The following is a 223055-nucleotide window of genomic DNA, read 5'->3' as shown; positions in this document are numbered from 1 at the left end:
CCGGTTATCCCACATGGCCTGATGATTATAGATCTCCAGCATGCCGGTATTGTTGAGCTCTTTCATCTTGTGCTCACGGCGCTGCGGCGCATACCAGGTGGAAGGATCGTTCGGGTCCTTCTCGTCAAAACGCCAGAGCACCTCCGCAAGCCGCTCGACATTGGCTGCAGGAACGGCCTGACGAACGATGACATAGCCCTTCGTTGTCCAGTGCTTCCAGTCCGCTTCCGAGAGCACGCGCAGCGGCAGTCTCTTCTGGATGTCCTTGAGCTGGGTGGTGACCGACGAGGCCGTCGGATGAGCGTCGCGTTTCACTGCCAGTTCCATGAGATCCTCCCATCATGTGTTCCATCCCTGTGGTTTCAGGCGATGATGAGAGTGTAGCTGCGTTGGGCGCACTATGTTGTGCGGCTTTGGCAAACTATGATACTATTCTGGCGTCAATAATCCGAAAGGCGCCTGATGAGGCCTTATCTCGAAATTCTGCCGCGACATGCCGATGCTTCCTGGAGCATGCTGAACCGGCGGCTGGATGACGCGATCCCCTTCCAGTGGCACCACCATCCCGAATTCGAGCTGACCCTGACGCTGAATTCCATCGGCCAGCGCTTCATCGGCGACCACACGGGAGAGTATGCGGACGGCGACCTGGTGCTCGTCGGCCCGAACCTGCCGCACACCTGGGTATCCCGCGCCAAATATGACGAGGCGAACCCGCATATCGCCCTCGTGCTCTGGTTCCATCCGGACTGGATCCGACAGGTGACGGCAGGTGCAGTCGAGCTGCGCCCGATCGAGGCAATGCTGTCTCGCGCCGATCGGGGGCTGCAATTTTCGAGAGAAACGGCCGATGTCATACGCGGCGAGATCGAGGCAATCTTTTCAAAGTCTCCCGCCGAGCGGCTTCTTTCGCTCCTTAACATCCTCGGCCGGATTGCCGGCGACCGCCAGGCATCTGTGCTGGCGAGCACGCCCGGCCAGGGCCGTGGATTACAGGAAAGCCGCGAGCGCATCGACCGGGTGCTGACCCATCTGCATGTGAACTACGCCCGTACGATCGCCCTGGAAGAACTCGCCGATATTGCGGCACTGAGCGTCTCCGGCCTGCACCGACTCTTTCGCCGCCACACCGGCACGACTGTCTCCGACTATCTGATCCGCATGCGCATCGGCGATGCCTGCGCCCGCCTTTCGGCCACTGGCCAACCCGTCGGCCATATCGCCGATGCCGTCGGCTATAGTTCGTTTGCCAATTTCAACAGGCAGTTCAGAGCGCAGACCGGCATGACGCCACGCCAATACCGCAACGTCTTTCGCCGCGCTTAAGCTTTGGCGGTTCGCCGCAGGCTGGCAAGGCCAAGGCCGATGACGGCTGCAAGCACGCAAGCGATACCGAAAATCTGGTTGAGACCGATCGCTTCGCCCAGCACGAGGAAGGCGAAGATGACAGCCGAGACCGGCGCCACGGCAGTGAAAAGAGACGCCTCCGCACCGCTGACACGCTCCGCCCCCGCATACCAGAGCACGAAGCCGCCGACCGTCGGGACCAGCGCGTAATAGAGGACGGCAAGCAAAGCGGATTGTGAGCCGACGCCGATATCATGATGCTCGAACAAGGCAGGCACGGCCGCGACCACGAAGCCGATCGCGGTCATCAGCCCCGACTGCGTCAACGGCGGAATGGCCGTAGCAAGCCTCTTGTTCAAGAGAATGAACAACCCCTCGCAGATGACGGCGCCGAAAATCAACGCATCGCCCACAAGAGACCCCTGCCCGGCTGCCGGCGAAAAGACGATGGAAAAGACACCTGCCGCCGCAAGCCCGATCGCCAGCAGCAGGAAACGATGTGGCCTCTCACCGAGCACGAGGATGGAGATTGCCGCAGAGACGACCGGCAGCGTGCCGATGATGACGCCTGCATTGGCTGCAGACGTCAGCGATAGTCCTGAGATCAACAAGGTCGTATAGCCGACGCTTCCCGCCCCGGCCTGCGTCACGAGGATCAGCCAGTCCCGCCCGGAAAGCCGCGGCAGCCGCGATCCCGTCCAGCGCGCCAGGAAAAGGAAAAAAGGAAGAGCCACGGCAAAACGCAGCGCCGTCGCCGTAAACGGTGGCAGCCCCGAGGCAATGACCTTGCTGGCGATAACCGTGCTGCCGACCGTCACCATGGCCAGCGTGAGATAGATATAACCCCGAAATTCCCTGATCATCTGCTGCTCCCTCGAAACGGCGGAAGAAAACAGCACGAGAGACTTGGGGTCTTGAACGAAATTGCAGGGCGTCAGGAATGGCCGCGCGCATAGGCGCCGGGTGTCAGGCCATAGCGGGAAACGAAGGCACGCGTCATATGGCTCTGGTCGGCAAAGCCGCTTTCGAAAGCCACTTCCGCCAGTGGCGCACCGCTGGCGATCAGCCGCCGGGCCAGATGTATGCGGGCCTGAACGAGATAGGCGTGCGGCGTAAAACCTGTTATCCGCGCAAAGGCGCGCAGCACCTGAAACCGGCTGAGGCCACTTTCCCGCGCCAGATCAGCGAGCGAAATCTCGGCCGCCGGATCGTCGTCGATCATGCCGCGGGCATGGACAATGGAGCGCGGCGTGGGTGCTGGCGCCTCCTGTATTGCCGTTTCGCGCATCGCATCGGCAATGACCGAGAGCAGTAGCTCCTCGCAGCGCATCCGTTCCTCGTCGCCGGTCACGGCAGAAAACAGTGTGCGAAACCGTTCCGCGAGTAGGCTGTCTTGAATGACAGGGCGCGGAATTTCCGACCTGCTCGTCCCGCCTTGCGAAACTTCACGCGCAAGGCCATCCATCACGGCGGGATCAAAATAGAGAATGCTCCAGGAACGCGCCTCGCCGATCGGCACACCGTCATGCACCTCATTCGGATTGACGGTGATGAGATCACCGGCCTCCGCCTCGACCATGCCGCGCCCGCTCAGAGATTTCTGCGCGCCGGAAAAGATCAGGCCGATGCCAAACTGTTCATGCGTGTGGCGCCCAAAACGATGACCTGATGTTGCCACCACGGCCTCGACGCCCGGCACGGACGAGCGCAGCATCCTGAATTGACTGGCTGCCATCGCAATCTCCCTCGCGGCCGACTGTGCCAGCCGGCGACGAACCGGGCAAGAGATCAGAAAAATTCGTCGAGAAGCTGATAATACTCGACCCTCTCGGGATCGATGATGGAGAGCCCGTAGGCGTTGAGAAACAGCCGCACGAATTCCTCACCGAAATTATGGGCAACGCTGCGGCAGGCGAGCGCGATATCCTGATAGCGGTCGGCAACGCCAAGGCGGCAGCAGTCGATATAACCGGAAAACCGCCCATCCGCCGTCATGAAGTTCGGCAGGCAGGCATCGCCATGCGCGACGACGAGGTTTTCGGCTTCCGGCCGCAGTCGCTGCAATTCGTCGAAGAGGAAGAAGGCGCTTTTACCGAGCCGCGCCTCGTCGAAATCCGTCTCATCGACGAGACCTGCCCGCAGGCGCGCTTCGGCGGTTGCAAGGCGGTTGTCGAGACGATGATCGAAAGGGCAACTGCCGATATCGAGGCTGTGAAGGGTGCTCAGGGCGGAAGCGAGGATTTCGACACGCTCTTCCGGCAGCAGCATTGCGGCGGTCACGAGATCGTCTCCCGGCAACGCCGTCATCAGCAGGAAGCTGCGCTCGCCGTCGCTCTCATGGGCGACGACTTTGGGGCATCGCAGACCGCGGCCCGCAAGCCATGCGAGCCTCGCGGCCTCGTCGAACAATTCGGAAAAAGGCCCTGTCTCTTCGACCTTCAGGTAAAGCCCTGGACGCCCCTCGCCTTCAAGGCGGAAAACGCTGGCCGAGGAACGGCCAAGAGCGTCACGACGCCATTCATAACCGCCAAGATGGCTCCGGAGAGAGGCCGGAAGTCTGCCATCGTCCTGAAGCGGAACAACCATGATGACCCCTAGGGGAAGAAGCTCCATCAGGAGCTTCGGGATGGCAGGCTCAGTGGACGGTTCCGGCGGGCGCGCTTTCCAGGAGAATTTCGAGAGCTTCTTCCAGAGCAGCCACCAGAATATCGGTCAGCTCGTCTGCCTTGTTTTCGAGAAACATCAGGCTGACGGCTTCGTCCTGGCGTTCGAAGAAGTGCTCGATCTCGTTCGACATATCATTTGTCCCTTCTCTACCGTACCATAACGGCCATGGGAAAACGATAGAGGTGGTTCCTTGCGTGTGGCTTGTTCCAGGATGGGATTAACACCGCTGCTTTCTCAATCCCCGAGCCCGCGGCTTTTCCATTGGCTCCGAGGTATGGCATCCCCGACATCAAGGGCAAAGGAAACAACCTTTGTGGCATTCTCATCCACCGCGCAGCGGAAACGAACGTTGTACCACCCTTTGATCGTACGAAAGGCCCCAGCCCTGACATCGAGAACTGTCCCATTTGATAGGTCATAGGTCGGGACCAGCATAGGCCGAACACTGGGCGATGCATGGATCAGCTGTTGCTGGAGTTCGCTCGCGCAGAGCTTTCCGGCGCGCATGCCGCGTGGTACTCCCTCCATTGCTGTTCTTGCAACGGGATCGTCATCATCGTTCTGCGAAAACAAGGTCTTGGCTTCTGTTAGCTCATCCTTCACCGGCTCCGCCTTCGCTATTTCAGACAGCTTTGGTTCAGCCGGTTTCGTCTGCTCGATGCTCGTCTTGGCTTCTCCAGACAGTTCCGCAAGTGGTGCATTGCGCTCGTGAGACACATCAGCCGCCGCAGTCTCGGGCAACTTCACATCTTCAGGAACTGGCTTTGCGGGAGGCGTCTCCGTCTGTGGTTTTTCCGCTGCCGCCTCTGCTGGCGGCTGATTTGCCTGAGCATCATGGGGCGGCGCAGTCTCGGCAGGTTTCACTTCGCCCTGAGAAGAATTCCCGGTCATCGACTTTTGCGGACCAGTATCCTTGTCGCCATATTCGGCTATCGTCTGCAAAGCCGGCATAGGCATAGGCTTTGCCTGCTCCGGAGCCTTCTCAGCCGTCGGGGGTGGGGGTGGGGGTGGTGGCGGAGGAGGTGGCGGCTCGGCCTTTGCATGCTCCTGCGGCTTCTCTTCCTCTTTCGGTTTTTCCTCCGCCTTCTTTTCCTCGGGCTTTTTTTCCTCCGGTGGCGGGACGAGCTCGACCTTCACGCTTTCGTCTTCAGCAGGTTTCGGCTGGATCTTCGGGAGGCCGAAAATGAGGAGTGCGACCAGGGGAACATGTACGAGCACCGACGCGATGACACCCCAGCGGGCCCGAGGCTCCTGGTGCTCCTTTTCGTGATCGGTATCTGCCGGCTCGACTTCTTCTTCTATCACAGCAGCGATGTGGCCTTTAAAACCGGCAGCATCAAGCCACAAATCAAAAAAACCTTGTGATCGCCAGGCCCAAAGCTCACTGGTCGGCTTCGCCGTCGTCTGCCACCAGATTGTGCTCTTGCCACTCGTCTTTCGGAATGGCATCGCCGATGGCAAAGGCGAAGGCCACCACCGCCTGGCCGGTGGGATCGACTTCGCAGTTGAACCTGATGTTGAACCAGTTGCGCTTGCTTCGGAAAGCGCCACCGTCGACTTCGACGCTGTTGCCCCTCACCTTCTCCGCCTTCATGGCGTAGGGCGCGACGAGATCGGGTGCCGAGCCCGGACGCAGACGGTTGATCTGCTCCAGTGCTTCGAGATTGCAGAGCTGTAGATTGCGCTCCCCGCCCGACAATGAACCGAGCATCTCTCGCGCTTTCCTGCTACGCGGGCTGGCAAGCGTCCTTTTCGAAAATAGTTCCTTCGCCTGCACAAGCTGCGGCGGGCCTGATGTCAGCGGCGGGTCTGATGTCACCGGCCCCGGCAAAGCCGGCGGTGAAGGAGGCGCCTCTCTCGCAGCCGTTTCGGGCGCCGCTGACGCGGCTTCCTGCGCAGCAGCGCCAGCCTTCACTTCGTGATCATCCCGCGGTGCCTGGACGGCAGGCAGTGGAGATGGAGCGGCCATTGCAGGCACTGATACGACCTGGACGTCGATACTGTCTTCCGGCGGCGGCCTGACCGGCTCCACCTTCGGCAAAAAAGCAAGCAAGAACACGCCGACGACCAGATGGAATACGAGCGATGCCGGCCACGCCGGATCGAACTTTCCTCTTTGCAACAGGCCGGCATGTTCCATCGGCAGGGTAAATCCATGCTCTGGGTTCAAGGCGCAGCGACATTGCCAGCGCCGCAGAGCAACCGCAACGCCGCATCTGGCTCATCACCAGCTATCGGCCATCCTGACCTATGAGAGCGACGCGATGATGTCGCGATAATTCACTTCCGAAAATGCCTTTAGGGTTTTCGTACGCACATTGCCGCCCGTGGCCAGAGAAAGCGTGAAGCGTGCCATCACGCGATCATCAGGCGCCTCGCAGGTCGCCACCATGTCGTACTCGCCCATGGTGAGATAAAACTTGTCGAAGGAACCGCCCATGCTGCCGAGCATGTTCCTTGCCGCATCCAGTCGCTTGGCAGAGTCTTTCACGTTCCGGATGCCCTGATCGGTCCAGTTTATCAGCAGAATGTAGGTGGTCATGCTGCACCTCCCGGCGGAGGCTACGGTCACGCGGCGCATGATACCGCTCGCACGCCGCGACCGCTCCCTTCCCCCGCGACCGAAATTATAAGCCTGTCACCAATGAGGGACAAGCAATGCGCAGCCATCAATCCGGCTTAGTAAAATAGCTGCGGATTAATCCGCGGCTTCCGTTCAAAGAAAACCCGGCCAACAGGGCTGGCCGGGTTCTGATTTCGATTGTTGTCGGAGCTTGAAACTAGCTGTCGAGGAATGAACGCAGCTTGCGCGATCTTAGCTGTCCAGGAAGCTTCTGAGCTTCCTGGAGCGGCTCGGATGCTTGAGCTTGCGCAGCGCCTTCGCTTCGATCTGACGGATACGTTCGCGGGTAACCGAGAACTGCTGGCCGACTTCTTCGAGCGTGTGGTCCGTGTTCATGCCGATACCGAAGCGCATGCGCAGAACGCGCTCTTCGCGCGGCGTCAGCGATGCCAGAACACGTGTCGTCGTCTCGCGCAGGTTCGCCTGGATGGCGGCGTCGATCGGCAGCAGCGCATTCTTGTCTTCGATGAAATCGCCGAGATGCGAATCTTCTTCGTCACCCACGGGGGTTTCGAGCGAGATCGGCTCCTTCGCGATCTTCAGGACCTTGCGGACCTTTTCGAGCGGCATGGCGAGCTTTTCGGCCAGTTCTTCCGGCGTCGGCTCGCGGCCGATTTCATGCAGCATCTGGCGCGAGGTACGAACGATCTTGTTGATCGTTTCGATCATGTGCACCGGAATACGGATCGTGCGGGCCTGGTCGGCGATCGAACGGGTGATCGCCTGACGGATCCACCACGTCGCATAGGTCGAGAACTTGTAACCACGGCGGTATTCGAACTTGTCGACCGCTTTCATCAGGCCGATATTGCCTTCCTGAATGAGGTCGAGGAACTGCAGACCGCGGTTCGTGTACTTCTTGGCGATGGAGATGACGAGACGAAGGTTCGCTTCGACCATTTCCTTCTTGGCGATGCGCGCTTCACGCTCGCCCTTCTGCACCATGTGCACGATGCGGCGGAATTCCGAGATCGAAATGCCGGTTTCCGTCGCGAGATTCTGGATCTCCTGGCGGATGTCGCGGATCGTCGTGTTTTCGCTCTTGGCGAATTCCTTCCAGCCGCGGGCGGCCAGATTGCCGATCGACTTCATCCAGTTCGGGTCGAGCTCGGCGCCCTGGTACTGTTCCAGGAACGAGTCACGCTTGACGCCGTAGGATTCAGCCAGACGCAGCAGGCGGCCTTCATTGGAAACGAGACGCTTGTTGATGTCATAGAGCTGTTCGACCAGCGCATCGATGCGGTTCTGGTTAAGCGACAGCGACTTGACGGCCTTGATCAGTTCGTCCTTGAGCTCCTTGTAGCGGCGCTCCTGGGCGGAAGACAGCGTGCCGGTGGCGGCAAGGCGCTGTTCGACCTGCTGGTCCTGCAGCTTGCGCAGCTTCTTGTAGGTCTCGGCAATGATGTCGAGCGTTTCCATGACCTGCGGGCGAAGCTCGGCTTCCATCGCGGCGAGAGAGAGGTTGGATTCGTCCTCGTCCTCTTCCTCCTCTTCCGGAGGCATGCCTTCGCCGCCGACATCGGTAATGTCGTCGTCACCGGAACGCGCACGCCGCGTCTTTTCCTTTTCCTCGGCAGCCTTGCGGTCGGCCTCGATCTTCTCGGGGCTCTGGAACTGCGGGGCGGCCTTGGCTTCCGGACCGGAATAGGTGGTTTCGAGATCGATGATCTCGCGCAGCAGCGTCGTGCCTTCGTTCAGTTCGTCGCGCCAGATGATGAGTGCCTGGAAGGTCAGCGGGCTCTCACAGAGGCCTGCGATCATCGTTTCGCGGCCGGCCTCGATGCGCTTTGCGATGGCGATTTCGCCTTCGCGAGACAGAAGCTCGACTGAACCCATTTCGCGCAGATACATGCGCACCGGGTCGTCGGTACGGTCGGTCGGCTCCTTCTTCTTGGCGGTCGCAAGCGCGGTGCCGCTGGAAGGCGCAAGCTCCCCGCCCTCGCTCTCGTCATTGTCGGAGCTGTCGTCATCGTCGCTGCTCGAAGCGCCGGCTTCCTCAGCCTCTTCATCCTCGATGACATTGATGCCCATATCGGACAGCATCGACATCGTGTCTTCGATCTGTTCGGACGTCACTTCTTCGGAAGGCAGGACGGCGTTGAGCTCGTCCATCGTCACATAGCCGCGCTTCTTGGCGGCCTTGATCATCTTCTTGACCGCGTCATCGGAAAGATCGAGAAGAGGGCCGTCGCTTGCGCCGTCGCGTTCGACTTCCGCTTCTTCGTTCTCTTTGACTTTCGTTGCCATTTATATCGTCGCCTTCCTGACGCTATTCATACTCGCTGCGGTGAATGACCCTGTCGTGGCCTGGCACGTGCGCGCCGGCCTCGAATCACCTATACCCACCTAACGGGATGACATTTAAAGCCTGATTAACCACGATTGCCGGCATCGGACAGCAAATCTTCATTGCTATTGGATTTCCGGCCATGGTTGTGCGATCCGCCTTGACCCAGTTCACCGCTCAAGTCGAATGGTGATTCCCACAAAATTTGTTCTCGTCAAGCTTTTCCAGAAAAAAAGCCACCGAAAACCCGGAAAAAGCCTTATCCACAGGCTTTGAACCGCGCCAGCGATTGCTTCGCTTATTTAGTATGTCACCGGGGAAAGACAAGGGCTTTCGGATAAACACCGAAATAGCCGCGGATCATTCCAACCTCACGCCACAGATTCTTCGCAAATCGCCAACATGAGTTGCAAAAGCAAATCGCGCACGATTATGGCGAATCTTCAAAAGCCGTGATCCGGAGTGGGGCGAGGATCGCGTTGAAAAATAAGCTGATCATTCTAGCAGCCGTCCTAGCAGTCGTCGCCATCAACGTTCTCGGCTATACGAAGGTAATGGCGAGGATCGGCTCAGGCTCGCCGCCTCCGGACGCGCCGCTGGCGCAACAGGCTGACCTCATTCGTGTCTATAAATCCGAACGCCGCATGGTCCTTTTCAAAGGCGACACTCCCCTCTCGACGTATCGGATTTCTCTCGGCAGCGCTGCCGATGAGGGGCCGAAGCAACGGGAGGGCGATGAAAAAACTCCCGAAGGACGCTACGAAATCGACTGGCGAAATCCCAGGTCCATGGCGCATCTCAGTCTGCACATCTCCTATCCAAATCCGGCCGATCGGCAGAATGCCGAAGCGAAAGGCTTTGCTCCCGGCGGCGATATCATGATCCACGGGCTTCCTAACGGTTGGGGCTTTCTCCAGAACATGCACCGGCTGTGGGACTGGACGGATGGGTGTATTGCCGTGACCGACCAGGAGATGCGCGATATCTGGGCGCGTGTCCCCGATAATACGCCCATTGACATTGCGCCCTAAACTATCGCCCTAGCGCGACAGCCCGTCGAACGCATTCACCGTCAGGACAGACAGATCGAGCGCCGGAATGCAGCGCAGATTGACGGAAGCCATCTCGACGCCATTGGGCGCCGTCGCTTCCCCGAAGGGCGCTATGCCGCACTTGGCGCAGAAATGATGCTTGATGGCATGGGTGTTGAACGTATAGGTCGACAGGTTTTCTTCCGGCACCGTCAGATGTAGCTGCTCGCGCGGTACGAAGCCGAGCAGGCCGCCACGCCGGCGGCAGAGCGAGCAGTTGCAATCGACTGCTTCCGTAAACGCGCCTTCGACCGTAAAGGCGATATTGCCGCAGTGGCAGCTTCCCTCGTATTTCATGCCCGCCTCCTCACATCCAGTCCATCACGACCTTGCCGGAATTGCCCGAGCGCATCGCCTCGAAACCGTCGCGGAATTCGTCGATCTTGATGCGATGGGTGATGACAGGCGACAGGTCCAGGCCGCCCTGCACGAAAGCGATCATCTTGTACCAGGTCTCGAACATCTCGCGGCCATAGATGCCCTTGAGGTTCAGCATCTTGAAGATGACCTTGTTCCAGTCGATCTCGAAACCGGCAGGCGCAATGCCGAGGATGGCGATCTTGCCGCCATTGTTCATCTTGTCGATCATGTCGCGGAAGGCCGGTGCCGCACCGGACATTTCGAGCCCCACATCGAAGCCTTCGGTCATGCCGATCGCCTTCATCACATCGGCAAGGTTTTCCTTTGAGGCGTCCACCACGTAGTCGATGCCGAGCTTGCGGGCGAGATCGAGCCGGTTCGGGTTGATGTCGGTTATGACGACCTTGCGCGCGCCCGAGCGTTTGGCGACGAGAGCGCCCATAATGCCGATCGGTCCGGCACCGGTGACCAACACGTCTTCGCCGACGAGATCGAAGGAAAGAGCCGTGTGGACGGCATTGCCGAAGGGATCGAAGATCGCTGCAATCTCATCCGGAATATCATCCGGGATCGGCACGACATTGGCTTCCGGGATACAGACGAACTCACCGAACGAGCCCGGCCGGTTGACCCCGACGCCGAGCGTGTTGCGGCAAAGATGGCCCCTGCCCGCACGGCAGTTGCGGCACTTGCCGCAGACGATATGCCCCTCGCCGGAGACACGCTCGCCGACATGGTACTTGGTGACGGACGAGCCGATTTCGGCAATCTCGCCGCAGAATTCATGGCCGACGACCATCGGCACCGGAATGGTCTTCTGCGCCCACTGGTCCCAGTTCCAGATATGCACGTCCGTGCCGCAGATCGCCGATTTCTTCACTCGGATCAGCACGTCGTTCGGGCCGACTTCCGGCACCGGCACATTTTCCATCCAGAGGCCGACTTCGGGCTTCGCCTTGACCAGTGCCTTCATCATGTTGGACATGATCTTTTCTCCTCAAGGCCCTTAGATAACGCCGAGTTCACGGCCTGCTTCGGCAAAGACGGCAATTGCCCGCTCCACATCCGCCTTCGAATGCGCAGCCGACATCTGCGTGCGGATGCGCGCCTGACCCTTCGGCACGACGGGGAAGGAGAAGCCGACTACGTAGACGCCCTTTTTCAGCATCAGTGCCGCCATATCCTGCGCGAGCTTCGCGTCTCCCAGCATGACCGGGATGATCGCATGCCCCTCGCCTGCCAGCGTGAAGCCGAGCTTGGTCATCTCCGAGCGGAAGAGCGTCGCATTCGCCGTCAGCCGCTCGCGCAGCGCATCGCCGTTTTCGATGAGGTCGAAGACCTTCAGCGAGGCAGCGGCAATAACCGGCGCCAGCGTGTTGGAGAAGAGATAGGGGCGCGAACGCTGCCGCAGCCATTCCACGATCTCGGCCTTGGCCGAGGTATAGCCGCCGGACGCACCACCGAGCGCCTTGCCGAGCGTGCCGGTGATGATATCGATCCGGCCTTCGACGCCGCAATATTCCGGCGAGCCGCGGCCATGTTTACCAACGAAGCCGACGGCGTGGCTGTCATCCACCATGACCATCGCGCCGTATTTCTCGGCGAGATCGCACACACCCTGCAGATTGGCGATGATGCCGTCCATGGAGAAGACGCCGTCGGTTGCGATCAGCTTGAAGCGGCTGCCTTCGGCCTTCTTCAGCTCTTCCTCAAGGGCCGCCATGTCATTGTTGGCGTAGCGGAAACGCTTGGCCTTGGAGAGGCGCACGCCGTCGATGATCGAGGCATGGTTCAGCGCGTCGGAAATGATCGCATCCTCTTCGGAGAGCAGCGTCTCGAACAGGCCGCCATTGGCATCGAAGCAGGAGGAATAGAGGATCGTGTCTTCCATGCCGAGGAAGGAGGAGATCCGCGCTTCGAGCTGCTTGTGTTCTTCCTGCGTGCCGCAGATGAAGCGCACCGAGGCCATCCCGTAGCCGTACCGGTCGAGCGCCTTCTTGCCGGCATCCGCCAGCTCTTCGTTATCGGCCAGACCCAGATAGTTGTTGGCGCAGAAATTCAGTACCCGCTCACCGGAGGCAACAGCGATTTCGCCAGCCTGCTTGGAGGTGATGATGCGCTCGGATTTGTAGAGACCGGCATCCTTGAGAGCGGCGAGTTCGCTGCGCAGATGCGAGAGGAAATTCGAGGTCATTATAGGCCCTTCTCTTGATGTTTCCCGTTGAGCGTCGGTTAGCACATCGCCATCGGCTTGTCTTGCTCAACGCTCAGCTGTGACAAGCAGAAAGGTAGGCCGGTCGAGCTCCTCGGCCCACTCAGGATGTTCGGCGAGATCCGGCTCGCTCGGCGCCCATTCCTCGACATGGCGGATGGTAAAGCCGGCAGCGATCAACGTGTTGATTGTCGTGCCGAGGCGGCGATGCTGTTTGACGACACCTTTGGCCAGCCAGTCCGTCGTCCGGCTTCCCTCGACCGCATAGCTGTCGAGCGGCCATATGCGCCGTCCCTCACTATCGGTGCTCCAGCCGGCATTGCGCGGTGCCATGAAAATCGGATGCTCGATCGTAAAGACGAAATGCGAGCCGGGAACGAGCGCCCGGTGAACCATCGCAACGAGCCGCACGAAGTTGCTGACATAGTGAAATGCAAGCGAACTATGCGCAAAATCGAACGAGGCTGCCGGCAGTTGCAGCTCTTCGAGATCGGCAATCCCATAGGTGATCGCCTCATCCCGCGTATCCGCCTTCGCCCGGGCAATCATTTTCTGCGAGATATCGAGACCGAGCACGCTTGCGGCACCGGCTGAACGGGCATACCGCGCAAACCAACCGAAACCACAGCCGAGATCGACAACGCGCTTGCCCGTGAGATCCGGCAATTGCGCCTGAACCGCCGGCCATTCGGCAGCGCCATCAAGCCCCTCGATCGAGCGGCGCATGACGCTGTATCCGGCGAAGAATTCCGCCGTATCATAGATATTCTGGCTCATGACGATCCTCCCGAGAGCAACTGTAAGACACCCGTCATCCTCTCAAGAATAAGGCATCCTGGGGTCGCAAGGCTAAAGCCTACATAGCCGCGCTATTCATCGTGAGACAGGATGATATCGAGGAAGGCGTCGCCGTAGCGCTCGAGCTTCGACTGGCCGACGCCGGAAATGCCAAGCAGTTCCTTACGGCTGCGCGGCCGTTCGGTGGCAAAGGCAATCAGCGTCGTATCGGGGAAGACGACATAGGGCGGCACGCCGAGCGATTTGGCGATCGACATGCGCTCGGCCCTGAGCGCCTCGAAGAGCGTGCCATCTGCACCCGAAAGCCCGGTCCTGCGCTCCGCACGCTCGGTCTTTTTCGCCCGGCGCTCGGAAGGCGCGCGATCCTTACGGAAGAAGACTTCCCGCTCACGCTTGAAGACGGAACGCGCCTCCGGCTCCAGCTTCAAGGCGCCGAAAGCTTCGTGATCGGTACGCACCAGCCCCATCGCCAGAAGCTGGCGGTAGACGGATTGCCAGGTGCGCGCCGGAATATCCTTGCCGACGCCGAAGACCGGCATACCGACATGTCCGAAGCGCTCGGTCTTCTCATTGATGTTGCCTATGAGCACATCGATCACGTGGCCTGCCCCGAAACGCTCGCCGGTGCGGTAGATAGCGGCCAGCGCCTTGATCGCAGCTTCCGTCCCGTCCCAGGTTTCGACCGGCTTCACGCAGGTATCGCAATTGCCGCATTTGCCGCCATGCGCCTCGCCGAAATGCGCCAGGATCGCCTGTCGCCGACAGGACGCCGTCTCGCAGATCGCCAACAGCGCATTCAGCTTGCCGCGCTCTATGCGTTTGATCTCGTCTGCCGCATTGCCCTCATCGATCATCCGCCGGCGCTGGATCACATCAGCCATGCCATAGGCCATCCAGACTTCGGAGGGCAGGCCGTCGCGGCCCGCACGGCCCGTCTCCTGATAATAGGCCTCGACAGAGCCCGGCAGATCGAGATGGGCGACGTAACGCACGTTAGGCTTGTCGATGCCCATGCCGAAGGCAACGGTGGCGACAAGGCAGAGTTCTTCTTCCTTCAGGAAAGCATCCTGGTTGGCGTCGCGCAGCGCCCGGTCCATGCCGGCATGATAGGCAAGTGCCCGGATACCCTGTGTGTTCAGCCAATCCGCCGTATCCTCGACTTTGGCGCGCGACAGACAATAGACGATACCGCTATTGCCTTTGTGGCCGGCGAGAAAACGTAAGAGCTGCTGGCGCGGCTGATCCCGCTCGACGATCTCATAGGCAATGTTCGGCCGGTCGAAGCTCGTCGTGAAGACCTCGGCATTGTCGAGCATCAGCCGCTCGATAATGTCCTCCCGCGTATGCGGATCGGCGGTCGCCGTCAGTGCAATGCGCGGCACGCCGGGATAATGCTCCGCAAGCCTGCCGAGTTCGCGGTATTCCGGCCGGAAATCATGGCCCCATTGGGAGACACAATGCGCCTCGTCGATGGCGAAAAGCGCGATCTTCGCATTGCTGATAATTTCGCGAAAACCATCCGTGAGGATGCGTTCCGGTGTGACATAGAGCAGGTCGAGATTATCAGAGGAAATAGCACGGCGGATCGCGACATATTCCTCGCGAGAAATGGAGGAATTGAGTGCGGCGGCGCGAATGCCGAGCTGCTTCATCGCTTCCACCTGATCACGCATCAGCGCAATCAGCGGCGAGACGACAATGCCGAGGCCTTGGCGACAAAGCGCAGGGATCTGGAAGCAGAGCGATTTGCCAGCGCCGGTCGGGAAGAGCACGACTGCATCGCCACCGGCAACGACATGCTCCACCACTTCCTGCTGACGCCCGCGAAAGGCGGGGTAGCCATAAATGCGCTTCAATACGTCAAGCGGCTGGGCCGGGCCCGCAAACAGGGCGTCCGATGCGGAGAGCGGCGGTTCGTTGCGTTCGGTCTGCTGCATCAGTGGCTCGCAGCGCCCTTGACGCGGCCGGAAAGCACACCGAAGCCATCGATGATGGCTTCCTGGTTCTCAAGCCGCAACGCCTCGAAATGGACTTCCTGTGAAGCGCGCATCAGCCGATCGATCTCGGCATCGTCGCCCGCCTCCGTCGCTTGCGCGATATCACGCTCCAGTTCGATCTTCTGCCAGCGCAGATCCTTGGCACGCTTGTGGAAGGCAAGCGCCTGGCGATAACCCTCGCGGGCATCTTCCATCGCTGCCTGCTCGGTGGCCGTCCAGAGCCGGGCATTACGCACCTGCTGATCAAGGTTCTTCAGGAGCGAACCGAAGCCCGCGACATCGAGGCACTCCAACAGGTAATCACGTGTCAGATGCGGCCCCGCGACAATGGCAGCCGCTCCCAGCATCGCCGACCAGAGCTTCTGCAGATCGCGATTGTCATAATCGATGGCAGCGATCTCGTCATAGTCGTCAAGCATCAGCGCGGGATGGTTGACGACAGTCAGCGCCAGCACACACTCACGGAGCGCCGCATTTTCCTGATGGCCACGCACGAGGCCCGAACGGGTCAGGCGATCCGATGCGAACGCCTGCGTTCGAGGTCCTCCGGCCTTCCCGCCCTGCTCCTTCTGCCCACGGAAATTGCCGCCCCTACCAAAATTGCTGCCACCACCGAAATTGCCGCCGCCACCGAAGTTGCGACGATCGCCGCCGCGATTCTGGAACTGCGGTTGGAAGAAGCTGTTCAGCCGGTCGCGCATATCCTGCTGGTAATGGCGGCGCACATTCTCGTCACCAATGACGGCAACGAGCTGTTTCAACCGCGCTTCCAGCTCGGCGCGCGCTTCCGGCGTATCGAAAGTGCCGTTTCTCGCCTCGCGATCCCAGAGCATCTCCGAAAGCGGTTTTGCCTGCGCCATGACCTTGTCGAAAGGTGCCCTGCCGTCCTGACGCACGAGATCATCGGGATCCTTGCCATCAGGCAGCAGAGCGAAACGCACGCTGCGTCCCGGCTTCAGATGCGGCAGTGCCAGATCGGCGGCGCGGTTGGCGGCACGAATACCGGCGCCGTCGCCATCGAAGCAGAGCACCGGCTGCGACGTCATCTTCCAGAGCAGGTCGAGCTGGTTTTCCGTCAGCGCGGTACCGAGCGGTGCCACGGCATTCTCGATGCCCGCCTGATGCAGCGCGATCACATCCATGTAGCCTTCGACGGCGATGATCGTGCCTTCGCCATTAGCCCCCTGCATCGAGCGCCGCGCACGGGCGAAATTGTAAAGCACATTGCCCTTGTGGAAGAGCTCGGTCTCATTCGAATTGAGGTACTTCGCAGGCGCATCCGGCGACATGGCGCGGCCGCCGAAGGCAATGACCTTCTCGCGGGAGGACAGGATCGGGAACATGATGCGGTCGCGGAACCGGTCGTAGGAAACAGGCACATTCTCGTGCACGACAAGCCCGCAGGCCTCGATCTGCTCCTTGGGCACGCCCTTGCCCGCCAGAAATTCTTTCAGCGCATTGCGGCTGTCAGGCGCAAAACCCAGCCGGAAGGTCTCGATGGTACGGCCCGTCAGCCCGCGTTCGCGCAGATAGGCGCGTGCTCGCGCGCCATTCGCCGTCTGCAACTGGCCCTGAAAGAACTGCGTCGCCATTTCCATGACGTCGAGAAGCGACGTGCGCTCCTTCTCGCGTTTTTCCATCTGCGGATCGGCAACCGGCATCGGCACGCCGGCCATGTCGGCAATCGTCTGCACGGCTTCTGGGAAACTCTGGCCTTCGAGTTCGGTCAGGAAGCGGAAATGGTCACCGGTCACGCCGCAGCCGAAACAATGGTAGCGCCCCTTGCGGTCTTCGCAGTGGAAGCTCGGCGACTTCTCGCCATGGAAGGGGCAGCAGGCCCAATAGTCGCCGCGCGAAACGTTGGTCTTGCGCTTGTCCCAGCTCACGCGCCGCGCAATCACGTTCGAAATGGGAACGCGATCGCGGATATCGTCCAGGAAGGTGGGGGAAAAGCGCATCTCTACCTCTTGCAGAACCTCCATATAAGCAGCTTTGCCGCGCCGCGCCACGAAACTTCTGCCGTAAGTCCCGCTTTTCACAGGGCGGGAGACACTGTCACAAACGCTTGCCGGCGCCATTCAACAACGCGTTATCGGCATCGCGCAGGGGGTGCGACATTTTTGACATCTCTCAATTTTCGAGGCACCGGTTTCATCCACGCCGCGAGAGCCCGTCGCTTCGAAAGACAAAGTGAAAACAATAATTTAAAAAAGAAATGGCCAGTTTTGATTACCCTCCCGGAAGAGCGCCACACGCGTCCGTATACACAATCCGGAAGGTCGGATTCGGGATTATTATATTTTTGTAATTTGAATAAGCCGGGGCGTCGCAATAAGTTCGGTCTCAACAAAGCGATCCCCGAGCGAGGCACCATCCCTACCCCCGGCGCCGCCTCGCAAGGGTGCCTTTGCAAATACCCGCCGGCTTGGGTTTCGACCCTGCGTCGCCGACGGAAGCAAAGAGCAAGAAGGCAGGAGCGCCCCCAGCTCCTGCCTTCTTATTTTTGGGAGCAATTTCAGCAAAAGTGCGCTGCGGTTTTGCGTCCGGAATTGCGTAAAAGCAAAGCGACGGAGTATTTCCGTCTTTCGGAGAAAACCGGAAATGCTCAGGGCTCTTCGCCGTGGCTTTTATTGAGCTTTACCTTACTGATTAACCCCTAAAATACAAAAGCATTGACACTTCCAATAGGCGTGGCAAATGAATGCGCAAAACTCCTGGACAGCGCTATGGCCTACACCGCAGAAAAACTTGCAGCCGATGATAATTTTCTTGCTGCAATTCTTCATTGTGCCAATCAAATGCTCGCGATCTATCGCGAGAGCCCGCGTATTGCATCGATATTCGCAGCACAACAGCGCTGGTTGATGGCGCATGCGGGCTTTGCTCTTTATTATGGCTATCCCGGTGATGAGAAGCGCGGCCTTTACTCCGGCCGCTTCATCGATTTCGTCATCCAGAACAAGATCGCCAGCCGCAACACCGCAGCCGCCTTCGTGCAGGAAATGCTGGCCTATCGCTTCCTGCGCCCCGTTCCGGGCGACGACAAACGCACCCGCTTTCTCGAACCGACGGAAACGGCCGAACACCATTTCACCAAATGGCTGACCGCCCACCTGATGATTCTCGATAGCCTCGATGGCGGTAGCCGCGCGGAAAATCTGACGACCGATCCCAAATTGATCGCGCGCCTGCAGCCGGTCATTGCCAGAAAGATCATCGAGACTGAAGCTGTCCGTGACCCTGGCGCCACCTTCAACCTCTTCAACTGGGCCAATTCCGGCGGCCTCGTCATGGACTATCTGATTTCGCGCCTGCCGGACTTTCCCCGTTCCGCCGACCGCGTCGCCGTCGGTCCACTGTCGCTGCGCGAGATACGCGATCAGTTCATGATTTCCAATACGCACCTAAAGCGCCTGCTCACGCAGGCGGCGGATATGGGAAGCGTGGGCTGGACCGAGCCGCCGAGAAAGGGCGATTTCTGGCTCTCCCGCGGCTTCGTGCTCGAATATTGGAATTATCAGGCGGCGAAATTCGCCATTATCGACGCTGGCGCCGAAACGGTGCTTGGGCCTGCGGTCGAAGAACAACCGCAGGCAAGACGTCTTATTTCAGCAGCTCTTTGACGGTGCCGGAGGCCTTGGCAAAGTCCATCTGGCCGGCGTAGCGCTCTTTCAGGGCAGCCATTATCTTGCCCATGTCCTTCGGGCCTTCGGCGCCGACATCCTTGATGATGGCAGCAATATTTGCGCGCACCTCGTCGTCGGAAAGCTGCTTGGGCATGAAGTCCTGGATAAAGGTGATTTCGGCACGCTCCTTGGCTGCAAGCTCGGGACGAGCGTTCTCTTCGTAGATCTTTGCCGACTCGTCGCGCTGTTTCACCATCTTGGCGAGGATCTGCAGCACTTCGTCGTCACCAGCCTCTTCCTTGCCGACGCCGCGATTGGCGATGTCGCGATCCTTGATCGCCGCCTGGATGAGGCGGATGGTGCCAAGACGCTCCGTCTGCTTCGCCTTCATGGCCTCTTTGAGCTGGGTGCTGAGTTGATCGCGCAGCATGTCGTTACTCCTTCTGGAGCATCGCACCGAAAAGTGCGAAGCGGTTTTCGGGTGGTCCGATGCTTGAACAAAAACCTGGAGCGACGAATCCGTCTCTTGGACCGCCGCTTTAGAATGGCGCTTCATAAACCAGGCTGATGCGTGGGATCAAATAAATTGCGAGAATCCCGGCAATATCAGCAGGAAAAGTGCAGCAATCTGCGGTACAAAGATTGACCTAGGCAAAGAGCGTGGCTATCTACCGCCACCTGCACCAAAATTCGTGATCAGGCGTCAAACGCGGCCAAAGCCGCGCGCCTGCACCTGCGAGATCAAATGGCCGGCCAGCGTTACCGAACGCAAGAGCCCGCCGGAAACGGGATGAAGATGACCGCGACAGCACCCTGGACAACCGAAAAGCCGACCGCCCTGCTCGTTCTCGCCGACGGCACCGTCATCGAAGGCAAGGGCATCGGCGCCACCGGCAAGGTCCAGGCCGAGGCGGTCTTCAATACCGCGCTGACCGGTTACGAGGAAATCCTGACCGACCCCTCCTATCTCGGCCAGATCGTTACCTTCACCTTCCCCCATGTCGGCAATATCGGCACCAACGAAGAAGACATCGAAGACCTGACGCCGGCTGCCCGCCACGGCGCAGTCGGGGTGATCTTCAAGGCCGATATCACCGAACCCTCGAACTATCGTGCCGCAAAGCACCTCGACGCCTGGCTTAAGGCCCGCGGCATCGTCGGCCTCTGCGGCATCGACACGCGCGCGCTGACCGCCTGGATTCGCGAAAACGGCTCTCCGAACGCCGTTATCGCCCATGACCCCACAGGCAACTTCGATGTGGACGCGTTGAAGGCAGAAGCCAAGGCCTGGAGCGGCCTCGAAGGCCTCGACCTTGCCAAGATCGCGTCGTCCGGGCAGTCCTCGCAATGGTCGCAGACCCCCTGGATCTGGAACGAAGGTTACGGCGAACTCGCCGCCGCTGACAGCAAGTATCATGTCGTCTGCCTGGATTACGGCGTGAAGCGCAATATCCTGCGCCTCTTCGCCGGTCTCGACTGCAAGGTCACGGTCATGCCGGCAACGGCGAGTGCACAGGATGTGCTCGCCCTTCAGCCGGATGGGATCTTCCTGTCGAATGGCCCGGGCGACCCAGCCGCCACTGGCGAATATGCCGTGCCAGTCATCAAGGAACTGATCAGCACCGATATCCCGGTCTTCGGCATCTGCCTCGGCCACCAGATGCTGGGCCTGGCACTCGGCGCCAGGACCGAGAAGATGCACCAGGGCCATCACGGCGCAAACCATCCCGTCAAGGACCACACGACCGGCAAGGTCGAGATCGTCTCCATGAACCACGGCTTCGCGGTCGATACGAAGTCGTTGCCCGAAGGTGTTGAGGAGACTCACGTTTCGCTGTTCGACGGTACGAATTGCGGCCTGCGCGTTCTCGGCAAGTCGGTCTTCTCCGTCCAGCATCATCCGGAAGCCTCCCCCGGTCCGCAGGACAGCCACTACCTCTTCCGCCGCTTCGTCAACATGGTGCGCGAGAAGAAGGGCGAACCGGCACTCGCCGAACGCTGATATCAGTTCAAGGCCCATTCAAGCGGGCCTTTTTCTTTGTCCGCATATTGACCTCAACATAACTTGAGGAATTACAGAAGTGCCTGCAACACATCAGATGCAGGAGAAACTGGATGAGCGGAGCTTTCTACAGAATAGACAAATTCGTCGTGCCGGCTGCGGCGCGCGAGGAATTTCTCGTCAAAGTGATGATGACCCATAAGGTGCTGGAAGCCCAGGAAGGCTTCGTCAATCATGCGGTGCTGGAACAGGTTGCCGGCCCCGGCGAATTCAATTTTGTAACAGTTGCCGAGTGGGAAAGCGCCGATGTTGTCGAGCGTGTGCGGGCAGTTGTCGCCGCAGCCCACAAGGCGGCCAATTTCGACCCGCAGGAAATGTTTGCGCGCCTTGGCATTCGCGCCGATCTCGCCAGCTACAAGCCAGTGGCTGCCTGACAAAAAAACGGCCGGCCTACGCGCCGGCCGCGACCCCTTCCCGGCGAACGAGGATATAGAAGCGCGCGCAGAGCATGGCGGCAGCGGCCGCAAGCCCGACGAGGAAGCCGTACCAGATGCCGAGCCCGCCGAAACCGAACGGAAAGGCAAAGGCCCATGCGAGGAAGAAACCGATCGGCCAATAGGCGATCAGCGCCATGATCATCGGCACGCGCGCATCCTTCAGTCCGCGCAACAAGCCGCTGGCGATTGCCTGCAGGCCGTCGACGAACTGGAAGAGGCCGGCAATGATGATCAGCGGACCGGCATAGGCCAGCACCTGAGGCGCCTCCGGCAGGCTGACATCGAGGAACAGGCGCGCGAGAACCTGCGGTATGGTCGCGAAGATGATGCTGCCGATGATCGCGGCAACACTGGCGATGATCAGCACGGTGATCGCAGCCCGCACCAGACCGGCGTGATCGCCCTGCCCGTGCGCAACGCCGACGCGGACGGTTGCCGCCTGGCCAAGACCGAGCGGGATCATGAAGGCCATCGAAGCCCACTGCAGGGCAATGCCGTGGGCTGCAAGTTCGATCGTGCCGATATGGCCCATCAGCAGCGAGGCGGCGGTGAACAGGCTGACTTCGGCCAGGATGGTGATGCTGATCGGCAAGCCCAAGCGGATGACCTCGAAGAAGGCATGCCAGTCCGGCTTCCAGAAACGCACGAAGATCTCGTAGCGCCGCGTCTCCTCCCTGCTCTGCACGTAGGACAGAATGAACAGGAAACCGGCCGCCTGCACCGCAACAGATACGATGGCAGCACCTTCAAGGCCCATGACCGGCAGGCCGAAATGACCGAGCACCAGGATGTAAGCGCCGATCGCATTCAGCACCAGCATGGCGATGGTGACCTGGAGAATGACGCCGGCCTTGCCGATGGCGCTGACGAGTGCGCGCATCACATTGTAGAGCAGGCCCGGCAGCACGCCGAACTGACCGATGACGATATAGCCATGGGCGAGCTTCGCGACCTCCGGCTTCTGACCGAAGTACTGCAAGATCGCCTCGGAATTGAAGAAGGCCGGCTGCATCAGCAGCCAGTAGCAGATGACCACCCAGATACCCATGCGCAGCGACCGGCGCACCGTCACCACGTCGCCGCGGCCATAGGCCTGCGCCACCATCGGAATGACGGCAATCGCAAAACCCGAACCGAAGATCAGGATCGTGAACAGGAACTGCGCCGAAAGCACCATGGCAGCCAAATGCTCGGCTCCGAGCTGGCCGACGATCATAACGTCGGTCATGCCGATGCCGAACTGCGCCAGTTGGGCACCGATCAACGGCACGCCGAGCATCAGCGTGGCGCGGAAATGCGCAGACCAGCGGTTGTCGGTGGCAGGCGCGGCGGCGCGCACCTCGATCGGCGTGTCCATGACACTCTTCCTGTAATTGAATCTGTTTGGGCCATATTACGGCAAATATCCTGTCGCCTTAGAGCAAAATAGCGCAAAGAACCACCCTGAAACGGGCAGATGCTGAAAAATTCATCATGGCTTCACTGATTTTGATAGATCACTCGGCGGCGTTGAAAGCGCCTGCCGGCGTCTTCGCCGTCGTCACCCGCATCAGGAATACAACTGCCGCGAAAAGAATGAAAAACGCTGCCAAGAGAAAGGGCGCACCGGCGAAGATGACCGGCGCGTCCGGCTTGGTGAAATAGCCGAACATCTGCGTGAAGATCAGCGGGCCGATAATCGTCGTGATGCTGCTGATGCTGGTGAGCGCGCCCTGCAGCTCGCCCTGTGCCGAAGGCGGCACCTTGCCGGCCGCAATGCTGCGAAGCGGCGGATCCGCGACATTCTCCATGACCGTCAATACGATCACGGCATAGACGACCCAGCCCTCCCAGGCGAAGGCATAGCCTGTGAGAGCGGTCATCGAGAAACACAGGCCAAGCAGCGCCGTCTTCCATTCACCGAGAACAGGGACGACACGCGGAAGAACGAGTCCCATGACGAGAGCTGCGCCGATCCCGTAGATGCCGAGGGACAGGCCGATCTGCCCTTCACTCCAGCCGTAACGGAAAGTCGAGACGAAGGACCAGACCGAGGGATAGACGGCATGGGCGAGGAAAAACAGGAACATGACGAGGCAAACCCAGCCGATGCCGGGATAGTGCCGCATCTGCCGCAAAGCGCCGAGCGGGTTTGCTCGCTTCCATTCGAAGGTGCGGCGGTTCTTCGCTTCCAGCGTCTCCGGCAGCAGGAAACAGGCGGCGACAAAATTGATGAAGGAAAGCGCGGCCGCACCGAAGAACGGCACGCGCGGCCCGAACTCGCCTAGGAAGCCGCCGATAACGGGGCCGACCGTGAAACCGACACCGAAGGCGATGCCGATCAGGCCGAAATTCTTGGCGCGGTTCTCCTCATTGCTGATGTCGGCGATATAGGCCGAGCAGGTGGCGAAACTGCCGCCGCTGATGCCCGCGAGCACCCTGCCGACGAAGAGCATCCAGTAGCTGGTGGCAATGGCGCAGATGAAATTATCGAACGCGAAGGTCAGCACGGAGAGCAGCAGGATCGGGCGGCGCCCGAAACGGTCGCTCAAGTTTCCGAGCAGCGGCGCAAACAGGAACTGCATCAGCGAATAGATCAGCATCAGCCAGCCGCCGTCGACGGCCGCATCGCTGACCGTGCCACCCGTCAACTCCTCCAGAAAAACGGGCAGCACCGGCATGATGATGGCAATGCCGATAATATCCAGAAAGAGAATGATGAAGACCAGGAAAAGGCCGCGGCGAACGAATTTCGGATCAAGCATGAGACATCTCTACAGCCGGTATTTTCTGAAAAGACGATCTCGTCGCCGAGTATATGACATAGCCGATTGAAATAGCCGAAACAATACGTGAACATTTCAATGTTTTGATGGCGGGGCCGCCAAAACAGATGGTTCAGACACTTTTCCGTTGCTCCATCCGCACAAAATCCACAAAAGCCCGCAGCGGCGCGGGCATCTGATGGCGGCTCGGATAATAGAGGGAGGGGCCGGAAAATTCGCTACCCCATTCGCTTAAAATGGGCATCAGCCGGCCATCCGCTATGCCGGGCGTCAGCAGCTCTTCGAACGTGTGGATGATGCCAAGCCCGGCAAGCGCCGCTTCAATTTCCATCTCCGCCGCATTGGCGATGATCGGACCGGACGGAGTGATGACCAGCGTCTCATCGCCGCGTTCGAACTCCCATGCAAGAGAGGCGCCGCTCAGGAAGCGATGGCGGATACAGCTATGCTCCAGCAGATCCCGCGGGTGCTGCGGTACGCCTCGCCTCTCGAGATAGGCAGGAGAGGCAGCCGTCACATAGCGCTGCCTGCGTGGGCCGATTGGCACGGCAATCATGTCGCGTTCCAGCCTCTCATCATAACGAACACCGGCATCGAAACCGGCGGCCAGCACATCGATGAAATTATCGTCGGCTATGATCTCCAGCGTGATCTGCGGGTAGAGCGCGAGGAACCGTGCGGCGAGTCCGGCCATGAAAAGCTTCACGACTATGCTTGGCACATTGAGCCGCAGAGTGCCCGCCGGTTTATCGCGGAAACTGTCGAGCTGACCAAGCGCGGCAGCGACTTCCGAAAGCGCCGGGGACAGCCGTTCGAGCAACCGCTCTCCGGCTGCCGTCGGTGTCACGGAACGCGTCGTGCGGTTGAGAAGCCGCACGCCGAGCCGTTCTTCCAGCCGCCGCAGAGAATCGCTTAAGGAGGACGCGGAAACGCCGCGCTTACGGGCCGCAGACCGAAAACTGCGCTCCCTTGCAATTGCAGCAAAGGCATCCAGATCACTGAGGGGAAGATCGTCCATTGTGCATTGACCCGTACGGCCTGTTCGAAACTATCCGGATTATCGCACAGAGTTAACAGCGGTAAAACCGCATCCGAAGACGCCATCGGGGCGCTGAAGGAGAAGAAGATGCAGACCTATCGTTTGGGAAAGACCGGCCCGGAAGTTTCGGTCATCGGCCTCGGCTGCATGGGCATGTCGGGCATGTACGGTCCGTCCGATCGCGCTGAAAGCATTGCAACCATTCATGCCGCGCTGGATGTCGGCGTCAACCTGCTCGATACCGGCGATTTCTATGGCATGGGCCACAATGAAATGCTGATCGGCGAAGCGCTGAAAGGCCGCAAGCGCGAGGACGTCGTCATCAGCGTCAAGTTCGGCGCGCTGCGCGATCCCTCGAATGGCTGGAACGGTTACGACGCCCGCCCGATCGCGGTGAAGAACTTCCTCGCTTATACGCTGCAGCGACTCGGTGTCGATTACATCGATATCTACCGTCCCGCCCGCCTCGATCCGAACGTTCCGATCGAGGAAACGGTCGGCGCCATCGCCGATCTCATCAAGGCGGGTTATGTCCGCCAAGTCGGGCTTTCCGAAGTCGGCGCCGATGCGATCCGCCGGGCCGCCACCGTGGCACCCATCGCCGACCTGCAGATCGAATATTCGCTGATTTCCCGCGGCATCGAGGATGAAATCCTGCCGGCGACCCGCGAACTCGGTATTTCCATCACCGCCTATGGCGTGCTGTCGCGCGGCCTCATCAGCGGCCACTGGCAGAAGGGCCAGCACGGACAAGGCGATTTCCGCGCCGTCAGCCCCCGCTTTCAAGAAGGCAATATCGATGAGAACCTCGCTCTGGTGGAAGAACTCAGGAAGATCGCCATCCTCAAGGGCGCCTCGGTCGCCCAGGTCGCAATCGCCTGGGTGGCGGCACAGGGCAAGGATATCGTGCCGGTGGTCGGCGCCCGCCGCCGCGACCGCCTGACGGAAGCGCTCGGCTCCCGCGCGGTCGAACTGACCGACGACGACCTCTCCGCCATCGAACGCGCCGTGCCGAAAGGTGCCGCCAAGGGCGCCCGCTATCCGGAAGCCCAGCTCAAGCACATGGACAGCGAAAAGTAAGCTGCCCCGACGTCCCGGCACCCTGCCCTTGAGGCTGGGTGCCGGCTCTCGAACTCAGATCGGGTTGGAGAATGTATCGCAGGCCGCAAGCTGTCCGCTGTCGAAACCGCGCTTGAACCAGCGCGCGCGCTGGGCCGACGTGCCGTGGTTGAAACTCTCAGGCACGACATAGCCCTGCGAGCGCTTCTGCAGCGTATCGTCGCCGATCTGCTGGGCGGCATTCAGCGCTTCCTCCAGATCGCCGGCGTCGAGAATACCCTTCTGCTGCGTATATTTGCCCCAGATACCGGCAAAGCAATCCGCCTGCAGTTCGACACGAACCGACATCTTGTTGGCGTCGGCCTCGCTCATGCTCTGGCGCGCCTGATTGAACTTCGGCAGGATGCCGAGCAGGTTCTGCACATGGTGGCCAACCTCATGGGCGACCACATAGGCTTCGGCGAAATCGCCGGATGCGCCGAACTGGTCGGAAAGCTGTTGGAAGAAGGCCGTGTCGAGATAAACCTTGTGATCACCGGGGCAATAGAAGGGACCAGTCGCAGCCGAGGCGAAACCGCAGGCTGATTGCGTCTGGCCGGAGAAGAGCACGAGGCGCGGTTCTTCGTAATCCTTGCCCTGGGACTGGAAGATGCCATGCCAGGTATCTTCGGTCTCGGCAAGAACCGTGCGCACAAAGGCCGTCATCTCGTCATTTGCGGGCGCCTGTGAGGAAGATTCGCTCTGCGAATAGCCGGAATCGCCCATTGAGCCACCACCGCCATCCATCACCTGCATGAGATCGATGCCCATCGCCTTGAAGATCAGGTAGATGACGACGAGGAAAATGATCATGCCGATGCTGAGCCCGCCACCGCGACGGCCGACACCGCCGCCCGATGGAAAACTGAAGCCGCCACCGCGGCCGAAGGGATTGCGTCCCGTACCACCGGAGGGATCGCCACGGCGATCCTCGATATTGTCGGACTGACGCCGGCCTTTCCATTCCATCTTCGATCTCCCCGGCGATGCGCGCCATGCATGCTCTCAGGAGTAAGTTATATATCCGGTGCGAGGACGAATTCCAGCCGCTTCCTCACGCCGCCCGGCTGCGGCGCGCACGAAAGCGGATAGCGCCAAAAATCGCAGCGACGACCAGCCCGAACACCGCTGCGGCCAGCCAGCTGTTGCCGGAGAAGGCGACCGCATTCATCAACCGGCCCGGCAGCAGCGTGGCAAGGCCCGCAACGACGATGCCGCCGAAATACATGCCCGATACGATCCGGCGATGCGTGTGGATATCGTGCCGCCGCGCGGCAAGGATCGCCCGCCAGCTTCCGGCCCCGCCGACGCTTCGGCTGAAGAAATGCCGGCAACTGCTTGACGCGACTCCAGCTTTCCCGCTTCCTGATGGTGAGGAGATCTGCAGGAGGATGTCGATGAAAGCTGTGCGCCTGGAAGCGACCGGAAAACTGTATATGCGCGAGGTCGAAAAGCCCGTTCCCGGACCGGGCGACCTGCTGGTGCGCATCGAAGCTTGCGGCATCTGCGGCACCGACCGGCATCTTTTCCTCGGCGAATTCCCCTCCCATCCACCGGTAACCCTCGGCCATGAATTCGCCGGCATCATCGAAGCGGTCGGACCCGAGGTCACCAGCTTCCGTTCCGGCATGCGCGTGACCGGCGATCCCAATATCGCCTGCGGCCGTTGCGAGGAGTGCCACAATGGCCGCGTCAATCTCTGCCGGAACCTGCAGGCGATCGGCATCCACCGCGACGGCGGTTTCGCTGAATACGTCTGCATGCCGCAAAGCCAGGCATTCGCGCTGCCGCTCGAACTCGATCCGCTGCACGGCGCCTTTTGCGAGCCTCTCGCCTGCTGCCTGCACGCCGTAGATCTCGCCAATATCAGGACCGGCGCTTCCGTCATCGTGCTCGGCGGCGGCGTGATCGGCCTGCTCACCGTCCAGCTTGCCCGGCTTGCCGGTGCGACGCGCATTCTTCTCGTCACCCGTAATGCGGACAAACGCGCGCTCGCTGAAAAACTTGGTGCCACCGCGACCGTCGACCCGTCGCAGGCGGATACCATCAGCGGCATTACCGGCGACGGCGGATTGCTTCCTGGCGGAGCCGACGTCGTCTTCGAATGCGCCGGCGTGCCGGAAACAATGATACAGGCACCACGGCTCGCAAGACGCGGCGGCACTGCCGTCATCCTTGGCGTCATGCCGCAAGGTGCAAAGATAGAGATCGAACCCTTCGACCTCTTGTTCCGCGAGGTAAACCTCGTCAGCTCTTTCCTCAACCCCTTCACGCACCAGCGCGCTGCCGATCTCATCGCGACGGGTGCGATCAAGGTTGAGCCATTGATTTCGCGCCGGATCACGCTCGAACAGACGCCCAATGCGATCGCCAATCCGGCCCCCGGCGGCGAGATTCGCACGTTGGCGATACCTGCCGGGCAATAGGCCCCCAAAAGCGATCCGGGATTCCTGTCGATTCCGTGATTTATGGGGTTCCGTTTGCAAAAACATTTGCCTATAAGCCGCTTCTAGCCTGAAAAGACCCTCAATGCGCGACCCGACCCGGTGCCCTCCCACCCTGGCCGGCTTTTTGCGCAGCTAGAAATGGATATCGCCCATGCCGAAGCGCCAAGACATCAAATCGATCCTCATCATCGGCGCGGGACCGATCGTCATCGGCCAGGCTTGCGAATTCGACTATTCCGGCACCCAGGCCTGCAAGGCGCTGAAAGAGGAAGGCTACCGCGTCATCCTCGTCAACTCCAACCCGGCAACGATCATGACCGATCCCGGCCTCGCCGACGCTACTTACGTCGAGCCGATCACGCCTGAGGTCGTCGCCAAGATCATCGCCAAGGAACGCCCCGACGCGCTGCTGCCTACCATGGGCGGCCAGACCGCACTGAATACCGCTCTTTCGCTGAAGCGCATGGGCGTGCTCGACCGCTATAATGTCGAGATGATCGGCGCAAAGCCTGCCGCGATCGACAAGGCCGAAGACCGCGCCCTCTTCCGCGAGGCGATGGCCAAGATCGGCCTCGAAACGCCGCAATCGATGCTGGCCAACGCCACCGACATCAAGGATGCCGACCGCAAGACGCATGAGGCCGAACGCACCAAGTTGCGCGAGGGTTTCTCGGGTCCGGAACTCGACAAGGCGCTCGACGAACTCGAAAACCAGTGGAACCTCGGAGAGACCGACCGCAAGCAGCGCTATATCAGTCATGCCATGGCAATCGCCGCGCAGGCGATCGACGTCGTCGGCCTGCCGGCCATCATCCGCCCCTCCTTCACCATGGGCGGCACCGGCGGCGGCATTGCCTACAACCGCTCGGAATTCTTCGAAATCGTCGGCGGCGGCCTCGATGCCTCGCCGACCACGGAAGTGCTGATCGAGGAATCGGTGCTCGGCTGGAAGGAATATGAGATGGAGGTCGTCCGCGACAAGGCGGACAACTGCATCATCATCTGCTCGATCGAGAATATCGATCCGATGGGCGTCCATACCGGCGACTCGATCACCGTCGCCCCGGCGCTGACGCTGACGGACAAGGAATACCAGATGATGCGCAACGCCTCGATCGCGGTTCTGCGCGAGATCGGCGTTGAGACCGGCGGCTCGAACGTGCAGTTCGCCGTCAATCCCAAGGACGGCCGCCTCGTCGTCATCGAAATGAACCCGCGCGTATCGCGCTCCTCCGCCTTGGCATCGAAGGCCACCGGCTTTCCGATCGCCAAGGTCGCGGCCAAGCTCGCCGTCGGCTACACGCTGGACGAACTCGACAACGACATCACCGGCGGCGCTACCCCCGCCTCCTTCGAACCGTCGATCGACTATGTTGTCACCAAGATCCCGCGCTTCGCCTTCGAGAAATTCCCCGGCGCCTCGCCTGTCCTGACGACGGCGATGAAGTCGGTCGGCGAAGTGATGGCTATCGGACGCACCTTTGCCGAATCCCTCCAGAAAGCGTTGCGTGGCCTCGAAACCGGCCTTACCGGCCTCGACGAAATCGAAATCCCCGGCGTCGAAGAAGGCGAATCCAGCCAGAACGCCATCCGCGCCGCAATCGGCACGCCGACGCCCGACCGCCTGCGCATGGTCGCCCAGGCACTACGCCAGGGCATGAGCATCGAAGAAGTACACGAAGGCTGCAAGATCGACCCGTGGTTTCTCGCCCAACTGAAGAACATCGTCGACATGGAGGCCCGCATTCGCGAGCACGGCCTGCCCGGTGATGCCGAAAACCTGCGCATGCTGAAGGCGATGGGCTTTTCCGACGCGCGTCTGGCGACGCTTGCCAACAAGCGTCCGAAGGAAGTGGCCGAAGTTCGCAACGCGCTGAACGTTCGCCCGGTCTTCAAGCGCATCGATACCTGCGCTGCCGAATTCGCCTCGCCGACCGCCTACATGTATTCGACCTACGAGACGCCCTTCGTCGGCATTGCCCGCTCCGAAGCCCAGGTCTCAGACCGGAAAAAGGTCGTCATCCTCGGCGGGGGCCCAAACCGTATCGGCCAGGGCATCGAATTCGACTATTGCTGCTGCCATGCCGCCTTCGCGCTGAAGGATGCCGGTTATGAAGCGATCATGATCAACTGCAATCCGGAAACGGTTTCGACCGACTACGACACATCGGACCGCCTCTACTTCGAGCCACTGACGGCCGAAGACGTGATCGAGATCCTCCGCGCCGAACAGGAAAGCGGCGAAGTCGTCGGCGTTATCGTCCAGTTCGGCGGCCAGACGCCGCTGAAGCTCGCCGAAGCGCTCGAAAAGAACGGCATCCCGATCCTTGGCACCGCGCCCGACATGATCGACCTCGCCGAAGATCGCGACCGCTTCCAGAAGTTGCTGATGAAGCTCGACCTCAATCAGCCCAACAACGGCATCGCCTATTCCGTCGAGCAGGCCCGCCTCGTCGCAAGCGAAATCGGCTTCCCGCTGGTCGTGCGCCCCTCCTACGTTCTCGGCGGCCGCGCCATGCAGATTCTGCATGCGGAAAGCCAGCTGCAGAGCTACCTACTCGACACCGTGCCGGAACTCGTGCCCGAGGATATCAAGCAGCGCTACCCGAACGACAAGACCGGCCAGATCAACACCCTGCTTGGCAAGAACCCGCTGCTCTTCGACAGCTACCTCAGCAACGCTATCGAAGTCGATGTCGATTGCCTCTCCGACGGCACCGACGTCTACATCGCCGGCATCATGGAACATATCGAGGAAGCCGGCATCCATTCGGGCGACAGCGCCTGTTCGCTGCCACCCCGCACGCTTTCGAACGAGATGCTCGACGAGCTGGAACGTCAGGCCAAGGCCATGGCCAAGGCGCTCAATGTCGGCGGCCTGATGAACGTGCAGTTCGCCATCAAGGACGGCACGGTCTACGTGCTCGAAGTCAACCCGCGCGCCTCGCGCACCGTGCCTTTCGTCGCCAAGACCATCGGCGCGCCGATCGCAAAGATCGCCGCCCGCGTCATGGCCGGCGAGAAGCTCGATGCGACCTTCGCGGCCTATGGCGAAAAGCCAGATCCGCGCGCGCTCAAGCACATCGCCGTCAAGGAAGCCGTTTTCCCCTTCGCCCGTTTCCCTGGTGTCGATACGCTGCTTGGCCCGGAAATGCGCTCGACCGGCGAAGTCATCGGTCTCGACACCGATTTCGCGCTGGCCTTCGCCAAGTCGCAGCTCGGCGCCGGCGTCGAACTGCCGCGTGAAGGCACGGTCTTCGTGTCCGTACGGGATGCCGACAAGACCCGCGTTCTGCCGGCGATCCGCATCCTCGTCGAACAGGGCTTCAAGGTGCTGGCGACCGGCGGCACTGCCCGCTTCCTCGGCGAGAACGGCATCGAGGCGACCAAGATCAACAAGGTTCTCGAGGGACGTCCGCATATCGAGGACGCCATCCGCAACCGCCAGGTCCAGCTGGTCATCAACACGACCGACGGCAACAAGGCGATCTCGGACTCCAAGTCGCTGCGCCGCGCCACGCTGATGCAGAAGGTGCCCTATTACACCACGATGGCCGGCGCCGAAGCTGCCGCTCAGGCGATCAAGGCGCTCAAGGCCGGCAACCTCGAAGTCCGCCCGCTGCAGAGCTACTTCTGATCCGCAAGGAGGCATTGCCTCCTCGTCCGGAACATACCCCGAGTTTGCTGCTCTTGGATCGGGAGCAGCATATCCTCGTCCTCTTCAAAAACACTGGAACGCAGTGAATCACTTTCTGCACTCAGGCCGCCAAATGCCTGATCAGATTCATGTCCTGCCGGAAGCGGGCAAGCTCCTGCACCTTCCTCTCCTCGTCGGGAATCCGCAGCAGATAGGAGGGATGCACGGTGACGAAGAGCGATCGCCCCTCCTCCATCGCAATCGGGCGCCCGCGGACATCCCCCAGCTTCTGCTTCTCACCGGTCAGGGAAAACAGCGCCGTCGCGCCCATCGCCACGATCAGTTTTGGCTTCACCAGATCGAGTTCCAGCTTCAGCCACCAGCGGCAATGCTGCACTTCGCCCATATTGGGCTTCTGGTGGATACGCCGCTTGCCGCGCGGCTCGTATTTGAAATGCTTCACGGCATTGGTGACATAGAGCCTCGACCGGTCGATGCCGGCATCAGTGATCGCCTCGTCGAAAATCTTTCCGGCCGGACCGACGAAGGGTCGGCCTGCAAGATCCTCCTGGTCGCCCGGCTGCTCGCCGACGAACATGATCTCCGCATCGGCAGGACCCTCACCGAAGACGGTCTGCGTCGCCTTCGCATGCAGCGGGCATCGACTGCAGACGGCTGCCTCCTCGCGCAATGCCTCCAGCGTCCCGACTGGCGCCATTTGTGGCACCGGCATCCGGGACGCCGCTTCCTGAATACGGTTATGATAGGGAAGCGGCATGGTCGCTTCACGCTCGGCCATGGCGAGGACTTTTGCTTCCGCCTCGGCGATCAGGCCCGGAATGAGATCGGCTTCCGGAAGGTTCTTCCAGTATTTCTTCGGCATCTCGGCCTGCATGGCCTTAACCTTCAGCCGAGCCGGATTGAAGATGCTGGCGTAATAGGTGCGCCAGAGATCGTCGGTCGCATCGCTGATATCGGGCTTTTGGCAGGGCGTATTGCTTGTTGTCAGCCGCTCGCCATCCCAGGCAGCCGATCCTTTCGGCGTGACGATCAACCAGTCCATGTCGGTGAAACGGCGCTGGAAGAAAGGCGCCTTGCGTGCCACGATGTAATGATCCGGCTCAAACCAGGCGATGAATTTCCGCCGCCTGCCGTCTGATGTCGCAACCTCCTTGAAGCGGACGAAGGCGGTCATCTTGTGGGCGTCGCGATGCACGCTCTTCTGCATCAGCCGGGCGCGAGACACATCTTCATCCGAGGCCAGATCGAGCAGATGCCGGTTCTCCTGCAAGCGCCATAGCAGGTTGTAGAGCAATGAAAAACGCTTGCGATCACTATGGCAGATCACCGCTTCGGCCAGTGCCATAAAGGCAGGCGGGACAGTCATCGGCTTGCCGTTGCTGGGTGGATCGGGCGGCAGGGCATCATGCTGGAAGGCAAAGCCCGTCTCACTGCTTTTCTCCTGCCAGTCGATCTCCTCTGGCGGAATTCCGGCCGCCGCAAAAGCACGGGCAGCCCTGCGCCACTCCTCGAAATCGCCCCTGCCCTCCAGCACGACCCGGCGCATCAAAGCAACGACAATTGTTCGGGTTGCGGTTCGAACATGGCTCGCAAGTCCGGCCGATCGACCAGCCGGTGCGGCGTCCAGCCCTCGGCTGTGATGAAGGCCTGCACCTTGCGGATCGACACGCCGAGCCGCGACAAATCCTCGAGCCGCAGACGACGTTGCCGCCGTTCGCTTAGGATCGCCTTCACTGTCTTGGTGCCTAGCCCCGGCACCCGCAGCAGCTTTTCGCGATCGGCGCGATTGACGTCGACGGGGAAATCGCCGCGATGGCCGAGCGCCCAGGCAAGCTTGGGATCGAGATTGAGATCCAGCATACCGCCGCCCTGCGTCGAGGTGATCTCGTCGATGCCAAATCCGTAAAACCGATAGAGCCAATCGGCCTGATACAGCCGATGCTCGCGCATCAGCGGCGGCTTGATGAGCGGCAGGTTCTTCGAACTGTCGGGGATCGGGCTGAAGGCGGAATAATAGACGCGCTTGAGCCCGTAGCTGCTGTAGAGTTGACCGCTGGTAGAGAGGATCGTCGCATCATTGGCGCCATCGGCCCCGACGATCATCTGCGTGCTCTGGCCGGCCGGCACGAACCGTTTGCGCCTCTTCGTCTGCAGCGTCGGCTCGCCCGCCGCTTCGATCTTCAGCCGAAGATCGCCCATCGAGCGGCGGATGCTGGCGGGCTTTTTCTCCGGCGCAAACCGGCTGATGCCGCTATCGGTCGGCAGCTCGATGTTGAGCGACAGGCGATCCGCATAGAGGCCCGCCTCCTCGATCAGGTGCGCTGAGGCATCGGGAATGGATTTCAGATGGATGTAGCCGCGGAAATTATGGGAGACCCGCAATTCCCGCACGATGCGCACCATTTCCTCCATCGTATGATCGGAGGAACGGATGATGCCGGAAGAGAGGAACAGCCCTTCGATGTAGTTGCGCCGGTAGAATTCCAGCGTCAGCCAGACGACCTCCTCCGGTGTGAAGCGGGCACGCTCGACATTGCTGGACGATCGATTGATGCAATAGGCGCAGTCATAGATACAGAAATTGGTGAGCAGGATTTTCAAGAGCGAAATGCATCGTCCATCCGGCGCATAGGCATGACAAATTCCCGCACCTTCAGTCGAGCCCAATCCGCCTGATGCCGTCGAATCGCGTTTGACCGTGCCGCTTGAGGCGCAGGAAGCGTCATATTTGGCGGCATCGGAAAGGATCGCCAATCGTTCTTTAAGCGACTTCTTCATAAGGATGTTCACTAAATGTTCACGATGGCAAAATCAAGACGGAGAAGCAGGTCAGTACCCAACTTCCTTTCAAAAGCAGGTACTTCTGGGTGAGGTCGAAACCTTCGATACGAATTTTATGGAAATTGCGCGTGCCGATCTGCTATAACCGACGAACCAAGATTGTAGCACGGTTCCGAAGTTCTCTTCGGGACCTGTTTTCTTTTGTGTCTGCGAGAACTGTGGACGCAGGGAGAGAAGGACGAAAAAATGGTTGATAAGGTACCGATGACACAGGGTGGTTTCGTCAAGTTGCAGGAAGAACTGCGCTGGCGTCAGCAGGAGGAGCGCCCGCGAATCATCGAGGCAATTGCGGAAGCGCGCGCCCATGGCGACCTTTCGGAAAATGCCGAGTACCATGCCGCCAAGGAAGCGCAGAGCCACAATGAAGGCCGCGTCGCCGAGCTCGAAGACCTGACGGCGCGCGCCGAAATCATCGACCTCTCCAAGATGTCGGGTGACAAGATCAAGTTCGGCGCCAAGGTGAAGCTCGTCGACGAGGACACCGAAGAGGAAAAGACCTATCAGATCGTCGGCGATCAGGAAGCCGACGTGAAGCAGGGCCGTATCTCCATCTCCTCCCCGATCGCTCGCGCGCTGATCGGCAAGGAAGTCGGCGACTCCATCGAAGTCAACGCCCCTGGTGGTTCGAAGGCCTACGAAATCCTTTCCGTTTCCTGGGGCTGATCGCCCGCGCCTTTCTCCGCGAGAGCAGCCAGTGCCGGATATCAGTGACGTCGAGATCATCGCGCCCAACCTGAAACGCCGGCTCTCCGGCGTTACGTCCACGATTGTTCAGTTGATCCCCTGCCAGATCCGGCTGGGGATCAGGATCGCAGCCCTCGGCCCCGGTCTTCCGCCACAGCTTCCGCGCCTGAAATGGCCGCAGCTATCAGGCCTCTGGCGTGCGCCCGCCGGGCGCCGCCATCGCGTCTGGCATGCGCGCCGCAACAATGAAATGGCGGCGGGTATCCTGATGCGGCAGGTATTGCGCATGCCGCTGAAGCTCGTCTTCACCTCAGCCGCCCAGCGCCGCCACACGTCCTATACCCGCTGGCTTATCCGCCAGATGGATGCGGTCATCGCCACCAGCAGCCGTTCCGGCTCCTTCCTCAAGGTGCCGCACACAGTCATCCAGCACGGCGTCGATCTCGAACTTTTCCATCCGCCCGAGGGGGCTGACGACACGATAGCCGCAACCGGCCTGCCCGGCCGTTACCTCGTCGGCTGCTTCGGCCGCGTGCGCCATCAGAAGGGCACGGACCTTTTCGTCCAGGCGATGATCGCGCTCTTGCCGCAGCATCCGGACTGGACAGCCGTCATTTCCGGCCGCGTCACGTCGGAACATACGGCATTCGCCGACAAACTGAAGGCAGACATTGCTGCAGCCGGTCTTACCGACCGCATCGTCTTCCTCGGCGAAGTGCCTGATATCAAGGTCTGGTATCGCCGCCTGACGCTCTATGTCGCCCCCTCCCGCAACGAAGGCTTCGGCCTGACGCCGCTGGAGGCCATGGCTTCGAAAACAGCAGTTGTGGCCTCTGACGCCGGCGCTTATGCCGAAATGATCGCGTCCGGCGAGAACGGCATCATCGTACCATCAGGCGATGGCGACGCCCTGACGACAGCGATCGCCACCTATCTTGCCGATCCCACCCTCGCCGCTGCACAGGGTGAGACAGCCCTGCGGCACGTGCAGGAAAATTTCGCGCTGGAAAAGGAAGCGACGGCGATCAACCGGATTTACCAGCAGCTTCTCGACGCGTAAGCCGTTCGTGAGTGACAACAGACATATCAGGCAGGCAGGGACACGGTGATATCGACCGCAAACAATAACGAAACCCTGGTCAACGTGCTCTGCATGAAGTGGGGAACGCTCTACGGCGCCGAATACGTCAACAATCTCTATCGCGGCGTCAAACGGCACCTGAAGCGTCCGCATCGTTACGTCTGCTTCACCGACAATGCGGCAGGCCTCGACGCGGGTATCGAAACCTTCCCCCTGCCGGAGCTTGGTCTGCCCGCGGGCGCCAAGGATCGCCGCTGGCAGAAGCTTGCGCTCTTCCGCCGCGAGCTTGCCGATCTCAGGGGCATCGCCCTCTTCCTCGATCTGGACCTCGTCATCGTCGACGATCTGGAGCCGCTTTTCCAGCATCCCGGCAAATTCTTCATCATCCGCGACGACGATCTTTTCCGGCCAAAGCCACTGCGCAAACTCAAACCCACCCGCGACAAATTCCTGGCCTCAGTCGGCAACAGCTCGGTCTTCCGCTACGAGATCGGCGCCCACGCCTATATTCTCGACACCTACGTCGCCGATCCGGTGGCGGCCATGTCGAACTACGAGATTTCCCAGCAGTTCCAGAGCGCACAGCTCGCAGCGCATGGACATCTGCAATACTGGCCGCGCGAATGGTGCGTGAGCTTCAAGAACGCCTGCGTACCGCACAATATCCAGAGCTTCTGGCGCGATCCTGAGCTGCCGCCGGGCGCAAAGATCGTCGTCTTCGCCGGCAATCCGAAAATGAGCGAGGCCTTTGAGGGCGGCGGACAGAAATGGTATCGCCGCATCGGCAATACAGAGTGGCTGAGCGAGGCCTGGCGCGGGTCGAGCGTGCCGATTTAAGTCGGCATGCTCTCGTTATTCTCTGATGCGCATTCCCGACGGAAAACCGCTTCACACTTTTCCTGGAAATGCTTTTAAAGTTCTACCAGCCCGAGCTTCTTCACCTGTCGGATCGTCAGCATGGTGCGAACGGTATCGACATGCTCGTTGGCCGTCAGTACCTCGATAACGAAATCCTGGAAACGGGTGAGGTTTTGGGCCACGCAATGCAGCAGGAAATCGCTGTCGCCGGAAACCATCCACGCCTGGCGCACCAGCGACCACTCGGCGGTGGCAGCGGCAAAGGCCTTTAGATTGGCTTCGGACTGATGCTTGAGGCCGACCATGCAGAAGGCGACGAGATCGAGCCCGAGCTTCGGGCTGTTCAGCATCGCGTGGTATCCTTCGATGACACCAGCCTCTTCGAGCTTGCGCACCCGGCGCAGGCAGGGCGGCGCTGAAATTCCCACCCGGTCGGCAAGCTCAACGTTGGTCATGCGGCCATCTGACTGCAGTTCCCGCAAAATCTTTATGTCGATGACGTCAAGTTCAGCGCGAACCACGCTTAGGCCTTTCTTTAATTCCCCGCGCGCAGCTTCTATATAAAGCCACGGAATACGCAAGAAAGTTTCAGTCGGATGACGGAATCTTGCACATCGCCTGTATTTGCCTTGTTGGTAATGCAAGGCTGCCCTTGAATAAAAGCATTGGTCGTTCATAAATGGCGATGGGATCGCGAAACGGCCTTATTCGCCTCTTAGCCGCCGCATCCTGCCAGTCGAAAGGAAATTCCATGTCTGCCCGCCATACCAAGGTGCTCATCATCGGCTCCGGACCTGCCGGTTATACGGCAGCGGTCTATGCCGCGCGCGCCATGCTGAAACCGGTTTTGATCGCCGGTCTCGAACAGGGTGGCCAGCTCATGATCACCACCGACGTCGAAAACTATCCGGGCTTTGCCGACCCCATACAGGGTCCCTGGCTGATGGATCAGATGCTGCAGCAGGCCCAGCATGTCGGCGCCGAAATCGTCAACGACCTCGTGACCGAAGTCGATCTCAACCAGCGCCCCTTCGTTGCCCGCACCGATAGCGGCCAGGTCTGGACCGCCGATACGCTTGTTATCGCGACAGGCGCCAAGGCCAAGTGGCTCGGTATCGAAAGCGAGCAGCATTTCCAGGGTTTTGGCGTTTCTGCCTGCGCCACCTGCGATGGCTTCTTCTATCGCAACAAGGATGTGATCGTGGTCGGCGGCGGCAACAGCGCCGTCGAGGAAGCGCTCTATCTCTCCAACATCGCGAAGTCGGTCACCGTCGTGCATCGCCGCGACGGCTTCCGCGCGGAAAAGATCCTGCAGGAACGACTTTTCTCCAAGGAGAACGTCAAGATTCTCTGGAATACCGAGGTCGCCGAGATCACGGGCACGCCGGCAAAGCCCCCCATGCCGCCGTCCGTTTCCGGTGCTCGCCTGCGCGATACGCGCACCGGTGTCGTCACCGATGTCGTCATTGACGGCGTCTTCGTGGCGATCGGTCACGCGCCGGCAACCGAACTTTTCAAGGGCAAACTGAAGCTGAAGGACAATGGCTATCTCTGGACCGCACCGGACTCGACTGCGACCAGCCTGGAGGGTGTCTATGCCGCAGGCGACGTGACGGACGATACATTCCGCCAGGCGATCACCGCCGCAGGCTTGGGATGCATGGCCGCCCTCGAGGCAGAACGTTATCTGACGGGCCATATGCCCGTTGCCGTAGCAGCGGAGTAATAGTGGCATGAGGGGTGGGGGAATGCCATTGGACTGGGACAAGCTGCGTATTTTTCACGCAGCTGCCGAAGCCGGATCGTTTACGCATGCGGCCGACAAGCTTCATCTGTCCCAGTCAGCGATCAGCCGTCAGGTCAGCGCGCTCGAGCAGGATGTGGGTACCAAGCTCTTCCACCGCCATGCGCGCGGCCTGATCCTCACCGAACAGGGCGAGTTGCTTTACCGCACCGCCCATGACGTGCTGCTGAAGCTCGAAACCGTGAAGATGCAGTTGACCGAGACGACGGAAACGCCGTCCGGCAAGCTGCGCGTCACCACCACGGTCGGTCTCGGCCAGGGCTGGCTGACCGACAAGATCCAGGAATTCCTGCAGCTCTATCCTGACGTTCAGATCCAGCTCATCCTCGACAACGAGGAAGTGGATGTGAACATGCGTCATGCCGATTGCGCCATCCGCCTTCGCCAGCCGCAGCAGTCCGATCTCATCCAGCGCAAGCTCTTCACCGTGCATATGCACGTCTATGCGGCCCCCTCCTACATCAATCGCCACGGCGAGCCGCAGACGATTGAGGATCTGGACAACCACCGCATCATCACCTTCGGCGAACCGGCGCCGAATTACCTGCTCGACGTCAACTGGCTGGAAATCGCCGGCCGCTCGTCGGACAACAAGCGCATTCCGCACCTGCAGATCAACAGCCAGACCTCCATCAAGCGCGCCTGCCTGCTTGGCATCGGCATTGCCTGCCTGCCGGATTATATTGTCGGCCGAGACCCGGGTCTGATCCAGCTGGCGATCAATGCCGACGTTCCCTCCTTCGATACCTATTTCTGCTATCCGGACGAGATCAAGAACGCCGCCAAGCTGAAGGCTTTCCGCGATTTCATCGTCAGCAAGGCCCGCAACTGGAACTTCTGATTTCCACTTTTACGGAATGAATTTCAAATCATGCAGCCCACGCATGACTGACATGCACAAAAAAGGGTTGCCGTTTGCTCATTAAAGCACCATATCGCTTATAGCTGATGCACACGGTGGCTTTTCCTCCCAGTTCCACCGCATTAGCTGTTCCCCTCTGGAGGTTTTTGACCTTCACACTTATAAGGGCCCTGGTTTTCCGGTGGCCCTCTTTTTTTGCCTGAATTTTACCTTTTGCCTCAATTTTTGTCGGCAGATACCGCAATGCGGAAAAATTTGTGCAGTGCATAGCTGGCATGCACAAAAAACTATTGAAAGCTGCACAAGGAAGCACCATATCGCACATAGCTGATGCATTTGGTGGTTTCTCTCCCAGTGCCACCGCGTTGGCTGTTCCCCTCTGGAGGTTTTTGACCTTCACACTTAAAAGGGCCCTGGTTTTTCCGGTGGCCCTCTTTTTTTGCCCGTTTTTTTAGCAGCCTGAGAAAAACTCCAGCTCACGCCTCCGTGATTTGCATATCGAAAATCGTCGATCCATATATCGAGAAAATCCGATTTATACTTCGATGAACGACGATGGACAAAGACGAGATTCTCAAGGCGCTGGCCAACCCTGCCCGGATGGACATCCTCAACTGGCTCAAGAACCCGGAAGAGCACTTTCCGACGCAGGAACACCCGTTTGAAATGGGCGTCTGCGCCAGCCAGTTCGAACGCTGCGGCCTTTCCCAGTCCACGGTGTCTGCGCACCTGGGCACCCTTCACCGCGCCGGCCTCGTCACCAGCAAGCGCGTCGGCCAATGGATCTTCTACAAGCGCAATGAAGAAACGATCGCGACCTTCCTCCAGCAGCTAACGCAGGATCTGTAATCATGCCCCTTGCCCTGCTCGTTCTTGCCTTGAGCTCTTTTGCGATAGGCACCACCGAATTTGTCATCATGGGCCTTCTGCCGGAAGTCGCAGCCGACCTCTCTGTCACGATCCCTGAGGCCGGCTGGCTGGTGACGGGTTATGCGCTGGCCGTCGCACTCGGCGCGCCCATCATGGCAGTCTCGACCGCCAAGCTGAAGCGTCGCTCGGCCCTTATCATGCTGATGGCCTTCTTCATCGCCGGCAACCTGCTCTGCGCCATTGCCCCTAACTACTGGGTGCTGATGATCGCTCGCATCGTTACCGCCCTTTGCCACGGCGCCTTCTTCGGCATTGGTTCGATCGTGGCGGCCAATCTCGTCAGCGAAGACCGTAAGGCCCGCGCCGTGGCCTTGATGTTTACCGGCCTGACGCTGGCAAATGTGCTGGGCGTCCCGCTCGGCACCGCGATCGGTCAGGCCTATGGTTGGCGCTCCACCTTCTGGGTGGTCACTGTCATAGGCATCGTCACCATCGCCGGCCTGATCGCAATCCTGCCAAAAGACAAAAAGGAAGAGCAGAGCAGCATCCTGCGAGAGATCGCCGCACTGCGGAATGGCCGCCTCTGGATGGCGCTGTCGGTCACCGTCTTCTTCTCGGCGTCGATGTTCACGCTGTTCACCTATATCGCCCCGCTGCTACGTGACGTCACCGGCGTCTCGCCTGAAGGTGTCACCTGGACACTGTTCCTGATCGGCCTTGGTCTGACGGTCGGCAATCTTATCGGTGGCAAGCTGGCGGACTGGCGTCTTGGCGCCACCCTCGCCGGCGTCTTTGCCGCTATCGCCCTCACCTCCGCAGTCTTCTTCTATACGAGCCGCTTCTTTATCCCGGCGGAAATCACCCTCTTCTTGTGGGCAGCGGCAAGCTTTGCAGCCGTGCCCGCCCTGCAGGTCGGCGTGGTGGGTTTCGGCAAGGATGCGCCCAATCTCGTCTCGACCATCAATATCGGCGCCTTCAACACTGGCAATGCTCTTGGCGCCTGGGTCGGCGGCATGGTCATCGATGCCGGCCTCGATCTCACCCGCGTTCCCCTCGCCGCATCCGCCATGGCCCTCATCGGCCTTACCGCCACTGTTCTCACCTATCTCTCCGGCCGGGCGCAGACTGCCCCCGCTGCCGCCGAGTAATCCCCCCAAGAAGAAAGGACCTTTCATGGCCAAGCTTTTCCAGCCGACGCAGATCGGCGATATTGCCCTCAAGAACCATATCGTCATGGCGCCGCTCACCCGTAACCGCTCGCCGGGCGCAATCCCGAATGACGTGAACGTCGAATATTATAGCCAGCGCGCCACTGCTGGCCTGATCATCACCGAGGCGACCGCCATCACGCATCAGGGCCAGGGTTATGCCGATGTTCCCGGCCTCTACAGCAAGGAAGCACTCGACGGCTGGAAGCGCGTGACGGATGCAGTCCATGCCGAAGGCGGCAAGATCGTCGTGCAGATGTGGCACGTCGGCCGTATTTCCCACACCACGCTGCAGCCTGATAACGGCAAGCCGGTCTCCTCGACGAACCGTGTCGCCAAGGCGAAGACCTATCTCGTCAACGCTGATGGCACCGGCGCCTTCGCCGATACTTCCGAGCCCCGCGCGCTCGAGGCCTCTGAAATCCCCGGCATCATCGAGGATTATCGCAAGGCGGCCCGTGCTGCGATCGATGCTGGCTTTGATGGTGTCGAGATCCACGGTGCCAACGGCTACCTGCTCGATCAGTTCATGCGCGACGGCGTCAACGACCGCACCGACGAATATGGCGGCTCGATCGAAAACCGCACCCGCTTCACCTTCCAGGTCGTCGAGGCAGTAACCAGGGAAATCGGCGCCCGCCGCACCGCAATCCGCATTTCGCCGGTCACGCCCTCGGGCGAATCCTATGATTCCAACCCGCAGGCGCTCTTCACCCATGTTATCGAAGGCCTCGCCAAGTACGACCTAGCCTATATCCATGTCGTGGAAGGCCAGACCGGAGGCGAGCGCGATTATCGCCAGGGCGACAACCCGTCCTTCGACTACAAGGCGCTGCGCGCTGCCTATGAAAAGGCCGGCGGCAAAGCTGCCTGGATGGTCAACAACGGCTATGTCAGGGACATGGCGATCGAAACCGTCGAAACCGGCAAGGCCGATCTCGTCGCCTTCGGGAAGCCCTTCATCTCCAATCCTGACCTCGTCGAGCGTCTGGAAAAGAACCTGCCGCTCAACACGCCGGATCAGTCCACTTTCTACGGTGGCGGCGCCAAGGGCTATATTGACTATCCGCTGCTCGAAAAGGTCGCCTGATCTTTCACGAAACGAAATCCCGCCATCCGGCGGGATTTCCATTTCTGCGAGTCACCGCTAGCATGCGGCTCATGTTCTCGCCCTATCTCGAACGCTGGTCGCTGACAACAGACGGCGAACCCATCATCACCCATTCAAGCCGCCTCCTGCCGGTCATCTGGCGGGACAATAGAGCCATGCTGAAAGTCGCAACTCACAGCAGCGAGCGCGAAGGCGCATTGCTGATGCAGTGGTGGAACGGCGATGGCGCGGCTCACGTCTATGCCCAGGAGGATGACGCGGTGCTGCTGGAACGCGCTGCGGATAAACGCTCACTGCTGCAGATGGCAATGAACGGCGAGGATGACGAGGCAAGCCGCATCATGGTCCGCACAGCGGCAAAGCTGCATACGCCGCGCCCGACACCCCTTCACGACTCCACGCCGTTAAAGCGCTGGTTCCGCGATCTGGAGCCAGCTGCACTCACCCACAGCGGCACCTTTGCCGAGTGCTGGAAGATCGCAAGCGCCCTGCTGGCCGATCCACAGCAGCTCAGCATTCTTCACGGCGACATCCACCACCGCAACATCCTCGACTTCGGCGAACGGGGCTGGCTGGCGATCGATCCCAAGCGTCTTTATGGCGAACGTGGCTACGACTTTGCCAATATCTTTGCCAACGAAGACCTGCCGACCACAACGGATCCTGCCCGTCTGAGGCGTCAGCTTCCGATCGTCTCCGAGGGGGCCGATATCGAGCCATCAAGGCTGCTCAAGTGGATCGTCGCCTATTCCGGCCTTTCCTCCGCCTGGTTCCTCGAAGATGATGACCACGTCTCGGCGGAAAAGCCTCTGACGGTCGCCCGCATCGCGCTTGCCGAACTCGCTTAACTTGCCTTCTCGCCATGGGAGAGAAGCGCCGCCGTCGTCGTTGAACGTGCCTCCGGCAGGGATCCCTGTGCGATAAGCGTGGCCTGAACGGCCTCGTCGATAGGAGTGTGCGGCTCGGTTCCGAGTTCGGTGACCAGCTTGTCGTTTCTCATGCGCAGCGATACTTTCCAGAGATAACGCATCTCCTTCAATTCATGCATGACAGTCATGAAGGGAGCAAGCAGCGGCACGATGAACCACGGAAAACGGCTGACCCTCGCCTTGCCGCCGGCAACGCGCCTGACCGCCTCCGCCATTTGCCGGCCATCACCATCCCAGAAGCCGTTCATGTGATAGCAGGCGAAAGCCGGCAGGCGCTCGGCCCGCTCGACGAGCTGCACCATCGTCTCGGCGACGTCGGGCAGATAGGCCCATTGGTGCCCGATGCCGGGCATTGCCGGATTTTTGATGATACCAACAGGCTTGCCCGGCGTGGCGAAAGCGGCGGAGAACCAGCTGTTGCCCGTGGCGCCGGGTCCGAAGAAATCCCCTGCCCGCACGACGATGACACCGATGCCGGTTTCAGAAGCTGCCTTCAATCGCTTCTCCATCTCGACACGGATCTTGCCCTTCTTCGTCACCGGATGCTGCGGGCTGTCCTCGGTCACGACGCCGAAGGCGTCCGGCCCGAAATTATAGACCGTGCCCGGCAGCACGATGCGGGCGCCGACGGCGCGGGCCGCGGCAATCGTATTGTCCAGCATCGGCAGAACCAGCTTCTCCCAGTCGCGATAGCCTGGCGGATTGACGGCATGGACGATCAGGCTTGCGCCCTCCGCGGCCTTGCGCACATCGGCCGCGTTCATCGCGTCGCCCTGCACCCACTCGAAACCCTGCTCACTCCCCTTCGCAGCGTTTCGGTTGAGCGCCCTCACCTTCCAGCCGCGCGCCTGCAGCTTGCGGGCGACGGCGCCGCCTATGCCGCCGGTAGCGCCGAGAACAAGCGCCAGCTTCCTGTCCTGATATTCGCTGCTCATGATCATCTCCTTGTTCGATGAGACGACTATGCGTCCATGAGCAGATAAACAAAATTGACGAAATAAGTTGCATAGCTATACATAATTATATGGACACCGAACCAAGCTGGGATTTCTACCGCTCCTTTCTCACCGTACTCCGCCACGGATCGCTTTCGGCTGCGGCTCGCGAGCTCGGTCTGACGCAGCCGACGATCGGTCGCCATATTGATGCTCTGGAAGAAGCGGTCGGCGCCGAGCTTTTCATCCGCTCGTCAAACGGCCTGCTGCCGACCGACGTGGCGCTCGATCTGCAACCCTATGCGGAAACACTGGCGACAACAGCCGCTGCACTTCTGCGCACGGCATCCAGCCGGCGCGACACGGTGGAAGGCACCGTGCGCATCAGCGCCAGCGAGGTGATGGGCATCGAAGTGCTGCCGCCGATCATCGCCGATCTGCAGGAAGCATATCCCGGATTGCAGGTGGAGCTGTCGGCCTCCGATACGCTGGAAGACCTCATGAATCGCGAAGCGGACATTGCCGTGCGCATGGCCGAGCCACAGCAGGATGCGCTGCTGGTGCGCCGCATCGGCGATATCCCGCTCGGCTTTCACGCGCATCGCCGTTATCTGGAGCGCCACGGCACGCCTCAGACCATGTCCGAGCTCGCCGGCCATCGCCTCATCGGCTTCGACCGGCAGACGGCCTATATCCGCATGATGCGCAAACTCTACCCGCTGGCGGATGAACTCACCTATGCCTTCCGCACCAGCAACCATCTCGCGCATCTGGCCGCCATCCGCGCCGGTATAGGCATTGGTATCTGCCAGACGGGACTTGTCCGTCCGAACCCCGATCTCGTCCACATTCTGGCTGAAGAATTCGAAATCCCGCTCGGCACATGGGTCGCGATGCACGAGAGCCTCAAGACCGCTCCCCGCTGCCGCGTCACCTTCGACGCGCTGGTGAAGGGGCTGCTGAACTATATCAGGTCATGCACGGAAGCGCGCGTCTGACAACACATCCGATGAGGCCGCAAGGCCGACGACACTATCAGGGCTCGGGCGAAACCTCGGGGGGGTGGCTCTTCGAAACCCCGTCCACGACCTCTGTTTCCGGACGATCACCGCCTTCGGCATATTCCTCATGCCACTTGCCTTGGGCGTCCTGCCAGCTGATCTCGGCGGAATCGCCGCCGACCTGCTGCTCGGCCGCGACGATACGGGCAGCCTCCAGCGCTTCGGCATGGGACGGAAATGCTTCGGAATAGACGTCTCCGAGCTTGTAGGCCCAGCCGCCGTCATGCGGCACGACTTCGTAGACCACCTTGACCATGCATGTCTCTCCTCTTCTTCTTGCGCATCCGTCCGCTTCCGGATCGGCTCCGGTTCCAGCGCGGGTCGCTTGAGAAGATTTCGAGGACGCCGCGATCTGTTTGCCGGCTGCCGTATGACAGGCAGTATTCCATTAAACGCTGAAGACTGCAAATTTCATCGACCACGGGTGTGCTTGCGAAGAAAATACATCGGCCTAGCTTTCGCAGAAGAATCAAAATCGGCACTGGTGGCGGAAATGGCATTGCACCTTAAAGAAGAAAAATTTCTGATCGTGGCCGCAGTCGTCGCGGTTATCGCCTACCTGCTGGAACATGCGCTGATGGAGGGCGGCAGGGGGATCGCTCTTGCTGCGGCGGTGGCGCTGATTGCGACCATCGTTCTCGCCTCCATGCGCGTCGCCCACCATGCCGAGCTCTTGGCCGTCAAGGTTGGCGATCCCTATGGTACGATGATCCTGACACTCTCGGCCGTCGCCGTTGAGGTGATCATCCTCGCCATCATGATGAACAGCGAGGATAGCTCGCCGACCCTGGTGCGTGACACGATCTATTCGGCGCTCATGCTCGATATCAACGGCATTCTTGGCCTTGCCGCTCTGCTCGGTGGCCTTAAGCATGGCGAGCAGCCCTATAACGACAACTCGGGCAAGACCTATGGCGTGATGATCCTGACGGCCATGGGCATCTCGATGATCGTTCCGGAATTCGTGCCTCATGACAAATGGCACTATTATTCCGGCTTCACCATCATAGCGATGATCGCCCTCTATGGCCTGTTCCTCCGTATGCAGGTCGGTCAGCACAGTTACTTCTTCTCCTACAGCTATCCGCGCTCGGAACGGCAAAAGGAACATCCCGACGAACACCATCAAGAAGGTTCGGTCGCGACCTCGATCACGATCATTCTCATCGGCGTCGTCATCATCGGCACGCTTGCCGAATTCATGTCGGGCTTCATGACCGAGGGCCTGCGGGACACCGGCGCACCGATCGCTGTGACCGCCATTGTCGTTGCGGCAATCTCTGCCGCACCGGAAATCCTGACAGCGCTGCGGGCAGCACTCCGCAACCGCATGCAGGCGACCGTGAACATCGCCATGGGCGCTTCGCTGTCGACCGTCATTCTCACCGTACCTGTCATGGAAGCGATCGCGCTCTATACCGGCCAGCCCTTCGTCATGGCCATGTCGCCGGTGCAGACCGTGATGGTGGCGATTACTCTGATTGCCGCCGCCATCAACCTCAACGACGGCGAGACGAATGCCATCGAAGGCATGACCCATTTCATCCTCTTCGCCACCTTCATCATGCTGACGGCGATCGGACTTTGAATCTGAAATCAGCGACTTAACGCGACAAGCGGATTCATTTTCGCAGCGCGTTAAACCAGAAGGTCAGGCAAACAAAAAGCCCACCATCTCCGGCGGGCTTTTTCAATGAGACTGGCAGTCGCCGATTACTTGCAGGCGCCGCAGAAGCGCTGGATGCGGCGGCACGCTTCTTCCAGAAGGTCTTCCGAGGTCGCGTAGGAGATGCGGAAGTTCGGGCCGAGGCCGAAGGCCGAGCCGTGAACGACGGCGACGCCTTCCGATTCCAGCAACTCCGTGACGAAGTCCTCGTCGGTCTCGATCACCTTGCCGGACGGAGCCGTCTTGCCGATCAGACCCTTGCACGACGGATAGACGTAGAAGGCGCCTTCCGGAACCGGGCAGGAAATGCCCTTGGCCTGGTTTAGCATGGAAACGACCAGATCACGGCGGCCTTCGAAGATCTTCTTGTTTGCAGGGATAAAGTCCTGAGGACCGTTGAGCGCTTCGACGGCTGCCCACTGGGCGATCGAGGTCGTGCCCGAGGTCTGCTGCCCCTGGATCATGTCCATCGCCTTGATGAGCTGGATAGGGCCGGCCGCATAGCCGATGCGCCAGCCGGTCATCGCATAGGCCTTGGAGACACCGTTCATCGTCAGCGTGCGGTCATAGAGCGACGGCTCGACTTCGACCGGCGTGGCGAACTTGAAGTCGCCATAGGTCAGGTGCTCGTACATGTCGTCGGTCAGCACCCAGACATGCGGATGCTTGACGAGCACGTCCGTCAGTGCCTTCAGCTCGTCATGCGTATAGGCAGCGCCCGACGGGTTCGACGGCGAGTTGAACATGAACCACTTGGTCTTCGGCGTGATCGCCTTTTCGAGATCGGCAGCCTGGAGCTTGAAGTTGTTCTCCTGCGTCGTCGCGACGAAAACCGGCGTGCCGCCGCAAAGGGCAACGATCTCGGGATAGGAAACCCAATAGGGTGTCGGGATGACCACTTCGTCGCCGGCATTCAGCGTCGCCATGAAGGCGTTGAAGAGAATGTGCTTGCCGCCGGTGCCGACGATCGTCTGCTCCCAGCTATAGTCGAGATTGTTCTCGCGCTTGAACTTGGCGGCAATCGCCTTGCGCAGTTCCGGGATACCCGAGATCGGCGTGTACTTGGTTTCGCCGCGGCGGATCGCGTCGATCGCTGCTTCCTTGATATTATCGGGCGTATCGAAATCCGGCTCGCCGGCGCCAAGCCCGATCACGTCACGTCCTTTTGCTTTCAGCTCGCGCGCTTTCTGGGCGACGGCGATGGTGGCTGAAGGCTTCACGCGGGAAAGGGCATCGGCAAGGAAGGCCATGATATCGGTCCTACAAGGTTGAAACGGGCAGAAGGCCGGGACCGGAGTTCTGCGCTAAGCTCTATGTCCAATGTATGACATCATTTCAAGCGCAAAGGCGTGATGGGGACAATGATTCTTATTGATCAATTGCCTCAGCTGCACCCTGAAATCTGAACCGGCCTTCGCCGACCGTATGCGGTCGGCTCGCTCAGCGTCTGAAGAACTTGAATCAGTTTCTGAAGCCGGCTCTGTTTTATTCCTTAAAATCAAGGTTATCGCCCGTTTACCATTTGCCACGATTAAGCCGCAACAAATGCTGCGGCATGCCGCAATTCGGTCGTGAGAGCGCCGAGATCAAACCGGTATTCTACCACCATCCGACATTGGTCATTGAGGGTATGCCATGTTTCTGGAAGACGAGCGCGCTGCGGGACGCCTGCGCGCAAGCCGGGTTTCCCTGTCGCTGATGGTGGCAGTCATTACTTTCGCATGCTGCGTCGTTGCGACGTTCGGCCTTTTTTCAGTCGCCGAAGCAGCACCGCCCATGGCCTCCAGCGCCCTTCAGCCAAGCCATGCCGACCAGACGATCACCCAGGGCCTGACTGTACTTTTTGCCGCTTTCGTCGCCGCGAACGGTTTTGCCATCTGGCTGCGGCGCATCAAGGGTCTCGTTGTTTCCGGAGGCAAGCGCGATGCCCGGTAAATCGCGGCGGACAAGCTGGAACGATGATGAAGACGTGTTCGAGCCGCTGCCGACCTACATGGAGCTTGCCATGGCTGCCGCGGTGGCCCACGAAACGCCGACAGCACCGCAGAGACCCCGCCTCCCCGGACTTTCGATCATCGAGAAACTGGTCGCCGTCGGCATCGTGTGCCTTGCCTTCTACGGCATGGCGCTGATCGGCTGCGGGCTTTTCCTGAAGGCTGAAGCGAAGCGCACCGGCTTCGTCACACAAAGGATGATGAGTGCGGAGCTGCAATATGCTGACTTCGATACCCGCTTCCCTCCCCGTGTGACCAACTGACCTCCTCTCATTCAACCCGAGAACACAAAACCGTTATGGGCTCCCCAATACGGTTGAAGCGTCCCATGCCCCGCGCCACCTTCTCATGGAATTGACGACGGGGATTATGATGGACGCCATTTCGACATTCCGTTTTGCCGCGCTGCTCGCCACCTTTGCAGGTCCCGCCCTTGCCCAGAGCGGGGATATCGTAAAGACGCAGGAAGTCTCGGTTCGTGTCGAGAAGCTCGCCGAGGGACTGGAACACCCCTGGGCAGTCGAGGTCCTGCCTGACGGCAGCTATATTGTCACGGAGCGACCGGGACGGCTGCGCATTATCCGCGACGGCAAGATCTCCGACCCGGTCAGCGGCGTGCCCCAGGTCAGCGCCCGCGGTCAGGGTGGTCTCATGGATGTCGCGCTTGCCCCGGATTTCGCCACCAGCCGCAGACTCTATCTGACCGCAGCAACCACCAGCAACAGAGGTTCCGGTACGGAAGTGTTCAGCGCCACGCTGTCATCAGACGAAAAAAGCCTGGAGAACGTCACGCCCATCTTCACCATGCGGCGCTTTACCCGCGGCAACATCCAGTACGGCTCGCGCATCGCGATCGCCGGCGATGGCTCGCTGTTCATCAGCATCGGCGATCGCGGCAACCGCGACCGTTCGCAGGACTGGAAGGATGACGCCGGCTCCATCGTCCGCCTCAATGCCGATGGCAGCATACCCGCCGACAATCCCTTCAAGGACGGCCGCAAGGCCCTGCCGGAAATCTGGTCCAAAGGCCACCGCAACCCGCAGGGTATCACTTTCGACAGCGCCGACGGCAAGCTCTACACGGTCGAGCATGGCGCGCGCGGCGGCGACGAAATCAACAATCCCGAGCCCGGCAAGAATTACGGCTGGCCGATCATCACCTACGGCCGCGACTATTCCGGCGCCAAGATCGGCGAAGGAACCGCCAAGCGGGGACTTGAACAGCCCCTCCACTACTGGGATCCGTCGATCGCTCCGGGCGCTCTCGCCATCTATCGCGGCAAGATGTTTCCGGAATGGAACGGCAACTTCATCGTCGCCGCCCTGAAGTTCCAGTTGCTGTCGCGCATGCAGCGGGATGCGAGCGGCGCCTTCACCGCCGAGGAGCGCATGTTCGAAGGCGATTATGGCCGAATCCGCGATGTCATCGTCGCCCCCGATGGGGCACTCCTGATGGTGACCGACGAGGATGACGGCGAGTTGCTCCGGGTTTCTCGCGCCGATAACCGGGCCGGCTAAAGCGGGCCTCGCAATTCCCTGCGGATCATGAATTTCAACCCCGACCATGTCTCGTCGATGGCGCAGACCTTGACGTCGACAAGTCCGGTCGGCAGCAGGATTTCGCGTAGCGCATCCTCAGTGATGCTGGTCGGCACATCAGAACTCTTCTTCGGCCAGGAGATCCAGATCATGCCGTCAGGCCTGACCACGCAAAACAGCGCCGCCGCCAACTCTTCCAATACCGGGCGTTGCGTTTCGAAGACATGGATGTAATCGAATTGTCGTTGAGCAACTGCCGGCAAGGCGCGATCGACCGAAGCAAAACCGTCGAACCCGCCGATCTCAATTAGCCTCCCGGGAACATTGATCAGAAGGGCCGTCTGTCCCGGCTTCAGCCCCAGTTTCTTCGAGAGCGGCGTGCCGGAATATCCTGCCGTCATTTCGCGACCTCGGGCGATGCGACCGCTTGTTCCAGCATAACAGCAGCAATCCCAATTCCACTCATTCGCATCCCCCGAACCATAAGGACGAGCCTCATCCTTGCCGAAAAGAAATGCAACTGCTAACCGCTGAACAAAACTCCGAGACGCTTCCCCAACATCGAGAGTGGAAATGACGCGTATTCAGGCGAACCTCCTTCTGTTGCTTGCAGCCGCCATCTGGGGCGGAGGCTTCGTCGCCCAGTCGACGGCAATGAAGGCGATCGGCCCGTTCTGGTTCATCGGCCTGCGTTTCGCCATCGCTGCACTCGCCACCCTGCCTTTCACGCTCATCGAAGCCCGCAAGGCAAAGGATGCAACCAGCCGCAGACACCTCGGTCTCTATCTGATGATCGGCCTGGCGCTCTTCGGCGGCGCGTCGACACAGCAGATAGGCCTGCAGACCACGACCGTCACCAATTCCAGCTTCATCACCGGTCTTTATGTGATCTTCGTGCCGCTGATTGCCGTCTTCTTCCTGCGCCGCTCGCCGCACTGGATCATCTGGCCGGGCGCCATCATGGCGGTCAGCGGCATCTACATGCTGTCGGGCGGCAAGCTCTCGTCCCTGACCACAGGCGACTTGCTGACGGTCGTCTGCGCTGTCTTCTGGTCGATACAGATCACGCTTGCCGGAACGACGGTTGGCGAAACCGGCCGGCCGCTCGCCCTGTCCAGCGCCCAGTTTGCGGTTACGGCAGTCTGCGCGCTCGTCATCGCCGCCATTTCCGAACCAGTCAGCCTGGCCGATATTCGCGCGGCTGCACCGGAAATCCTCTATGTCGGCATCTTCTCTTCGGGTGTCGCCTTCGTGCTGCAAGTCGTCGCCCAGCGCTACACCACGCCGTCACAGGCAGCGATCTTCCTCTCCGCCGAGGCGCTGTTCGGCGCCACGCTCGCCGCACTGCTTTTGGGTGAGAGCATGCCGCCGCTCGGCTATGTCGGTTGCGCGCTGATGTTTATCGCTATGCTTGTAGTCGAACTTGTGCCTGAAATGACCCGCCGCCGCTCGCAACAGGCCTGAACACGCGTCCATTTGTGGGGCGTTAGAGCCATCTAGAATTTTTTTTAAGCAATCGATAAGACGCGCTATCGTTGCATTTTTGGTAAAATCTGCCCGGAACTTATATTGCAGACGATACAAAACGTTAATCATTTGCTCTTAACGGAGGATTTTTTGCGCTTTCGCGAAAACAGGCCAAATCTGCGGGTGTGTTCTTAGGAACACGTTAAAAAACTTTTGCTTGCCAAAAAAACCTAAACGCAGCAATCTTCGCGCGTTCGGGCATTTTGCGAGCATGGGAAGTCCTTAAGAATTTGCGAGCCGGAAACGCTGATATTCCGGTCAGCCAGTTCCAAGAAAGCAGGCGCTAAGTCCTGTCTGGAGCCGGCGGAGGTAGAGGGGACCTTTTTCTCACATTTCAAGATTGCCTGCCAGCGCCTTCGCGAGAAGGCAATAGCGTAATGCTGCCCGTGTGGATGGCGGGTGGAGACAAAAGGACCTGAGGCATGGCCGAGACTGGCACTGTAAAATTCTTCAATACCGACAAGGGCTTCGGCTTCATCAAGCCGGACAAGGGTGGCGCCGATATCTTCGTTCACATTTCTGCCGTTCAGGCTTCCGGCCTGGCCGGTCTGACGGAAAATCAGAAAGTAAGCTTCGACACGGAGCCAGATCGCCGCGGCAAAGGCCCGAAAGCTGTCAATCTTCAGATTTCAGGCTGATATCCTCGCCTAGGCGTGGAATTCGAGTTGAAGCCCGGCAGCGATGCCGGGTTTTGTCGTTCAGCCTTCATTCAGCATGACGCCGCTAGCTTCAGAACCATTGAGAAGGGACCGCTTCTTGGTTCCAGATACCGGGATTTTACGCCATGAACAGGCTTGCAAAGACCATTCTTCTGGCGGCAACCGCCGCTGCCCTGACCCTCTCGGCCATCGGCGAAGCGTCCGCACGTGACCGCTACTGGCGTCATGGCCACGACAACGGCAACGATGCACTGGTTGGTGGCGCTGTCGGCCTTGCCACCGGCCTGATCGTCGGCTCTGCCATAGCCAATGCCAATAACGGTCCTGTTTATGAAGAGCGCCGCTACATCGACCCGCCAGTCTATGAGCCGGAATATGCTCCGCCGCCGGTTTACCGCGCGCCGCGTCCGGTATACTCCGAGCCCGTTTATTCCGAGCCGGTCTATGGCCGTCCGGTGTACGGCCGCCCGGTCAGTGCAATGGAGCCCTGGAGCCCGCAATGGCAGCGTTATTGCTCCTACCGTTACCGCAGCTTCGATCCGCGGACCGGCACCTATCTCGGCAATGACGGCCGCGACCACTTCTGCGTCGCAAGCTGATAGGCTGACACCATTCTGATGAGAAGCGCCGCCGCCGAGCGGCGCTTTTCATTTGTCCACACCTCAGCCGGCCTTCTTCTCCCAAGGCATGGGCTCTGCCCCTCCCTGCTCGAAATCGGTCGACTGGGTGAGAACACGCCAGGCGCGATCGGCTTCCATGCGCGCGGCATCCGCCTTTTCCACCGCCGCAGCCGCATCGCTGCCAAGCAGCAACCGAAGCGGCGGCGCATCGAGCGAAGCAATGTGCAGCACCACGGCGGCCGCCCTGGCCGGGTCGCCGGGTTGACGGCCGTTATAGTTGCGCTGGTAATCTGCCATGGCTCCAACCGTGTCGGCATATTCCGGGCGGCCTTGATAGATCGCCGTCGACGAGCCGGCGAAATCCGTGCGGAAGCCGCCAGGTTCGATCACTGTGACCTTGATGCCGAGTGGCCCGACCTCCTTGGAGAGCACTTCGGAAAAGCCCTCGACGCCCCATTTCGCCGCCGCATAAGGCGCGCGGCCCACGGGTCCGATCCTGCCGCCGACGGAAGAGAACTGGATGATATGCCCTGCCCCCTGCGCGCGCATGACCGGGATAGCCGCCTTGGTCATAATGATCGTGCCGAAGAGATTGGTCTCTATCTGTGCCCGAAAATCCGCAAGGCTCGTGTCCTCGATCGGCGCGACATTGCCGTAACCGGCATTGTTGACCAGAACGTCGAGCCGGCCGAATGTTTCGACCGCGGTCTTCACCGCCGCTTCTGCAGCAACCTCATCCGTCACATCAAGGGGCAGCGCGAGAACGCTTGAGCCATACGCTTCGACGAGATCGGCAAGCTGGCCGGGATCGCGCGCCGTCGCAACCAGCTTGTCACCGGCCTCAAGCACGGCATTGGCCAGCGCTCGCCCGAGGCCGCGCGAGCTTCCTGTAATCAACCAAACCTTCGACATGGAAACCTCCTTTTCGGTTCTCGCTTCATTTAGGAGCTATTGTTTCTTTTGGAAAGAAGGTACCTTATCGATCTATACGCACCTGAAAGTAACTTAGATGAAAGACGATATCTTCGACTTTTGCCGTAACATGAGCGACGAGCAGGATGCACGGGCGCGGCAGATGCTGGAGCGCGCCGCAGCCAAGTGGCCGCTGCGCGTCCTGCACGTGCTTTCGGAAGCCGATGGCCCCCTGCGGTTTTCAAGAGTGCTGGAGCGGGTGGAGGACATCAGCCAGAAGGTGCTGACGCAGACGTTGCGCACGCTCGAAAGCGACGGCCTCGTCATCCGCACGCTCTATCCGCAGGTACCCCCGCGCGTCGAATACGAGCTGACCCCGCTTGGCCGCGAATTGCTGACGCAGGTCGTCTCGCTTTGGCGCTGGATCGTCGTCCACCTGAATGAGTTCGACCCCGTCAAACCGGTGGCCGAACGCTAGGGTTTTGTTTTACGCAAGTCCGGACGCAAAACCGCTGCACACTTTTGCTGGAATTGCTTCAGGCAGGAATACGCACCGTCGCTCTGAGGCCGCCGAGCGGGCTGTCGCCAAGCGTGATGTTACCGCCGTGGCTGCGGGCGATGTCTCTGACGATGGCAAGCCCCAGGCCGGTGCCCGAGGCATCGAGATTGCGTGCGCTGTCCAGCCGGAAGAACGGCTTGAACACATCCTCCCGGTACTTCTCGGGAATGCCTGGACCATTGTCGTCGAAGATGATGGTCAGCCATTTCGCACCATGCTTGGCTTCGATGTTGAGCGCATCCGCATAGCGCCTTGCATTCGAGGCGAGATTGGTCACAAGCCGCAGGAAGGCATTGGGGCGCACCGAGATATGGTCCTCGCCATCGATGGAATAGGTCAGGGTCTTGCCGTGCAGCTCAAAATCGATCTCGAGCTTCTCGAAGATCTCGCTCAGCTTCAGCTCGCCGACATCCTCCTCCACCTCGCCTTTGGCAAAGGCCATATAGGCCTCCAGCATGGTCTGCATGTCGTTGACGTCTTCGTTGAGCCCGGCAAGATCAGGGTTGTCCCCGGCGAGCGCCAGTTGCAGCTTGAAGCGCGTCAGGATGGTTCTGAGGTCGTGGCTGACGCCTGAGAGCATCGCCGTGCGCTGCTCCATCTGCCGCTCGATACGCTCACGCATGAGAATGAAAGCAAGGCCGGCCCGGCGAATTTCGTCGGCGCCGCGCGGATAGAAACTGTCGGCCTTCTGTCCCTTGCCGAAGTTTTCCGCCGCCCTGGCCAGATTGAGGATCGGCCGGATCTGGCCGCGCAGGAAAAGGATCGAGATGGCGATCAGTACCAGTGAGGCACCGACCATCCAGAGAATGAAAATATGCGTGTTCGATGCATAGGCCTGGCTGCGTTTGGTGATCACACGCAGGATGCGGTTATCGAGCTTGATCCGGATCTCGATGAGGTTGGAGTTGCCGACCGTATCGATCCAGAACGGCCGGCGGATTTCTTCGGTAATCTCATCACTGAGGATGCCGTCGAGGATCGAAAAGAACGGCTTGATGCGCGGCGGCGGCAGATCTCCATCCGGCTCGACCGAAATCTGCAGGTTGAGCTGGTCGCGGGCAATGCGGACTACGTCGCTATAATCCGTATCCTGCGGATAGGTGTTGATGATCTCGATGATGGCGGCGATATCGCGGGTCACGGCGAGCGACAGCCGTTCCGTCACCATTTGCCAATGACGCTCCATGAAGACTGCGGCAACGACCGACTGCAGAAGCACCATAGGAATGATGATGATAAGCAGCGAACGCGTATAGAGCCCTGTCGGCAATCGCCGCCGCAGCCAGCGGATGAACCAGCGCCAGCCGGGCGCAGGAGAGCGGTCTTCCCGCCGCAAGCTGTCGAATGTCACCATTTGCGCCGGTCCCGAACCTGTCGTTTCAGTCGATGCTCAGCCTGTATCCGATACCGCGCACCGTCTGCAGCCAGACGGGATTGGCAGGATCATCCTCGATCTTGCGGCGAAGACGGTTGATCTGCACGTCAATGGTACGTTCCCCGACTTCCGCATCGTCTCCGATCAGTTCGTGCCGCGGGATCGTGTCACCTGCCCGTCGGGCGAAAAGTAGCATGATCTCCTGCTCGCGATCCGTCAGGCGGATCACTTCCGCCGCTTTCTTCAGCTCCCTGCGCGTCAGCGAGAAAGTATAGGGGCCGAACATGATCTGCTCGATCTTCAGCGTATCACCGCCGACGTTGCGTCGCAGGATGTTGTTGACACGCAGGACGAGTTCACGCGGATCGAAAGGCTTGGAGAGATAGTCGTCGGCGCCGGCTTCAAGGCCAGCGATGCGGTTGTCGGATTCGGCAAGCGCCGTCAGCATGATGATCGGCACATTCTTCACAGCCCTGAGCCCGCGCGTTACATCGATGCCGGATTCGCCCGGCATCATCACATCCATGATGATGAGGTCGAAATCGAGACCCGCAAGCTTGCGCTGTGCCTCCGCCCCGTCAGACGCAATAGTCACCCGAAAACCGTTTTCCGTCAGGTAGCGGTTCAGCAACGCGCGGATACGGGTATCGTCGTCGACGACGAGAAGATGCGCCGCGTCATCGGAAATGCCTGTCTTCACCGCCATTTAATCCGCCTTCTGTCTGTCTCGCATGCCTCTGAGGAATGCCTTTACGCCCTCTCGCGCCTCCGGGGTAGCTCCCTCGAATGCCCGTTCAATACGGCGTGATTGCGGCTCGGCGAGCGCCAGCGCCAGCTCCCTGCCAGATTTGGTGGGGTAGAGCTTGCGCTGACGGCGATCCTCCGGGCCGGCCACCTGCCGAATATAGCCTGAATCGATCAGTTGTTTCAGCACCCTTGCAAGGCTCTGTTTGGTGATCTTCAGCGTATCGAGCAGATCCGCGACGGTCATTCCCGGATTGCGGTTGACGAAGTGCACGACGCGATGATGCGCCCGCCCGAAGCCGCTTGTTTCGAGAATGGCATCGGGATCGGATACGAAATCGCGATAGGCGAAGAAGAAGAGCTCGATGATTTCGAAATCGATGATCCCGATATCTTCCATCGGCGTGGCCAGCGGCTCAGGTTTGCCTGCTTTCGAGCTGGTCTGTCGTGGCACTCGGCATTTCCTCTCTCTGTGCGCGATATCAGCGAAACTTTCGCAAATATGTCAACTTTATTGACGCAAATTTGCGTCGCCGGCAGCGTCCGCAAACCTTGCGGGAGCCCCGCCCGGACCGTTCTTTCCCTGGAAACTAAAGCCCGCCCGGCAAATCTCCAACGCAACACACAATTTCCCCTTGCGTCAGTGGATAAAACGTAATGGGGACAACAATCAACAGGCATGGCGCAAACGCACCGGAGGAGGCAGGGTCTTCCAGCTTACCAAGTATAATCAGCGCCTGCACAAGGCGACCGAGGTCCTCGGCTTCAAGGTGCCCTGCTCCGTCGAGGGATGCGGCGGCGATCGAACTTCTAAAGCGCCAAGGCTTATCGGAAGCCTACGTGTAGCCGATCGCATGGCGCGGCAGCGAAATGATGAATGTGTCCGCCAGGGCGAATCGCATCAACGTGGTGATCGCCGTCTGGCAGTGGGGCAGCTGCTTCAATCCGGCTGAAAAGCTGAAGAACATCCGTTCGACATCGCGGAATATCTCCGCCCCAATCCGAAGACGGCGCCGTGAGCCTCCGAGGCAGCGGTCTTTTGATCTGCACCACTTCCAAGCTGCTGCGGAAGCCAAGGGCCATGCCGATACGATGATGCTCGACTATCGCGGTCAGATAGCCGAGGCGAGCGGCGCCCGCATCTTCCTCGTCGAGCACAGCATCATTCACACGCCGATTCCGGATTGCTTCCTGAACGGCATCACCCGCCAGACGCCGTGGTATCGAAACCGTCGAACTGGCAATCCTCCCGGAAGAGCTGAGCAGCTTCTCGGAATGCTTCCCGACCCGCTCGGCCGCGGAAATCCCGTGTCCGAGATCGGCTCCCATCGCTTCACGCCCTCGACGATATCAGAGAGGCAGACTGTCCAGCATCCGCCGCGTCCGAACCTTCAGCGTGCCTTGGCCATGACCAGCCCGGCGAGCGTCGAAAGGATGCCGCCGCCGATCAGCCCGCCGATACCATCTGCGATCAGACCGGTCATTGCCGCTTCGCCGCCGAGCATGCTGAGCAGCATGCCGCCACCGATACCGCCGATAGCGCCTGCGACCGTGCGGGCAACGACGTTGATCGCCTGCTGCTTGAGCGCAGCGCTTGCGACGTTGCCGCCGACAGCACCCGCAACCAATTGTGTGATGAGCGGAAGTAGTGCTTCCATCATTCCCTCCTATGGCGATCTCCCCGATCGCCGACTCATGCCATCGCCTGATGGCATGTTAGAATATTATCATATTTCAGAGGAGAAGTAGAGGAATATAGCAACTCATGCGAGAGGAAGCCGGCTCGCACGGATGGGCCTGCCCCGACACGCCCGGGGCTTTATCTCCAATATCACCGCCCGCAGCACTAGCGAATGACGCCGAGTGGAAGCGGCCCGAAGGCCGCCTTCCTCAATGGCTTATTGATAGACGTAGACTATGCGGCGCGTACCCGGATCGACCAGGACCGGCCGGTCGTTGATACGGACATAGCGATACTGATAGTCCGGGATCGTCTGGAACGTCACGTCGCCGGGTACTTCGGCGCCAACGACCACGTCGCCACCAAGCTGTACCGCCTGCCCTGGCGTCGTGTCGATATAGGTGCGGACTTCGTCCGGCGGTGTGATCGCATCAACCGAGCCGACCGGACCAATCAGCTCATCGCCGGGCGCCGGCGTCGGCTCACCCGGCACCACGCTTGCCGTGGTCTCATAGGTCACCACAGGTACGCCAAGATCGGTGCGATGTTGTTCGACGACGACGGGCGAACCGCCCTGATCGACCTGCAGGTATTCGGCATAGACCCAGCCTCGCACGCCGCCAACATCGACCCGGCACCAGCGGCTGCCTTCGATGCATCCGTCAAGCACTGCAGTCGAGCCACGCGCAGCAACGCCGACAGAGGGATATTGCGGTCCGGGACCGGAGCGAATGTTCAGGTCGTTGATGGACGTCGCCACCATTTCCGCCTGGGCAAAGCCGGCACTCGCAGCCAGAATGGCGCCCGCCAGCAGAATGTTTCTCTTCAAGGTCATCGTAAGTCTCCTTGTTGCAATGGGCTGACAACGCACGGTTTTCGTCGTTGTTCCGCCGCGCACGGCGTGGCTGAGGAGCGGCACAAGGGAGAGGCCAGCAAGCGACTGAAACAACAACGAAAATACACAGCATGGCGATGGCCCGCCCATTTCCGGAAGTCGATAAATTCCTGTTGCAGTCTGTCTTTTCCGCGTGAGCCGGCCAAAAATTCCGGCTGCCTTCGAGTGTATTTGCGCCTATAGAGACAGGTATTGAAAGACGCGAAGTGAGGCATTCATGGGCATGCTCCAGGCCGGCATCATTCCGGTGACACCCTTCCAGCAGAACTGCACCATTCTCTTCGACCCCGACACGAAGGAAGGCGTGGTCGTCGATCCCGGCGGCGACGTGTCGGTCATTGCGGGCGTGATCGAAGAGCATGGCCTCAAAATCAAGGAAATCTGGCTGACGCATGGCCATCTCGATCATGCCGGCGGCGCCAGGGAGCTGAAGGAAAAGCTCGGCGTCGATATCGTCGGCCCGCATGAGGACGACCTGCCGCTCCTGCAACGCATCGAGACCCAGGCTGAGAAGTATGGGATACAGGGCCTGCAGAACGTCACGCCTGACCGCTGGCTCAAGGACGGCGACAAGATCTCCTTCGGCTCCCACGAGTTCGAGGTCTATCACACACCCGGCCATGCGCCGGGCCACGTCATCTATTTCAACCGCGCCCAGAACTTCGCCCATCTCGGTGACGTGCTCTTCAACGGCTCGATCGGCCGAACCGATCTGCCGGGCGGCAATCATCGCCAGCTTCTCGATTCCATCAGAGACAAGGTACTGCCGCTCGGCGACGAAGTCGGCTTCATTTGCGGCCACGGCCCCGGCAGCCGCATCGGCGACGAACGGCGGAGCAATCCGTTCCTGCGGGAGATCTGAGCATGAAACATATGACCTGGCTGAACGCGCCGCCCTTCTTCGAGGAACGCGACGGCGCCCTTCACGTCCGCTCCGGCGAGAAGGCCGATTTCTGGCAGGGCACCTACTACGGCTTCCACCACGACGATGGCCACTTCCTGCACGAAAGCCGAAAGGGCGACTTCACCGCCGAAGTCACCTTCTCCGGCAGTTATGAGGCGCTCTACGATCAGGCCGGACTGATGATCCGCGCCGATGAGAAGCACTGGGTGAAATGCGGCATCGAATATACCGATGGGGCCAGGCATTTCAGCGTCGTGGTCACCAATGGCAATTCCGACTGGTCGGCCTTCCGCATCGGCCATGACTTTGATGCCATCTCGGTCCGCGCCACCCGCAATGGCGATGCCCTGTTCATCCAGTACAGCACGGATACGATGGACGAATGGCGCATGGCTCGCCTCGCCTGGTTCGATCCGGCTTTCGAAGAGGTGCTGGTCGGCCCCGTCTTCTGTTCGCCGCAACGCGCCGGCTTCGAGGCCGTCTTTACTGATTTCACATTGAGCGATCCGCTCTCGCGCGACATTCACTGAAGCCCATCCCTGGGCATCTGTCTGCGATCGGCAACCTTAGCGGCCTACATCAGCCTCTGGCCGTTTGGCACCGGCCGCTCGACCGCGGCAAGCACGATATCGCCCGCCTCATCGGCAAAACCGAGCGTCAGCACTTCCGAGCGGAACGGCCCGATCTGGCGCGGCGGAAAGTTGACGACTGCGAGCACCTGTCGCCCGACAAGCCGCTCCGGCGAATAGTGCACCGTGATCTGCGCCGAGGATTTCTTGACGCCTATCTCGGAGCCGAAATCGATCAGAAGCTTGATCGCCGGCTTTCTGGCTTCCGGAAAGGGATTTGCTTCGATGATCGTGCCGACACGGATATCCACACGCTCGAAATCGGCAAAAGTGATCTCTTCAGCCATAACAGTCTTTCTCAGCCGGCGAGCTCTTCGGCGCGCTTGCGGGCAGCCGCGAGCGCCTTGTCGAACAGCGGCTGCATGGCGTCTTCGGCCATCAGCACGGAAAGGGCAGCCGCGGTCGTACCACCAGGAGAAGTCACATTCTGGCGCAGGCGCGCAGCGTCGTCGGGGGACTGGTGCAGCAGCTCACCAGCCCCCGCGACAGTTTCCCGCGCAAGACGCATGGCAAGGTCCGCCTGCAGGCCAAGTTTACGACCTGCTTCTGCCATACACTCGACGAGATAAAACACATAGGCCGGTCCGCTGCCTGAGAGCGCCGTCACCGAATCGATATCGGATTCGGTAGGCACCCATTCGACAGGACCGGACACACCAAGAAGAGCGTTGACGCCATCACGCTGTTCGGTACTGACGCGCTCATTGGCGAAAGCACCGGTCACACCGCGCCCGATCATGGCAGGCGTGTTCGGCATGGCGCGCACCATGGCAGCCTCTCCGAGATGCTTTTCGAGGAAGGCAAGCGTCTTGCCTGCAGCGACCGAAACCACCACCGTCTGCGGCCCCACCAAGCTTTTCACCGCCGGAAGCACCGCCTCCATCACCTGCGGCTTCACGGCAAGGAACAGTACCCCGGCCTCGAGACCGGCAGGAGCGGTGGTGACATGGGAGGCCCCCGCATCGGCAATAGTGGAAAGCATCGCCGGCGACGGGCCGGGATCGACCACGACCACGGCAGAGCCCGGAACTCCGCTCTTCAGCCAGCCGGAGAGCATGGCTCCGCCCATATTGCCGGCTCCGATGAGAACCACCGGATTTGCCGCGGAAAAGGTGGTCACAGGCATGTTATGCCTCGCCGACGGTTTCAAAGAGGACCACTTCCATCGCCTTGTTGGCTTCCATACCGGACCATACGACGAACTGGAAGGCCTGATAATAGGCTTCGCAGGTATCGAGCGCGCTGGAAAGCAGCACCTCGACCTGACGGTTGGTGGGCTCAGCACCGCCGGCAAGCAGCAGCGACTGGCGGAAGATGACGACATCTTCCTGTCGCCACAGGTCGAAGTGACCCATCAGCACCTGGCCGTTGATCGCCGAGAGCAGCTTCACCACCTCGTTGACCCTGATTTCGGGAACCTTGATGTCGAAGGCGCAGCCGAGATGCAGCGCTTCGAATTCCTCCATCCATGAGAAGGAGACGTGATAGTCGGTCCAGCGCCCCTCGACCGTCATCGCGATCTCGTCTTCGCCGGAGCGCTCGAAGGCCCAGTCATTGTTTGAAGCCACGTACTCGATCATGTCGACCGGGTTCGACTGGCGTTCGACTTCCAATTCCATAAGGCTCATGCAGCACCTTCTTGACCGGAATGAATGCGGCCTAACTTCGTGAACGAACACAAAACAAGACACACGCAATACCGGAAACCATCACTTGGGATGATCGCTGAACCGCTGCCAGACTAACGCACTGAACCTGCCTGGAGCTTACCAATTCGCTTCGAATCATCATGTAAAATCAGTCTATAATGCCCCTCACGGCCTGCCAGCCCCCTTCATGGAAATTTGGCCGGACCTGCTGTGGAAAGCACTTATGGAATCAGATTCAGCGGGGGAGGTAAAAGACTCTGCCCATTGGCTTTTTTGGCAGTTTCCACAGGTGAAAAATCACACCCGATTTTTTTCTCCAGGATGCGGCATGTTACATATGAGCCACGCCGCACCTTATACAGCATCTTCTTTAAGCTGATATCACTTGCCCTTTGCGGCAAGCTTGGCTTCGAGCGCGGCAACGCGAGCGGCGAGCGCCTCGTTTTCGTCACGGGCCTTGATGGCCATTTCGCGCACGGCTTCGAACTCTTCGCGCTTGACGACGTCCATGCTGTTCAGCCAGCGCTCGGCATGAGCGTTGAAGGCGGTCTCGACCTCCTTGCGCACGCCCTGCGCAGCACCCGCGGCATCGGTCATCAGCTTGGCGAATTCATCCATGATGCGGTTCGTTCCGGTCGTCATGGCGTATTTCTCCCTTCGCACGACGTGAATATCAGGCCTTGCGGCCACTGAAATTGAGGTAGGGCTTCGCCGTTAAGGATGCAAGCGCTTTGCACGGGATAAGCCCTTGCGCACGGGGCCGTGACGAACAATGCACTTGACCGCCAAAGATCGCGGCGCCATGTTCCGCGCATCTCAACGGGTGGGAAAACCTTGCCGATAGCTGCTGATCTTCTTGCTATAATGCCTTTCCCGAATATCGACCCGATCGCTTTTTCGATCGGCCCGCTGGCGATTCATTGGTATGGCCTGGCCTATGTCGCCGGCATCCTGCTCGGCTGGGCCTATGCCCGCCGCATTGCTGCAAACGATGCACTCTGGCCGAACAATACCTCGCCCATATCAAGGACGCAGCTCGACGACTTCATCGTCTGGGCAGCCCTCGGCATCGTTCTCGGCGGCCGCATCGGCTACATCCTCTTCTACGATCTCGGCGCCATTATCGAAAACCCGATCCGCGCCGTGCAGATCTGGAATGGCGGCATGTCCTTCCATGGCGGCCTGGCCGGCACGACGATCGCCATGATCCTCTTTGCGCATCGCAACCGCGTCCCGATCTGGAACCTCTTCGATATCGTCGCGACGGTCGTGCCCTGCGGCCTGTTCTTCGGCCGTATCGCCAACTTCATCAACGGCGAGCTCTGGGGCCGGCTGACGGATGTGCCCTGGGCAGTCGTCTTCCCGACTGGAGGCCCCTTCGCCCGCCATCCGAGCCAGCTCTATGAAGCCGGCCTCGAAGGCATCGTCCTGCTGCTCGTCCTTGCCGCCCTCGTGTACGGCGCCAAGGCGCTGAAGAGCCCGGGCCTCATCACCGGCGTCTTCGTCTGCGGTTACGCGCTGTCGCGCATCTTCGTGGAATTCTTCCGCGAGCCGGATGCGCAGCTTGGCTACCTGCTCGGTACCCGCTGGTTGACGATGGGCATGGTTCTGTCCTTCCCCATGATCCTGCTCGGCCTTTGGGCGATCTTCCGCGCCCGCCGTCAGGCTGCTGCCCTGCAGCACTGAAGCCACCGGGACGACCGCTATGACCACCGCATTAAGCGAAAAGATCAAGACGATCATCCAGGCAAACGGGCCGATCAGCGTCACCGACTATTTCTCGCTGTGCCTTGCCGATCCCGAACACGGCTATTACCGCACCCGCGAGCCCTTCGGCCGTTCAGGCGATTTCGTCACTGCACCCGAGGTCAGCCAGCTCTTCGGCGAAATGATCGGCGTCTTCGTCGTCCATGCCTGGCAGCGGCACGGAACGCCTGCCGGCGTTCGCCTCGTCGAGATCGGCCCCGGCCGCGGCACGATGATGGCCGACATGCTGCGCGTGATTTCGCGCATCGCCCCGCCGCTCTTCGACAACATGACGATCCATCTCGTCGAGACCAGCGAACGCCTTCGTGATGTCCAGAGCCAGACGCTCGAAGCCTGTGAAGGCAAGATCAGCTGGCATGCCGGCTTCGACGAAGTGCCATCGGGCTTCACTCTGATCGTTGCCAACGAACTCTTCGACGCGATCCCGATCCGCCAGTTCGTGCGCACGCAGACCGGTTTTCGCGAACGCATGGTGGGCCTCGATGCAGATGCGGAACTGACCTTTGCGGCGGGTGTCGCTGGCATCGATCCGGCACTGCTGCCGGAGCCTACGCAGAACGTGCCTGTTGGCACGTTGTTCGAGATCTCGCCTGCGCGTCAGGCAGTCATGAGTGCCATCTGCGAGAGGTTGCGGGCCTTCGGCGGTACGGCGCTCGCAATCGACTACGGACACCTCGTCACCGGTTTTGGCGACACGCTGCAGGCTGTGCGCATGCACGAGTTCGATCCGCCGCTTGCCCATCCAGGCGAAGCGGACCTGACGAGCCATGTCGATTTCCAGCAGCTTGCGGAAACGGCAGCGGCTGACGGCGTCCACATCAATGGCGCGTTGCATCAGGGTGACTTCCTGACCGGTCTCGGCATTCTGGAGCGTGCCGCAGCCCTTGGCCGCGACAGGGAGCCGCACACGCAGCAGATCATCCAGAGCGCCGTCGATCGGCTCGCCGGTGCAGGCGAAGGCCGGATGGGCGAACTCTTCAAGGTGCTCGCCGTCTCCTATCCGGCGATCGACCTGATGCCGTTCCGTCCGGTGGATTGACAGATAGCCTTACGCTCGCCAACATCTGCCGCAAAATGACAACGCTTCGCCGGACGAGATCCGGCCAGGATGACGTCGATCCCTCTCCAAAAAAACCGGAATATCAGATGACAGACGCGGCCTCTCCCGCACCGATCGAAAGCGCGCTGCTGAACGACGCGGCCGGCGGCGCTATCGACCACGGCTATTTCACCCGCGCCGGTGGCGTTTCGCAAGGCATCTATCGCGGCCTGAATGTCGGCCTCGGCTCGCATGACGAGCGCGAAAACGTGCAGGAAAATCGCAGGCGCGTCGCCGCCTGGTTCGATCTGCCGCTTGAGCGGCTGGCGACCGTCCATCAAGTCCACTCCCCTGATGTCGTCACCGTCGGGCTTGATTATGATGGCGCGCGGCCGCCGGCGGACGCGATGGTCACCGCAACGCCGGGCATCGTACTCGGCGTTCTCGCCGCCGATTGCGGACCGATCCTCTTCGCCGACCCGGAAAACCGCGTGATCGGTGCGGCCCATGCCGGCTGGAAGGGTGCGCTGACCGGCGTGCTTGAAAACACCATCGATGCCATGGAAGCCCTTGGTGCTGACAGGGGCAATATCGTCGCCTGCCTCGGCCCCTCCATCAGCCAGGCAAGTTATGAAGTCGGCCCGGAATTCGTCGAGCGCTTCCTCGCCTACGATCCGGCCTACGAACGCTATTTCATCCCCTCCCCGACATCGGGGCACGCCATGTTCGATCTGCCGGGACTGACTGTCGAACGGCTTAAAAAAGCAGGCGTGCGCGCTGAAAGTCTCGGCCTTTGCACCTATCCGGACAGCGAGCGCTTTTTTTCCTACCGCCGGACCACACATAAAAAGGAGCCGGATTACGGCCGCCAGATTTCGGCGATCAGCATCAGGGAGATGTAAGCAGCATGGCACTTCATTTCGAACGGGCAGAATTCGCAAGCCGGCTTGCCCGCCTTACCGACAAGATGAAGGAAGAGAAGCTCGACGCCCTGCTGCTTTTTGCGCAGGAAAGCATGTACTGGCTGACCGGCTACGACACCTTCGGCTACTGCTTCTTCCAGACGCTCGTGGTCAAGGCTGACGGCACCATGGCGCTCCTCACCCGCTCAGCCGATCTGCGTCAGGCCCGGCACACCTCCGTTATCGAGGACATCCACGTCTGGGTTGACCGCGTCAACGCCGACCCGACGATGGATCTGAAGAACCTGCTCGTCGAAATGGATCTGCTCGGTGCCCGCATCGGCATCGAATACGACACGCATGGCATGACCGGCCGTGTCGCCCGGATGCTCGATGCGCAACTGACGACCTTCGGCCAGATCAGCGATGCCTCCTACCTCGTCAGCCGCCTGCGCCTCATCAAGAGCCCGACCGAGGTCGCCTATGTCGAGCATGCCGCCGCGCTGGCAGACGACGCGCTTGATGCCGCCGTCCGAATAGCGAAACCGGGTGCCGATGAATCCGATATTCTCGCGGCCATGCAGGGTGCCATCTTCTCCGGCGGCGGCGACTACCCGGCCAACGAGTTCATCATCGGCTCCGGTGCTGATGCCCTGCTCTGCCGCTACAAGGCCGGCCGTCGCAAGCTCGACGCCAATGATCAGCTCACCCTCGAATGGGCCGGTGCTTACGCACACTATCATGCCGCCATGATGCGCACGATCGTGATCGGCGAGCCGACGCACCGCCACCGCGAGCTCTACAATGCCTGCCTCGAAACCATCCAGGCGATCGAGACCGTGCTGAGGCCCGGCCATAGTTTCGGCGACGTCTTCGATATGCATGCCAGGATCATGGACGAGCGCGGCCTTGCCCGCCATCGCCTGAATGCTTGCGGCTATTCGCTCGGGGCGCGTTTCTCGCCGTCCTGGATGGAGCACCAGATGTTCCATGCCGGCAACCCGCAGCCGATAGAACCGAACATGTCGCTCTTCGTGCATATGATCATTGCCGATTCCGATACCGGAACCGCCATGACGCTCGGCCAGACCTATCTCACGACAGGTGAAGCACCGCGAGCGCTCTCACGACATCAGCTGGATTTCATCGGTCTCTAAGTCTCTGCAATCACCGGCAAGAATCCAGAATTGACAGACAGGTCCCCCTACCCGCATAAATTCGCACGGGGCTGATGCGAATGTGGGAAGGACGAACCGAGGGATGACGCGAGTTGCGACTGCGCCCACGCTCCTGATCTGTCTTGCCTTGCTTTCTGCTTGCAACACGACCGATGCATTGACGCTGACGCCGCCGATGGAAATCGGCGACTCCTCGATGGGTCAGCGCTCATCCACACCGGTGACGCAGAGCGAAGCCGAGCGCATGGCAGGAGCATCACAACGGACCTTCCCGGCGACACCTCGTCAAAACGGCTATACGCCCGCCTACAGCCAGCAGACCTACCCGACCCAGCCGAACTATCCGGCACAGGCCTACCGTCCCGGCAATGGCGCTCCGCCGACGACGATGCAGGCCCAGGCCGATGCGCTTTCCCGCAACGGCTCCTCGCCGGGCGCGTCCGGACCGATCGAGGGCCAGTCACTCGCACCGCCCTCCTCCGCCGCTGAGCCACCGGCGCCGCAGCAGCCGACGCAGACAGCAGCGCTTGATCCCACGGTTTCCTCATCGACCTCGATACGCGGCAATACCGTGCGTTTCCTGCCGATCATCGGCGCGCCAGTACAGGCGGTCACCCCGCTGTCCCGTCAACTGGGCGCGGAGGCCCGCGCGCACGGACTTGCCATCAAGAGCTCCAACGACACCAGCAGCGACTATATTCTGAAGGGTTACCTCTCCGCTTTCAGTGACGAGGGCAAGGTCACCGTGGTCTATGTCTGGGACGTGCTTGACAATGCCGGCGCCCGCCTGCACCGCATTCAGGGACAGGAAAGCGTGCCGACGGCGGCGACCGATCCCTGGGCCGGCGTACCCGCCTCCGTGATGCAGCAGATTGCCTCAAAGACGATCACCGAGTTCACATCCTGGCGACAAAGCCAGGGCGGTTAGTCACAAGCTTTTTATAAATATAAACGTATGTGACGCCTTAGCCCTTGCATTCACCGGGAAGCTGGCTAAAAAGCGCGGCTATCAGCGCATAACAGGCGGACCAAGATGAAGGTTTTCGCAGGCAATTCGAACCGGCAACTCGCCGAAGCGATCTGCAACTATCTCAATGTTCCCTTAGGGAAAGCCAGCGTCCGAAGGTTTGCCGATCAGGAAATCTTCGTGGAAATCCAGGAAAACGTGCGCGGTGAGGACGTTTTCCTCGTGCAGCCGACCGCCTTTCCCGCCAATGACCACCTGATGGAATTGCTGATCATGATCGACGCTATGCGTCGTTCGTCAGCCCGCCGCATTACTGCCGTGCTTCCCTATTTCGGTTATGCCCGCCAGGACCGCCGTGCCTCCGGTCGCACGCCGATCTCTGCCAAGCTGGTTGCAAACCTCATTACCGAAGCCGGCGCCGACCGCGTCATGACGCTCGATCTCCATGCCGGGCAGATCCAGGGCTTCTTCGATATTCCGACCGACAACCTCTTTGCCCTGCCCGTGCTGACGCGCGACATCAAGAGCCATTATGACCTCAGCAACGTCATGGTCGTCTCGCCTGACGTCGGAGGCGTGGTGCGTGCCCGCGCGCTCGCCAAACGGCTGGACTGTCTTCTGGCCATCGTCGACAAGCGTCGCGATCGGCCGGGTGAATCCGAAGTCATGAACATCATTGGCGACATTACCGGCAAGGACTGCCTGCTGATCGACGACATCGTCGATTCCGGGGGCACGCTCTGCAATGCGGCCGACGCGATGCTTGCCAAGGGCGCCTCCAGCGTCACCGCCTATATCACCCATGGCGTCCTCTCCGGCGGCGCGGTTACCCGCGTCACCTCCTCGAAGCTGCGCGAGCTTGTGATCACGGATTCGATCCAGCCGACGACGGCCGTCCTCTCGGCCCACAACATCCGCGTCGTGACAACAGCGCCGCTGATCGGCGAAGCCATCAGCCGCACGGCCCAGGAAGAGTCCGTCTCCAGCCTCTTCGACTAAAAGAGCCGGCATTCGACCGGCTCTTTCGATTTAGAACTGAAAAGGACGGCGCGGAAATCGTCGGCATCTTTCTGCCGCATCTCCATCCCTTGGGCCGCACTGATTGCGGAGAGCAATAAAAAGCTCGTTACCGCAACAATTTTTAGACGCATCTGCGAAATATCCCCATCCGCTGAAGTTGCGCGCATGGCGGAACATGACGCTCGATGTCAAGCACGCGGCATCGATAAAAGCTCTTGAAAAACAAACCCTAATAGAGCCGTCTGGCGGGAAGAAAAAAGCCGGCACGAGGCCGGCTTCCTTTATCTTTGATCGCCACTGAGAAAACTCAAGGCTGCTTCGGAGGCGCCGGGTCCTGCCCTTGATCTGGTTCCTGACCCTGATCCGGTTCCTGCTCCTGGTCTGGCTCCAGCCCCTGATCTTGATCCTGATCCGGCTCCTCGGCATCCGGTCCCTTGATCTGCTGGCCGTTGATCGCAACGGAGCCGTCGCCGGCGACGCTGATATCCCAGCGCGAGCGGCCATCCGGATCGGTCTTGGCGAAACCTTTGGCCATCATCATGCCGAAGGAGACCTGCTGGAGGTTGGGGTCGCTCTTGGCAAGCTCCTGGATGGCGGCGATCGACTTGTCGAGATCCCGCGCCAGGACCGAGGCCTGGACCGAATAGTCCTTCTGCGTATCGACACGGCCCTGCAGCTTGCCGGTGACGTCGATATCGTAGACGTCGGAGACCGCAGTAAACTTCGGCAGATCCACCACGACGACACCATCATGGAAAAGCTTCTCGGCTGCCTGCCTGCCGCTTTCCTCCGAATTGCCACTGGTCGAGAAATCGATCTTCATGAACTCGTCGCTGAAAGCGGCGAAATCCATGTCTGGAACGGCGATCTGCATATCGAGGCTCTTCGGCAGGAAGCCATGGTAGGCCGCCGGCACCACAGCGCTATCGAGCGTCACGTCCTGGGCATTCACGCCGAAGGCAAACCGGACAGCGTCGCTCGGCCCGTCGATGGAGAAATTGTAGCCGAATGCCTTGGCGCCACCGTTTCCAGCAACCGTGGCCACCGCCAGATTGTTCACCGTAATCGTTTCGTCGACGGAGGAGAACAGTGGGAAGGAAGCCTTGAGGACCGACTTCAGCTTCTCGCCGTCTTCCTTGCTCAGTTCCTTCTCATCCACATGATCCAGGATGAAGAAGACAATATCGCGGATTTCCTTCGCCGGCAGGCTCGCCACGTTGGCGTTGAAGTCGATCGAATCCGCCTTGATGTTGACCGGCGGCATCTGCGGGCTGGTGACCGTCTCAGACAGCGCGGACAGCGAACCATTCGCCTTGAAATCGAGGCGACCGTTGCCGCTGGCGCTATCGGTCGAATCGAGCCGGTAGTCCATGCCGGCGAAGCTCGCATCGACCTGGTCGGTATCGGACTTCGAGGTGAGCCTGATGTTGCTGGCTTTGAAATCGCCGGAACGCAGATAGGCAATCGCCGGATCGAAGACGCCGTTATAGACCATCGAGGCGATGGAATAGGTGAAATCCGTGGCCTTGTCGTCCGGCCCCTTTAAGTTGCCGGAGATGTTGAAGCTGTTGGTACCTTCGAGGTTCCAGAATCCGTTGTCGAGCGGCGTGGCAAAAACCGACCAGGGCGTCAGTCCGTTCACGACAACCTTGGCCGGGTCCACTTTCGAAAGCAGTTTGGCGAGGTCATAAATGACCTCATAGCGGTTGCCCGCCGGGTTGACGGTTACAAAACCGCTCTTTGCAAAATCGTCAGGCAATATTCTCGTCAGGCTGTCACGAAGCTTGTTCGCTCCATCCTGATTGATCTCGGCACCATGCGCTGCCCCGAACAGCGATAGGGCAACTAGGCTCGTTGTCGTGACAAGTTTCAGACGCATCCGCACTCTCCTCAGCCGCTTTGAACGCGGCCATAGGAAGATCGGATATCTTCCGGTGTCAACCCGCCACGTTTGGACAAATGTTATTTTGCGATCACGGCTGAGGGAATAAACTACCCTGCCGGATATTGCCTCACCCGCGCGCTCTCGATCCTGATCTCGCTCGGCGTCAGGCTGCAGTATTGAGCGTAACCGATTGTTGTTCCATTCGCGCAGGACGACCGAAATAGTAGCCCTGGGCCTCGTCGCAGCCTTCGGAAGTCAACAGTTCGAGCTGGCTCAGGGTTTCGACGCCCTCGGCAAGCACGGGGATCGACAGGCCGCGTCCCAGCGCCAGAATGGACCGAATGACCGCTTTTGCCTCATGACTGGTCTCGACTTCATTCATGAAGCTTCGGTCCAGCTTGATCTTGTCGAAGGGGAACGAGCGAAGGGTCTCGAGCGATGAATAGCCTGTTCCAAAATCGTCGATAGCGATCGCAACGCCCTGCTGCTTCAGCGCCCGCATCGCAACCAGCGCCTTGGCCTTGTCGACGATGATCGATGACTCGGTTATTTCAAGCTCTAGCCGCGATGCTGGCAGGCCGGTTTCCTGGAGGACGGAACGGACCAGCTCGGCGATGTTTGCATGGGCGATCTGGATGGGCGAAATATTGACGGCGATCTTGATGTCGTCCTTCCAGCTGACCGCTTCCCTGCATGCCTCGCGAAGTACCCATTCTCCGATGGGCACGATCGCACCGCATTCCTCGGCTATCGGAATGAAATCGACGGGCGGGATATTTCCGCGTTCAGGATGGTTCCATCTGAGCAGCACTTCGTAGCCGGTCGTCTTGCCGGTCGCCACCGACTTCTGAACCTGATAGTGAAGATACATCTGGTCGCGCTCGATCGCGACCCAAAGGTCGCGAGCCAGCTTTCTCCTTTCCCGCGACGCTTCATCCATGGACTCTTCATAGAAGCAGACGTTGCGCCCGACCTCGTGTTTTGCGCGATACATGGCCAAATCCGCATTTGCGAGAAGCGTTTCGGCCTTTTCGCCAGCCTCGGGGTAAAGTGCGACACCCACGCTCGCGCCGGGGACGATCTGATGCCCCTCGAAATCCATCTTCTCCATGAGTGTGGCTTCCAGCCTCGCAACGAAGTCGTCAAGCTCGGCCCTGTCGCTGAAGCGCTTCACCGCCGCGAACTCATCGCCCCCAAGCCGGGCAACGAGTTCCTCGTCACGCAGGATGCCGTTCAACCGTACGGCCAATGTGCTCAACACGAAATCGCCCGCGACATGGCCCATCTGGTCATTGATTTCTTTGAATTTATCCAGATCGATACCGATGACCGCGACCTTGCTTGACAGTCGTTTGGCAATCGCCAGCTGATGCGAGAGATAGTCATTGAAGGTCGGACGGTTCGGCAGACCAGTCAAAGCATCGTGCTTGGCCATGAACGCGATTTTCTCTTCGCGCGCCAGCCGTTCGGTGATGTCTTCGAATGTCGTGACCCAGCCACCATCCGCCAGAACATTGAACGTCGCAAGAATTGACCGACCGCTCGTCGTCTGATGCACCAGGGTCTTCTGGCCGGAGCGCATGGTCGCCATATGCCTGCGATAGTGATCGATCGCCCGTGAATTTGCGGCATCGCCATCACCGAAGACGATCTGATAGCCGTTGCGAACGATCTCGGAATAGGCAAGGCCTGGGCGAATGAAGTCCTGCGGGAACCCGAAGAGCTGACTGTATCGGGCGTTTGCGAGGATAAGCCGCTCATTGCCGTCAAACATGGAGATGCCCTGGCTCATGTTCTCCAGAGCGAGGTCGAGGTTCCTCGATACTTCCTTGATGCGATCCCCGTCGATCTTTGCCTGTGTGATGTCGCGGGTAATCTTCGCGTATCCGATGAGATGGTGGCCATCGTCATACACGGGTTGGATAACCACATGCGCCCAAAAAGAGGAGCCGTCCTTGCGAAAACGCAGCCCTTCGGCCTCAAACCTGCCGTCGGCGAGAGCGGATTCGAGAGCTCGCTGCGGAAGGCCCTTCTGCTGATCCTCGGCAGAGTAAAACCGTGTGAAATTCTGGCCGACGATTTCCGCGGCGCTATAGCCCTTCGCGCGTTCGGCTCCCGCATTCCAGTTCGTCACGATACCTGAGGGATCGAGCATATAGATTGCGTAATCCGTCACGCCCTGCAAAAGCAGCTCAAACTTGGTTTCGCTCGCATTCGCCTGCTTGGCCGCCTGGAACGCGATGATCGATGCCGAAATGCCCGATGCGAGCATCGAGATCGACACGACGAGAATGGTCACGAGAAGGAATGGCTTCGAAAGCGCCTGAGGCTCGATCGCGTTCGCGCCCCCTTCGATAAACGACAACGCGCCCATTGCGGTGAAATGCATCAGCACGATGCCGAGCGACAATGCAGACGCCGCAGTAAGAATGCGCCAGTTCGAACCTTTCCAGTTCTTTGTGAGCGTGAATCCCCAGGTCGCCATGGCAACCGATATGATCAGGGCAGCGATAACGAGATGCTTATCCCAGACGACGGTGCCCGGAACCTGCAGACCGGCCATGCCGACGAAATGCATCGCTGCAACGCCGACACCGAAAACCAGGCCTGCGGCAATGTTGGCTTGAGAACCCGCAAGTGACACGGCGGCAAGGCCGGCCACAAAGGTAGACGCAAAAGCCGCACCAAGCGAAATAAGTGTCAGGTCGCGATCGTAGCCGACGACGATGCCCGGATCATAGGCGAGCATCGCGACGAAATGCGTCGACCAGATGCCGAAGCCGCCTGCCGCCCCCGCAACGGAAAGCCATATCCAGCGCGGCGCGCCTTTTGACCTGCCCGCACTTCTCAGGAACAGGATCGTTCCGAGATTGGACACAAGGCATAGGACGGCAGCTACCAGAACCAGCGTAAAGTCATGTTGGTATGTCAGGCAGGATACGATCGCAAACATGAGAAAACCCATTCTTTTCAAGACTGACATCGGTCTTGCCGCGTTAAAGAAGGGATAATCCGGCGCCTTTCCAGGTAAAGTGGAACCTTCTGTTCGACTTTGTGATTAACGCCCAAACAACGAAGGCTTATCAGCGGTTTTTGGAACTACTTGCAAAATACCAAGGATTGTATTCCGCGATCTTTCGGGTGTATTACCAATGAGGCGCGATCAGCGGATACGGCCAAAGGCATCGGTCCTCTCGACAGGGCCTGTCACCGCTTGCGTTTGCATGACACTTATATTATAGGCCACGCGTCCGCGTAGACACCCTTGGAGGCAACGCGGATGAGGTTGGGCTTGCCCGCCTCTGGTCCGATGGCACAAGGCTTCAAGCCCGCCGCGGGCTCTCCAAATAACCTCGAAAGGACTAGCCATGAGCCACGAAACTTACGAGCTCAAGGCCGAGGCGCGCGAACGGGTTGGTAAGGGGTCCGCCCGTGAACTCCGCCGCAACGGCTTTATTCCCGCTGTCATCTATGGTGACAAGCAGGCCCCAGTTTCTATCGCTATCAACACCAATGAGGTGACGAAGCGCATTCATGCCGGTGGTTTCATGACCACCGTTGCGACCATCGACGTCGACGGCAAGAAGTACAAGGTTCTGCCGAAGGACTACCAGCTCGATCCGGTCCGCGACTTCACGATGCACGTCGATTTCCTGCGCGTATCTGGCAACACCCAGGTTACCGTTGAAATCCCGGTTCACTTCGTCAACGAAGAAAAGTCCCCGGGCCTCAAGGTCGGCGGCGTTCTGAACATCGTTCGTCACGAAGTCGAAGTTCACTGCCCGGCTGACGCGATCCCGGAATTCTTCACGGTCGACCTTTCCGGTCACAAGATCGGCGATAGCATTCATATTTCGGAAGTCACCCTGCCGAAGGGTGTAACGCCGGTCATCACCGATCGCGACTTCACCATCGCGACGATCATTGCTCCGGCTGGCGGCATCGACGAAGCTGCTGGCGAAGGCGAAGCAGAAGCCTGATCGCTTCTACCAATTTGTAAAGCATAAGGCCCGTTTTCCGTGAGGAAGGCGGGCTTTTTCATTGCCGAAAAAGGCCCATTTCAGCAACATTTAACACATTCATGGAAGCATGCTCCGGCCGGTTGCGAAGTCCCGCCCTGCTGCGCGACCGCAGAATATTTTGACCCCGTGGAGCAAACGGAACCATGAATAATTCCGTTGAGAACAGATTTTTTACGATTGTTTGCGGCGCGCTGCTTGTTTTTGTAGCTCCCCTCTTTGTTCTTTTTCTTTTCCTTTCCTCTGAGCGCGCCGACAAGGAAATACGCGACCATATCTCCGTTCTTCTTGTGGCCAACGCTCAGGCGCTCGCCAAGCCGCTTTGGGATCTCGATGCCGATAGCGTGACCCAGATCAGCGCGACGGTCGTTTCGCAGGGCGCCATCGTCAAGGTGGAAGTCCGCGACCAGTCCGGCGAGCTCGATGTGAGCCAGTCGACCATTCCGAGATCCTTCGATGGCAAGCTGGTTCAGGTTTCCCGAGCCATCATCTACAACACCGTCGATGGGCCGAAGAACCTCGGCAGCATTTCCGTCTTCTATCCGGCACTCGGCCTGTTCTCCGGCCTGAAGCAGGAGGAAGTCGTCTTCATCTCGATCTTCATTTTCGCGGTGCTGGCCGTTTTCGCGACCGCTCTCATCGGCAACCGCATCTTCGTCATTCAGCCTCTGATGCGCCTGACGGCCGCCATCGAGGCGACACGTCAGCTCGGCTCCCGCCACCATGTCGATTGGCAATCGAACGACGAGATGGGTCGGCTCGCCCAGAGCTTCAACGAAATGCAGACGAAGCTCGAAAACGAGGAAACCGAGCTGAAACTCGCGCATCGCCGCACCACCGACATCTACAACCTGACGCCCGCCATGCTCTTCTCCCTCGACGAGGAAGACCGCATCACCGCCGTCAGCGACTACTGGCTGTTTGCGACCGGCTACCATCGCGCCGCGCTCATCGGCCGGAATTTCTGCGATCTCGTTACCCCCTTCACCCGCGACAAGTTCATCAAGCGCAAGAGCCAGCGTGAAAACGGCACCGGCGACGTCACCGTCAAGTTCGTCTGCATGGACGGCCGCATCATGGACGTCCTCATCATGGAATCGGCGCTCACGACCCAGGGACAGGAAGGTCAGTCGCTCTCCGTCATGACCGACGTGACGGAACTCAAGGCCTCCGAAGACCGCAACCATCGCCAGGCGATATCAGACCATCTGACCGGTCTCTTGAACCGCCAGGGCTTCGAAGCCGTGCTCGACAGCAAGATTGCTGCCGCCGATGCCGCCGATCAGGAACTCGCCTGCCTCTTCGTCGACCTCGACCGTTTCAAGTGGATCAACGACAATATGGGCCATGCTGCCGGTGATGCTGCCCTGATCGAGCTCGTGGAGCGGCTGAAGACCCTGCTTGCCCCCTCCGATGAAGCGGCCCGTCTCGGCGGCGATGAATTCGCGATCCTGCTGCCGGCCAAGAATGCCGAAAAGCGCGCCCGCGCCATGTGCGACCAGATCGCTTCGATCTTCGAGACGCCGTTCGGCCCGGATATGCATCTGAGCGCCTCTGTCGGCATCGCTATCTATCCTCACCACGCCGCGACCGCTGCCGAACTGCTGCAGAAGTCCGACATGGCCATGTACGCCAAGAAGCGTGACGGCAAGAATGGCGCGCAGATCTTCGATAGCGGCATGCTCGATCACGCCCGCCGCCGCGCCGAGATCGAAGCCCATATCGAAGCCGGCCTCGCCGACGACTGGTTCGAGGCCTATCTCCAGCCGATCGTCAACCTGAACGGCCGCGGCATCGCCGGCTTCGAAGCGCTGATGCGCCTCAACCACCCCCAGAAGGGTCTCATGCCGCCGGCCGAGATCATCAGCGTGGCCGAAGAAACCGCCAAGATCGTCCGCGTCGGCAATGTCATCATGGAAAAGGCGATCGCCAATCTGGCGAAGATCTCCCGCCTGCCCGGCATGCAGGACACCTATCTCGCGATCAATTTCTCACCGCTGCAGTTCGAGCCGGCGCTCGCTGCCCGCCTTGCCGCTATCCTCGGCCGCCATGGCATCCTGCCGGATCGTATCGTCGTCGAAATCACTGAAGCCGTACTGATGCACGACAACCCGCAGATCCGCATGATCGTGACGGAACTTCGCCGTTTCGGCTGCCGCATTGCTCTTGACGATTTCGGTACCGGCTACTCGTCGCTGAGCTATCTCAACCGCTTCCCGGTCGACATTATCAAGATCGACCAGTCCTTCACCCGCGCCATCAATGATGCAGACGACGACGTGCGCCAGAAGAGCCGCATGCTGATCGAAGGCATCACCACGCTGTCTCACAAGATGAATTGTACCGTCATCGCCGAAGGCATCGAGACGGAGGAGGAATGCGGCACACTGCATCAAATGGGCCTCGACTATGGTCAGGGCTATCTGTTCCACCGTCCGCAAAACGCTGCAAAGCTGATCGAGGAATTGAGCATCTCGCTGCCGAACGTGGCGCGTGCTTCATGAACTGACGAGATATGGGAGGTATACGATGAAAAAGCTGCTGCTTCTTGCACTTCTTACCCTACCCTGCTTTGCCACGTCTGCTTCAGCCCAGGCGGTAGCCTTCGTGACCGAGGAATACGCCCCCTTCAACTACCGCGACGGAAAGGTCATCAAGGGTGCGACCGTCGACCAGGTCGAGAAAGTCATGGCCGATATTGGCATCGATTATACGATCGAGGTAATGCCCTGGGCTCGTGCTTTCAGCCTCGCCCGCGCAACGCCGATGACCTGCGTATTCGCGACCGCCCATAACGCCGCGCGTAACGGTCTGTTCAAATGGGTCGAGCCACTTCTCATCGACCGTAACATCCTGATCACCCGCCAGGGATCGGGCGTTTCGGCAGCCAATCTTGAAGACGCCAAGAAATACGTGATCGGCACGCAGCGCGACGATTACACGGAAGTGACGCTGAAGGAGAAGGGCTTCACCAAGCTCGATGTCGCCAGCGATTTCAACGCGACGCTGCGCAAGCTGCTCGGCGGCCGCATCGACATGATGCCGATCTCCGAACTCTATTTCGACAAGCTGAAGGCCGACCAGCCGTTGGAAATGGTAACGGTGCTCTCCTCCCAGCCGATGGGTATCGCCTGCGAGAAGAACTTCCCGGACGATCTTCTGGGCCACATGCAGGCCGCGCTGGACAAGCTGATTGCCAGCGGCGAACAGAAGCAGATTTTCCTCAAATATGGCCTGCATCTGCTGAACTGATGGGCGCACCGTCGTTCACGCCCGCCTTTGCCACTTGACTTTAACGCCGTTTCGCGGTGGTGAACGGCAACAGCTCTTGCAAGGAAAACGGCCATGCTGATCATCGCGGGTCTCGGCAATCCCGGCGCGAAATATGCCGGCAACCGGCACAATATCGGCTTCATGGCAGTGGATGCCATCTACCGCCGCCACGACTTTTCGCCTTGGTCGAAGAAGTTCAAGGCCGAGATATCAGAAGGCGAGCTTGGCGGCGAGAAGGTGCTGCTGATCAAGCCACAGACCTTCATGAACCTGTCGGGCGAAGCGGTCGGCGAAGCCATGCGCTTCTACAAGCTGCAGCCGTCCGATCTCGTGGCGATCTATGACGAGCTCGATCTCCCGGCCGGCAAGGCGCGGCTGAAGACCGGCGGCGGCCATGGCGGCCACAATGGCATCAAATCGCTCGACGCCCATTGCGGTAAGGAATACCGCCGCCTGCGCCTCGGAATCGGCCATCCCGGCGTCAAGGAACTGGTGCATAACCATGTGCTCGGCGATTTCGCCAAGGTCGACAGTGACTGGCTGGAGCTGCTTCTCGACACGCTCGCCGACAATGCCGAAATGCTGGTCCGCAAAGAGGATTCCCAGCTGATGAACAAGATCGCGCTGGCGCTCGGTGGCAAGGAGGAAGAAGAAAAACCGAAACCGGAGAAGAAGCCGGCGGGGAAATCTCATATCCATCAGGCCCGCAATCAGAGCCAGCAGAAGCTTCCGACAACCGGCCCCATGGCCGAAATGCTGAAGAAGATGTTCGGCAATAAGGGCGACTGAACGCCATGGCGGACGGGGATTTAAGCATCCGACCTGCGGTTGTCCGCGATCTGCAGAACCTGATCACCCTTTACCAACACCTCAGCCCGACCGATCCGGTCCTCGCGCCTGATGTGGCAATCGAACGTTTCTCCGCCATTCTGGCGCAGCCCGGCATGACGATCTTCATCGGCGTTGCCGGCGAGATTGCTGCTGCGACCGTAACGCTGATCATCGTGCCCAACCTGACGCGCAATGGCGCCTCTTACGCGCTGATCGAAAACGTCGTCACCCACGCCGACCACCGCAGGCAAGGTTATGCCGGCAAAGTCATCCAGCATGCGATTGCGGAAGCTTGGAAAGCCGGCTGTTACAAGATCATGCTGCTGACCGGATCGAGAAATCCGGCAACACTGCGTTTCTATGAAAATTGCGGCTTCGTGCAGGACAAGACCGGCTATCAGATCCGCCGGGCGTCTTGAGACGCGCACGTCCTGTTCCTCGGGCCCTATTCCTCAGGTTCCGTGGTGAACATCAGCGGAAAGTCCATCTCCTTGGCAAGGTCGATGGCCTCCTTGGCCTTGGTCTCCGCTATGTCCTTGGTGCAGACCACGACCACGCACGAGCCGAGCTTGTGCGCCGTCATCATCACGCGGTAGCCGGTGTCCTCGCTCATGCGGAAGACGGCCTTCAGCACCATGATGACGAATTCGCGCGGCGTGTAATCGTCATTGACGAGGATGACCTTGTAAAGCTTCGGCTTGTCCAGCTTGAGCTTCGTTCTGGTCTTGGGTTTTAAGGCAATGTCGTTGTCAACCATCGGAAATCCGCCCGTTGATGACATGGGAAGGGGTTTCGATCTAACTAAACCTTTTAGATTGCAGAATTTCGACACTTGGTGCCGGGGGGATCCCACTATCATAAGAATAAGGCTGCTACGCCCTGTCGGCAAGGGAGCAGCGAGAAAAGCTCTCTAAGACTTGACCGCTCCCCTCCTTTATCCCATAGCCACGACCAAGGACTTCCAGAGAACAGCAGGTTTCAGCCATGGGCTTCAAATGCGGTATCGTCGGCCTGCCGAATGTCGGCAAATCGACCCTCTTCAATGCACTCACCAAGACGGCGGCCGCGCAGGCGGCGAACTATCCCTTCTGCACGATCGAACCGAATACCGGCGAAGTGGCTGTTCCCGATGAACGCATGCAGAAGCTTGCCAACATCGCGAAGTCCAAGGAAATCATCCCGACCCGCATCAACTTCGTCGATATTGCCGGCCTCGTGCGCGGTGCCTCGAAAGGTGAAGGTCTCGGCAACCAGTTCCTCGCCAATATTCGCGAAGTCGATGCCATCGTGCATGTGTTGCGATGCTTCGAAGACGGCGACATCACACACGTGGAAGGCCGCATCGACCCGGTTGCCGATGCTGATACGATCGAGACCGAACTGATGCTCGCCGACCTCGACAGCCTCGAGCGCCGCACCGAGCAGACGCGAAAGCGCGCCACCAGCAAAGACAAGGATTCCATGGCAATGCTGCCGATCATGGAGGCCTCGCTGGCGCTGCTGCAGGACGGCAAGCCGGTCCGTACGCTACTTTCGAAGCTCGATGCCGAAGAGATCAACATCCTGAAGGGCCTCAACCTTCTGACATCGCACCCGGTTCTCTATGTCTGCAACGTCGCCGAAGGCGATGCCGCGACCGGAAACAAATATACCGAGGCCGTCGCTGCGATGGCGAAGGCTCAGGGTGCCGAAACCGTCACCATTTCGGCTGCGATAGAATCCGAGGTCGCCCAGCTTCCGGATGAAGAGGCCAAGGAATTCCTCTCGGCACTCGGTCTCGACGAAGCAGGCCTCGATCGCCTGATCCGTGCCGGCTACAAGCTGCTACACCTGATCACCTATTTCACGGTCGGACCGAAGGAAACGCGCGCCTGGACGATCGAGCGCGGCACCAAGGCGCCGCAGGCCGCCGGCGTGATCCACTCGGATTTCGAACGCGGCTTCATCCGCGCCAATACCATCGCCTACGACGACTATATCCAGTTCGGCGGCGAAGTCGGCGCCAAGGAAGCTGGCAAGGCACGCGACGAAGGCAAGGAATATGTCGTCCAGGACGGCGACGTCATCCACTTCCGCTTCAACACGTGATTGACCAAAACATGTCGCGCAAAACTGTGGAGCGGTTTTGCGATAACGACATGCGGAAAACCAAGGCCTGAAGCGTGGGAAACGGATCTGAAAGATCGCGACACGCTTTTAGCTGCCGCTCAGCCGGGCGGCAGCCTTTCCACGACGCCTGAGGGCAAGGCGCGCAGCACGATGCGCCGAAGCGGCATCCAGCCCGTACCGATGACGAGCACGATCACGCCGACGATAACAAGCGTTCCGAAGATGTAGGTATCGACGGTCGCACTCCCCTGCCGGAATATCCCATAGATCGCCAGTCCCAGCGTCAGCAGGCCGGACGTCACGAAAGCGCGCCGGTCGATGATGAGACCGACCAGCATCAGCAGCGCGACGATTACGACGACGACAGGCGTCTTGAAGGAATTGGCGTCCATGATATCCAGCCAGCCGCCGTCGAGCGAGAGCAATATCCGTATGCTGTAAAGCAGGGCGGGTGCGGCGACGAGATGAAGCCAGAAGGCGACATCCGATCGCGTCGTCCGGCGGAACCTGTCGCTGAGGTCGAAGCCGAGTGCGGCGACGAACAGGCCGACGGCGCAGGCAAACAGGATGATCGAGACGAGCGTGGGATGATTGAGGATGAAGGCATCGTCACCGCTCGCCCACTGGAGAATCCGGAAGACAAGAGCCAGCACGAGGGCAAGACTGGAGAAGATGGAGAGCGCGAGTGCAAGCGGCACACGATAGCGCAGATAGAAAAGCCCCATGATGACGGGGAATGCGACGATAAATCGGTCGATACCGTCACCGGTGAGCCACAGATCAGCATTGGACGGATAGAGCGACAGCATCATCCGGAAGGTCCAGGCAAAGACCGCCAGCGTCAGCACGACGGCCGGCAGAGCGAGACGCTGGCGCTTGATGAGGATTTCCGCTAGCACCAGGATCGCCGGCAGCACCGCATAGAGTGACGCAATCCCCCAGAGTCCTGCAAGTGCGATGAGATTGCCGATGGTGATCAGCACATCGTGGAAGCCGCGCACGAAACGCGGCGTCTCGGTATCCGACCAGGCCGGCTCCGAAGGCCCGGCCGTACGCGCCTCGACGATCACGCCGCGCGCCTCAAGAAACGGCGCCAGCCGCGAGCTCGCCTCAGTGGTAATCAGCCCCTCGCGCGCCGCCTCATCGAGTATCGACCTTAGTTCAGCCATCCTGGTTCGTCCCTACGGAATCATTGAGCCCGCGCGGATGCTATTGTAAGCAATGAGGCCTGCCTATGATGAGGGACCCTGATGCCTGCAGAAAAGCTCGCCTATGAGGATTTCCAGCCCGGCCGTCGATTTCCGCTCGGCCCGAAAGCGGTAACGGCACCCGAAATCATCGAATTCGCCGCGGAGTTCGACCCACAGCCCATGCATCTGGACGAGGCCGCCGGCCGCGCCAGCATCCTCGGCGGCCTCGCGGCATCCGGCTGGCACACTTCGGCGATGTTCATGCGCATGATGGCCGACAGCTTCGTGTTGAACTCACTTTGCGAAGGCGCCCCAGGCGTCGATTTCATGGAGTGGCGCAAACCGGTGCTTGCGGGCGACATGCTCTCCGGCCATTCGACGGTGCTGGAGGCACGTCCGATGCGCTCGCGTCCGGGCCTCGGTATCGTCAAATTCCGCCACGAGGTGGAAAACCAGCGCGGCGAACTGGTCTGCCTGTCGGAAAATTCTGTCATCTTCGGCATGCGCAACACTTCGGAGGCAGGCGCATGAGAATGTCGGAACTCTATGCCGCCGGCGAAAAGGTCGAGATCGGCGCTTACGTCTTCACCGAGGAAAAAATCCTCCGCTTTGCCAGGAAATACGATCCGCAACGCTTCCATATCGACAGGCAGGCGGCGGAGGACACTATGTTCGGCGCCCTCTGCGCCTCCGGCTGGCATACGGTGGCCGCCTGGATGCGCTGCTTTCTGGATCACTGGATGGCAGAAATGCGCCGGCTGTCGGAACAGGGCATGGAGCCGCCAAAGCTTGGTCCCTCGCCCGGCTTCCAGAAGCTGCAATGGCTAAAACCGGTCTTTGTCGACGAGACGATCACCTATTCGGTGACCTTTCTCTCCAGCCGGCCGCTCACGTCGCGGCCGGGTTGGCATCTCAACGCCATCCTCTGCGAAGGCGTCAACCAGAATGGTATTGCAGTCATCCGCTTCGAGAGTAGCGTGCTGGAATTCGACTAACCTGGCCCACTCAGTGGCCGGCGAATTCCACCAGCGTGTGCACTTCGACACCGAGATCTTCGAGCTTCTTGCGGCCGCCGAGATCCGGCAGGTCGATGACGAAGCAGGCGCCGACCACTTCAGCGCCGATCTGACGAAGCAGCTGGGTTGCACCGACAGCCGTGCCGCCTGTAGCGATCAGATCGTCGACAAGGATCACCTTCTCGCCGGGCTGAACGGCATCGCGGTGCATCTCCATCTCGTCCACGCCATATTCCAGGCTGTAGGCGATGCGCACCGTCTCATGCGGCAGCTTGCCCTTCTTGCGGATCGGAACGAAACCAGAGGAAAGCTGATGCGCGACGGCACCTCCGAGGATGAAGCCCCGCGCTTCCATGCCGGCGATCTTGTCGACCTTCAAGCCCGCATAGGGCTGCACGAGCTCGTCGACAGCGCGGCGGAAGGCACGTGGATTGCCGAGCAACGTGGTGATGTCGCGAAAGATGATGCCGGGCTTGGGGTAATCCGGAATGGAGCGGATGCTGGCCGCAAGCTCCGAAAGCGTATTGTTCATCGAAAATCCGTATCTGCGAGGGGCATGAAGCGCCGCACACTATCAATTGCGCCGGACCAAACCAAATAAAAAAGGCGGCCGTAAAGCCGCCTTTTCCTTGGGAATGAAGATCGCTTAGTGATCAGTCCGGGAGTAAATCGAACGCTTGGTCAGGTAGATCAGTACCGTGAAGATCAGCAGGAAGATCATGACCATGAAGCCGGTGCGCTTACGCTCTTCGAGATGCGGCTCGGACGCCCACATCAGGAACGACGAGACATCCTTGGAATACTGATCGACCGTCTGCGGCGAACCGTCGTCATAGGTGACCTGGTCGTCGGAGAGCGGCTTCGGCATGGCGAGGACGGCAGCGGCATGGAAATACGGGTTGTAATGCGCGCCTGCCGGAACCTGGAAGCCCGCCGGCGGCTCTTCGTAGCCGGTCAGCAGCGAGTGGATATAGTCCGGACCGCTTTCCTGATACTGGGTGAAGATGTCGAAAACGAACTGTGGGAAGCCACGTTCGACTTCGCGTGCCTTGGCAAGCAGCGACATATCCGGCGGAGCCGCACCATTGTTCGCGGCAGCGGCAGCTTCCGCGTTCGGATAGGGCGACGGGAAGTGGTCTGACGGAACCGCCTTGCGGGTGAACATCTCACCGTTGGCATCAGGGCCGTCCTGGACTTCGTAATTGGCTGCGAAGGTCTTCACCTGCGCATCCGAATAGCCGAGTTCGCTCAACATGCGGAAGGGCACGAGGTTCATCGAGTGGCAGGCGGAACAGACTTCAGTGTAGACCTTCAGGCCACGCTGCAGCTGGCCCTTGTCGTAATTGCCGAACGGACCGGCGAAGGTCCAGTCGATCTCCTTCGGCTCCTTCAGCGGATAGTGCGGGGTGGCACTTTCCTCATGGTGAGCGGCCGGAGCCGCCTCTTGGGCGAAAGCCACGCCACCGAGACCGGCCACGACAGCAAGCGAGAGAATGCTTGCAACAAGCTTATTCATATTTCTGGTCCTTCCCGTCGCTCGCTCAGGCCTTGGCCGCAGCAGTCTTGTTGCGCTTTTCGAGCACCGCTTCAGTGATCGAGTTCGGAATGCGGCGCGGTGTTTCCACCAGACCGAGAACCGGCATCGCGACCAGGAAGAAGGCGAAGTAGAGGAGTGTGCAGACCTGCGAGATCGTCGTGTACAGGCCTTCCGCAGGCTGCGAACCCAGCCAGCCCAGGATGATCGCGTTGATCGCGAACAGCCAGTAGAACAGCTTGAACCACGGACGATAGACCGCCGAACGCACCTTCGAAGTGTCGAGCCAGGGCAGGAAGAACAGCACGAGGATGGCGCCGAACATCACCAGAACACCGCCGAGCTTGGAGTCGATCGGACCGACGTTGAAGGTGATCGAACGCAGCATGGCGTAGAAGGGCAGGAAGTACCATTCCGGAACGATGTGGGCCGGGGTCTTCAGCGGGTCGGCCGGAATGTAGTTGTCGGCATGGCCGAGATAGTTCGGCAGGTAGAAGACGAAGTAGGCATAGACGAGCAGGAAGATCGAGACGCCGAGCGCATCCTTGAGCGTTGCGTAAGGCGTGAAACGAACCGTATCTGTCTTGGTCTTGACCTCGACCCCCGTCGGATTTGTCTGGCCGACCACATGCAGAGCCCAGATGTGCAGGACGACGACGCCGGCGATCATGAAGGGCAGCAGGTAGTGCAGCGAGAAGAAGCGGTTCAGCGTCGGCTGATCGACGGCGAAGCCGCCAAGCAGGAACTGCTGCACCCATTCGCCGACCAGCGGGAAGGCCGAGAAGAAGCCGGTGATGACGGTCGCGCCCCAGAAGGACATCTGCCCCCAAGGCAGAACGTAGCCCATAAAGCCGGTCGCCATCATCAAGAGGTAGATGACGACGCCGAGGATCCAGAGGATTTCGCGCGGCGCCTTGTAGGAACCGTAGTAGAGACCGCGGGCGATGTGCAGGTAGACGGCGACGAAGAAGAAGGATGCGCCGTTGGCATGCATATAGCGCAGCAGCCAGCCGTGGTTGACGTCGCGCATGATCTTTTCAACGGAGTTGAAGGCGATCGTCGTGTCGGCGGCGTAGTGCATGGCGAGCGTGACACCCGTCAGGATCTGCACGATCAACATGACGGCGAGCATGGCGCCGAAAGTGTAAGCGTAGTTCAGGTTCCGCGGAACCGGATAGGCAATGAAGCTGTCATAGACCATGCGCGGCAGTGGAAGGCGCGCATCGACCCACTTTTCCAGGCCGGTTGATGGTTCGTAGCTGGAATGGCCACTCATTAATCAGTCTCCCCTCAACCGATCTTGATCTTCGTGTCGGACAAAAACGAAAAGGTCGGAATCGCCAGGTTCTGCGGCGCCGGACCTTTGCGGATGCGGCCGGCCGTGTCGTAGACCGAGCCATGGCAGGGACAGAACCAACCATTGTATTCACCGGCCTGACCGAGCGGAACGCAACCGAGATGGGTGCAGGTGCCGACCATGACGATCCAGTTTTCCTTATCTTTGCCGCCCGAGCGGTCAGCGCCCGTTGCAGGAGCATCGGCAGGAAGGTTTGCGTTGCGGGCGATCGGATCCTTGAGGTCCGACAACTGCACATCGGCTGCGGCCTTGACTTCTTCCGGCGTGCGGTTGCGGATGAAGATTGGCTTGCCGCGCCACTTTACCGTCAGCGACATGCCGGGCGTAAGGCTTGCAACATCGACTTCGATGGAAGCAAGCGCCAGCGTCGACGCGTCCGGACGCATCTGGTCGATGAACGGCCACGCAACCGCAACGGCGCCGACCGCACCAGCCATGCCAGTGGTGAGATAAAGGAAATCACGGCGAGTGGGCTCTGCGGCCTCGCTTGTCGTTAAGTGTTCGCTCACGGCTTAACCATCCTCTGCGCAATTGTCGCGGAATTCCGCCCTGCCCCTCCAGAGGCGGCGAATCTATCACAACATATTTCGGCCATAGATTCCCCACCAATCCGGCGCGTTCTATGCTTGATCGCAAATTATGTCCAGCCTTGGCAAGGGGATGAGGGCACAATGTCGCGGGAAATTTCAGTGAATTTTTTAAGGCAATCACTGGCTTGCAACTTTGCTGCATTGCAACAAAGCAGGGGGCGTGTTAGGCGCTGGTGAGTTTGCCATACGAATTTGGATTTGCGCCGATGAGGCATACTGTTTTCTGCGTATTGAGCGTCCTCATCACCATCGTTCTGGCTCTCGTTTCGCTTCGCTACTTCACCGATTTCTGGCTGCTTTCGCTCGTTTATAGCTTCCAGATTCATCTCAGCATCATCTGCGCCATTGGCGCGGTCGTTGCCCTCTTTTTCAAGCGGCACTGGTACGGCTTCGTGATGCTGGCAGTGGCGACCTTCCTGAATATCCACGGCGTCATAATGCTGCGCGAATTCGCCGGCAAAATGCCTGCGGAAGATGCCCCCCGCCTTTTCCGGCTGATGTCCTTCAATATCGAGTTCGACAATTTCGGGAACGGCGAGAAGATCGCCGACGCCGTGCTGGCATCCGGCGCCGATGTGGTCGACATCATGGAAGCACAACCGGTCTTCTCGCAATTGCCGCGGCTGGCACAGATCTATCCATATCGCATCGGCTGCGACACGAGCGACGCCTGCGATACGCTCGTGCTGTCGAAACGTCCATTTGCCGCGCACAAGGTCTACGATCTCGGCGCTCTCTGGAAGCAGAGGCTGGTTTCGATCAAGATCGATTTTGACGGAACCTGGGTAGATTTTCTGTTTCCGCACCTCACCAAGCCTTATTTCGACGATTTTCAGGCCGATGAACTGGTGGAGCTGAAGGCTATCATGCAGTCCCGCACCGGTGCGCTGGTGGTTGCCGGGGATTTCAATTCCGCAATCCTCGCACCAACCATTCAGGAACTACTGCGCGGTTCGGGCCTCACCACCGCATTTCCCGAACCCACGACCTGGCCGGTCTCCGCCGGGCCGTTCGGCATCAGCATCGACCATATCTTCGCAAGACCACCGCTGCTCATCCGCTCGACGAGCCGGCTGGAAGACAGCTTCGGCTCGAACCATTATGGCCTAGTCAGCGATTTCGTTCGCGAATACTGAGCGCGTATCGTCATCGTCGGAGGCGAGGAAACCGCCGGACTGGCGCGCCCAGAGCTCTGCATAAAGCCCGCCCTGTTTCAGAAGCGCATCATGCGTGCCTTCTTCGATGATCTTGCCGCGGTCGACCACGACAAGCCTGTCGAGTGCCGCGATCGTCGAAAGCCGGTGGGCGATCGCCAGCACCGTCTTGCCTTCCATCACGCGGTTGAGGTTCGACTGGATCGCCTCCTCCACTTCCGAATCGAGCGCCGACGTCGCCTCGTCGAGAACGAGTATCGGCGCATTCTTGAGCATCACACGCGCAATGGCGATGCGCTGACGCTGGCCGCCCGAGAGCTTGACCCCGCGCTCGCCGACATGCGCATCGAAACTCTTGCGGCCCTGCTGGTCCCGCAGCAACTCGATGAAGTCGAGCGCCTCGGCGCGTCTGGCTGCCTCGACGAGGCGCTCCTCGCCGGCATCTGGCCGGCCGAACAGGATATTGTCGCGCACGGATCGATGCAGCAGCGACGTATCCTGGCTGACCATGCCGATCTGCATGCGCAGTGATTCCTGCGTGACGGCGGCGATATCCTGCCCGTCGATAAGGATGCGTCCACCCTGAATATCGTAAAGGCGCAGGAGAAGGTTCACGAGCGTCGATTTGCCTGCGCCGGAGCGGCCGATGATACCAACCTTCTCGCCCGGCCGGATCGTCAGCGAGAAATTCCCAATGACTGCGTTTTCCTTGCCGTAATGGAAGGAAACATTCTCGAAGCGGATGCCCGGCTGCTTGATGACGAGTTCCTTCGCATGGGGACGGTTGACGAGATGCAGCGGCTGCGAAATCAGTTCGGCCGCATTCTGGATGGTTCCGAGGTTGCGCATGATGCCGTTGAATTGCGTCATCAATCGCCCGAGCAGGAAGTTCAGCCTGAGCACCAGAGTCAGCGAAAAGGCGACCCCGCCCGAGCTGATCAGTCCGCGCAGCCACAGATCGACGCTGATGCCTGCCATTGTGACGATCATCAGGCCCGACAGCAGCGCCATTGACGCGCGAACGCCAGTGATGAAGCGCGTGAACTTCAGCACCGTTTCCTGGTAGGCATTGAAGCCGTCGAGCATGTACCGGTCGCTCTCTTCGTCGCGGGCGAAGAGCTTCAACGTCTGGATATTGCTGTAGGCATCGACGATGCGGCCATTGAGCAGGGAGGCCGCTTCCGCAGTCTCGCGCGAGTGATAGCGGATGCGCGGCACGAAATAGCGCGCAAGCACGCCGAAGGCCACCAGCCAGAAGAGAACCACCGCCGCGAGCGATAAATCGAGCTGCCCCACCAGAACGAGGGTAGTGACGGCATAGATGCCAACGAACCAGACGCTTTCCATCAGCGACGTCACGAGATCGCCTGTCGCCTGCCCCGCCGACCAGACCTTGGTGACGATGCGGCCGGAAAAATCACTCTGGAAGAAGGCAAGCGACTGGCGCGACACATGCAGATAGGACTGCCAGCGCGCCATGTTGTAGAAACCCGGCGTGATGACCTGCTGGTCGATCAGCGCGATCAGGAAGGCAACGACGAAGCGGACGATGCCGATCAGCGCCAGCATGCCGAAAAGCTCGCCGCCATGGGCGTCAAGAAGCGTGCTCCAGCCGGCCCCGGGCTTTATCGCTCCGAGAATATCGATGAGCCGCCCGACGAACCAGAAGAGCGCTGCCTCGATCGCCGCCGAAATGCCGCCAAGCACCAGCATGGCGATGAACGGCCATCTGGCTTGGCCGATATAGAACCATATGAATCCCAGCGTATTGCCCGGCGGTTGGACATTACCGCGGGCGCGGAACGGATCTATCCAGGTTTCGAACAGGCGGAGGATCGGAGTGAGCAGCATCATCGCGATATAGGCCCGTTCAGAATTGCGGCAAAGAGAATACAAGCCCGACGCAACCTTATATTTTCGTAATGATCGGTAATATCGGCGTCATCTCTATTGATACGGGTGGAAGCAGCCACGATCTCATGCCATGATCGCGCCTTACCGGAGACCGCAGTAATGGAAACGAAAACGCTTAATGCGCATCTTCCGCTCCCCCTTGCGGAAAAGCTTGACGCTCTGGCAGACGCGATGGACGTGCCGCGCGACAGCATCGTGACGGACGCCATCGCAAGCTGGATCGAACGAGAGGAGCGACAGCGGATTTTCACGCTTCGTTCGCTCGCTTCGAACTCGATCATTGTCGTGGAGCATCATCGCGTCATCGACTGGGCCGACAGCCTCTGCGCTGACCGGATCCGCACGCTCTAAGCGGAAAATTGATTTTCTTCAGCAGGACAAAAAAATAGCCCTCCCCGCAGAAACGGGAAGGGCTTGTTTTATTGGGCGGCGACTTCGGCCTCTTCCTCGTGATCGGCGAGGAAGCCGCCGGACTGGCGGTTCCAGAGATCGGCATAGACGCCGCCGTGGCTGACCAGTTCGCCATGTGTGCCGCTTTCGGTCATGCGGCCTTTGTCCAGCACGATCAACCGGTCCATCTCAGTCAGCGTCGACAGGCGGTGGGCAATCGCGATGACAGTCTTGCCCTCCATCAGCGCGAAGAGGTTTTCCTGGATCGCCGCTTCCACTTCGGAATCGAGCGCCGAGGTCGCCTCGTCGAGCACCAGGATCGGCGCGTCCTTCAGGAAGACGCGGGCGATCGCTATGCGCTGGCGCTGGCCGCCCGACAGTTTTACACCGCGCTCGCCAACCTGCGCGTCGAGCGCCTTGCGGCCCTGCAGATCGACAAGCCCTTCGACGAACTCCCAGGCATTTGCCCGTTTTGCAGCCTCGATCACTTCCTCGTCCGTCGCGTCTGGACGGCCATAGGCGATGTTGTCGCGGATCGAACGATGCAAGAGCGACGTATCTTGCGTCACCACGCCGATCAGCGCACGAAGGCTGTCCTGCGACACCTCGGAGATATCCTGGCCGTCGATGGTGATGCGCCCGGCCTCCAGATCGTAGAAACGAAGGAGCAGGTTCATCAATGTCGTCTTGCCGGCGCCGGAACGTCCGACGAGACCGACCTTCTCGCCAGCCTTGATATCGAGCGACAGGTTGTCGATGATGCCCTTGCCCTTGCCGTAGTGGAAGCCGATGCGATCATAGTGGATCGCACCTTTCTTCGCAGTCAGTGTGGGCGCATCAGGCTTGTCGACGATATCGTGCTGCTTCGACATCATCTCCATGCCGTCATAGACGGTGCCGATGTTTTCGAAGAGTGCCGAGACTTCCCACATGATCCACTGCGACATGCCGTTGACGCGCATCGCAAGGCCGATGGCGATGGAAATCGCGCCGACCGAGATCGTTCCGTTCAGCCACAGCCAGATGGACAGGCTGGAAATGACGAACAGCGAGATGCAGTTGTTCATGTAGACACTTATATGGAAGAGCGTCACCTTGCGCATCTGCCTGTGCACCGTATCCAGGAACCCGTCCATGCTCTCCTTTGCATAGACCTCTTCACGACCTGCATGTGAGAACAACTTCACGGTGGCAATGTTCGTGTAGCTATCCACCACACGGCCGGTCATCAGCGAGCGCGCATCCGCCTGCTGAGCGGCGATCTTGCGAAGCCGCGGCACGAAATAGGCGACGATGCCGATATAGACGCCGAGCCAGGCAAGGATCGGCAGCATCAGCCGCCAGTCAGCCGCCGCGATGATGACGATCATCGACAGGAAGTAGGTGACGACATAGACGAAGACGTCGAGGATCTTCATGACCGTCTCGCGCACGGCAAGCGACGTCTGCATGACCTTTGTGGCAACGCGTCCGGCGAACTCGTTGGCAAAGAAGGTCATGCTATGACGCAGCAGGAAGCGGTGCATCTGCCAGCGCGCAATCATCGGATAATTGCCGAGCATCATCTGATGCATGATCAGCGAATCGAGACCGGCGATGAGCGGCAGTCCGATCAGCACCAGCGCACCCATCCAGATCAGCTTGTGACCCTCATTCTGCAGGAAGGTCGCCTTATCGGCATTCGTCAGCCAGTCGACGATATCGCCAAGGAACTGGAAGAGCGCCACTTCGCCGACCGCGATCAGCGCCGTCAGAAAGGCCATGAGCGCAAGCCATCCCGCCGCCGGCTTGCTGTAGTGCCAGCAGAAGGCAAAAAGACCCTTCGGCGGAGCAACCGGCTCCTCGCTCGGATAGGGATTAAGTCGCTGTTCGAACCAGCCAAACATGAAATCGCTCCAGAACTTCCGCGTTCCGGTCCCTGCTTTGCGCTCTTGTGTCGCACGAAAGCACATATGGGAACCGGAGGCTCAAGGGGCGAGGCCGTAATGGCCGCGCAATTATTCAAAAATGGGCAATTGGGAAGAGAAAGCGCCTATACGCGCCAGATCGCCAAGCGTGGCATCACGGGCAGGAGACGCATCAGCACAAATGTATTCATGTCGGCGCTCCCTGTTGGCGATTGAAGATATGCACCGATAACGCGAAAATGCCTAAATTTCCAGCCCTGAACTCTTGGAAAGTGACTGTCCCATGGTCAAAAAGCGTCTTGTTGCTTCAAAATCACAGTTCGGATAGGCCATTTGCGCATCATGGCAACGGATGGCTTCCCTTATGGCGGATATCAGACTGGCGCTCTACCAACCGGATATTCCCGGCAATACCGGCACGATTCTGCGCCTTGCCGCGTGCCTGGGTTTTGCTGTCGACATCATCGAACCTGCGGGCTTCGACATTTCCGACCGAAACCTGAAACGCGCAGGCATGGACTATCTGGCTGCGGCAGCGCTTACGCGACACGTCAACTGGGAACATTTCGAGAAATGGCGTGTTGGAACCCGCCGACGCCTGATCCTCGCCACCACCAAGGCATCGCAGCGCTATGCGGATTTCGCCTTCCGCCCGGACGATATCCTGCTGTTCGGCCGGGAAAGTGCTGGGGTGCCTGATCATGTGCATGAACGCGCCGACGGACGCATCCTGATCCCGATGGTGGAGGGCCAACGCTCGATCAACCTCGCCCTCTCCGCCGCTATGATAGCAGGCGAAGCCATGCGCCAGACCGTCTGGGCATAACGGGCAAAATGCCGGTCCTTGCCGGCCATTCTGTCGTAAACAACGCTTTGAATCGGCGCAAAAGCGCCTATATTTATTAGCCGAGCAATCAATAAATCTGCGCGAGCACTGCGATTCCAATGATTTGCTTGACTACAGACTCGTAGAATCGAGCGAACTCTTTTCAAGAAGAAGAAAAAGACCGAGCCCATGGAATCCACGATCGTCATGATCAATCTGTTCGGCGCGATTGCGCTGCTGCTTTTCGGCCTCGCACAGGTCAAGGACGGCGTCACGCGTGCCTTCGGCGCACGGCTGAGGACCGGGCTTGCGACAGGCACGGCGAACGGGCCGCGCTCGATCCTGTCGGGGTTCCTGGCGACCATCGCCCTCCAGAGTTCGACCGCGACTGCCCTGATGACGGCCTCTTTCGTGGAGCGCGATCTCATCAAGCCACGCATGGCCCAGATCGTGCTGCTCGGTGCCAATGTCGGGACTGCCGTAACCGCCTGGATAGTCGCCACCGGCATCGAGTGGCTTTCGCCGCTGCTCATTCTTGGCGGCATCGTGCTCTATCGCGGAAAGTCCAGCGCTCGCCACGGCGGCGGCGCGGCCATGATCGGCATCGGCCTGATGCTGCTCTCCCTGCATCTGCTCGGCAATGCGACAGAGCCCATGCGCACATCGCCAGCACTGGCAGCTTTCATCGGCCTGCTCGGCGATGCCTGGCCCGTTGCCCTTGCCCTGTCGGCAGCGCTTGCCTTCATCTCCTCATCCAGCCTTGCGGTCGTCGTGCTGATCCTGTCGCTGGCGTCGACGGGAATCGTATCGCCTGAACTCATCATCGTTCTCGTCCTTGGCGCCAATCTCGGCGGTGCGATCCCGCCTGTCGTCGCCACCCTCTCCGGCCCTGCCTCGGCAAGACGCGTCACGCTCGGCAATCTCATCGTCCGCACGGTCGGCTGCTTGATCGCCCTGCCGCTTGCCGGCTACGCCGCCCCGCTCCTGCATTTGTTGCCTTTCGGCCCGGCCAAGCTGCCGGTCGATACGCATCTGATCTTCAACATCCTGCTCGCCACTCTTGCCTGGCCTTTCTCCCGAATGCTGGCTGCCTTCACTGCCCGCCTCGTGCCCGATGATGAGCAGCCGGATCAGGGTCCCAAGTTTCTCGATATGCAGGAGCTTTCGACGCCCGTCGTGGCTCTTGCCAGCGCGACACGCGAAGTGCTCGGCGTCGGCGATCTCATCGAACGCATGCTGCTGCGGGCTTCGGATGCCTTCCAGCACAATGACATGTCCAAGCTCGCCGAGATCCCTGCGCTCGAAAAGCGTGTCGATCTGCTGCAGCAGGAGGTGAAGGTCTATCTTTCCAAGCTCGGCCGCGCCGGTCTCAGCGACGAGAACGCCCGCCGCTCGATCGTCATCATCGACTACGCGATCAATCTCGAGCACATGGGCGACATCATCGAGAAAGGCTTGCTGGAGCAAGTCGGCAAAAAAGCCTCGCTCGGCCTGAAATTCTCCGAAGACGGCTACAGGGAATTGCGCAAGCTGTTCGAGCTGACGATCGACAACCTGCGTGTCGCACAAACGATCTTCGTCACTCGCGATTTCAATCTCGCGCGGCAAATGATGGAAGTGAAGGTCGAGGTTCGCCACATGGAGAAACAATCTGCCGAGCGTCATCTGGAGCGCCTGCGTGACGGACGCGCCGACAGCCTGCAAACGAGTTCCCTTCATCTCGACATGCTGCGCGATCTGAAACGCATCAACGCCCACATCGTCTCGGTGGCCCATCCGATCCTAGACGAGAGCGGCCTTCTGATCGAAAGCCGCCTGCGCGACGCGGCAGAATAGGTTTAGTCGGCGGACGGCAGACGCCGCATGGTGAATTCGATCTGATCGCCCTCGAGCTGACGCCAGCTTTCCACTTCGGTCCAGTAGGCCGCCTTTGGATATTCGTCGAACCATTCGCGCGCCTTGGCACGGGCTTCCATAAGCCCCATTCGGTATGTCTCGCGGACGAAATGATCTCGCTCACGGGCGGACGCTTCTGCCCGATGCTTTGCGATTCTGCGCTTCAAGCCTTCGAAGGGCGGAGGCCCCGGAATTTTCACCATGAAACCTACCTCTGAATGAAAAATAGTATCGAAATCCGTCCGTTGCGAGTCGAATCTTGCGAACCCTGTCGGCCTCCATCCGCTGGCGGGCGCCTGCCGCACCTGCTAAACCATGAGCATAATCAACAAAGAGCGAATCGCATGGAAAGACCGGAACTGCCGATCGGCCTGCCCGAAGACATCGAGGACAAGAAGACCGCTGCCCGAACATGGTTTGAGGGACTGCGGGACACTATCTGCGCATCCTTCGAAGCACTGGAGGATGAACTCGAAGGCCCCCTCTCCGACCAGGAGCCCGGCCGCTTCGTCGCCAAGGACTGGTCGCGTGAAAATGGCGCGGGCGGCGGTGGCCGCATGTCGATGATGGAAGGCCGCGTCTTCGAGAAGGTCGGCGTCCACACTTCCACCGTCTACGGCGAATTCGCGCCTGATTTCCGGTCACAGATACCCGGCGCCAGCGAGGATCCGCGCTTCTGGGCATCAGGGATTTCGCTGATCGCCCATCCCGTCAATCCCAACGTGCCGGCCGTTCACATGAACACCCGCATGGTCGTCACCACCAGCCGCTGGTTCGGCGGTGGCGCCGACCTGACGCCGGTGCTTGGCCGCCGCCGCACGCAAGAAGACGAGGACACGCAGCTCTTCCACAAGGCCATGGAAATTACCTGCCGCAACCATGCGGTTGCCGACTACGATGCCTATAAAAAATGGTGCGACGACTATTTTTTCCTTAAGCATCGCAACGAGGCGCGCGGCGTCGGCGGCATCTTTTATGATTGGCTGCACTCCAGCGAGGAAGCCGGCGGCTGGAATGCCGATTTCGCCTTCACACGGGATGTCGGCCGGGCCTTTTCCATGGTCTACCCGAAGATCGTCCGCTCAAACTTCAATGAAACGTGGACAGAGGCCGATCGTGACGAACAATTGATTCGCCGCGGCCGCTATGTCGAGTTTAATCTGCTCTACGACCGGGGAACGATCTTCGGCCTGAAAACCGGCGGCAATGTCGAATCCATTCTCTCATCCCTGCCGCCCGTGGTCCGCTGGCCCTGATTCAAGCCGCGAGAAGCGCGCTGATAAAATTGAAATACTATTCCGGTAAAATCGCGTTGAAAGGCCTTCATCAGAACCGAGTGCGTCCTAAATTAGTCTCTGTGCGTTACAATCGGAGGAGGATTGTCATGACGATACAAAGCGGCTTGCCTGCTTCTGCAGATATCCCGGAAGCGTCCCGTGCAATCGACGCGCCCGAATTTCTGACGCGCATCGCCGAAGACCTCAGGGCCAGGAGCGGCTCCGACCTGCCGCTCTCCTGCTTCGTCGAGCAGGTGAAACTGCAGCTCGCAGGCGGCAAAACTCCGGAAGAGCTTCAAGAGCAGGCAACGGGCGCTGCCAATAGCAACAAGCCCGCCCATCTTTCGGACACCTACATGGCTTGGGCAATGCCCCACCAATAACAGAGCTTCGGCCGGCGTTCACGTCGGCCGGAACCTTCTCCCCGGAACCTTCTCAATTGCCGCACATTCCTCAATCGCGCGAAAGCGTGCTGGTTTTGCAGTTAAGAAACAGGAGAAGACCATGCGACTTTTCGAATGCGGAACGCTCGTTCCCGGATGCGACTGGCACACCAGAGCCGACAACGACGCCGAAGTCGTTCGCCGCGCCGTCGAACACATGAAGACCGCCCACGGCGAAACGACGATCCGCGAAAACATGGTGGACAATATCAAGGCCCGCATCCGCGACGAAGCGAACGCGGCCTGATTTCAATCGACAATCTCTGCAAGCCGGGCGAGCAATGCCGCCCGGTCGGAGACGAAATTCTCCTCCACCCATTGGTTTTCCAGCGTCGAGAGAATTTCGCCGACCTTTGGCCCTGCCTGTATGCCTGCGGCCATCACATCCGCGCCACTCAGCGGAAATTGCGGCTTCTTCCAAATATTTGCGCGATCGAGAAGCTTCGAAAGCCGTGCCGAACGGCTCATCTCGTCGAAGCTGCCGCCCTCTGCCTTACCCCGTGCAACGCCAAGCGCCAGTTTCAGCCGCACTACGATCCCGTCTGTACCATTTCTGTAGAGCAGCTTTTCGAAAGCGGCAGCGGAGATTTCATCGTTGACGGGTGCTGCTTTTGCCCAGGCTTTGAAATAGGCCGCCTCCGCATTCGAGAATTTCAGGCGTGCAGCCAGCGCATCCAGCCGGGCCGGATCCGGCGGAACGATCGAGGCAAGCCGCAGCAGTGGATCAGGCTCCCAACCGAGCGCCTTCTCGGTCGCAACGAGTGCCGGAATGGCATCGATGCCCCATTTTTCCGTTTCCGGCAGGATTTCCGTGAGAACTGCAACCTGCCGCATCCAGAGCAGCGCCCGGCCGGGATCTTCCGCCGACAGGAGCTTCCTGAGCTCGGACCAGACCCGCTCTGAAGATAGCGTCTTCAGCTTCGAACGTGCGGCCGATGACGCTCTTAGCCCCTCTGCATCTGGTCGTCCGGAACCGTACCAGGCGAAGAAACGGAAAAACCGCAGAATACGCAGATAATCCTCGGCTATCCGCGTTGCTGCATCGCCGATGAAGCGGATATTGCGCTTCTCGATATCCTCGAGCCCGCCTACGAGATCGATCACCTCGCCTGCGGAATTCGCATAAAGCGCATTGATGGTGAGGTCGCGCCGTTCCGCATCCGATTGCCAGTCCGCGCTGAAGGCCACCTTGGCGCGACGCCCGTCCGTCTCCATGTCGGTGCGCAGCGTCGTCACTTCGAAGGGCCTGGCGTCGATGACGAGCGTCACCGTTCCATGGGCAATGCCTGTCGGTACGGCCTTGATACCGGCAGAAGCGGCCCGTTCCATGACGGCTTCCGGAAGCAGCGTGCTGGCGATATCGATGTCGGCGACGGCCAGCCCCATCAGGCTGTTGCGTACGGCCCCCCCGACCACGCGACCCTCCCCGCCATCGGCGTTCAGGAGCGCAAAGACCCGGCCGAGCGCCGGATCCTGAAACCATGCCTGGTCGGCAACAGACGTCATGCATAAAGCCTTTCGTAGAGTGTGCGGACGATACCGGCGGTGATGCCCCAGATCATGCGCGTTTCATAGGGCATACGGTAGAAATGCCGGTCGATGCCGTCGACCACGCGCTTGTCCCGCGTGTGATTGGCCGGGTTCATCAGGAAGGAAAGCGGCACCTCGAAAACATCGTCCACTTCGATCGGATTGAGCTGCAGCGAAAAACCGCGTTGCACCACGCCGAGCACGGGCGTGATGCGGAATCCGGTGGATGACAGATAATTCGGCAGCCGTCCGACCGTCTCGACGAAGCCGCCGCCAAGGCCGATCTCTTCCTCGGTTTCGCGGATCGCCGCCATCTCGGGCGAGACATCCTCGGGATCGATCGAACCACCGGGAAAGGCGATCTGGCCGGAATGCTTGCGAAGTGTCGACGTCCGCTTGGTGAAGATCACCTTCGCCTCTTCGCCATCATCGACGACGGGCACCAGCACCGCCGCATCTCGCAGCTTGAAGGTTTCGACCAGCGCAACGATATCGGGATTGAGGACGTGATCGCCATGATCGCGCCAGGCATGATCGATGGGCGCACCAACCTGGTTGAGCGCGCGGCGGCGGAACTCGGCAGCCGAAAACGGGGGATAGGTCCTGCTGATCGCTTCACTCATCGGGAGGCTGCTTCCAGTTCATCGGCCGGCATGATCGGAAAGGTCTCACCGCCCGAGCGGACGACGAACATGTCCCGGCCCGCGACCTCGGCCACCTCGCCGAGCTCGACCAGTTCATACATCACGGCGCGTGACACCAATGCTTCGAGCCGCCCCCGCACATGCAGATAGGGCTTCAATTCGCTATCTTTCCCATGCCCTGGCCCGTGCCCCGGAAAACGCAAAGGGTGATCCTTCCCGGCTTCTATGACATCACCGACATTCGTGCGAAACGTCAGAATCTGCAGTCCATCCTGCTCGCTCGCATTCATCTCGACGGCGACGAAGGGGGCGTCGATAACCCTGATGCCGACCTTTTCCACAGGAGTTACGAGATAGGTTTTCCCGTCATCGTCCTTCCTCAAAACGGTGGAAAAGAGCTGGACCAGCGGCTGCCGGCCGATCGGTGTGCCCATGTAGAACCATGTGCCATCCGCCCGAATTTCCATGTCGATATCGCCGCAAAAGGGCGGATTCCATTTCTCGACAGGCGGCAATCCACGCTTTTTGCCGGATTTCGCCTCGGAGGCGCGCGAAATAAGCGCGGCAAGCCCCGCTGCATCCGCCATTTGCCTCATTTCCTCGGCTGCCATTGTTCCGTCCCGGTTTGCTCTTAACGAAATAAAGTCACGAGATAGTCATTTGAAACAAACTTGTCAGCCCGCAACATCTTCATAACTGTATCGGGTATGAGGCACGCCTATTAAAGTCAGACGATTCGCAGCCGAATGATTTCAGCCGTTGGAGATGCCCGTGGGTATGATCAAGACCGAAGCCAGCCTCGATGAACAGGCGATTGTTGCCGCCGCCGAAAGAGCGCTATCCGACATCGCCGCCATCCGCGCGGAAGTTTCCAAGGTTATCTTCGGTCAGGAAAGCGTCGTTGAAAACACGCTTCTCGCCGTTCTCTCCGGTGGTCATGCCCTTCTCGTCGGTGTTCCAGGCCTTGCCAAGACGAGGCTCGTGACGACGCTCGGCGAAGTCCTCGGCCTTGCCGCAAACCGCATTCAGTTCACGCCCGACCTTATGCCATCAGATATCCTCGGTTCCGAAGTGATGGACCAGGACGAGAGCGGCCGCCGCTCCTTCCGCTTCGTCAAGGGGCCGGTCTTTGCTCAGCTTCTAATGGCCGACGAAATCAACCGCGCGTCTCCGCGTACCCAGTCGGCTCTGCTGCAGGCCATGCAGGAATATCATATCACGATCGCCGGCCAGCGTTATGACCTGCCCTCGCCGTTCCATGTCCTGGCAACGCAGAACCCGTTGGAACAGGAAGGCACCTATCCCCTTCCCGAGGCCCAACTCGACCGCTTTCTGCTGCAGGTCGATGTCAACTATCCCGAGCTTGCGGCCGAACGACAAATCCTGCTTGAAACAACCGGCTTGACCGAAGCCAAGCCAGAACCAGTCATCAATGCCGCGCGTCTCGTCGAAATCCAGACGCTGGTGCGGCAGATGCCGGTCAGCGACACTGTCGTCGACGCCATCCTTTCGCTGGTGCGCTCCGCCCGTCCGGGCCAGGGCAATGCCTCCACCGACAAGCATGTCGCCTGGGGTCCCGGCCCGCGCGCCGGTCAGGCAATGATGCTTTGCGCCCGCGCCCGCGCACTCTACGAAGGCCGCCTGGCACCGTCGCTCGACGATATCTACGCCTTGGCCGAGCCGGTGCTCGAGCACCGCATGGCGCTGACCTTCGCCGCCCGCGCCGAGGGCATGTCGGTGCGTGACGTCATCGCCGGGCTGGTCAAACAGGCAAAGGGATAAGGAAGCGCTGCGCGTGGCATCCATCGGACAGATCGTCAATCCGACACCTGGCAGCGATGCCCTTTCCCGCGCCAGGCAGCGGGCCGCTCTGGTGCCGGATTGCCTGGTCGAAGCCAAGCGTATCGCCAACACCGTGATCGCCGGCTGGCACGGCCGTCGCAAACGCGGCATCGGCGAGAATTTCTGGCAGTTCCGCCCCTACAGCGACGGCGAAAGCCTCTCACGCATCGACTGGCGCCGCTCCGCCCGTGATGATCATACCTATGTGCGCGACCGCGAATGGGAAGCCGCCCACACGATCTGGCTCTGGGCCGACATGTCGCCCTCGATGATGTACAAGTCGAGCTACGGGAGCGTTTCCAAGGAAAGCCGTGCGCTGGTCATCATGCTGGCACTTGCAGAGATCCTCGCCCGCTCCGGCGAGCGCATCGGCTGCCCCGGCATAATGGAGCCTATATCCGCCCGCAATGCGGCCGAAAGGCTCGCAACGGCCCTGATGCACACGCCATTGACCGGCGGCCTGCCGGAAACCCTGATGGTGCGCGGCTGGAGCGACCTCATCCTCATCGGCGATTTCCTCGATGATGCACCTGCCATCATGGCCCGCCTCGGCCCGCTTGCCCGCCGCGGCCTGCGTGGGCACGTGGTGGAAATTGCCGATCCTGCCGAGGAAATATTCCCCTATAACGGCCGCACCGAATTCACCGATCCGGAAACCGGCGAAAGGCTAACCTCCGGCCGGGCCGAGAATGTGCGTGAGGCCTATCGCAACGCCTATCTCGCCCGACGCGAAAATCTCGGCCTGTCGCTGCGCCATCTCGGCTGGACCTTCGTCAGCCACCGCACCGATCATCTGGCGTCCGAAGCGCTGGTTGCAGTCCATATGTATCTTTCAGGCATGCCGGCAAAGGCAACGCATGGAGGACAGCTTTGAGCGCGCTTCCATTCGCCTTCGCCTATCCCGCCATCCTTGGCGCGCTGATTGCCCTTCCCGTCATCTGGTGGCTGCTGCGGTTGACCCCGCCGCGCCCACAGGCAGAGGTTTTCCCACCGCTGAAAATCCTTGCGACGGTGCTGAAGCGCGAGGAAACACCGGCCCAGAGCCCTTGGTGGCTCACGCTGCTGCGCATGCTGCTGGCAGCCGCCATCATTTTCGCGATCGCCGATCCGGTCTTCAATCCGCGCACCGGCTCGCTCGCGTCAGGCGGTCCCCTCGTCCTCTTCGTCGACAATAGCTGGGCTTCGGCGCCCGATTGGGAACGTCGCGTCCAGACGGCCGATGCGCTGATCGACGATGCAGAGTCTGCAGGCGCTGTCGTCTCCATCGCTTTCACCGCCGACCCGACCAATGACGCGACGCCCGGCACGGCCTCGGCTGCCCGCGAGAAACTGCGCGCCGCCGAGCCGAAGCCGCTCGTGCCGGATCGCCAGCGGGCTTTCGAAGCGTTGCGTGCGGCCCTCAATGGCACGCATCCCGGCACGCTTGCCTTCCTCACCGATGGTGCGGCAAGCGGCGACAATGATACCACCGTCCGTCAGCTGTCCGACCTCCAGCCCGCCGAACTGCGCGTCATCGAGGGTAATACGGCCGACACCGTCGCGATATCAGGCGCCACCAACACGGCCGACGCGATGACCGTGAAGGTAACGCGCCTCAGCCCAGGTGGCGCGGCATCCCTCCCCCTCAACGCGCAGGATGCGCAGGGCCGCGTGATCGCCAGCGGCAGGGCCGACTTCGCCCCCGGCCAGACCTCTATCAATGCCGGCATCTCAGCTCCCTTCGAGATGCGTAACGACTTTGCCCGCGTCAGCATCAATACCGGCGCCACTGCAGGCGCGGTGCATCTGCTTGATGACGCCTTCAAGCGCCGCAGGGTCGTGCTGCTGTCAGGTGAAGGGGGCGACGAATTCCAGCCACTGCTCTCGCCGCTCTATTACATCCAGCGTGCGCTGGAGCCCTATGCCGATCTGGTCCGGCCGACCGATTCCGACCTGTCGGTCGCCATTCCGAAACTGCTTGCCAACAATCCCTCCGTCATCATCCTGGCCGATATCGGCCGCCTGCCGGAAGATACCTACGCTCCCTTGCAGCGCTGGATATCGAATGGCGGCATGCTGCTGCGTTTCGCTGGCCCGCGCCTTGCCGCGGCACCCGCTGAAGATCCGCTGATCCCGGTCACCCTGCGCCAGGGCGAACGCGCGCTTGGCGGCAGCCTGTCCTGGAGCGAACCGCAAGCGCTCGCCGAATTCCCCAGTTTCAGTCCGTTCGCCGGAATACCGCGTCCGACCGACGTAACGGTCAACCGCCAGGTGCTGGCAGAGCCGACGCCGGATCTTGCCGAGCGCACATGGGCAAGTCTTGCCGATGGCACGCCGCTGGTCACCATGAACCGCATCAGTGCCGGCCAGATCGTGCTCTTCCATGTCAGCGCCGAGGCGACCTGGTCGAACCTGCCGATTTCTGGCACCTTCGTCGAAATGCTGCGCCACCTTATCCAGATCTCGCGCTCCGGCGGGGTAACCTCGGAATCATCAGGCAGTGCGCGCGTTGCCGAAACCCTGCCGCCCTTCCGCATGCTGACCGCCAAGGGCATCCTGGTCACCGAAACCGGCAATGCCCGTCCGCTGATCCCGAATCCCAAGGCGGCCCCCGTTGCCAACTTCGACAATCCACCGGGCCTCTACGGCTCGGAGGATGGCTTCGCGGCGCTGAACGTCCTGCCAAACAATGCCGAGCTGAAACCGCTCGACATTGATGGCGTCAATGTCGTGCGCGCCGGCCTGGTCGGCGGTGAAAGCTGGTCGGCCAAGCCCCTGCTCTTCTTCATCGCCTTCCTGCTGCTTGTGGCCGATAGTCTGATCGTGCTCTTCATGAACGGCGCCTTTTCACGCCTGCGCCCGCGCGCCCGCGCTGCCGCAACGATCGCCATTGCGCTCTCGGCTGGTCTCATGCTGCATCCGGACATCCTGCATGCCAATGATACACAGCCGGGCGACGACGTTGTCATGCAACGGCTGGACAATACCCATCTCGCCTATGTTGTGACCGGCGAGCAGGACGTGGACAATATTTCCGAACAGGGGCTCCATGGTCTCACGAGTTTTCTGACATACCGCACAACGCTGGAGCCTGCTCCGCCCGTCGGCCTCGACCTCAACAAGGACGAGCTTGCCTTCTACCCGATCATCTACTGGCCGATTTCGGCGACTGCGCCGATGCCCTCCAACGCCGCCATCAGCCGCATCGACGCCTATATGCGCAATGGCGGCACCGTTCTTTTCGATACGCGCGATCAGATCGACTCGCTCGAAGGCGCCAGCGACACGACCGCCAATGGCCAGCGCCTGCAGCAGATCCTTGCCAATCTGGATATTCCGCCGCTTGAGCCCGTCCCGCACGACCATGTGCTGACCAAGTCCTTCTATCTGCTGTCGAGCTTCCCCGGCCGTTATGCCGGCAGCCCGCTCTGGATCGAGGCACGGCAGGGCGGACAGAGCAACGGCAACAAGCCGGCCGCCGCCGCAGACGGCGTCTCGCCGATCTTGATTACCGCAAACGATTTTGCCGGCGCATGGGCCGTTGATGATAATGACACGCCACTGCTGCCCACCGTGCCGCCGGAGGAGACGCAGCGAGAATATGCCTTCCGCTCCGGCGTCAACATCATGATGTACATGCTGACCGGCAACTACAAGACAGACCAGGTCCACGTGCCCGACCTGCTCGAACGTCTGGGGCAGTGACATGACGCTCGATTATTCGCCCTTCCTGCCCTGGCCGCTTCTGGCGGTATTGACCGGCATTGTCCTCGTGATCGCCGTCTTCGCGATCTGGCGCGGCATTCGCGGCGCATGGATCCGCGCGCTTGCGGCACTTGCCCTGCTTGCAGCACTTGCTAATCCGGTATTGCTGCAGGAAGACCGCGACCAGCTTTCGACCATCGTCCCCGTTATCGTGGACCGCAGTCAGAGCCAGCAGACAGCTGATCGCATGACGATGACCGATGATGCGCTTGCATCGCTGAAAACGCAGCTCGCCCGCTTTCCCCAGATCGAGCCCCGCTTTGTCGATGTGAACGAAGACCGCAATTCCGACGTGCCGTCCACCCGCCTCTTCGATGCGCTATCGGCTTCGATCGCCGATGTGCCGCCTTCGCGCGTCGGCGGCGCGATCATGCTGACGGATGGCGAAGTGCATGATGTGCCCGGCGTCAACCAAGCGCTCGGCTTTGACGCACCAATCCATGGCCTGATCACCGGCAAGCCGAACGAATTCGACCGCCGTATCGAGGTGATCAAGGCGCCCCGCTTCGGCATCGTCAACGAGGAGCAGCAGCTCGTGCTGCGCGTCTTCGACGACGGCCCAAGCCCCGGCGGCGTGGCCAATGTGACCGTGCGCCTCAACGGCGACGAGATCGCCACGCTGCAGGCGACACCCGGCCAGGATACGCCCTTCTCCTTCAAGGTGACGCGCGGCGGCGCAAATGTTCTGGAATTCTCCGTTGCCGGCATTCCCGGTGAGGTCACGGATGCCAATAACCGCGCCGTACACATCATCGACGGCATCCGCCAGAACCTGCGTGTCCTTCTCGTCTCGGGCGAACCGCATGCAGGCGAGCGTGCATGGCGCAATCTGCTGAAGTCCGATGCCTCCGTCGACCTCGTACACTTCACCATTCTGCGACCGCCGGAAAAACAGGACGGCACGCCGATCAACGAGCTGTCGCTGATCGCCTTTCCGACGCGCGAGCTGTTCGTCGACAAGATCAAGGATTTCGACCTGATCATCTTCGATCGATATCAGGATCGCGCCAATGTGCTGCCGATGCTTTATTACGACAATATCGCCCAATACGTGGAAAATGGCGGCGCGCTGCTGATTGCCGCCGGTCCGGAACATGCCAGCCCCGAGTCGATCGCCATGACGCCGCTCGCCTCCGTGCTGCCGGCCGAGCCGACCGGCCGGATGATCGAGCAGGCCTTCTATCCCCGCTTGTCCGAGCAGGGCCGCAAGCATCCAGTCACCCGCGGGCTTGATGGTTCCGGCGATGAGCCTCCGCATTGGGGCCGCTGGTTCCGCAGCGTCGATGTCGACCGGCCGCAGGGCCAGACCGTCATGGTCGGCGCCGATAACCATCCGCTGCTGGTCCTCAACCGCGCCGGCCAGGGCCGTGTCGCCATGCTGCTCTCCGATCAGGGCTGGCTCTGGGCGCGTGGCTTCGAAGGGGGGGGTCCGCACGTCTCGCTCTATCGCCGCATCGCCCACTGGCTGATGAAGGAACCGGCGCTGGAAGAAGAGGCTCTGACGGCGCGCACCTCCGGACGTACGCTGGAGATTACCCGCCAGACGATCGGCGATGCGCCGGGAGACGCGATCGTACGTTACCCCTCCGGCAGGACCGAGAACCTGCCGCTGACGCAGACCGAGCCTGGCCTCTATAAGGCCGAAAAGCGCATGGACGAAATTGGCCTCTTCGAAATCCGCAACGGCGATCTGACGACGCTCGCCCATGTCGGCGCCGTCGATGCGCCGGAATTCAAGGCGATGATCTCGACGACCGCGGCGCTGAAGCCGATCACCGACAAGAGCCGCGGCCTGGTCACCCGCGTCGTCAACAATGCCGGCGCCATCTCCGTCCCGCCGATCCTGCCGGTGCGCGGCCAGGTGCGCGTGACCGACAATGACCGGATGCAGATCCGCATGACCAACGAGACCGTGCTGAAGGGCATCAACACCCTGCCGCTCTTTGCGGGATTTGCCGGTGTCGGCATCCTGCTTCTCGCCTTTGGCGCCATGTGGTGGCGTGAAGGACGTTAGCTGTGCCGGAATTCGAGCTCACCGCCTCCCCTTCGCCGGAAGAGCTCGCCGTCATTTCCGATGGGCTGACGGCCTTCAACAAAGAGGATGTCGGCCCGTCCGGACGGCAAACGCTTGCCATTCTCATCCGTGACACCGATGGAAAGGTTTCGGGCGGCCTGTCCGGTTTCACCGCCTGGGGCTGGCTCTTCGTGCAGATGCTCTACATTCCCGATACGCTGCGTGGCGGCGGCTTGGCCGGCAAGATTCTCGCGAAGGCGGAAGAGGAAGCCGCCGCCCGCGGCTGCCGCGGCGCGTGGATCGATACCTTCAATCCGCATGCCCTCAGCGCTTACCAGCGCCAGGGCTATGAGATCTTCGGTGAACTGCCGGATTTTCCAGAGGGTCGCACCCGGACGTTTCTCAAGAAGCTGCTCTGATTATACCCGCCAGGCGATCGTCCCCTTCAGCCGCGCATGCGTGTCTTCAGCGATCGGGACGACGAGTACACGGCCCGGATCGACTGGACCCGGAAAAGTCAGCGCGCCGTAAGCAACCTTCTCGAAACCGAGCGGACCGTAATAGGGTGGGTCGCCGACGAGGATGACGGCCTCCGAACCCTTTCGTTTGGCAGCCTCGACCGCGATACGCACCAGTTCCCGGCCGATACCCTTGCTCTTGTGCGAGGGCCGCACCGCAAGCGGTCCGAGCAGATGGCCCTTCACTGTTCCCGCCAGAACCGGCGTCATGCGCACCGAAGCGATCGTCTCCCCGTCATCGGCACAGATGAAGGAGAGCGACAGGTCATGCGGCCCCTGTTCGCGGATGCGCGCGGCGGCACGCGTATGCCGGCCGGGACCGAATGCTTCTTCGTTGATGAGTTCGATAGCCGCGTCGTGAGACGCATCCTCGGTGAGGTAGACGAGATCGTGCTTGTACATGAGCATGGAAACAGAGACCGTATAGACGCAGATATATGGGTTCGCGAACACGCCGTCAGGCGTTCGGGAGCATCAGCGTCGTCGCAGGCCTCTGGGAATAGACATCAAGCAGGATTCCAGAAATTTGTGAGGAAGGCGGATAGCAGGAAAAAATTTCGGCGTCCATTGCAAAAATTCGGGCAGAAGCCGGACGACTGAGACGCAGTGTTCAATCTTTGCCGCCTGCAAAAAGCGGCATACTGCGATATCTATCTCGTAACAAACAATTTCAGAGGTAAGCTCATGGGCATGCTGGTAGACGGCGTCTGGCGTGACGTCTGGTACGACACGAAGGAAACGAAGGGCCATTTCAAGCGTCAGCCCTCGCAGTTCCGCAACTGGATCACGGCAACAGGCGAAGCCGGCCCCAGCGGCAAGGGCGGCTTCAAGGCCGAGGCCGGCCGCTATCACCTCTATGTCTCCCTCGCCTGTCCCTGGGCGCACCGCACGCTGATCTTCCGCAAGCTGAAGAAACTCGAAGATCTGATTTCCGTCTCGGTCGTCGACCCGCTGATGGTGGAAAACGGCTGGGAGTTCAAGGTCGGCGATGGTGCCACTGGCGACCAGCTCTTCGGCTCCAAGGCACTATGGGAAGTCTACGTGAAGGCCGATCCGCACTATTCCGGCCGTGTCACCGTGCCTGTTCTCTGGGACATCAAGACCGGCACGATCGTCAACAACGAGTCGGCTGAAATCATCCGCATGTTCAACAGCGCCTTCAATCATCTGACGGGCTCGACGGCGGATTATTATCCGGAAGACCTGCGGAGCGATATCGATGCGCTGAACGACATCGTCTATGACACCGTCAACAACGGCGTCTACAAGGCGGGCTTTGCCACCACGCAAGCGGCTTATGAAGAGAATGTCGTCAAGCTCTTCGAAACGCTGGATAAGCTCGACGAACGTCTTGGCAAGGGCCGCTACCTTTTCGGCGATCGCCAGACCGAAGCCGACTGGCGGCTCTTCACGACGCTTGTGCGTTTCGACCCTGTTTATGTCGGCCACTTCAAGTGCAACATCCGTCGCATCGAGGACTACCAAAACCTGTCGGGTTATCTGCGTGACCTTTATCAGACTCCCGGTGTCGCTGAGACGGTGAACCTGCGCCACATCAAGGAACACTACTACCGCAGCCACAAGACCATCAACCCGACCGGCATCGTACCCGTCGGACCTGCACTCGATCTCGATCGGCCGCACGGCCGCGACAGGCTCGCAGCCGCAGCCTGAATCTCACCAGTAATGCGCCGGCTCCGCCTCGCCGCGGAGTTCGGCGAGCCTTCGTAGCGTCGCCTCGGTCGTCTCCTCGGGCAGATTATCGATCTCGAAGAAGCCGCTTTCGGCAATCTCCCAGTCCGGCGGCCGCGGCGCGGTCTGCTCCACTGTGGCACGGTAGAAGACCACATGGTCGCGCCGGGTGATGCTGGTATTGAAATAGACGTGAAAGAGCTTCGGCTTGCCCACGATCTTGAGGTTGCCTTCCTCCCGCAATTCCTTGATCAGCGCCTCTTCTGCCGTCTCGTCGCGCTCCAGCCCGCCGCCCGGCATGTGCCAGCCGCCGGTGTAGCCGTGACGAACGAGAAAGAGGCGGCCCTGCTCGTCGAAACAGGCCGCACGCACTCCCATCGTCATGCCGCGCACGAAGGAAAAATACACGTGCAGCAACCTCAACAACACTTTCATGTGAAGCGGCCATTTTTGTTTGTCTGCCATGGTTTCTTTCAGGCTCGCATCGCCGGGATGTGTTTGAATTGTAAATAAGCTGGTCTATGTGTCGTTGCATGTTCAAGCTCGCGCATATCTCTGACATCCATCTCGGACCCCTGCCCCGCCTTTCCATTCACGAGCTTTTCTCGAAACGCATTACGGGCTTTGTGAACTGGCACCGCAACCGGCGCAAGCATCTTTTCGGCAGCACGCTCGATCTGCTGCTGGACGACATCCGCACCCATAAGGCCGACCATCTTGCGGTGACCGGCGACCTCGTCAATCTGGCGAGTGGCATCGAGATCCGCTCCGCCGCAGCCTGGCTGCGCGAACTCGGCGATCCCGCCGCCACCTCGGTCGTTCCAGGCAACCATGACGCCTATGTGCCGGGCTCCTACGAGAAATCGATGCGCGCCTGGTATGACTATGTGCGCGGCGACCTCGCCCCGCCGGAATGGGAAGAAGGCCGGCACATTTTCCCTTATCTGCGCATCCGCGACAAGGTCGCGATCGTCGGCTGCTCCACCGCCGTCGCAACCCCGCCCTTCGCCGCGTCGGGCTTCTTCGGTGCGCGGCAGGCCCGCGATACGGTCAACATGCTGCGCGCCGCTGGCGAGGCGGGCCTTTTCCGTGTCGTCATGATCCATCATCCGCCGATCCGCGGCGCAACCTCTTTCTACAAACGCATGATCGGCATTCGCCGTTTTGCGGCCGTCGTGTCCACCGGCGGAGCGGAACTCGTGCTGCACGGCCATACCCATCTCAATACGCTTTACTGGTTGCGCGGCCAGACAGGTCCGGTACCCGTCATAGGCATCGCATCGGCGTCTCAGGGGCCGGGCGGCATCAAGCCGCGCGCCGCCTATAATCTCTTCTCGATTTCCGGTTCTCCGGGCGCCTGGGAGGTGAAGGGAGAGCGTTTCAGCATAAACGACACGGGCGACGGCATGATGCCGGAAAGTGCAGATATTTTCAGACTTTAGAGGCAATTGCGGAATCAATTCCGACAGCCATTGAACCAACCTGTGAAGAGCGGTTGCCGATGTCGTAACATCAGCAATAAAGGCCTCCGGGCCTCTTGGTATTTTTATCTGTCGGCGTACAATCCGGTCACCGCATCGCCTCAAAACGGAGTACGCCCGATGACTGCCTCCCTTCATCGCCTGTGCAGACTTTCGCTTGTTTCCGTCTTCACTCTCGGGCTTGCCACATCCGCCTTTGCGGTCGGTGGCGGGAACGATGACACCTCGCCTCCGCAGAAGACCCAAACGACCAAGACCTGCACCAAGGGCAAGGTCTGGGATGCCAAGAAGAAGGAATGCGTCGATCCGAAGAAGCAGAGCTTCAACGATGACGATCTCTATAAGTTTGCCCGCGAATTCGCCTATGCCGGCCAGTATGAGAACGCCATCACGGTGCTTAACCTCGCGCAGAACCAGAACGACCCGCGCATCCTGAATTATCTCGGCTATGCCAACCGCAAGGCCGGCCGCGTGGAACTCGGCATGTCCTACTACAAGAAGGCGCTGCAGCAGGATGAGAATTACATTCTCGCCCGCTCCTACATGGGCATGGCGCTCGCCGAACAGGGCGATGTCCAGGGCGCCCGCGTCCAGCTCGTCGAGATCCGCGATCGCGGCGGCGAAAATACCTGGGCTTATCGCGCTCTTCTCCAGAGCCTGAACGGTCACAGGACATATTGAGGCAAGCTGCGCGGGCTATGGTACGAAATCCTTGGGAAGGGATGGATGAATTGAACCCCGCGCTTGCGAAATACAGGCGACTTGTTCCATAAAGCCGCCTGTATGGCCGGGATAGCTACGATGGCTTCGCGCCCGCCGGGCGAGGCCCGTACGCGAAGCCGCCCGAATGCAAAGCCAGTATGAATGCCGGCCGATGTGAATGCTTCTTGGAAAGACGATGCGCCAACCCGCCACCACCACCGATATCCGGCGTGATCTCGTCGGCCTCCTGCCCCGCCTCCGCCGCTTTGCCATCACGCTCGCGGGAGAGACGGCTGTGGCCGACGAGCTGGTACAGGCGGTCTGTCTGCGCGCAATTTCCAGGGGGCATCAGTGGAACGGTGAAGGCCGACTGGAAAGCTGGATTTACACACTGGCCCGTCAGCAATGGGCCGATGACAGCCGCAAGCGCAAGCCGCGGCCAGCCGCACGAGGCAATGTGACAGATATCCGCGACGCCATTCGCGACCGCGCGGCGGTCGTCGATGCCGATGCTCTGCACCGCATGCTCGTGGAAATGCCTGAGGGTGTGGCCAGCATCTTCCTGCTGATCGATGTGGAAGGGCACAACTATCAGCAGACAGCCGAAATCATGAGCATCGCGATCGGCAGCATTGCCGGCCAGCTTGCGACGGCACGACTCCATTTCGCCGCATTGTCCGGTCACAATCCGCCCATCCACAGGTACTGACTGATTTGCTCGATTTCAAAAAACAGCCGCTCGAAGCCCAGCTTGCCGCTCTCCTCGACGGCGAAACCACACCGGAACAGAAGCTGGAGCTGGAAAACCGGCTCGTGATCGATGAAAACGCCCGCAAGATCTACGATAAGCTCCGCCACGGCGTCGATTTCGGCCGCCGCAAGCTGGACGACATGCTGAAGGAGCCGGTTCCGCTGGCGCTCGTCCGCTCGATCAAGAGCACGCAGCCGCCGAAGACACCGATCGCCCAGCGCAACAGCCGCCCGCAATTCAAGCTCGCACCGAGCGGTCGCCAGGCGCTTGCCGCGGCCCTTATCCTCTTTGTCGTCGGCGGCGGCATCGGCTATTTCATCGGTAATGCGCCGGATACGGATGACACCGCGCCTGTCGCAGCAACCCAGATCAATACGAATGACTGGCTGGGTGACGTCACCGCCTTCCAGCGGCTTCTCCTGCGCCAGCCACGCCACCTCGTCGAAGTGCCGGCCTCGCAGTCCGAGGAAATCTCATCCTGGCTGACGACGGCAATCGGCGTACCGTTCCGCGTTCCGGATCTGTCTCGCGACTCCTGGACCTTCCAGGGCGCCCGCGTGATCCTCGGCGATAGCCGTCCTGTTGGTCAGCTCGTCTATTCCAACACCGACGGCGACATCATCTCGATCTGCTTCCGCAAGGATGCGCAGCCGCCGGAAACGGAAGACTTCAAGGAAACGATCCGCGACGAGATCGGCCTCGTGACCTGGCACAATGCCGGCACCTCCTATGTGCTGGCCGGCCCCTCGGCCGAAGCCACGCTCGGCCAGCTCGCCATGGAAATCGCCGCCGCCATCTGACGGTCAAGGTACCAGCACGACCTTTCCACCGACCCGGCGCTCCTCAAGCGCGCGATGCGCCTCTGCGGCCTGGCTCAGGGAAAAGCTTCCGCCATGCACGATCCTCAGCGCTCCGGATGCCGCAAGATCGAAGAGAGCCGCGAGATCATCCCTCCACCTGCCTCCCGAGATCAGCGGCAGGAGCGAAAAGCCTTTCAGTGACTGGTTCGCATCAAGCATGGAGCGGATTTCGGAAAGCTCGAACGAAAACCGCCCCATGGCCGCAAGCAGCATCTCTCCGGCGGGAGCAAGTGCTGTCAGCGAAGTTCTGGCGATATCGCCGCCAACGGTCTCATAAATGACATCGGCACCCTGGCCTGCGGTCGCAGCCCTTACCGAAGCGGTCCAGTTTTCCCCAGTGTAATCGACCGCCATATCGGCACCGAGAGAGATGGCGAGCTTCCTCTTGTCATCGCTGCCGGCAGCCGCGATCACCATGCTCGCTCCTTCCAACCTTGCAAGCTGCACCAGCAGGGAGCCCACACCGCCGCCGGCGGCGTTGATCAGCACCACCTTTCCCTTCGGCGGGCTGCGACGCACCATGTTCAGGGCCGTCAGACCCTGAACCATCAACGCCGTCGCATCCGCAAAAGAAAGGTTCTCCGGCAGTCGCACCACCGAGCCCGAGTTCACAGCCACAAATTCCGCGTAACCGCCGAAGCCGCGTCCAATGGCAAAAAGCGGCACGGTGACACGTGCACCCTGCAGCGAAGGGTCGGCGTCAGGTCCGAGCCTTTCGACGACGCCTGCCACTTCCACGCCGGGAAAGGCAGGCAGCGGCGGCGTGACGGCATAACGATCCGCCCGCATCAAAACCTCGAAGAAATTGATGCCGGCAGCATGGATACGCACCAGCACTTCGCTGCCTTCCGGCTCCGGCGTCGGCACTTCGACGATTTCGAGAACCTCAGGCGGACCGAAGCGGGTGAACTGAACGGCTTTCATCACAGACCTCACGTTTTGATGGCGTGAGACAGGCTTTACCACTCGATTTCCGGATAAAAATACACACATGTCAGTGCCATACCCACCAGGAGGTGACCATGGCCGAGCCCATGAAAAGACTGCCGAAACTGCCTGTGGAGCGGGCCTTGAAGGTCATTTCCGGGCGCTGGAAACCCGTCATCCTCTATCATGTCTTCTCCGGCCCCAAACGGCTTTCGGAGCTCAAGCGCATGATGCCCGAGATCACCCAGAAGGTCCTGATCCAGCAGCTGCGCGAGATGGAGGAACACGGCCTCGTGCGCCGGGAGATCTTTGCCGAGGTGCCTGCGCGGGTGGAATATACGGCAACAGAACTCGGTCTCGGCTTGGAGCCGATCCTCTTTGCTCTCTGCCAATGGGGACAGAACCATGCGGAAGCGCAGGGCGAGCTCGATGAGCTCGCCGATTGCATCGTCAGGCCGCGTCACCCCGAGGCGATCGCGGCCTGATCAGAATGCTCAGGCCTTGCCGGCCTTTACCTCAAGCACGCGGTTGGCGGCCGACACGATTGCTTCGAGCGATGCGCCAACGATATTGGTGTTGATGCCTGCGCCGAAGAGCTTGCCGCCCGGATAGGATGTCTCGACATAGGAAATGGCCGAGGCATTCGAGCCATGCTGCAGCGAATGCTCCGAATAATCCTCGACCGACATTTCGATGCCGAGATAGTGCGACAGCGCATTGATGAAGCCATCGATCGGCCCGTTGCCGCGGCCTTCGATGCGTTTGATCTCACCATTGTCGGTGATCTCGGCCGCCACGATTCGCTGTCCCTTGTTCTCGGTATCGGGATAGGTGTGGTGGTCGACAAACCGGAGGCGAGCGCCCGGCTGCGTCACGTAGCGCTCGATGAAGCGGTCGTGGATACGCTTCGAGGGAAGCTCCTTGCCCTCTTCGTCGGTAATGCGCTGGATGTCTCCGCGGAATTCGACCTGCAGGTTGCGCGGCAGGTTGAGCCCGTAATCCTGCTGCAGGATATAGGCGATGCCGCCCTTGCCGGACTGCGAATTGATGCGGATGATCGCCTCGTAGGAGCGGCCGACATCGCGCGGATCGATCGGCAGATAAGGCACTTCCCATACCGGATGGTTGGCGATCTGTGCAGCCTTCATGCCCTTGTTGATCGCATCCTGATGCGAGCCGGAGAAGGCCGTGTAGACCAGCTCGCCGACATAGGGATGACGATCAGCGATCACCATCTGGTTCGAATACTCGAACACTTCCTTGATGCGCTCGATATCGGAGCAGTCGATTTCCGGATCGACGCCCTGCGTGAACATGTTGAGCGCCATCGTCACCACATCGACATTGCCCGTGCGCTCGCCATTGCCGAAGAGCGTGCCTTCGACGCGGTCGGCACCTGCCAGCAGCGCCAGCTCGGCAGCGGCAATACCGGTGCCGCGGTCATTATGCGGATGCAGCGAGATGATCAGGTTCTCGCGGTTGTCGAGATTGCGGCACATCCATTCGATCTGGTCGGCATAGACGTTGGGCGTCGCCATCTCCACCGTCGAAGGCAGGTTGATGATGAGCTTGTTGTCAGGCGTCGGCTTCACGACGTCGATGACGGCGTTGCAGATTTCCAGCGCCACATCCAGCTCGGTGCCGGTGAAGCTCTCGGGCGAATATTCGAAACGGTAACCGCCGCCAGCCTTGGCTGCCATATCGGTGATCATCTTGGCTGCATCGACGGCGATCTGCTTGATGCCCTGCACATCCTTGGCGAACACCACGCGACGCTGCAATTCGCTGGTGGAATTATAGAAGTGCACGATCGGGCGGTTGGCACCTTCCAGAGCTTCGAAGGTGCGGGTGATCAGTTCCGGACGGCACTGCACCAGCACCTGCAGCGAGACGTCGTCGGGCACATTGCCCTCTTCGATGCACCAGCGGGCAAAATCGAAATCGGTCTGCGAGGCGGATGGGAAACCGATCTCGATTTCCTTGAAGCCCATTTCCAGCAGCAGCTGGAACATGCGGGCTTTGCGGTCATGGCCCATCGGATCGACGAGCGCCTGATTGCCGTCGCGCAGGTCGACGGAGCACCAGATCGGTGCCTTGGTAATGGTCTTGGTCGGCCAGGTACGATCAGGAATGTTTACCTGCGGATAGGGCCGGTACTTCATGCCGGCGTCGGGCATGCCCTTGGCGGAAGCAGCGCTTGCGGAGGATCGGCTGGTGTTCGTATCCATTGTCTTGTCTCCTCGTCCCGGCATTTGCCGCGTCTTAGCCGATCATATCTGGCTTGGCGACAGCAAATGCGGACCTTTGATCGGTCGTTTGGTCAATTTTGAAAGTGAGTCGCGAGGAGCGATGGCCGGGCGGGCTTTCGGCCGCCGGGCGCTCCTCAAAGGACCCGGCAACCGCGCGTAAGGCCGAGGAGAAGAAGCGAGGTCAGGGCGCGCGTATTGTCACGCAATGCCATGCGGCTGCGTGCAATCGTCTCGGAAATCCGTGCGCTCGTGCTCTTCATGACCGCGCTTATAGCCTCCGGCGGAAATTCCGGCAACCCCTCACCTATTTTTTCATCACCTGCACAATTCGAGAGAGCGCAAGCATCAGCCCGCCGGCAACCAGTCCCCAGAAGGCGCCGGAGATGCCGCCAAAGGAAACACCGGAGGCAGTGACAAGGAAGGTAATCGCTGCCGCCTCGCGGGTTTCAGGCGCCTGAAAGGCGGCCATCGCGGACCCCGAGAAGGCGCCGACCAGCGCCAGACCGGCCACGGCCTCGATCAGGATCGGCGGTGCCAGCGCGACGAAAGCTGTGACCGCCCCGGCAAGCAGCCCCAGAATGACGTAGCCGACCCCCGAAATCAGCGCCGCCCAATAGCGCCGCGAGGGATCGGCATGCGCGTCCTGCCCGGCGCACATCGCCGCCGTGATTGCCGCCAGATTGACCGCATGCCCGCCAAAGGGAGCCGCCAGCAGCGAGAAAACGCCGGTCACGGCAAACAGCGGGCCTGGCTTCGGATCGTAGTGATTGACCTTCAGCACCGCGATGCCGGGAATGTTCTGCGAGGCCATCGTCACGATGAAGAGCGGCAGGGCAATGGACACAAAACCGGCGAGATTGAAGACCGGGTGCACGATGCCGATAACAGGCACCAGCGACTGCTCGAGCGACGCCAAGGCGCCCTCGGGAATATCCACGCCGAAGGCAAGCACCAGTGTGAAGGCAACAAGCGCCGCCGGCACCGCCCACAAACGCTTGAACGCGCCGACGACGATCCATGTCAGAATGATCGGCAGACCGAACATCGGATTGAAAGCGATTGCCTTGACCGGAGCAAAACACAGACCGAGCAGCACGCCCGAAAGCATGGCATTGGCAAGCGGTGCGGGAATAGCGGCAACCGCCCGTCCGAGCGGCTTGAACAGCCCGGCAATGACGATCAGCGCACCGCAAAGAATGAAGGCCCCGACCGCTGCGTTGAAACCGCCATCAATCGTGCCGATGCTCGCCAGCAGCGCCGCCCCCGGCGTCGACCAGGCGATACTGACCGGCAGGCGTGTGACGGCACAGAGCACGATGGCGCAAAGCCCCATCGAGATCGACAGCGCCATCAGCCCTGAAGCGGCCTGCACATCGGTCGCGCCCACCGCCTGTAGCCCATGCAGCACGACGGCGAAGGAACTGGTGAATCCCACGAAAGCCGTCAGCAGACCCATGAAGAGACTTTGAACGGAAAAATCTTTGATCATGCGAGACTCCCGGCTGCGAAGATTGCGCATGGAGCAGCATTAGGGGGAGGCACGCAAGCCGCATTGCCACCGGAAATGTTCGCTGGGCTGGCAATTTCCGTGGGGATTTCATGCTGATACCCAGCGTGACGTGGGCAGATATGAAAACGCCCCGCCGGCAATGGCAGACGGGGCGTAAATTCACAGCCGTATCAGCGAAAGATCAGATTTCGCTCTGCGAAGTGACCACGCGCGAAACGAGACCGTAGGCCACGGCGTCTTCAGCCGAGAGCCAGTAATCGCGGTCGATGTCCTTGGCGATCTTTTCTTCCGTCTGGCCGGTTGCCTTCGAGAAGATCTTGATCAGACGTTCGTTCATCTTGATGATTTCACGCGCCTGGATTTCGATGTCCGAAGCCATGCCCCGCGTGCCGCCGGACGGCTGGTGCAGCAGGAAGCGGGTGTTCGGCAGGCAGATGCGACGTTCCTTCGGAGCCGCGGCATAGATCAGCGCGCCGGCCGAGGCGACCCAGCCCGTCCCGATCATCCAGACCTTCGGCTTGATGAACTTGATCATGTCGTGGATGGAATCGCCGGATTCGACGTGACCGCCGGGCGAATTCACATAGATACGAATATCTTCGTCATTGGCGGCTGAAAGCGCAACAAGCTGAGTGCTAACCTTCTGCGCCAGTTCCTGCGTGATCGGCCCATAGATGAAGATCGAACGCGACTTGAAAAGGTTCGCCTCCGTTTCCTTGCCGAGCGGCAGTTCCTTCGTCTTGTCGTCCTGTTCTTCTTCTTCGTTCATTCGAACCTCTCTCACGTCCAATGCGGTTCCTCGCACATAGTGCGACTCAATGCGTAAAACAATGCGGGAAAAAGAGGAAGCAGGAAGCGGTGAAGATATTCTTATGACAAACGCACGATATCATCGCATCCTCTGAAAAGACCGGGAGAAACACAAAATGACCTCCTCCTTGCTACGCGCAGCCGTGCGCAACAACGCATTCTGGTGCGACGCCGTCTGCAAGGCACAGGGCTCGCCCGGCGAGTTCACGGCGACAATTTGGTTTCATCGCCGCGGCACGCCGCCCTTCTATCCCGATGCCGTAACGCTGGCGGAGACCGAGGTCGAAGCAGCAGAAGCGATCGCCACGCTAATCAACAGTGACAAGCGCGACTGGGCAGTCAAGGACAGCTACGCAACCCTCGATCTCGCGCCGCTCGGTTTCACGATGCTGTTCGAGGCCGAATGGATCGGCATGCGCACGCCAGTCTCGGCGCCGTCCCCATTCACCTGGCAGCGCATGGAAAGCGCTGTCGATCTTGCGCGATGGGAGGCGGAATGGGGCAAGGCGAACGGGTCGACTACACAGAAGATCTTTACCGAGCCACTGCTGCACGATCCTGAAATCGCGTTCCTGCTTGGTTTCAAACATGGCCAACCGGTCGGCGGCGGCATCCTCAATCACCACGCCGGCGTCGTCGGCCATTCCAACCTGTTTGCAGAGGCCCGGCACGGTGAAGCCATTCGCCGCGGGCTGATTGCGCAGGCTGCCTCGCTCTATCCGGGAGAACCGCTTGTCGGCTACGAACGCGGCGACGATCTGGACGAGGCGCTGCGCACGGGCTTCGAACTTCTGGGGCCTCTGCGCGTCTGGCTGAAGGAGGTCTGACCTTACTGAAATGTAAGCCGCCAAGGCTTTGAAATGCCCCAATCGCTTCCTAACTCAGTTTTACGCGGCCCTCCCGCCGAACGTTGAAGCCGCAGAACTTTAAGGAGACAGGCTATGTCACCGGAAGAACGCCAATTGCTGACTGCCCTCTTCGATCGCGTCCGCACCGCAGCCGCCACGCCGCGCGACCCGGAAGCCGAAGCGCTGATATCAGAAGCGAACCGTGCGCAACCCTCCGCCACCTATTATCTGGCGCAAGCGGTCATCGTTCAGGAAAAGGGTCTGGAAGCCGCCGCCAACCATATCAAGGAACTCGAAGAGCATGTCCGCCAGCTCGAAGCAGGTGTAGGCGATCGCCGCCAGGCCGAACAGGGCGGCTTCCTGAGCTCCATCTTCGGCAACACGCAGACGCAGCAGCCGGCGCCCGCTCCCGGCCCGTGGGGCGGCGCGCCGAGAGATAGCTATGAACAATCGCGCGGCTATGACAACACCCGCCAGATGCCGCAACAGCCTACCGGCCCCTGGACGCAGCAGGCCGGTGCGCCGTCTGCCGGTGGCAGCTTCCTGCGCGGCGCTCTCGGCACGGCAGCCGGTGTCGCAGGCGGCATGCTGCTTGCAAATTCGCTTTCCGGCATCTTCGGCAACCACATGTCATCGCTTGGCTGGGGCTCGCCTTTTGGCGGCGCCAACCCCTTCGGCGGGGAGAACGCGCCGGTCGAGGAGACCGTCGTCAACAACTACTACGGCGACAACAGCCAGGCTGACGATAACCGGGCGGATAATAACGACAATATCCAGCAGGCCGATTACGACGACAATGATGACGACTCTTCCGACGATTCCGGTAATGACACGACGGATGTCTGAGTTTTGATGCAAGGAACGGGCAACAGTTGGCTTTAAACAGCCGCGCCGTTGCCCGGCCCTTCGCTTCGGCTCAGGGCGCTGCAATCGATTCAGAGCAGTTCCAGAAAAGTGCCAAGCGGTTTTACGTCGGGAATTGCGTAAGAACTAAAGGGTGAATCGATTGTTCGGGCTGCGCCGGATCGCAGCTCACCCACGTCCACGATAGGTCGCAACGCCCTGATCCGGCAGCCATACACCTTCCGGCGGCTTGCCTGTCTGCCAGAAGACGTCGATCGGAATACCGCCGCGCGGATACCAATAGGCGCCGATACGCAGCCATTTCGGGTCGAGCAGCTCTACGATACGTTTGGCGATATAGATCGAGCAATCCTCGTGAAAGGCGCCGTGATTGCGGAAGGAATGCAGAAAGAGCTTCAGCGATTTCGATTCCACCAGCCATTCGTTCGGAATGTAGTCGATGACGATATGGGCGAAATCCGGCTGCCCGGTCATCGGGCAGAGCGACGTGAATTCCGGTGCCGTGAAGCGCACGACATAGTCTGTGCCGGCGTGAGTGGCAGGCACCTTTTCCAAGACCGCGTCCTCTGGGTTCTTTGGGGTTTCCGTCTGCTGGCCCAGCATCGAAAGGCTGGAAACGTCCGTATTCGGCATTACGCCTCCTTGATCACTTTGACGCGGATACCGTGCGCTTTTTCGCCCTCCGGCTCCACGTGAATGGCAATTGTCGCGCCCGCATGCGCTGCGCGGATGGCATCTTCAAGGCGGTCGCAAATATCATGGGCTTCGCGAACCGTCATCCTGGCGGGCACGACAAGATGGAAATCGACGAAGGTCACCGAACCGGCGCGCCGCGTCTTCAGATCATGGACGCCGATCGAGCCTGACGCATGGGTGGCAATCGCCTGCATGATCGCCTCCTCCTCCTGCGGCTCGACCGCCTGATCCATCAACCCGCCGATCGACTGCGAGATCACCTTCCAGCCCTGATACAGGATGTTCAGCGCAACGAGGATGGCGAGAATGGGGTCGAAGATCGCATAACCGGTTGCGAGCGCCAGAAGCAAGCCAAAGAGAACGCCAACGGAAGTGACCACATCCGACATGATGTGCTGCCCGTCAGCCGTCAAAGCTGCAGAGCGGTGCTTTCGCCCGGTACGGATCAAAAGCTGCGCCCAGACGGCATTGATGACACCGGCGACGAAGTTGATCGCAAGACCGAGCACCGGTGCCTCGAGCATGCGCGGATCGGCGAGATGATTGACGGCCTCCTGGACGATCAGCAGCGCGGCGACGACGATCATCACGCCCTCGGTGACGGCCGAAAGATATTCCGCCTTGTGATGGCCGAAGGGATGGTCGTGGTCGGCGGGCTTCTGCGCATAGCGGATGACGAAGAAGGCGATGAAGGCAGCCACCACGTTGACGACGGATTCCAGCCCGTCCGAGAGCAGCGCCACGGAACCCGTCACCCACCAGGCGACCAACTTCAGCCCCATGACACCAAGCGACAGGGGAATGCCCCAGAACGCCAGTTTCCGGACCGTGAGATTGCCCTCGTCGCTCATATCATCCCCCTGCGGATGCGAATGAATTGCAGCATATAAGCCGTTGAAACGCAAAACCGCCCACGCGGAATCGCGCAGGCGGCCAATGCGGTTGATATGGGCAATCAGCCCTGAAATGTCAAAGGCTTTGGCGCGTGAGACAGTGCCCTATTCGAACGTTATCCCGATCCGTTCCGCATCAGGAGAGACAAGAACCAATACGGCTTGGCCGGAGACATCCTGCGCGGGCACGAAGCCATTCTCGCCCAACCGATCCGGAGCGCGGCTGTCGACGGAATTGTGTCTGTTGTCTCCAGGACGAAATAATGGCCGGCCGGTACCTCGAAAGGGCCGGCATCGTGCAATTGACGGCAATTCCATATGCACTTATATAATACGTTATATAAACAGAGATATGGGTCTTTCCGTGGTCGAAGATGTGGTGAAATCGCTAGGCTACTTATGCCTCGGCAGCCGCTTCCGCCGCATCGGCGAACGCCTGCAGGCAGACACGCAACAGATGATCGAGGAATTCGGCGTCGGCATCCAGGCCGCGCAATATCCGTTCCTCGGCGCCATCGACAGGCTCGGCCCACTCACCATAGGGGAACTGGCACAGGCAGTGGGTATCACCCAGCCCGGCGCCACACGCACCGCTTCCCAACTCATGGAACTCGGCTTCCTCAGCATGCAGCCATCTGCCGAAGATCAGCGCCGCAGGGTCGTTTCGTTGACGCCCGAGGGGCAGGAACTCGTCGAATATTCAAAACAACAAGTCTGGCCGCGCATTGCCGCCGCCGTCGCCGATCTTTGCGAAGATCTCGACGGCCCGCTGCTAGCGCAGCTTGCGGCGATGGAGGATGGGCTGGCCGAAGCGCCGCTCATCCGCCGCGCCAGGGCCGCACAGGAGAAAACACCATGAGCCATATTCTCGACCGACCGATCTGGAACGCGCTCCGGACGGCGCATGCCGACCTCGCCGAAGGCAGCGAACATGCAATGCGCTATCCGCCGTCCATCGTTCCCTTCGCGGCTGCCGCCGACGATACGCGGGAAAGTCTTGAAGCACTCGAAAACCTGCCGGTCGCCGACGAAGTCATGGCGATCGTCGAAGCGGGGCCCGTCACCATTCCTTCCGGGCTGACCGTTCTCTCGGAAGGCAAGCTGGTACAGATGATCGCCGAGCGGCCTTACGAGCGTGTGTCCGACAGCCGGCTGCAACAGCTGACCTCTGATGATGCGGAGGAAATGCTTGATTTGGCGATGCTGACCAAACCTGGCCCTTTCACCCTGCGCGCGCAAAGCCTTGGAACCTTCTGGGGTGTGAAGATCGACGGCCGTCTCGTCGCCATGGCCGGACAGCGCTTGCGCCACCCGGGATTTGGCGAGCTCAGCGGCCTTTGCACCCATCCCGATTTTCAGGGGCGCGGCCTCGGGACCCTGCTCTTCCGCTTCGTCGCCGGGGAAATTTCCGCCAGGGGCGACATCGTCTTCCTGCATGCTTATTACACGAACACGCCTGCCATCACGCTTTACAAGGCTCTCGGCTTCAAGCTGCGGTCGGAAATGAACCTGCGCGTCGTCAAGCGCCGCGCATAGGCTGGCCAAAACGTCACAGATGAGTGCTTTCGTCATTTGCGCCATGATAGTGTCCCATTTGCATGATGTTGACGGCTCGGCAGTCAATTGGGGACCGCGCAGACATGCATTGGATCAATCGTTACATCGACCAACCGTTGCTCGACGGTGCGGCCAGTTCCTTGCGGGCCTGGCACATCCGGACCGGCCTGTCGCCGGAACGGCTGGAGCCGCTCTGGAACATCGCCGTGACGGGCTTGCTGATCTTTGCGACCAGCCATTTCCTCGCCGGCCCGACACTCCTTCTGTGTTACGGCGGCCTCGTTATGCTCGCCCTCCCCTCGGCCTGGACGCTGTTCACCGGCCGCGATGCGGACGGCTACAACATCGCCGCCTACAAAAGGCTCAGAACCAGGGCCTTCATGAAGCGTGAGACAGAATGGGCCGTCCGGCTCGCCATCCTCTTCACAGCTGGCTGCCTTCCCTTCCTCACTCGCTCGGGCGATCCGTCCGCGGCCTATTTCATGATCGGCGCCAGCCTCTGGTTCGTGCTGACGGGACCAGCAAGATCCTATCTGGCGGCAGCAGAACCACCGATGCCGCGCGATGGCGACCGGTCTTTCAAGACCGATCTGCAGTTCGGCTGAACAAATTTAAATCAGCACGCAATTCAATTGTCGCAGCCGCAATGGAACGAACGGCTCACGCTTCCGTTATCCTTGCCAGCAGCAGACAAAGGAGATCGCGATGCTGTACTATGCTCTGGTATTTCTCGTCGTAGCCCTGATTGCAGGCGTCCTTGGATTTGGCGGCATCGCCGGTGCGTCCGCTTCGATAGCCCAGGTTCTGTTCTTCATCTTCCTGGTGCTGTTCGTAGTATCCATCGTCGCCCGGCTTATGCGGCGCGTATAGACGGACACTCCAACGCACATGAAAAACCCGCCTTCTCCGGCGGGTTTTTTATTGCTTATGCCTCTGACATCAGGCCGCCTTGGTTTTGGCCCGCCGCGCTAGATGCGCCACCACATTCTCGATCATCCGCATGCCTGCATCGCCGCCGAGCGTCATGATCGATTCCGGATGAAACTGCACGGCCGCGATCGGCTCCTTGGCATGCTCGATGCCCATGATCGTGCCGTCCTCACTCTCGGCGGTGATGATGAACTCCCGCGGCAGCGTCGAAGGATCGGCAAAGATCGAGTGATAGCGCCCAACCGTCACTTCCTTGGCAAGGCCCGAGAAGACGATGCCCGGCTCCAGCACACGGATACGCGACGGCTTGCCATGCATCGGCAGCGCCAGATGGCGAAGCTCGCCGCCATAGGCTTCCGCTAGCGCCTGCAGGCCGAGGCAGACGCCGAAGATCGGCAGGTTACGCGCCCGAGCCTTCTTGATCGTCGCCTTGCAATCGAAATCCTTCGGGTTGCCGGGTCCGGGCGACAACACGACAAGGTCAGGATTCAGCCGGTCGAAGATCTCTTCCGGCACTGGCGTCCGTACGGTCGAGACCGTCGCGCCAGTCTGGCGGAAATAATTTGCCAGCGTATGCACGAAGCTGTCTTCATGGTCGATCAGCAGGATGTTGACGCCCTTGCCAACAGAGGCGACATCGCGCTGGGTCTTGCCGGAATTGCCCGTCTTGGCGTCACGGATAGCGGAAAGCATGGCAGAGGCCTTCAGTTCGGTTTCGGCTTCTTCTTCCTCGGGAATGGAATCGTTGAGCAGCGTCGCACCGGCGCGTACTTCGGCAATACCATCCTTGATACGCACTGTGCGCAGCGTCAGGCCGGTATTCATGTCGCCATTGAAGCCGACCATGCCGATCGCGCCACCATACCATGCACGCGGGCTCTTCTCATGGGCTTCGATGAAACGCATGGCCCAGAGCTTCGGCGCGCCAGTGACAGTCACGGCCCAGGCATGGCTGAGGAAACCGTCGAACGCATCCATATCGTCACGCAGACGGCCTTCGATGTGATCGACCGTGTGGATCAAGCGCGAATACATCTCGATCTGGCGGCGGCCAATGACCTTGACCGAACCCGGCTCGCAGACGCGGCTCTTGTCGTTGCGGTCGACGTCAGAGCACATGGTCAGCTCGGATTCGTCTTTCTTGGAATTCAGGAGCTTCAGGATCTGCTCGCTGTCGGCAATGGGATCGTCGCCACGCTTGATGGTGCCCGAGATCGGGCATGTCTCGATGCGGCGGCCGGAGACACGCACGAACATTTCCGGCGAGGCGCCGACGAGATATTCCTGGTTTCCGAGATTGATGAAGAAGGAATAGGGCGACGGATTGATCGCCTTCAGCCGCTTGGAAATGTCGGAAGGCTTGCTTTCGCAGCGCTCCATGAACTTCTGGCCCGGCACCACTTCGAAGAGATCGCCCTTGCGGAAACTCTCTTTCGCCTTGACGACGAGTTCGGCATATTCGCCCGGGCGGTGATCGCTCTTCGGCGGGATGGTATTCGTGCGGATGAACGGCTCAGCGGCGATATCGCCCGCCTTGCCTTCTGTCGTCTTGCCGTCCCTGGCGAAGTCGTAACGATCAACCCATGCCTTTGCGGCGTAGTTGTCGACGACGAGAATTTCGTCCGGCAGATAGAGCACCATGTCCCGCTGATCGGAAGGACGCTGAAGCTTCAGATTGATCGCGTCGAACTGGAAGGCGAGGTCGTAGCCGAAGGCGCCGTAGAAGCCGATGCTGGCATCCGCCTGCGAGTAGAAGAGATCGGTGATGGCACGAAGAACGGTAAAGACCGTCGGCATCTTCGAGCGCTCTTCTTCGGTGAAGACACGGTCCGGCATCTTGACCGTCAGGTCGAGCCGGCGCGCTGTCAATGTGCCGAGTTCAAGCTCATGAACCGTCCTCAATCGCTCGACGATGAAACCAAGGATAACCTCGCCCCGCTCGTTGTAGGCTTCGATCCAGACATTGCGGCCGAAGGAGGAAATACCGAGCGGCGGATCGACAACCGCCGTATCCCAACGCGTATAACGACCCGGATATTCGTAGTTCGAGGAGAAGACGGCGCCGCGACGCTCGTCGAGCTTGTCGATATAGGAGGAGACCGCGTCGGCATAGGGAATGGCCCGCCTTTGCCGGGTGACGGTGATGCCGCCCTTGGTCTCGTAGATTTCCGCACCATCATCCCGCAGGATCGTTACCATAGTTCCACTCCGTTATCGGGCCCGGACGAAAGGCGGCCTTTGAAACAAAAAAGCCGCCTCGAAGTTTCGGGCGGCTCGTTCGTCGTCTTTAGACACGATTGGTCGAGGCCGCCTCAGCGAGCCCACCACCAAACTGCAATGTTTACAGACTTCTTCATGGGCGAAATTGTTAGCCTGAGATTAAGCCAAGCGCAAGAGGCCATTGGCCCCCGAAAAAGGGCGGCCCGAAAGCCGCCCTACCCCAGCCTTGAAAGGCTGATTTGTAATTAGAAGGTCTTGGTGACCGAGATCTTGAAGGTGCGGCCCGGCTCCGAATACCACTCCTTCGGTTGCGAAGCGGTTGCACTCAGATTGACCTCACGAACAGCGAGCGCGTTGTAGTACTCCTGGTCAAAGATGTTGTAGATCCCGCCCTGGATACGCAGACCCTTGACTTGTTCCGGCGTCCACCATGCGGTCAGGTCGACGATGCCGTAACCGGGCGCATCGAACGACGTCAGGGCATTGTCGTTGCCGGTCATCTGCGACGAGAGCGTTGAGGAGAGGTCGAAACCGTATTCGTCATTGCTCCAACCACCGCCGACAATGGCCTTGAACGGCGCGACAGAGCGCAGCCGCTCCTGCGTATCGTCGTTCCGGCCATAGGTGTAGGCAAGCGAGGTATGAAGATTGATGCCGTTGTCGAACGTCTTGATCACATTCGCTTCAAGGCCCGAGATGGAAGCAGAGGACACGTTCGTGTAGTTGAACGTCATGAAGCCAGTGGTGGGATTCCTTGTCGTCACGGTTTCGATGAAGTTCTGATACCGGGTATGGAATGCAGCTACGCGACCCTGCAGACCGCCAGTATCGAAGTTAGCGCCGATCTCAATGCCGCGGCCGATTTCCGGATCCAGATTCGGATTGCCAAGCTGCGCATAACCCTGCGTCGCATTGTAGAAGCGGCTGTAGAGTTCATCGACGGTCGGGGCACGGAAGCCGACTGCAAGCTGGGCATAGAGCTGAACATCAGGTGTCAGGTCGTAGCTTGCAAGCAGCTTCGGCGACATCCCGGCTTCCGTACGATCGTAAACCGCACCGAAGCGGGGAAGCGCCGGGTTGTTCTCGAAACCGCCGCCCGTCGACGGTCGATAGTTGAACCAATCAAAGCGGAAGCCGGGCGTCAGCGCAAAGCCGCTATTGCCGATTTCGATCTTGTCTTCGAATGTCACGCCGAGGTTCGTGCTGTCTACGTTGGGTACTTCGGACTGGTTGTTGAGCGTCGGGCAGGTTGTCGGCGTCGGGCAAAGCGCCGAACTGAATTGGTTCCAGCTCGAGACTCCGACGTCGAGGCCGACGCGAACGGAGTGGCTGAGGCCGGAATATTCGAAGTCCTTCGTTGCTGTGCCGCTGAAGCCCCAGGTTTCGTTTTCGATGCTGTTATTGCGGCCATAGGCGACATTGGCTGCAGTGCGGCCTTGGGTGCCGGATTCTTTCTTCAGATCCTGCCAGTAGAGGGTAGCTCGGGCGGTGCTGAAGAATGCATCCGAAGACTGCGCCTCGTAATCATAATCCAGCGAAACACGGTCACGATCGCCCAGTTCCCGACCGTCGTAGTCGCCGACGAGATAGCTGCGGATGGGAGGCGTGCCCTGCAGGTCCCGCAGGTCGGTCTTCAGGTCGCGCCGGAAACGCTCCGCCGTCAAGCCGATGCGATGGCCGCCTTCGAGATCTTGACGCACCTTGAAGAGCAGGTTGTGCTGATCGAAATCAGCCGGATCCGCCTCGGTGCGCAAACGGCCATAGCTGTCGTTATCGCCCTTGTTGTCGCGCTCGTGACCCTTGCGATAGGCGCCCTGAAAAAGGATCGACGTATTGCCGACCCTCTTGGCGGCGGCGGCGGAGCCGGCAATGCTGCGGTCTTCGCTGTCATAGGTCGACTTGACGATCGCGCCCCAGTCGCGATCTTCCGGAATCAGGTCCTCGGGCTCGAGCGTATTGAGGACGAAGGCGCCGCCGAGCATGCCCGAACCGCCCTTGCTTGAATCTGCACCGCGCACGATGTCGAGAGAGGAAAGTGAATCGAAATCAAAGGTGTCGCCGCCGCCATTGGCGTTAGCCGGGGCAAAAGCGCCCTGGCGCGAGCTGTTGGAAATATACGGGATCGGGATGCCGTCGATGGTCGTCAGGATACGCGAGCCGGAAAGGCCGCGCAGGTTGAAGCCAGCGTCAGCGCGCGAATAGTTCACCGTCGCGTCGACGCTACGGCCGATATCGTCGTAATTCGTGACCTGCTTCTGTTCCAGCTCCTTCTTGTCGATCTGGGTGGCAAGCGGCGTATCGGCAACACTGCCGGGCGCCGCGCGATTTCCCTTGACGACGATTTTCTGAAGGACAGTTGCGCCTTCGGCATTCGTGGCTGGCGTTACCGCCGGAGCACTCTGTGCGAAAGACTCTGAAACTGGAAGAACAAGTGCGGCTGCTGTGCAGACCATTAGAACCGAGCGCCAATGCCGGACGATCATAACCTACCCTCAAATGGAAATTACCGGGCTGGCTGGTCGTGGCGTTTCGGGCGCTCGAGGGGCTGGCTAGGTTGCGAACGACTGCGGAGATTTCCGCCTTCTTTTTGCCGCATAAAAAACATGAGTTTTATTGTCAATATATTCCGGCAATTTATGTTGAATAATATCGTCAAGTTTTAAGGATCTCAGGAAACGTTGCGCAATTGCAACGAATTCGCCGCTCTCGCGTTTCCTCTCCGCTCGATCAACGACGGGAAACGACGTGTGAGAGAATTTCGGAAGATGGCGGTCATTCTGGCCGCACTCGCCCTGCTCCCCGGCGCAAGTCTGCCGCGAACCGGTCCGGTGCCTCAGGCAAAGCCAGAAGCAGCAATCGAAGCGCCTGCGGCCCCTCAACCAGAAAAGAAACAGGAAACCGAGCAAGCCCCCAAGCCTGAGGCTGCGCCCGAAACGCCGCCGGCAGCGTCCGACGTTCCGACGCCGCAGCCCAAACCCGGCGAAACGCCTGCCACCCCACCAAACGGAAAGGATGACTTGCCTCCTGCTCCGCCGGAAGATCAGGAGCCAGCGAAACCGGGGGAACGGACACTTGAGGAACAGCATCTCACCATCGAACCCGAAAGCGATGCGGACCATGCGGAATGTACCAAAGAGCTGCAGAGCCTCGGTGTTGTCTTCAAAGAAACGCCCCGCGTCGATGGTGGCAACGGATGCGGCATCGACAAACCGATCATCGTCTCTGAGGCCCTGCCGGGCATCGCACTGAAGCCCGAAGCAACACTACGCTGCCCGACCGCACTGGCGCTCGCACGATGGATGAAGGGAAGCGTCATTCCCGCTGCCTCGGTCGCCTTGCCGGAAAGCGGCGGCATCACCACCATCAATCAGGCCTCCGCATACATCTGCCGGCTGCGAAACAACGCTGAGGCCGGCAAGATCTCAGAACATGCCCGCGGCAATGCCATCGATATCGCAAGCTTCAGCTTCAAGAAGGGCGAGGATATCGCCATTCGCTCACGCCGTGAGGATTCGACCCTGACAGGCGCATTCCAGCGCACGGTGAGCGCGGCAGGCTGCCTCTATTTCATGACAGTGCTCGATCCCGAGAGTGATGCCGCCCATGAGACCCACTTCCATCTGGACGTATTGCAGAGAAAGGGTGGTTATCGCTATTGCCATTAATCATTTCAGGCGCTTGCGACTGTGGCTTGAATCAGTTCCTCACATCCCCAAATCAAAGTCTGAGAATAACGAACGCGAAGTTAGGAAAGTGAATGAAGGCTATTGCAGCCTGTATCATCCTCGGGCTGCTTTTAGCTGCCATAGCCTTGCTGTTTACGGGCCACATTCTCTGGCTCATACCCATAGGTATATTGCTGAGCGGCAGCCTTGAGAGGCTCTTCATTTGGCTATTCATCGACCCTGAATTTGGGAACCGCCAACGTCATCGCCTGATCCGCGGTGTGAAAGCTGCTCCGGATCAGAACAATCCTTCGATATAACCTTGATCATTGAGGTAAATCCGCTCCGCCGACGGCGACTTCGGCAGACCCGGCATGGTCATGATCTCACCGGTGATGACGACGACGAATCCGGCGCCGGCCGACAGGCATACCTCGCGCACCGACACCACATGCCCCTCCGGCGCCCCACGAAGATTTGGGTCGGTAGAGAAAGAATACTGCGTCTTCGCCATGCAGACCGGCAGCTTGCCGTAGCCTTGCTCTTCCCAGGCCGTGAGCTGGTCGCGCACAGACTTGTCAGCGGTGACCTCTCCGGCATGGTAGATCTTCGAAGCGACGATCTCGATCTTTTCGAGCAGCGGCAGGTCGTCGCCATAGAGGGGCTCGAACTTCGCCTGTCCGGATTCGGCAAGCTCCACTACCTTATAGGCCAGATCCTCGATACCGGCCGAACCTTCCGCCCAGTGACGGCAGAGGATGGCTTCCGCGCCGTGACGCGCGACGAAATCTTTGACGGCAGCGATTTCCGCGTCCGTATCCGAGGTGAAATGGTTGATCGCGACGACGACAGGCACACCGAAGCGGCGCACATTGGCGATGTGGCGGCCGAGATTGGAGCAACCGCGCACCAGCGCCTCCACATTCTCCGTGCCGAGATCGTCCTTCTTCACGCCACCATTCATCTTCAGCGCCCGGACCGTCGCCACGATCACGGCAGCACTCGGCTTCAGCCCCGCCTTGCGGCACTTGATGTTGAAGAACTTCTCTGCGCCGAGATCGGCCCCGAAGCCCGCTTCCGTCACGACATATTCGCCGAGCTTCAGTGCGGTCTTCGTTGCAATCACCGAATTGCAGCCATGGGCGATATTGGCAAAAGGCCCGCCATGCACGAAGGCCGGATTGTTCTCCAGCGTCTGCACGAGGTTCGGCTGCATGGCATCCTTCAGGAGAACGGCCATAGCCCCATCCGCCTTGAGATCGCGGGCGTAGACCGGTGTCTTGTCGAAGCGGTAACCGATAATGATGTCGCCGAGCCGACGCTCCAGATCCTTGAGATCGCTCGCAAGGCAGAGGATCGCCATGACTTCGGAAGCGACAGTGATATCGAAGCCGTTCTGCCGGGGGAAGCCGTTGGACACGCCGCCGAGCGAGGACACCATGCTGCGCAGCGCCCGGTCGTTCATGTCCATCACCCGCCGCCAGGTGATGCGGCGCAGGTCGATATTCTCTTCGTTGCCCCAGTAGATGTGATTATCGATCATCGCAGCGAGCAGGTTGTGCGCCGAGGTGATCGCGTGAAAATCGCCGGTGAAATGCAGGTTGATGTCTTCCATCGGCACGACCTGCGCATAGCCGCCGCCTGCCGCCCCTCCCTTCACGCCGAAGCAAGGGCCGAGCGAGGCCTCACGTACGCAGACGATTGCCTTTTTGCCGATACGGTTCAGTCCGTCGCCGAGACCGACCGTCGTCGTCGTCTTGCCCTCGCCCGCCGGCGTCGGGTTGATGGCGGTAACAAGGATCAGCTTTCCATCCCTCTTGCCCTCCTGCGCGGCAATGAACTCGGCGCTGATCTTCGCCTTGTCGTGACCATAGGGAACAAGCTGCTCCGGCGGTATGCCGAGCTTGGCACCGATGTCGTAGATCGGCTTCTTGGTTGCCGCACGCGCGATTTCGATATCGGATTTAATGGCAGCCATGGATCAGGTTCCCGTTTGTCTGAGCGCGCGCCGGACTTGGCGTTTATTTCAATCGGATAGCGAAATATGCCTAAGCTGTGAATAGCACTGCGCCTTGCCGTCAGCCTATTCCATTGTTTATTAGGGATCAGCGATTCTAAGATTTACGGGGTAGGCTATGAAATCACTCGAGCTTCTCGTCGAGCGCATCATTCTTTCCAGCCGTTGGTTGCTGGTTGTCTTCTATATCGGCCTCGTGCTGGCACTTGCCGTCTATGCCGTTTCTTTCGCTTTCAAATTCCTGAAGGTCGCCAAAAGCGTATTCGAACTCGGCGAAGCGGAAATGATCCTCGCCATGCTTGGGCTTATCGATGCGGCGCTGGTCGCAAGCCTCATCGTCATGGTGATGATCTCCGGCTATGAGAACTTCGTCAGCCGCTTCGACGAGGCCGAAGCCGATGCGGAAAACGAGGTCTCCTTCCTCGGCAAGCTCGATTCCGGCAGCTTGAAGATCAAGGTCGCCTCCTCGATCGTCGCCATCTCCTCCATCCATCTGCTGCAGGTCTTTCTCAATGTCGAACAATATACCGACGGCAGGATCATGTGGCTGACCCTCATGCACCTCGCCTTCGTGGTTTCGGCAGTCATGCTCGGCTTCCTCGAGAAGCTGATGAGCGTGACCTCGAAGAATGATCTGAAGGACAAGGCGTAAGGCGGCGTCAAGCCGGACACATCCGGCGAACGATAGCAGTGCGAAGCAACAGCGCCGCGTCGTTACGGCTTTTCACATCTGGGCATCAGTTAACCGATGCCGCAGCAGGTACGATTGCCGCCTCGGATTTTCTGGGGCATCGGACACTTTCCTTCGCATTCGGCCCGCAGAAATGAGCGCCCGGTTCTTCATCGTAAGGGATGACACCATTGATAATACCAAGCCCGATCGCCTGGGGATCAAGGATGTCCCCTCTGCCATTTGGCGGCGTGATCATCATTGTTTCGAATGTGTCGGGACTGACGCCCATTTCTTTGAAATAGGTATAAAAATCTTCACGATCAGTGTCTGTAAGCTTGTTCATCGGTCGGCTGAGGCCAAGCGCCGAATTTCCTATAAGCCGCAACTCTCCGCCCATGAAAGCAAGAGTACAGCTCGAAAAACAGTACGCACCGCCGGCAAAGACCTCCCCTTCGGTCGGCCCGTCTTTTGCCATGCTTGATATGCAGCGCGGATCCATCATCGGACAATTCGGCAATCTCGCCCTGCCAATTGAGGTATCAAGACCCGCAGCACGGATCATGCGCCCCATCGCAAAAGCGGCATCCCTGTCGCCGCCATAGGACTGAAAGACGACGGGCAGCTTTTTTCCTCCGAGCGCCTTCAAGATCGCGCCCAGCTGAGCCGGGGTATCCGGCATAATATAGCCATCCGCAGAAATCCACTGCGTACACTCGTCCTGGCAATCGCCATGGTACATCACGAGAAAATCCATGGGATGGGTTTTAATCAGACCGCCGCCTGCATAAACCGTCGCACTCTTCACCGGGGCCTCTGCCACAGGCGCCTGCGTTACAGCTACCTCCGCCACAGGATGGCGATAGCAGACGGCGCTCGCCGCGGCGTCTTTAGGACAGAGCGGCATACCGGGCCACTCACTGAATGTCAGCACATCAGTGAGAAGACCCATTCGAACTGCGTCTTCAGGCGGTATGACTGCGATGCTTGCAGGGGTGGTCGCCATCATCACATCGACCAGATCACCACTGACGCCCATTTCCTTCAAATAGCCCGTAAGGGCAGCGGTGGCCTTCTTGCCCAGCTTGGTGGAGCTGCGCTGCCCAGCCGCCTTTCGCCCAACCTCCTTGCGGGAGACTTCCGTCTTCTTGCCGTTCACCATCTTGTATTCGATCCGGTAAGAGATACGCACCTTCTGATAGACAGTCGTGATCTGGTGGACGCCGATATAGGCCCACTGCGACGAAGCACGCGACGTGCCACCGGCCAGCACCAGAGGACACGCAGAATAGCAGAACGCACCATCCGAATAAGTATCCCCGACCGAAGTGCCATCCTTTGCGATAGCCGCAGCGCAGCGCCTATCGTCATCGGGGCAATCCTTGAGCTGCGTGCCGCCGACTGCCGTTTCAAGACCGGCCTTGCGGATCATCCGGCCCATCACATAGGCGGCATCGACTTCGCCACCCTCCGAGCGAAGGACGACAGGAACTTTCCGGTCGCCGATCTTTTTAAGAAATTTTCTCAACCGCGCTGGCGTATCGGACGTTATACGCCCCTCCGCCGAGATCCATTCAGGACAGTCTTCCAGACAGGAGAGGCTGCGCACGAGAATGAAATCCATCGGGGGCTGCCCCGCCTGTTTCTGCTTGGCAGCTTCGGAGGCAGTAGCTCCGATCGGCAAGTTCAAAAGAAACAAAATAAGTAATGATCGGAAGGATAGGCACTTCACCAAAAAAGAAACTGCAAAGCGCACGATTAGATCGCCCTAGTTGCACCTGATCATACGCTTAGCAATTGGATTAAAAGGCAGCAAGCGGGATTCCGAGGGCTTACTGCCGCCTTATTACTTTATTCTCCCATCGCAATCAGGCTGGCATTGCCACCTGCGGCAGCAGTGTTCACCGAGATCACCTGTTCCAGCGCAAAACGCTGCAGATAGGCCGGCCCACCGGCCTTGAATCCGGTGCCTGACAGACCCGAACCACCGAAGGGTTGGGTGCCCACAACGGCGCCAATCATGTTACGGTTCACATAGACATTGCCGGTATCGAGCGCATCGGTGACGGTGCGGATCGTCGATTCGATGCGGCTATGGACGCCGAGCGTCAGGCCGTAGCCGGAGGCTTGGATATCCTGCAGCACCCCAGGCAAGTCCTTCGCCTTCCATCTGACGATGTGCAGCACCGGCCCGAAGACTTCCTTGGTCAGCGCCGCGGCCTTGTCGAGCTCGATGATGTGTGGCGCAAAGAAACTGCCTCCATCAGGCGCCTTGCCGGCATAGCGCACCTTCTGGGTCTTCTGCATGTCGGCAATATGGGCTTCCAGCATCGCCCTCTGCTTGTCGTCGATGATCGGACCGACATCGGTGGTTTCCAGCGCGGGATCGCCGAGCCGCAACTCACGTGCGGCCCCTTCAATCATCTGGGTCATGTGCTCGGCCACGTCCTCCTGCAGGAAGAGCAGGCGAAGTGCGGAGCAGCGCTGGCCGGCAGAACGGAATGCCGACAGGATCACATCATCTGTCACCTGCTCGCCAAGCGCCGTCGCATCGACCACCATGGCGTTCAGGCCGCCGGTTTCGGCGATCAACGGCACGATCGGACCATCCTTGGCGGCAAGCGCCCGATTGATTGCCCATGCCGTCTTGGTCGAACCGGTGAAGGCAACACCGGCAAGCGCTGCATGCGCTGTGATGGCGGCACCGACATCCGGACCACCGGGCACGAAGAGCAGCGCATCTTCCGGCACCCCGGCCTTGTGGAGCAATTTGACCGCCTCATAAGCGATCAACGGCGTCTGCGGCGCAGGCTTTGCAAGCACGGCATTGCCGGAAACAAGGGCCGCCGAAACCTGCCCGAGGAAAATCGCCAGCGGGAAATTCCAGGGTGAGATGCAGGCAAAGACACCACGTCCGCGCCAGAGGTAACGATTGTCCTCGCCGGTCGGCCCCGGCATCTTGGTCACCGTGTCGAACAACCGGCGCGCCTCGCCGGCATAGTACCGGCAGAAGTCCACGGCCTCGCGCACTTCCGCAACGCCATCATCGAGTGTCTTGCCGGCCTCTGCGGCCAGAAGCACCAACAGCCGGTCACGATCTTCTTCCATGAGATCGGCCATGCGCTCCAGCGCCGAAGCGCGCTCTTCGACGGAACGGCGCGACCATGTCTTGAAGCCCCTGGCCGCGATCGCAAAGGCCTTGTCGATATCTGCTGCGGTGGCATTGCGAACGGAGCCAACGATCTTCGTGTGATCGGACGGCGAAATGACGGATGCTTCCGAACCGCTCGCAGCCACACCGGGGATGAGCGGCGCGGCGGAGATGGCGGCAATGCCCTTGCCGATATTGTTCATCAGCGTCTCAAGCGTCGCGCGATGGCCAAATTCCAGCCCGGCGCTGTTCTTGCGCTTGCCATAGAGCTGCAGCGGCATCGGAATCTTGCTGTTGCGAGCGCTCGCGCCGACATCGAATTCCAACTTGTCTGCCGGACGCTCCAGCAACGCCTTGACCGGCACGTTCTTGTCGCCGGCCATGGCGACAAAGGAGGAATTGGCGCCGTTTTCCAACAGGCGACGGACGAGATAGGCGAGCAGATCCCGATAACCGCCAACAGGCGCATAGATCCGGCAGGCGATACGATCGTTGGTATCAAGCAGGTGATTGTAAAGGCTCTCGCCCATGCCATGCAGGCGCTGGAACTCGAAGCCGGAGCGGTCGTTGCCGGCAAGCTCCAGAATGGTGGAAACCGTCAGCGCATTATGCGTGGCGAATTGCGGGAAGATGCGCGCCCGCTTGTCCAGCATGTGCTGCGCGCAGGCGAGATAGGAAAGATCCGTCGCCGGCTTGCGCGTCCAGACCGGATAGTCGTCCAGCCCGCGCTCCTGTGCCCGCTTGACCTCGGTATCCCAATAGGCGCCCTTGACGAGACGCACCATCATGCGGCGGCCAAGCTTTGCGCAAAGCGCGTCGATATAGTCGATCACGGCGACCGCACGCTTCTGGTAGGCCTGGATCGCCAGGCCGAAACCATCCCAGCCGGCAAGCGACGGATCGGAAAACACCGCGGCAATAACGTCGAGCGAAAGCTCCAGCCGGTCTGCCTCTTCGGCATCGATGGTGAAATTGAGCTGATGGGCCTTGGCCATCTGCGCAAGCTTCAGGAGGTCGGGCACGAGTTCCTTCATCACGCGGTCGCGATGTGTCGCCAGATAGCGCGGATGCAGCGCCGAAAGCTTGACGGAAATGCCCATACGATCGGGCAGGTCCTTGCCTTTAGCGTTTTTTGCCATCCAGCCGCCGATCGCCTCGATCGCCATCGCATAGGACTGCCAGTAGCGCTTGGCGTCTTCAGCCGTGCGAGCGCCCTCGCCCAGCATGTCGAAGGAGTGGCGATAGCCTTTCTCCTCGCTCTTGGCCGCACGGTTCAGTGCATCCTTGATCGTTTCGCCGAGCACGAAATGATGGCCGAGGAAACGCATGGCCTGCTTGGTGGCATTGCGTACGGTCGGCAGGCCCATGCGCTTGACGAGGCCGCGCACCACGCCTTCAGGCGTCTCGCCGGGACGGATGATGCGGGCCGAAAGGCCGAGCGCCCAGGCCGATGCCGAGACGAACCAGCTGTCGGCCTTGCCTTCATGTTCGCTCCAGCCGCCCTCCTTCAGCTTGTCCTCGATCAGCTTGTCCTGCGTCAGTGCGTCGGGCACGCGCAGCAGCGCCTCGGCAAGCACCATCAGCGCCAGGCCTTCCTTGGTGGAGAGACCATATTCCCGCAGAAAATCTTCCACGCCGCCGATCGATCCGGAATTGCTGCGGATCGCCTCGATCATGCCGCCGCCACGTTTGTCGATCGCCGCATCCTGGGAGGCTGAAAAACTCAGGCTTTTAGCGAAGCCATGCAGCAGGCGGTCATCGTCACCGGCAAATGGAGCGTTGAACGGGGCAAAAGGCGTGGAAATCTGGGTAGGCATGAAGGGTTCTCCGTGATTTCGACAACATAGCTGTTCATTCGTGGCGTTTTTCACTAAACTGTGGGCTGCCAACACGATCTTCGCCTACCGACTGCCTGAAAGGCCGCGAAAAATGAAAGAACTCGACCGTCTCGACCGCAAGATTCTCCGTGCATTGCAAAAGGAGGGACGGCTTTCCAACATCGAGCTCGCCGAACGCGTCAACCTGTCGCCGACGGCCACAGCCGAGCGCGTCAAACGGTTGACCCGAGACGGTTATATCACCGGCTATATGGCAATCCTCTCACCGGAAAAACTCGGCCGCAATCTCCTCGTCTTCGTTCAGGTAAAGCTCGATCGCACCACGCCTGACGTTTTCGATGCCTTTGCTGCGGCGGTAAAACGCAGCGACGACGTGATGGAATGTCACATGGTCGCAGGCGGCTTCGATTATCTTGTGAAGGCGCGCATGGCGGGAATGGATGCTTATCGCCAATTCCTGTCGGAAGTGATTCTTTCCCTCCCCGGCGTACGCGAAACACATACTTATGCAGTGATGGAGGAGGTAAAAGGCACAGCTCATCTACCGGTGTAGATAAAAATCAACTTAAGCGCGTTTTTCATCTGGTTAATTTTTCACAAAATGAATTAATCAGCGTGTGCTAAGTCAATTAGGACTAGCATGTAGGCGGATTTATGTATTTGATAGCGGTAACATGGAGACTTGCGGGGGCATATAATGTCTTACATGACTACCTCTGAAAGGCAGTCATTGCTGTCGGGCGAATTGGCAGTGGCGCGTACGCGCGGCCTGTTTGCACAGGCACTGGGAAGGGTAGCGGCCGCATTCGGTTTTGAGCAGGCCACACTGCTGAACGCACCCTCGGTGGAAGATCTGCTGCTCAAGCCGCTGATCATCGAGAGCTCGCTGCCGGCTTCCTACATCAGGGATTTCGATCGCGGACATATGCTGCGCGCCTGCCCCTTTGCATCCAAGATGAGAGAATCGGCCGTACCACAGGTCTGGCACCTCAACGATCCCAGTCACGCGCAAGCTTTTCCGACCGTACTCCAGAATTTGATGCGGCAGCACGGCATGACGGCCGGCATTGCAATGCCGATCAACTCAGGCGACGGACAGCGCCTCGTCTTCTGGTTCGGCGGCGAACGTGCGCCCCTCGGACAGAGCGAGATCAACGAACTTGCAATGATCATCCTTTATGCGCTCGACACCTACAACGCGGTCAAGCGCAACGAGGGAAGCGCCCACAGCGCGCTTTCGGCGCGTGAACTGGAGGTCGTGCGCTGGACGGCGCAGGGCAAGACCTCAATCGAGATCGGCCAGATTCTGACGCTCTCTGATCACACGGTAAATGCCTATATGACCAACGCAATTAAAAAACTAGATTGCGTCAATCGCACCCAGTTGGTAGCAAAAGCCATCCGATTGAAGCTGATCAACTGAGGAATCAGAAGAGAATCAGCGCGTCATCCCGAACTGGGGAGAAACCGTGCCTCTTCGTTTCGAACAGCCGGCCATCGAGCATCGGCAGCAATCCCGCGCCCACATCGGTATCACCGATGCCGAAGCGCTGACCATGTTTGCCGCCTACCGCCTCTTCGGCTTCTGGCGGATGGACCTCGGGACAGGACATTTCTTCGCCAGTGAAGACGTCCACCAGATCTTCGATCTTCCCTACAGCGAGGGCCCGGTCAATCTGACCGAACTCATGTCGCGCATCCATGAGGAAGACCGGCTGCTGATCGCCGAAACCTTCGAGCAGGCGAGCCTTTACAGGGTCGGCTTCCACTACGTCTATCGCGTCGACAACAGGCTTGGCGGCTACAAGATGGTGCGCTCCGTCGGCCAGTTCCGCGACGATGCCAGCGGCGGCGGCATCGCCGGCATCACCTACGAATTCGTCGAAAAACTGCACATCGTCGGTTTCGAGGATGGCGGCGCGCCGCTTTAGCGGCCGGGATACAGCATTCTGCGCGGTCTAGCGGTCAAGCACCGAGCGAATTTCGACGAGGTTCGAACGCACTCTCAACATATAGAAGCCCATCGTGGCGAGATGGCTCGGCATGATCCAGCCATCCTCCCGTCCGTTGGAAATGATCGCTGGCTGGATACGAAGTGCCGCCTGGAATTGCCGTGTCGTGCCAGCCCAGATCGCCCCGAGGTTTCGCTCCGCCACAACCTGAGAGAAATCCGCCTGCGCCGCCGAAAGAATCGCGTAATAAGCGTAGAGCTGGCCATAGGCGAACCAGAACCGATCGTCGGCACGCGTATCGAACCAGCCACGATTGTGGTTTTCCGAGCGCTCGGCCAGCATGTCTGAAGTGCTGCCGAGATCGTTGGCGATGCGGTCGATGAACTGCATCAGGTTGTCGGCACGGCCGTCGAAGACCGCATTGCAGCCGGCGAGATCGGTATTGAACTTGCGCAGGCTGTTGATCGCCGCGCGATAATAGGCCGGCGTCGGCGTCTTTGGCCCAAAAGGACTGAGGCCGAAATACCAGCTAAATTCATCGAATTGCAGATTGCCGCGCGCACTTTGCAGATCATTGTTGATGCCGGACGTGCCGCGCACGCGCCCCAGCGTATCGACAAGCTCCGCCGATGTCCGACGAACCGCCTGGTTGATGCCGCGCTGGAAGGAGGCCTTGTTGTCGAGGAAGGGCGTGTGATCCCAATCCATGCCGAACAAGCCCATCTTGTAGAGCACCATCGACGATATCCAGGCATTCTGGTTGACGTTGAAATCCGTCAGATCGGCCGCGGCATCGACGATCGCCGAGCGCTGGCAGGTCTTGGCAGCAGTTCCGTCCGTCGCCGGAATTTCCTGTCCGGCAGGCACCTTGCGCTCCGAAAGGCGATACTGATCGACGAAGTTGGTGTTGAAATTCGACCAGACTTGGGTCTGCCAGATAAAATAGCCGTAGAGGACGACGAGAAGTGCCAGAAACGCGATGACCGGCAGCCGGACCATCCAGCTCCTGCGTGCATACCATCCGTGCGCGGCAAGAAACGGCCAAAAGGCCCAGGCGGCAAAAAGGCGAATCCAGCGGCTGATCGTTTGGCCGATCAGTCTGAAAAAACCGGCAATCCGGTTGAGCATCGTCGTCTCCTGTCAGGCGGCGAAAATAGGGGTACCCCCTTTCACCCACATATGCGCTTGATCGCCCAAGTACAACAACGGGAAAGGATATTTCGGCCCGAAGGGTGCGCGGGCCACACGCGACAGCCCGAAATAGGCTTCCTCGCCGCCGGTCAGGAGCGCAGCGAACGCAGGAATCCAAATCCGAACATAGGCGATTTGCGCACCACATCGATCAGCGGCGCATCGGATCGCTCCTCGGCATAGACGGGGAATTTCCGGGTAAATTCCTGGTCCGCACGGCTCTTTCGCTGGACCAGATCCTGAGGCACCAGCATGCCCTTCTCGAAAAGCGCGATGGTTTCAGCAATATTCGGAAAAAGCTCCGGCTTGATCCTCACCTTCATGCCGGGCCGGTCGGTGTCGACCTGCGCCTGATAGATGATGAGCCGCTCCTCAGTATCGACCGAAAGTTTGCGGATGAGCGCGTTGCAGCCGGCGATACGGCCGTTCAGCCTGTCGACGAAGGCCTGGAACATGCCGATGAAGCGTTCGCGCCGCTGGCTCTCGTCGCGCATCGCATGTTCCTCGACGGAAATGCGTTCGACCTCCGCCTTCAGTGCCTGACGCTCCGCCTCCATCTGCTCCCAATGTGCCTTGTTGCCATAGACGCCGATACGGCCCTGCGTGTTCAATGCCTTGGCACTGAGTTCCTTCATGCGCATCCGCGCAATGTCGATCTCGTCGACAAGCCGCCGCCGGTGCTCGACGATGTCGACGAGGCTCTGTTCAGCGGTCTTGTGACGCTCGACGAGGGATCGCCTCTGGCCGTCGAGCAGTGTCGCCAGAAGATCGGATTTCGTCAGCAGATCGAGCAGCTGTGCCACGACCGGCGCCTCGCGCACCCGTGCACTGTGCATGCGCCACATGCGCTGTCGGGAAAACCATCCGGCCATCTTTTCGCGCCGCGTCAGCCCGCGAAAACTGTCGAGATCGGCCGAGACCCTGGCCGTCAGCCGGTCGAGGGAGAAGACGAGTTCCGCAAGCAGCACATCGAGCGTCGTCGTGTCATTGAAGAAACCCTGGAACCGCGCATTCTGCTCAAGGAAGTTCTCGTCGGACGAGCGCTCCCCGTCGCCGTCGAAGCCTGCGATGCAGGCGGCGCAATAATCCGCCTCACCTGCCATCGCCTCGGCAAGGCCGCGGGCTGCATCGTACTGGCTATCGAAAGGCGGGCTTTTGCGCACCGGGCACTCCCAGGGAATCTCCGATTTGTAGACTACTTACTCGCCGCACTAAAGAAAACAGGCATCGTTTCGTTCAGACCGGCTCGGCAATCCATTCACCATTCATTGCATCGTCCCAGTGGCGGCGGCACAGCGAAACATATTTCTCGTTTCCCCCGACATCGATCTGCGCACCCTCGTGCAGCACCTTGCCCTCGACATCGAGCCGCACGACCATGGTCGCCTTGCGCCCACAATGGCAGATGGTGCGCACCTCGCGCATTTCATCGGCAATCGCCAGCAGCTCCTGCGAGGCAGGGAAAAGCTTGCCCTGGAAATCGGTCCTCAAGCCGTAGACCATGACGGGAATGCCGAGCCTGTCCACCACGCGGGCAAGCTGCCAGATATGGTCGCGAGTCATGAAATGCGCCTCATCGACGAAGACGCAGGAGATCGGCTGCCCTTCGACGCTCAATTGCCGAACCAGCGTGTAGAGATCGCTGTCGCTCTCGAAAGGGATGGCCTCCGCTTCGAGCCCGATGCGCGAGCCAATGACGCCTCTCCCGACCCGATGGTCGAAGGCCGCGATCAACAGAACCGTGCGCATGCCGCGCTCGTGGTAATTGTAGGAGGCCTGCAATAGCATGGTCGACTTGCCGGCATTCATCGTCGAATAGTTGAAATAGAGCTTTGCCATCGGATTCTCCTTATCTGGCTTCTTGGAAGCTGGAGAACGCAAAGAAAAGCCCCGACAAACCGATAGTCACAGAAAATCCTAGCGTCGGAACCGCTAAAAGCCTTGTAAATCAGGCCTTCCCAAAATGCGGCACGTCGCAATCACATAGTCCGGAACGCCGCAAACGCGCCGAGATCGCTTGTAAAACTGGGCTATTGATGGTTGGCTTGGGAACGTAAGACTGGGAGTCTAAAATGAAAACAACAAGCGCATTCAAACTCGTCACTGTAACTGCAGTTGCAGCCCTCTCCGCTGCGACCGCTGCCTTCTCCGCAGACCCTGAAAGCTGCTCCACCGTCCATTTGTCGGACGTCGGCTGGACTGATATCACCGCCACCACCGCGACCGCATCCGTCATCCTGAAGAGCATCGGTTATCAGACCGACGTCAAGGTTCTCTCGGTGCCGGTCACCTACACCTCGCTGAAGAACAAGGACATCGACATCTTCCTCGGCAACTGGATGCCGACGCAGGAAAAGGACGTCCGGCCCTATATCGAAGACAAGTCGGTCGAATCCTTCGGCCCGAACCTTGTCGGCGCCAAATACACGCTCGCCACCAACGCCAAGGGTGCGGAACTCGGCATTAAGGACTTCAAGGATATTGCCGCCCACAAGGACGATCTCGGCGGCAAGATCTACGGCATCGAGCCCGGCAATGACGGCAACCGCCTCGTCATGGACATGATCGACAAGGACACCTTCGGCCTGAAGGATCTGGAACTCGTCGAATCCTCGGAACAGGGCATGCTTGCGCAGGTCGCCCGCGCCGACAAGTCAGGCAAGCCCGTGGTCTTCCTTGGCTGGGAACCTCACCCGATGAACACCAACTTCAAGCTGACCTACCTGACCGGCGGCGACGACATCTTCGGCCCGGACTTCGGCGGCGCCAAGGTCTTTACCAACGTGCGTGCCGGTTATCTCCAGGAATGCCCGAATGTCGGCCTGATGGTGAAGAACCTGACGTTCTCCCTCGATATGGAGAACCAGGTGATGGGCAAGATCCTGAACGACGGCAAGGAACCGGAAGCTGCAGCTTCCGAATGGCTGAAGGCGAATCCGGCAGCGCTTGAGCCGTGGCTTGCCGGCGTCACGACCCGCGACGGCAAGGGCGAAGCCCTGGCGGCCGCCAAGTCCGGCCTCGGCCTCTGATGAAATGAACGGGACGGGGCGGCTCGCCGTCCCGTTTTCATGTTCATCCCTATACCGCTCTCAACGGACAGGCGCGCGACGTGAACTGGATTTTCAACTGGCTCGTTGACGACAACGGCAAGATCCGCATCGGCGAATGGGCAAAGTCCTTCGTCGACTGGCTGACCTCGAACGGCGAATGGTTTTTCGACCGGCTGGCCTCCCTGCTGTCGCACGTCATCGACGGCCTGCTCTTCGTGCTGCAGCGGCCGCACCCGCTGATCGTTATCGCCGCGATCGCCGCCCTCGCCTTCTGGCTGCGCCGGTCGATTGCCATCACCCTCTTCACCTGCCTTGGGCTGCTGCTCATCATGAACCAGGGATACTGGAAGGAGACGACGGAGACGCTCGCCCTCGTGCTCGCCTCCACCTTCGTCAGCATGGTGATCGGCATTCCGCTCGGCATCGCGGCTGCCCGCCGCGCCTGGGTCTATTCAGCCATGCGTCCTGTGCTCGACCTGATGCAGACCATTCCGACATTCGTTTACCTCATTCCGGCGCTCATCCTTTTCGGCCTCGGCATGGTGCCGGGGCTGATCGCGACCGTCATCTTTGCAATCCCCGCCCCGATCCGGCTGACGCGTCTCGGCATCATCTCGACACCGCCCTCTCTCGTTGAAGCCGCCGTCGCCTTCGGCGCGACGCCGACCCAGGTGCTGAGCAAGGTCGAGCTTCCCTTCGCGACGCCGCAGATCATGGCAGGCCTCACCCAGACCATCATGCTTTCGCTATCGATGGTCGTCATCGCCGCCCTCGTCGGCGCTGATGGTCTCGGCGTGCCCGTCGTGCGTGCGCTGAACACCGTCAATGTCGCGAAAGGCTTTGAAGCGGGTCTCTGCATCGTCATCCTGGCGATCATCCTCGACCGCATGTTCCGGACAGCCGACGAAGGAGACGGCGCATGACCGCAGTCAATTTCAAGGACGTGAGCATCATCTTCGGCGCCCGGCCGGAAGCAGCGCTTGCCATGGTCGACCAGGGCAAATCCCGCGACGAGATCGGCGCCGAGACCGGCATGGTGCTCGGCGTGGCCAATGCCTCGCTGTCGATCGAAGAGGGTGAGATCCTGGTGTTGATGGGCCTTTCCGGCTCGGGCAAATCGACGCTGCTGCGCGCCGTCAACGGGCTTGCCCCCGTCGTGCGCGGCGATGTGGCGGTCTCGGCCGCCACCGGCCCCGTTAACCCCTATAGATGCAATGCCAGGGCGCTCCGCGACCTGCGCACCCACACCGTCTCCATGGTGTTCCAGCAGTTCGCCCTGCTGCCCTGGCGTACCGTTGCCGAGAATGTCGGTTTCGGCCTCGAGCTCTCGGGCGTGCGTGAGGCCGAGCGCAAGAGCCGGGTCGGCGAGCAACTCGAACTCGTCAACCTGACGAAATGGGCCGACCGCAAGGTCAATGAGCTCTCGGGCGGCATGCAACAGCGCGTCGGCCTTGCGCGCGCCTTCGCCACCGGCGCCCCGATCCTGCTGATGGACGAGCCGTTCTCCGCGCTCGATCCGCTGATCCGCACGCGACTGCAGGACGAGTTGCTGGAATTCCAGCGGCGGCTGAAGAAGACCATCCTCTTCGTCAGCCACGATCTCGACGAGGCCTTCCGCATCGGCAATCGCATCGCCATCATGGAAGGCGGGCGGATCATCCAGTGCGGAACACCGCAGGAGATCGTCAAGAACCCCGCCGATCAGTATGTCGCCGATTTCGTGCAGAACATGAACCCGATCAACATGCTGATGGCCTCCGACGTCATGCAGCCCGGGCTTGGCGATGCGGCAATCGGCATGTCGGTCAGCGCCACCGCGCGCCCCACGACGCCGCTTGTCGATATCCTCGACGCCCTCGCCCGCCAGCCCGGCAGCATCGGCGTGGTCGACAACGGCCAGATCGTCGGCACGATCTCAGCGCAGGATGTCGTGACCGGCCTCACGCGGCACAAGCGGAAGGAATAAGCATGTCGCGCAAAAGTGTGCAGCGGTCTTTGCGATAACTGCACGCGAAAGCGAATATGGTCGCCAAAAGCCGCTCGATCAAAACGGATACTTTAGACTTGATCCTTTAACTCCGCTTTGCCACAACGCGGGTATGAAAGAACCGTCCTCTACGCTTCGCGAAACCGACGATGAGGCCCGCAAGCTGGCGCGCACCCTGTTGCGCTCCGCCCGCTATGCGGCCCTTGCCGTTCTCGATCCTGAAACCGGCTTTCCCTTCGCAAGCCGGGTTCTTCTCGGCACCGACATAGACGGCGTGCCCGTTATCCTCGTTTCCGCGCTCTCGACCCACACGAAAGCGCTCGCCGCCGATGTCAGGGCCTCGCTCCTGACCGGCGAGCCCGGCAAGGGCGATCCACTCGCCTATGCCCGCCTGACGACCCAATGCCGCGCAGAACAGGTGGAGCGGGACACGCTCCTCCACGCGCGCATCCGCACCCGTTTCCTCGATCGTCACGCCAAGGCGAAACTCTATATCGATTTCCCGGATTTCCGTTTCTTCCGCCTCATCCCGCAATCGGCCAGCCTCAATGGCGGCTTCGGCCGTGCCTACATTTTGGACGGCAGCGATCTTGTGATTCACTCCCAGGCAAATGACGACATCGCTGAAAAAGCTGACGCTGCAGTGCAAGATTTAGTAGCGCGCCACCCGGACCTGATGTTAGCGCTGACATCGCGGCTGAAGGCACCTGAAGCAGGCCCCTGGCGCATATGTGGGGTCGATTCGTCAGGTTTTGATATGATTTCAGGTGACTTATTGTTGCGTTACGAGTTCGATATACCCGCAGAGGATTTAGGTCACATTTGTTCAAACATATCTAAAATAGCATACCTGATACCTTAAATTTAGGTATATACAATCTTCAAGCCCAATTGCTAGTTTTCGCTGTCAGTCAAATAACCGTCTGACGGCCTGTGCCTGTACGGATGATGTACGTTTCGCATTAGGAAGAAGAAATATGGAAACCTCTGATTTGGCCGAGCACACCAATGTGGCGGCAGCTTTATTATCGGCCATGGCCAACCCCAAGCGTTTGCTGATCCTCACCAGCCTGGTAAAGGGAGAAGTGCCTGTCGGCGTTCTCGCCACCCAGGTCGGCCTGAGCCAGTCGGCCCTCTCCCAGCATCTGTCGAAATTGCGCGCTCAGAAGCTGGTCAAGACCCGTCGTGATGCACAGACGATCTACTATTCAAGCAACTCCGAGCCAGTCATGAAAATCCTCGCAACACTCGAGGATATCTACGTGACGCAGAACCGGAGCAGGTCTGCAGCCTGATGTCAGTGCTGACATGACGTCAGCCTGAGCAGCGTCCCGAAGGAAATGTTTCCGCGGACGCCGCTTGTGCTATTTTTCAGCACACAAAGCTTAGAGACCGGCAACTCGCAAGAGTTGCCGGTCTCGTTTGATTGAGACAAGGCAGGGTTAGCTGCCCACCACTCCGTTATTGCCGCGTGTCAGCACGACGAGCGACGGACGGGCCGGCACGCCCGGCTTGAAGTCCGGCCAGTTGGTGCCGGCATCTTCCATCGAGGTTGCGTCCTCGTTGTCGGCCATGCGCAATTCGCCCGGATGCTGGACCGAGAGGAATACGCTGGAGCCGTCGGAAGTGAAGGTCGGCGAGCAAGTCTCCGAACCGACAGGCGCGATATAGATGAGCTTCGGCAGGGCGCGCCCCGGACCTTCCGTATCCATCACATAGACGGAATCGGCAATGCCTTCTGGCGGCGGACCGTCAGTGGTCACCCAAAGGCGGCCTGCCGGATCGACAGCCAGGTTATCGGGGTCGGTGAACCAGCCGGCCGAGGTGGTCGCCGGATGGAACATCGCCTGGTCTTCGGGCTTAGCCGGATCGCCGCAGAGAACGAAGACATCCCATTTGAAGCTCTCGGCTGCGTAGTCCGGCTTGTCCGGACCGCCGGGAGCCACCAGTTCCAGCAGATGTCCATGCGGGTTGGGGCCACGCGGATTGGCGACGTTGACCTGTTCCTTCTCGTCGTCACCCTGGCCCTTCGGCAGGCGATCCTCGTTCTCGGTCATGGCGACATAGAGTTTGCCGGTGCCGAGATGCGGAATGAAGCCTTCCGGGCCGTCCATCGGCGTAGCAGCAACCAAGTCCGCTGCAGCGCGCGTGGCGAGAACGACGTCGGCCTGCGTCCTGAAGCCGGCTTCCGCCGTCAGCGGGCCTTCGCCGGCCACGAGCGGGATCCAGCGCATCGTGCCGTCGCTTTCGAACTTGGCGACCGACAGCGTGCCATGGTCGAGCAGATCCTTGTTGGCGGCGCGATCGCTAGGGTTCCACGGATCGCGGGTGACGAAGCGGTAGATATATTCGAAATCGTCGTCATCGCCCATGAAGACCACGACGCGGCCATCTGGGGCGACGCAACATTGCGCGCCTTCATGCGTCATGCGGCCGAGCGAGGTGCGCTTGACCGGCTTTGCCGAGGGATCGAAAGGATCGATTTCGACCACCCAGTCGAAGCGCATCCACTCGTTCGGCTCTTCCTCGAACTTGAAGCGCGGCTCGACGCGGCTGACGGAATAGATGTCGTTCTCATCCTCGTCCCAGCCCTGGCGTTCGACCAGCTCCTGATTCGGCAGTTTTTTATAGTCGCCGGCAAAGACGTCCATTGCGCCTTCTTCGCCAGAGAGCATCGTGCCCCAGGGCGTGATGCCGCCATTGCAGTTCGAGATCGTGCCGAAAACGACGGTACCGGTCGGATCAGCCTTCGTCTTGAGACGGTCGTCGCCCGCCGCCGGGCCGGAAATGCCGATTTCCGTGCTCATGTGGATGCGGCGGTTATACTTTCCGTCCTTGACCACCTGCCATTGGTTGCCGTCCTTGCGCACTTCCAAAACAGAGACGCCGACAGCCGCCATGACGGCCCGGATCTGATCCTCGGTCATCTTCTCGCGGTAGTTGTCCGCTGTCAGACCCGGAAACATCAGAAAGGGCGTCGCATATTCATGACTGACGACCAGCAGGCCGTGATCGGAGCTCTTCTCGCCCCACGGCAGCGGCAGGAACTGGGTGAAGTCGTTATTGTAGCCGAACTGGCGCTCGGCCGCTTTGCCGTCGAGCTTGGCGACATCGAATTCCGGGCTGTCGGCAAAGAGAGCGTCGCCCCAGCGCACGAGGATCTGGCGCTCGTAACCATCAGGCCAGTGATCGGCGGTGTCGCGCACGCGCTTCAGTTCGGGGAAAGTAAGCGTCGAATCGGCAGCTTCTGCCTTCGTTGCTTCGAGCGCCGGCGCAAAAGCGGCCGCCCCCATGGCTGCAATGAAGCCCTTGAGAACGGTACGGCGACGAACGCCTTCTTCGAGAATGGTGCCGTAGCTCGGCGCAAATGCACGCCGCGGATTGGGGCGCGGTCTGGTTTTCTGGCGGTCCGTCATGACTACCTCCGGTAAAAGTGGTTGAATTTCAAGGAAATGAATGAAATGCCTTCGGCCATTGCGGCCATCGATTTTTGTAGCAATGCCGGGCGAAAGATTGATGACGCTCGAGTGTCCGGGAACGGCAGAGGCGGCGCTTCTTCGGCTTGACGCCTTGCCGGGCGCTGATAATTTGACCGGGCAGTAAAAATAAACGGCGCAAAGCCTTGAACGGGACCGACCGCCAGGAGAACAGCATGTCCAACCGCCTGAATGCAACGCCAAACGACCTTCGCGCCTTTTGGATGCCCTTTACCGCGAACCGCCAGTTCAAGAAGGAACCGCGCCTCTTCGTGAGCGCGAAGGACATGTACTACAAGACCCATGACGGCCGTGAGGTTCTGGACGGTACGGCTGGCCTCTGGTGCGTGAATGCCGGCCACTGCCGTCCGAAGATCACGGAGGCGATCAGCGAGCAGGCGGGCGAACTCGATTACGCCCCGGCCTTTCAGCTCGGCCATCCCAAGGCTTTCGAGCTCGCCAACCGCCTGGTCGACATCGCGCCTGATGGCCTGGACCACGTCCTCTTCACCAATTCTGGCTCTGAATCGGTCGAGACGGCGCTGAAGGTCGCGCTTGCCTATCATCGCGTGAAGGGCAATGGCTCACGCTTCCGCCTGATCGGCCGCGAGCGCGGCTATCACGGCGTCAACTTCGGCGGCATCTCGGTCGGCGGCATCGTCACCAACCGCAAGATGTTCGGCACGCTGCTGACCGGCGTTGACCACATGCCGCACACCCACCTGCCAGGCAAGAACAACTTCACCCGCGGCGAACCCGAAATTGGCGGCGATATTGCCACCGAACTCGAGCGCATCGTCACCCTGCATGACGCCTCCACGGTCGCCGCCGTGATCGTCGAGCCGGTCGCCGGCTCCACCGGCGTTCTCATCCCGCCGAAGGGTTATCTGCAGAAGCTGCGCGACATCTGCACCAAGCACGGCATTCTGCTGATCTTCGACGAAGTCATCACCGGTTTCGGTCGTTTGGGTGCTCCTTTCGCGGCCCAGTATTACGACGTGAAGCCCGACATCATGGTCACCGCCAAGGGCCTGACCAACGGCGTCATCCCGATGGGCGCCGTCTTCGTCACCTCGGAAATCCATGATGCCTTCATGAACGGCCCCGAGCACATGATCGAGTTCTTCCATGGCTATACCTATTCCGGGAACCCGATCGCCTCGGCCGCAGCACTCGCGACGCTCGACACCTACAAGGAAGAAGGCCTGCTGACCCGCGCAGCCGAGCTTTCCGACTACTGGGCCGATGCGCTGCACTCGCTGAAGGATTGCCCTAATGTCATCGACATCAGAAATACCGGCCTTATCGGCGCGATCGAACTCGACCCGATCGCCGGTGAGCCGACCAAGCGCGCCTTCACGGCCTTCCTCAAGGCTTACGAAAGCGGACTTTTGATCCGCACGACAGGCGACATCATCGCGCTCTCCCCGCCGTTGATCATCGAGAAGAAGCACATCGACGAGCTCTTCGGCAAGCTGCGTACGATCCTGCAGAACAACATCTGATCTCGATAGTCCCGACTTGAATTCAAGGGCGAGGCTCCGGCCTCGCCTTTTCTTTTGATGTCGGCGACCTTGATCGCGTTATCGGTCTCCGGTGTCAGGGATTTCCTCCAGACAGGGCAAACCAACCCAATGGAGATCCCATGCCAAGACTGGTCTTTATTCTCCCCCTGCTCCTGCTGCTGGTATCGGCAGCACATGCCGGAACCGGCTTCCGTGAAATCACCCTGCCCGGCAAAAACACCGATCGTCCCGTCCATGTCAGCATCTGGTATCCGACGGCATCAGATGCCGCCCCAGTCCTTCTCGGCGAAACGCCGGCCTTTATCGGCCAGCCCGTCATCAGGGATGCCGAACCCGTGCCCGGCCCACATCCGTTGGTCGTGCTCTCCCATGGCTATGGCGGAAGCTGGCGCAACCTCGCCTGGCTCGCCGCCGATCTCGTGCACGCAGGCTATGTCGTCGCTGCACCCGATCATCCCGGCACGACCACATTCGATATGCGGAAGTCTGACGCTGTCGAATTATGGAGGCGCCCCGGCGATCTCAGCCGCACGATCGATGCGCTGCTCGACAATGCGGATCTGACGGGCGGCGTGGCATCCGATCGGATTGCCGCGATCGGCCATTCGCTCGGCGGCTGGACGGTCGTCGAACTGGCAGGCGGTCGTTTCGATGCGGCTGTTGTGACGAAGAATTGCATGGCCGACTTCGGCCAGCTCTATTGCAGGATATTCGACGCACTGGGCATCGGGCGCGATGCCTCCTCCAGTGCTGCGCTGGCCGCCGATCTCAGCGATCCGAGAATCCGTGCCGTCGTGTCACTCGATCTCGGACCCGGTCGTGGGCTGACACCAGCGAGCCTCTCGGCAATCCATATCCCCATGATGGTGCTGGGTGCTGCGGCAGATGTCGACGCGGACACGGCAACCAGGGCGGACATAGCCGCCACCAACAAGGATTCCGGCTACGTGGCCCGCTATCTGCCGCCAGCGACCACCACCTACAGCCTTATCCCGGGATCGCTGCATTTCAGCTTCATGCAGCCTTGCAAGCCCGGCGCCGCCGAGTTGATCGAGAAAGAGGCGCCAGGCGAAAGCATCGTCTGCCGAGACGGTATCGGCGCGGATCGGGAAATGATTCATCGGCAGGTTGCCAGCATGGTCACGGATTTCCTGGGAAAGGCGCTCCCTCGACAATAGCGCGGCTCCTCAGCTCCAGCGCTTGCGGCGGACCAGATTCCCGCAGGCACCTGTCATGAAAACGAATTGCCTCAGGAAACGGAGGCAATCGACAGGCAGAGGGCGAATTTTTTGACGAGCCGGCGGTCGAAATGGCCTTCATTCGCCAACATCCAGGTCAGTGCCTCCTTCGCGCTCCAAGGGGCCTTGTAGGGGCGCGCTGACGTAACGGCGTCATAGACATCGCAGATCGCGGCAAGGCGCGCGTGAAGGCTGATCTCGCCGTGGGACAGCTTGCGCGGATAACCCTTGCCGTCGATCCGTTCATGATGATTGAGGCAGACGTCAAGAACGATTTCGGACATGCCCTCCTGACGCGACAGGATCGCATGCCCCTTTTCCGGATGGTCACGGATCAACTGGATCTCGGCTTCGTTCAGGCGCCCTTCCTTGTTGAGCACTTCAAGCGGAATTTCGAGCTTGCCGACATCGTGCAACAGCCCTGCCGTGCCGAGCGTCTGCACCACTTTCTCGTCCAGTCCGAGATGGCGGCTGAAAAGGATCATCAAGGCACTGACCGAGAGTGAATGGATGAAAGTCACCTCGTCCTTGGACTTCAGCCGAGTAACGCTGATGAAGACGGCAGGATGGTCGTCCATCGATTTCGAAACGGATGAAATGACCGGCTCGACCTGATCAACAGTGATCCCGTCCCCGCCCTGCAGCCGGCCGAAGACATTCTCCAGCACCTCCACGGATTTCTGAATGGTCTCGCGGGCCGCCTTGACGTCGATCTCGAGCTTGCGAGAGGTGTCCCTGACATCGAGGCCTTTGGTGGTGTTGATCACGACGGCCGTGTTAGCGCAATCATTAAGCTTCAGCGTATCGCTCTCGCGCCGCAGTAAGAACCGTCGCCGAGACAGAAGAGGATCGTGCCAGATGCCCTCGACCATCTCGATAAACATTCCGGTCCGCACCTGCCTGGCTTCAATACGCTTGAGCATCCAGATATCTGTCCCGCTATATCCCTGCCTCGACAAATCGAATATTTTATTGCACTGCAACAAAACACTAGGAAATAATAGTTATACTAGGATTCTTAGAATCAATTGTTAATTGGCCTGAATACATGAGTTACAACAAGGATCGTCGGCGAAATTTCCAGATATCTGCTTATCCGCGGCCATCGATATGTTCTGTCGAAGAAGATCCGCTTCGGCTTTCTGCAAAAGCCGCAAGTCACATAAGACTGAAAGCACCCTATCAGAGAACATCGGCTGATGGTCGCAGGTTGTGACTGCCGTGACACGGCCACGCCAAGCCTGTGAACGATCGAGATGAGGCAGACCGAAAATTGCGGGAAATGGACTGAAAAATCAAAAAATCGGGCGCAATCTTTCCATATCGGGCGAAAACAAGCCCTATCTTGTTATCATCTTGCGGAATCCCACCGAAATTTCTAGAAATCTTGCCATGCGCCGGGCGAGCCAAATATGGCCGCGAGGTTCATTGATCGCGCAGCTTTTCCTCGTCCTTGGCACGGTCCCAAAAGGATCGCTGACAAAGGAACGGCCTGCGCGGCAAACAACCGGTGGTCGAAGACGACCCCAACCCAAGGAGACAGACCATGACTCTGAAGACTCTGACGGCGACGCTCGTTGCCTCGCTGGCATTTGCGCCGCTCGCGCATGCGGATATCACCATCGGCCTCATCGCGCCGCTGACCGGCCCGGTGGCAGCCTATGGCGACCAGGTAAAGAACGGCGCGCAGACCGCCGTCGACGAAATCAACAAGAGCGGCGGCATTCTCGGCGAGAAGGTCGTGCTCGAACTGGCTGACGACGCTGGCGAACCGAAGCAGGGCGTTTCCGCCGCGAACAAGGTTGTCGGCGACGGCATCCGTTTCGTCGTCGGCCCGGTCACGTCTGGCGTTGCTATCCCGGTCTCCGACGTTCTGGCCGAAAATGGCGTACTGATGGTCACTCCAACTGCAACCGCGCCTGACCTCACCAAGCGTGGGCTGACCAATGTTCTGCGCACCTGCGGCCGCGACGACCAGCAGGCCGAAGTCGCCGCCAAATATGTTCTTGAGCACTTCAAGGACAAGCGCGTCGCCATCATCAACGACAAGGGCGCTTATGGTAAGGGCCTCGCCGATGCCTTCAAGGCAACGCTGAATGCCGGCGGCATCACCGAAGTCATCAACGACTCCATAACGCCCGGCGACAAGGACTTTTCCGCCCTGACCACCCGTATCAAGGCCGAGAAGGTTGATCTCGTCTACTTCGGCGGTTACCACCCGGAAGGCGGCCTGCTCGCCCGCCAGCTCCATGACCTCTCGGTGAATGCCCAGATCATCGGCGGTGACGGTCTCTCCAACACCGAGTTCTGGACGATCGGCACGGATGCGGCAGCCGGCACACTGTTCACCAACGCCTCCGACGCCACCAAGAGCCCGGACTCCAAGGTCGCTGCCGATGCGCTCGCCGCCAAGAACATCCCGGCCGAAGCCTTCACGCTGAACGCCTATGCTGCCGTCGAAGTGCTGAAGGCCGGTATCGAAAAGGCCGGCAGCGCCGAAGATGCGGAAGCCGTCGCGGCTGCCCTGAAGGGCGGCGACCAGATCCCGACAGTCATCGGCAAGCTCACCTACGGCGAAACCGGCGACCTCTCCTCGCAGAGCTTCTCACTCTACAAGTGGGAAGGCGGCAAGATCGTCGCTGCCGAGTAAGTGGCAACAGTGCTGACAACGGGATCGGGCGCCTCACGGCGCCCGATTTCTATTTGCCATGCGAAGACACCGTCACTCTGGCAGCTTGGGACCGCCTCCAACATAATCTTTCAGCGTATTGTATTCGATGACCAAGGGTTGAACGTAAACGCCGTTGGAAGCTGGCCGCGGAACCTTGTTGTGGAAGTTTTTGATCGCCAGGCGCTTCAGATACTCATCATAGTCGGTGTTTCCACTTGATTGCTTCACTGTAACTTGGCTCACTCGGCCGTTCTTGTCAGTCTCAAGCTTGACCAAAGCCACCGTTGAACAGCTATTCAAGAGAAGCACGACTACACAAGCAGCTGAAATAATTGCTTTCATATCATGGCCTTGAGTTGGAACTTCGCATCTGTATGCTCGCGTCATTAGCATTGCCGATGTGCAGGCGAAAGTAGCCCGAAATACAACCGGGAAGTTTTTCCGGCATCCTGCGCCCAGCAGCAGAAATCAGTTGAAGAAGGTGAAGACCATGACCGCCAAGCTCGAACGTCTCATCGATCAGGGTGTGGGTCGCATACCGGCCGATATCGTGCTGAAAGGCGGACGCTTCTTCGATCTCGTGACGGGTGAGCTTATCCAGTCTGATATCGCAATCTGCGGCGACCGCATCGTCGGCACCTGCGGCGCCTATAGCGGCGAGACCGAGATCGATATTTCCGGCAGGATCGTCGTTCCGGGCTTCATCGACACGCATCTACACATCGAATCCTCGCTCGTCACGCCGCATGAATTCGACCGCTGCGTCCTGCCTTATGGCGTGACGACCGTGATCTGCGACCCCCATGAGATCGCCAATGTGCTCGGCAAGGAAGGCATCGAATTCTTCCTCGCTTCGGCGCTCGAAACGATCATGGATATCCGCGTGCAGCTGTCCTCCTGTGTGCCGGCCACGCATCTGGAAACATCAGGCGCCGACCTTCCGGTCGAAAGCCTTCTGCCCTATCGCAACCATCCCAAGGTCATCGGCCTTGCCGAGTTCATGAATTTCCCCGGCGTGATCCACAAGGATCCCGTCTGCATGGCAAAGCTCGATGCTTTCCAGGGTGACCATATCGATGGGCATGCACCGCTGCTCTCAGGCAACGATCTCAACGGCTATCTCTCCACCGGCATCCGCACCGAGCATGAATGCACGAGTGCCACCGAAGCGCTGGAGAAAATTCGCAAGGGCATGCATATCCTCGTGCGCGAGGGCTCGGTCTCTAAGGACCTACACGCCCTGATGCCCATCATCACGGAGCGCCTCTCCCCTTATCTTGCGCTCTGCACCGATGATCGCAATCCGCTTGATATCGCCGAGCAGGGTCATCTCGACTACATGATCCGCACGGCGATCGCTGCCGGCGTCGAGCCGCTGGCAATCTACCGGGCCGCCTCGATCTCCGCCGCCCGCGCCTTCGGCCTGCGTGACCGCGGCCTCATTGCCCCCGGCTGGCGGGCCGATCTTGTCGTCATCGACAGTCTCGAAAATTGCCGGGCGGACATGGTCTTTTCCGCCGGCCGTCATGTCGCCGATGCACTCTTTACCACCCGCAAGCCAATTGCCCCCGTCGGCCTCGACAGCGTCAAGGCGCGGCCGGTCAATGCGGCCCATTTCGGCGTACCGGTCGCCGAGGGCGAAACATCCGTCATCGGCGTCATGCCGGGCAAGATCATCACGGAGCATCGTCGCTATCACCTGCCGGCGAAAGGCAACCAGACCACCGTCGATCTCGGCAACGATATCATCAAGGTCGCAGTCATCGAGCGGCACGGCAAGAACGGCAATCACGCCAACGGCTTCGTGCAGGGTTTTGGATTGAAGAAAGGCGCGATTGCTTCAACGGTCGGCCACGACAGCCACAATATCTGTGTCGTCGGCGTCAGCGAGGACGACATGGCACTCGCCGCTAACCGTCTTGGCGAGATAAAGGGCGGCTTCGTGGTCGTCGAAGACGGCAAGGTTACCGGCGAAATCGCGCTGCCTGTCGCCGGCCTGATGAGCCTGGAGCCCTATGAGGTGGTGCGCGACACGCTGCATCATCTGCGGAAGGCCGCCTACGCCCTTGGCACGACGCTGGAAGAACCCTTCCTGCAGGTCGCCTTCCTGCCCCTGCCCGTGATCCCGCATTTGAAGATCTCGGACAAGGGAATGGTTGATGTCGATCGCTTTATGCTGATCGGCTGATCACTCAGACGATACGGGCGCAGAAAGCGTCGAGCGCGCCGAGCTTGACCGCATGATCGCGCGAAACAGCCTTGAACCCCGGCATGTTCAGCGGTTCGCCTAACGACATGCCGGCCGGGAGACGGAACTCCGCTGGCTCGCGCGTCAGGTTGAAGACGAAGAGCAGCTTCTCCCCGCCCTTGTCTCTGATAAAGGCGAGCAGATCCTGATTGCTGCCGACGAATTCCATGCTGCCGTCGAGCAGCACCGGCTGACTTTTGCGGAATTCCAGCGTGCGCCGATAATGATGCAGGACGGAACTGTCGCTGTTTTCCTGCGTGTCCACGGACAGCGCTGCCTGCTCATAGGGCACCGGCAGCCAACTCTTCTCGGCGCTGGTGAAACCGGCATGCGCCTTGCCGGCTTCCCATGGCATCGGCGTGCGGCATCCGTCGCGGCCCTTGAAGGCCGGCCAGAAGCGAATACCATAGGGGTCGCGCAGGTCTTCGAAGGCAAGCTCCGCCTCCGGCAGCCCCAGCTCCTCGCCCTGATAGAGGCAAATCGAACCGCGAAGTGCTGCCAGCACCGAAATTGCCAGCTTGGCGATAACCGGACGTTCGTCTTCCGTCAGCGCGAAACGGCTGACATGGCGGTTGACGTCATGGTTGGAGAAGGCCCAGCAGACCCAGCCGTCCTTCACCATGCGCTGGAAGCTCTCGACACAGCCGCGGATATGATCTGCCGTGAAGTCCGGACCAAGCAGGTCGAAGGTGTAGCACATATGCAGCTTGTCGCCGCCGGTCGTATAGGCCGCAACGGTCTTCAGCGAGCGCGCACCGTCGCCCACTTCGCCGACGGTCGTGCGCCCCTCGTACTGGTCGAGCAATGCACGGAAGCGCTTGAGGAATTCGAGGTTCTCCGGCTGCGTCTTGTCGTAAAGATGGTTCTGCATGCCATAGGGGTTGCTGTCGGGCGCATCGAGGCCGGCCTGATCCGGGTCTGGCTCATGCGGCGGATTGTCCCGGAGCTGTTTGTCACAGAAGTAATAATTCACGGTGTCAAGGCGGAAACCGTCCACACCACGGTCGAGCCAGAATTTCACAGTTTTCAGCAGGGCATCCTGAACCTGTTTGCTGTGAAAGTTCAGGTCCGGCTGCGAGGTCAGGAAGTTATGCTGGTAATATTGCCGGCGCACGCCATCCCATTCCCAGCCCGGTCCGCCGAAGATCGACAGCCAGTTGTTCGGCGCCGTCCCATCGGGCTTCGGATCGGCCCAGACATACCAGTCGGCCTTGTCGTTCGTGCGGCTGGAGCGGCTTTCCACGAACCATGGATGCCGGTCGGATGTATGGGAAATCACCTGGTCGATGATGACCTTTATTCCGAGCCTGTGGGCTTCTGCCATCATCGCGTCGAAATCGTCGAGCGTGCCGAAAATCGGATCGACGTCGCAATAATCGGAGACGTCATAGCCCATGTCTGCCATGGGCGATTTGAAGAAGGGAGAAAGCCAGATGGCGTCAACGCCGAGGCTGGCAATATGTGGCAAGCGCCGGGTTATCCCCTTGAGATCGCCGAGCCCGTCGCCGTTCGTATCCTGAAACGATCGCGGATAGACCTGATAGATCACCGCGCCGCGCCACCAGTCCGCATTCCCGTCCGTCTGCAATGCCATCGACCGCCGTCTCCTGCTTCATTTCGACCGCAACACTAAAGACGGTGCGGCAAAAAACAACAGCGCGATGACTTATTTGGCAACGAATACAGGCCGTCGCGATCCGGCAAAAGGGAGACGCTTATAGGCTTGTCCACACCCTAATGCTACCCACCGGTTTAGGGGTTGCAACGCCAAACCTTTGCGTTAAGGTGCCGTTGACCTGCACGTAACAGGTCTAACCGGGAACAAATGACTAAAGAAAAGGCGAAAAGCCTAGAAAGGTGGACCCATAATGTCCTTTTTTACGAAAAAATTTCTCGCGTCTGCAATGGTTGGCTCATTGCTCGCGTTTTCGGCCCACGCAGCCACGCTGAACATCCATAATGGTGGCGACCCCACTTCGCTGGATCCGCAAAAGCTCTCCGGCGACTGGGAAAACCGCATTGCCGGCGATATCTTCGAAGGCCTCGTCACCGAAGATGCCAAGGATAATCCGATCCCTGGCCAGGCCGAAAGCTGGACCATTTCCCCCGATGGCAAGGTCTACACCTTCAAGCTGCGTGATGGCATCAAGTGGTCCGACGGCCAGCCGGTAACGGCCGGCGACTTCGTCTTCGCCCTCCAGCGCCTCATCGACCCGAAGAATGCTGCCGACTATGCCTATCTGCAGTTCACCATCAAGAATGCTGAAAAGATCAACAAGGGCGAGATCACCGATCTGAACGAGCTCGGCGTCAAGGCGATCGACGACAAGACGCTTGAGATCACCCTTGAAAACCCGACCCCCTATTTCATCAACGCCCTGATGCACTACACGGCCTATCCGCTGCCGAAACATGTCGTCGAAGCCAAGGGTCAGGACTGGGTCAAGATCGGCAATATCGTCACCAACGGTCCGTACAAGCCGACCGAGTGGGTCCCCGGTTCGCACGTCACGACCGTCAGGAATGATCAGTATTACGGCGCCAAGGATATCAAGATCGACGGCGCAAAGTTCTTCGTGCTTGAAGACCAGGAAGCTGCGCTGAAGCGCTACCGCGCGGGCGAATTCGACATCCTCACCGACTTCCCGACTGACCAGTACGAATGGATGAAGAAGAACCTGCCGGGCCAGGCGCATGTTGCCCCCTTCTCCGGCCTCTACTACTACGTCATCAACTCGACAAAGCCCCCCTTCAGCGACAAGCGCGTGCGCCAGGCTCTGTCCATGGCGATCAACCGCGAAGTCATCGGCCCACAGATCCTCGGCACCGGCGAACTGCCGGCCTATTCCTGGGTCCCGCCGGGCACGGCAAACTACGGCGAACCTGCCTACGTCTCCTGGAAGGATCTCCCTTACAAGGACAAGGTCGAAGAAGCCAAGAAGCTGCTGAAGGAAGCCGGTTTCGGTCCGGATCATCCGCTGACCACCGAGCTCAAGTACAACACCAACGACAACCATAAGCGCATCGCCGTCGCGATCGCCTCCATGTGGAAGCCGCTTGGCGTGAACGTCGAACTCGTCAACGCTGAAACGAAGGTCCACTACGACCAGTTGCAGCGCGGTGAAGTGCAGATCGGCCGTGCCGGCTGGCTTGCCGACTACAATGACCCGGACAACTTCCTCAACCTTCTCGTGACGGGCGTCCAGATGAACTACGGTCGCTGGTCGAATGCCGATTACGACAAGTTGATCAAGGAGGGCAACGCTCAGACCGATCTGACGAAGCGCGCCGAGATCTTCAAGAAGGCCGAACAGCTCGCGCTGGACGATACCGCCGCGCTGCCGATCTATTACTACGTCTCCAAGAACGTCGTCTCGCCTAAGATCGAAGGCTTCGTCGACAACGTTCAGGACATCCACCGCACGCGCTGGCTGTCCATCAAAGAATAAGGATGAAAGGCTCTTTCCGGCAGGCCCGGAAAGAGCCGTTCCACGCCCATGATCAAATATGCACTCCGTCGATTGCTGTCGACGATCCCCGTCCTGTGGATCGCCGTCACAGCCTGCTTTTTCGTTTTGCGCCTTGCTCCCGGCGGCCCCTTCGATGGCGAAAGGCCATTGCCGCCGGTGATCCTGAAAAACCTTGCGATCCACTACAATCTGGATAAGCCGCTTGTTCAGCAGTACCTGATCTACGTTGGCGACCTGCTGAAAGGCGACCTCGGCCCCTCCTTCGCGAGCGAGGACTTTACCGTCGCCCAGCAGATCATGATCGGCCTGCCCTACACTTTCACCATCGGCACGGCTGCGTTCCTGATTGCCATCATTGTTGGCATTGCTGTCGGCTGTCTTGGGGCGCTCTATCAGAACAAGGCACCGGACTATATTCTGAGTGCCCTCATTCTGGTGGGCGTCGTCCTGCCGAACTTCCTGATCGCGCCCATCATGCAACTCGTCTTCGGCATCCATCTCGCGTGGTTTCCGGTCGGCGGCTGGGGTGACGGCTCGATCAAATACCTCGTCCTGCCCATCGTCGTTCTGGCCCTGCCGCATGCGGGCCGCATCTCGCGTATCACCCGCGGCTCGATGATCGAGGTCATGAACCAGAACTTCATCCGTACCGCCAAGGCCAAGGGCATTGGCCCGCGCCTGACGGTCATGCGCCACGCGCTGAAGCCCGCCCTGATGCCTGTCGTTTCCTATCTGGGACCGGCGGCAAGTTACCTTCTCACCGGCTCGCTGGTTGTCGAAAGCATCTTCGGATTGCCCGGCATCGGCCGCTATTTCGTCAACGCAGCGCTGAACCGCGATTACGGCATGGTTCTCGGTACGGTCATCTTCTACATGGTGCTGATCGTGTTCCTGAACCTTCTGGTCGACATCGCCTATGCCTGGCTGGACCCGAAAGTGAGAAACAGATGATCCTCAATCCCGCGAAAAGAGAGCTGCTCGCAGCCGAACTGCTGGAGGCCGAAGGTCTGTCTCCGGAAGGCCGCTCTCTAACTAAGGATGCGCTGCGCCGCCTCTCTCGCAACAAGGCGGCAGTCATCTCCATCGGCGTTCTGGTGGTGCTGATCCTTGCCGCCTTCCTTGGCCCGAACTTCATTCCCTTCAGCTATGAAGACCCTGATTGGGCCGCCTTCCGCGCCCCACCCTCCTTCGAAAACGGCCACTATTTCGGCACCGACCCGAACGGCCGCGACCTGCTTGCGCGTGTGCTCTACGGCACGCGCATTTCGCTTGCCGTGGCGCTGACGGCAACCCTCGTCTCCGTGGTCATCGGCGTGCTCTACGGTGCGGTATCCGGTTATATCGGCGGCAGGCTGGATGCCATCATGATGCGCTTCGTCGATATCATGTACGCACTTCCCTACATCCTCTTCGTCATCCTGCTGATGGTGATCTTCGGCCGCAACGTCTACCTGCTCTTTGCAGCGATCGGCGCACTCGAATGGCTGACCATGGCCCGCATCGTGCGCGGTCAGACCCTGTCGCTCAAGCACCGCGAATTCGTGGAAGCTGCCCGCGCCTCGGGTCAGAAGCCTTTCAAGATCATCACCAAGCACATCATCCCTAACCTCGTCGGCCCCGTCGTCATCTTCGCGGCGTTGACCGTGCCTGAGATCATCGCGACCGAGAGTTTCCTCTCCTATCTCGGCTTTGGCGTTCAGGAACCGCTGACCTCGCTCGGCACCCTGATTGCCGAAGGCACCGATGCCATGGAAAGCATGCCCTGGCTGCTGGTTTTCCCGGCAAGCTTCCTCGTGGCCCTGCTGCTCAGCCTGCTGTTTATCGGCGACGGGCTGCGCGATGCATTCGACCCGAAGGATCGATAAGATGTCTCAGGAAAAACAGAACGATACCCTTCTCGAACTGAAGGACTACTCGATCACCTTCGAGACGCCCGAAGGGCAGGTGAAGGCGGTCTCGAACATGAACCTGACGGTTCGCCGCGGCGAGCGCATCGCCATCGTCGGCGAATCCGGTTCCGGCAAGAGCCAGACCTTCCTCGGCATCATGGGCCTGCTTGCCAAGAACGGCAAAACGACCGGCCAGGCCTTGCTGGAAGGCAAGAACGTGCTGGCGCTGAAGCCGCGCGAACTCGACCGTGTTCGCGGCAAGGACATGGCCATGGTCTTCCAGGATCCGATGACTGCGCTTAATCCGTCGCTCCGGATTTCCCGGCAACTGACGGAACAGCTTGAGATCCATCGCGGCTTTACCGCCAGGGCGGCATCCGCAGAGGCACTCGACATGCTGAAGCGCGTCGGCATTCCTGATCCCACGCGCCGTTTCGGCCTGTATCCGCATGAACTTTCGGGCGGCATGCGGCAGCGCATCGTCATTGCCATGGCGCTGCTCACCAAACCGAAACTGCTGATCGCCGACGAGCCGACAACAGCGCTCGACGTCACCATCCAGGCGCAGATCCTCGATCTCTTCAACGATCTGACGGCGGAGATGAACACCGCACTCCTGATGATCACCCACGACCTCGGCGTCGTCGCCGGTCTCGCAGACAGGGTGGCCGTCATGTATGCCGGCCGTATCGTCGAGGAAGCTCCTGTTGACGAGCTCTTCGAGAACCCGGCCCACCCCTATACAGCAGCCTTGCACGCTTCGATCCCGCGCCCTGACCAGGATGTCGACGACCTCGTCGTCATTCCCGGCCGTCCGCCGAACCTGCAGCATCTGCCGAAGGGCTGCAATTTCTCGCCGCGCTGTTCGCAGGTTCAGGACGATTGCATCGACCGCCCGCCGCAGCTTCAGCAGCAAGGGGCAAACCATTGCGCCGCCTGCTTCCATCCCTTCCCCCGCCGCGAGGAGTTGCTGATCCATGGCTGAGCGCTCGCTTCTGAGGGTCGAGAACCTGACGACCCAGTTCGAGATCCCCTCGAAATCCTTCTTCAAACCGCCGCTGATGCTGACCGCCGTCAACAATGTCAGCTTCGATCTCGCCGAAGGCCGCACGCTCGGCATTGTCGGCGAATCCGGCTGCGGCAAATCCACGCTCGGCCGCTCGATCCTGCGTCTTCTGAAGGCACAGAAAGGCCGGATCCTCTGGCAGGGCCGCAACCTTCTCGATCTCTCGGATGAGGAAATGCGCGCCGCACGCCGCGACATGCAGATCATCTTCCAGGATCCGATCGCGTCACTCGACCCGCGTATGACAGTCGGCGATATCATTGCCGAACCGCTCACCGTCTTCGAGCCGAAGCTGAACAGGGCTCAGAGGCTTGAGCGCGTGCGCGAGATCATGACGGCCGTCGGCCTCGTGCCCGAGATGATCAATCGCTACCCGCACGAATTCTCGGGCGGTCAGGCTCAGCGTATCGGCATTGCCCGCGCTGTCGTCACCCGGCCGAAACTCATCATCTGCGACGAGCCGGTCTCGGCTCTCGACGTATCGATCCAGGGCCAGGTCATCACGCTGCTCCGCAAGCTGCGCAAGGAGTTCGGGCTGACGCTGATCTTCATCAGCCACGACCTCTCGGTCGTGCGCCTGATTTCGGACGACGTGCTGGTTCTTTATCTCGGCAAGGTGGTCGAAGCCGGCGATTGCGCCACGGTCTTCGAACATCCGGCACATCCCTACACGCAGGCACTCTTCTCGGCGGCTCCGATCCCCGATCCGAAGCTTGCGCGTCAGCGTAGCCGTATCCGCCTGCAGGGAGATCCACCCTCGCCACTCAATCCGCCAAAAGGCTGCGTCTTCTCGCCGCGCTGCTGGAAGGCGACGAATATCTGTCGCACGGAAATGCCGCCGACGGAACTCGTCCGCCCCGGCCAGACGGCCGCCTGCTACCATATGGATGAGTCCTGATCTGATATTCTCCATCGCCCCGGCACCGGGGCGATGGACTTTCAACTCTCCTTGACTTGTCTCCTCCGGCCTCTTCGCGTATCCGCAAGAGCAGAAAAAATCCGGGAGGAAAGCTTGAGCGGACGGTTTCTGTCGATCGGCGAATGCATGGTGGAGCTCTCGCAGGCGGGTGAAGGCCTGCTGCGCAAAGGCTTTGCCGGCGATACTTTCAACACCGCATGGTATGCCCGTGCCTGCCTGCCGCCCGCCTGGTCGGTCGATTATTTCACCGCGCTCGGCGATGATCCGATGTCGGACGAAATGGTCGCCTTCATGGACAAGGCCAGCATAGGCACGGACCTCATCTGCCGCATCAAGGGCAAGACGCCCGGTCTCTACATGATCAATCTGAGGAACGGCGAACGCTCCTTCAGCTACTGGCGCGACAACTCGGCTGCGCGCAGCTTGGCCGCCGATCCGGACCAGCTGCGTGAGGCGGTGGAAAGCGCCGAGGTGGTCTACTTCTCCGGCATCACGCTCGCTATCCTGTCCCATGACGACGCCGAGACGCTGCTTGCGGAAATCCGCCGTGCCAAGGCAGTCGGCAAGTTCGTTGTCTTCGACCCGAACATCCGCCCTCGCCTCTGGTCGAGCTACGACGTAATGCACGCGACGATCAGTGAAGGCGGGCGTGCCTCTTCGCTCGTTATGCCGAGCTTCGACGACGAGGCTGCCCATTTCGGCGATGCCTCCATCGAAGCCACCATTGAACGCTATCGCGGACTCGGCGCCTCGCATGTCGTCGTCAAGAATGGTGCGGAAGGCGCAACGCTGAGCTTCGCCAACGAGCAAACCTATGTGCCTGCGGAAAAGGTGGACACGGTCGTCGACACGACCAGCGCCGGCGACAGCTTCAACGGCGCTTTTCTTGCGCACTATCTGGAAAACCGGGATGCCCCGGCAGCCGCCCGCTTTGGAGCGAAGATCGCCGCCCGCGTTGTGAGCGAGCATGGCGCACTGGTGCCGAAGGAAAAGCTCGGCCTCTGATCATCCGATTGAAGCCTGCGCATGTTGCTTCTCAAGCAGCCACGCGCAGGCTCGCCCCCGCCTCAGCGGTCATTCATGTCGATTGTCAGATCAAGAATTGGGCTTCTTGTCGTCGGTCCGAACGGCCTCATCGTGATACCAGCAGCTGTCGAGCGCATCGCACACATCGGCAGCCTCACGCTCCATCATCCGAAAACGCTCGAAGCGGTTCGGCGCTTGAACGGCCCTGATGGGAAACTGATAGATCGTCGCGGATTCGCGATGGAAACCGATTGCCATGAGATAGCCTTTCTTCAGCTCGGCCTATCAACATTTACGGTCGCTACAGTAACACAATGCACATAGTTTATGCAAATTGCACAAAATATCGGCAGCATTGCCGTCGCGGACCGTTTATGCAGCATTTTCCGATAAAGCCGGCTCTGAATTGTCTAAAACTTCATCCATTTCTCCGAACGCCCGACTTCGGCTCTGGTTCCAAGCCGAAAATGGCGGCCTGAAAGGCCAATAGAGATGAACCGGCTTTGACCTCCCTCGTACGGCGTCGCACCGAAAACCGGCTCGGCCTCGTGATTCGTAAATTTTTTATGTCGGCTCACCGAACTGGCACGCTACGTGCATTTGCATAGGCAATCCCTGACGGGACGACGCACTCTTGCGTCTACCGCCGCAGGGTTCAGTTCGCAGCAGAGAGAGTCGCAGATGACAAAGTATAAGCTCGAGTATATTTGGCTCGACGGTTACACCCCGGTACCGAACCTGCGTGGCAAGACACAGGTCAAGGAATTCGATAATTTCCCGACACTCGAACAGCTCCCGCTTTGGGGCTTCGATGGTTCGTCGACGATGCAGGCCGAAGGCCGCAGCTCGGATTGCGTGCTGAAGCCGGTTGCCATCTATCCCGATCCGGCCCGCACCAACGGCGTGCTCGTCATGTGCGAAGTCATGATGCCGGACGGCGTCACGCCGCATGCAAGCAACGCTCGTGCAACGATCCTTGATGACGAAGATGCCTGGTTCGGCTTCGAACAGGAATATTTCTTCTACGAAAACGGCCGTCCGCTCGGCTTCCCGGAGAGCGGCTACCCGGCTCCGCAGGGTCCGTACTATACCGGCGTCGGCTATTCGAACGTCGGCTCGGTTGCCCGCGAAATCGTCGAAGAGCATCTCGACCTCTGCCTCGCTGCCGGCATCAACCACGAAGGCATCAATGCCGAAGTGGCCAAGGGCCAGTGGGAATTCCAGATTTTCGGCAAGGGCTCCAAGAAGGCCGCCGACCAGATCTGGATGGCGCGCTACCTCCTGCAGCGCCTGACCGAGAAGTATGGCATTGATATCGAGTATCACTGCAAGCCGCTCGGCGACACCGACTGGAACGGCTCGGGCATGCATTGCAACTTCTCCACCAAGTATATGCGCGAAATCGGCGGCAAGGCCTATTTCGAGGCACTGATGGCCCAGTTCGAAAAGAACCTGATGGACCACATCAATGTCTACGGCCCGGACAACGACAAGCGCCTGACCGGCAAGCACGAAACGGCTCCGTGGAACAAGTTCTCCTACGGCGTTGCCGACCGTGGCGCCTCGATCCGCGTTCCGCACTCCTTCGTCAAGAACGATTACCGTGGCTACCTGGAAGACCGCCGCCCGAACTCCCAGGGCTGCCCTTACCAGATCGCGTCGCAGGTTCTGAAGACGATATCGGAAGTTCCGATTTCCGGCTCCGCTTCGGCAGCAGCCTAAGTTTTATTGCGGCGCCGGCCTCCCCGCCGGCGCCGTTCTTTTTTAAGGCGCCTCGCTTTCCGCCTTTCACTTGCCGACATAATTGCCGGTCACCACGGCTGTAAGCTCCTGTAAATACTCATACAGGGCTGTAATATTTCCATCATGCACTTCCGCCAGAATAGAGCCGCGGGAATCGCCATTCCGGAAACCCGCCAGGGGTTGCGCGTTGCCAGAACTATGCGGCGCTGATGGAAATGGGGATATGCTGCAACGTCCGTCTAATTCGTATAGCGGCGAAAGCTGGGCTAGTGCGGCTGGAGCCGTGCCCGAACGGCTGGTGATCGTTACCGATGCCTGGCACCCACAGGTCAATGGCGTCGTCCGCTCCATCGAGAACACCAATCGCGAACTGGCCAGGATGGGCGTCGAAGTCTCGATGGTGACGCCCGAGCGTTTCGCAAGTATCCCCTGCCCCACCTATCCCGAGATCCGCCTGTCGGTCGCCTGGTACAGTCGCGTTGCCCGCGAGATCGGAAAGCATAAACCTTCCTACGTCCATATCGCCACGGAAGGCCCGCTGGGGCTGACGGCGCGCCGCTGGTGCCTGCGGAAGCGCATGCCGTTCTCCACCAGCTATCACACCCGTTTTCCTGAATATGTCTCGGCCCGGCTGCCGATCCCCGAAAGCTGGCTCTATGCTTTCGTGCGCTGGTTCCACAATGGTGGCGCCGGCTGCATGGTCGCGACCCCGAGCCTTGCCCGCGAGCTCTCTGCAAAAGGCATCAAAAACCTCATGCCATGGAGCCGCGGTATCGATGCCACCCAATTCCACCCGATGCCGCTGGAGGAAAAGCCCTTCGGTCTTGCCCGCCCGATCTTCATGACGGTGGGCCGCGTGGCGCTGGAAAAGAACCTGCCGGCGTTCCTCGATCTCGACCTGCCCGGTTCGAAGGTGGTCATCGGCGACGGCCCGGCGCGCGCAGAGCTGGAAGAGCGTTATCCGGATGTGCATTTTACCGGTGTGAAATTCGGTGAGGATCTGGCAAAGGCCTATGCGCAGGCCGACGTTTTCGTCTTCCCGTCGCTGACGGATACGTTCGGCAACACCATTCTGGAAGCACTGGCATCAGGCGTCCCGGTCGCCGCCTATCCCGTCACCGGGCCGCTGGATATTATCGGCGAGGAAAGCCTCGTCGGCGCGCTGGACGACAATCTGCAGGCTGCCTGCCTTGCCGCCCTGTCCGCTTCGCGGGAGAAAGCGCGCGAGCTTGCCATGCAATATTCCTGGGAAGCGGCGACACTGCAGTTCATCAACAATATCCGCGCCGCCAACGGCATCATCACGCCGAAATGGAAGAAGGCATGGCAATATGCCACCAAATCCCTTCCAAGAAGAAAGCCCGGCGAACCTGCCGGGCCTCTTCCATCCGCGGATTGACCCTTACTTGTGAAGGACAGCGCGCAGCGTGTCGTTGGCGACAGAGATGGCGCCGCGGACGGCCGGCGTCTCGGCAATCGCATTCAAGAGCACGAAGTCGTGGATCGTGCCGTTGTAGCGGATCGAGGTAACCCTCACGCCTGCCTGGGTGAGCTTGCGGCCATAGGCTTCGCCTTCATCGCGCAGCACGTCATTTTCGTCGGTGATGATAAGTGCCGGCGGCAGGCCGTTCAGCTGGTCGAGCGAAGCCTGCAGCGGTGAAGCGGTAGGATCCTTGCGCTTGGCTTCGTCAGGCAGGTAGGCGTTCCAGAACCACTTCATGGCTTCCTTGGTCAGCCACGGGCCATTGGCGAACTGGTTGTAGGAACCGGTGTCGAAATTGGCGTCGGTAACAGGGTAGAACAGCACCTGCTGGTCGATAGCAGGACCACCGCGCTCCTTGGCAAGCAACGTCACGACGGCTGCCATATTGCCGCCGACGCTATCGCCGGCAACGGCAAGCCGGCTCGCATCCACGTGGAATTCCTTGGCATGATCGGCGACGTACTTCGTCGCGGCATAGGCCTGTTCGATAGCGATCGGGTAACGGGCTTCCGGCGAACGATCGTAATCGACGAAGACGACGGCAGCCTTGGCACCGTTGGCGATTTCGCGCACCAGCCGGTCATGCGTATCGGCATCGCCGAGCACCCAGCCGCCGCCGTGGAAATACAGGATGACAGGCAGCGTGCCCTTTGCGCCTTCCGGACGAACGATGCGCAGCTTGACGCTGCCGGTCGGGCCGACCTTGATAACCTTGTCTTCTTCCTGGGCTGCCAGCTTCTTCACGTCGCCCTTCTGGGCGCCGGCGAGAATGTTGCGGGCATCAGTCGGCGAGAAAGTGTAGATCGGCTTGGAGCCGGCCAGGCTGTCGATGAATTTCTGCGTTGTCGGTTCCAGTACCGGATCGGCAAACGCCCCAATGGCGGAAGCTGCCAGGATTGCTGCTGCGGAAACTGCGGTCTTGATCGTCGACATTGTCGTGCCCTCTTGGGTTTGTTGCGTTCGTTCTGAACACGACTTTTATATCGCGCACGACTTATTATCGTGCAATATAAATTATTGCATAGCTATCATGCATTAAAAGCGGCTACGATTATTTATCGCACGATATAATATCACCAGATTCTGGAGATTGAGCCATGTCGGACCAGCTGAAACTCGATACGTTCATCTGCTTTGCCGTCTATACGGCAAGCCACGCCTTCAACCGCGTCTACAAGCCGCTTCTCGACGAACTCGGCCTCACCTACCCGCAATATCTGGCCATGGTCTGCCTCTGGGAAGAAGACAGCCAGACCGTCGGCGGCCTCGGCGAAAAGCTCTTCCTGGAATCAAGCACGCTGACCCCTCTCCTGAAGCGCCTGGAAACGGCAGGCTACATCCGCCGCGAACGCAGCAAACAGGACGAACGCGTCGTCGTGCTGCGCCTGACGGAAGAAGGTAGACAACTGAAGGAAAAGGCTGAGACCGTACCGGGCTGCATCATCGACGCAAGCGGCCGCGATGCGGATCAGCTTGGGCGGTTGCAGGCGGAGATTATCGCTCTGCGGGAAGCACTGAATAAGAGCGCGGCTTGAGGCCTATCGGCCTACCCGGCAAGGCCTACGCCGAGCGCTAACTGTTCCACTATATCAGCAAGCGTCAGAAGCGGACTAAGTCCGCCTCTTCTTGCCCTCAAACGGATTGTCCGACGACCGATAGTGGATCCGGATCGGCACGCTCGGCATATCGAAATCCGCCCGCAACCCGTTGATCAGGTAGCGCGTATAGGATTCCGGCAGTGCGTCCGAGCGGGTGCAGGACACCATGAAGGCCGGCGGGCGGGCCTTTACCTGCGTCATGTACTTGAGCTTGATGCGGCGGCCGGAAACGGCCGGTGGCGGATGCTGGACCTGCTGCTGCTCCAGCCAGCGATTGAGCTTGGCGGTCGAGATACGCTTGTTCCAGACGCGGTCCGTATCGATGATCGACTGCATGAGCTTGTCGAGGCCCCAGCCGGTCTGGCCGGAGATCGGCACGGCGCGGATGCCGCGCGCCTGCGGCAGCAGCCGGTCGGTCTTTTCGCGCAGGTCGGCAAGCACGGCCTGACGATCCTCGATCATGTCCCATTTGTTGAAGGCGAGCACGGCGGCGCGGCCTTCGCGCAGCACGAGGTCGACGATGTGCAGATCCTGCTTCTCGAAGGGGATCGTCGCATCGAAGACGATGACGACCAGTTCGGCAAAGCGGATGGCGCGCAGTGCATCAGCGACCGAAAGCTTTTCCAGCTTCTCGATCACCCTGGCCTTGCGGCGCATGCCGGCCGTATCGAACATCTTGATGGTGCGTCCGCGCCAGTCCCATTCCACAGAGATGGAATCGCGCGTGATGCCGGCTTCCGGCCCCGTCAGCAGCCGGTCTTCGCCGAGGAAGCGATTGATGAGCGTCGACTTGCCGGCATTCGGACGACCGACGATTGCCACGCGAAGCGGCTTGGTCTCGTCATAGGCGGGCTCTTCGTCTTCCTCGCTCTCTTCACCGGTCGGCTGTGGCACGTCGACATCGGTGACGGCGACATCTTCCTTCGAAGGATAAACGACATCCTCGCCGAGTGCAGCAACGATCGCGTCGCGCAGATCGAGCATGCCCTGCCCATGTTCGGCGGAAATGGGCACAGGCTCGCCAAGGCCTAGCGAATAGGCATCATAGAAACCGCTGTCGGAACCGCGCGCCTCAGACTTATTGGCAACGAGCACAACCGGCTTGCCACGACGGCGCAGCATCTCGCCGAGCGCCGTATCGACTGGCGTCAACCCGGTTTTGGCATCGACGACGAAGAGCGAGAGATCGGCCTCGTCGATTGCCGTTTCCGTCTGCTGGCGCATGCGGCCCTGCAGGCTCTCGTCCGTCATCTCTTCGAGGCCTGCCGTATCGACAATCGTAAAACGCAGGTCGATAAGCCGCGCGTCACCCGGACGGCGGTCACGGGTCACGCCGGGCGTGTCATCGACAAGCGCAAGCTTCTTCCCGACCAAACGGTTGAAAAGCGTCGACTTGCCGACATTCGGGCGTCCGACGATGGCGACCGTAAAACTCATTATTTTCCCTTAAGCCTCAGCCCTGCGCGGCGGGCGCCTTGCCGGATGCGGTGATGAGATCGAGCATCATATGGGCACGATTGGAAACATTGCGCGGACTGTCCACATCGTCGACGATCGACTGGAACCACTGGCGCGCCTGCGCCATGTTGCCAGCCTTGTAAGAAGCAAGACCAAGTGCTTCGCGCGCCGAATGACGGAAGGCATTGCCCGGTACGGCCATTTCTTCGACTGCGGCAGAAACCTGTTCATAGGTGCCGTTCTCGATCAGCAGCCAGCCGGCGCGCATCTTGGCAGCATCCTGCACGGCAGCCGGAACGGACTTATCCTTGGCGATCGCCTGGAATGATGCGATCGCGCCGGCATTGTCGCCTTTCTGCGACAGGACGGTCGCTGCACGCATGCGCGCCAGAACCGGATAAGCGCCGTGGCCTTCCTTTTCCAGCTTGTCGAGTGCGGCGAGCGCTTCATCCGTCTTGTTCTCGTCGGCAAGCTTCATCGCCGCCAGGAACTGGTCGCCGGCGCCGGAGGACGCGTTATTGTCCCAATATTCGTAGGCGACCTTGCCGATGGTTCCGAGCACGATGAGAATGGCAATGGCAATGATATAGCGGCCAAACCGGCGCACTGCGCCCTTCATCTGGTCGGAACGCAGTTCCTCGTTGACTTCACGAATGAAGCTGTCGTCGTTGAATGCCATTCTCGTCTCCGGCCGCGGATACCCATACACAGTGCAAAACGCACATTGTCGGGCCTTCTACTCCATTTTGCGGCCGTTGTAAGGGGGATATCGCAGAATCGTCACGAAGCAAGCATCGGCAGAGGTGCAACGCCGATCAGCCATTCATGAACGCGCCAGATCATCAGCGCCCAGACGACCGCGCCGATGATGACGGCGTAGAGGTCGTATTTGGCCGATACGAAGGTCGGCAACGTGATCTCGCCCCGCCTCTGGCGCCGCTTCAACGAAATGCGCAGCACCACACCCCAGGCGAGAAAAGCGGCAAACAGCAGCACGGAATAAGCTTCGCCGTTCGACAGAAGATGGGCAAGCGCCCAGATCTTCACCGACAGCACGATCGGGTGCTTGGTCTTCGTCCTGATGTGGCCGGCCGGCAGGAAACCGGAGACCAGACAGATCATCGCAATCAGCATCAGCGTGACGGTCAGATGCGCCATGCCAACTGGCGGGTTGTAAAGCAAACCGATCGGCTCGCTGCGCGCTGCGCCGAAGGCATAGATCACGAAGATCAGCGTCAGGATGCTCGCAATCGCATGGACGGCGACCCAGGCGGGCTTGCCGATCCCGTCTATCATCGCCTGCCGGAAGCCCGGAGCAACGACGCGGATCAGGTGGAGGCCGAGGAAGAGAATGAGGCTGAGGGCGAGCAGAACCATGGTGATCCGGTTTTCCTGTTTGACGGTCAGCCATGAATTACCGGCAGAAGAGGGAAATTGCCAGCAAGACCGTAGCTTCGCCGCAATTCTGTAACAGGAAAACCGCAATGCAAATTGTCGCGGTGCCCATGTTTCGTTCGATTGTTCCGGCCTCCCTCGCCCTGTCTCTGATTTTTCCCGCCGTTGCTGAGGCCGCCGACAAGCCGAAACAGCTTGTCATCGTCTCTTTCGACGGTGCTCACGATAATGCGCTCTGGCAGAAGAGTCGCGAAATGGCAGCCCGGAATGGCGCGCACTTCACCTATTTCCTCTCCTGCACCTTCCTGATGAATGAGGCAGCGAAGAAAGCCTACCAAGCCCCTCATCAGAAACGTGCAAAATCCAATGTCGGCTTCGCGCAGAGCGACGACGAGATCCGCGAACGCCTCGGCAATATCTGGCACGCTCATCTCGAAGGGCACGATATTTCCAGTCATGCCTGCGGCCATTTCGACGGGAGACAATGGAGCGAGGCGGACTGGTCGGCCGAATATGCGACTTTCAAGTCCACACTGAAGAATGCCTGGAAAAGCGTCGGCCTGGACGAACCGGCCGGCTGGCGGGATCTCGTCGACCATGGCATCAAGGGTTTCCGTGCTCCCTACCTGTCGACCGGCGGTGGAGCCGAGATGATTGCGGCCGAGAAGAAGGCCGGCTTCGCCTATGATGCAAGCCTCGTCACCAAGGGACCGGCCATGCCGGTCGAAGAAGACGGCATCATCCGCTTCGGCCTGCCGCTCATTCCGGAAGGCCCGGCTGAAAAGCCAATCATCGGCATGGATTACAATCTCTTCGTCCGTCACTCCAAGGGCGAAGAGGATTCCGCCGACAGCGCCGCCTTCGAGGCGCGCGCCTATACAGCCTTTAAAGAGGCTTTCGACAAGCAATATGCCGGCAGTCGCATTCCCCTGCAACTCGGCTTCCATTTCGTGGAAATGAACGGCGGCGCATATTGGCGCGCGCTCGACAGACTGGTGAGCGACGTCTGCCATAGGGCCGATGTCGCCTGCGTCAGCTACTCCGAAGCGATCCCTCTCATAGAAAAGCGCGGGGCGCTGCAGCAGACATCCGGGTTGTAAAGCACTCCTATGTGTTAAAAACACTGGATATTCAACTACGGCCTGCACCTATTGATTGCATCCACCTTACGCTTTGATAAGCATTGCATCATGAATGCGCGCAAACGTGGGTGGTGCGTCGTGACAGCTGTTGTGGACCTGGAGTGTCTGACTGACAAAGACGAATTCCGCAATTGTGAAACCGGCTTTTTCATATGGGATATCGTTGCCAATCTTCTTTACGGCGACGGAGCGGTTGCCGAAATGTTTGGGCTCGACTCCGCGGAAACGGCACGCGGCCTGCCGCTCGAAGTCTATGTCTCCCGCATTCATCCGGAGGATCAGCCGGCCGCCGCCAGGATCATCCATGATACGATCCTTACGCAAGAGCCGGAGCACCAGAGCTACCGCACCCGCCGCGCCGACGGTGCCTTCCATCAGGTGATGGCGTTCGGACGATGCTTCCGCGACAGGACCGGCATACCATCCCTCTACGGCGGCATCGTCTTTCCCCTCCCCGAGGAAGCGCCGGTGGCGACACCGCTGCTCGACCATTGCCTCGCCGCCTACGACATCGCAGTCAGGGAGGGCAACACGGCCGCTGCCGACCATATCCTGGAGGCATTGATGGATCTGGACTGGAAAAATCCGGGCTCCAACCGTCCGAACTGACGATCCGCCAGACTCTCAAACAGGAAGGGCCACCGCTTCGGTGGCCCTTCCTGTTTTGTCAGCCGTCGACGTGAACAGCGCCGGCTTCGCGCTCCAGATAGCGCTGATCGATATCAGGCAGCGGCTCATCATCGATAGCAGCCTCGAAGGCCTTGAGACGCTTGTGGATGGAGAGCAGTTCGATGATCGTCGACCAGGAATTGACGAGATACTGGAAGGAATTGCTGACCTGCCCGAAAGCGGTCGCGATCTGTTGGAAGATACCGTAGGTGATGGCGCCGGCGACGAGGGTCGGAGCCATGAAGAAATAGACGAAAAGATTGTCCGCCTGCAGGTAAAACGAGCGGGCAACATTGAAGTACATGTAGTGGAAGTACAGCGTGAAATAGTTTCTCCGTACCCTTGAGAACAGTTCCTGGACCGTCGGCGGTTGCGCCCGGTCGGCATGGTCCTCGCCGTAGACCAGTTCCTTGCGGTAGGCCGCTTCCACGCGCTGGTTCTTGAAATTCAGCCCAGGCAGTTTGATACCCGCGAAAGCGAGCAGGACGGTGCCGAAAGCCGACCAGAAGATAGCCAGCCAGAAGAGGGAATTCGGCACTTCGCCGAGTATCGGCAGGCTCGTCACGTAATGTGACAGTGCCAGCATGATCGGCAGGAAGACGACCAGCGTCATCACCGAATTGATCAGGTTGATGCCGAGACCTTCCAGGGTGCTGGAAAAGCGCATCGTGTCTTCCTGTACACGCTGGGATGCGCCTTCGATGTGACGCAGCTTTTCCCAATTCGCCATGTAGAAATTGTTCATCGCCGTCCGCCAGCGGAAGATATAATGGCTCGTGAAGAAATCGGTCATGATCGATACGAACATGGCGAGGAAGGCGATCTGCGCGAAAACCAGAAACAGGTCGTAAAAGTTCTCGACTGTAATACCCGGCTTCTTCGCCAGCGCGTTCTGCAGCAGGTCGCCAAATGGCCGCCGCCAATTGTTGATCACGACCGAGATCTGCACACTAAAATAGGTCACGAAGATGATTAGCGCCGACCCCCAAATCGACCATATCTTCCAGGGGTGGCTCATCGCCTTGATGTGCCAAGCGCCGCAAAAGATCAAAGCGCTCGCCAGGAAGTAGCCGTAAAACCAAAGGTTCTCCGGCAACAGGAAAAACGAGAGATCGATCGGCTGTTGCTCTTCAGGAACCGGCGCAAATCCAAGCGAAGCACCGAGATCGGCGGCGAAGAAATACCAGCCTAAAATCGCAGCCAGCGTCCAGATTGTGAGCGAAGTAAAGAACGCCTTTGGCTGGGGAAAGAAGGAATGAAACACGGGGAGCTTTGCTTTCCTGAACTGGAGTCACGGAAGAGTGGCGAACCACTGATTGCCCGGAAATTAAGGCAGTTCGAAGAAAGCGGCAATGGGTTCAACCCATTGTTACGCACTTGTAACCACTTATGGGATTTTCTTCATCACCGGCATGACCAGCAGTGCGCAGAAAACCAGCACGATCGCTGCAATAACGGTCGGCAGCACGAAATTTCCCGTTGTCTGCGCAATCCAGCCGGCAACGACAGGACCGATGATCTGGCCGACGCCGAAGGCCGCCGTCATCAGCGCCAGGATGCGGCGCGGGCTTTCGGGTGACAGTCTGCGGCCGATCTGCAATCCATAGGCAGTGATGGCAAGAAACGTTGCGCCGAACAGCGCGCCGCCGATCAGCGGCGCCACCGAATGCGGCAGTTCCACGGTTGCGAGCACGCCGATCGCCTCGATGATGAGCGCCGCGACATAGACGCCGCCAAGCCCAAGCAAGCGTACGAAGGGCCTCCAGATGAACAGCGCGACCGTGGCCGTCAGCCCCGCAATGAACCAGCAGAGGAACTCGACGATCGGCCCGGACGCGCTCGCGCGTGCGATGGCGACAAGGAAGGTGGCGGTAATGACATAGCCGAAGCCGAACAAGCCGTAGGACAGCGTCAGCAGCACCATCGGCCGGCTCCAGATCAGTGCTGGCTCCTTCGCCTGCCCCGTATGCACCGGCGACTTCGGCAGCAGTGCCCAGACGATAACAAGGCTGACCAGGCAAAAGAGCGCTCCACCGATCCAGTCTGCGCGCCAGCCGCCGGCTGCATCGTTGAAGACATAGCCGAGCGCAAGCACCATGACGGAGGAAATCGCGATCCCCGCCCCTGGCCCACCGAAATGTATTGCCTGAACGTGATCATTATTCGCAGCCGCCCCATGGCTCAGCACGATTGCCGAACTGAAGACCAGCGTGAAGGCGCTCGCCATGCCCGCCAGGAAGCGGATGACGGCAAAGAGCAAGACGGAATCCGTCGCCGCCATGGCGGCCAGCAGGATTGCAGTCGCAAGCAGCGACAGAAGCGCTACCAGCCGCTCGCGCCCCGCAGCCCACCCATAGGCGGCGAGAACCGCGCCGACGAGATACCCAACGAAATTGGCGGAAGCGATGAAACCCGCGTCTGCGGCCGAAAGCGGCACGCCGACCATCATGCCCGGCAGGATCGGCGTGAAGGAAAATCGCCCGAAGCCCATGGCCGCCGCCATGGCAATGGCGCCTGCAAGCGCGGCGGTGAGGAGATTGACCGGGCGGTCGTTATTCGGAGCCAACATGGCGCGTTTATCGCGCTGCAGCATGACCGCCACAAGTGAGTAATTCTGATGGATGCTTCAATTTCGCGAACAGGATTTCCGCACTCTCTCTTGAAAGACATATCTTACGATATATATTTACGACATAGTGAACGATACATCTGATACGAAGGAGTATGTCATGAGAGGCTTTCGAGGCGGTTTCGTCGGTGAAGCGATGCGCATGGGAATGGGCCGCAGGTTTTCCGCGGGCGAATTGCAGGTGATCCTTCTGGCGCTGCTGGAAGAGCGTCCGCGTCACGGCTACGAGTTGATCAAGACACTGGAGGAGCGCTCCGGCGGCTTTTACGTGCCGAGCCCGGGCGTCATCTATCCGGCCCTCACCTATCTGGAAGAGACCGGACTGGCGGAAGTGGAAAACGAAGGAACGAAGAAGCTCTACAAGATCACCGAGGCCGGCCGTCAGAAGGTGGAGGAAAACCGCGCCATGATCGACCAGGCGCTCGCCAAGTTGGAGCGCATTGCCGAGGGCATGGCCTTCGTCAATCGCATGTTCGACCCCGATCAGCATCAGGGTGGAGGCGGCGGCCGACACCGTCGTGACGAGGAGGATGACGATTTCGGCCGCGACGACGGCAACATCCGCGCTGCCCGCCAGCTGCTGCGTTCTGCACTGCGGATGCGTCATCCCTGGTCGGCAAGCGAAGCTATCAGGATTTCCGGGATTTTGGAGCGTGCGGCCATGGAAATCCTGCAAGGCGGCAAGACCGACCCGCAACGGGATTGAAGCCACATCGACGATTGGCGGCGTGAACCGCCGCCTCGTCAATGTCAGGTCTTGAGCAGACCACTCGCGAGACCGCGGAAAACCTCGACGACCTTCGCAAGAAGGCTGTGCGGATCCTCCGCGGCGGCGATCCAGAGCGCGGCACTGAGCGACGCTCCATTGAGCAGGCGGGCAGCAGCTTCAGCATCGACAGGCTTGACCGTGCCTTCGTCGATCAGCGCCTGGATGGTCTGGGTTGTCGTGCGAAGGCAGGCATTCTGACTGGGCCACTGCGAGGGATCGCCGAGCACCGCCGGCCCGTCGAGCAGCATGATGCGCTGGATTTCCGGCTCCAGAGCCATTTCGATATAGGCGGTATATTCCGCCAGAAGGCCAAGCCAGATCGTTTCGGCCCGGTCGCGCTCGATGCGCAACCGCTCCCCCATTTCGCCGTCGATCTGGTCGATCACGGCCTGCAGCAAACCCTTCTTGTCACCAAAATTATGGTAGAGCGCCCCGCGTGTCAGCCCGACATCGGCGGTGAGATCATCCATCGAAGCTCCCGCATAGCCTTTGACGGCGAAAGCCTTCCGGGCAGCCTGTATAAGCTTCGCCCTCGTCTCCTCCATCATCTGCGCCCGGGTCTTTGCGGCCATCACCATCTCCCAAAATACACATACGTTGCGTATGTGTATTGACATACGCAACGTATGTCTGATTATATCCGCATACGGAGCGTATATCAATCGCTCCGGATAGCGGGCAGCCCATTCCCATAAATGCTCACCTCTTTCGACGAACGAGAGTTCGGAGGCGGTGCCGTTTGTCTAGACAGGAGTAAAACAATGACCAAAAAACGTGATGCAATCTTCCCCGCAGGCCGGCAGGCTCTTTACGAGATCAACCGCTACTCTGCGGCGATCCGTTCAGGCGATCTGCTCTTCGTCTCCGGCCAGGTCGGCAGTCGTGAAGACGGTTCTCCCGAGCCCGACTTCGAAAAGCAGGTACAGCTTGCCTTCGACAATCTGAAAGCAGTGCTGAAAGCTGCGGGCGCCACGTTCGACGATGTCGTCGATGTCACCTCCTTCCACACCGATCCCGAAGCGCAGTGGCCGACGATCTCTGGTATCAGAATGAAGGAAATCGGCGAGGCGCCCTACCCGAACTGGACGGCCGTCGGCGTGAACTGGCTGGCCGGCTTCGATTTCGAGATCAAGGTCATCGCCCGCTTGCCGCAAGTCGCCTGATCTCAAGGCGGTTAACACGAGCGCCGTACGTCGAGCACGCACGGCGCTTTAGGAAATCTCGATAATCTCAAGTTCCTGATCGCCGACAGCGACGACATCGCCGACGGCCTTGCCCATGAGAATGCGGGCCACGGGAGCGACGTAGGAAATCGATCCCGCCTTCGGGTCGGCCTCGTCCTCTCCGACGATGCGGTATGTCTGGACCCGGCCATCATCGCGGCTGAAGGTGACCGTGCTTCCGAAGGCAACGGTATCAGTGGAGATCGGGTTGGAGACGAGTTGGGCCGTGCGAATTCTTTCGGCAAGGTAACGCAGATCGCGCAACGGGCCAGACGTCTGGCGTCGGCGCTCATTGACGTCCTCGATAGTGCTCGCAGCCTCATAGGCCTGGCGCGCTTCGTGCACCTGCAGTTCCAGCGCCTTCAGTCCGGTTTCTGTGACGAGATTGGGATGAGGCGAAATCGCGCGATCGGGCAGCAGCGTTTCCGATGCGGTTTCGGCACTCTCTTCCTTGGTAAAGGCAACAGCCATCTCGACCTCCAAAAGCGAGGGGTGATCCCCCTTAAGCCGCCAATGTCAGAATAATCGGCCCGTTGCGTGTTGCAACGACGGTATGTTCATACTGCACCGTCGGGGCCTTGGGATCGGCATAGAGCGTCCAGGCGTCATCCCCGCCTTCCGCCCATGTTGCGCCGAGCGACAGGAAAGGCTCGACGGTAAAGACGAGACCTTCCGTCATCATGCGCCGTTCCGACGGATCGGGCCAGGTGGAAAGCTCGGCCGGCTCCTCATGCAGCGAACGGCCGACGCCGTGGCTGGCAAGATTGGCGACAAGTGTATAGCGGTTCTTCTGCGCGAAGGCGCCGACGGCATTGCCGATCTTCGCCAGCGGCTCGCCGGCCTTGATCTGGTTGAGGCCAATCCAGAGCGCCCGCTTTCCGTCGCGGCAAAGCTTCTCGATCTTCGATTTAGACGGTGGCACCGCGAAAGAAGCGCCGGTATCGGCAAAGAACCCGTCCTTTTCCGCCGACACGTCGATATTGACTAGATCGCCCGGGCGAATGATCCGCGGGCCGGGAATGCCGTGAGCGATTTCCTCATTGACGCTGATGCAGGTCGCGCCCGGAAACTGATAGCAGAATTCAGGCGCCGAGCGCGCACCGGCATCTTCCAGCACCTTGCGGCCGATCTGGTCGAGCTCCAGCGTCGTCATGCCCGGCTCCATCGCCGCCGCCATCACCTGTATGGCATTGGCACAGATACGGCCGATATCCTTGAGCTTGGTAAGTTCTTCGTCGTTCTCGATAACCATAGACCGTTCCGGATTTTACCCGAGAGCGACAGGCTCTGCGTCAAGCGGTGGCTTTCGCGCCTTCGGCAGCCTCAGTCAATGCCTTTCTGACGATCGGCGCCACTTTTGTACCGTAGAGCTCGATGCCGCGCATGATCTGGTCGTGCGGCATCAGGCCGATCGCCATCTGCAGCAGGAAGCGGTCGTTGCGGAAAACCTTGTGGGCGGCAATGATCTTCTCGGCCACCACTTCCGGATCGCCGAGGAAGAGATTGCCGGTCGGGCCGCGCGACATGTCGAAATGCGCCCGGCTCGTCGGGCCCCAGCCGCGCTCGCGGCCGATGCGGTTCATCACTTCGGCCTGCGGGCCGTAGAACTGGTCGGCAGCGGCCTCTGTCGTATCGGCTATGAAACCGTGCACGTTGATGCTGGTCTTCAGCTTCGCCGCATCCTGCCCTGCCCGGCGAGCAGCCTCCCGATAGAGATCCAGCAGCGGCGCAAAGCGCGGATATTCGCCGCCGATGATGGCGATCGCCACAGGCAAGCCGAGCGCACCCGCGCGGGCAACGGATTGCGGCGTACCGCCTACCGCGATCCACAGTGGCAACGGATCCTGCAGCGGCCGCGGATAGACGCCGCGTCCCTGGATCGGCGCGCGGAGCTCGCCCTTCCAGTCGACTATCTCGCCATCGCGCAGCGCGAGGAGAAGATCGAGCTTCTCCTCGAAAAGCTGGTCGTAATCTTCGAGATTGTAGCCGAAGAGCGGGAAGGATTCGATAAAGGAGCCGCGTCCCGCCATGATTTCCGCACGGCCGTTGGAGATCAGATCGAGCGTCGCAAACTGCTGGAACACCCGCACAGGATCGTCGGAGGAGAGAACCGTGACGGCGCTGGTGAGCCGAATATTCTTCGTCTTCGCCGCAGCAGCAGCCAGCGCAACCACAGGTGCCGAGGCCACATAATCTGGCCGATGATGTTCGCCGAGCCCGAAGACATCGAGCCCGACCTGATCGGCAAGCTCGATCTCCTCGATCAGATGCTTGATCCGCTCGGCCCCTTCCACTCCCTTGCTGCGGGACGGATTGGGGTTGACGTCTGCGAATGTATAAAGACCCAGTTCCATGGTCGGCATCCTGTTGAATTCAGCCTCGAGATAAGGACGCCGCGAGTGAAGAGCAAACAGAAATTCTGGAACGATAGCTTCGAGAAAATCGATAGCCGGAACACCTCGTCAGCATAGCCGCGGTTCGGCCAGAATACCCATGATCACCACGTCCTGATAGTCGCCATCAAGCATGATTGCATTGCGCAATACACCCTCATACTCGAAACCGGATTTCTCGTAGAGACGAATGGCCCGCTGATTGGAGGCATTCACGCTGAGCTCGATCCGGGTCAGCCCGATGGACCATGCCGCGGCAAGCGCCGCCTCCATCAGGCGGCTGCCGATGCCCTTCCCGCGGTAATCGGCAAGCATTCCCATTCCGAGCATTCCGGCATGCAGCGCATTGAACTCGGTATTACGCCTGACATCACACCAGCCGACGACGCTAACGCCATCGAGCGCAACGAAGTGCGGATTGCCCCGCTCCATATTCTCAAGCACGAAGGCCCTGCTCCGTTCGATCGGCGGCGCGTCTTCGCGCGCCAGATATTTCCGTTCCCGCGCAACAGCACCGAGAACGTGGTGATACTCGTCGATAGTATCGACGGTGATTGGCGCGATGGAGATGGTCATCCGAAATTCCCTGCTGAAATGACGCCACCCTATGGGCAAAAGAGCGGCTGCACCAATTCAACCTGGTTGCGGATACCAGCAGCGAATGTGATGAATTGTCGTTTCGATCGAACAGGAAACGAGACTACGTTCTCGCGACAGGCTGCGCCGCCTCTTCCTGCATCTTGTCGATCTGCCGGCGGATATGCGCAGCTTCCGCCGCCGAGTGCGCAAGCGCGATGGCGCGATCGAAGGCTATGCGCGCCGGTGCAATGCGGCCGAGCTGCTTCAGCAAATTGCCGCGCAGGCCATGATAATAGAAATAGCCGTCGAGTTTCTCGCCGAGTGGCTCGATGAGATCGAGCGCTTCCTGGGGTCCATTCAGCTTTGAGACCACGACCGCGCGGTTGAGCGTTACCACGGGTGAAGGCTGGACACGTTCGAGCGCACGATAGAGCAGATCGATTTCCACCCAGTCGGTATCCTCGGCGCGTTTTGCGCGGGAATGGACGGCAGCAATTGCCGCCTGCAGCTGATAGGGACCGGGCTTGCGGTGACGCAGCGCCTTGTCGAGCAGCGCCAGCGCCTCGTTGATGAACGGCCGGTTCCAGAGCGAGCGGTCCTGATCTTCCAGAAGCACGATCTCGTCCTCGGTGTTGAAGCGCGCCTGCCGGCGGGAAATCTGCAGCAGCATCAGAGAAAGCAGCCCCATCAGTTCCGGCTCGGCGGGGAAGATGTGCAGCATCAGCCGTGCCAGCCGGATCGCCTCGTCGCTGAAGGCGGCCGCCTCCTGCTTGGGATCGGCCTGGCTGTAGCCTTCGTTGAAGATCAGATAGATCATCGTGCTGACGATCACCAGCCGCTCGGCCCTCTCCTGCGGGCTCGGCGTTTCGAAAGGCACCCCGGCTTTCGCCACCCGCGCCTTGGCGCGAGTGATACGCTGCTCCATGGCGCTTTCGGAGACGAGGAAGGCACGCGCGATCTGCGTGACCGACAGGCCCGAGACGATGCGCAGCGCCAGTGCGATCTGCTGGGTGGCCGGCAGGTCCGGATGGCAGCAGATGAAGAGCAGCCGGAGGATATCGTCGCGATAATGGGAATCGTCCAACCGATCGGCGATATCGCTTTCGGCGTCCTCCGTATCGGAAATCTGGTCCTCGTCGGGCAGGGCCTGGATCTTCGCCCTCTTGCGCACCGCATCGATGCCGCTGTTGCGGCCGACGAAGATCAGCCAGGCCGTCGGGTCACGCGGCGGCCCCTTTTCCGGCCATGTCCGGATCGCCCTCAGGCATGCCTCCTGAAACGCCTCCTCCGCCGTATCGAGATTGCGGAAATAGCGTAGCAGCGCGCCGAGCGCCTTCGGCCGGGCCGAGGCAAGCGCGAGGTCGATCCAGGCAATGTCTGTCATGATGCGGTCTCTCCCGGCCTGAAGGTGTAGAACGGCCGAATTTCGTAAGAGGTGGAACCCGGATTGACCGCCGAAAGCTCTTTGGAAAAGGCAATCGCGTCATCAAGCGTCTCGAAATCAACCGTGTAGAAGCCGAGAAGCGCCTCCTTGGTTTCCGCAAACGGGCCATCGACCACAAAGGCCTCGTCCTTGCCCTTGCGCACGGTCGTTGCCGTCGTCGTCGGCATCAGCCGGCCTGTCGGGCCGAGCTTGCCGGCAGCGGCGAGCGGCTCGATCACGGCATGGAGATTTCCCATAACGGCAGCCTCTTCCTCCTCGGTCCAGGCGAAGACGGTTTCTTCATTGGCGTAGCAAAGGATTGCGTAAAGCATCGGTAGCTCCTCTTTCCGAATGACGAATGAGTAACCGCTTGGCCGACAGGGCGCATCAAAAAATTGCGGATGGTAAAACGAGTAATTCTGATGGAAGCGGCCCGATTAACTGTGCGCACGGGCTCGGCAATCGCCGCCATTGAGTTGCCCGATTTGGTCCCGAGAGCTTTGCGCGCTTTCCATCACCTTTCTATTCGAGAACCCCATGAACAAATCTCAGAGACTTCTCGTCGCGCTCGCCACCCTCGCCCTGCCGATGCAGGCTGCCCATGCCGCCTCCGCTCCCGAAAACTTCCTCTATATGGGCTCCGGCGATCTCGCCGCCGCAAAGGCGAAGCTCGCTCGGCCCGATATCGGTGGCGTGCAGGTCGTCTATAATTGGAAGGGGTTGGAGACGGCGAAGGGTCAGTATGATTTTTCGGCAATCGAGCAGGATCTCGCCATTGCCAAGGGGCTGAACAAAAAGATGTTCATCCAGGTGCAGGACCGCTTCTTCAATCCGAAGGCGCGCAACATTCCGGACTACATGCTGACCGAGCCGGAATATGACGGCGGCCTGACCCCGCAATTCGACAATCCCGGCGAAAACAAGCCGGTCGGTTCCGGCTGGGTCGCGCAGCAGTGGAACCCGGCCGTTCGCGAGCGATATCAGGCGCTCCTGAAGGCACTTGCCGAAAAGTTCGACGGTCAGATCTACGGCATCAACTTGCCGGAAACGTCGATCGATCTCGATCCGAAGCACGAGCCGAAAGGTTTCTCCTGTGACGCCTATTTCTCGGCCGAGATGGAAAACCTCGCCTTCGCCCGCAAGGCGTTCGAAAAATCGCTGGTCGTGCAATACGTGAATTTCTGGCCCTGCGAATGGGAGAACGACCACAACTATATGGGTCGGCTCTTCGATTTTGCGGAGAAGAACAATGTCGGTCTCGGCGGTCCCGATATCGTGCCGAACCGCAAGGCGCAGATGAAGAACTCCTATCCCTTCTTCAACAAATACAAGGGCAGGCTTTCCTATGTCGGCCTCGCCGTCCAGGAGCCGACGCTGACCTACAAGAACCCGCTGACCAGGAAGCCCTTCACCAAAGAGGAGTTCACCACCTTCGCGCAGGACTACCTCGGCGCAAACGTGATCTTCTGGAGCACGGCGACACCCTGGCTGAAGAAGTAACGAGAACAGGCAGGCGGCATCGAAGCCGCCTGCCTGGAGTTTTCGAATACTCTAGCCGACCCAGGCAGAGTTGCGGATCACACTGCAGAAATTGCCTCTGTGGAAATGTGGATCCTTGTCGGCCAGCACATCCGCCTTCACATTGCCGAAGGTCGTTTCCGGCTTGTGCTTGATGCCTTCGTAGAAGGTCTGGAGGATATCCTCTTTAAAATGCGGCGTGCGCGGATGCGTATGCACCACAGCTTCGCGATCGGTGTCATGGAAACCGTGATAATCGATGCCGAGCACGTCCATCTCCACGCCCGCCGTCACCAGCGCCACGACCGGATGCATGTGCTGCGGAATGCCGGGTGTCGTATGCAGCGCAATTGCCGTCCAGACCGTGTCGATATCACCCTGCGAGATGCCGTAACTCCTGAGGAAATCACGAGCGGCATTGGCGCCATCGACCTCGAAACGCTCATGCTCCGAACTGTGCTGATGCGTCAGTCCCATGTCGTGGAACATGGCACCGGCATAGAGCAGTTCAGGGTCGAACTTCAGCCCACGGCGCTTTCCCGAGAGTGCGCCGAAATAGTAGACCCGGCTGGAATGGTGAAAGAGCAGCGGCGACTCCGTGTCCCGAACCAGCGCGGTGATGTCGCGTGCCAGCTTGCTGTCTGGAATGCTGATATCGCCAATCGTCAATGTCATCGTCTTTCTCCTTGATGGTGGATGTCAGGGAGAGTAAAAGCGGCCCACAATGGCGGCAATCGACGCTATCCGTCATTTTCTGCCAAAACCATTCCGCCGCGGACATGAGGCCGTCAGATGAAACCCAGGAACATCGCCATCCTTGCCGTTCCCGGCGTCCAGCTTCTGGATGTCTCCGGCCCGCTCGACGTCTTCGCCGAGGCTAATGTTCAAAGCGGCACGGAGGCCTATTGCCCCGTCGTTATCGCCACCACCCATGGCCATATCCGCAGTTCCTCCGGCGTGAGGCTGGTCGCCGACTACACGATCGAGGATGAGATCGGTCCGCTGGATACGCTGCTCGTCGCCGGCTGCCCGAATGCGGCCGAGATCGAACCCGATGCAAAACTGCTGACATGGCTCGGCAAGACCGCACCGAGGGCCCGGCGTTACGGCTCAGTCTGCAGCGGCGCGTTTCTGCTCGCGGCCGCCGGGCTGCTCGACGGCCGACGAGTAACGACCCATTGGGCCGTCGCGGAAAGGCTGCGTGAAGCCTATCCTTCCGTCGCCGTGGAGGAAGATGCGATCCACGTAGCGGATGGTGAACTGAGGACCGCGGCCGGAGTTACGGCCGGCTTGGACCTCGCCCTCTCCCTCGTCGAAGAAGATCTCGGCCGTGACGTGGCGATGCGCACGGCAGCCCAACTCGTCATGTTCTTCAAGCGTCCGGGCGGCCAGATGCAGTTCAGCCGCAAGGGCGAAGCAGCCCCTGCGGGCCGTTCGGCATTGCAGGAGGTGCAGCGTTGGATCGCCGCCAATCCGGCCGTCGACCATAGCGTGGCGGAACTCGCCCGCCGGATGGAACTCAGCCCCCGTCATTTCGCCCGCCTCTTCCGCGAAGAGGTCGGGATGACACCGGCAAGCTGGGTCGAATCCAGTCGCATCACGGCTGCCCGCCGGTTGCTCGAAAGCGGCCATGCGCCGAAACAGGTGGCCAGCGAATGCGGCTTTGCCGACGACGACACCCTGCGCCGCGCCTTCACGCGCCATCTGGGCGTCACACCTGCGGAATACCGCAAGCAATATGCTCATATGAACCCGGTGACCTAGCGCAATTCCAGCAAAAGTCTGCAGCGGTTTTGCGTCCGGAATTGCGTAAATACAAAGAGTCAGAGCTCGCTCAGCGTCCGCTTCACCGCATTCTTCCAACCCTTAAGCTTGGCGGCACGGGTCTTCTCGTCCATCGAGGGCTCGAAGCGTCGGTCACGCTTCCAGGTCGCGGAAAACTTCTGCCGATCCGGCCAGACACCGGCCCTGCTGCCGGCAAGCCAGGCAGCACCAAGCGCCGTCGTCTCCAGGATCACGGGGCGATCGACAGGTGCTTCCAGAAGATCCGCAAGCCGTTGCATCGTCCAGTCAGAGGCAACCATGCCCCCGTCGACGCGCAGCACCGTATCGTCGGTGCCGTTCTTCCAGTCCTTCTGCATCGCCTCCAGGAGGTCGCGCGTCTGGTAGCAGACGGCCTCAAGTGCGGCACGGGAAAGCTCCGCCGGCCCACTATTGCGCGTCAGGCCGTAGATCGCGCCGCGCGCCTTGGCATCCCAATGCGGCGCGCCGAGGCCGGTGAAGGCCGGCACGAGATAGACCTCCTGCGTCGGATCGGCCTTCTCCGCCAGATCATTCGTATCGGATGCCCTGTCGATAACACCGAGCCCGTCACGCAGCCACTGGACAGCCGCCCCTGCAATGAAGATCGAGCCTTCAAGCGCATAGGTCGTCTGACCATCAAGGCGATAGGCGATGGTCGTCAGCAGCCGGTTCTTCGATCGCACCATGTCGCTGCCGGTGTTGAGAAGCGCAAAGCAGCCGGTGCCATAGGTCGATTTCAGCATCCCCGGCTCGAAGCAGGCCTGGCCGATCGTCGCCGCCTGCTGGTCGCCGGCAACGCCGAGGATCGGGATGGCCGCGCCGAAAAGCTCGGGATCGACCGTGCCGAAATCATCGGCGCAATCCTTCACTTCCGGCAGCATGGCGGCCGGCACGCGCAGGATATCGAGCAGGTCTTCGTCCCACTCGTTGGTCGAGATATTGAACATCAGCGTGCGCGACGCATTGGTCGCATCGGTGACAAAACTCTTGCCGCCCGTCAGCCGCCAGATAAGGAACGTGTCGATCGTGCCGAAACAAAGATCGCCGCGCGCCGCCCTCGCCCGCGCGCCCTTCACATTGGCAAGCATCCAGGAAAGCTTCGTTCCCGAGAAATAGGGATCGAGGATAAGGCCGGTCTTTTTCGTGAAAGTGCGCTCCAGATCCTGCCGCTTGAGATTGTCGCAATAGCTTGCCGTGCGCCGGTCCTGCCAGACGATGGCGTTCTGGATCGGCTTGCCGGTCTCGCGCTCCCAGACGACGACGGTCTCGCGCTGGTTGGTGATGCCAAGTGCCGCAATATCCCCAGCCGTTACCTTGGCTTCGCGCAGCGCCATATGGACTGTGGAAACGACCGAATCCCAGATTTCCTCGGGATCATGCTCCACCCAGCCGGAGCGCGGATAGATCTGCGTGAATTCCTTCTGGCCCATGCCGGCGATCTTCATGTCGCCGTCGAAGACGATCGCCCGTGTCGAGGTCGTTCCCTGATCGACCGCCAGAACATATCCACCCATGCGATTCCTCCCGCTGCATGCTGTTGTCGTGGCAAATCAATAGGGCAGGTCCGCCTGGCTTGGAAGGGCGTAAGTGGCGGTCTGGCCTCTCAGCCACTTCCCGATTGCCAGCACGCCGCCTTTGGGCATAACCTCGCGCTGACGCTGCAATGCAGCATCTCGCATCCAGGGAGGAAGAAGCATGAGCAGATCCGTCGTCGTCACCGGCTCCACCAGCGGTATCGGGCTTGCGATCGCCACCGCCTTTGCCGCCAGGGGCGACAACGTCGTCATCAACGGTTTCGGAAAGGACGACGAAATCAAGGCGATAATCGAACGCCTTGAATCATCGTCGAAAGCGAAGGCACTCTATCACCCGGCCGACATGACGAAGCCATCAGAGATTGCCGATCTGATCGAGACTGCCGGCAAGACCTTCGGAACGGTCGATGTGCTCGTCAACAATGCCGGCATCCAGCATGTCGAAAAGATCGAGGATTTCCCGATCGAGAAATGGGATCAGATCATCGCGATCAATCTGTCCAGCTCTTTTCATACGATGCGTGCCGCGATCCCGCTGATGAAGGCCAGAAAGTCCGGCCGCATCATCAACATCGCTTCGGCGCATGGTCTGGTCGCCTCGCCCTTCAAATCTGCCTATGTGGCGGCAAAACATGGTATATTGGGCCTGACGAAGACGGCAGCACTCGAGCTTGCCGAATTCGGTGTGACGGTAAACGCCATCTGCCCCGGCTATGTGCTGACCCCGCTCGTCGAAAAGCAGATCCCCGATACCGCCAAAGCGCGCGGCATGACCGAAGAGCAGGTCAAGACCGAGGTTATCCTCAAGGCACAGCCGACCCACGAATTCGTCAAGGCCGAGGAGATCGGAGCGCTCGCCCTCTACCTTGCAAGCGAGGAAGCCCGGCAGGTGACCGGCACGCATATCTCGATTGACGGGGGCTGGACAGCGGCATAACCATTTTAAGAAAAACAACCGGGAATATCATGAACGACAGCATCCGCTTCATCCTCAATGGCGAGGACGTTTCCTTGAGCAACGTCCGCCCGACGGAGACTCTTCTCGATTTTCTCCGGCTGAAGCGGCGGCTGACGGGCACCAAGGAAGGCTGTGCCGAAGGCGATTGCGGCGCCTGCACCGTGCTGGTCGGCCGGCTGATCGACGGCAAGCTCTTCTACGAATCCGTCAATGCCTGCATCCGCTTCACCGGCTCGCTGCAAGCGACCCATGTCGTGACGATCGAGCATCTGGCTGCCAGAGATGGCACGCTGCATCCGGTGCAGCAGGCCATGGTCGATTGCCACGGTTCACAATGCGGCTTCTGCACGCCCGGCTTTATCATGTCCCTTTACGGCCTCTGGCTGTCCAACGAGAAACCTGACCGCGCCGAGATCGAAAAGGCGCTGCAAGGCAATCTCTGTCGCTGTACAGGCTATGAGCCGATCGTCAAGGCCGCCGAGCAGGTGAGCCTGCAGCGACCGAGCGCCCTCTTCGATCCACTCGAAAAGACCCGTGCCGAAATCATCTCTCGCCTCTGGGCCATGCAGGCATCCGATACGATCTCGATTGTGTCAGAAGAAGGCCGCCTCATTGTGCCGCGCTCCGTTGACGCGCTTGCGCGGGTGCTTGCGGCCGAGCCGACGGCGACCATCGTTGCCGGCTCCACCGATGTCGGCCTCTGGGTGACGAAGCAGATGCGTCAGCTGAACCCCGTCGTCTTCATCAATCACCTGACGGAGCTTCAGACGATTACCGCGGGCGAATATGGCATCGCGATCGGCGCCGGCGTCACCTACACCCGCGCGCTCGACACCATCGCCCGGAAGATCCCCGCCTTTGCCCGCCTCATCACCCGTATCGGCGGCGATCAGGTGCGCAACATGGGCACGATCGGCGGCAATATCGCCAACGGCTCGCCGATCGGCGACAGCCCGCCGCCCCTGATCGCACTCGGCGCGCAATTGACGCTGCGCTCGGCCGAAGGCGCCCGCACGATCCCGCTGGAGGATTACTTCATCGCCTACGGCAAGCAGGACCGCCAGCCAGGCGAATTCGTCGAAAGCGTCTTCGTGCCCTACCCGGTCGCAGACGCCAAATTCGCAGTCTACAAGATCAGCAAGCGCCGGGACGAGGATATCACCGCCGTACTCGGCGCCTTCTATCTGGTGCTGGATGAGACAGACCGCGTGACTGACATCCGCATTGCACTCGGTGGCATGGCGGCAACGCCCAAGCGCGCCCGCAGCGTCGAGGCCGAGTTGATCGGCGAGCCCTGGACGGAAGCAACCATAGAGGCTGCACGCCCGGCCTTCGACACCGACTTCCAGCCGCTGACGGACTGGCGCGCGACCGCTGAATATCGCCAGTTGACGGCTAAGAACCTGCTGACGCGGTTTTACCTCGAAACGGTCGGTGCGCCCGCTGAACTGAAGCGGTTCGAGGAGGTGGCATCATGAGGATGACGCATATCGGCGCAAGCCGCCCCCTCATCCGCCCTTCGGGCACCTTCTCCCCGAGGGGAGAAGGGGGAAACGACACGACCCGGCATCCCCTTCTCCCCAGCGGGGAGAAGGTGCCCGAAGGGCGGATGAGGGGGCCACGCGGCACCACATTTCCTCCTGAAGGAGGCATCTAATGGACAAGTCTACCTTCGAGGATCGCAAGCTCATCAACGGCCAGATGCATGTCTCGCTGCGTCATGATTCAGCGCATAAGCATGTCACCGGAAGTGCCGATTATATCGACGATATTCCCGAACCCTCGGATCTCTTGCACGGCGCGCTCGGCATGTCCGACCGCGCCCATGCCGAGATCGTCTCGATGGACCTGTCGGAGGTCGCGGCCTATCCCGGCGTCGTCTGGGTCTTCACCGGCAAGGACATTCCGGGTGTCAACGACGTCAGCTCGAACGGTAGCCATGACGAACCACTGCTTGCCGAAACCCTGGTGCAATTCCACGGCCAGCCGATCTTTGCGGTGATTGCCGAAACCCGCGAGATCGCCCGCCGCGCCGCCCGCAAGGCGACGATCGAATATCGCGATCTGCCGCACTGGAGCGATATCGACGGCGCCATCGAGAACGGCAGCCCGCTCGTCATCACGCCAATGACGCTGAAGCGGGGTGAGCCCGAAACAGAAATGGCAAACGCCCCGCGCCGGCTGAAAGGCCGCATGCGCATCGGCGGCCAGGAACATTTCTACCTCGAAAGCCATATCGCCATGGCGATCCCAGGCGAGGACGATGAGGTCACCGTCTGGTCTTCGACCCAGCATCCAAGCGAAATCCAGCATATCGTCGGCCATGTTCTGAACATTCCATCGAATGCCGTGACTGTGAACGTGCGCCGCATGGGCGGCGGCTTCGGCGGCAAGGAAACACAGGGCAACCAGTTCGCAGCCCTTGCCGCAGTCGCCGCCAAGAAGCTGAAACGCGCCATCAAGTTCCGCCCCGACCGCGACGAGGATATGAGCGCCACCGGCAAGCGCCACGATTTTCGTGTCGACTATGAACTCGGCTTCGATGACGAGGGCCGCATTCATGCGGTCGACGCCACCTATTCGGCCCGCTGCGGTTTCTCCTCGGATCTGTCGGGCCCGGTCACCGACCGCGCGCTCTTCCATGCCGATTCCAGCTATTTCTATCCGCATGTGCACCTGGTCTCTCAGCCGCTGAAGACGCATACGGTCTCCAACACCGCCTTCCGCGGTTTCGGCGGCCCGCAGGGCATGCTCGGCGCCGAACGCTTCATCGAGGAGATCGCCTATGCCGTTGGCAAGGATCCGCTCGATATCCGCAAGCTGAATTTCTACGGTCAGCCGGGCTCGGGACGCACGACGACGCCTTATCATCAGGAAGTCGAGGATAACATCATCGCCCGTGTGGTCGAGGAGCTGGAGGACAGCGCCGACTACCGCGTCCGGCGCAATGCCATCGTCGCCTTCAATCGAGACAGCCGCTACATCCGCAAGGGCATCGCGCTGACGCCGGTCAAGTTCGGCATTTCCTTCACCATGACCGCCTTCAACCAGGCCGGCGCGCTCGTCCATATCTATCAGGACGGCTCGATCCACCTGAACCATGGCGGCACCGAGATGGGCCAGGGCCTCTATACCAAGGTGGCGCAGGTCCTGGCCGACAGCTTCCAGGTCGATATCGACAGGGTGAAGATCACGGCGACCACGACAGCCAAAGTGCCGAACACGTCGGCCACGGCCGCGTCTTCCGGCTCGGACCTGAACGGCATGGCCGCCTATGACGCGGCGCGCCAGCTCAAGGAACGACTGGTCGCCTTCGCGGCCGAGAAATGGGAGGTTCCGGTCTCGGAGATCACCTTCCTGCCGAACCGCGTGCGGGTCGGCGAGATCGAAATCCCCTTCCCCGATTTCATCAAGCAGGCCTATTTCGCCCGCGTGCAGCTTTCCGCTGCCGGCTTCTACAAGACGCCGAAGATCCACTGGGACCGCAAGGCCGGCCGCGGCACGCCCTTCTACTATTTTGCCTATGGCGCCGCCTGCACCGAAGTCTCGATCGACACACTGACCGGCGAGTATCTGATCGACCGCACCGATATCCTCCATGATGTCGGCCGTTCGCTGAACCCGGCAATCGACATAGGCCAGGTCGAGGGCGCCTTCGTTCAGGGCATGGGCTGGCTGACGACCGAAGAACTGTGGTGGGACGACAAGGGCCGCCTGCGCACGCACGCGCCCTCCACCTACAAGATCCCGCTCGCTTCCGACCGCCCGAAGATTTTCAATGTGCAACTCGCCGAATGGTCCGAGAATGCGGAAGCCACGATCGGCCGTTCCAAGGCCGTCGGCGAACCGCCCTTCATGCTGGCAATATCGGTCCTCGAAGCGCTCTCCATGGCCGTTGCCAGTGTCGCGAACTACCGCGTCTGTCCCCATCTCGATGCGCCCGCAACGCCCGAACGTGTGCTGATGGCTGTCGAGAGGATGAAGAGGGTGTAGCCATGACGCGGCGCGAGATCCTTTCCGGTTTTGTGCCCGGCAGCGACTTCCGCGCCTTTCTGGTCCTGCAGCCCGAAGCGATCCTCGTCGAAATCACCGATACACAGGGCTCGACGCCGCGCGAGGCCGGCACCTTCATGCTGGTCGCGGCTGGCAGCATGTGGGGCACGATCGGCGGCGGTCACTTTGAATTCATCGCCATCGGCAATGCCCGCGAATTGCTGGCGGGCACCGGCGGCACTGACATGATGGATATTCCGCTCGGACCGGAAATCGGCCAATGCTGCGGCGGCCGCACGCAACTGCGCTTTCGGCATGTGACAGATGCGGTCAGAGGCGAATTGGAGAAGAAGCAGGAAGACGAGGCAGAACGCCTGCCCGAGGTCTACGTCTTCGGCGCCGGGCATGTCGGCCGCGCCCTTGCCACCGCACTCGCCCCGCTGCCGCTTTCGGTCACCGTCATCGAGACCCGGCAGGATGAGCTTGCCAATCTTCCAGCTCGGACAAAATGCCTGTTGGTGCCGATGCCCGAGGCATTGGTGAAAGATATTCCTGCTGGTGCGGCACTCGTCATCCTCACCCACGACCATGCGCTGGATTTCCTGATCGCTCATGAAGCGCTCGCCCGCACCGATCTGGCCTACATCGGCATGATCGGCTCGGCGACCAAACGCGCAACCTTTGCAAGCTGGCTTTCCCGTGAGGCAGGCGGCGAACGCTCCTGGCTCGATCGCCTTACTTTGCCGATCGGCGGATCGGCGGTGAAGGACAAACGCCCCGAGGTGATCGCTGCCATGACTGCAGCCGAAATCTTGACCGCACTTGCCGCCTATCGCAACCGGTCATCCTCGTAACGCGGATCGCGTCCGTCCAGGAAGCCGAGATCACGCTTGATGCGATCGGGTGTGACATCCATATCCAGCTGCGGCATCCGGCTGCCGATCCCCCGGGCCAGCCGGCGGATCGTGATGGTGAGCAATCCTTCTCTTGTGGGAGAACGCTCTTCGATAGTTTGGCAATCCATGACATCACCTTGATGGTTTGATGAGATGATTGCAGTTTGCCGGGAAAAATGCTGCAATTCCAATCGAACAACCGTCTGCATCCATAAAGAGAACTTATCCATGAAGCTGTCGAAGCAGTTCCCGCTGAATGCGCTGCGCGTCTTCGAAGCCGTGGCTCGGCTCAGCAGTTTCACCAAAGCCGGCGACGAGCTCGGCATGACGCAGACGGCGGTCAGCTATCAGATCAAGCTTCTGGAGGAGAATATCGGCGAGCCGCTCTTCCTGCGCTTGCCCCGCCAGATCGAGTTGACGGAAGCAGGCAAACATCTCGCGCCCAGGGTCTCCGAAGCATTCAACATTCTGATCGAAGCCATGGCCTCGATGCGCAAGGCGACCGGGGAAACGCTGACGATCCATTCGACGGCGACCTTTGCCCAGCAATGGCTCTCGCGCTACATCGGCGCGTTCCAGCTGCAATATCCTGATATTGCGGTGAGGCTGATCACATCGGGCACAATCGTCGATTTCCAGAAAGAGGCCGCCGACGTGGCGATCCGTTGGGGTCGCGGCGATTGGCCGGGCCTGATCAGTCATCGGCTGATGAGACTTGATTACTCCCCCATGCTGAGCCCCAAGCTCGCGGCCGAAATCGGTGGCATCCACGAGCCGGCAGACCTGCTGAAGCTTTTCCTGATCAGCGCCGGCGATTCCTGGTGGGCAGAATGGTTCACGGCGGCCGGAGTCAAGGACGCCGATCTCTCCCGCTATCCGAAAAGCGAATTCGGCACCCAGATCCTCGATGCCAGCATCGCCATTGCCGGCGGCGGGGTCGCCATGCTCAATCCCGGCCATTTCCAGGACGATGTCGCCGCCGGCAGGCTTTATCAGCCCTTTGAACTGACCGGCAATGACGGGCGCGACTATTGGCTCGGCTATCCTGAAAACAGGCGGAACGTGCCGAAAATCAAAAATTTCCGGAAATGGCTGCTGCAGAAATTCGATGTGGAGCAGGACTGAACATGTCACGCAAAATGGCGGGGCTTAAATCCTCTCAGTAGCCCATATCGGGCGCATAGAAACATCGCGGCGTATCTTCGTTCGGGAACAGGCAGATATGGTAGTCGCTATCGCCTGAATGCATCGCCCTGGTCATCGGCAGCAGGAAGACATGGCTTCGCGTTACCAGCCGGTGATCGCCGGGTCTCAGCGTCACGCGATAGCCATCCGGCGTGATGGCCACGGTCTTGGACGGGATCATCTGGCAATCGCCGTTTTCGGCATTTCCATTGCAACAGTAGGGGTCGTAACTCCAACCCGTAGCGGCGTCGTGGGCTGTCGCGAACGACGCATAGGCAATCATCACGCATGTCAGAATGCTGCGCATGGGCATCTTCTCCGTCGATGAATGCGCCGCCAGTGTCATGCGGTTTCCACCTCATCCCGGCGGCCTGTATTTCAAAACTGTAACCCGATCTTCACATTTCAAGGAATCGTTTGCTCCACTTTGGAGCATTAGCGGTGGATAAAATGTCGCAGAAATCCGCCATTTTTTAAGGCGTGCAAATGAGACGTCCGCTCCACAGCACAGCGTACAACCAGATTGCCACCTCAAATTGCGCGGATATAAGCACTGCGACGGAAGAGCAGTGATATGCTTTCGGCGGTTTCATGCTCGACCCCGGCAGCGGCTTGCTGCGGGATGGCCAGCCAGTTGCGCTCGGCCAGCGCGCGATTTCACTGCTCAAGGCGCTGCTTGATACCCGACGGTCGCCAGGTTGGAAAAGACACCTTAATTGAGGCGGGCTGGCCCGGGCTGATGGTCGAGGAGGGTAATCTTTCTGTACAGATCACCCATCTGCGCGAGGCACTCGGACAACAGCCGGATGGCCAGGAATGGATCATGACGCTGCCGCGCCTCGGCTACCGCCTTCTCAGGAACCGGGCTCGGCTTACCGACATCGGTGCACGGCCCCTTGCCGCGGCCGGCACGACTGCACCGGCTTAAACCGTGAATTAGTGCTTCTTCTGCTGCTCCTCGGCAGCCGCAACGCGGTTCAGCATCGCCACCATCTTGGTCTTGATCGAGCCATAGGTGCCGAGTTCGAAATTGCAGTTGAAGCAGGTGATGATGTCGCTGTCGATCGGCTGCGGGCGCGGAAATTTCATGCGCGTGTTGCGGCACTTCGGGCAAGGGACTTCGATCTGCATGTTTCAGCGGCTCCTTATTAGCGTCGTCGGCGATGCCTTAGCACAAATGCCGCACCCGGCAAGCTCTTCCTGCGATCTCCACTGCGGCAAGAAACCCCACGTGCCCCCTTTCCTCGCGCTTGAATTTCTCGCAATCTCACGAGTCGGGAAGAAGAACAGGGGAACTGAATGTATGAATATGCAATAGCCTGGGAGTGGCTGGCCTTTGCGGCGCGCTGGTTCCATGTCATCACCGCGATCGCCTGGATCGGATCGTCCTTCTATTTCATCGCGCTCGACCTGGGGCTGGTGAAGCGGCCGCATCTGCCCGCCGGTGTTCACGGCGAGGAATGGCAGGTCCATGGCGGCGGCTTCTACCATATCCAGAAATATCTGGTGGCGCCGGCGCAGATGCCGGAACATCTGACCTGGTTCAAGTACGAGAGCTATTTCACCTGGCTCTCCGGCTTCCTGATGCTCTGCATCGTCTATTATGGCGGCGCCGACCTCTTCCTGATCGACCGCCATGTGCTCGATATCAGCAGACCGGTGGCGATCCTGATCTCGCTTGCATCACTGGCCGGCGGCTGGATCATCTACGACCTGCTCTGCAAATCGCCGCTCGGCAGGAACACCTGGGGCCTGATGGCAGTCCTCTATGTCGTGCTGGTTTTCATGGGCTGGGGTTACACGCAAGTCTTCACCGGCCGCGCCGCCTTCCTGCATCTCGGCGCCTTCACCGCCACCATCATGTCGGCCAACGTCTTCATGATCATCATTCCCAACCAGAAGATCGTCGTCGCCGACCTGATCGCCGGCCGAACGCCGGACGCCAAATATGGCTACATGGCCAAGCAGCGCTCTCTCCATAACAACTACCTGACGCTGCCCGTCATCTTCTTCATGCTGTCGAACCACTATCCGCTGGCTTTCGGCACCGCCTTCAACTGGGTGATCGCCGCATTGGTCTTCCTGATGGGCGTCACGATCCGCCACTGGTTCAACACCACTCATGCCCGCAAGGGACGACCGACCTGGACCTGGATCGTCACCGTCGTGCTCTTCATCCTCATCATGTGGCTATCGACCGTGCCCAAGTTGCTGACGGGCGAAGATGAAAACGCGTCGGTCGCTCCCGCCTTCCAGCAGTTTGCCGGCGATCCGCATTTTCCCGCCGTGAAGCAGCTCGTCTCCACACGCTGTTCCATGTGCCATGCCGCAGAGCCGGTCTATGAAGGCATCGCCCGGCCACCGAAAGGCGTCGCTCTGGAAAATGACGCGGAAATTGCCGCGCATGCGCGGGAAATCTATATACAGGCCGGCCGCAGCCATGCCATGCCGCCGGGCAACGTGACCGACATCACCCCCGACGAGCGCAAGCTGCTCGTCGCCTGGTTCGAAAGCGCAGTCGAAGGCAAACGAGAATGACCACAACACTCCTGCGCGGGCGTCTGCTCTCCTTCCGCCGCGCCCCGCTCAGCCTCGCCGATAGCGAGAGCTATATTTATGAGACGGATGGCGGTCTGCTGATCGAGGATGGCATCATCGCAGCTGTCGGCGCCTATGACGACATCAAGGCGAAGGCGCCCGAAGACGTCAGCGAAATCGATCATCGCCCGCATCTCATCATGCCGGGCCTGATCGACACGCATCTGCATTTCCCGCAGATGCAGGTCATTGCCTCCTATGCCGCAAACCTTCTGGAATGGCTGAACACTTACACCTTCCCGGAGGAGTGCCGCTTCGTCGAAAGCGCCCATGCGCAGAGGATAGCCACGCATTTCTACGACGAGCTGATCCGCCATGGCACGACGACGGCGGTTGCCTATTGCTCCGTTCATAAGACATCTGCCGATGCCTATTTCGCAGAAGCTCTGCGCCGCAACATGCGCATGGTCGGCGGCAAGGTGATGATGGACCGCAACGCACCGCAGGGGCTGCTCGACACGCCTGAGATGGGCTACGACGAGACCCGGCAGGTGATTGCCGACTGGCATGGCAAGGGCCGCAACCACGTCGCCATCACGCCGCGCTTTGCGATCACCTCGACGCCCGCCCAAATGGAGGCAACGGCAGCACTCGCCCGCGAATTCCCCGACCTGCACATCCAGACGCATCTGTCGGAAAATCACGACGAGATCAAATTCACCTGCGAGCTCTATCCGGAGGCGATCGACTACACCGATATCTACGCCCGCTATGGCCTGCTCGGACCGAAGAGCCTCTTCGGCCACGCCATCCATCTTTCGGAGCGCGAAGCCGACGCCATGAGCGAGACCGGCGCGGTCGCCGTCCATTGCCCGACTTCGAACTTGTTTCTAGGCTCCGGCCTCTTTCCGCTGAAGGCGCTCTCGCGCCGCGAGAAGCCTGTTCGTATCGGCGTCGCCACCGATATCGGCGGCGGTTCCAGCTATTCCATGCTGCGGACCATGGACGAGGCCTACAAGATCCAGCAGCTTCTGGGCGAACGGCTGAACCCGCTCGACAGCTATTATTACATGACGCTCGGCAATGCCGAGGCACTCTCGCTGGCCGACAGGATCGGCACGCTGGAGCCCGGCACGGATGCCGACCTCGTCGTTCTCGATGCCGCCGCGACACCTGCCATGGCCCTGAAGATGGAAGTGGTGAAGACGCTTCCCGAGGAGTTGTTCCTGCTGCAGACGATGGGCGACGACCGCTCCGTGGCGGAAACATATGTGGCCGGCGTGGCGATGAAAAGCGGGCTTTCCCAAGCTGCCGGCTGAGACGAAAACCGACCTGGAATCAAATACCAAAGGCGGAAAAAGCATGGTATGCGAGAGCATCGTTCAGATGTGAAGGTTTGCTTCATGGCCACGCCGCTTACCATCGCCGATCTCAAGAAAATGGCTCAGCGCCGCGTGCCGAAGATGTTCTTCGACTATGCGGATTCCGGCGCCTGGACGGAATCGACCTACGCCGCGAACGAAGCCGATTTCAGGGATATCAGGCTGCGCCAGCGCGTGCTGGTCGACATGACCAACCGCACGCTCAAGACGACGATGGTCGGCCAGAACGTGTCGATGCCGGTGGCACTTGCTCCGACCGGCATGACCGGCATGCAGCATGCCGACGGTGAAATGCTGGCGGCCCGCGCCGCCGAGGAATTCGGCGTACCCTTCACGCTCTCGACCATGAGCATCTGCTCGATCGAGGATGTCGCCTCCGCCACGACGAAACCATTCTGGTTCCAGCTCTACGTCATGCGCGACAGGGGTTTCGTGGTCGATCTCATCAACCGCGCCAAAGCCGCCAAATGCTCAGCGCTGGTACTGACCGCCGACCTGCAGATCATCGGCCAGCGCCACAAGGATCTGCGCAACGGCCTGTCCGCCCCGCCGAAATTCACGCCGAAACATATCTGGCAGATGGCGACGCGCCCTTTCTGGTGCATGGAGATGATGAAGACGAAGCGTCGCAACTTCGGCAACATCCTCGGCCACGCCAAGGGCCTCGACGACCTTCCCTCGATCACCACCTTCGCGAACGAACAATTCGACCCGCAGCTATCGTGGAAAGATGTCGCCTGGATTAGGGAACAATGGGGTGGTCCGCTGATCATCAAGGGCATTCTCGATATCGAGGATGCGAAGCAGGCAGCCGACACCGGCGCCGACGCCATCATCGTCTCCAATCATGGCGGTCGCCAGCTCGATGGCGCCCCTTCTACGATCAGCATGCTGCCGCGGATCGTCGATGCCGTCGGCGACCGTCTCGAAGTGCATATCGATGGTGGTATCCGCTCCGGCCAGGATGTTCTGAAGGCAGTCGCGCTCGGCGCACGCGGCACTTATATCGGCCGCCCCTTCCTCTATGGCCTCGGCGCCATGGGCAAGGAGGGCGTCACGCTGGCGCTCGAGATCATTCGCAAGGAGATGGACATCACCATGGCGCTCTGCGGCAAGCGCGACATCAAGGATGTCGATTCCTCGATCATCGCAGGGCGGCAATAGAGCAATTCCAGCAAAAGTGCACAGCGGTTTTCCGCCGGGAATTGCGCAAAAACAGAGAGACAGAGCATCTTCGTGCTTCGAGGAAAAACGAAGATTCTCGAGGCTCAGCGCACGCGACCGCTCGCGAGCGCAGACGCCCATTCTGGGCGACCGTTGGCCTTTGCCAACGCCGACATAGCCATGTTGTCGTATCGGATATTGCGGAATTGTGCCGTCCATCCACTGGCCGATTTTTCCAGCACCGCATAACTCGCCATCGCGTGGCCGGTTTCGACCTTGTGCGGATAGGGCTTGTCGTCATCATAGGCCGGGCAACCGACGCTGCCGGGATTGACGATCAGGCGGCCGCCGGACAGCGCCGCCATGCGCGGAATATGTGTGTGGCCACATAGGATCAATGGGCTTTCGATACCTTCCGCCAGCGCTTCGATCTCTGCCTGCGGCCTGAACACCACGCTGCCATCGGCAGCGGCCATATCCAGCCAGTAGAGATTATCATCCTCAGGCGTTGCGTGGCAGAGATAGACTTCATCCCGGTAGATCAGGTCGACCGGCAGCGACCGCAGCCAATCGAGATGCGCGGCGTCGAGCTGCGCATAGGCGGCGGAGTCGGAGATGTGCATATCCTCCGGCCGCTGCTCGATCAGATATCTGTCGTGATTGCCGCGCACGGTCGGAATGGCGAGTGACAGCAGCCGGTCCGCCACCTTGCCAGCCTCCAGCGGACCGCTGAAGCAGTCGCCGAGATTGACGATATCGGTAATGCCCAGTGCTGCCATGTCGGCAAGCACCGCTTCCAGAGCCGCATGGTTTCCATGAATATCTGCGATCGCGGCAAAGCGCATGTCAGCTGCCCCGATAGGTGGAATAGCCATAGGGCGAGATCAGCAGCGGCACATGGTAATGCGCCGAGGTATCCGCGATGCCGAAGCGGATCGGCACGAGATCGAGGAAGGCCGGATGCGGCAGCGGCGTGCCGTTTGCCCTGAGATAATCGCCGGCATGGAAGAGCAGTTCGTAAGTGCCGGTTCGAAAGCTCTCGCCGATCAGGATCGGCCCGCCATCGACCCGCCCATCCGCATTGGTTTCGACGGACTTGAGATGGTGGCGAACCTCACCCTCGATATGGAAGAGATCGATCCTCAGCCCCTGCGCCGGCTTGCCGAGAGCAGTATCGAGAACATGGGTGGTCAGTCCGGTCATAGCTCTGGCTCTTTGATGATGAAGGGGATGTCGAAGAAGAATTCTTCCAGATTGTTGCCAGGCCCGTCACGATCGACAACCAGAAAATCGGAGGGCTCGCCGAGCGCCATCAGCGGATGGTGCCAGACATTGCGCCGATAGTTCACGCCCTGATCGCCGCGGGCGAGAAAGACCCGAGGTCGCCCCGGGCGCCCGTCCTCATCTTCGGAGACGACGACGAGGAAAGGACGGCCCGATATCGGCGAGAAGCTCTGGCTGCCGAATGGATGCCGCTCCATCATGCCGACGTCATAGGGAAAGCCGCGTGGCTGGCCGCGAAAGAGATTGATGATGATCCGCGCGCCCTCGCCCACGGCTTCGGGTGCCGCAAGCGCATGGAAGCGCTCGGTATTGCCGCCGTTGATAGAGCGCATGTTTGCCGGATCGGCTTCGATCACCTCGCCGAACGGCGCGAAGGCGGACTTTGTGAGAGGTTGTATGTCGAGATATCGGGACATTGCCTACTATTCGCCCTGCGCACGCCAGTTGCGGACAAGATCGAGCCTGTCGAGCAGATCAGGCACATCGTCCTTGGCTGTGGCCCAGACTGTCTCAAGATCAATGTCGAAATAACCATCGGCGATGCGGTTGCGCATACCGCGCATCGCCCCCCATGGAAATTCCGGGTGCTCGACAGGAAATTCGGGATGAATCTTCATCAGCTGAGCAGCTGTTTCCGACGCCATCAAGAGACTCATCCCGACAGCGCGCTGCAGGATAATATCCTCAAGAAACCGCTGCTTGCTGACATCCGCGATCATTGCGTTGGCCTCGGCCGCCGCGGATCGCATCCGCTCGAGAAGATACGGGATACGACTTTCGTTCATATGGACTTCGCCTCGGAAAGAACCCGGATGCGGATCGGTTCGGGAAAGTCGCCGGGGGTCAGCAAGTGGATCGGCGTGCCAAGCATCATTTGCTCCAACGCGTCCTGCAAACCGCCAAGTGTCAGCAATGTGCCGCCCGGCAAAGCATCCACCAGAATATCCAGATCGCTATCCGGCCGATCCTCGCCGCGGGCGACGGAGCCGAAGACTCGCGGGTTTGTCGCGTTGAAGCGCTTGGTCGCTTCGCGGATCGCCTGCCTGTTCTTCTCCAGCACTTCCGACGGTCTCATCGCGGCATCACTCCTGATGCCGCGAATATAAGGGACGCGTTGGAAAGAGGAAAGAACTCAAGCCTTCACCCCATGAAGCCGAAGGCGCATCGTTCCGCCATCCGGATGCATGGCATAGCGCACATGTGTGACCGGGCCGATATCGGCAACGACGTCGCTGCCATATTCATGGATATGGTCCATCTGCAGCTTGCTGCGAGGCAGGATCGGCTTCCAGCTTTCGGAGGCAGCGATATCGGCCTCCGAAAGCGTGTCGCCGAGATCAGGCAGGTAGGCGCCAAACAGTTCGCAGGTGTCGGGGAAGTTGCCCTTGTAGAAGGCGGTGTCGACGATGACGCGCTTGATCGTGCCGGGATGACCGAGGCGGATGATTGCCCAGTCATGGCCCGGGCCGCGGCGACGCTTGGTTTCCCATCCATCGCCCATATTGAGGCCACGTCCGGGGCCGAGCAGCTTGTCGGGATGGCCGTAATGCGCATCCGACCAGGCAAGCGCCTTCGCGCCGTTGAAGATATAGGCGAGATCGACTTCCTCGCCGGCGCCGACCTTCGACCAGTCGAAATAGGCCGAACCATAGACCCGCAGGCGCGCCACGCCACCATCCGGATAGATATGCAGGCGCAGATGCGTCCAGATCTTTTGCTTGTCGGCATTTTCGAAGAAGTGGTGCGCGCTGGAGCCGAGCGGCGACTTCGTCAGGATTTCGCTCCACTGCGTCGCATCGGTCGGGTCGCCGCTCTCCACGAAGGCAGCCTCGATCGAGCAATGCGGCGGGTAATTGCCGGTGAAATAGCTGGTATCGACATCGAAGCCGAAGATGCGGCCCGGCATGGCAAGCTTGACGATCGCCCAGTCATGGCCGGGAACGCGCTTGCGGCGGCTTTCCCAGCCGTCCATGTACTTGCCGTTATCGTCGTAGAGATCCGGATCGAAGCTTGCCGGCACATCCTGCAGCATGCGCTCCAGCGGCGCGAAGAATTCGTCGGTGGCAGAAAGTCCCTTGGCGCCGAGACGGGCCGAGGCGAGATTGATGGCGCCGGTGGCGAAGGCTGGCAGGCTGGTATCTGGGGTATCGGTCATTCAAGTCTCCGGAAGCATGGATGTCAGGCGAAGCAGCGCGATCTTCTCGACTTGTGCTGCCGCAGTCACGAATTCCTCGTCGCTGCTGTTGTCGATCCGCTTTTGGAAAGCGGCAAGGATGTCATCCTTGTTCAGCCCCTTCACGGCGATGATGAAGGGAAAGCCGAATTTCTGCGTATAGGCGGAATTGAGTTCGGTGAAGCGCGCATGTTCGGCGGGGCTCAAGCGGTCAAGCCCGGCGCCCGCCTGCTCCTTTTTGCTATCTTCAGTCAGCTCGCCCGATATCGCCAGCCGCCCGGCAAGATCGGGATGAGCGCGCAAGACACCGAGACGCTCCTCTCGGCTCGCGGCGCGGAATATGGCCACAAGCTCCGTATGCACGCGGTCCACTGTCAGCTTTTCGCTGACAAAACCGTCGTCATAGGCCCGTTCGGCAATGAACGGCGAATGCTCGAATACGCCGCCGAAGCGGGACACAAACTCGTTGCGCGAGATCATCAGATCGTTTCCGGCTTATGGTTCGCATGCCAGTGCTGCGCAATCTCGACGCGGCGCGGAATCCAGACCTTGTCGTGCTTCAGCACATATTCGATGAAACGTCGCAGCGAGGCTATGCGCCCCGGCCGGCCGACGAGACGGCAATGCAGGCCGACGGACATCACCTTCGGGCTGCCCTCCTTGCCCTCCTCGTAGAGCGTATCGAACGCATCCTTGAGATAGGCAAAGAACTGGTCGCCGGAATTGAAGCCCTGCGGCGTGGCAAACCGCATGTCGTTGGTATCGAGCGTATAGGGGATGATGAGGAAAGGATTGTCGTCGATGCCCTTCACCCAATAGGGCAGATCGTCGGCATAAGAGTCCGAAGAATACAGGAAACCGCCCTCCTCCTGCACCAGCCGCAGCGTGTTGTCGGAGGGCTTGCCCTGGTACATGCCATAGGGCCGCTCCCCAGCCAGCTCGGTGTGCAGCCGCACAGCCTCAAGGATGTGCTTACGCTCCAGATCTTCCGGGAAATCCTTGTATTCCAGCCAGCGATAGCCGTGGCTGGCAATCTCCCAGCCGGCTTCCTTCATGGCGGCGACCGCTTCCGGATTGCGGGCCATGGCAAGCGTCACGCCATAGACGGTTGCCTGCACCTTGAGATCGGTGAAAAGACGCCAGAGCCGCCAGAAACCGGCACGGGAGCCATATTCATAAATCGACTCCATGTTGAGATTGCGCTGGTTCGGCCAGGGCTGCGCGCCGACGATTTCCGACAGCAGGTTTTCCGAAGCCGGATCGCCGTCGAGAATAGAGCTCTCGCCGCCCTCTTCGTAGTTGATGACGAACTGCACTGCGACGCGCGCCTCGCCGGGCCACTTCGGATCGGGGGTCTTGCGCCCGTAACCGACGAGATTGCGCGGATAGGTCTCGGATACCATCAAATCACCTTCTGAAAAGACAGGTGAAACGGTAACATCCACTGGCGGAATGTCGAGGCGTAAAAGTGCGTAGATGACCTTTGGCCCGAGGCTCGGCGCCTCAGGCGATCTTGCGCGCGCTCACCTTGCCCATCGGATGCAGCGAGTGGACCCGGAACGGCCCGCCGGCACCTTCTTCGATCATCAGCGCGACATTCGAGACCGTCACCGGCTCGACAAGCACCGGATCGAAGAGCGATCGCAGCGCCTGCTCGATGCGTGGCATGTCGACCGCGTTGACCGGACCTGTGACCGGCATATGGAAGCGGAACTCATCCATCACGTAAGGATTGCCCCAGCGATGCAGGTTCGCAAATTGCGCCGCCGAAAGACCATCAGGATCGCTGCGCTCGATATCCGCCTCGGTCAGCGGCGCCCGGAAACGATCGAATTCCTGAACGATCGCCGAAGCGACGTAGTGAACCTGATCGCAGGGCCGGATCGGTGACAGGCTGTAGAATGTGCCGAGACGCGCAACTTCCAGACGCGGAATCTGGAAAGGCGAAAGCGTCCCGCAAAACCGCATCATGTCGCGCAGGAGTTGCGATTCGGACACCTCGGAAGAGAGGTGGAAAGGAGCCTTCAACACGCCATGGAATCCGTAGCGACGCGGCACTGCCGTATGAAAGGCGATCTCATGGATACCGAGCCCGCGGATTGCCGGGGGCTCGACCATATCGCCTGAAAATACGTTGCGGCCAAGCCAACTGGCCGCCACATGCGAGAGCGGATCGCTCGCTGATGGCGTGAAGCAAATGGCATAGCGCATGCGATTTCCTCCATCGGATGAAATGAGCGCGGGATCGCGTCCCGCGCCCTTGATGCGCAAGCAGATAGGTGATTTGCATGACAGAATAACGAAGCGGAGCGGTTTCTAATTCACGTCTAACGTGAAGAGACCGCGATGTGGTTTGAAATTCCAAAGCTTTCCGGCAATAAAAATTCCGTAGGTACATCGCTTGCGATGCATATTGCCGCCTCCGCCAGCCGGTGCGCCAGGCCGAAGCTGACCTTAAAGCCACCCGTCAAGGCAATGAGGTTGCGATTCGCCGGATGCGCTCCGACCATCGGGTCGCGGTCGACCGCCTTGGGGCGCAATCCGGCCCAGCGCTCGATGACAGGCGCATCGCGCAGCGCCGGCACCATGTCTCGGGCCGCCTCGATCAGCACGTCGAGCTGCTCGTCCGTGGAAAAGGGGTCGGCGAAGCTGTTTTCGCTGGTGCTGCCGACAGCCACATGACTGCCCTCATGCGCGACGACATAAAGCCCATCCCGGAAGATCGTCGGCAAGCCGGGATCGATATCGGCGGCAAACAGCGCAGCCTGCCCTTTCACGGCTTGTCCGAGAGGTTTTTGCAGGCCCGGCGTCAGCTTCTCCAGAAGGGGAAATGAGCGATATCCCGCGGCAAGGATGCAGCGCCCGAAGGCGATCGTCCCGGCTCCGGTCGACGCCGTTCCCCGTACCGGATCAAGGTCCAGGATGTCCATATTTTGCAGCACACGGACATGCCTCGCCTTGCGCAGAAAGGCTGCCAGGGCAGCGACAAGCGAACGAGGCGCAACGCGGGCGGCAAGCGTATCATGCACGAAACCGCTCTCGCCGGCCGCCGCATCGATCCAGCCGTCACCCGGCGGTCGGTCCAGCACATGCCAATGGAACCGCCGTTCCCCCGCCTTCCAATGGGCCTCGGCATCTGCGGAATGGCCTGACGCAATCTTGCGCAGATGTGGCTTCGGCAGCGGAATGAGCCGGCCGGAGCGCCGATAACCGGCAGAAAGACCGGTCGCCTCTTCGATGGCGGCAATCTCTGCTTCGAGAGAAACAAGCGCATCGAACTGGAACTGCTTTTTTTCCGACCAGCGGTCCGGCATATGCGGCATCAGGGCGCCAAGCAGTCCGCCGCTTGCGCCGCCTCCGAGCTGGCCCGCATCGACGAGCAGCGTTTCAATGCCACGCCGCTCCGCATGGACGGCCGCCCACAGCCCCATGATGCCGCCGCCGATGATCAGGAGATCGATGGATGATTGACCCGAGGCCAGGGCCGGACTATCGGCTTTTTCCATGACAGACATTAATCCCGATCAGATCGACGCGGGCAAGCCGCAGCCCCTCGAATGGCGCGACGGCGATATGCCCTATTCGACCGCCTTTGGCGACCATTTTTATTGCCAGACCGACGGTCGGCTGGAATGCGGCCACGTCTTCCTCTCTGGAAACGGTCTGCCTGAACGATGGAACGATCGCCCGACCTTTCTTATCGGCGAACTCGGCTTCGGCACCGGGCTGAATTTTTCCGAGACATGGCGGCAATGGAAGCTTTACCGCCAGCCCGGCCAGCACCTGCACTTCATGTCCTTCGAGCTCTATCCGATGCGCCGGGAGGAAATCGACCGGGCACTGGCTCACTGGCCCGAAATCGATACCGAACGGCAGGCGCTGGCGGCCCTCTGGCCGGATATGCCCGAAGGCATCGTCTCGATTGATCTCGACGACCAGACGAGACTCAGCGTCGTCTGTGGCCGCGCCCTCGACGGTGTCGCCGAAGCTGTTCCCGTCTTCGATGCCTGGTATCTCGACGGCTTCGCCCCGTCGCGCAACGGCGACATGTGGTCGGAAGAGCTGATGCGCCTCGTCTGCGAAAAGACATTTCCCGGCGGAAGCTTCGCCACCTATGCAGCCGCAGGCTTCGTGCGCCGCAATCTCGCCGCCGCAGGCTTTACTGTCGAGCGACGCAAGGGCTTTGCCGGCAAGCGGGAAATGCTCTGTGGGATCAAGCCTTAGTAGCCCGAACGGCCCGGCTGCAATTCGCCACCGCCCAGCCACTGACGGATCTTGTCTTCCAGCAGCTCCGGGCTGATCGGCTTGGACATATAGTCGTCCATACCCGCATCGAGGCACAGTTCCCGGTCGCTTTCCAGCGCATGCGCCGTCACACCGATCACGGGCACGCGGTGCCCCTGCCCCTGCTCCTTCTGGCGGATCATTCTGGTTGCCTGGTGACCGTTCATGACGGGCATCGAGACATCCATCATGATCAGGCGCGGCGTATGCTGCTCCCAGGCTTCGACAGCTTCCTGCCCGTTATTGACCACGAGGAAGGAAAGCCCGGTTCCCTGCAGGATCTGTGTGAAGACGATCTGGTTGACTTCGTTGTCTTCGGCCACGAGGACATCGACGAAATCGGCAGCGCGCTTCGGAGCGGGCGCAGGCGGCGGCGCCACCTCCACTTCCTTCTGCAGCCGCGTGATCTCGGCCTCGGAGGCCTGCTTGACACGGTTTGCACGCACGACTTCGACAACCGTGTTGCGGAGCAGATTGGCGCGCGCCGGCTTCATCAGATGCGCATGGCCGTTCAGCGCCGCAAATTCTTTCTCCGTCCCTGAAATATCCATCGACGTCAGGAAGATGATCGGCAATTCCCCGAAGCGGCTGTCGGCCCGCAGGCGACGGGCGACTTCGGCGCCGTTCATGTCGGGCATATGGTAGTCGAGCACGACGGCATCTACCTTGATGCCGAGGTCGGCGGCGGCCTCAAGGATGGCAAAAGCGGTCGCGCCACCTTCTGCGGCAACGCCGTCGAAGCCCCAGAGACTCAGCTGTTCGGTCAGGATACGGCGATTGACCTCGTTATCGTCGACGACAAGAACGCGCGCACCCTGCACGTTGATCGGCAGCGGCTTCGGCTCGACGCGAGCGGCGGCAATGGCGAAAGGCAGCTTGACGGTGAAGATCGAGCCCTTGCCCCATTCGCTTTCGACATCGATGTAACCGCCGAAGAGATCGACGAGACCGGCAGTGATTGCCAAGCCCAGGCCCGTGCCTTCATGCCGACGGGTCGACGAGGCGTCGACCTGCGAGAATTTGTCGAAGACCGAGTCCACCTTCTCGGGCGGAATGCCGATGCCGGTATCCTCGATGCGGATGCTGACCATGATCTCGCCGCCGGCGGATGGCTCGGAGCCGATATCGACGAAGACATGGCCGCGCTCGGTGAATTTCACCGCATTGCCGACGAGGTTCGTAACGATCTGGCGGAAGCGCCCGGCATCGCCGATGACGGCTGCAGGCAGATCGGGCGCCGCGCGCACCAGAAGCTCGATATCCTTCTCGGCAGCGGGCGAGGAAAGCAGCGTCGCCACATCCTCGACAGCCTCGATCACATCGAAGGCCGCCTTGCGCAGCTTCATCTGCCCGGCATCGATCTTCGAGAAATCGAGGATGTCGTTGATGATCGTCAGCAGCGCATTGCCCGACTTGACGATGATGTCGACGAAGGTCTTCTGGCGCGTATCGAGATTGGTTTTGGCCAGCAGTTCCGCCATGCCGAGCACACCGTTCATCGGCGTGCGGATCTCGTGGCTCATATTGGCGAGGAATTCCGATTTGGCGCGATCGGCGGCCTCGGCGCGCGACAGAAGCTCCGTCAGCTCCTCCTCGCGCTGCTTCATCTCGGTGACGTCGGTGAAGAGCGCCACCCAGTGCTGCCGTTCGCTGATGGTGGCGTCCATGTTCACCCAGCGCTCGCCGCCGACATGGAAAACGGTGGAGATCGGCTGGCGCGCTGCGATATTGGCGCGCCACTCCTCCAGCGTTTCGACCGCCTTGTCGTGGAAATCGCCGCGATTGGCGCAGAACTGGAAGAGATCGATCCATTCCCGGCCAACGTCCGTCAGTTCGGCCGGAATGTGCAGCACGTCGGCCAGCCCGTCATTGGAAAGCTTGATCACGCCGTCCTGGACGATCGCCAGCCCCTGCGGCATCGCATGCGTCGCATCGCGCATCATCTCGCCGAGGTTTTCGAGTGCCTCGCGCGCCTCATGGATTTCCTGTTCGCGCACCCGCACGGCGGAAATATCGGAATAGGTCAGCAGGATGCGATTGCTGGAAATGCGCCTGGAGTCGAAGATGACCGACTTGCCGGCAGCCCAGTCGAGCTGGATCGGCTCCGGGTTTGTAGCCTCGAAAAGCCCCTTGCGAAACGTATAGATATCTTCCGGCGCCTGCGTGTCGCCGTAGCGGCCGAGCTCGTGATTGCGCTTGATGACATCGATGAACGGCCGCCCATCGAAACGGTCGTCGAGCGGCAGTTCCCAGATACTGTAGAACTCGTCATTGACGTAGAGAATCGTGTGATCGTTATCGAGGATCAGCACGCCGACCGGCAGCGAGCGCAGGATGCTCTCGATTTCCTGATGCAGGACTTCTTCCTGTTCGCGCGCCTCGATCAATTCCTTCTCGCGCGCTTTCAGCGGCGTGATGTCGGAGAAGGAACCGACGACATAGCGCTTGCCATCAGGTGTGACGACCCGGTTGACGCGGGAGATGACCTGGAAGATTTCCCCGTCGGTATTCGGCAGATTGCTCTCGACCTCGGTCAGCACGCCGTTTCTCAGCGCCCGCAGGTTCTCCCGGTAAATCGCCTCGCCTGCCTCCTGCCCGAACATGTCGTGTTCGGTCATGCCGAGCGCTCTGGAGCGGGCGTGGCCGGTAAAGGTCTCGTAATATTGGTTGGCGTAGACCAGCCGGTGATCCTCGTCGCGCACGAAAGCGGCGACCGGAAGATCCTCCATGATGGTACGCAGCAGGTCGCGCTCCCGCACGCTTTCATGCCAGGCAGTCTCGCTGGCCGGCGCAGGCGTGCTGCCGGCTGGCGCAGGTTTGCTGCCATTGCGATAGGCGGCATTGACGATCAGCGGGCGGCCATCCTCCGCAAAGATGCCGATCGGATGATCGAGATTTTCGAGCGTCTCGCGGATGCGGCCGAGATCGGTAGCGATCGTATCGGCAACTTCAGGAATGGCGCGGTGGGGTTCGCGCGGTTCGAAGATACCGAGCACATAGGCCCGGTCCTGCGAGGGCGAAAAGCTCTCGATCAGTACCCGTTCATGGCTAAGACCGGCAGCGTCGAAGGAGATGGCACTCTCTTCCGTGCCGAAAACCAGCGCACGACGCTCGCGGTCCTCGCGCTCCTCTTCTTCGGGGCGCTCGAAGAGCTCGCGGCTGCGCTGCCCGATGAAATCGGAGATTTCGCGGCCGAAGAAGCGGGCATAGGCCTCGTTGACGGCGACATAGCGGAGTTCGCTGTTTTTGACATAGGCCGGGGTATCCAGATCAGCGATCCGGCGGCAGGCCAGCTCCAAGAGTTCCCCGGTAGAAATCAAAAAGTCTTCACTCCCGCAATGAATGAAATATCCCTTAGAACAACTATAAGGCCAAGGCCTTTAACAAGCTGTTAACCATAAAATTCCACAGGCAATAATTCCAAGCCGGCTCATGAAGTTGATGAATCAGAGTGACAACAAAGGCTTGCACGAAGCTGAAATGGTCAGAAGATCACGGGGAAAACGCCGACAGCCCAATTCAGGTGCGGCAAGTATGGAGAAAATTTAATTCCCGCACGGCTTGCGGGACCATCAACGCGCCGAGATCGGAGCAGAGTCTGATCGTGGCTTGAATGACGAGCCTACAATGAAAGGAATCGACATGTCCGTTCTTCATAAGACAATGGCGGCGGGCCTGATTGCACTGACATTTGCCGGCGCCTCGCTGGCATCAGCCGATACCGCAAACGCTAGGCCGCGCGATGCCTTCTGGGGCGGTGTAGCCGGTGGCGTCGTCGGCGGCCTCGTGGGCGGAGCGATCGCTTCGGGTCCCGCTTATCCGGCACCCTATGCCTACTATCCGCGCTCCTACGCTTACTATCCTGCATACCCTGAATATTATGGCCCGCGCTTCTGCCATCCGGAATGGCGCTACGACCGTTGGGGTCAACCCTATCGCATCGAAGTCTGCAGGCGCTGAGGGTCTTTCCGGCGACGCTTGACCTCCAGCCGACGCCGGGCCATGCATCGCATGGTCAGAGGGAGATTATGCGATGCCGGAACCACTCAAGAACCTTCTGCATCCGGCGCTCGTGCGTGGGATGGCAGATATCATCGCCGCCAACGCGCCGTCTTTCGAGAGCGGCCGGTTCACGGCGCTCGCAACCGATGGCATCGAATCGCTGGAACTCATGGAGCGCGCAGCACTGATCCGTGACGCGCTCTTTGCGACCCTTCCCGAAAGCTTTCCCGAGGCTGCCGCAATCCTTGACCCAAGCCTGCCGTCCCCCGGCAAGGCGGGGCTGACGGGCTGGATGCTGCTGCCCGTCAGCCAGTTCATCGCTGTGCGGGGTCTGCAGCATTTCGATATCGCGCTCGATCTCCTGAAAGCGCTGACGCCGCATTTTACTGCGGAGTTCGGTATCCGCCAGTTTATCCATCGGGATCAGGAACGTGCGCTGGCGACGATCACCCCCTGGGTCGATGATCGGAACCATCATGTCCGGCGGCTGGCAAGCGAAGGCACCCGCCCCCGCCTGCCCTGGGCGATGCGCCTGCCGCAACTGGTCAAGGATCCCTCTCCCCTATGGCCAATCCTGACGGCGCTGATGGACGATCCCGAGGATTATGTTCGCCGCTCCGTCGCAAACAGCCTGAACGACATCGCCAAGGACCATCCGGACCTCGTCGCGGCCTTCATCGCCGAGCATATCGGGGGTGCCTCGGCCGAACGCCGCTGGCTCCTGAAACACGCCTCCCGAACCCTTTTGAAGAAGGGCCACGCTCAGGCGCTCGCCAATTTCGGCTTCGGTGCAGCCGCATCTCTGGAGTGCGAACTGCTGCTGGCAAAGCCGGCAGTGCTTTTCGGTGAAGGACTGGATTTCGAAATCCGCCTGCGCAATGCCGGCGATATCACGCAATCCCTGATGATCGACTATGCCATCCATCATGTGAAGGCCGACGGTTCGCTCTCCCCGAAAGTCTTCAAATGGAAAACCGTCACGCTCGCAGCAGGGGAAGATCATGTCGTGCAGCGCCGCCATGCAATGCGGCCGATCACGACGCGACGCTATTATCCCGGCGAACATCGCATCGCGATCCTGATCAACGGAACCGAGGCTGCCGCAGGAAGTTTCGTCCTTTCCATGCCCGCAGAGGCTATTATCGGCACATCCTCTTGACTTTCGATAATAAATAGACCAAATGCGGCTCAGCTTTCACCTTCCGGCCGCCGCGTGAGCGTGCCACTGCGATAGACGCTGAAGAAGGATAGAGCGCATTCTGATAATGCCGCGACCCAAGTGCGGCAAGACGCGCTGGAAAGTTTTTCCAACTTACAAGTTCCCATTTCACGCGGGGTTCTTGACGCCAGATTGACACCGGACCGCATTCGGCGATCCGGCGTTTTCGTTTGGCGCGCCCTAAAAGGTTATGACTTGACCAATTTTGAATCGCTTGGCGTATCCAAGCCGATCGTCGCCACCCTGTTCCAGCTCGGCATCGAAACGCCGACGCCCATTCAGGCACAGGCAATCCCCCTTCTCATGCAGGGCCGTGATCTCATCGGCCTCGCCCAGACCGGCACCGGCAAGACCGCGGCCTTCGGCCTGCCGCTGATCGAGCGCCTGCTCACCGAGGAAAAGCGCCCGGACAACCGCACCGTCCGCACGCTGATCCTGGCCCCGACGCGCGAACTGGTAAACCAGATCGCCGACAATCTCAGGAAGTTCGTCCGCAAATCGCCGCTTCGCATCAATCTCGTCGTCGGCGGCGTCTCCATCAACAAGCAGCAGCTGCAGCTCGAAAAGGGCACCGACATCCTCGTCGCCACGCCCGGCCGCCTGCTCGACCTCTGCAACCGCAACGCCATCACGCTGACAGCCGTGCGATATCTCGTACTCGATGAAGCCGACCAGATGCTGGATCTCGGTTTCGTGCACGACCTGCGCAAGATCGCCAAGATGGTGCCGAAGCGCCGCCAGACCATGCTCTTCTCGGCAACCATGCCGAAGGCGATTGCCGATCTCGCCAGCGATTACCTGACCGATCCGGTCACGGTCCAGGTGACACCTCCGGGCAAGGCTGCCGACAAGGTCGAGCAGTATGTGCATTTCGTTCCCGGCAAGAACGACAAGACGGTTCTCTTGAAGAAGACGCTGACCGAGAACCCCGATGGCCGCTCCATCGTCTTCCTGCGTACCAAGCATGGCGCCGAAAAGCTCGCGAAGCATCTGGAACAGGTCGGCTATTCCGTCGCCTCCATCCATGGCAACAAGAGCCAGGGCCAGCGCGAACGCGCCCTGAAGGGTTTCCGTGAAGGCTCCATCCAGACGCTGATCGCCACCGACGTCGCCGCTCGCGGCATCGATATCCCTGCTGTCAGCCACGTCTTCAACTACGACCTGCCGGAAGTGGCGGAAGCCTATGTCCACCGCATCGGCCGCACGGCGCGCGCCGGGCGCGATGGCATTGCCATTGCCTTCTGTGCACCCGACGAAGCCCGCCTGTTGCGCGATATCGAAAAGCTGATGGGCATCGATATCAAGGTTGCAAGCGGCGAAGCGCCTGCCGATATGCGTGCCGCTCCCCGCGCCGCCAATCGTGGCCGCGGCCAGAACCAGCAGCGCGGCCAGGGTGGTCAGCGCGAAGGCGGCCAGCGTGAAGGTGGACGCGGACGCGGTGACGGCGAAGCCCGGCGCAGCGAAACCCGCAATGGCAGCGGTCGTCCCGCCGGCCATGGCGATCGCCGCCCCCGTAACGAGGGCGATGCCACTGAAGTCCGCGCCGGTGAGGACCGTCGCGGCCGCCCGCAGCACGATCGCCGCAACCAGGATTTCCGTGGCCAGCGCCGCAACGAACAGGCTCCGGATCACGGCCCGGACAATGATCTGGTCTCGACCTCGGATTTCCGCCCGGCTCGCAAGCCGCAACAGCAGCGCCCGGCCCAGACGGCCGACGCTAACGGCCATCACCGCGGCAACAAGCAGCATGTCCACGGCCGCCCGCCGCGCAATCACGGCGACCAGCAGCCCCAGGGCGAACAGCGTGGCGACGGCAATGGCGGCATGCGCCGCAGCAAGAACCGCAATGGCGGCGGCCAGCGCCGCGAACGGGCATAAGTTTTAACGACAGGCAGGGCCGGAGCGATCCGGCCCTTTCTTTTTGCCGTCAGCCGCGGACAGAGTTTGATCCGCTGCCGGAGCAGTAAATAATCACCTGCTCATCTTTTGTGCGCCGTCATGCAATTGATCCCGATCCGCGCGGCGCCACTTCTCGGTAAATGCCCAGTTTTTCACCCACTTTTCGCACAGCAGAAGATTTTATGAATCTTCCATGCGAACTGCGCATGGTTCTTGCATTGCCTTTTGCGTTGTATTCAAATGAACAAAAAAGGGGAGCCACACCTTTGGCATTTGATGAAATGATCACCGGAGACGAAAGTCCCCGAGCGCCATATGAAAAATATTTCGAGTGGTACAATAGCCAAGACCGGACGCACCTGATTGCCAAGTCCCGCGATGCGGAAAACATCTTCCGGAAAACCGGCATCACCTTCGCGGTTTACGGCCACGCCGACAGTGCCGAAAAGCTCATCCCCTTCGACATCATCCCCCGCATCATTTCCGGCCGAGAATGGCGCAAGCTCGCGCAAGGCATCGAGCAGCGGGTGATCGCGCTCAACGCCTTCCTCGACGACATCTATCACAAGCAGGAAATCATCCGCGCCGGCCGCATCCCGCGCGAACTGATCGAGAAGAACGTTACCTTCCTGCCCGAGATGATCGGCTTCCGGCCGCCGGGCGGCGTCTACACGCACATTGTCGGCACTGACATCGTGCGCACTGGCGAGGATGAGTTCTATGTGCTGGAGGACAATGCCCGCACGCCCTCGGGCGTCAGCTACATGCTGGAAAACCGGGAAACCATGATGCAGATGTTCCCCGAGCTCTTCCACGAAAACAAGGTGCAGCGCGTCGAGGACTACCCCTATCTCCTGCGCCAGAGCCTCGCCTCGCTCGCACCTCCCGGCTGCAAGGGCAAGCCGCGTGTCGCCGTCCTGACGCCCGGCATCTATAATTCCGCCTACTACGAGCACTCCTTCCTCGCCGACACAATGGGCGTGGAGCTCGTCGAAGGTTCGGATCTGCGTGTCATCGACGGCAAGGTGAAGATGCGCACGACGCGCGGTTACGAGGCGATCGACGTGCTCTATCGCCGCGTCGATGACGACTTCCTCGATCCCCTCACCTTCCGCCCGGATTCAGCCCTCGGCATTCCCGGCATCATGGATGTCTACCGCTCCGGCAACATCACCATCGCCAATGCGCCCGGCACCGGTATTTCGGACGACAAGGCGATCTATTCCTACATGCCCGAGATCGTCGAATTCTATACCGGCCGCAAGCCGATCCTCGAGAATGTGCCGACCTGGCGCTGTTCGGAAGCCGGCAGCCTGAAATATGTGCTGGAGCACCTGGAAGAACTCGTCGTCAAGGAAGTACACGGCTCCGGCGGTTACGGCATGCTCGTCGGCCCGACCGCGTCCAAGAAGGAGCGCGCCGATTTCGCCGAGAAGCTGAAGGCCAAGCCGAGTAACTACATCGCTCAGCCGACGCTTTCGCTGTCCACCGTTCCGATCCTCGTCAACAAGGGTATCGCACCCCGCCATGTCGACCTGCGCCCTTACGTGCTGGTCTCCGACAAGGTGCAGATCATTCCGGGCGGGCTCACCCGCGTGGCGCTGAAGCAGGGCTCGCTGGTGGTCAATTCCAGCCAGGGCGGCGGCACCAAAGACACCTGGGTATTGGAGGACTGATGCTCGGAAGAACTGCAAACGGGCTCTACTGGATGTTCCGGTATATCGAGCGCGCCGAGAATATCGCACGTCTTGTCGATGCCGGCCTGCGCATGTCGCTGACGCGCAGCGACGCTGGCGACGACAATTGGGACGGCGTGCTGCAAAGTGCTGGTGTCCGCGAACTCTATGACGAGACGCATTCGAAGCTGACCGGTCCCGATGCGATCGATTATATGCTGCGCGACCGCCAGAACACGTCGAGCGTCATGTCCTGCATCGATTTCGGCCGCAACAATGCCCGCATGGTGCGCACTGCGCTGACACGCGAGACCTGGGAAGCGACCAATGAATGTTGGATCGATCTCAAGGAGCTGCTGTCGAAGAAGCTGAAGGCGGCAGAGCTGCCCGAGGTCATCGATGCCATCAAGCATCGCGCCGGCCAGATCCGCGGCGCCTTCCATGGTTCGATGCTGCGCAACGAGCTCTATAATTTCGCGCGCATCGGCACCTTCATCGAGCGTGCGGACAATACGAGCCGCATCCTCGACGTGAAATACTACGTGCTGCTGCCCTCGATCTCGCAGGTCGGGTCTTCGGTCGACAATGTTCAGTGGGAGTCGATCCTGCGTTCGGTCTCCGCCCATCGCTCCTACAGCTGGGCCTATGACGGCGAATACCGCGCCGCCAATATCGCCGATTTCCTGATCCTGAACGGTCAGATGCCACGCTCGCTCGCCTATAGCTACGAGAAGATCGTCAGCAACCTCGGTTACATCGCCAAGGATTACGGCGAGCGGCTGGCCGCGCATGGTACGGCGGATGCCATTCGCACCACGCTGCAGACATTGAAGATAAAGGATGTCATGGATCAGGGTCTGCATGAGTTTCTCGAGGATTTCGTCGCGCAAAACAACAAGCTCGGCAACGAAATCTCCGATGGCTACCGGTTCTATGCTTAAGCGGGTCAGATCATGAAACTGAAGATCAGCCACCTCACCGAATACCGCTACGACGAACCGGCACAGTTTTCCCTGCAGCGGCTGCGCCTGACGCCGCCGACCACGGGCGGACAGACCGTGCTCAACTGGTCGCTGCATGTCGAAGGCGCCAAGCCGGAAGTCGAATATGACGACCAGTTCGGCAATCATGTGAACCTCGTGTCGCTGGAAGGCGAACAGCAGGTGACGCGCATCGTCGCCGAAGGCGAGATCGAGACCGAAGACCGCAACGGCATGAGCGGTGCTCATACCGGCTTCTGCCCGCTCTGGCTCTTCCTGCGCGATACGCCGCTGACAAAAAGCGGCAAGCTGGTAAAGGAACTGATCAAGGGCGTAACCGGTGAGAACGAGCTCGCGCGCATGCATGCGCTGATGGCGGCAATCCACGAGAGCGTCGAATACAAGCCCGGCACCAGCAGCACCGAAACCACTGCCGAACAGGCGCTGGAAAAGAAGACCGGCGTCTGCCAGGACCACGCCCATATCTTCATTGCTGCGGCGCGTGCACTGGATGTTCCGGCGCGCTACGTCTCCGGTTATCTGATGATGGAAGAAAAGGTCGATCAAGCCGCCACCCATGCCTGGAGCGAAGCCCATATTCCAGGCCTCGGCTGGGTCGGCTTCGACCCTGCCAACAAGATCTGCCCGGATGACCGTTACGTCCGCATCGCCTCCGGCCTCTGCTACCGCGATGCGGCTCCCGTTTCGGGTATGCGCATCGGTACACCAGGTGAAAAACTGTCGGTCACCGTAAAGGTCGAAGACAACGGCCAGATGCAGAGCCAAAACCAGAGCTGACAAAAACAGGCCGGTTTGCTGCGGCCTCTTTGAGAGTTGAAATAGGCAATAATTGCCGTCGCAACCAGTTCCCTGCTTCGAGCGAGCCCGATGTTAAAACGGCGGGCGGAAGCTTTGCGCTGATAAGCGCTTCCCTTGGCGCCGCCGAGAGCACGGAGTTTCTTGCGTCGTCGATACCACGGTTAACGAAACGCTAAATACCCGTATGCAATTTTAAATATATATTAATACAGATTCAATCACATTAGGTACTCCGCCAGCGCTCCCCTTGGTTCCTGGATCATTCAAGTGCAGGTTTCAATTCGGCGGTTTGCCGGACCGTTGAAGTTCGAATTCGTTGGCATGCATGGGTTTTAATCGGAATGATCGCTTTTGTGGTCCGGCTTAAAAGCCGCGCACATTTCATCCTACAGGGCAAAACCGGCCCGAGCACCGGAGCCTTCGCTGGTGCTGCCGATCGTCGCAATCGTACAAGGCAGAGGCTGACCATCCTGATCGCCGGGTTTGCAGTGATGTACCTGGCTGTCGGCACGCGCCTCGTCCAATACGGCATCGCAGAACCTGTCGTGACAGGCTCGATCGATTTCAATGCGAACGCCGTGGCCTCCCGCCCGGATGTCCTGGACCGGAATGGGGAACTGCTGGCGACAGATATCAACACCGTGTCGCTGTATGCTGAGCCCCGGCGTATCGTCGATGCCGATGAGGTCGTGGAAAAGCTGGCCACGGTCCTTCCCAATCTCGATTGGAGTGACACTCATAAAAAGCTCCGGTCAGGCTCTGGATTCCAGTGGTTACGGCGACAACTCACGCCTCGACAGCAGTCAGATATTCTTGCCCTCGGTATACCCGGCATAGGGTTCCGTTTAGAGAAGCGCCGTTTCTATCCAGGCGGCGTCACCGCTTCCCATATTGTCGGTCATGTAAACATTGACAATCTCGGCCTGGCCGGCATGGAACGGTATATCGATCAGCAAGGATACGCCGATCTGCGAGCTGCGGGACTGACGAATGGCACCCGGCTTGAACCGGTCCGTTTGTCGGTTGACGTTCGTGTTCAGCATATCGCTCGTGAAGTCGCCGCACGCGCGATGAAGGACTATCAAGCCGAGGCGGCCGGTGCAGTGATCCTCGATGTTGAGACCGGCGAGGTTATCGCCATGGCGTCGGTCCCCGACTATGATCCGAACCAGCCTTCCCGCACGCTTCCCGACGGCACTGTGGACAAGGAATATGAAAAGGGCTGGTTCAACCGGATCAGCAATGCGACCTTTGAAATGGGCTCCACCTTCAAGAGCTTCACACTTGCGATGGGTCTGGATGCCGAAAAGATTACTTTGAACTCGGTTGTCGATGCTTCCCGGCCCATCCGAATGGGCGGTTTTACGATCAAGGATTTCAAGGGCAAGAACCGGCCTCTCTCCATCCCTGAAGTATTCCAGTATTCGTCGAATATCGGCACCGCGGCAGTTGCCGACAGGGTCGGGATCGAAGGTCACCGGGAATTCCTGACAAGGCTTGGACTTCTTTCGAAGATGGAAACGGAAATGCCGGGGGTCGCCGCGCCCACGCAACCCCGGACATGGAAGAAGATCAATTCCGTCACTATCTCGTTCGGACATGGGGTCGCCACTACCCCGCTGCAAACCGCTGTCGCGGCCGCAGCCCTCATCAATGGTGGAAACCTGATCAACCCAACCTTTCTTCCGCGCTCCAAAGACGAGGCAGCGAGCATTTCACGCGCCGTCATCAAGGAAAAAACGAGCGCCGATATGCGATTTCTCTACACTTGGAACGGGCTGAAAGGCTCCGGCCGTGCCGCACAGGTAGAGGGCTTCAACGTCGGCGGAAAAACCGGGACGGCCGATAAGGTGATTAATGGCCGATATGCCAGTGACATCAACTTCAACGCTTTCGTGGCGGGCTTCCCGATGGACAAGCCGAAATACATCGTCCTGACGATAATCGATGCTCCCAAAACCGGTATCCATGGCGGACGAACAGCGGCTTCCACCGCAGCCCCGATGGCGAAGGAAATCATTGCTCGAATAGCCGCCCTGCTTGACGTCAAGCCACGATTTGGCGCTGAAGGGAATCCGCAATTCCTGGTCAACTACTAATAGGGCAATGGGGCACTTGGAATGATAGGTCCTGTTAGTGCGGGGCAGCTACGTTGAGAGCTGTGTATTAGGGTTAAAACCCAATCAAACTATTGATTAAATTATCTCTGTATGATTCACTTCGGTAATAATGGGAGTTTGAATCATGGCAGGAGAATTCTGGCTTGATGACCGACAGTGGGCGGTGATCGCTCCTCTGCTTCCGACGAACCAACCC

General features: G+C 60.1%; 219 protein-coding genes and 2 pseudogenes (1 of these 221 running past the window's edge). 115 read left to right on the top strand and 106 right to left on the bottom strand.

Annotated elements, in window-relative coordinates:
• Positions 1-327 carry the start of a phytanoyl-CoA dioxygenase family protein gene (locus tag AC1DNW_RS10020; protein ID WP_113311774.1) on the bottom strand. Its footprint begins 609 nt before the window's first position, so the window shows 327 of its 936 coding nt (coding positions 1-327); its start codon is at positions 325-327; the stop codon falls past the left edge of the window.
• Between the two features lie 135 nt (positions 328-462).
• Between AC1DNW_RS10020 and AC1DNW_RS10015 the strand changes: the two genes are divergently transcribed.
• Positions 463-1326 (top strand): AraC family transcriptional regulator, encoded by an 864-nt coding sequence (locus tag AC1DNW_RS10015; RefSeq protein ID WP_113311773.1) that lies wholly within the window; start codon positions 463-465, stop codon positions 1324-1326.
• Here AC1DNW_RS10015 and AC1DNW_RS10010 read toward each other — a convergent pair.
• From AC1DNW_RS10010 to rpoD, 8 genes are all read right to left on the bottom strand, one after another.
• A complete protein-coding gene (locus AC1DNW_RS10010) occupies positions 1323-2210 on the bottom strand; it encodes a DMT family transporter (protein ID WP_113311772.1) in 888 nt (295 codons plus the stop codon). The genes AC1DNW_RS10015 and AC1DNW_RS10010 overlap by 4 nt on opposite strands.
• 71 nt (positions 2211-2281) lie before the next feature.
• Complete coding sequence (locus tag AC1DNW_RS10005; RefSeq protein ID WP_113311771.1) at positions 2282-3082, bottom strand: AraC family transcriptional regulator; 801 nt, start codon at positions 3080-3082, stop codon at positions 2282-2284.
• A 53-nt stretch (positions 3083-3135) separates the two neighbouring features.
• Positions 3136-3933, bottom strand: coding sequence for an APH(3')-II family aminoglycoside O-phosphotransferase (locus AC1DNW_RS10000; protein ID WP_113311781.1), 798 nt, complete (start codon positions 3931-3933; stop codon positions 3136-3138).
• A 49-nt stretch (positions 3934-3982) separates the two neighbouring features.
• On the bottom strand, positions 3983-4144 hold the full coding sequence (locus AC1DNW_RS09995; RefSeq protein ID WP_477852528.1) for a hypothetical protein: 162 nt from the start codon (positions 4142-4144) through the stop codon (positions 3983-3985).
• Positions 4145-4248: 104 nt separating this feature from the next.
• Positions 4249-5361, bottom strand: coding sequence for a DUF930 domain-containing protein (locus AC1DNW_RS09990; protein WP_477852526.1), 1113 nt, complete (start codon positions 5359-5361; stop codon positions 4249-4251).
• A 34-nt stretch (positions 5362-5395) separates the two neighbouring features.
• Positions 5396-6154 (bottom strand): DUF930 domain-containing protein, encoded by a 759-nt coding sequence (locus tag AC1DNW_RS09985; protein WP_113308846.1) that lies wholly within the window; start codon positions 6152-6154, stop codon positions 5396-5398.
• Positions 6155-6262: 108 nt separating this feature from the next.
• Positions 6263-6556 (bottom strand): GYD domain-containing protein, encoded by a 294-nt coding sequence (locus tag AC1DNW_RS09980; protein ID WP_113297635.1) that lies wholly within the window; start codon positions 6554-6556, stop codon positions 6263-6265.
• A 273-nt stretch (positions 6557-6829) separates the two neighbouring features.
• On the bottom strand, positions 6830-8884 hold the full coding sequence (gene rpoD, locus AC1DNW_RS09975) for an RNA polymerase sigma factor RpoD (RefSeq protein ID WP_113297634.1): 2055 nt from the start codon (positions 8882-8884) through the stop codon (positions 6830-6832).
• 519 nt (positions 8885-9403) lie between these two features.
• On the opposite strand from rpoD, the gene AC1DNW_RS09970 reads away from it, so the two are divergent.
• Positions 9404-9955, top strand: coding sequence for a L,D-transpeptidase family protein (locus AC1DNW_RS09970; protein WP_113308845.1), 552 nt, complete (start codon positions 9404-9406; stop codon positions 9953-9955).
• 9 nt (positions 9956-9964) lie between these two features.
• Here AC1DNW_RS09970 and AC1DNW_RS09965 read toward each other — a convergent pair whose 3' ends face one another.
• The 6 genes from AC1DNW_RS09965 to dnaG form a co-directional block, all read right to left on the bottom strand.
• On the bottom strand, positions 9965-10312 hold the full coding sequence (locus AC1DNW_RS09965; protein WP_113308844.1) for a GFA family protein: 348 nt from the start codon (positions 10310-10312) through the stop codon (positions 9965-9967).
• Positions 10313-10322: 10 nt separating this feature from the next.
• On the bottom strand, positions 10323-11360 hold the full coding sequence (tdh, locus tag AC1DNW_RS09960; RefSeq protein WP_113297632.1) for an L-threonine 3-dehydrogenase: 1038 nt from the start codon (positions 11358-11360) through the stop codon (positions 10323-10325).
• A 21-nt stretch (positions 11361-11381) separates the two neighbouring features.
• Positions 11382-12569 (bottom strand): glycine C-acetyltransferase, encoded by a 1188-nt coding sequence (locus AC1DNW_RS09955; RefSeq protein ID WP_113308843.1) that lies wholly within the window; start codon positions 12567-12569, stop codon positions 11382-11384.
• 66 nt (positions 12570-12635) lie between these two features.
• Positions 12636-13364 carry a class I SAM-dependent methyltransferase gene (locus tag AC1DNW_RS09950; protein WP_113308842.1) on the bottom strand — a complete coding sequence of 243 codons (729 nt, stop codon included), beginning with the start codon at positions 13362-13364 and terminating at the stop codon, positions 12636-12638.
• A 92-nt stretch (positions 13365-13456) separates the two neighbouring features.
• The gene (gene recQ / locus AC1DNW_RS09945; protein ID WP_113308841.1) at positions 13457-15322 is read right to left on the bottom strand and encodes a DNA helicase RecQ; all 1866 of its coding nucleotides are present in this window, start codon (positions 15320-15322) and stop codon (positions 13457-13459) included.
• Positions 15322-17340 (bottom strand): DNA primase, encoded by a 2019-nt coding sequence (dnaG, locus tag AC1DNW_RS09940; protein WP_113308862.1) that lies wholly within the window; start codon positions 17338-17340, stop codon positions 15322-15324. The genes recQ and dnaG overlap by 1 nt, the downstream gene beginning before the upstream one ends.
• Positions 17341-18108: 768 nt before the next feature.
• Between dnaG and AC1DNW_RS09935 the strand changes: the two genes are divergently transcribed.
• Positions 18109-19005, top strand: coding sequence for a hypothetical protein (locus AC1DNW_RS09935; RefSeq protein ID WP_113297628.1), 897 nt, complete (start codon positions 18109-18111; stop codon positions 19003-19005).
• Here AC1DNW_RS09935 and AC1DNW_RS09930 read toward each other — a convergent pair.
• Complete coding sequence (locus AC1DNW_RS09930; RefSeq protein ID WP_113297627.1) at positions 18986-19438, bottom strand: GatB/YqeY domain-containing protein; 453 nt, start codon at positions 19436-19438, stop codon at positions 18986-18988. The two genes, AC1DNW_RS09935 and AC1DNW_RS09930, sit on opposite strands and share 20 nt — an antisense overlap.
• 366 nt (positions 19439-19804) lie before the next feature.
• Here AC1DNW_RS09930 and carA point away from each other — a divergent pair, with 366 nt between their 5' ends.
• Both carA and AC1DNW_RS09920 read left to right on the top strand, forming a co-directional pair.
• Positions 19805-21010 (top strand): glutamine-hydrolyzing carbamoyl-phosphate synthase small subunit, encoded by a 1206-nt coding sequence (gene carA / locus AC1DNW_RS09925; RefSeq protein ID WP_113308861.1) that lies wholly within the window; start codon positions 19805-19807, stop codon positions 21008-21010.
• A 113-nt stretch (positions 21011-21123) separates the two neighbouring features.
• Complete coding sequence (locus tag AC1DNW_RS09920; RefSeq protein ID WP_113308840.1) at positions 21124-21444, top strand: antibiotic biosynthesis monooxygenase; 321 nt, start codon at positions 21124-21126, stop codon at positions 21442-21444.
• Between the two features lie 16 nt (positions 21445-21460).
• Here AC1DNW_RS09920 and AC1DNW_RS09915 read toward each other — a convergent pair whose 3' ends face one another.
• The 3 genes from AC1DNW_RS09915 to AC1DNW_RS09905 form a co-directional block, all read right to left on the bottom strand.
• Complete coding sequence (locus AC1DNW_RS09915) at positions 21461-22864, bottom strand: MATE family efflux transporter (RefSeq protein WP_113308839.1); 1404 nt, start codon at positions 22862-22864, stop codon at positions 21461-21463.
• A 139-nt stretch (positions 22865-23003) separates the two neighbouring features.
• On the bottom strand, positions 23004-24251 hold the full coding sequence (locus AC1DNW_RS09910) for a TCR/Tet family MFS transporter (RefSeq protein ID WP_113308838.1): 1248 nt from the start codon (positions 24249-24251) through the stop codon (positions 23004-23006).
• Positions 24252-24384: 133 nt separating this feature from the next.
• Positions 24385-25290, bottom strand: coding sequence for a LysR family transcriptional regulator (locus tag AC1DNW_RS09905; RefSeq protein WP_113308837.1), 906 nt, complete (start codon positions 25288-25290; stop codon positions 24385-24387).
• A 108-nt stretch (positions 25291-25398) separates the two neighbouring features.
• Between AC1DNW_RS09905 and AC1DNW_RS09900 the strand changes: the two genes are divergently transcribed.
• On the top strand, positions 25399-26391 hold the full coding sequence (locus AC1DNW_RS09900; protein ID WP_113308836.1) for an aldo/keto reductase: 993 nt from the start codon (positions 25399-25401) through the stop codon (positions 26389-26391).
• Positions 26392-26445: 54 nt separating this feature from the next.
• Here the strand turns inward: AC1DNW_RS09900 and ypfJ are convergent, their stop codons facing one another.
• Together ypfJ and AC1DNW_RS09890 are read right to left on the bottom strand one after the other, a co-directional pair.
• The gene (gene ypfJ, locus AC1DNW_RS09895) at positions 26446-27378 is read right to left on the bottom strand and encodes a KPN_02809 family neutral zinc metallopeptidase (protein WP_113308835.1); all 933 of its coding nucleotides are present in this window, start codon (positions 27376-27378) and stop codon (positions 26446-26448) included.
• An 85-nt stretch (positions 27379-27463) separates the two neighbouring features.
• On the bottom strand, positions 27464-27637 hold the full coding sequence (locus AC1DNW_RS09890) for a hypothetical protein (protein WP_477852522.1): 174 nt from the start codon (positions 27635-27637) through the stop codon (positions 27464-27466).
• A gap of 169 nt (positions 27638-27806) precedes the next feature.
• Between AC1DNW_RS09890 and AC1DNW_RS09885 the strand changes: the two genes are divergently transcribed.
• Positions 27807-28835: a zinc-dependent alcohol dehydrogenase family protein gene (locus tag AC1DNW_RS09885; RefSeq protein ID WP_113308834.1), complete on the top strand. Its 1029-nt coding sequence runs from the start codon at positions 27807-27809 to the stop codon at positions 28833-28835.
• A 172-nt stretch (positions 28836-29007) separates the two neighbouring features.
• Positions 29008-32493 carry a carbamoyl-phosphate synthase large subunit gene (gene carB, locus AC1DNW_RS09880; protein ID WP_113297619.1) on the top strand — a complete coding sequence of 1162 codons (3486 nt, stop codon included), beginning with the start codon at positions 29008-29010 and terminating at the stop codon, positions 32491-32493.
• Positions 32494-32614: 121 nt separating this feature from the next.
• On the opposite strand, the gene AC1DNW_RS09875 is transcribed toward carB, so the two are convergent.
• The gene (locus tag AC1DNW_RS09875; RefSeq protein ID WP_113308833.1) at positions 32615-34060 is read right to left on the bottom strand and encodes a UdgX family uracil-DNA binding protein; all 1446 of its coding nucleotides are present in this window, start codon (positions 34058-34060) and stop codon (positions 32615-32617) included.
• A complete protein-coding gene (locus tag AC1DNW_RS09870) occupies positions 34060-35292 on the bottom strand; it encodes a putative DNA modification/repair radical SAM protein (RefSeq protein ID WP_113308832.1) in 1233 nt (410 codons plus the stop codon). Before AC1DNW_RS09870 ends, AC1DNW_RS09875 begins: the two co-directional genes overlap by 1 nt.
• Positions 35293-35541: 249 nt before the next feature.
• Here AC1DNW_RS09870 and greA (AC1DNW_RS09865) point away from each other — a divergent pair, with 249 nt between their 5' ends.
• Genes greA (AC1DNW_RS09865) through AC1DNW_RS09855 form a run of 3 tightly spaced genes read left to right on the top strand, consistent with a single transcriptional unit; the run spans position 35542 to position 37957 of the window.
• Positions 35542-36018 carry a transcription elongation factor GreA gene (greA, locus tag AC1DNW_RS09865; RefSeq protein WP_113297616.1) on the top strand — a complete coding sequence of 159 codons (477 nt, stop codon included), beginning with the start codon at positions 35542-35544 and terminating at the stop codon, positions 36016-36018.
• A 31-nt stretch (positions 36019-36049) separates the two neighbouring features.
• Positions 36050-37099, top strand: a complete 1050-nt coding sequence (locus tag AC1DNW_RS09860; protein ID WP_113308831.1) for a glycosyltransferase family 4 protein — start codon at positions 36050-36052, stop codon at positions 37097-37099.
• A gap of 45 nt (positions 37100-37144) precedes the next feature.
• On the top strand, positions 37145-37957 hold the full coding sequence (locus tag AC1DNW_RS09855) for a hypothetical protein (RefSeq protein WP_477852520.1): 813 nt from the start codon (positions 37145-37147) through the stop codon (positions 37955-37957).
• 74 nt (positions 37958-38031) lie between these two features.
• Here the strand turns inward: AC1DNW_RS09855 and AC1DNW_RS09850 are convergent, their stop codons facing one another.
• Positions 38032-38499: an Lrp/AsnC family transcriptional regulator gene (locus AC1DNW_RS09850; protein ID WP_113297613.1), complete on the bottom strand. Its 468-nt coding sequence runs from the start codon at positions 38497-38499 to the stop codon at positions 38032-38034.
• A 230-nt stretch (positions 38500-38729) separates the two neighbouring features.
• On the opposite strand from AC1DNW_RS09850, the gene trxB reads away from it, so the two are divergent.
• Positions 38730-39704, top strand: coding sequence for a thioredoxin-disulfide reductase (trxB, locus tag AC1DNW_RS09845; protein WP_113297612.1), 975 nt, complete (start codon positions 38730-38732; stop codon positions 39702-39704).
• Positions 39705-39726: 22 nt separating this feature from the next.
• On the top strand, positions 39727-40623 hold the full coding sequence (locus tag AC1DNW_RS09840) for a LysR family transcriptional regulator VtlR (RefSeq protein ID WP_112543602.1): 897 nt from the start codon (positions 39727-39729) through the stop codon (positions 40621-40623).
• A gap of 28 nt (positions 40624-40651) precedes the next feature.
• Here AC1DNW_RS09840 and AC1DNW_RS09835 read toward each other — a convergent pair whose 3' ends face one another.
• Complete coding sequence (locus AC1DNW_RS09835; RefSeq protein ID WP_162748481.1) at positions 40652-41044, bottom strand: hypothetical protein; 393 nt, start codon at positions 41042-41044, stop codon at positions 40652-40654.
• A gap of 155 nt (positions 41045-41199) precedes the next feature.
• Here AC1DNW_RS09835 and AC1DNW_RS09830 point away from each other — a divergent pair, with 155 nt between their 5' ends.
• From AC1DNW_RS09830 to AC1DNW_RS09815, 4 genes are all read left to right on the top strand, one after another.
• Positions 41200-41493 (top strand): ArsR family transcriptional regulator, encoded by a 294-nt coding sequence (locus AC1DNW_RS09830; protein WP_113297611.1) that lies wholly within the window; start codon positions 41200-41202, stop codon positions 41491-41493.
• Positions 41494-41495: 2 nt separating this feature from the next.
• The gene (locus AC1DNW_RS09825) at positions 41496-42662 is read left to right on the top strand and encodes an MFS transporter (RefSeq protein WP_113308830.1); all 1167 of its coding nucleotides are present in this window, start codon (positions 41496-41498) and stop codon (positions 42660-42662) included.
• Positions 42663-42687: 25 nt separating this feature from the next.
• Positions 42688-43812 carry an alkene reductase gene (locus tag AC1DNW_RS09820; RefSeq protein WP_113308829.1) on the top strand — a complete coding sequence of 375 codons (1125 nt, stop codon included), beginning with the start codon at positions 42688-42690 and terminating at the stop codon, positions 43810-43812.
• A 71-nt stretch (positions 43813-43883) separates the two neighbouring features.
• Positions 43884-44681: an aminoglycoside phosphotransferase family protein gene (locus tag AC1DNW_RS09815; RefSeq protein WP_113308859.1), complete on the top strand. Its 798-nt coding sequence runs from the start codon at positions 43884-43886 to the stop codon at positions 44679-44681.
• Here the strand turns inward: AC1DNW_RS09815 and AC1DNW_RS09810 are convergent.
• Positions 44678-45697 (bottom strand): NAD(P)H-binding protein, encoded by a 1020-nt coding sequence (locus AC1DNW_RS09810; RefSeq protein WP_113308858.1) that lies wholly within the window; start codon positions 45695-45697, stop codon positions 44678-44680. The two genes, AC1DNW_RS09815 and AC1DNW_RS09810, sit on opposite strands and share 4 nt — an antisense overlap.
• A gap of 89 nt (positions 45698-45786) precedes the next feature.
• Between AC1DNW_RS09810 and AC1DNW_RS09805 the strand changes: the two genes are divergently transcribed.
• Positions 45787-46695, top strand: a complete 909-nt coding sequence (locus AC1DNW_RS09805) for a LysR family transcriptional regulator (protein ID WP_113308828.1) — start codon at positions 45787-45789, stop codon at positions 46693-46695.
• A gap of 37 nt (positions 46696-46732) precedes the next feature.
• Here AC1DNW_RS09805 and AC1DNW_RS09800 read toward each other — a convergent pair whose 3' ends face one another.
• Positions 46733-47014, bottom strand: a complete 282-nt coding sequence (locus AC1DNW_RS09800; protein ID WP_113297606.1) for a DUF2188 domain-containing protein — start codon at positions 47012-47014, stop codon at positions 46733-46735.
• Between the two features lie 237 nt (positions 47015-47251).
• On the opposite strand from AC1DNW_RS09800, the gene AC1DNW_RS09795 reads away from it, so the two are divergent.
• Entirely contained in the window at positions 47252-48346 is a 1095-nt protein-coding gene (locus AC1DNW_RS09795) for a calcium:cation antiporter (RefSeq protein ID WP_113308827.1), read from the top strand.
• A gap of 125 nt (positions 48347-48471) precedes the next feature.
• Here the strand turns inward: AC1DNW_RS09795 and AC1DNW_RS09790 are convergent, their stop codons facing one another.
• Positions 48472-49674 carry a pyridoxal phosphate-dependent aminotransferase gene (locus tag AC1DNW_RS09790; RefSeq protein ID WP_113308826.1) on the bottom strand — a complete coding sequence of 401 codons (1203 nt, stop codon included), beginning with the start codon at positions 49672-49674 and terminating at the stop codon, positions 48472-48474.
• Between the two features lie 385 nt (positions 49675-50059).
• Here AC1DNW_RS09790 and AC1DNW_RS09785 point away from each other — a divergent pair, with 385 nt between their 5' ends.
• The 3 genes from AC1DNW_RS09785 to AC1DNW_RS09775 all read left to right on the top strand — a co-directional run bounded on the left by AC1DNW_RS09785 (position 50060) and on the right by AC1DNW_RS09775 (position 51936).
• Positions 50060-50359, top strand: coding sequence for a hypothetical protein (locus AC1DNW_RS09785; protein ID WP_113308825.1), 300 nt, complete (start codon positions 50060-50062; stop codon positions 50357-50359).
• Complete coding sequence (locus AC1DNW_RS09780) at positions 50349-50681, top strand: sortase (RefSeq protein ID WP_113297602.1); 333 nt, start codon at positions 50349-50351, stop codon at positions 50679-50681. The genes AC1DNW_RS09785 and AC1DNW_RS09780 overlap by 11 nt, the downstream gene beginning before the upstream one ends.
• Before the next feature lie 109 nt (positions 50682-50790).
• Complete coding sequence (locus tag AC1DNW_RS09775) at positions 50791-51936, top strand: PQQ-dependent sugar dehydrogenase (RefSeq protein ID WP_113308857.1); 1146 nt, start codon at positions 50791-50793, stop codon at positions 51934-51936.
• Here the strand turns inward: AC1DNW_RS09775 and AC1DNW_RS09770 are convergent.
• Positions 51933-52358 carry a DUF3052 domain-containing protein gene (locus AC1DNW_RS09770; RefSeq protein ID WP_113308824.1) on the bottom strand — a complete coding sequence of 142 codons (426 nt, stop codon included), beginning with the start codon at positions 52356-52358 and terminating at the stop codon, positions 51933-51935. The two genes, AC1DNW_RS09775 and AC1DNW_RS09770, sit on opposite strands and share 4 nt — an antisense overlap.
• Before the next feature lie 172 nt (positions 52359-52530).
• On the opposite strand from AC1DNW_RS09770, the gene AC1DNW_RS09765 reads away from it, so the two are divergent.
• The 3 genes from AC1DNW_RS09765 to AC1DNW_RS09755 all read left to right on the top strand — a co-directional run bounded on the left by AC1DNW_RS09765 (position 52531) and on the right by AC1DNW_RS09755 (position 54742).
• Entirely contained in the window at positions 52531-53421 is an 891-nt protein-coding gene (locus tag AC1DNW_RS09765) for a DMT family transporter (protein WP_113297600.1), read from the top strand.
• A 485-nt stretch (positions 53422-53906) separates the two neighbouring features.
• Positions 53907-54122 (top strand): cold-shock protein, encoded by a 216-nt coding sequence (locus tag AC1DNW_RS09760; protein WP_007824341.1) that lies wholly within the window; start codon positions 53907-53909, stop codon positions 54120-54122.
• Between the two features lie 146 nt (positions 54123-54268).
• Positions 54269-54742, top strand: a complete 474-nt coding sequence (locus AC1DNW_RS09755; RefSeq protein WP_113308823.1) for a BA14K family protein — start codon at positions 54269-54271, stop codon at positions 54740-54742.
• Positions 54743-54805: 63 nt separating this feature from the next.
• Here AC1DNW_RS09755 and AC1DNW_RS09750 read toward each other — a convergent pair whose 3' ends face one another.
• Complete coding sequence (locus AC1DNW_RS09750) at positions 54806-55675, bottom strand: oxidoreductase (protein ID WP_113308822.1); 870 nt, start codon at positions 55673-55675, stop codon at positions 54806-54808.
• Positions 55676-55772: 97 nt separating this feature from the next.
• Between AC1DNW_RS09750 and AC1DNW_RS09745 the strand changes: the two genes are divergently transcribed.
• Positions 55773-56153 carry a winged helix-turn-helix transcriptional regulator gene (locus tag AC1DNW_RS09745; protein ID WP_477852517.1) on the top strand — a complete coding sequence of 127 codons (381 nt, stop codon included), beginning with the start codon at positions 55773-55775 and terminating at the stop codon, positions 56151-56153.
• 58 nt (positions 56154-56211) lie between these two features.
• On the opposite strand, the gene AC1DNW_RS09740 is transcribed toward AC1DNW_RS09745, so the two are convergent.
• The 3 genes from AC1DNW_RS09740 to AC1DNW_RS09730 are packed head-to-tail and all read right to left on the bottom strand — an operon-like array spanning position 56212 to position 58807.
• Positions 56212-57588: an ATP-binding protein gene (locus AC1DNW_RS09740; RefSeq protein ID WP_113297597.1), complete on the bottom strand. Its 1377-nt coding sequence runs from the start codon at positions 57586-57588 to the stop codon at positions 56212-56214.
• 25 nt (positions 57589-57613) lie between these two features.
• Positions 57614-58315, bottom strand: a complete 702-nt coding sequence (locus AC1DNW_RS09735) for a response regulator transcription factor (RefSeq protein WP_113297596.1) — start codon at positions 58313-58315, stop codon at positions 57614-57616.
• Positions 58316-58807, bottom strand: a complete 492-nt coding sequence (locus AC1DNW_RS09730; RefSeq protein WP_113297595.1) for a MarR family transcriptional regulator — start codon at positions 58805-58807, stop codon at positions 58316-58318.
• Positions 58808-59223: 416 nt separating this feature from the next.
• Here AC1DNW_RS09730 and AC1DNW_RS09725 point away from each other — a divergent pair.
• Positions 59224-59508 (top strand): annotated as a pseudogene (locus tag AC1DNW_RS09725) (branched-chain amino acid aminotransferase); the annotation flags it as partial.
• 236 nt (positions 59509-59744) lie between these two features.
• On the opposite strand, the gene AC1DNW_RS09720 reads toward AC1DNW_RS09725, so the two are convergent.
• Positions 59745-60011: a hypothetical protein gene (locus tag AC1DNW_RS09720; protein WP_113297593.1), complete on the bottom strand. Its 267-nt coding sequence runs from the start codon at positions 60009-60011 to the stop codon at positions 59745-59747.
• Positions 60012-60251: 240 nt separating this feature from the next.
• Positions 60252-60869 carry a DUF1236 domain-containing protein gene (locus tag AC1DNW_RS09715; RefSeq protein WP_113297592.1) on the bottom strand — a complete coding sequence of 206 codons (618 nt, stop codon included), beginning with the start codon at positions 60867-60869 and terminating at the stop codon, positions 60252-60254.
• Positions 60870-61146: 277 nt separating this feature from the next.
• Here AC1DNW_RS09715 and AC1DNW_RS09710 point away from each other — a divergent pair, with 277 nt between their 5' ends.
• Positions 61147-61791 (top strand): MBL fold metallo-hydrolase, encoded by a 645-nt coding sequence (locus AC1DNW_RS09710; protein ID WP_113308821.1) that lies wholly within the window; start codon positions 61147-61149, stop codon positions 61789-61791.
• A gap of 2 nt (positions 61792-61793) precedes the next feature.
• Positions 61794-62363, top strand: a complete 570-nt coding sequence (locus tag AC1DNW_RS09705; protein WP_113308820.1) for a DUF1349 domain-containing protein — start codon at positions 61794-61796, stop codon at positions 62361-62363.
• 44 nt (positions 62364-62407) lie between these two features.
• Here AC1DNW_RS09705 and AC1DNW_RS09700 read toward each other — a convergent pair whose 3' ends face one another.
• From AC1DNW_RS09700 to AC1DNW_RS09685, 4 genes are all read right to left on the bottom strand, one after another.
• A complete protein-coding gene (locus AC1DNW_RS09700; protein WP_113297589.1) occupies positions 62408-62749 on the bottom strand; it encodes a tRNA-binding protein in 342 nt (113 codons plus the stop codon).
• Positions 62750-62760: 11 nt separating this feature from the next.
• Positions 62761-63588, bottom strand: a complete 828-nt coding sequence (proC, locus tag AC1DNW_RS09695) for a pyrroline-5-carboxylate reductase (RefSeq protein ID WP_113308819.1) — start codon at positions 63586-63588, stop codon at positions 62761-62763.
• Between the two features lies 1 nt (position 63589).
• Complete coding sequence (locus AC1DNW_RS09690) at positions 63590-64090, bottom strand: type III secretion system chaperone family protein (protein WP_113297587.1); 501 nt, start codon at positions 64088-64090, stop codon at positions 63590-63592.
• Between the two features lie 402 nt (positions 64091-64492).
• On the bottom strand, positions 64493-64753 hold the full coding sequence (locus tag AC1DNW_RS09685; protein ID WP_113297586.1) for an accessory factor UbiK family protein: 261 nt from the start codon (positions 64751-64753) through the stop codon (positions 64493-64495).
• A 192-nt stretch (positions 64754-64945) separates the two neighbouring features.
• On the opposite strand from AC1DNW_RS09685, the gene lgt reads away from it, so the two are divergent.
• The 6 genes from lgt (at position 64946) to AC1DNW_RS09655 (ending at position 70963) form a co-directional block, all read left to right on the top strand.
• Positions 64946-65797, top strand: coding sequence for a prolipoprotein diacylglyceryl transferase (gene lgt / locus AC1DNW_RS09680; protein ID WP_113297585.1), 852 nt, complete (start codon positions 64946-64948; stop codon positions 65795-65797).
• Positions 65798-65816: 19 nt separating this feature from the next.
• Positions 65817-66917: a class I SAM-dependent methyltransferase gene (locus AC1DNW_RS09675; protein ID WP_113308818.1), complete on the top strand. Its 1101-nt coding sequence runs from the start codon at positions 65817-65819 to the stop codon at positions 66915-66917.
• 107 nt (positions 66918-67024) lie between these two features.
• The gene (gene pgeF, locus AC1DNW_RS09670) at positions 67025-67819 is read left to right on the top strand and encodes a peptidoglycan editing factor PgeF (protein WP_113308856.1); all 795 of its coding nucleotides are present in this window, start codon (positions 67025-67027) and stop codon (positions 67817-67819) included.
• Between the two features lie 5 nt (positions 67820-67824).
• Positions 67825-68976 carry a M24 family metallopeptidase gene (locus tag AC1DNW_RS09665; RefSeq protein ID WP_113308817.1) on the top strand — a complete coding sequence of 384 codons (1152 nt, stop codon included), beginning with the start codon at positions 67825-67827 and terminating at the stop codon, positions 68974-68976.
• A 103-nt stretch (positions 68977-69079) separates the two neighbouring features.
• On the top strand, positions 69080-69925 hold the full coding sequence (locus AC1DNW_RS09660) for a PAT1 family protein (protein WP_113308816.1): 846 nt from the start codon (positions 69080-69082) through the stop codon (positions 69923-69925).
• Between the two features lie 105 nt (positions 69926-70030).
• On the top strand, positions 70031-70963 hold the full coding sequence (locus AC1DNW_RS09655; protein ID WP_007824382.1) for a ribose-phosphate pyrophosphokinase: 933 nt from the start codon (positions 70031-70033) through the stop codon (positions 70961-70963).
• 328 nt (positions 70964-71291) lie between these two features.
• Here AC1DNW_RS09655 and AC1DNW_RS09650 read toward each other — a convergent pair whose 3' ends face one another.
• Both AC1DNW_RS09650 and AC1DNW_RS09645 read right to left on the bottom strand, forming a co-directional pair.
• Positions 71292-72863, bottom strand: a complete 1572-nt coding sequence (locus AC1DNW_RS09650) for a hypothetical protein (protein WP_113308815.1) — start codon at positions 72861-72863, stop codon at positions 71292-71294.
• A 169-nt stretch (positions 72864-73032) separates the two neighbouring features.
• Positions 73033-75822 (bottom strand): EAL domain-containing protein, encoded by a 2790-nt coding sequence (locus AC1DNW_RS09645; protein ID WP_162748480.1) that lies wholly within the window; start codon positions 75820-75822, stop codon positions 73033-73035.
• A 415-nt stretch (positions 75823-76237) separates the two neighbouring features.
• On the opposite strand from AC1DNW_RS09645, the gene AC1DNW_RS09640 reads away from it, so the two are divergent.
• The 5 genes from AC1DNW_RS09640 (at position 76238) to AC1DNW_RS09620 (ending at position 81411) form a co-directional block, all read left to right on the top strand.
• On the top strand, positions 76238-76849 hold the full coding sequence (locus AC1DNW_RS09640; RefSeq protein ID WP_113297578.1) for a 50S ribosomal protein L25/general stress protein Ctc: 612 nt from the start codon (positions 76238-76240) through the stop codon (positions 76847-76849).
• Positions 76850-77034: 185 nt separating this feature from the next.
• On the top strand, positions 77035-79392 hold the full coding sequence (locus AC1DNW_RS09635; protein ID WP_113297577.1) for an EAL domain-containing protein: 2358 nt from the start codon (positions 77035-77037) through the stop codon (positions 79390-79392).
• Positions 79393-79417: 25 nt separating this feature from the next.
• On the top strand, positions 79418-80140 hold the full coding sequence (locus tag AC1DNW_RS09630) for a transporter substrate-binding domain-containing protein (protein WP_113308813.1): 723 nt from the start codon (positions 79418-79420) through the stop codon (positions 80138-80140).
• 93 nt (positions 80141-80233) lie between these two features.
• Complete coding sequence (gene pth, locus AC1DNW_RS09625) at positions 80234-80950, top strand: aminoacyl-tRNA hydrolase (protein ID WP_113308812.1); 717 nt, start codon at positions 80234-80236, stop codon at positions 80948-80950.
• Positions 80951-80955: 5 nt separating this feature from the next.
• Positions 80956-81411, top strand: coding sequence for an N-acetyltransferase family protein (locus AC1DNW_RS09620; protein WP_477852514.1), 456 nt, complete (start codon positions 80956-80958; stop codon positions 81409-81411).
• Positions 81412-81437: 26 nt separating this feature from the next.
• On the opposite strand, the gene clpS is transcribed toward AC1DNW_RS09620, so the two are convergent.
• Positions 81438-81749 (bottom strand): ATP-dependent Clp protease adapter ClpS, encoded by a 312-nt coding sequence (gene clpS, locus AC1DNW_RS09615; protein WP_113297573.1) that lies wholly within the window; start codon positions 81747-81749, stop codon positions 81438-81440.
• 227 nt (positions 81750-81976) lie between these two features.
• On the opposite strand from clpS, the gene ychF reads away from it, so the two are divergent.
• A complete protein-coding gene (gene ychF, locus AC1DNW_RS09610) occupies positions 81977-83080 on the top strand; it encodes a redox-regulated ATPase YchF (RefSeq protein WP_113297572.1) in 1104 nt (367 codons plus the stop codon).
• Between the two features lie 119 nt (positions 83081-83199).
• Here the strand turns inward: ychF and AC1DNW_RS09605 are convergent, their stop codons facing one another.
• A complete protein-coding gene (locus AC1DNW_RS09605) occupies positions 83200-84270 on the bottom strand; it encodes a hypothetical protein (protein ID WP_477852513.1) in 1071 nt (356 codons plus the stop codon).
• Positions 84271-84351: 81 nt separating this feature from the next.
• Here AC1DNW_RS09605 and AC1DNW_RS09600 point away from each other — a divergent pair, with 81 nt between their 5' ends.
• On the top strand, positions 84352-84822 hold the full coding sequence (locus tag AC1DNW_RS09600; protein ID WP_113297570.1) for a MaoC family dehydratase: 471 nt from the start codon (positions 84352-84354) through the stop codon (positions 84820-84822).
• A complete protein-coding gene (locus tag AC1DNW_RS09595; protein ID WP_113308809.1) occupies positions 84819-85286 on the top strand; it encodes a MaoC family dehydratase in 468 nt (155 codons plus the stop codon). Before AC1DNW_RS09600 ends, AC1DNW_RS09595 begins: the two co-directional genes overlap by 4 nt.
• A gap of 10 nt (positions 85287-85296) precedes the next feature.
• Here the strand turns inward: AC1DNW_RS09595 and AC1DNW_RS09590 are convergent, their stop codons facing one another.
• The 4 genes from AC1DNW_RS09590 to petA all read right to left on the bottom strand — a co-directional run bounded on the left by AC1DNW_RS09590 (position 85297) and on the right by petA (position 88707).
• Positions 85297-85839, bottom strand: a complete 543-nt coding sequence (locus AC1DNW_RS09590; RefSeq protein ID WP_113308808.1) for an adenine phosphoribosyltransferase — start codon at positions 85837-85839, stop codon at positions 85297-85299.
• 114 nt (positions 85840-85953) lie between these two features.
• Entirely contained in the window at positions 85954-86823 is an 870-nt protein-coding gene (locus AC1DNW_RS09585) for a cytochrome c1 (RefSeq protein WP_113297567.1), read from the bottom strand.
• 25 nt (positions 86824-86848) lie between these two features.
• Complete coding sequence (locus AC1DNW_RS09580) at positions 86849-88117, bottom strand: cytochrome b N-terminal domain-containing protein (protein ID WP_113297566.1); 1269 nt, start codon at positions 88115-88117, stop codon at positions 86849-86851.
• Positions 88118-88131: 14 nt separating this feature from the next.
• Positions 88132-88707 carry a ubiquinol-cytochrome c reductase iron-sulfur subunit gene (gene petA, locus AC1DNW_RS09575; protein ID WP_113297565.1) on the bottom strand — a complete coding sequence of 192 codons (576 nt, stop codon included), beginning with the start codon at positions 88705-88707 and terminating at the stop codon, positions 88132-88134.
• 287 nt (positions 88708-88994) lie between these two features.
• On the opposite strand from petA, the gene AC1DNW_RS09570 reads away from it, so the two are divergent.
• Entirely contained in the window at positions 88995-89924 is a 930-nt protein-coding gene (locus AC1DNW_RS09570) for an endonuclease/exonuclease/phosphatase family protein (protein ID WP_113297564.1), read from the top strand.
• On the opposite strand, the gene AC1DNW_RS09565 is transcribed toward AC1DNW_RS09570, so the two are convergent.
• Positions 89895-91793: an ABC transporter ATP-binding protein gene (locus AC1DNW_RS09565; protein WP_113308855.1), complete on the bottom strand. Its 1899-nt coding sequence runs from the start codon at positions 91791-91793 to the stop codon at positions 89895-89897. The genes AC1DNW_RS09570 and AC1DNW_RS09565 overlap by 30 nt on opposite strands.
• Positions 91794-91955: 162 nt before the next feature.
• Here AC1DNW_RS09565 and AC1DNW_RS09560 point away from each other — a divergent pair, with 162 nt between their 5' ends.
• Positions 91956-92207: a ribbon-helix-helix domain-containing protein gene (locus tag AC1DNW_RS09560; RefSeq protein WP_113297563.1), complete on the top strand. Its 252-nt coding sequence runs from the start codon at positions 91956-91958 to the stop codon at positions 92205-92207.
• Positions 92208-92275: 68 nt separating this feature from the next.
• On the opposite strand, the gene AC1DNW_RS09555 is transcribed toward AC1DNW_RS09560, so the two are convergent.
• On the bottom strand, positions 92276-94132 hold the full coding sequence (locus AC1DNW_RS09555) for an ABC transporter ATP-binding protein (protein WP_113308807.1): 1857 nt from the start codon (positions 94130-94132) through the stop codon (positions 92276-92278).
• 99 nt (positions 94133-94231) lie between these two features.
• Between AC1DNW_RS09555 and AC1DNW_RS09550 the strand changes: the two genes are divergently transcribed.
• The 3 genes from AC1DNW_RS09550 (at position 94232) to AC1DNW_RS09540 (ending at position 96815) form a co-directional block, all read left to right on the top strand.
• Positions 94232-94369 carry a hypothetical protein gene (locus AC1DNW_RS09550; protein WP_162747110.1) on the top strand — a complete coding sequence of 46 codons (138 nt, stop codon included), beginning with the start codon at positions 94232-94234 and terminating at the stop codon, positions 94367-94369.
• Between the two features lie 148 nt (positions 94370-94517).
• On the top strand, positions 94518-94979 hold the full coding sequence (locus tag AC1DNW_RS09545) for a tRNA (cytidine(34)-2'-O)-methyltransferase (protein WP_113308806.1): 462 nt from the start codon (positions 94518-94520) through the stop codon (positions 94977-94979).
• A 189-nt stretch (positions 94980-95168) separates the two neighbouring features.
• Complete coding sequence (locus AC1DNW_RS09540) at positions 95169-96815, top strand: Na/Pi cotransporter family protein (RefSeq protein WP_113308805.1); 1647 nt, start codon at positions 95169-95171, stop codon at positions 96813-96815.
• Between the two features lie 2 nt (positions 96816-96817).
• On the opposite strand, the gene AC1DNW_RS09535 is transcribed toward AC1DNW_RS09540, so the two are convergent.
• Complete coding sequence (locus tag AC1DNW_RS09535; protein ID WP_113308804.1) at positions 96818-97078, bottom strand: hypothetical protein; 261 nt, start codon at positions 97076-97078, stop codon at positions 96818-96820.
• A 141-nt stretch (positions 97079-97219) separates the two neighbouring features.
• On the opposite strand from AC1DNW_RS09535, the gene hemF reads away from it, so the two are divergent.
• The 3 genes from hemF (at position 97220) to AC1DNW_RS09520 (ending at position 98842) form a co-directional block, all read left to right on the top strand.
• On the top strand, positions 97220-98131 hold the full coding sequence (gene hemF / locus AC1DNW_RS09530; RefSeq protein WP_113308803.1) for an oxygen-dependent coproporphyrinogen oxidase: 912 nt from the start codon (positions 97220-97222) through the stop codon (positions 98129-98131).
• Positions 98132-98259: 128 nt separating this feature from the next.
• On the top strand, positions 98260-98535 hold the full coding sequence (locus AC1DNW_RS09525; RefSeq protein ID WP_113297557.1) for a hypothetical protein: 276 nt from the start codon (positions 98260-98262) through the stop codon (positions 98533-98535).
• Between the two features lie 121 nt (positions 98536-98656).
• Positions 98657-98842 carry a DUF1059 domain-containing protein gene (locus AC1DNW_RS09520; RefSeq protein ID WP_113297556.1) on the top strand — a complete coding sequence of 62 codons (186 nt, stop codon included), beginning with the start codon at positions 98657-98659 and terminating at the stop codon, positions 98840-98842.
• Positions 98843-98844: 2 nt separating this feature from the next.
• On the opposite strand, the gene AC1DNW_RS09515 is transcribed toward AC1DNW_RS09520, so the two are convergent.
• Genes AC1DNW_RS09515 through AC1DNW_RS09505 form a run of 3 tightly spaced genes read right to left on the bottom strand, consistent with a single transcriptional unit; the run spans position 98845 to position 101380 of the window.
• Positions 98845-100101 (bottom strand): CCA tRNA nucleotidyltransferase, encoded by a 1257-nt coding sequence (locus AC1DNW_RS09515; protein WP_477852511.1) that lies wholly within the window; start codon positions 100099-100101, stop codon positions 98845-98847.
• Positions 100098-100748 (bottom strand): CoA pyrophosphatase, encoded by a 651-nt coding sequence (locus AC1DNW_RS09510; RefSeq protein ID WP_113308801.1) that lies wholly within the window; start codon positions 100746-100748, stop codon positions 100098-100100. The genes AC1DNW_RS09515 and AC1DNW_RS09510 overlap by 4 nt, the downstream gene beginning before the upstream one ends.
• Positions 100745-101380, bottom strand: coding sequence for a DUF1285 domain-containing protein (locus AC1DNW_RS09505; RefSeq protein WP_113297553.1), 636 nt, complete (start codon positions 101378-101380; stop codon positions 100745-100747). The genes AC1DNW_RS09510 and AC1DNW_RS09505 overlap by 4 nt, the downstream gene beginning before the upstream one ends.
• Before the next feature lie 160 nt (positions 101381-101540).
• Here AC1DNW_RS09505 and AC1DNW_RS09500 point away from each other — a divergent pair, with 160 nt between their 5' ends.
• From AC1DNW_RS09500 to AC1DNW_RS09480, 5 genes are read left to right on the top strand one after another with little or no spacing between them, the layout of a single operon-like run.
• Positions 101541-102551 (top strand): AAA family ATPase, encoded by a 1011-nt coding sequence (locus tag AC1DNW_RS09500; protein ID WP_113308800.1) that lies wholly within the window; start codon positions 101541-101543, stop codon positions 102549-102551.
• Positions 102552-102564: 13 nt separating this feature from the next.
• Positions 102565-103485 carry a DUF58 domain-containing protein gene (locus AC1DNW_RS09495; RefSeq protein ID WP_113308799.1) on the top strand — a complete coding sequence of 307 codons (921 nt, stop codon included), beginning with the start codon at positions 102565-102567 and terminating at the stop codon, positions 103483-103485.
• Complete coding sequence (locus AC1DNW_RS09490) at positions 103482-106295, top strand: DUF4159 domain-containing protein (protein WP_113308798.1); 2814 nt, start codon at positions 103482-103484, stop codon at positions 106293-106295. The genes AC1DNW_RS09495 and AC1DNW_RS09490 overlap by 4 nt, the downstream gene beginning before the upstream one ends.
• Before the next feature lies 1 nt (position 106296).
• Positions 106297-108369 carry a hypothetical protein gene (locus AC1DNW_RS09485; RefSeq protein WP_113308797.1) on the top strand — a complete coding sequence of 691 codons (2073 nt, stop codon included), beginning with the start codon at positions 106297-106299 and terminating at the stop codon, positions 108367-108369.
• A gap of 2 nt (positions 108370-108371) precedes the next feature.
• On the top strand, positions 108372-108788 hold the full coding sequence (locus AC1DNW_RS09480) for a GNAT family N-acetyltransferase (RefSeq protein ID WP_113308796.1): 417 nt from the start codon (positions 108372-108374) through the stop codon (positions 108786-108788).
• On the opposite strand, the pseudogene AC1DNW_RS09475 reads toward AC1DNW_RS09480, so the two are convergent.
• A pseudogene (locus tag AC1DNW_RS09475) lies at positions 108789-109362 on the bottom strand (GNAT family N-acetyltransferase).
• A 209-nt stretch (positions 109363-109571) separates the two neighbouring features.
• On the opposite strand from AC1DNW_RS09475, the gene AC1DNW_RS09470 reads away from it, so the two are divergent.
• On the top strand, positions 109572-110561 hold the full coding sequence (locus tag AC1DNW_RS09470) for a glutathione S-transferase family protein (RefSeq protein ID WP_113308854.1): 990 nt from the start codon (positions 109572-109574) through the stop codon (positions 110559-110561).
• Between the two features lie 3 nt (positions 110562-110564).
• Here the strand turns inward: AC1DNW_RS09470 and AC1DNW_RS09465 are convergent, their stop codons facing one another.
• Positions 110565-111044, bottom strand: coding sequence for an NUDIX domain-containing protein (locus AC1DNW_RS09465; protein ID WP_113297546.1), 480 nt, complete (start codon positions 111042-111044; stop codon positions 110565-110567).
• A gap of 68 nt (positions 111045-111112) precedes the next feature.
• Between AC1DNW_RS09465 and AC1DNW_RS09460 the strand changes: the two genes are divergently transcribed.
• The 4 genes from AC1DNW_RS09460 (at position 111113) to AC1DNW_RS09445 (ending at position 114313) form a co-directional block, all read left to right on the top strand.
• Positions 111113-112021 carry a metallophosphoesterase family protein gene (locus AC1DNW_RS09460; protein WP_113297545.1) on the top strand — a complete coding sequence of 303 codons (909 nt, stop codon included), beginning with the start codon at positions 111113-111115 and terminating at the stop codon, positions 112019-112021.
• Between the two features lie 159 nt (positions 112022-112180).
• Positions 112181-112741: a tetratricopeptide repeat protein gene (locus tag AC1DNW_RS09455; RefSeq protein ID WP_113308795.1), complete on the top strand. Its 561-nt coding sequence runs from the start codon at positions 112181-112183 to the stop codon at positions 112739-112741.
• A 217-nt stretch (positions 112742-112958) separates the two neighbouring features.
• Positions 112959-113471, top strand: a complete 513-nt coding sequence (locus AC1DNW_RS09450) for an RNA polymerase sigma factor (protein ID WP_113308794.1) — start codon at positions 112959-112961, stop codon at positions 113469-113471.
• Positions 113472-113476: 5 nt separating this feature from the next.
• A complete protein-coding gene (locus AC1DNW_RS09445) occupies positions 113477-114313 on the top strand; it encodes an anti-sigma factor family protein (protein ID WP_113308793.1) in 837 nt (278 codons plus the stop codon).
• A gap of 3 nt (positions 114314-114316) precedes the next feature.
• Here AC1DNW_RS09445 and AC1DNW_RS09440 read toward each other — a convergent pair whose 3' ends face one another.
• Positions 114317-115297 carry a zinc-binding dehydrogenase gene (locus tag AC1DNW_RS09440; RefSeq protein WP_113308792.1) on the bottom strand — a complete coding sequence of 327 codons (981 nt, stop codon included), beginning with the start codon at positions 115295-115297 and terminating at the stop codon, positions 114317-114319.
• Between the two features lie 98 nt (positions 115298-115395).
• Between AC1DNW_RS09440 and AC1DNW_RS09435 the strand changes: the two genes are divergently transcribed.
• Positions 115396-115785 carry a winged helix-turn-helix transcriptional regulator gene (locus AC1DNW_RS09435; RefSeq protein ID WP_113297540.1) on the top strand — a complete coding sequence of 130 codons (390 nt, stop codon included), beginning with the start codon at positions 115396-115398 and terminating at the stop codon, positions 115783-115785.
• 9 nt (positions 115786-115794) lie between these two features.
• Here AC1DNW_RS09435 and leuA read toward each other — a convergent pair whose 3' ends face one another.
• The 4 genes from leuA to AC1DNW_RS09415 all read right to left on the bottom strand — a co-directional run bounded on the left by leuA (position 115795) and on the right by AC1DNW_RS09415 (position 119828).
• On the bottom strand, positions 115795-117528 hold the full coding sequence (leuA, locus tag AC1DNW_RS09430) for a 2-isopropylmalate synthase (protein ID WP_113297539.1): 1734 nt from the start codon (positions 117526-117528) through the stop codon (positions 115795-115797).
• 155 nt (positions 117529-117683) lie between these two features.
• On the bottom strand, positions 117684-117809 hold the full coding sequence (locus AC1DNW_RS09425) for a hypothetical protein (RefSeq protein ID WP_477852508.1): 126 nt from the start codon (positions 117807-117809) through the stop codon (positions 117684-117686).
• A 44-nt stretch (positions 117810-117853) separates the two neighbouring features.
• On the bottom strand, positions 117854-119038 hold the full coding sequence (locus AC1DNW_RS09420; RefSeq protein WP_477852506.1) for a benzoate/H(+) symporter BenE family transporter: 1185 nt from the start codon (positions 119036-119038) through the stop codon (positions 117854-117856).
• A 202-nt stretch (positions 119039-119240) separates the two neighbouring features.
• Positions 119241-119828: an ATP-dependent Clp protease proteolytic subunit gene (locus tag AC1DNW_RS09415; protein WP_113297537.1), complete on the bottom strand. Its 588-nt coding sequence runs from the start codon at positions 119826-119828 to the stop codon at positions 119241-119243.
• Positions 119829-119985: 157 nt separating this feature from the next.
• On the opposite strand from AC1DNW_RS09415, the gene AC1DNW_RS09410 reads away from it, so the two are divergent.
• Both AC1DNW_RS09410 and AC1DNW_RS09405 read left to right on the top strand, forming a co-directional pair.
• Positions 119986-120696, top strand: coding sequence for a hypothetical protein (locus tag AC1DNW_RS09410; protein ID WP_113308790.1), 711 nt, complete (start codon positions 119986-119988; stop codon positions 120694-120696).
• Positions 120697-120810: 114 nt separating this feature from the next.
• On the top strand, positions 120811-121563 hold the full coding sequence (locus tag AC1DNW_RS09405; protein WP_113308789.1) for a DUF2076 domain-containing protein: 753 nt from the start codon (positions 120811-120813) through the stop codon (positions 121561-121563).
• Between the two features lie 186 nt (positions 121564-121749).
• Here the strand turns inward: AC1DNW_RS09405 and queF are convergent, their stop codons facing one another.
• The 3 genes from queF to AC1DNW_RS09390 all read right to left on the bottom strand — a co-directional run bounded on the left by queF (position 121750) and on the right by AC1DNW_RS09390 (position 123488).
• A complete protein-coding gene (gene queF, locus AC1DNW_RS09400) occupies positions 121750-122214 on the bottom strand; it encodes a preQ(1) synthase (RefSeq protein WP_113308788.1) in 465 nt (154 codons plus the stop codon).
• Positions 122214-123128 (bottom strand): CDF family cation efflux transporter EmfA, encoded by a 915-nt coding sequence (gene emfA, locus AC1DNW_RS09395; RefSeq protein ID WP_477852505.1) that lies wholly within the window; start codon positions 123126-123128, stop codon positions 122214-122216. Before emfA ends, queF begins: the two co-directional genes overlap by 1 nt.
• A gap of 147 nt (positions 123129-123275) precedes the next feature.
• Positions 123276-123488, bottom strand: a complete 213-nt coding sequence (locus tag AC1DNW_RS09390) for a S26 family signal peptidase (protein ID WP_477852556.1) — start codon at positions 123486-123488, stop codon at positions 123276-123278.
• A gap of 46 nt (positions 123489-123534) precedes the next feature.
• Here AC1DNW_RS09390 and AC1DNW_RS09385 point away from each other — a divergent pair, with 46 nt between their 5' ends.
• The 4 genes from AC1DNW_RS09385 (at position 123535) to AC1DNW_RS09370 (ending at position 125597) form a co-directional block, all read left to right on the top strand.
• Positions 123535-124029: a MarR family winged helix-turn-helix transcriptional regulator gene (locus AC1DNW_RS09385; protein WP_477852555.1), complete on the top strand. Its 495-nt coding sequence runs from the start codon at positions 123535-123537 to the stop codon at positions 124027-124029.
• A complete protein-coding gene (locus AC1DNW_RS09380; RefSeq protein ID WP_477852503.1) occupies positions 124026-124706 on the top strand; it encodes a GNAT family N-acetyltransferase in 681 nt (226 codons plus the stop codon). Before AC1DNW_RS09385 ends, AC1DNW_RS09380 begins: the two co-directional genes overlap by 4 nt.
• A 104-nt stretch (positions 124707-124810) precedes the next feature.
• Positions 124811-125332, top strand: a complete 522-nt coding sequence (locus tag AC1DNW_RS09375) for a hypothetical protein (RefSeq protein ID WP_113308786.1) — start codon at positions 124811-124813, stop codon at positions 125330-125332.
• A 100-nt stretch (positions 125333-125432) separates the two neighbouring features.
• Positions 125433-125597 carry a DUF1328 domain-containing protein gene (locus AC1DNW_RS09370; protein ID WP_007824505.1) on the top strand — a complete coding sequence of 55 codons (165 nt, stop codon included), beginning with the start codon at positions 125433-125435 and terminating at the stop codon, positions 125595-125597.
• 69 nt (positions 125598-125666) lie between these two features.
• Here the strand turns inward: AC1DNW_RS09370 and AC1DNW_RS09365 are convergent, their stop codons facing one another.
• Positions 125667-127856, bottom strand: coding sequence for an anthranilate synthase (locus AC1DNW_RS09365; RefSeq protein WP_113308785.1), 2190 nt, complete (start codon positions 127854-127856; stop codon positions 125667-125669).
• Positions 127857-128122: 266 nt separating this feature from the next.
• Positions 128123-130360, bottom strand: coding sequence for a TonB-dependent hemoglobin/transferrin/lactoferrin family receptor (locus AC1DNW_RS09360; protein WP_113308784.1), 2238 nt, complete (start codon positions 130358-130360; stop codon positions 128123-128125).
• Between the two features lie 282 nt (positions 130361-130642).
• Between AC1DNW_RS09360 and AC1DNW_RS09355 the strand changes: the two genes are divergently transcribed.
• Entirely contained in the window at positions 130643-131542 is a 900-nt protein-coding gene (locus tag AC1DNW_RS09355; RefSeq protein WP_113308783.1) for an extensin family protein, read from the top strand.
• 92 nt (positions 131543-131634) lie between these two features.
• Positions 131635-131862, top strand: coding sequence for a hypothetical protein (locus AC1DNW_RS09350; RefSeq protein ID WP_113297526.1), 228 nt, complete (start codon positions 131635-131637; stop codon positions 131860-131862).
• On the opposite strand, the gene AC1DNW_RS09345 is transcribed toward AC1DNW_RS09350, so the two are convergent.
• Positions 131841-133520, bottom strand: a complete 1680-nt coding sequence (locus tag AC1DNW_RS09345; RefSeq protein ID WP_477852500.1) for a formate--tetrahydrofolate ligase — start codon at positions 133518-133520, stop codon at positions 131841-131843. The genes AC1DNW_RS09350 and AC1DNW_RS09345 overlap by 22 nt on opposite strands.
• A 157-nt stretch (positions 133521-133677) precedes the next feature.
• Between AC1DNW_RS09345 and AC1DNW_RS09340 the strand changes: the two genes are divergently transcribed.
• The gene (locus AC1DNW_RS09340) at positions 133678-134211 is read left to right on the top strand and encodes a TIGR00645 family protein (protein WP_113308781.1); all 534 of its coding nucleotides are present in this window, start codon (positions 133678-133680) and stop codon (positions 134209-134211) included.
• Between the two features lie 85 nt (positions 134212-134296).
• On the opposite strand, the gene AC1DNW_RS09335 is transcribed toward AC1DNW_RS09340, so the two are convergent.
• Together AC1DNW_RS09335 and putA are read right to left on the bottom strand one after the other, a co-directional pair.
• Positions 134297-135985: a Clp protease/crotonase-like domain-containing protein gene (locus AC1DNW_RS09335; protein WP_113308780.1), complete on the bottom strand. Its 1689-nt coding sequence runs from the start codon at positions 135983-135985 to the stop codon at positions 134297-134299.
• Positions 135986-136080: 95 nt separating this feature from the next.
• The gene (gene putA / locus AC1DNW_RS09330) at positions 136081-139197 is read right to left on the bottom strand and encodes a bifunctional proline dehydrogenase/L-glutamate gamma-semialdehyde dehydrogenase PutA (protein WP_113308779.1); all 3117 of its coding nucleotides are present in this window, start codon (positions 139195-139197) and stop codon (positions 136081-136083) included.
• A 112-nt stretch (positions 139198-139309) separates the two neighbouring features.
• On the opposite strand from putA, the gene AC1DNW_RS09325 reads away from it, so the two are divergent.
• The 3 genes from AC1DNW_RS09325 to AC1DNW_RS09315 all read left to right on the top strand — a co-directional run bounded on the left by AC1DNW_RS09325 (position 139310) and on the right by AC1DNW_RS09315 (position 141149).
• Positions 139310-139771 carry an Lrp/AsnC ligand binding domain-containing protein gene (locus AC1DNW_RS09325; protein ID WP_113297521.1) on the top strand — a complete coding sequence of 154 codons (462 nt, stop codon included), beginning with the start codon at positions 139310-139312 and terminating at the stop codon, positions 139769-139771.
• Positions 139772-139915: 144 nt separating this feature from the next.
• Positions 139916-140641 carry a helix-turn-helix transcriptional regulator gene (locus AC1DNW_RS09320; protein WP_113308778.1) on the top strand — a complete coding sequence of 242 codons (726 nt, stop codon included), beginning with the start codon at positions 139916-139918 and terminating at the stop codon, positions 140639-140641.
• A 46-nt stretch (positions 140642-140687) separates the two neighbouring features.
• Positions 140688-141149 carry a PAS domain-containing protein gene (locus AC1DNW_RS09315; RefSeq protein WP_113308777.1) on the top strand — a complete coding sequence of 154 codons (462 nt, stop codon included), beginning with the start codon at positions 140688-140690 and terminating at the stop codon, positions 141147-141149.
• Between the two features lie 27 nt (positions 141150-141176).
• On the opposite strand, the gene AC1DNW_RS09310 is transcribed toward AC1DNW_RS09315, so the two are convergent.
• The 3 genes from AC1DNW_RS09310 to AC1DNW_RS09300 form a co-directional block, all read right to left on the bottom strand.
• Positions 141177-142298, bottom strand: coding sequence for a DUF2333 family protein (locus AC1DNW_RS09310; protein WP_113308776.1), 1122 nt, complete (start codon positions 142296-142298; stop codon positions 141177-141179).
• Between the two features lie 152 nt (positions 142299-142450).
• Positions 142451-143524 carry a hypothetical protein gene (locus AC1DNW_RS09305; RefSeq protein WP_113308775.1) on the bottom strand — a complete coding sequence of 358 codons (1074 nt, stop codon included), beginning with the start codon at positions 143522-143524 and terminating at the stop codon, positions 142451-142453.
• 73 nt (positions 143525-143597) lie between these two features.
• On the bottom strand, positions 143598-144200 hold the full coding sequence (locus tag AC1DNW_RS09300; RefSeq protein WP_113308774.1) for a thymidine kinase: 603 nt from the start codon (positions 144198-144200) through the stop codon (positions 143598-143600).
• A 233-nt stretch (positions 144201-144433) separates the two neighbouring features.
• On the opposite strand from AC1DNW_RS09300, the gene AC1DNW_RS09295 reads away from it, so the two are divergent.
• The 5 genes from AC1DNW_RS09295 (at position 144434) to AC1DNW_RS09275 (ending at position 148693) form a co-directional block, all read left to right on the top strand.
• Entirely contained in the window at positions 144434-145390 is a 957-nt protein-coding gene (locus tag AC1DNW_RS09295; protein WP_113297515.1) for a choline ABC transporter substrate-binding protein, read from the top strand.
• An 89-nt stretch (positions 145391-145479) separates the two neighbouring features.
• Entirely contained in the window at positions 145480-146334 is an 855-nt protein-coding gene (gene choW / locus AC1DNW_RS09290) for a choline ABC transporter permease subunit (RefSeq protein WP_113297645.1), read from the top strand.
• The gene (gene choV / locus AC1DNW_RS09285; RefSeq protein ID WP_113297514.1) at positions 146331-147377 is read left to right on the top strand and encodes a choline ABC transporter ATP-binding protein; all 1047 of its coding nucleotides are present in this window, start codon (positions 146331-146333) and stop codon (positions 147375-147377) included. The genes choW and choV overlap by 4 nt, the downstream gene beginning before the upstream one ends.
• Before the next feature lie 133 nt (positions 147378-147510).
• Positions 147511-148260 carry a HugZ family pyridoxamine 5'-phosphate oxidase gene (locus AC1DNW_RS09280; protein WP_477852498.1) on the top strand — a complete coding sequence of 250 codons (750 nt, stop codon included), beginning with the start codon at positions 147511-147513 and terminating at the stop codon, positions 148258-148260.
• A 115-nt stretch (positions 148261-148375) separates the two neighbouring features.
• Positions 148376-148693, top strand: coding sequence for an ArsR/SmtB family transcription factor (locus tag AC1DNW_RS09275; RefSeq protein ID WP_113208129.1), 318 nt, complete (start codon positions 148376-148378; stop codon positions 148691-148693).
• A gap of 147 nt (positions 148694-148840) precedes the next feature.
• Here AC1DNW_RS09275 and AC1DNW_RS09270 read toward each other — a convergent pair whose 3' ends face one another.
• Complete coding sequence (locus AC1DNW_RS09270) at positions 148841-150814, bottom strand: PhoX family protein (protein WP_113308772.1); 1974 nt, start codon at positions 150812-150814, stop codon at positions 148841-148843.
• Between the two features lie 236 nt (positions 150815-151050).
• Here AC1DNW_RS09270 and aptA point away from each other — a divergent pair, with 236 nt between their 5' ends.
• Together aptA and AC1DNW_RS09260 are read left to right on the top strand one after the other, a co-directional pair.
• Positions 151051-152379, top strand: coding sequence for an omega-aminotransferase AptA (aptA, locus tag AC1DNW_RS09265; protein ID WP_113308771.1), 1329 nt, complete (start codon positions 151051-151053; stop codon positions 152377-152379).
• 140 nt (positions 152380-152519) lie between these two features.
• Positions 152520-153578, top strand: coding sequence for a serine aminopeptidase domain-containing protein (locus AC1DNW_RS09260; RefSeq protein ID WP_113308770.1), 1059 nt, complete (start codon positions 152520-152522; stop codon positions 153576-153578).
• A 71-nt stretch (positions 153579-153649) separates the two neighbouring features.
• On the opposite strand, the gene AC1DNW_RS09255 is transcribed toward AC1DNW_RS09260, so the two are convergent.
• Positions 153650-154561: an HD-GYP domain-containing protein gene (locus AC1DNW_RS09255; RefSeq protein WP_113308769.1), complete on the bottom strand. Its 912-nt coding sequence runs from the start codon at positions 154559-154561 to the stop codon at positions 153650-153652.
• A 623-nt stretch (positions 154562-155184) separates the two neighbouring features.
• Between AC1DNW_RS09255 and AC1DNW_RS09250 the strand changes: the two genes are divergently transcribed.
• Entirely contained in the window at positions 155185-156288 is a 1104-nt protein-coding gene (locus tag AC1DNW_RS09250; RefSeq protein WP_113297507.1) for a branched-chain amino acid ABC transporter substrate-binding protein, read from the top strand.
• Between the two features lie 72 nt (positions 156289-156360).
• Here AC1DNW_RS09250 and AC1DNW_RS09245 read toward each other — a convergent pair whose 3' ends face one another.
• Positions 156361-156651, bottom strand: coding sequence for a TonB C-terminal domain-containing protein (locus AC1DNW_RS09245; RefSeq protein WP_162747109.1), 291 nt, complete (start codon positions 156649-156651; stop codon positions 156361-156363).
• 148 nt (positions 156652-156799) lie between these two features.
• On the opposite strand from AC1DNW_RS09245, the gene ade reads away from it, so the two are divergent.
• Entirely contained in the window at positions 156800-158497 is a 1698-nt protein-coding gene (ade, locus tag AC1DNW_RS09240) for an adenine deaminase (protein ID WP_113308852.1), read from the top strand.
• Positions 158498-158501: 4 nt separating this feature from the next.
• On the opposite strand, the gene bglA is transcribed toward ade, so the two are convergent.
• Complete coding sequence (gene bglA / locus AC1DNW_RS09235) at positions 158502-160151, bottom strand: beta-galactosidase BglA (RefSeq protein ID WP_113308767.1); 1650 nt, start codon at positions 160149-160151, stop codon at positions 158502-158504.
• Between the two features lie 274 nt (positions 160152-160425).
• Here bglA and AC1DNW_RS09230 point away from each other — a divergent pair, with 274 nt between their 5' ends.
• The 6 genes from AC1DNW_RS09230 (at position 160426) to AC1DNW_RS09205 (ending at position 166906) form a co-directional block, all read left to right on the top strand.
• Positions 160426-162006: a peptide ABC transporter substrate-binding protein gene (locus AC1DNW_RS09230; protein ID WP_113297504.1), complete on the top strand. Its 1581-nt coding sequence runs from the start codon at positions 160426-160428 to the stop codon at positions 162004-162006.
• Between the two features lie 48 nt (positions 162007-162054).
• Positions 162055-162978, top strand: a complete 924-nt coding sequence (locus tag AC1DNW_RS09225; protein ID WP_113308766.1) for an ABC transporter permease subunit — start codon at positions 162055-162057, stop codon at positions 162976-162978.
• Positions 162975-163892, top strand: a complete 918-nt coding sequence (locus AC1DNW_RS09220; RefSeq protein WP_113297502.1) for an ABC transporter permease subunit — start codon at positions 162975-162977, stop codon at positions 163890-163892. The genes AC1DNW_RS09225 and AC1DNW_RS09220 overlap by 4 nt, the downstream gene beginning before the upstream one ends.
• A 1-nt stretch (position 163893) precedes the next feature.
• On the top strand, positions 163894-164901 hold the full coding sequence (locus AC1DNW_RS09215; RefSeq protein WP_113297501.1) for an ABC transporter ATP-binding protein: 1008 nt from the start codon (positions 163894-163896) through the stop codon (positions 164899-164901).
• The gene (locus AC1DNW_RS09210) at positions 164894-165880 is read left to right on the top strand and encodes an oligopeptide/dipeptide ABC transporter ATP-binding protein (RefSeq protein ID WP_113308765.1); all 987 of its coding nucleotides are present in this window, start codon (positions 164894-164896) and stop codon (positions 165878-165880) included. The genes AC1DNW_RS09215 and AC1DNW_RS09210 overlap by 8 nt, the downstream gene beginning before the upstream one ends.
• 114 nt (positions 165881-165994) lie before the next feature.
• Complete coding sequence (locus AC1DNW_RS09205) at positions 165995-166906, top strand: sugar kinase (RefSeq protein WP_113308764.1); 912 nt, start codon at positions 165995-165997, stop codon at positions 166904-166906.
• A gap of 90 nt (positions 166907-166996) precedes the next feature.
• On the opposite strand, the gene AC1DNW_RS09200 is transcribed toward AC1DNW_RS09205, so the two are convergent.
• Positions 166997-167185: a DUF2735 domain-containing protein gene (locus AC1DNW_RS09200; protein ID WP_113297498.1), complete on the bottom strand. Its 189-nt coding sequence runs from the start codon at positions 167183-167185 to the stop codon at positions 166997-166999.
• Positions 167186-167608: 423 nt separating this feature from the next.
• Between AC1DNW_RS09200 and AC1DNW_RS09195 the strand changes: the two genes are divergently transcribed.
• Both AC1DNW_RS09195 and AC1DNW_RS09190 read left to right on the top strand, forming a co-directional pair.
• Positions 167609-168649 carry a glutamine synthetase beta-grasp domain-containing protein gene (locus AC1DNW_RS09195; RefSeq protein ID WP_113308763.1) on the top strand — a complete coding sequence of 347 codons (1041 nt, stop codon included), beginning with the start codon at positions 167609-167611 and terminating at the stop codon, positions 168647-168649.
• A gap of 244 nt (positions 168650-168893) precedes the next feature.
• On the top strand, positions 168894-170069 hold the full coding sequence (locus AC1DNW_RS09190; protein WP_113297496.1) for a glycosyltransferase family 4 protein: 1176 nt from the start codon (positions 168894-168896) through the stop codon (positions 170067-170069).
• A 3-nt stretch (positions 170070-170072) separates the two neighbouring features.
• Here the strand turns inward: AC1DNW_RS09190 and AC1DNW_RS09185 are convergent, their stop codons facing one another.
• Positions 170073-171086, bottom strand: a complete 1014-nt coding sequence (locus AC1DNW_RS09185; protein WP_113308762.1) for an alpha/beta hydrolase — start codon at positions 171084-171086, stop codon at positions 170073-170075.
• Positions 171087-171250: 164 nt separating this feature from the next.
• On the opposite strand from AC1DNW_RS09185, the gene AC1DNW_RS09180 reads away from it, so the two are divergent.
• A complete protein-coding gene (locus tag AC1DNW_RS09180; protein WP_113297494.1) occupies positions 171251-171688 on the top strand; it encodes a MarR family transcriptional regulator in 438 nt (145 codons plus the stop codon).
• 75 nt (positions 171689-171763) lie between these two features.
• On the opposite strand, the gene der is transcribed toward AC1DNW_RS09180, so the two are convergent.
• The 3 genes from der to AC1DNW_RS09165 all read right to left on the bottom strand — a co-directional run bounded on the left by der (position 171764) and on the right by AC1DNW_RS09165 (position 174586).
• Positions 171764-173188, bottom strand: coding sequence for a ribosome biogenesis GTPase Der (der, locus tag AC1DNW_RS09175; protein WP_113308761.1), 1425 nt, complete (start codon positions 173186-173188; stop codon positions 171764-171766).
• 16 nt (positions 173189-173204) lie between these two features.
• Positions 173205-173888 (bottom strand): tetratricopeptide repeat protein, encoded by a 684-nt coding sequence (locus AC1DNW_RS09170; protein WP_113297492.1) that lies wholly within the window; start codon positions 173886-173888, stop codon positions 173205-173207.
• A gap of 101 nt (positions 173889-173989) precedes the next feature.
• The gene (locus AC1DNW_RS09165) at positions 173990-174586 is read right to left on the bottom strand and encodes an NnrU family protein (protein ID WP_113308760.1); all 597 of its coding nucleotides are present in this window, start codon (positions 174584-174586) and stop codon (positions 173990-173992) included.
• A gap of 128 nt (positions 174587-174714) precedes the next feature.
• On the opposite strand from AC1DNW_RS09165, the gene AC1DNW_RS09160 reads away from it, so the two are divergent.
• Positions 174715-175704, top strand: a complete 990-nt coding sequence (locus tag AC1DNW_RS09160) for a polysaccharide deacetylase family protein (RefSeq protein ID WP_113308851.1) — start codon at positions 174715-174717, stop codon at positions 175702-175704.
• A gap of 120 nt (positions 175705-175824) precedes the next feature.
• Complete coding sequence (locus AC1DNW_RS09155; RefSeq protein WP_162748479.1) at positions 175825-176355, top strand: PAS domain-containing protein; 531 nt, start codon at positions 175825-175827, stop codon at positions 176353-176355.
• 58 nt (positions 176356-176413) lie between these two features.
• Here AC1DNW_RS09155 and sbmA read toward each other — a convergent pair whose 3' ends face one another.
• Together sbmA and AC1DNW_RS09145 are read right to left on the bottom strand one after the other, a co-directional pair.
• Positions 176414-177679: a peptide antibiotic transporter SbmA gene (gene sbmA / locus AC1DNW_RS09150; protein ID WP_113297488.1), complete on the bottom strand. Its 1266-nt coding sequence runs from the start codon at positions 177677-177679 to the stop codon at positions 176414-176416.
• A gap of 123 nt (positions 177680-177802) precedes the next feature.
• On the bottom strand, positions 177803-178984 hold the full coding sequence (locus tag AC1DNW_RS09145) for a YbfB/YjiJ family MFS transporter (protein ID WP_113308850.1): 1182 nt from the start codon (positions 178982-178984) through the stop codon (positions 177803-177805).
• 160 nt (positions 178985-179144) lie between these two features.
• On the opposite strand from AC1DNW_RS09145, the gene AC1DNW_RS09140 reads away from it, so the two are divergent.
• Entirely contained in the window at positions 179145-179750 is a 606-nt protein-coding gene (locus AC1DNW_RS09140; protein WP_113297487.1) for a PadR family transcriptional regulator, read from the top strand.
• A 44-nt stretch (positions 179751-179794) separates the two neighbouring features.
• On the opposite strand, the gene AC1DNW_RS09135 is transcribed toward AC1DNW_RS09140, so the two are convergent.
• Positions 179795-180385 (bottom strand): TetR/AcrR family transcriptional regulator, encoded by a 591-nt coding sequence (locus tag AC1DNW_RS09135; protein ID WP_113308758.1) that lies wholly within the window; start codon positions 180383-180385, stop codon positions 179795-179797.
• 189 nt (positions 180386-180574) lie between these two features.
• Here AC1DNW_RS09135 and AC1DNW_RS09130 point away from each other — a divergent pair, with 189 nt between their 5' ends.
• On the top strand, positions 180575-180976 hold the full coding sequence (locus AC1DNW_RS09130) for a RidA family protein (RefSeq protein WP_113308757.1): 402 nt from the start codon (positions 180575-180577) through the stop codon (positions 180974-180976).
• A 48-nt stretch (positions 180977-181024) separates the two neighbouring features.
• Here AC1DNW_RS09130 and greA (AC1DNW_RS09125) read toward each other — a convergent pair whose 3' ends face one another.
• The 6 genes from greA (AC1DNW_RS09125) to AC1DNW_RS09100 all read right to left on the bottom strand — a co-directional run bounded on the left by greA (AC1DNW_RS09125) (position 181025) and on the right by AC1DNW_RS09100 (position 185763).
• Positions 181025-181507 (bottom strand): transcription elongation factor GreA, encoded by a 483-nt coding sequence (gene greA, locus AC1DNW_RS09125; protein WP_113308756.1) that lies wholly within the window; start codon positions 181505-181507, stop codon positions 181025-181027.
• A 31-nt stretch (positions 181508-181538) separates the two neighbouring features.
• Positions 181539-182288, bottom strand: coding sequence for a type I methionyl aminopeptidase (gene map, locus AC1DNW_RS09120; protein ID WP_113297483.1), 750 nt, complete (start codon positions 182286-182288; stop codon positions 181539-181541).
• A 40-nt stretch (positions 182289-182328) separates the two neighbouring features.
• Complete coding sequence (locus AC1DNW_RS09115) at positions 182329-183390, bottom strand: LLM class flavin-dependent oxidoreductase (protein WP_113308849.1); 1062 nt, start codon at positions 183388-183390, stop codon at positions 182329-182331.
• Between the two features lie 108 nt (positions 183391-183498).
• Positions 183499-184005 (bottom strand): GNAT family N-acetyltransferase, encoded by a 507-nt coding sequence (locus AC1DNW_RS09110; RefSeq protein WP_113509419.1) that lies wholly within the window; start codon positions 184003-184005, stop codon positions 183499-183501.
• Positions 184006-184129: 124 nt separating this feature from the next.
• A complete protein-coding gene (locus tag AC1DNW_RS09105; RefSeq protein WP_113308754.1) occupies positions 184130-185392 on the bottom strand; it encodes an RNA polymerase sigma factor in 1263 nt (420 codons plus the stop codon).
• On the bottom strand, positions 185389-185763 hold the full coding sequence (locus AC1DNW_RS09100; protein ID WP_113308753.1) for a YciI family protein: 375 nt from the start codon (positions 185761-185763) through the stop codon (positions 185389-185391). Before AC1DNW_RS09100 ends, AC1DNW_RS09105 begins: the two co-directional genes overlap by 4 nt.
• A gap of 205 nt (positions 185764-185968) precedes the next feature.
• On the opposite strand from AC1DNW_RS09100, the gene AC1DNW_RS09095 reads away from it, so the two are divergent.
• Complete coding sequence (locus AC1DNW_RS09095) at positions 185969-186931, top strand: hypothetical protein (protein WP_113308752.1); 963 nt, start codon at positions 185969-185971, stop codon at positions 186929-186931.
• A gap of 51 nt (positions 186932-186982) precedes the next feature.
• Here the strand turns inward: AC1DNW_RS09095 and AC1DNW_RS09090 are convergent, their stop codons facing one another.
• Positions 186983-187624, bottom strand: a complete 642-nt coding sequence (locus AC1DNW_RS09090) for an HD domain-containing protein (protein WP_113308751.1) — start codon at positions 187622-187624, stop codon at positions 186983-186985.
• 117 nt (positions 187625-187741) lie between these two features.
• On the opposite strand from AC1DNW_RS09090, the gene AC1DNW_RS09085 reads away from it, so the two are divergent.
• Positions 187742-188713 carry a helix-turn-helix domain-containing protein gene (locus AC1DNW_RS09085; protein ID WP_113308750.1) on the top strand — a complete coding sequence of 324 codons (972 nt, stop codon included), beginning with the start codon at positions 187742-187744 and terminating at the stop codon, positions 188711-188713.
• A 59-nt stretch (positions 188714-188772) separates the two neighbouring features.
• On the opposite strand, the gene glpK is transcribed toward AC1DNW_RS09085, so the two are convergent.
• Complete coding sequence (gene glpK / locus AC1DNW_RS09080) at positions 188773-190266, bottom strand: glycerol kinase GlpK (protein WP_113509418.1); 1494 nt, start codon at positions 190264-190266, stop codon at positions 188773-188775.
• 36 nt (positions 190267-190302) lie between these two features.
• Positions 190303-190449: a hypothetical protein gene (locus AC1DNW_RS09075; RefSeq protein WP_162747107.1), complete on the bottom strand. Its 147-nt coding sequence runs from the start codon at positions 190447-190449 to the stop codon at positions 190303-190305.
• Between AC1DNW_RS09075 and AC1DNW_RS09070 the strand changes: the two genes are divergently transcribed.
• From AC1DNW_RS09070 to xdhC, 4 genes are all read left to right on the top strand, one after another.
• A complete protein-coding gene (locus tag AC1DNW_RS09070) occupies positions 190448-191224 on the top strand; it encodes a 3-hydroxybutyrate dehydrogenase (RefSeq protein WP_113297474.1) in 777 nt (258 codons plus the stop codon). The two genes, AC1DNW_RS09075 and AC1DNW_RS09070, sit on opposite strands and share 2 nt — an antisense overlap.
• A gap of 29 nt (positions 191225-191253) precedes the next feature.
• The gene (gene xdhA / locus AC1DNW_RS09065; RefSeq protein ID WP_113308748.1) at positions 191254-192723 is read left to right on the top strand and encodes a xanthine dehydrogenase small subunit; all 1470 of its coding nucleotides are present in this window, start codon (positions 191254-191256) and stop codon (positions 192721-192723) included.
• Between the two features lie 178 nt (positions 192724-192901).
• On the top strand, positions 192902-195238 hold the full coding sequence (xdhB, locus tag AC1DNW_RS09060; protein WP_113308747.1) for a xanthine dehydrogenase molybdopterin binding subunit: 2337 nt from the start codon (positions 192902-192904) through the stop codon (positions 195236-195238).
• Positions 195239-195240: 2 nt separating this feature from the next.
• Entirely contained in the window at positions 195241-196092 is an 852-nt protein-coding gene (gene xdhC, locus AC1DNW_RS09055) for a xanthine dehydrogenase accessory protein XdhC (RefSeq protein ID WP_113308746.1), read from the top strand.
• Here the strand turns inward: xdhC and AC1DNW_RS09050 are convergent.
• Positions 196068-196262 (bottom strand): hypothetical protein, encoded by a 195-nt coding sequence (locus tag AC1DNW_RS09050; RefSeq protein ID WP_113297642.1) that lies wholly within the window; start codon positions 196260-196262, stop codon positions 196068-196070. The genes xdhC and AC1DNW_RS09050 overlap by 25 nt on opposite strands.
• 100 nt (positions 196263-196362) lie before the next feature.
• Between AC1DNW_RS09050 and AC1DNW_RS09045 the strand changes: the two genes are divergently transcribed.
• Positions 196363-197259: a LysR substrate-binding domain-containing protein gene (locus tag AC1DNW_RS09045; protein ID WP_113308745.1), complete on the top strand. Its 897-nt coding sequence runs from the start codon at positions 196363-196365 to the stop codon at positions 197257-197259.
• Between the two features lie 34 nt (positions 197260-197293).
• On the opposite strand, the gene AC1DNW_RS09040 is transcribed toward AC1DNW_RS09045, so the two are convergent.
• Complete coding sequence (locus tag AC1DNW_RS09040) at positions 197294-197626, bottom strand: hypothetical protein (protein WP_113297641.1); 333 nt, start codon at positions 197624-197626, stop codon at positions 197294-197296.
• Positions 197627-198058: 432 nt separating this feature from the next.
• On the opposite strand from AC1DNW_RS09040, the gene AC1DNW_RS09035 reads away from it, so the two are divergent.
• Complete coding sequence (locus AC1DNW_RS09035; protein WP_477852493.1) at positions 198059-198247, top strand: hypothetical protein; 189 nt, start codon at positions 198059-198061, stop codon at positions 198245-198247.
• 8 nt (positions 198248-198255) lie between these two features.
• Here the strand turns inward: AC1DNW_RS09035 and AC1DNW_RS09030 are convergent, their stop codons facing one another.
• Positions 198256-198450 carry a hypothetical protein gene (locus tag AC1DNW_RS09030; RefSeq protein ID WP_113297469.1) on the bottom strand — a complete coding sequence of 65 codons (195 nt, stop codon included), beginning with the start codon at positions 198448-198450 and terminating at the stop codon, positions 198256-198258.
• Positions 198451-198618: 168 nt separating this feature from the next.
• On the opposite strand from AC1DNW_RS09030, the gene puuD reads away from it, so the two are divergent.
• The 3 genes from puuD (at position 198619) to AC1DNW_RS09015 (ending at position 202403) form a co-directional block, all read left to right on the top strand.
• A complete protein-coding gene (gene puuD / locus AC1DNW_RS09025) occupies positions 198619-199857 on the top strand; it encodes a urate hydroxylase PuuD (RefSeq protein WP_113308744.1) in 1239 nt (412 codons plus the stop codon).
• Positions 199854-201176 carry a guanine deaminase gene (guaD, locus tag AC1DNW_RS09020; RefSeq protein WP_113308743.1) on the top strand — a complete coding sequence of 441 codons (1323 nt, stop codon included), beginning with the start codon at positions 199854-199856 and terminating at the stop codon, positions 201174-201176. The genes puuD and guaD overlap by 4 nt, the downstream gene beginning before the upstream one ends.
• Before the next feature lie 84 nt (positions 201177-201260).
• Entirely contained in the window at positions 201261-202403 is a 1143-nt protein-coding gene (locus AC1DNW_RS09015) for an alpha-hydroxy acid oxidase (protein WP_113308848.1), read from the top strand.
• Between the two features lie 104 nt (positions 202404-202507).
• Here the strand turns inward: AC1DNW_RS09015 and AC1DNW_RS09010 are convergent, their stop codons facing one another.
• The 10 genes from AC1DNW_RS09010 to AC1DNW_RS08965 form a co-directional block, all read right to left on the bottom strand.
• Positions 202508-203248, bottom strand: a complete 741-nt coding sequence (locus AC1DNW_RS09010) for a metallophosphoesterase family protein (RefSeq protein ID WP_113308742.1) — start codon at positions 203246-203248, stop codon at positions 202508-202510.
• Between the two features lies 1 nt (position 203249).
• Positions 203250-203606, bottom strand: coding sequence for a hydroxyisourate hydrolase (gene uraH, locus AC1DNW_RS09005; protein WP_113297465.1), 357 nt, complete (start codon positions 203604-203606; stop codon positions 203250-203252).
• Positions 203603-204103 (bottom strand): ureidoglycolate lyase, encoded by a 501-nt coding sequence (locus AC1DNW_RS09000; RefSeq protein ID WP_113308741.1) that lies wholly within the window; start codon positions 204101-204103, stop codon positions 203603-203605. The genes uraH and AC1DNW_RS09000 overlap by 4 nt, the downstream gene beginning before the upstream one ends.
• A gap of 6 nt (positions 204104-204109) precedes the next feature.
• Positions 204110-204436, bottom strand: coding sequence for a HepT-like ribonuclease domain-containing protein (locus AC1DNW_RS08995; RefSeq protein ID WP_477852553.1), 327 nt, complete (start codon positions 204434-204436; stop codon positions 204110-204112).
• Positions 204437-204468: 32 nt separating this feature from the next.
• Complete coding sequence (locus AC1DNW_RS08990) at positions 204469-204762, bottom strand: nucleotidyltransferase family protein (protein WP_113308740.1); 294 nt, start codon at positions 204760-204762, stop codon at positions 204469-204471.
• Positions 204763-204819: 57 nt separating this feature from the next.
• Positions 204820-205842 carry an allantoicase gene (gene alc / locus AC1DNW_RS08985; protein ID WP_113297461.1) on the bottom strand — a complete coding sequence of 341 codons (1023 nt, stop codon included), beginning with the start codon at positions 205840-205842 and terminating at the stop codon, positions 204820-204822.
• The gene (gene uraD, locus AC1DNW_RS08980; protein ID WP_113297460.1) at positions 205843-206340 is read right to left on the bottom strand and encodes a 2-oxo-4-hydroxy-4-carboxy-5-ureidoimidazoline decarboxylase; all 498 of its coding nucleotides are present in this window, start codon (positions 206338-206340) and stop codon (positions 205843-205845) included.
• A complete protein-coding gene (puuE, locus tag AC1DNW_RS08975) occupies positions 206340-207263 on the bottom strand; it encodes an allantoinase PuuE (RefSeq protein ID WP_477852491.1) in 924 nt (307 codons plus the stop codon). Before puuE ends, uraD begins: the two co-directional genes overlap by 1 nt.
• Before the next feature lie 100 nt (positions 207264-207363).
• Positions 207364-208071 carry a DUF1045 domain-containing protein gene (locus AC1DNW_RS08970; protein WP_113308738.1) on the bottom strand — a complete coding sequence of 236 codons (708 nt, stop codon included), beginning with the start codon at positions 208069-208071 and terminating at the stop codon, positions 207364-207366.
• 116 nt (positions 208072-208187) lie between these two features.
• Positions 208188-209366, bottom strand: coding sequence for an NAD(P)/FAD-dependent oxidoreductase (locus tag AC1DNW_RS08965; RefSeq protein WP_113308737.1), 1179 nt, complete (start codon positions 209364-209366; stop codon positions 208188-208190).
• Here AC1DNW_RS08965 and mnmC2 point away from each other — a divergent pair.
• Positions 209365-210084 (top strand): tRNA (5-methylaminomethyl-2-thiouridine)(34)-methyltransferase MnmC2, encoded by a 720-nt coding sequence (gene mnmC2, locus AC1DNW_RS08960; protein ID WP_113308736.1) that lies wholly within the window; start codon positions 209365-209367, stop codon positions 210082-210084. The genes AC1DNW_RS08965 and mnmC2 overlap by 2 nt on opposite strands.
• On the opposite strand, the gene AC1DNW_RS08955 is transcribed toward mnmC2, so the two are convergent.
• Entirely contained in the window at positions 210081-213464 is a 3384-nt protein-coding gene (locus AC1DNW_RS08955; protein ID WP_113308735.1) for a response regulator, read from the bottom strand. The genes mnmC2 and AC1DNW_RS08955 overlap by 4 nt on opposite strands.
• A gap of 322 nt (positions 213465-213786) precedes the next feature.
• Between AC1DNW_RS08955 and AC1DNW_RS08950 the strand changes: the two genes are divergently transcribed.
• The 7 genes from AC1DNW_RS08950 (at position 213787) to AC1DNW_RS08920 (ending at position 222838) form a co-directional block, all read left to right on the top strand.
• Positions 213787-214104 (top strand): hypothetical protein, encoded by a 318-nt coding sequence (locus tag AC1DNW_RS08950; protein WP_113297639.1) that lies wholly within the window; start codon positions 213787-213789, stop codon positions 214102-214104.
• Between the two features lie 73 nt (positions 214105-214177).
• Positions 214178-215305, top strand: coding sequence for a DNA alkylation repair protein (locus AC1DNW_RS08945; protein WP_113308734.1), 1128 nt, complete (start codon positions 214178-214180; stop codon positions 215303-215305).
• Between the two features lie 207 nt (positions 215306-215512).
• Entirely contained in the window at positions 215513-217243 is a 1731-nt protein-coding gene (locus AC1DNW_RS08940; RefSeq protein ID WP_113308847.1) for a DEAD/DEAH box helicase, read from the top strand.
• A 287-nt stretch (positions 217244-217530) separates the two neighbouring features.
• A complete protein-coding gene (locus tag AC1DNW_RS08935; protein WP_113297453.1) occupies positions 217531-218940 on the top strand; it encodes a circularly permuted type 2 ATP-grasp protein in 1410 nt (469 codons plus the stop codon).
• A complete protein-coding gene (locus AC1DNW_RS08930; protein WP_113308733.1) occupies positions 218940-219881 on the top strand; it encodes an alpha-E domain-containing protein in 942 nt (313 codons plus the stop codon). Before AC1DNW_RS08935 ends, AC1DNW_RS08930 begins: the two co-directional genes overlap by 1 nt.
• Before the next feature lie 12 nt (positions 219882-219893).
• Positions 219894-220718: a transglutaminase-like domain-containing protein gene (locus tag AC1DNW_RS08925; protein WP_113308732.1), complete on the top strand. Its 825-nt coding sequence runs from the start codon at positions 219894-219896 to the stop codon at positions 220716-220718.
• A 362-nt stretch (positions 220719-221080) separates the two neighbouring features.
• Complete coding sequence (locus AC1DNW_RS08920) at positions 221081-222838, top strand: peptidoglycan D,D-transpeptidase FtsI family protein (protein WP_113308731.1); 1758 nt, start codon at positions 221081-221083, stop codon at positions 222836-222838.
• Positions 222839-223055: the final 217 nt, after the last annotated feature.

This window comes from Rhizobium sp. 05L429, from assembly GCF_056397645.1.
The sequence above is the reverse complement of the archived record's forward strand: the minus strand, read 5'-3'. Positions and strand labels throughout refer to the sequence as shown.

What these genes read in the sequence shown, in the direction of transcription:
- AC1DNW_RS09370 (WP_007824505.1), top strand. Translation starts at nt 125,433, where the DNA reads ATGCTGTACTATGCTCTGGTATTTCTCGTCGTAGCCCTGATTGCAGGC.
- AC1DNW_RS09765 (WP_113297600.1), top strand. Translation starts at nt 52,531, where the DNA reads ATGACGCGTATTCAGGCGAACCTCCTTCTGTTGCTTGCAGCCGCCATC.
- AC1DNW_RS09130 (WP_113308757.1), top strand. Translation starts at nt 180,575, where the DNA reads ATGACCAAAAAACGTGATGCAATCTTCCCCGCAGGCCGGCAGGCTCTT.
- uraH (WP_113297465.1), bottom strand. Translation starts at nt 203,606, where the DNA reads ATGACCGGACTGACCACCCATGTTCTCGATACTGCTCTCGGCAAGCCG.
- AC1DNW_RS09885 (WP_113308834.1), top strand. Translation starts at nt 27,807, where the DNA reads ATGAAAGCTGTGCGCCTGGAAGCGACCGGAAAACTGTATATGCGCGAG.
- choV (WP_113297514.1), top strand. Translation starts at nt 146,331, where the DNA reads ATGACCGCAGTCAATTTCAAGGACGTGAGCATCATCTTCGGCGCCCGG.
- AC1DNW_RS09035 (WP_477852493.1), top strand. Translation starts at nt 198,059, where the DNA reads ATGGTCGAGGAGGGTAATCTTTCTGTACAGATCACCCATCTGCGCGAG.
- bglA (WP_113308767.1), bottom strand. Translation starts at nt 160,151, where the DNA reads ATGGCATTGCAGACGGACGGGAATGCGGACTGGTGGCGCGGCGCGGTG.
- AC1DNW_RS09545 (WP_113308806.1), top strand. Translation starts at nt 94,518, where the DNA reads ATGGCGGATATCAGACTGGCGCTCTACCAACCGGATATTCCCGGCAAT.
- AC1DNW_RS09365 (WP_113308785.1), bottom strand. Translation starts at nt 127,856, where the DNA reads ATGGTAACGATCCTGCGGGATGATGGTGCGGAAATCTACGAGACCAAG.
- pgeF (WP_113308856.1), top strand. Translation starts at nt 67,025, where the DNA reads ATGACAGACGCGGCCTCTCCCGCACCGATCGAAAGCGCGCTGCTGAAC.
- xdhC (WP_113308746.1), top strand. Translation starts at nt 195,241, where the DNA reads ATGACGCGGCGCGAGATCCTTTCCGGTTTTGTGCCCGGCAGCGACTTC.
- ypfJ (WP_113308835.1), bottom strand. Translation starts at nt 27,378, where the DNA reads ATGGAATGGAAAGGCCGGCGTCAGTCCGACAATATCGAGGATCGCCGT.
- hemF (WP_113308803.1), top strand. Translation starts at nt 97,220, where the DNA reads ATGGAAAGACCGGAACTGCCGATCGGCCTGCCCGAAGACATCGAGGAC.
- AC1DNW_RS09515 (WP_477852511.1), bottom strand. Translation starts at nt 100,101, where the DNA reads ATGACGTCTGTTGCCGACCAGGCATGGTTTCAGGATCCGGCGCTCGGC.
- AC1DNW_RS09645 (WP_162748480.1), bottom strand. Translation starts at nt 75,822, where the DNA reads ATGTTTGCGATCGTATCCTGCCTGACATACCAACATGACTTTACGCTG.
- AC1DNW_RS09760 (WP_007824341.1), top strand. Translation starts at nt 53,907, where the DNA reads ATGGCCGAGACTGGCACTGTAAAATTCTTCAATACCGACAAGGGCTTC.
- AC1DNW_RS09375 (WP_113308786.1), top strand. Translation starts at nt 124,811, where the DNA reads ATGCATTGGATCAATCGTTACATCGACCAACCGTTGCTCGACGGTGCG.
- AC1DNW_RS09085 (WP_113308750.1), top strand. Translation starts at nt 187,742, where the DNA reads ATGAAACCCAGGAACATCGCCATCCTTGCCGTTCCCGGCGTCCAGCTT.
- AC1DNW_RS09340 (WP_113308781.1), top strand. Translation starts at nt 133,678, where the DNA reads ATGAAATCACTCGAGCTTCTCGTCGAGCGCATCATTCTTTCCAGCCGT.
- AC1DNW_RS09840 (WP_112543602.1), top strand. Translation starts at nt 39,727, where the DNA reads ATGCCATTGGACTGGGACAAGCTGCGTATTTTTCACGCAGCTGCCGAA.
- glpK (WP_113509418.1), bottom strand. Translation starts at nt 190,266, where the DNA reads ATGGGTGGATATGTTCTGGCGGTCGATCAGGGAACGACCTCGACACGG.
- AC1DNW_RS09980 (WP_113297635.1), bottom strand. Translation starts at nt 6,556, where the DNA reads ATGACCACCTACATTCTGCTGATAAACTGGACCGATCAGGGCATCCGG.
- AC1DNW_RS09640 (WP_113297578.1), top strand. Translation starts at nt 76,238, where the DNA reads ATGAGCCACGAAACTTACGAGCTCAAGGCCGAGGCGCGCGAACGGGTT.
- AC1DNW_RS09015 (WP_113308848.1), top strand. Translation starts at nt 201,261, where the DNA reads ATGGCCACGCCGCTTACCATCGCCGATCTCAAGAAAATGGCTCAGCGC.
- AC1DNW_RS09755 (WP_113308823.1), top strand. Translation starts at nt 54,269, where the DNA reads ATGAACAGGCTTGCAAAGACCATTCTTCTGGCGGCAACCGCCGCTGCC.
- ychF (WP_113297572.1), top strand. Translation starts at nt 81,977, where the DNA reads ATGGGCTTCAAATGCGGTATCGTCGGCCTGCCGAATGTCGGCAAATCG.
- AC1DNW_RS09145 (WP_113308850.1), bottom strand. Translation starts at nt 178,984, where the DNA reads ATGTTGGCTCCGAATAACGACCGCCCGGTCAATCTCCTCACCGCCGCG.
- AC1DNW_RS09000 (WP_113308741.1), bottom strand. Translation starts at nt 204,103, where the DNA reads ATGTCCCGATATCTCGACATACAACCTCTCACAAAGTCCGCCTTCGCG.
- AC1DNW_RS09100 (WP_113308753.1), bottom strand. Translation starts at nt 185,763, where the DNA reads ATGCTTTACGCAATCCTTTGCTACGCCAATGAAGAAACCGTCTTCGCC.
- guaD (WP_113308743.1), top strand. Translation starts at nt 199,854, where the DNA reads ATGACCACAACACTCCTGCGCGGGCGTCTGCTCTCCTTCCGCCGCGCC.
- AC1DNW_RS09090 (WP_113308751.1), bottom strand. Translation starts at nt 187,624, where the DNA reads ATGACATTGACGATTGGCGATATCAGCATTCCAGACAGCAAGCTGGCA.
- AC1DNW_RS09550 (WP_162747110.1), top strand. Translation starts at nt 94,232, where the DNA reads ATGGCCGCGCAATTATTCAAAAATGGGCAATTGGGAAGAGAAAGCGCC.
- AC1DNW_RS09255 (WP_113308769.1), bottom strand. Translation starts at nt 154,561, where the DNA reads ATGCTCAAGCGTATTGAAGCCAGGCAGGTGCGGACCGGAATGTTTATC.
- AC1DNW_RS09555 (WP_113308807.1), bottom strand. Translation starts at nt 94,132, where the DNA reads ATGTTTGGCTGGTTCGAACAGCGACTTAATCCCTATCCGAGCGAGGAG.
- AC1DNW_RS09195 (WP_113308763.1), top strand. Translation starts at nt 167,609, where the DNA reads ATGACAAAGTATAAGCTCGAGTATATTTGGCTCGACGGTTACACCCCG.
- AC1DNW_RS09160 (WP_113308851.1), top strand. Translation starts at nt 174,715, where the DNA reads ATGTTTCGTTCGATTGTTCCGGCCTCCCTCGCCCTGTCTCTGATTTTT.
- AC1DNW_RS09790 (WP_113308826.1), bottom strand. Translation starts at nt 49,674, where the DNA reads ATGGCCTTCCTTGCCGATGCCCTTTCCCGCGTGAAGCCTTCAGCCACC.
- AC1DNW_RS09520 (WP_113297556.1), top strand. Translation starts at nt 98,657, where the DNA reads ATGCGACTTTTCGAATGCGGAACGCTCGTTCCCGGATGCGACTGGCAC.
- uraD (WP_113297460.1), bottom strand. Translation starts at nt 206,340, where the DNA reads ATGATCTCGCGCAACGAGTTTGTGTCCCGCTTCGGCGGCGTATTCGAG.
- AC1DNW_RS08930 (WP_113308733.1), top strand. Translation starts at nt 218,940, where the DNA reads ATGCTCGGAAGAACTGCAAACGGGCTCTACTGGATGTTCCGGTATATC.
- AC1DNW_RS09690 (WP_113297587.1), bottom strand. Translation starts at nt 64,090, where the DNA reads ATGAGCCTTATGGAATTGGAAGTCGAACGCCAGTCGAACCCGGTCGAC.
- tdh (WP_113297632.1), bottom strand. Translation starts at nt 11,360, where the DNA reads ATGTCCAACATGATGAAGGCACTGGTCAAGGCGAAGCCCGAAGTCGGC.
- AC1DNW_RS08950 (WP_113297639.1), top strand. Translation starts at nt 213,787, where the DNA reads ATGTCCGTTCTTCATAAGACAATGGCGGCGGGCCTGATTGCACTGACA.
- AC1DNW_RS09075 (WP_162747107.1), bottom strand. Translation starts at nt 190,449, where the DNA reads ATGCTTCTTCCTCCCTGGATGCGAGATGCTGCATTGCAGCGTCAGCGC.
- AC1DNW_RS10010 (WP_113311772.1), bottom strand. Translation starts at nt 2,210, where the DNA reads ATGATCAGGGAATTTCGGGGTTATATCTATCTCACGCTGGCCATGGTG.
- greA (WP_113308756.1), bottom strand. Translation starts at nt 181,507, where the DNA reads ATGGCTGTTGCCTTTACCAAGGAAGAGAGTGCCGAAACCGCATCGGAA.
- AC1DNW_RS09580 (WP_113297566.1), bottom strand. Translation starts at nt 88,117, where the DNA reads ATGAGTGGCCATTCCAGCTACGAACCATCAACCGGCCTGGAAAAGTGG.
- AC1DNW_RS09955 (WP_113308843.1), bottom strand. Translation starts at nt 12,569, where the DNA reads ATGACCTCGAATTTCCTCTCGCATCTGCGCAGCGAACTCGCCGCTCTC.
- AC1DNW_RS09935 (WP_113297628.1), top strand. Translation starts at nt 18,109, where the DNA reads ATGGCCTACACCGCAGAAAAACTTGCAGCCGATGATAATTTTCTTGCT.
- AC1DNW_RS09420 (WP_477852506.1), bottom strand. Translation starts at nt 119,038, where the DNA reads ATGATCAAAGATTTTTCCGTTCAAAGTCTCTTCATGGGTCTGCTGACG.
- AC1DNW_RS09310 (WP_113308776.1), bottom strand. Translation starts at nt 142,298, where the DNA reads ATGCTCAACCGGATTGCCGGTTTTTTCAGACTGATCGGCCAAACGATC.
- AC1DNW_RS09705 (WP_113308820.1), top strand. Translation starts at nt 61,794, where the DNA reads ATGAAACATATGACCTGGCTGAACGCGCCGCCCTTCTTCGAGGAACGC.
- AC1DNW_RS09995 (WP_477852528.1), bottom strand. Translation starts at nt 4,144, where the DNA reads ATGTCGAACGAGATCGAGCACTTCTTCGAACGCCAGGACGAAGCCGTC.
- clpS (WP_113297573.1), bottom strand. Translation starts at nt 81,749, where the DNA reads ATGGTTGACAACGACATTGCCTTAAAACCCAAGACCAGAACGAAGCTC.
- leuA (WP_113297539.1), bottom strand. Translation starts at nt 117,528, where the DNA reads ATGGATACGAACACCAGCCGATCCTCCGCAAGCGCTGCTTCCGCCAAG.
- AC1DNW_RS09115 (WP_113308849.1), bottom strand. Translation starts at nt 183,390, where the DNA reads ATGGAACTGGGTCTTTATACATTCGCAGACGTCAACCCCAATCCGTCC.
- AC1DNW_RS08925 (WP_113308732.1), top strand. Translation starts at nt 219,894, where the DNA reads ATGAAACTGAAGATCAGCCACCTCACCGAATACCGCTACGACGAACCG.
- AC1DNW_RS09325 (WP_113297521.1), top strand. Translation starts at nt 139,310, where the DNA reads ATGAAAGAACTCGACCGTCTCGACCGCAAGATTCTCCGTGCATTGCAA.
- AC1DNW_RS09605 (WP_477852513.1), bottom strand. Translation starts at nt 84,270, where the DNA reads ATGGCTGAACTAAGGTCGATACTCGATGAGGCGGCGCGCGAGGGGCTG.
- AC1DNW_RS09775 (WP_113308857.1), top strand. Translation starts at nt 50,791, where the DNA reads ATGGACGCCATTTCGACATTCCGTTTTGCCGCGCTGCTCGCCACCTTT.
- AC1DNW_RS09220 (WP_113297502.1), top strand. Translation starts at nt 162,975, where the DNA reads ATGATCCTCAATCCCGCGAAAAGAGAGCTGCTCGCAGCCGAACTGCTG.
- AC1DNW_RS09485 (WP_113308797.1), top strand. Translation starts at nt 106,297, where the DNA reads ATGACGCTCGATTATTCGCCCTTCCTGCCCTGGCCGCTTCTGGCGGTA.
- AC1DNW_RS09525 (WP_113297557.1), top strand. Translation starts at nt 98,260, where the DNA reads ATGACGATACAAAGCGGCTTGCCTGCTTCTGCAGATATCCCGGAAGCG.
- AC1DNW_RS09650 (WP_113308815.1), bottom strand. Translation starts at nt 72,863, where the DNA reads ATGCGTCTGAAACTTGTCACGACAACGAGCCTAGTTGCCCTATCGCTG.
- AC1DNW_RS09620 (WP_477852514.1), top strand. Translation starts at nt 80,956, where the DNA reads ATGGCGGACGGGGATTTAAGCATCCGACCTGCGGTTGTCCGCGATCTG.
- aptA (WP_113308771.1), top strand. Translation starts at nt 151,051, where the DNA reads ATGTCCAACCGCCTGAATGCAACGCCAAACGACCTTCGCGCCTTTTGG.
- AC1DNW_RS09805 (WP_113308828.1), top strand. Translation starts at nt 45,787, where the DNA reads ATGGACACCGAACCAAGCTGGGATTTCTACCGCTCCTTTCTCACCGTA.
- AC1DNW_RS09510 (WP_113308801.1), bottom strand. Translation starts at nt 100,748, where the DNA reads ATGAGTGAAGCGATCAGCAGGACCTATCCCCCGTTTTCGGCTGCCGAG.
- AC1DNW_RS09355 (WP_113308783.1), top strand. Translation starts at nt 130,643, where the DNA reads ATGGCGGTCATTCTGGCCGCACTCGCCCTGCTCCCCGGCGCAAGTCTG.
- AC1DNW_RS09165 (WP_113308760.1), bottom strand. Translation starts at nt 174,586, where the DNA reads ATGGTTCTGCTCGCCCTCAGCCTCATTCTCTTCCTCGGCCTCCACCTG.
- AC1DNW_RS09360 (WP_113308784.1), bottom strand. Translation starts at nt 130,360, where the DNA reads ATGATCGTCCGGCATTGGCGCTCGGTTCTAATGGTCTGCACAGCAGCC.
- der (WP_113308761.1), bottom strand. Translation starts at nt 173,188, where the DNA reads ATGAGTTTTACGGTCGCCATCGTCGGACGCCCGAATGTCGGCAAGTCG.
- AC1DNW_RS09570 (WP_113297564.1), top strand. Translation starts at nt 88,995, where the DNA reads ATGAGGCATACTGTTTTCTGCGTATTGAGCGTCCTCATCACCATCGTT.
- AC1DNW_RS08995 (WP_477852553.1), bottom strand. Translation starts at nt 204,436, where the DNA reads ATGCGATCCGCGGCGGCCGAGGCCAACGCAATGATCGCGGATGTCAGC.
- AC1DNW_RS09825 (WP_113308830.1), top strand. Translation starts at nt 41,496, where the DNA reads ATGCCCCTTGCCCTGCTCGTTCTTGCCTTGAGCTCTTTTGCGATAGGC.
- AC1DNW_RS09875 (WP_113308833.1), bottom strand. Translation starts at nt 34,060, where the DNA reads ATGCGCCGGGTCGTGCTGGAGGGCAGGGGCGATTTCGAGGAGTGGCGC.
- AC1DNW_RS09070 (WP_113297474.1), top strand. Translation starts at nt 190,448, where the DNA reads ATGAGCAGATCCGTCGTCGTCACCGGCTCCACCAGCGGTATCGGGCTT.
- AC1DNW_RS09920 (WP_113308840.1), top strand. Translation starts at nt 21,124, where the DNA reads ATGAGCGGAGCTTTCTACAGAATAGACAAATTCGTCGTGCCGGCTGCG.
- AC1DNW_RS09215 (WP_113297501.1), top strand. Translation starts at nt 163,894, where the DNA reads ATGTCTCAGGAAAAACAGAACGATACCCTTCTCGAACTGAAGGACTAC.
- AC1DNW_RS09910 (WP_113308838.1), bottom strand. Translation starts at nt 24,251, where the DNA reads ATGCTTGATCCGAAATTCGTTCGCCGCGGCCTTTTCCTGGTCTTCATC.
- AC1DNW_RS09810 (WP_113308858.1), bottom strand. Translation starts at nt 45,697, where the DNA reads ATGAGCAGCGAATATCAGGACAGGAAGCTGGCGCTTGTTCTCGGCGCT.
- AC1DNW_RS09345 (WP_477852500.1), bottom strand. Translation starts at nt 133,520, where the DNA reads ATGGCTGCCATTAAATCCGATATCGAAATCGCGCGTGCGGCAACCAAG.
- AC1DNW_RS09985 (WP_113308846.1), bottom strand. Translation starts at nt 6,154, where the DNA reads ATGGAACATGCCGGCCTGTTGCAAAGAGGAAAGTTCGATCCGGCGTGG.
- AC1DNW_RS09320 (WP_113308778.1), top strand. Translation starts at nt 139,916, where the DNA reads ATGTCTTACATGACTACCTCTGAAAGGCAGTCATTGCTGTCGGGCGAA.
- AC1DNW_RS09735 (WP_113297596.1), bottom strand. Translation starts at nt 58,315, where the DNA reads ATGGCGGTGAAGACAGGCATTTCCGATGACGCGGCGCATCTTCTCGTC.
- AC1DNW_RS09250 (WP_113297507.1), top strand. Translation starts at nt 155,185, where the DNA reads ATGACTCTGAAGACTCTGACGGCGACGCTCGTTGCCTCGCTGGCATTT.
- AC1DNW_RS08920 (WP_113308731.1), top strand. Translation starts at nt 221,081, where the DNA reads ATGATCGCTTTTGTGGTCCGGCTTAAAAGCCGCGCACATTTCATCCTA.
- AC1DNW_RS09795 (WP_113308827.1), top strand. Translation starts at nt 47,252, where the DNA reads ATGGCATTGCACCTTAAAGAAGAAAAATTTCTGATCGTGGCCGCAGTC.
- AC1DNW_RS09275 (WP_113208129.1), top strand. Translation starts at nt 148,376, where the DNA reads ATGGAAACCTCTGATTTGGCCGAGCACACCAATGTGGCGGCAGCTTTA.
- AC1DNW_RS09190 (WP_113297496.1), top strand. Translation starts at nt 168,894, where the DNA reads ATGCTGCAACGTCCGTCTAATTCGTATAGCGGCGAAAGCTGGGCTAGT.
- AC1DNW_RS09010 (WP_113308742.1), bottom strand. Translation starts at nt 203,248, where the DNA reads ATGCGCTTTGCCGCGATCGCAGATATTCATGGAAACCATGCGGCTCTG.
- AC1DNW_RS09820 (WP_113308829.1), top strand. Translation starts at nt 42,688, where the DNA reads ATGGCCAAGCTTTTCCAGCCGACGCAGATCGGCGATATTGCCCTCAAG.
- AC1DNW_RS09700 (WP_113297589.1), bottom strand. Translation starts at nt 62,749, where the DNA reads ATGGCTGAAGAGATCACTTTTGCCGATTTCGAGCGTGTGGATATCCGT.
- AC1DNW_RS09675 (WP_113308818.1), top strand. Translation starts at nt 65,817, where the DNA reads ATGACCACCGCATTAAGCGAAAAGATCAAGACGATCATCCAGGCAAAC.
- AC1DNW_RS09030 (WP_113297469.1), bottom strand. Translation starts at nt 198,450, where the DNA reads ATGCAGATCGAAGTCCCTTGCCCGAAGTGCCGCAACACGCGCATGAAA.
- AC1DNW_RS09830 (WP_113297611.1), top strand. Translation starts at nt 41,200, where the DNA reads ATGGACAAAGACGAGATTCTCAAGGCGCTGGCCAACCCTGCCCGGATG.
- carA (WP_113308861.1), top strand. Translation starts at nt 19,805, where the DNA reads ATGACCGCGACAGCACCCTGGACAACCGAAAAGCCGACCGCCCTGCTC.
- AC1DNW_RS09905 (WP_113308837.1), bottom strand. Translation starts at nt 25,290, where the DNA reads ATGGACGATCTTCCCCTCAGTGATCTGGATGCCTTTGCTGCAATTGCA.
- queF (WP_113308788.1), bottom strand. Translation starts at nt 122,214, where the DNA reads ATGCCGAATACGGACGTTTCCAGCCTTTCGATGCTGGGCCAGCAGACG.
- AC1DNW_RS09740 (WP_113297597.1), bottom strand. Translation starts at nt 57,588, where the DNA reads ATGGTGACATTCGACAGCTTGCGGCGGGAAGACCGCTCTCCTGCGCCC.
- AC1DNW_RS09170 (WP_113297492.1), bottom strand. Translation starts at nt 173,888, where the DNA reads ATGGCATTCAACGACGACAGCTTCATTCGTGAAGTCAACGAGGAACTG.
- puuD (WP_113308744.1), top strand. Translation starts at nt 198,619, where the DNA reads ATGTATGAATATGCAATAGCCTGGGAGTGGCTGGCCTTTGCGGCGCGC.
- AC1DNW_RS09560 (WP_113297563.1), top strand. Translation starts at nt 91,956, where the DNA reads ATGGAAACGAAAACGCTTAATGCGCATCTTCCGCTCCCCCTTGCGGAA.
- AC1DNW_RS09815 (WP_113308859.1), top strand. Translation starts at nt 43,884, where the DNA reads ATGTTCTCGCCCTATCTCGAACGCTGGTCGCTGACAACAGACGGCGAA.
- greA (WP_113297616.1), top strand. Translation starts at nt 35,542, where the DNA reads ATGGTTGATAAGGTACCGATGACACAGGGTGGTTTCGTCAAGTTGCAG.
- AC1DNW_RS09720 (WP_113297593.1), bottom strand. Translation starts at nt 60,011, where the DNA reads ATGGAAGCACTACTTCCGCTCATCACACAATTGGTTGCGGGTGCTGTC.
- AC1DNW_RS09270 (WP_113308772.1), bottom strand. Translation starts at nt 150,814, where the DNA reads ATGACGGACCGCCAGAAAACCAGACCGCGCCCCAATCCGCGGCGTGCA.
- AC1DNW_RS09965 (WP_113308844.1), bottom strand. Translation starts at nt 10,312, where the DNA reads ATGAAATACGAGGGAAGCTGCCACTGCGGCAATATCGCCTTTACGGTC.
- AC1DNW_RS09140 (WP_113297487.1), top strand. Translation starts at nt 179,145, where the DNA reads ATGAGAGGCTTTCGAGGCGGTTTCGTCGGTGAAGCGATGCGCATGGGA.
- AC1DNW_RS09210 (WP_113308765.1), top strand. Translation starts at nt 164,894, where the DNA reads ATGGCTGAGCGCTCGCTTCTGAGGGTCGAGAACCTGACGACCCAGTTC.
- AC1DNW_RS09780 (WP_113297602.1), top strand. Translation starts at nt 50,349, where the DNA reads ATGCCCGGTAAATCGCGGCGGACAAGCTGGAACGATGATGAAGACGTG.
- AC1DNW_RS09230 (WP_113297504.1), top strand. Translation starts at nt 160,426, where the DNA reads ATGTCCTTTTTTACGAAAAAATTTCTCGCGTCTGCAATGGTTGGCTCA.
- AC1DNW_RS09095 (WP_113308752.1), top strand. Translation starts at nt 185,969, where the DNA reads ATGAACAAATCTCAGAGACTTCTCGTCGCGCTCGCCACCCTCGCCCTG.
- AC1DNW_RS09180 (WP_113297494.1), top strand. Translation starts at nt 171,251, where the DNA reads ATGTCGGACCAGCTGAAACTCGATACGTTCATCTGCTTTGCCGTCTAT.
- AC1DNW_RS09300 (WP_113308774.1), bottom strand. Translation starts at nt 144,200, where the DNA reads ATGGCAAAGCTCTATTTCAACTATTCGACGATGAATGCCGGCAAGTCG.
- AC1DNW_RS09465 (WP_113297546.1), bottom strand. Translation starts at nt 111,044, where the DNA reads ATGGCAGACAAACAAAAATGGCCGCTTCACATGAAAGTGTTGTTGAGG.
- AC1DNW_RS09870 (WP_113308832.1), bottom strand. Translation starts at nt 35,292, where the DNA reads ATGAAGAAGTCGCTTAAAGAACGATTGGCGATCCTTTCCGATGCCGCC.
- AC1DNW_RS09900 (WP_113308836.1), top strand. Translation starts at nt 25,399, where the DNA reads ATGCAGACCTATCGTTTGGGAAAGACCGGCCCGGAAGTTTCGGTCATC.
- AC1DNW_RS09185 (WP_113308762.1), bottom strand. Translation starts at nt 171,086, where the DNA reads ATGTCGACGATCAAGACCGCAGTTTCCGCAGCAGCAATCCTGGCAGCT.
- AC1DNW_RS09045 (WP_113308745.1), top strand. Translation starts at nt 196,363, where the DNA reads ATGAAGCTGTCGAAGCAGTTCCCGCTGAATGCGCTGCGCGTCTTCGAA.
- dnaG (WP_113308862.1), bottom strand. Translation starts at nt 17,340, where the DNA reads ATGCGCTTTTCCCCCACCTTCCTGGACGATATCCGCGATCGCGTTCCC.
- AC1DNW_RS09535 (WP_113308804.1), bottom strand. Translation starts at nt 97,078, where the DNA reads ATGGTGAAAATTCCGGGGCCTCCGCCCTTCGAAGGCTTGAAGCGCAGA.
- AC1DNW_RS09450 (WP_113308794.1), top strand. Translation starts at nt 112,959, where the DNA reads ATGCGCCAACCCGCCACCACCACCGATATCCGGCGTGATCTCGTCGGC.
- AC1DNW_RS09630 (WP_113308813.1), top strand. Translation starts at nt 79,418, where the DNA reads ATGAAAAAGCTGCTGCTTCTTGCACTTCTTACCCTACCCTGCTTTGCC.
- AC1DNW_RS09785 (WP_113308825.1), top strand. Translation starts at nt 50,060, where the DNA reads ATGTTTCTGGAAGACGAGCGCGCTGCGGGACGCCTGCGCGCAAGCCGG.
- AC1DNW_RS08990 (WP_113308740.1), bottom strand. Translation starts at nt 204,762, where the DNA reads ATGAGACCGTCGGAAGTGCTGGAGAAGAACAGGCAGGCGATCCGCGAA.
- rpoD (WP_113297634.1), bottom strand. Translation starts at nt 8,884, where the DNA reads ATGGCAACGAAAGTCAAAGAGAACGAAGAAGCGGAAGTCGAACGCGAC.
- AC1DNW_RS08965 (WP_113308737.1), bottom strand. Translation starts at nt 209,366, where the DNA reads ATGGAAAAAGCCGATAGTCCGGCCCTGGCCTCGGGTCAATCATCCATC.
- trxB (WP_113297612.1), top strand. Translation starts at nt 38,730, where the DNA reads ATGTCTGCCCGCCATACCAAGGTGCTCATCATCGGCTCCGGACCTGCC.
- proC (WP_113308819.1), bottom strand. Translation starts at nt 63,588, where the DNA reads ATGCCTGTGACCACCTTTTCCGCGGCAAATCCGGTGGTTCTCATCGGA.
- AC1DNW_RS09540 (WP_113308805.1), top strand. Translation starts at nt 95,169, where the DNA reads ATGGAATCCACGATCGTCATGATCAATCTGTTCGGCGCGATTGCGCTG.
- AC1DNW_RS10005 (WP_113311771.1), bottom strand. Translation starts at nt 3,082, where the DNA reads ATGGCAGCCAGTCAATTCAGGATGCTGCGCTCGTCCGTGCCGGGCGTC.
- ade (WP_113308852.1), top strand. Translation starts at nt 156,800, where the DNA reads ATGACCGCCAAGCTCGAACGTCTCATCGATCAGGGTGTGGGTCGCATA.
- carB (WP_113297619.1), top strand. Translation starts at nt 29,008, where the DNA reads ATGCCGAAGCGCCAAGACATCAAATCGATCCTCATCATCGGCGCGGGA.
- AC1DNW_RS09470 (WP_113308854.1), top strand. Translation starts at nt 109,572, where the DNA reads ATGGGCATGCTGGTAGACGGCGTCTGGCGTGACGTCTGGTACGACACG.
- AC1DNW_RS09460 (WP_113297545.1), top strand. Translation starts at nt 111,113, where the DNA reads ATGTTCAAGCTCGCGCATATCTCTGACATCCATCTCGGACCCCTGCCC.
- AC1DNW_RS09590 (WP_113308808.1), bottom strand. Translation starts at nt 85,839, where the DNA reads ATGAACAATACGCTTTCGGAGCTTGCGGCCAGCATCCGCTCCATTCCG.
- AC1DNW_RS09390 (WP_477852556.1), bottom strand. Translation starts at nt 123,488, where the DNA reads ATGGAATTGCCGTCAATTGCACGATGCCGGCCCTTTCGAGGTACCGGC.
- AC1DNW_RS09800 (WP_113297606.1), bottom strand. Translation starts at nt 47,014, where the DNA reads ATGGTCAAGGTGGTCTACGAAGTCGTGCCGCATGACGGCGGCTGGGCC.
- AC1DNW_RS09930 (WP_113297627.1), bottom strand. Translation starts at nt 19,438, where the DNA reads ATGCTGCGCGATCAACTCAGCACCCAGCTCAAAGAGGCCATGAAGGCG.
- AC1DNW_RS09435 (WP_113297540.1), top strand. Translation starts at nt 115,396, where the DNA reads ATGGCCGAGCCCATGAAAAGACTGCCGAAACTGCCTGTGGAGCGGGCC.
- emfA (WP_477852505.1), bottom strand. Translation starts at nt 123,128, where the DNA reads ATGAGCGACGAGGGCAATCTCACGGTCCGGAAACTGGCGTTCTGGGGC.
- AC1DNW_RS09635 (WP_113297577.1), top strand. Translation starts at nt 77,035, where the DNA reads ATGAATAATTCCGTTGAGAACAGATTTTTTACGATTGTTTGCGGCGCG.
- AC1DNW_RS09660 (WP_113308816.1), top strand. Translation starts at nt 69,080, where the DNA reads ATGACGCGAGTTGCGACTGCGCCCACGCTCCTGATCTGTCTTGCCTTG.
- AC1DNW_RS09655 (WP_007824382.1), top strand. Translation starts at nt 70,031, where the DNA reads ATGAAGGTTTTCGCAGGCAATTCGAACCGGCAACTCGCCGAAGCGATC.
- AC1DNW_RS09595 (WP_113308809.1), top strand. Translation starts at nt 84,819, where the DNA reads ATGAGAATGTCGGAACTCTATGCCGCCGGCGAAAAGGTCGAGATCGGC.
- xdhB (WP_113308747.1), top strand. Translation starts at nt 192,902, where the DNA reads ATGGACAAGTCTACCTTCGAGGATCGCAAGCTCATCAACGGCCAGATG.
- AC1DNW_RS09225 (WP_113308766.1), top strand. Translation starts at nt 162,055, where the DNA reads ATGATCAAATATGCACTCCGTCGATTGCTGTCGACGATCCCCGTCCTG.
- AC1DNW_RS09600 (WP_113297570.1), top strand. Translation starts at nt 84,352, where the DNA reads ATGCCTGCAGAAAAGCTCGCCTATGAGGATTTCCAGCCCGGCCGTCGA.
- AC1DNW_RS09915 (WP_113308839.1), bottom strand. Translation starts at nt 22,864, where the DNA reads ATGGACACGCCGATCGAGGTGCGCGCCGCCGCGCCTGCCACCGACAAC.
- AC1DNW_RS09770 (WP_113308824.1), bottom strand. Translation starts at nt 52,358, where the DNA reads ATGACGGCAGGATATTCCGGCACGCCGCTCTCGAAGAAACTGGGGCTG.
- AC1DNW_RS09455 (WP_113308795.1), top strand. Translation starts at nt 112,181, where the DNA reads ATGACTGCCTCCCTTCATCGCCTGTGCAGACTTTCGCTTGTTTCCGTC.
- AC1DNW_RS09405 (WP_113308789.1), top strand. Translation starts at nt 120,811, where the DNA reads ATGTCACCGGAAGAACGCCAATTGCTGACTGCCCTCTTCGATCGCGTC.
- AC1DNW_RS09950 (WP_113308842.1), bottom strand. Translation starts at nt 13,364, where the DNA reads ATGAGCCAGAATATCTATGATACGGCGGAATTCTTCGCCGGATACAGC.
- AC1DNW_RS09280 (WP_477852498.1), top strand. Translation starts at nt 147,511, where the DNA reads ATGAAAGAACCGTCCTCTACGCTTCGCGAAACCGACGATGAGGCCCGC.
- AC1DNW_RS08970 (WP_113308738.1), bottom strand. Translation starts at nt 208,071, where the DNA reads ATGCGCTATGCCATTTGCTTCACGCCATCAGCGAGCGATCCGCTCTCG.
- AC1DNW_RS09685 (WP_113297586.1), bottom strand. Translation starts at nt 64,753, where the DNA reads ATGACGACCGGAACGAACCGCATCATGGATGAATTCGCCAAGCTGATG.
- AC1DNW_RS09715 (WP_113297592.1), bottom strand. Translation starts at nt 60,869, where the DNA reads ATGACCTTGAAGAGAAACATTCTGCTGGCGGGCGCCATTCTGGCTGCG.
- alc (WP_113297461.1), bottom strand. Translation starts at nt 205,842, where the DNA reads ATGACCGATACCCCAGATACCAGCCTGCCAGCCTTCGCCACCGGCGCC.
- AC1DNW_RS09440 (WP_113308792.1), bottom strand. Translation starts at nt 115,297, where the DNA reads ATGAAAGCCGTTCAGTTCACCCGCTTCGGTCCGCCTGAGGTTCTCGAA.
- pth (WP_113308812.1), top strand. Translation starts at nt 80,234, where the DNA reads ATGCTGATCATCGCGGGTCTCGGCAATCCCGGCGCGAAATATGCCGGC.
- AC1DNW_RS09260 (WP_113308770.1), top strand. Translation starts at nt 152,520, where the DNA reads ATGCCAAGACTGGTCTTTATTCTCCCCCTGCTCCTGCTGCTGGTATCG.
- AC1DNW_RS09050 (WP_113297642.1), bottom strand. Translation starts at nt 196,262, where the DNA reads ATGGATTGCCAAACTATCGAAGAGCGTTCTCCCACAAGAGAAGGATTG.
- AC1DNW_RS09105 (WP_113308754.1), bottom strand. Translation starts at nt 185,392, where the DNA reads ATGACAGACATTGCCTGGATCGACCTCGCGCTTGCCTCGGCCCGGCCG.
- AC1DNW_RS10000 (WP_113311781.1), bottom strand. Translation starts at nt 3,933, where the DNA reads ATGGTTGTTCCGCTTCAGGACGATGGCAGACTTCCGGCCTCTCTCCGG.
- AC1DNW_RS09585 (WP_113297567.1), bottom strand. Translation starts at nt 86,823, where the DNA reads ATGAATAAGCTTGTTGCAAGCATTCTCTCGCTTGCTGTCGTGGCCGGT.
- AC1DNW_RS09245 (WP_162747109.1), bottom strand. Translation starts at nt 156,651, where the DNA reads ATGAAAGCAATTATTTCAGCTGCTTGTGTAGTCGTGCTTCTCTTGAAT.
- AC1DNW_RS09565 (WP_113308855.1), bottom strand. Translation starts at nt 91,793, where the DNA reads ATGCTGCTCACTCCGATCCTCCGCCTGTTCGAAACCTGGATAGATCCG.
- mnmC2 (WP_113308736.1), top strand. Translation starts at nt 209,365, where the DNA reads ATGACAGACATTAATCCCGATCAGATCGACGCGGGCAAGCCGCAGCCC.
- AC1DNW_RS09135 (WP_113308758.1), bottom strand. Translation starts at nt 180,385, where the DNA reads ATGGCCGCAAAGACCCGGGCGCAGATGATGGAGGAGACGAGGGCGAAG.
- AC1DNW_RS09040 (WP_113297641.1), bottom strand. Translation starts at nt 197,626, where the DNA reads ATGCGCAGCATTCTGACATGCGTGATGATTGCCTATGCGTCGTTCGCG.
- map (WP_113297483.1), bottom strand. Translation starts at nt 182,288, where the DNA reads ATGGTTATCGAGAACGACGAAGAACTTACCAAGCTCAAGGATATCGGC.
- AC1DNW_RS09350 (WP_113297526.1), top strand. Translation starts at nt 131,635, where the DNA reads ATGAAGGCTATTGCAGCCTGTATCATCCTCGGGCTGCTTTTAGCTGCC.
- AC1DNW_RS09505 (WP_113297553.1), bottom strand. Translation starts at nt 101,380, where the DNA reads ATGGCAGCCGAGGAAATGAGGCAAATGGCGGATGCAGCGGGGCTTGCC.
- AC1DNW_RS09295 (WP_113297515.1), top strand. Translation starts at nt 144,434, where the DNA reads ATGAAAACAACAAGCGCATTCAAACTCGTCACTGTAACTGCAGTTGCA.
- AC1DNW_RS08945 (WP_113308734.1), top strand. Translation starts at nt 214,178, where the DNA reads ATGCCGGAACCACTCAAGAACCTTCTGCATCCGGCGCTCGTGCGTGGG.
- AC1DNW_RS10015 (WP_113311773.1), top strand. Translation starts at nt 463, where the DNA reads ATGAGGCCTTATCTCGAAATTCTGCCGCGACATGCCGATGCTTCCTGG.
- AC1DNW_RS09710 (WP_113308821.1), top strand. Translation starts at nt 61,147, where the DNA reads ATGGGCATGCTCCAGGCCGGCATCATTCCGGTGACACCCTTCCAGCAG.
- xdhA (WP_113308748.1), top strand. Translation starts at nt 191,254, where the DNA reads ATGAACGACAGCATCCGCTTCATCCTCAATGGCGAGGACGTTTCCTTG.
- recQ (WP_113308841.1), bottom strand. Translation starts at nt 15,322, where the DNA reads ATGCAGCAGACCGAACGCAACGAACCGCCGCTCTCCGCATCGGACGCC.
- putA (WP_113308779.1), bottom strand. Translation starts at nt 139,197, where the DNA reads ATGCCTACCCAGATTTCCACGCCTTTTGCCCCGTTCAACGCTCCATTT.
- AC1DNW_RS09750 (WP_113308822.1), bottom strand. Translation starts at nt 55,675, where the DNA reads ATGTCGAAGGTTTGGTTGATTACAGGAAGCTCGCGCGGCCTCGGGCGA.
- AC1DNW_RS09890 (WP_477852522.1), bottom strand. Translation starts at nt 27,637, where the DNA reads ATGTATTTCGGCGGCATCGTCGTTGCGGGCCTTGCCACGCTGCTGCCG.
- AC1DNW_RS09200 (WP_113297498.1), bottom strand. Translation starts at nt 167,185, where the DNA reads ATGGCAATCGGTTTCCATCGCGAATCCGCGACGATCTATCAGTTTCCC.
- AC1DNW_RS09110 (WP_113509419.1), bottom strand. Translation starts at nt 184,005, where the DNA reads ATGACCATCTCCATCGCGCCAATCACCGTCGATACTATCGACGAGTAT.
- AC1DNW_RS09745 (WP_477852517.1), top strand. Translation starts at nt 55,773, where the DNA reads ATGAAAGACGATATCTTCGACTTTTGCCGTAACATGAGCGACGAGCAG.
- AC1DNW_RS09410 (WP_113308790.1), top strand. Translation starts at nt 119,986, where the DNA reads ATGACCTCCTCCTTGCTACGCGCAGCCGTGCGCAACAACGCATTCTGG.
- AC1DNW_RS09380 (WP_477852503.1), top strand. Translation starts at nt 124,026, where the DNA reads ATGAGCCATATTCTCGACCGACCGATCTGGAACGCGCTCCGGACGGCG.
- AC1DNW_RS09415 (WP_113297537.1), bottom strand. Translation starts at nt 119,828, where the DNA reads ATGAACGAAGAAGAAGAACAGGACGACAAGACGAAGGAACTGCCGCTC.
- puuE (WP_477852491.1), bottom strand. Translation starts at nt 207,263, where the DNA reads ATGGTATCCGAGACCTATCCGCGCAATCTCGTCGGTTACGGGCGCAAG.
- AC1DNW_RS09665 (WP_113308817.1), top strand. Translation starts at nt 67,825, where the DNA reads ATGGCACTTCATTTCGAACGGGCAGAATTCGCAAGCCGGCTTGCCCGC.
- AC1DNW_RS09425 (WP_477852508.1), bottom strand. Translation starts at nt 117,809, where the DNA reads ATGAAGAGCACGAGCGCACGGATTTCCGAGACGATTGCACGCAGCCGC.